The following is a 230,686-nucleotide window of genomic DNA, read 5'->3' on the forward strand; positions in this document are numbered from 1 at the left end:
GAAGTCCTTCAGCGCGGCCCAGGTGACATCGAGCGGTTGATGCCGGATGACGAGCCTGGCGAACTCGGTGGCCAGTTGCCGCTTGGTGGTGCCGGGTGGCAACGGTCCAGGCCAGTTCGGATCGCCATAGTGATTGTGGGCGTACTTGTCCACGCCGAGGCGCTGTCCGAGCGGCTCCTTGGGACAGAACAGCCTGGTGCCCTCGTTGAGCGGCAGCTTGGCGCAGTTGGCGACCACTGCGGTCCGTCCGTAGAGCACCTGGTTCTCAGCCCCGGTGAAACCCCACCGGCCCGTGTCCGCGTGGTAGTAGATCGCATAGGCCCCGAACACGACAGCGAACCCCGCTATGGCTGCGGCAGTACGCCGTACGAGATCGAGGCGGCGCTTGCGCCAGGCGTTGCCGACGACAATGAGGTAGAGCACGACGGCGACGAGCAGGACCATGCCGATCGCGCGGACCGTGAACGCGGCGCCGATCAGGACGCCTACCAGCGCTGCACGCTTCCAGCCGGGCGAACCGCGGCCGAGGAGCAACCAGAGGATCGCCACCAGCAGTACGTCGAAGGTGGTCTCGGCCATGATGTTCTGCTCGATCTGCACCTGGTAGGCGTCGAGCAGGATCGGTGCGGCCGCCAGCGCGGCCAGCCAGCGGTAGACGGTGAGCCGGCGGGCCAGTGCATAGATCGCGACGCCCAGCAGCAGTCCGACCACGTGCTGCACGATCACGACGAACGTGAGGCCGCCGATCCAGACCAACGGGCGCAGTACGAAGTCGTAGCCGATCGGGTTGAGCTGGTCGGGGCTCAACTTGTCCATGTTGTTGAGGTACTGCACCGAGTCCGTGTAGACGATCGCCGGGCGATACGCGATGGTCGCGAGGACACGCAGCACTATGCCCGCCACCAGGAAGACGGCGAGCAGCCAATGCGTTCTGAGCAGCCTCTTCACTGGCTCTTGAAGTACTGCCACGTGCGGTCTAGCCCATCCTCCAGCGACACCGTCGGCGCGTAGCCGAGGTCGTTGGTGATGTCGACGACGACCGCCGGCATCTCACCGGCCGGCGCCTCGATGTGCTCGGCCGGGACCGCTTGACCGGTCACGGTACGCACGGTGTCGATCATCTCGAGCACCGACACCGACCGACCTGATCCGATGATCGCGCGGCCGTCGTACTTGGTGTCGAGTGCGAGTAGTACGCCGTTCACCACGTCGTCGATGAATACCAGGTCCCGCCGCTGCTTTCCGTCGCCGTACACCCGGACGCCGGTCCCGGTCAGCGCGGCCCGCATCATCCGCGGCACGAAGCTGTCCTTGTGCGACATGCCCGGGCCATAGACGTTGGTGAACCGCAGTGCGGCGGTGGCCAGCCCGTAACTGCCGGAGTACGCCGACAGCAGCATCTCGCACGCCGCCTTGGTCGCGCCGTACGGCGTGAGTGGCCGCAACGGGAGGTCCGCGGTGATGGTCGCCGTACCGACGTCACCGACCACAGCGTTGGTCGAGGCGAGCACGAAGCGATCCACTCCACTGCCCCGGGACAGCTCGAGCAGCACCTGAGTGATCGTCACGTTCTGCGCGAAGGTCTGCATCGGTGCGTCCACAGACCGCAACACCGAGGTCAGTGCGGCCAGGTGAACGACGGCGGTCGGACGTGTCTCGAAGGCCGAGATGCAGACCTCCTGCTCGGCCAGATCACCGGTCACCACGTGAACACCCTCGTCCCACGACGGGTCCGGCGGCTCCCGATCCACAGCGGTCACCGCAACCCCACGCCCCCGCAAGGCCGCCACCACGGCCCGCCCGATGAACCCGGCCGCACCGGTGACCAGCACACGTTCGTCCATGGCCCTCAACCTACCGCTCACGGACCAACTGCAAGACACCAGCGAACGGTGCGCGACGAACCCTTGACCCGGGGTGATCATGATGGGCAGGATCGCCCCGGGCGCGGGCTGACAACCTTGTCATCGGGGCCGCGTAACCAGCTGGCGGGCAGCCTCAGGCTGTGGCGCCGGTCCGGCCGTGCAAGGAGCGTGGATGAAACTCCGCCGCCCACTGGGGCTCGTCGCGTCTCTCGGGCTTGTTGCTGTGACACTGTCTTCTGCCATGACGTCAGCGCATGCTGTCCCTCCGACTTCCGACGCGGCCGGCGCGCAGCCGGTGGCGTCCGGGTCCTCGTTCTTCACCTCGTTCGAGCCGGGGCAGCCGCAGCCCGGCTACACCGATGCCGTCGAGACCGGCCCGGACGGGAGGCCGCGCGCCGACGGCGTCCGCGGCCCGACGCCGACCGGGATCGGCGGCAGCGAGATGGACAAGGTCACCAAGGTGACCGCGAACGGCGAGAACACCGGCGGCGGCGAGATCGCCACCAACGCGGCCGACGGTGACAAGTTCACCAAGTGGCTGGTGTTCGAGCCGACCGGCTGGCTGGTCTACGAGACCTCGGCCCCGGTGGTGATCCGCAAGTACGCGCTGACCTCGGCCAACGACGCCGACGGCCGCGACCCGCAGAACTGGACCGTCTCCGGTTCGAACGACGGGACCACCTGGACCACGCTGGACACCCGGACCGGCGAGAGCTTCGAGAACCGGTTCCAGACCAAGGAGTACAGCTTCACGAACGAGGCGGCGTACAAGTTCTTCAAGCTGGACATCACGCTGAACCACGGCGAGGACATCGTCCAGCTGGCCGACTGGTACCTGTCCAACGGCGTGCCGCTGCCGCCGCCCGGCCCGACCGCTGAGTCGCGGCTGGACTCCGGCCCGACCAGCGCCTACAACGCCCGCGCCCGGGTCGGCTTCACCGGCGTCAAGTCGTTCCGGTACGCCGGCCACCAGGAGGCCGAGGGCCGCGGCTACACGTGGAACAAGATCTCCGACGTGGACCTGAAGGTCAGCAAGGACACCCGGCTGTCGTACAAGATCTTCCCCGAGCACGTCGAGGGTGACCTGAGCTACCCGAGTACGTACGCCGCCCTCGACCTGGCCTTCTCCGACGGGACGTACCTGAGCGACCTGAACGCTCGCGATCACCACGGGTTTGTCCTGAGCCCGCGTGGTCAGGGCGACGCCAAGGGCCTGTCGACGAACCAGTGGAACAACGTCGAGGCGGATCTCGGCACGGTGGCCGCCGGCAAGACGATCCAGCGGATCCTGATCGGCTACGACAAGCCGTCCGGGCCGGCCGACTTCCGCGGCTGGGTCGACGACGTCCGGATCGCGGCCGCGGTCAACCCGGACCGCGCGGCCCAGAAGACCGCGACCAAGCACCCGTCCGACCTGGCGCTGACCACCCGCGGCACGAACGCGACCGGCGGCTTCTCGCGGGGCAACAACTTCCCGGCGACCGCCGTACCGCACGGCTTCAACTTCTGGACCCCGGTGACGAACGCCGGCTCCACGTCTTGGCTGTACGACTACGCCAAGGGCAACAACGAGGCCAACAAGCCCACGATGCAGGCGCTGTCGATCAGCCACGAGCCCAGCCCGTGGATGGGTGACCGGCAGACCTTCCAGGTGATGCCGTCGACCGCGACGACCCCGACCGCGGACCGCAAGGCGCGTGCCTGGTCGTTCAGTCACGACAACGAGATCGCCCGTCCGTACTACTACGGCGTCACGTTCGACAACGGCAACGCGGCCGAGATCGCGCCGACCGACCACGCGGCGATGCTGCGGTTCAGCTTCCCGGCCGGCAAGCCGTCACTCGTGTTCGACAACGTCAGCAACAGCGGCGGTCTGACCCTCGACCCGGAGACCGGCGTGGTGACCGGGTTCAGCGACATCAAGAGCGGTCTGTCCACCGGCGCCGGCCGGCTGTTCGTGTACGGCGTGGTGGACCAGAAGGTGGTTGCCTCAGGCAAGCTGTCCGACGGTGGCGGCGCGAATGTCGGCGGCTACTTCGCCTTCGACCCGAAGGCCACCCAGGTCCAGCTCCGGATCGCGACCTCGCTGATCGGCACCGCGCAGGCCAAGAAGAACCTCGAGCTCGAACTGCCGGCCGGATCGAAGTTCGGCAAGGTCAAGGACGCGGCGCAGGACCTGTGGGACGCCAAGCTGCGCACGATCGAGGTCGAGGGTGCGACGGCCGACCAGCTGACGACGATGTACTCGAACCTCTACCGCCTGTTCCTCTACCCGAACAACGGCTCGGAGAAGACCGGCACCAAGGACAAGCCGGTGATCACGTACGCGTCGCCGACCTCGCCGAAGGTGGGCACCGACACCCCGACCACGACCGGTTCGAAGATCGTGGCCGGCCAGACGTACGTGAACAACGGCTTCTGGGACACGTATCGGACCGTGTGGCCGGCGTACTCGCTGTTCGCCCAGGACGAGGCGGCCAGCCTGGTGAACGGGTTCGTCCAGCAGTACAAGGACGGCGGCTGGATCTCTCGCTGGTCGTCTCCCGGCTACGCGAACCTGATGGTCGGTACGTCGTCCGACGTCGCCTTCGCGGACGCGTATCTGAAGGGGATCAAGGGCATCGACGTCCAGGCGGCGTACGACGCGGCACTCAAGAACGCGTCCGTCGTGCCACCGTCGCAGAACGTCGGCCGCAAGGGCATGGACCTGTCCACCTTCAACGGCTACACGGCCAACAGCACCGGTGAGGGCTTCAGCTGGTCGATGGACGGTTACATCAACGACTTCGGCATCGCGAACATGTCGAAGAAGCTCTACGACACCGCGAAGAAGAGCGACCCGCGCAAGCAGGAGTACCTGGACAACTACAAGTACTTCATCAACCGGGCCCGCAACTACGTCACGCTGTTCGACCCGGCGATCAACTTCTTCCAGGGCAAGGGCCCGGACGGCGTCTGGGGCAACTCGCCCAGCACGTTCGACCCGCAGGACTGGGGTCACGACTACACCGAGACGAACGCATGGAACATGGCGTTCTCGGCGCCGCAGGACGGTGCGGGCATCGCCGCGCTGTACGGCGGCCGCGACGGCCTGACGAAGAAGCTCGACGAGATGTTCAGCACCCCGGAGGACGCACTGCACCCCGGTGGGTACGGCGGCACGATCCACGAGATGCTCGAGGCCCGCGACGTACGGATGGGTCAGTACGGGCACAGCAACCAGCCGTCGCACCACCTGACCTACATGTACGACTTCGCGGGTCAGCCGTGGAAGACGCAGGAGAAGGTGCGCGAGGTGCTGTCCCGGTTGTACCTGGGCTCGGAGATCGGGCAGGGGTACCCGGGTGACGAGGACAACGGCGAGATGTCGTCGTGGTACCTGTTCAGCATGCTCGGGTTCTACCCTTTGCAGGTCGGCTCGCCGACGTACGCGATCGGGTCGCCGCTGTTCACCAAGGCGACGGTGCGGCTGGCCGGTGGCAAGAAGCTGGTGATCAGCGCGCCGGGCAACAGTTCGCGCAACATCTACGTGCAGAGCGTTCGCGTGAACGGGAAGGCGTGGACCTCGACCGCGCTGCCCCACGAGCTGATCGCGAACGGCGGCAAGATCGAGTTCCAGATGGGCGACCAGCCGTCGAAGTGGGGCACCGGCCGGAACGACGCGCCGCCGTCGATCACCACCCCCGGCGAGGACCCGATGACGTGGCGGGACTCGACGTCCGACGTCGGTGCCGTGGTCGGCGCCGGTGGACTGGATGTGACCGCGCTGACCGACAACGACTCCAAGACCCAGGTCACGCTGACCGGCGCGACCCCGACGGTCACGGTCGCCCTGCCGCAGGGCCGACCGGTCGGCATGTACACGCTGACCAGTGGAGCAACGGGCGCGGCCCCGTCCGCATGGGTGCTGGAGGGCTCGAACGACGGTACGACGTGGTCGACAGTGGATCGCCGTACCGGTGAGAGCTGGTCGTGGACGTCGTACACCCGGTCCTTCAGTGTCGCGTCGCCCAAGGCCTACACGCAGTACCGCCTGGTGCTCACGCCGGCAGCGGGTGCGGCAGGCGTCACGCTGTCCGAGATCGAACTGCTCGGCACCTTGAAGGGCGTCGAGGCCGGCACGCATCCGACCGACAAGCGCGTCGCGGAGACCCAGCCGAGCCCGACTCCTTCGCAGTCGATCGACCGCAACTACGGCTGACCGAGGGCGCACGTGACAAGGGCGGCGGCATCTCGCCGCCGCCCGCTCGGACGCTTGCCCGGCGAAGCCTGCCCCTGAAAGGTTCCGCCGGAAATTCGATGAGGGGTGGCGGTCCCCGCCCGGACTGCCACCCCTTCATCTGTAACGACGTTCGAGGGTCGCCAGGGGTTGCCTCAGTGCAAAAGAGTCCACATGCCGGACACCGGCAGGTCTTCGGCGGTGGCCACGAACCATGCGAAGTTCAGCGCCAGCACCGCTGCGGTGACCGCAGCGGTGAACATCCAGCCGAGCCCCGAGCGGAGTGCCAGCACCGGTACTGCGAGCGCGGTCGCGAGCCCACCGAGCTGGACGGCGAACAGCGGCCCCCCGCTCTCGACCGCGCAGTCCACCGCGGTCGGCGGGCACAACGGGGCCTGCAGGTGAAGCATCAGTCCGTACGCGACACCCGCCACTACACCGACGAACGCTGCCTGTACCGCCACCTTGCCGATCAACCGCCCCCGGGCCTCCATGACATCACGCTAAGTGCGCGACGGGACGCCGTACCTGAGCAGAACTACTCAGCCGGACCAGCGGCCGGTGAAGAATCCCGCCGCCCAGATCGCGGCCAGCGGTATCGCGAGGGCGAGATAGAGGCGGCCGAGCCACGGTTTTCGGCGGGCCATGACGGCGAGGCCGATCCACAGCGGCCACCAGAGCAGGGTCGCCCGGGTGAGCGAGTAGATCCAGAACGACGTACAGAATGCTCCGACCGTGGCCGCGACCCAGGCCGCCTCGCCCCAGGAGCGGCGCCAGAGCAGCCAGGCGAGGAGCAGCAGGCCGACGACGAGGGCGACCAGCTCGGCCCGGAACATCCACGTCCAGTCGCTGCGTTCGGCCGCGAAGTGGCCCTTGCTCGCGGCCTCGAACGTGTGCATCAGCGAGGTCCACGGCCAGGTGAACTCGCGCGCCCAGCCCTTGTCCTGCGCCTCTTGCCAGGCGAACCACGAGCCGTGGATCTGCTTCAGGTACGCCATGAAGCCGAGCACCGGGACCGCCGGCAGCGCCAGCCACGGGAGCGACAGCCAGTCCCGCTTCTTCGAGGTGACGAACTCGACCACCAACGCGAACGCCAGGAAGATCCCGGACACCCGCACGGTCGCCGCGAGCGCGACGAAGATCGCCGCCCGGCCCCATCGGCCCTGCCGCGCCGCCAGCCAGCCGGGGAACGCGAACGCGCAGAACAGCGCCTCCGTGTACCCGGCAGCCAGGAAGACACCGACGGGAGCGCAGTACCAGATCATCGCCGCGTTCGGCCCGATCCCCTTGAGCTCCGGGAACTCGTACTGCGCGAGTCGCGCGAGGTACACGCCCGCCACCGCACTCGCGACCGCGGACACGACGATGCCCGCGGCAACGTAACCGATCCCGGTCCAGCTGACGATCCGCACCAGCACCGGGAACCCGGGGAAGAACGCCGCCAGCGGTGCGCCGGACGGCTCGCCGTGGTTGTACCCGAACTCGGCGACCGCGTTCAGATGCCAGACGTCCCACTGCAGCCAGGCGCGCCAGACGTTCGGGTAGTCAGTCCCCCGGTTGAACAGCAGCGGCGCCGAGATCGACAACATGAACAGTGCGGCCCGGGTGACCAACCACCACCCGAGCACCTCCCGCGTCTGCGCCGTCGGCTTCCACCGCTGCCAGCGCACCCCTTCGACCCGCGCCCGCCGCGCGCGCCCAGGCTCGGGCTCCTCGGCAGCCGTGCGCTCAAACACGCCGGCACCACCACATGCGAAAACCCACCCGAGCCCGAGTCACTCGCCTATCGTCTCCCATCCCGGGACGATCGGCCGAAACTACTGGCCGCCGCCGGGATTCTTCGGGGTATTGGTCGGTGCCGTCGGTGCGCCGGTCGGTAGCGTCGGCCAACCTGGCGGCTTCGTCTTCGTCCTGGTCGGAGAGCTGGTCGGCGTGTTCGGCGTGTTCGGCGGCGTGCTCGGTGGCGGCGTGCTCGGTGGAGGTGTGCTGGGCGGCGGGGTGTTCGTCGGGGTGCTCGGCGGCGGCGTGAACGTCGGGGTCGAGGTGTCCTTGATGTCGTCCTCGTTCGGCGCGGGGAAGTCCGTCTTGTCCACACCATCGAGGGCCGGCTTCATGAACGCCAGCCACGTCTTCAGCGGCCAGGTGCCACCGAAGAACGCCTTCTCGTCGGTGTAGTCGTCGAGGTTGCTCTCACCGGTCTTGCCGGCCCGGTACACGACGGATGTGGACAGGTCAGGTGTGTAGCCGTTCCACCACGAGGTCAGGGTCGCCGAGCCGTCCTTGCAGCCACCACACTTCGCGTTCTCCGCTCGATCCTCGACCGCAACGCCACCTGCCGTGCCGGTCTTGCCGGCCACCGGGCGGTCCAGATCCTTGGCGCCGGTACCGGTCCCCTTCGTGACCACGTCCTGCAGCGCGTAGTTGACCAATGCGGCGACGTCCTCGGGGATAGCCTGCTTCTCCTGCTTCTTCAGGCTTGCCTCCGACCACAGCACCTTGCCGTCCGGGCCCTTGACCTCCTTGATGCTGTGCAGCGGCGCGTACTTGCCGTTGGCCGCGAAGGTCGCATAGGCCTCGGCCATGGTGACCGCCGACGCGTACGGGTCCGGACCGAGCACGGTGGACGGATTGTGCCGGCCGGCCTCGAGGTACTTCCCCTTCGGGATACCGGCCGCCTCGGCCGCGTCGACCACCTTGTTCGGACCGTCGTCCATCTGCTTGTCGACCAGGTCGTAGAAGGCGGTGTTGATCGACTGCTCGGTCGCCTTCAGCAAGGTGACGTCGCCGTAGTCACGGTCGAACTCGTTGTTGAGCTTCTGGCCCTGGACCTTGATCGGGCTGTCGCCTTGGAAGATGTCGTAGAGGCCCTTTCCGTCCTCGAGAGCCGCGGTCAGCGCGAACGGCTTGAAACCAGATCCGGGCCGGGCCGGGCTCGTTGCCCAGTTCAACTGACTCTTCAGGTAGTCGGGGCCGCCGTACATCGCCAGCAGCGCGCCGGTGCCCGGCTGAACCGTGGCCATCCCTACGTGCAGGTTGTCGCGCTTGTCCGGCAACTCGCTCTGCGCGGCAGCGGTCATCTTCTTCTGCTGCCCGTAGTTGAAGGTGGTCGTGACCTTCAGGCCCCCACCGCTGATCTGGTCCTCGTCGAAGCCCAGCCGCAGCAGCTCCTTGCGCGCCATGTCGAGCAGGAAGCCCTTCGGGCCCTGGTAGCGGCTGTCCTTCGGCTTCGGTTTGAGGGCGGGCAGCTTGTTCGCGTACTTCGCCTCCGCAGCCGGAGTGATCGTGCCCATCTGCTGCATGCCGCCGAGGACGTACTTGTACCGCTCGATGATCCGCTTCTTCGTCCGCGGATCGGGGTCGTTGACATCGAAGAGGGTCGGGTTGTTCAGCACCGTCGCCAGGAGAGCGGCCTGGGGCACGCTGAGCAAACGCGGGTCCGGCTGCGAGAAGTAGGCATCACCGGCAGCGGAGATGCCGTAGGCGCCTTCACCGAAGTAGACGGTGTTGAGGTACCCCTCGAGCGTCTTGCTCTTGTCCTGCTGGCGGCTGAGCTTCGTCGCGATGAACAGTTCCTGGAGCTTCCGCGAGACTGTCCGCTCCTGGGTCAGGTACATGACCTTCACGTACTGCTGGGTGATCGTCGATCCGCCCTGCAACTGCTCACCCTGCGAGATGTTCCACGCGGCGCGGACCATACCCGACGGCGAGATACCCGGATTGGTCCAGAAGGTGCGGTCCTCGGCCGCGATCACCGAGTCCTGGACGTGCTTGGGGATCTGCGACATCGGAACCGTGTGCCGGTTCTGCTCGTAGAACGAGCCCAGCGGGTTCTTCTGGTCCGCGTACGTCACCGTGGTCGTGTTCGTCGCGAACTCTTTGTTGGGGTCCGGGATCTTCGTGGACTGGTAGACGATGAAGAAGGTCGCGACAGCGCCGATGATGCCGACGAAGAAGAGCGCGGTCAGCCAGCCGAGGACCCGCAGCGCCCAGTGTTTCTTGGCGCGCGCAGGCTTGACGGCCTTTCTACGAGCTTCACTCACAGTGCAATCCTCGACGATCTCGCTGAAGTCATTGCCCCACAGACTACGGTGGGTGTGGTAACGGGCCCGAATCCGCTCCGGATGGTAACAAGCCGCCCGGTCAGCCCGCGATTCGGCGGCCCACCGCCTTACCCAGATCTTGCCAACGCCTTCAGCAAGCGGTTCCCGGGTCACGTGCGGTGCGAGCAAAGTCACGGCCAGCAGACCACGATCGGTCCCACACAGTAGCCCTTGGTCGCGGCCGGGTCGTCCGGCGGCCTGAGCACTGCCATGACGCTCCGCTCCTGGACCACGACTCTCTGTGTCGCCCGATGAGCGCAGCTCGGCGCCCGACATAACAGGTCTTCCTGGCGCGCTGCGTGACGCAGCTGACAAAGCCCGGCTTTGTCAAGAGTTGTCCACAGTCCTTGGCTATGCCTACTCTGGCGCCACGATGTATCGAGCCGATACATCAGGTCATGACAAACTAGGCCGAGGGAGGTGGGTCATGGGAAACCGCAGTGGGGTCCTGGAGCTCGCCGTACTCGGTCTGCTGCACGAAGCGCCGATGCACGGTTACGAGCTCCGCAAGCGCGTCAACGCCCAGTTCGGCTGGGGACGCGTGCTGTCGTTCGGATCGCTCTACCCGTGTCTGAAGGCGATGCTCCGCAACGGCCTGATCACGGCCGACTCCGGGACGCCGGAGTCGGGTCGCCGGCCGAAGATCGTCTACACGATCACTGCCGACGGCAAGGACTATTTCGCCCACGCGATGCACGACGCTGGTCCGTCGGCGTGGGAGGACGACACGTTCGGCGTCCGGTTCTCGTTCTTCGGCCGGACCGATCCGGCCACCCGGTTGCGCATCCTCGAGGGCCGCAGGGCCCGGATGGAGGAGCGGCTGGCCAACTTCCGGGCCGCGATGACCCGGACCGCGGAGCGGGTCGACGCCTACACCCTCGAGCTGCAACGGCACGGCCTGGAGTCGGCCGAGCGCGAGGTCCGCTGGCTGAACGAACTGATCGACGGCGAGCGGCGTCAACAGCGGCCCCCTGACCTGCACCAACCGCCTACCCAAGGAGATTCCAGATGACCTCGATCCGCGTAGCGATCGTCGGTGTCGGCAACTGCGCCAGCTCGCTCGTCCAGGGCGTGCACTACTACCGCGACGCGAAGGCCGACGAGCGCGTACCCGGTCTGATGCACGTCGTGTTCGGCGACTACCACGTCCGCGACGTGCAGTTCGTCGCCGCCTTCGACGTCGACGCGAAGAAGGTCGGCCTGGACCTCGCCGACGCGATCGGCGCCAGCGAGAACAACACCATCAAGATCGCCGACGTGCCGCCGACCGGCATCACGGTGCAGCGTGGCCACACGCTCGACGGCCTCGGCAAGTACTACCGCGAGACCATCACCGAGTCCGACGCCGAGCCGGCCGACGTGGTCACCGCGCTGCGTGAGGCGGCCGTCGACGTCCTCGTCTGCTACCTGCCGGTGGGTTCGGAGCAGGCCGCCAAGTTCTACGCCCAGTGCGCGATCGACGCGGGTGTCGCGTTCGTCAACGCGCTGCCGGTGTTCATCGCCGGCACCAAGGAGTGGGCGGACAAGTTCACCGCGGCCGGTGTGCCGATCGTCGGTGACGACATCAAGTCGCAGATCGGCGCGACCATCACGCACCGGGTGCTGACCAAGCTGTTCGAGGACCGCGGCGTCACCGTCGACCGGACCTACCAGCTGAACGTCGGCGGCAACATGGACTTCAAAAACATGCTCGAGCGCGACCGGCTGGAGTCCAAGAAGATCAGCAAGACCCAGTCCGTCACGTCCCAGCTGCGCGACGAGATCGACGACCGCAACGTGCACATCGGCCCGTCGGACTACGTGGCCTGGCTGGACGACCGCAAGTGGGCGTTCATCCGGCTCGAGGGCCGCAACTTCGGCGACGTCCCGCTGTCGCTGGAGTACAAGCTCGAGGTGTGGGACTCGCCAAACTCGGCCGGCATCATCATCGACGCGATCCGCGCGGCCAAGATCGCCAAGGACCGTGGCATCGGCGGCCCGATCCTGTCGGCGTCGTCGTACTTCATGAAGTCGCCGCCGGAGCAGTACGCCGACGACGTCTGCCGCGACCTGGTGGAGAAGTTCATCCGCGGCGAGGTCGAGCGCTGAGCTCCCACCAACCGTTGCAGCGGTGCGCGGGAGCCGGCCGGTGGGCCGGCTCCCGCGCCGTTCTGTAGGTTTGTTCGGTGCGGTTGCATGTGGGATGTGCCCAGTGGACCCACCCGGGCTGGCCGCAACCCGGCCGGGAGAAACTCCGCGCGTACGCCTCGTGGTGCAACGCGGTCGAGAGCAACACCACCTTCTATGCGACTCCGTCCCGCTCGACCGTCGAGAAGTGGGCCGGGCAGACGCCGCCGGACTTCCGCTTCGTGGTCAAGCTGCCACAGCTGATCAGCCACGAACGCCGCCTCTCGGGTGTCGAGGTGGAGCTGCGCGCTTTCCTGTCCGCAATCGAGCCGCTGGCCGACCGCAACCACGCGCTGTGGATCCAGTTGCCCGCGTCCTTCGCTCCCACTGACCTCGGCAGCCTGGCCGCCTTCCTCCACCATGCGCCGCGTGAATATCGGTACGCCGTTGAGGTCCGGCACCCGGCGTTCTTCGACGATGCCCGGTCCGCCGGTTTGCTCGAACAGGTCCTTGGTCGCGTCGGCGCCGAGTGGATTCCCTTCGACACCGGCACCCTCTTCGGCCGCCGCCCCACCAGCTACGCCGAACGTGACGCGTGGATGAGGAAGCCCCGGGTCGCCCGCCGCACGCGAGTCCTGACCGCTCACCCCATCGTTCGGTACATCGGCCGCGACTCCGTCCCGGAGACAGTCGAGGGCTGGGACTACCTGGTCGAGCTGGTCACGACCTGGCTCGCCGAGGGCCGCTCACCGACGATCTTCCTGCACACTCCGGACAACGCCGAAGCACTGAACCTGGCCCGCCGTTTCCACGCGGACGTCCGTGCCCGCGTCCCCGGCGTCGAGCCGCTGCCGTCGCCGGTGGAGGTCGAGCCACCCACGCTCTTCTAGTTATCCACAGCTGAAAAGTCGTCTGCCCGGATGCGGGTCGATCTTCATATGTTCTCCGCCGAGATCAACCTCGGGAGGACGAATCATGGAGCATTCGCAGTACATCCCACCGCAGCCCACGCCGGACGATGCCGCATCGCCGGGCTCGACCCGCGCGGAGCGGCAGGCGCGGTCCGACTGGCTCATCACCGAGCTCGGCCGACTCGCCGCCACGGCCGACGATCCTCAGGAACAGGCCAGCCTGCGGCGAACCGCGGACTCCCTGGTCCGGCTCGCGATCGCGTTCCGCTCGTGACCGCCACGGTGGCGGCCACGCGTGCGGCGCACCGTGGTCTGGCGCCGGCTGCTCTGCCTGCGCCTGGCTCGTTGGATGAGCTCCTGGCCCGGAGCGGTCAGGTGGCGCTCGAGCTCTCCGGGGCGGACCAGTCCGCGTGGAACGGTCGCGTGATCGAGACGACCGGCAGCATCCTCGGGCTCGCGCACTGGGACGGGACGCTGTATCTCGACCGGGAGTGCATCCTCGATCCACTGCAGCGGATGTACGAGCATGCCGGCGAGGAGCAGCCGATCCCGATGCTCGTCCAGTACCGCGAATCCCTGGCCACGTTGCTGCATGAGCACGCCCACTTCCTCGGCCCGGCCGGGGCATCGCAGGATGCCGCTCGGGACGCGTTCACCCAACCAGGCGGCCGCCAGTTGGAGGAAGGCGTGGCGGAGGCCTGGTCCCAGGACCACCTCGATGACTACCTGACCCGGCTCGGCGTCGACAAGGTTGCCCCCGGCATCAAAGATGTCCAGGCCGGCGGGTACTACGCCGCGTTCGTCCCCGCCGTCCGCAGGCTCGCCACCGACGTCGAGATCCGCAACGACCTCCGCCCCGGCCAGGTCCTCGACGTGCTCAACCGCGAAACCGCCGCCGGCCAGTTCCCCCTCCTCGTCAGCCTCGTCTACAACTCCACCCGCCTACCCGACCTGGAGCTCGCCGGTGCCGACACCCGCCACCACCTCGAATCCATCCTCCGCACGGGCCTGGGCCACCTCGACAACTTCGAACTCCACCCTGCCGGCTTCGCCGCCGCCAAGTCCCACTCCACCGCCGGCGAACTCCTTGACCACCTCCACCAGGAGATCCAGACCGCCGAAGCCGCCTACACCTTCCACCCCACCGCCTGCACCCTCCCTCCGCCCTCCACCACCCCCGCCCGTACCTCCCCATCCCCTCCCACCCCGACCCGCACATCCCCAGCAGCCTCACCGCCTGGCCACATCCCGCCACCACCCACCCGCCTCACCCTCCCGGCGCCCTCCACCCCAGCCCGCACACCCCCAGCAGCCTCACCACCACACGGGACCCCGCCACCACCCAGCCGCCTCGCCCTCCCGGCGCCCTCCAAGCCAGCCCGCACATCCCCGGCAGCATCACCGCCTCGCCACACCCCGCCACCACCCACCCGCCTCGCCCTCCCGGCGCCTTCCACCCCAGCCCGCACATCCTCACCGTCTCGCCACACCCCGCCACCGCCCACCAGGCCCGCCCCACCGACTCCCACCTCCTCGGTCGTACCTGCCCACGGCGCAGCTCACTCCGATCCGCGCGCCTTCCAGGCGGCGCTGTCCGGCATCTGCCCGCCTCGACCGGTTCCCGCCGACGCCCCAACCGCGCAATCCACAGCACCTCCGACGACAGCCGGCGTACCGGCGGCTCAGCGACGGTTACCTGGCTCGCGGGGACGGCACACCGGCGTGGGCTGACGCCGCGGGAGAGGTCGGCGGGACGGGATACTGAGGGAATGGATTACGACGCGTTCGACGTGGAGCTCAGGCGGGTGCTGGACGCGGCGACGGCCAGATCGCTGGACGAGGCGACGTTGGCTGCTGAGGTCGATCGGTTGCGGGGGTTGGCGACTCTGGTCGAGCCCGCGGCGGATCGGAAGCTCGCGGGATCACACCTGACGTCGCTCGAGCGGGCCCTGAGCTACGAACTGCCACCGCTGTCCGACGAGTTGGCCGAGGCTCTTCGCGTGCAGTCCCGAGCCCAATCCGCAAACGGCACGCCAGCCGAGCGGATCGAGCACCTCAGAGCCGCCATCGCGGAGATCGGGCGGATCGCCGACACGGCGTCACCCGCCGACCACCCCCGCATCCTCGATCTGAACGAGCCACTCTCCATCCTCCTCGAGTCCCTGCGGCTCACCACACCGCCCTCCCCCGACCGCTGAACCCGCGGAAGTGGCTGGCGTGCCGGTGAAAGCGGTGCGCGGTGGTCAGTAGCTTTCCGCAACTGATGGCCGCGCAGGCCCAGGCCGCGGTGAAGGTTCTGGGAGCTCATCACTCGTCGTGGAACAAGTCGTACGAGTTGCTCGCCGCGGATGACAAACGACGCGGGCTGGTGCGGTGGGACCACACGATCGAGTACCACCCGCAGCATGTCGTTGCGGTACTGCAGGATATGTTCGACCGGGCCGGGCAGCGGCATGACGAGGAGACGCTGCGGCAGTATCGCGAGGCACTGCGGGTGGTGTTTCACGAGAACATCCACCTGCTCGCCGCAGCGGGTACGTCGTACGGGATGGCCGTCGACGCGTATCAGGAGCCGTCGAACAAGGTTCTCGAGGAGGCCGCCACCGAGCTCGCGACGCAGGACGCTCTCGACGACTACATCGACGAGCTCGATCTGGAGGCGATCGCGCCGGGCATCACCGGCGTACGGACGGGGCGTGCGTACGGACAGTACGTGCCCGCCGTCGAGGTGTTCGGTCAGGCCGTGGCGGACAGCGCGGAACTGTCGGCTCGGGAGGTGATTCGCCGGCTGGCGGGGGTGAACCCCGAGAACAAGTTCCGGGTCGCCGCGCAGTTGCTGTACGACGCGCACAAGCTGTCCGAGGTGGTTCCGGAGGCTGCGAAAGCCGCCGCGCTCGAGCGTATCGAGTCGGCGATGCGGCCACCGTTCGCGACGATCCGCGACTTCGATCCGGAGGATCCGTTGGATGTTCGCATGTCTGCGCTGGCCGGCACTCGGGCGAGCCTCGACGCGGACGCGGAGGTCCGCGAGATCGCCGAGTACTGGTCGGCGAACCATGAGCTCCGCCGCAGCCTGGATGCCGGTCTCGGGGCGAGCCCACCGCTGCGCAAGCCTCAGTACGGCACTCCCAGCCGCGACACCCGCCCCAACGAACCCGGCGCCACCGGCAGACCGGACCGAAAGCCCCACGTGCTGGGGGGACTGACGGTCCGCTGGTGCGGGTACGGTGGCGGGCGTTGGCGCAGACACCGCAGACAGCTGCGGCGAGCGACTGAACGCGGCGGTGGCTGCGGTGAGCGGAGGAACGCGGCTGAAAGCGGTGGCGGCTGCTGCAAGCGGCGGAACGCGGTGGTGGTTGCGGCGGGAAGGCTGGAAGCGGTGGTGGCTGCGGTGAGCGGCGGGAGGCTGCTGAAGGCGGGAGCTGTTGCGGGGGTGTGGTCGTCGGTGTAGCGCCGCTCGGCGTGGTGGTGTGACGGGCGTGCTGCGGGTGGCGGGTTCGGATGTTGTTGTTGCGGATTGTGCGGAGCTTGGTGGAGGGAGTTGTGGTGGATCTGGTCGCGGAAGGTGCGGGAGTCGCGCCTGGGCTGGTGGAGTTGCGGCGGGAGTTGCATCGGATTCCTGAGGTCGGGCTGCAGTTGCCGAAGACGCAGGCGATGGTGCTCGACGCGGTGGCCGGGTTGCCGTTGGAGGTCAGCACCGGGAAGGAGCTGACCTCGGTGGTCGGCGTACTGCGGGGTGGGCAGCCGGGGCCGACGGTGCTGTTGCGGGGTGATATGGACGCGCTGCCGGTGGTCGAGGAGACGGACCTCGAGTACGCGTCCCAGAACGGGAGCATGCATGCCTGCGGCCACGATCTGCACACCGCCGGCCTGGTGGGTGCGGCACAGCTGCTGAGCGCCCATCGCGAGGAACTGCACGGGAACGTGCTCTTCATGTTCCAGCCGGGTGAGGAAGGTCTGGGCGGCGCCGGGTACATGCTCCGGGAAGGGCTTCTGGGGGCGACGGGCGACAAGCCGATCGCGGCGTACGCGATTCATGTCTGGTCGCAGGAGGCCAGCGGGATCTTCCAGACGCGGCCCGGGACGATCATGGCCGGCTCGAACCAGCTGCACATCACCGTGCGAGGCAAGGGCGGCCATGGTTCGTCGCCGGACAAGACGATCGACCCGGTGCCCGTGGTGGCCGAGCTCGTCCTCGCGCTGCAGACGTATGCGACGCGGCGGATGAATGTCTTCGACCCGGTGGTGATCACGGTGACGCAGCTCGAGGCCGGGGTCGCGATCAACGTCATCCCGAACACAGCCCGGCTCGGCGCGACCGTTCGGACGTTGTCGGATGCGACGTTCCAGCAGTTGTCGCACGAGTTGCCGAGCCTGGCCGAGAAGATCGCTGCGGCCCACGGCTGCACGGTCGACGCCAACTTCGTCCCGCAGTATCCGGTCACGGTCAACGACGCCGAGCGTACGGCGGAGACGTCGGCGGTGCTGCAGCAGTTGCTCGGTGCGGAGCGGGTGCAGCCGTTGGACAACCCGTTGATGGGGTCGGAGGACTTCTCGATGGTGTTGGAGGAGGTGCCGGGCACGTTCGTGATGCTCGGTGCGCGTCCCGACGATGTCGACGCGGACGAGGCGCCGTCCAATCACTCCAGCGTGGTCCGCTTCGACGACGTCGTGCTCGGCGACCAGGCCGCGGCGCTCGCTCAGCTCGCGGTCAACCACCTCATCCCGGCCTGACTACCTGACGTGGCCTAACCGCCTGACGTCGCTTGACCGCTTGACCGCTTGACTACCTGACGTGGCCTATCCGCCTGACGTCGCCTGACCGCTTGACGTCGCCTGACCGCTTGACGTCGTCTAACCGCCTGACGTCGTCTAACCGCCTGACGTCGCCTGATCGCTTGATGTGGCCTGGGGCTGGCCGGCCCGCCAGAGGCCGGCCAGCCACAGGGTTCAGGAGGGCGTGATTCCGAGGGTGTAGGCGCCGCGGCTGCCGTAGGTGGAGTAGCCGGTGTTCAGCGGGTCGCCGTAGCCCACGTTATCGATCCGCAGATAGTAGGTACCCGGCTGGAGCGTGCTGCTAACACTCGCGCCGAGGCCGGTCGGCGTACCGGCGTCGGCCTGACCCGAGGCGGGGTCGGCCGAGGCGACGACCGCGCCCGAGCTGTCCAGCAGGTCCAGCTTGATGTCGAGGTCCCCGCCGGTCGGCGCCGAACTCGCGGTCGCGATGTAGTTGCCAGCGGCACCGACATCGACGCGGTACACGTCCGTGTCGGACTCCGCGGCGATCACCCCGGACACCGGCGTGCCGACGGTCAGTGCGGCCGCGTCGCCGGTGGTGTCACCGGCCTCGTCGGCGCGCAGAGCCAAGCCGTGGGTGCCGACGACCGCATAGTCGTCTTCCGTGTTGTTCGCGTCGGCGTACTCACCCTTGCTCCACTGGCTGATGCCGCGGTAGTAGCCGACACCCATGATCGGAGCCCAGGCGCCGTGGCCCTGGTAGTAGCCCACAGTGGACGTGCCGTCGTGGCTCAGGCCGACGTTGTGACCGGCTTCGTGGGAAGCGGCCTCGGCCAGATTCTTCGCGCCGGTGCCGACACCCTTCGTGAACACCAGCGCCGGTTGGTAGTAGTCGTGCTGGCTGGTGCTGTCGTACACGCCGACGTACGCGACCCCGCCACATCCACAACCGGACTGGTACCAGGTGTCGGGGTCGATCAGCACCCGCGTCCCGTACTGCTGGTCCGACGCGTCGGACCGGTCGATCGCGGACTGCGGCGGTTCCTGCGTAGTCACATCCACGTCGAAGGTGGCGTAGTCCTCCGCAACCCGCGCCCACACCTCGTGTACGACGTCCTGCTCAGCCGGACTGAAGGTTGCCGGATCGCCGTCGGCGTCGTACGGCGACACCTTCACCGGATCGATCCCCTTCGACGCGTTCCACGCCGTACCGGTGATCGTGTGGCCGTCGAAGTCCAGGTAGATCACGCGGTGGGAGCCGGGCTTGCTGTGCAGTTCGAAGGCCGGACCGGTCGCGGCGGCAACGGCTTGCTCGGCCCAGCGGGGTGACGCTTCAGCCGATTTCTGCGACGCGGTGAGAGTCGGCTCGCGGAAGAACAGCCGGCTGTCGGCATCCAGCCAGCTGGTCTTGTCGGTGGCCAGGATCCGCTCGAGCTGGGCCACGGGGAGCCCGTTGCCAGCGGCAACCTCGGACAGGCGGGACCGCACCTTGCCGAGCGCAGCGGCACCGGGCGTGGCTTCACCGAGCAGCCGGGTAACCGAGGTCGGAGCAGGCTGTTGGTCGATCGGGGTCGGAGCAGGTCGTTGGTCGATCGAGGCCGGACGGTCGATCGGGGTCGGAGCAGGCTGTTGGGCGTCGGCCTGGTTGCCGTCCACCACGGCCAGCGCACCGAACACGACAGCACCGGCGCAGGTCAGTGCACCGGTGCCGCGGAGTCTGTTCACAAGGTCCTCCAGGGATAGGGCGGTATCCCCCCGGGCAGATCCCCCAAAGGCCCGGGGCCGTCGATCTCGGTGGGAACGACGGCCCCGGGCAGCTCAGGTGTTTCAGCCGGCGGTGACGCGGACCGTGTACGCGCCGCGGCTGCCGTACGTCGAGTAGCCCGTGTTCAGCGGGTTGCCGTAGCCGGTGTTCTCGACCCGCAGGTAGTAGCGACCCGCGGTGACCTGGCGGCTGATGCTCGCACTCAGGCCGGTCGGAGTGGCGGAGTTGGACTGCCCGGCGGCCGGGTCAGCGGTGGCGACGACAGTGCCGGCCGAGTTCAGCAACTGGAGCTTGATATCCAGGTCGGCGCCGGACGCGGCCGCGTTCGCCGCGAAGGTGAAGGTGCCGGCCGCCAGATCGATCCGGAAGGTATCGACGTCGGAGTCGTTGGCGTAGATGCCCTTCACGCTGGTACCGAGGGTGAGCGCGGTGGCGTCGGTGGTGCCGTTGCCGTGGTCGTCGGCCCGCAGCGCCAGACCGTTCTGGCCGATGACGGCGAAGTCGTCTTCTTTGTTGTTGGCGCCGGAGTACTCGCCCTTGCTCCACTGGCTGATCGCCTTGGAGTAGCCGACGCCCATGATCGGAGCCCACGCGCCGTGACCCGCGTAGTACCCGACGGACGCCGTACCGTCGTGGCTCAGGCCCACGTTGTGACCCGCCTCGTGCGACGCGGCCTCGGCGATGTTCTTCGCACCGGTGCCGACGCCCTTCGTGAAGACCAGGGCCGGTTGGTAGTACGAGTGCTGGCTGGTGTTGTCGTAGACGCCGACGTACGCGACGCCGCCGCATCCGCAGCCGGACTGGTACCAGGTGGTCGGGTCGATCAGGACGCGGGTGCCGTACTGCTGGTCGGATGCACCGGACCGGGTGATCGCCGCGGCGGCCGGCTCCTGCGTGGTCACGTCGACGTCGAACGGCGCGTAGTCCTCGGACACTCGCGCCCAGACATCACGGACGACGTCCTGCTCGGCGGTGCTCCAGTTGTTCGGGTTCCCGTCGGTGTCGTACGCCGTGACGTTCACCGTGGCCGGTTTGCCTCCGGTGTTCCACGCGGTACCGGCGATGGTGTGGCCGTCGAAGTCCAGGTAGATGACCCGGTTGGAGCCTGGTTTGCTGTGCAGCTCGAAGGCCGGACCGGTGGCAGCGGCGACCGCCTTCGCCGCCCAGCGCGGGGACGGCGCCGCGGCGGCCCGCCGGGAGGCGGCGCCCGCGACGGGCTCGCGGTAGAACAGTTTGCCGTCGCGGTCGAGCCAACTGGTCTTGTCGGTGGCCAAGATCCGCTCCAGCTGGGCGGCCGGGATTCCGTTCCGGCCGGACAGCTCGGCGAGGCGGGACTGCACCCGGCCGAGGGCGGTCTTACCTTGGAGCTCCTGGCCGAGCAGTTGGTCGATCGGGGCGGGGGCGGGTTGCTGGGCGTCGGCCTGGTTGCCGGCCACGACGGCCAGCGCACCGAAGACAACAGCGCCGGCGCCGACGAGGGCGCCGACGCGGCGGGGGCGGGTGTGCATTGCTGGGGTCCTCCTCAGGGACTCCGACCGACCACGGGCGGTGGGCGGGCACTACTTCACATCTCGTACGCGGGCACGTACTTTCGGTAGCCTGCCCGACCGGCCCTCGCGCTGTATAGATTCGTCTTGGGATTTAACGCCGACTTGCGGAGGTTCCGATGCGCTTCATGATGGTGTTCAAGGCCAGCGAGGAATCCGAGGCCGGAGCGATGCCGAGTGAGAAGAGCCTGACCGAGATGGGTCTGGTGATGGCCGAAATGGCCGAGAAGGGCGTCCTGCTGGCCGGCGACGGGCTGCTGCCCAGCTCGCGCGGCGTCCGGCTCCAACTGGACGCCGGCAAGCGCCGGGTAGTCGACGGCCCGTTCGCCGAGACCAAGGAGCTGATCGCCGGGTTCTGCCTGATCGAGGTGGCCTCCCGCGAAGAGGCGCTCGAGTGGGGCTGGCGCTGCATGGCCGCCGACGAGGGCCCAGCCGGCACCGGTCGGGGCACCGGACTGGAGATCCGGCAGGTCGCGACCCCGGACGACTTCGGCGCCGAGTTCACGCCCGAGGCACGGGCCCGTGAGGAACAGACCTTCCTGAAGGCCGCCGAGAACCTTCAGAAGAGCAATACCTGACGGATCGACGCGCCGGCGGCGAGGTCGTCGAAGGCCCGGTTGAGCTCGTCGAGCCCGATCGTCGCGGTCAGCAAGCGGTCGACCGGCAGCCGGCCGGCCTGGTACAGCGCGACATAGCGCGGGATGTCCCGCGACGGCACCGACGAGCCGAGGTAGGACCCCTTCACCGTGCGCTCCTCGGCGACCAGGCTGACCGCGGGGACGCTGAACGACTGCGACGGATCCGGCAGCCCCACCGTGACCGTGGTCCCGCCCCGGCGGGTGGCGGCGTACGCCTGCTCGAGCACCTTCGCACTCCCGACGGTCTCGAAGGCGTAGTCGGCGCCACCTGAAGTCGCGGCACGCACCTGGTCGACGACATCGGCGTCCCGGGCGTTGACCACGACAGTCGCACCCAGATCCTGCGCCAACTCCAGCTTGGACGGTACGACGTCCACCGCGACGATCGGATGCGCTCCGACCAGCACGGCACCGAGCAGCGCGGACAATCCAACGCCGCCGAGGCCGAAGATGACCGCACTCCGGCCGGCTCTGACCTGCGCCGTATTGACGACAGCTCCCACGCCCGTCATCACCGCGCACCCGAACAGCGCCGCGATCGCGGGCGGGAGCGACGGATCGATCTTCACCGCCGAATGCGCGGACACGACCGCATGATCCGCGAATCCGGACACGCCCAGGTGATGGTGGACGCTGTTCAGCCTTCGGGTGCCGCCGAGGAGGGCGCCGGCGGTGTTTGCGGCGGCACCCGGCTCGCAGAGGGCTGCTCGGCCTTCGGCGCAGGGGCCGCAGCTACCGCAGGCGGGGACGAAGGCGCAGGCGACCACGTCACCCGGCGCGAACCCGGGCGCCGCCGACTCGAGCACCTGGCCGGTGGCTTCGTGGCCGAGCAGCATCGGCAGCACGCGCGGGCGGGAGCCGTCGATGACCGACAGGTCGGAGTGGCACAGGCCGGCCGCGCGGATCCGGACCAGCAGCTCACCCGGACCGGGCGGGGCCAGCTCGACCTCTTCCACGCTCAGCGGCCGCGACTCGGCGTACGGGCGAGGCAGTCGCATCTCCCGCAGTACGGCGCCGCGCACGATCATCCCGTGATCCCTTCGAGTGCCTCCCGGATGCGATCCGGGACCGGCACCGGACGGCGGTCCGCACGGTTGACGAACACGTGCACGAACCGCCCGGTCGCGGCCGGCACGTCCGAATCCTCCCGAAACAGGCCGATCTCGTACCGCACACTGGAGTTACCCAGCTGCGCGGCCCGCAATCCCGCGTCGACGACGCCCGGGAACTCCAGTGCCTGCTTGAACGTGCACTGCGAGTCCACACACAGGCCGATCACGTCGCCGCCGTGGATGTCGAGCCCGCCGGACCGGATCAGGTAGTCGTTGATCACGGTGTCGAAGAAGCTGTAGTACTCGACGTTGTTCACGTGCCCGTAGACGTCGTTGTCCTTCCACCGCAACGTGATCGCCAGGAAGTGCGGGAAGGAACTCCGATCCATCGGGCCACCATAGCCGCGGCGCCCGGCTGTGCGACGACCCACAACCTACGGTCCCGTAACTTACGGTGCCGTAGGGTGGGGGGAACCGCCGACGAAGGAGACCCCCGGTGAACGACAAGCTGGTGACGAACCTGCTGCACGAGCTGGAACCCGTCGTCGAGGACAATCTCGAGCGGCACCTGGCGATGACCAAGGACTGGAATCCGCACGACTACGTGCCCTGGAGCGAGGGCCGCGACTTCGCCTTCCTCGGTGGTGAGGACTGGTCGCCGGAGCAGTCCCGGCTCGATCCGGTCGCCAAGGTGGCGATGGTCACCAACCTGCTGACCGAGGACAACCTGCCCTCGTACCACCGGGAGATCGCGACCCAGTTCGGCCTCGACGGCGCCTGGGGCACCTGGGTCGGCCGCTGGACCGCCGAGGAGGGCCGGCACGGGATCGCGCTGCGTGACTACCTGGTGGTCACCCGCGGGGTTGACCCGGTCGAGCTGGAGAACGCCCGGATGAGGCACATGACCGCCGGTCACGTCGTCGAGAAGAACATGCTCGAGGCGATCGCGTACGTGAGCTTCCAGGAGCTGGCCACCCGCGTCTCCCATCGCAACACCGGTAAGGCCACCGGCTGCCCGATCGCGGACCAACTCCTGGCCCGGATCGCCACCGACGAGAACCTGCACATGATCTTCTACCGGAACCTGGTCGCCGCGGCGTTCGAGACGGCGCCGAACGAGACCATGCGAGCGGTCACCAACGAGGTGAAGGACTTCTCCATGCCGGGCGCGACGATGGAGGGATTCACCCGCAACTCGGTGACGATCGCCAAGGCCGGCATCTACGATCTGCGCTTGCACCATGACGAGGTGGTCGCACCGATCCTGCGGAAGTGGAAGGTCTTCGACCGCGAGGATCTCACCGGCGACGGCGCCAAGGCCCGTGACGAGCTCGCCGACTTCATGGCCGGCCTGGACGCCCAGGCCGCCCGGTTCGTCGAGCAACGCGACCGCCTGCGCGCCCGCCAGGCTGTCCGCCACGGCGTGAGCAGAGCGACAGAGGTGCCGTCGGCCTGATCGTTGTCCATGCTGTACCTCGACAGGGATGACCAGGAGAGGTGGGGCGGATGAGCGTGGTGGAGGGGCGGCACACGGCGGCGTACGACGGGGACGTCGTGGTGTTCCTGATCGGTCTGCGGATCAACTCGCTGCGGGGGTTCAAGGCGTGGTTGCCGGTCGCCAGGGCGATGGGACCGATGCTGCGTGAGCTGTCGAAGGATCCGGACAGCGGCCTGCTCGGGTTCCGGACGCTGCCGACGTGGCGCGGCGTCACCCTGATCCAGTACTGGGAGTCGATCGAGAAGCTGCAGAGCTTCGCGAACGACAGCAACCGGACCCACCGGCCGGCCTGGCTCGACTACTTCAAGCAGTCGTACAAGAGCGGCGCCGCCGGCATCTGGCACGAGACGTACGTCGTCCCGGCGGGGAACACCGAGACCATCTACGGCAATATGCCGCTGCTCGGTCTCGGCAAGGTCGCCGGCGTCGTCCCGGTCGGCACCAAGGGCGAGACCGCCGCCGAACGCCTGCACACCAAGGAGTAGCCGGCCGGTCCGGACATCCGCGGCGGCTACAGTGCAGGCGTGCGGTTCATCCGGGATCTGTGGACGCTGCTGAAGCGCCGGGATTTCCGCCGGTTGTTCGCAGTGCGGTTGACGTCGCAGTTCGGGGACGGCGTGTTCCAGGTCGCGTTGGCGTCGTACGTGCTGTTCTCGCCCGAGCGGGCGCCCGACGCGGCAGCGATCGCGGGGCTGTTCGCGGTCGCGCTGCTGCCGTATTCGGTCCTCGGGCCGTTCACCGGCGTCCTGCTGGACCGGTGGTCGCGACGGCAGATCCTCTTCGGCGCGAACCTCACCCGAGCCGTCCTCGTGGTCGGAGTCGGCGCCATCGTCGCGACCGGTAACGCAGGGGTGCCGTTCTACCTGGCCGTGCTCCTCACCCTCGGCGTGAACCGCTTCCTGCTCTCCGGTCTGTCCGCGGGCCTCCCGCACGTGGTCGAGCGCGACGAACTGGTGATGGCCAACGCCGTCACCCCGACCTCCGGTACGGCGTTCTTCCTCATCGGCGGCGGGGTCGGCGCCGGGGTCAAGCTGATCGTCGACTCGGATCTCGCCGTCCTCGGCCTGACCGTCGTCGTCTACACCGCAGCCGCCCTGCTCGCGCTCCGGCTCCGGCGCGACCAGCTCGGGCCGGACCTGAACGGCGACGAACCGGGCATCCTCGAAGCGCTCAGCACCATCGCGGGCGGCCTGATCGACGGCGCCCGCTACCTGAAGACGCGCAAGCAACCGGCCCTCGGGCTGGCGGCGATCGGCTCGCTGCGCTTCTTCTTCGGGCTGATGACCGTCTCGATGATCCTGCTGTACCGCAACTACTTCTACGGTCCCGATCAGCTCGACGAGGCCTTCGGCGCACTCGCTATCGCGACCGGTGCGGTCGGCGCGGGCCTGTTCCTCGCCGCCCTCGTCACCCCGTGGGGCACCCGCGTGATGACGCTGCGGCAGTGGATCACCTGGCTGTTCGTCGCGGCCGCAGTGGTAACTGCCGTGCCGGTCGGGCTCTACACCCAGCCGGCGCTGATCGTCGGCGGCTTCCTCATGGGCTTCTGCGCGCAGGGCGTGAAGATCAGCGTCGACACCCTCGTCCAGACGGGTGTCGACGATGTCTACCGCGGCCGGGTGTTCGCGCTGTACGACATGATCTACAACGTCGGGCAGGTCTCCGCGGCCGCGCTCGGCGCGTGGATCCTGCCCGACGACGGGAAGTCGTACGCGGTGCTCGCCTTCATCGTCCTCGGCTTCGCCGTCACCGCTGTGGTGTACGCACGGCTCAGCCGGGACGACTCAGGTACCGCGCAGGGCGGTGATGGGCTGGATGGCGGAGGCCTTCCACGCGGGGTACGTGCCGGCGACCAGGCCGATGAACGCACCCAGCAGGGGTGACCCGAACGCGAGCCGGTTGTCCAGGATCGGCGTCCAGTCCCGGATCCACGACACTCCCACGGTGAGCAGTACGCCGACCGCCGTACCGAGTAATCCACCGAGGAAGCCGACGATCACGCTCTCCACCAGGAACTGCACCGCGATGTGTCTTCGGGCGGCCCCGAGAGCGCGACGCAGGCCGATTTCGGAGATCCGCTCGAGCACCGACAGCAAGGTGACGTTCGCGATCCCGAGACCGCCGACCAGCAGCGCGACCGCGCCGAGCAGCAGGAACAGTGCGTTCAGGTCGGACTCGACCCCCTTGCGTACGGCGCCCTGCTTCGGCGGAGCGTCGACGCGCAGCGTGCTCGGGTTGTTCGGCTCGATCGCGATCGGCGCCTGCTCGGCGATCAACTGCGCCGCACCGACCTGGGTCCGGATCTCGACCGCGTCCGGTGATTCCAGGTCGTACGCCGCCTTCGCCGCACCGTTCGGCATGATCACGGCATCGTTGAGCTCGGCCCGGCCGGAGACGGAATCGAGGATGCCGATCACCGTGTAGGGCTCCGCGCCGATGAAGATCGCTGGTTGTGAGTCGACCCGGTTGATACCCAGCCGCTCGGCGGCATGCTTGCCGAGGACAACGACCTTGTCACCGCGCCGATCGTGGCCGGTGTCGAAGAACCGGCCAGTCGACAGCACCGCCCGGACCGCGTCCCACAGCCCGGCCGAACCGGCCATCACCTGCAGCGCATGACCGTTGCGCTGATCGTCGAGCGCTTCCACGCTGCGGACGAGGTCGTCCCCCACCTCGATGTTGCTGACCGTGCCGACCGCCTCCACGCCGTTGAGCCGCTGGATCCGCTCCGGCGCATCCCACGGCAACTGGGTAGCCGCTTCACCTTCCTGACCGCCTTTGTCGTCCGGCTGTACGACGACCCGCGTGGCGGCCGCCAGGTCGAACCGCTGGGTGATCTGGCCCGACGCGGTCTGCCCGAGTCCGACCGTCCCGACCAGCGCGGCGATCCCGAGCACAGTGCCGAGCGTCGTCAGGATCAGCCGGGTCGGCCGGGCGGCGACGCCCGCCAGCGCCTCGTCGAGGAGGTCCCGGACAGCGGGACGAGATCGGCGGCGGAGCGAGGCGGGGCGGGGAGAGCCCGCCCGGCGGATCAGCCCGGCAAGGGCGAGCCGGGGCCGCAGTCGCCGCGCTCCGCGCCGATTGGTGGACGGCCCGCCGGCGGGATCCGGGGGGCCTGCTGGGGTTACCACTGGAGGGTTCCGTCGACGATGCGGACCTGACGTTGCGCCCGGCGGCTGACGTTGTCGTCGTGGGTGATGACCGCCAGCGTCATCCCCTCGGCGTGCAGTTCGTCGAACACCGTGAGGATCGCGTCCGCATTCGCACTGTCCAGGTTGCCGGTCGGCTCGTCGGCGAGCAGCAGGCTCGGTTCGGCGACCAGCGCCCGCGCGATCGCCACCCGCTGCCGCTCACCACCGGAGAGCGTCGTCGGCGCGAACTCCATCCGGTGCGCGAGCCCGACCCGCTCGAGCGCGACCCGGGCCCGGGCCATCCGCTCGCGCCGCGGCACTCCGACGTACACCATCGACAGGGCGACGTTCTCCAGGACGGTCCGGTGGTCGAGCAGATGGAACGACTGGAACACGAACCCGATCCGCTCACCACGAAGTACGGCGCGACGCCGCTCGCGTAAGCTCATCGTGTCCACGCCGTCCAGCCGATAGACGCCACCGGTCGGGTTGTCGAGCAACCCGAGCAGATGGAGCAACGTCGACTTCCCGGACCCGGACGGTCCGACGATCGACAGGTACTCCCCTTGGCCGATCGTCAGGTCGACCTCCCGGATCGCCTGGACCTCGGGTGGTCCGGGGAAGAATCGCCGTACGCCGATCATCTCGACGACCGGTGCCGGCAGCGCAACCGCGGTGGCTGTCATCGTCCGACCACCACCTGATCGCCCTCGGACAGCCTGGCGTCGCCGGCCGGCGTGACCTGCGCATACCCGTCGGCGGACAGTCCGACCGTGACCGGCACGAGCTCCGTCTTCCCGTTCCGCAGTACCTCGATCCGCGACCCGCCGTCCGCGCCGGACGACAACGCCGCCACGGGTACGGCGAGGACCTTGCCGCCGGTGCTCTTCACCGGGATCGTCACCCGCACGTTCGCGTCCCGGAGCAGCGCCAGCTGGCTTGCGGTCAGCCCGTTGGGTGCGACCACGACGTCGTACTGGTTGCCGTTCTTGGTGATCCGGCGGACCTTCGCGGCGACCGCCGTACCTTCGCCGAGGTCGAGGGTCGCGGCCATGCCCGCCTTGAGGCGCTGGGCGGTCTCGGCGTCGACCTTGACGGTGACCACCAGCGACGCGCCGCTCGCGGACATCACCACGCCGTTGACCGTGCCGCCGCGTTCGACCTTCACGTCGTCGACCCGGCGCGGCAGGGTCTTCACGTACACGACCTCGGACACCGGGAGCGGGGTGCCGGCCTTGAACTCGGCCTCGCTCCGGGCTTGCTGGGCGTCGGCGAGGTTGGCCTCGGCATCGTCGACGGAACCCTGCTGGACCGAAGTGTCCTTAGCCTTGGCGTCCTTGGCCTGCTTGAGCTGAGCCCTAGCCTGACGGAGCTGGTTCTTCGCCGCGTCGACCTGCTTCTTCGCCTGGTCGACGGCCTGCGTGAGTCGCTCATCCGGCGCGGGAGCGTCGTACCCGGCCTTCTCGTAGAGCCGCTCGACCGCCTGCGAGGTGTCGGTGTCGTACTCGTCGTCGACCGTGCCCGGGTCGAGGCCGAGCCGGTCCAGGGTCTGCTCGAGCTGGAGTACGTCGGGTCCCTTGCTGCCCGGGCTCAGGGTTCGGTACATCGGCAGTACGCCGGCCAGGCCGATGACCGGGCGGCCGGTGATCTCCAGCAACGCCTTGCCCTCGGTGATGGTCGACCCGACCGCCGGCACCTTCCCGGTCACGATGGCCGGCGTGGTCAGCCCGCTGGTCTCGACCCGGATGTTCACCGCGCCGTCGAACGAGGCGTCGCCGCGGCCGATCACCTTGCTGGACAGCGCCTTCTTCGCCACGGGCACGGTGATCTGGGAGGCCTTCGGGGCTGCGGTCTTGGCGGCCGCGTCCTCCGGTGAGGTGATCCGGCTGCCCGCGGCCACGCCCACGCCGAGCGAGACGGCGGCCACCGCGGAGACCCCGACCAGGACCCGGCGCCGGGACTTCGGCGAAGCGGTCACCGGTTCGCCATCTCGTCGCGGTATGACTCGAGCTCGGTCTTGTGCTGGCTGACGAACTCCTTCTCCAGGTCGTACTGCACCTTCTTGTACGACGCGTCGTACACCTTGGCCTTGCACTTCTGGTCCGCGACCGCGAGGTCGATCTCGAACTTGCGCAGGTCGGCCAGCTTGGTCGCGTCGACCTTGTCGAACGACGGCGGCCCCTGCAGCGTCTTGCCCTGGCCGTTCTTCGGCGGTGGCTGGTTGCCGGTCAGCGCGTCAAGCTTCTGCTGCACCTTCTCGCGCGGCGCGTCCACCTTGCTGAAGCCGGCCTGACCGGCGTCGGCCAGGCAGTCGGACCAGGCCTTGGTCGCGTCCACCACCCGCTGGTCGGCCTCGATCCGCTTCGACAGCGCCTGGATGTCCTTGAACAGGCTGTCGAACTTCTTGAAGTCGGCGGTCCGGTCCTTGCCCTTGCCGTAGACCTCCTCGACCGCCTTGCCGCGGCACCCGAGGTCCAGCTTGCCGCTCGAACTCGGGCCGTCGCCTTCCTTCGGGGCGATCACCACATTGCCGTTGCCGCCCGCGTTCGGGCCGTTCAGTGCCTTGTCGTAGGCCTTCTTCGCGTTCGGGGAGAGGGCGTTGCGGATCTTGGTGTTGGGGTTGGTGTCATCGGCGCCGGCCTTGGACCAGTCGATGGTGCTGATGCCGTAGCCGTACTGCTCGGCGAACTTGTCCGGTGGCAGGTTGAACGCGTCGCTGAACTTGCTCTTCGGGTTCGACTCCGGCGGGACCGCGACGTACTCGAACCCGGCTGCCTTCATGCAGGCGGCGGTGGCGTCCTCGACCTTGCGCTGCTTGGCCAGCTCCTCCTCCGACGGCTGCTGACCGCCGCCCGCCCGGACCGTGATCCGCATCCCGCCGCCGGACGAGGTGAAGCCTTCGCCCATGTACTCCGCAAGGGGGCTCTTGTCACTGTTCTGGTCCCCGGAGGCCGCCGGATTCTGGTTGTTGCCACACCCGGCCAGCGCCAGGACCGTCACCAGGGCGAGTGCTTTTCGAGAGGTCTTCATGGCGGTCGAGCCTGAGGCGCGGGCGGTGAAGAACCTGTGAAGGACCGATTTGCACCCGATGCTCTCAGTCGATCTTCATCGGATTCTCATCAAACTCGGGGACATTGATGGGTATGCCAGCGCGGATCCTCGTCGCCGAAGACGATCTGAAGCAGGCGGAGCTGATCCGGCGGTATCTCGAGCGGGAGGGGCACCTGACCGTCGTCGTACACGACGGCCGGGCCGCGATCGACGAGGCCCGCCGGCGCAGCCCCGACCTGCTCGTGCTCGACGTGATGATGCCGAAGGTCGACGGCCTGGACGTCTGCCGGGTCCTGCGGGCCGACGACGAGGTGCCGATCATCATGCTGACCGCCCGCTCGACCGAGGACGACCTGCTCCTCGGTCTCGACCTGGGCGCCGACGACTACCTGACCAAGCCGTACAACCCACGCGAGCTCGTCGCCCGGGTCCGGACCGTGCTGCGGCGGACCCGGAGCCGCGCCGAGGGCGAGGTGTACCGGGTCGGCGAGCTGGAGATCGACCCGATCCGGCACGAGATCCGGCTGGCCGGCCGGTTGGTCGACGTGACGCCGGCCGAGTTCAAGATCCTGGCCTGCCTGGCCGCCTCCCCCGGGCGGGCGTTCTCCCGGCAGCAGTTGCTCGAGCACGCGTTCGGCTTCGACCACTACGTGTTCGACCGCACGATCGACGTCCACGTGATGAACCTGCGGAAGAAGATCGAGCCGTCGCCGGCCGCACCGGCGTACCTGAAGACCGTGTACGGCGTCGGCTACAAGCTCGCGGAAAAGGTCCACGTCGATGCGTCGTAGCGTGCTGATTCGGTTCCTCGGCCTGGCGCTGGCGGTCGCGCTCGGCGCGGTCATCGCGACCGCGGTGATCGCCACCTACAGCACCTCGGAGAAGCTGCAGGGCGAGATCGACGCGAACACCGGTCAGCTCCAGGTCGACGGACAGATCTACGGCCAGCTGTCCAAGTACGCCTCGGATCACCCGACCTGGTCCGGGGTGGACAAGCTGGTGCACGATCTGGCCGGCAAGCTCGGCCGCCGGATCGCCGTGACCGAACCGGATGGCACCGTGATCGCCGACTCGGCCCGGATGCTCGGTGCTGGTCCCGAGCTGCCCTCGGTGCCGGCGGCAACCATCGACGCCCGCAACGACGGCACTGTGAAGTTCGCCGGCGCGCTCAGCCTGTCCGCGGTGCGCAAGACGACCGTCTCAGGCCCGGCCGACATGATCACGACAGCCGGGATAGGTCCGCGTTCCCCGGTCTTCCCGGGGTGGGGGATGACCGAGCAGGAGAAGCAGGAGAGCGAGAGGCTCGCGCAGAAGGCGGTCGACTGTTTCCAGGCCCAGGGCAAGATGGCATACATCACGAGCGGGGGCGACGCGGCACCGCAGGTGCTGATCGAGTCCAGCAAGCTCGCCAACGGCGTCAGTCAGATGCAGGTCTCCAAGCCGGGAGTCACAGGGTCGGACCGGTGCCTGCCGCCGGGCCTGAACGCGCCCAGCGCCAAGGCGAAGATCGTGAACGATGACGAGGTGCGGCGTGCGACCGCCTGCCTCGACGCCGCCGGCGAGAAGTACACCATCGCCGACTACGACGGCCTGAAGGCGGCTGAACCGACGACGAAGGGCGCGGTGTCCGAGGCGTTCGCGACCTGTACGACGCAGGCCCGGTCGGAGGCATTGACGCCGTACGTCGCTCCGCCCGCGAAGCTGTATCTGGGTGCGAAGAGCACGTTCAACGTGTTCTCCGGCGAGGGCATGCTGCGGACCGCGGCGACCGCGCTCGGTGTCCTGCTGATCGCGGCGCTGGTGATGATCTTCGCCGGGCGCCGGCTGGTCCGCCCGATCGTGGCGCTCACCGGAGCGGCCCAACGGATGCGGAACGGCGACCACGCCGCCCGGGTCCCGGTGACCGGGAGGGACGAGGTGGCCCGGCTCGGGAACGCGTTCAACGAGATGGCGGAGGCGATCCAACGGCACGACTTCCAGCGCAAGGCGATGGTCAGCGACGTCGCCCACGAACTGCGGACGCCGTTGGCCAACATCAAGGGCTATCTGGTCGCGTCCGAGGACGGCGTCGTCCCGCTGGATGGGGAGCTGGTGACGTCGCTGCTCGAGGAGACCGAGCTGCTCGAGCACTTGGTGGCCGACCTGCAGGACCTAGCGCTCGCCGATGCCGGCATGCTCCGGCTGCATCCCGCCCCACGTGATCTGACCGAGCTGGCGCAACAGGTGGTGCTGGCGCACCAGCCTGCCGCCGACACGGCCGGGGTCGCGCTGACGGCCGACGTACAAGGGGCTGCGACGGCCTCCGTCGACAGCGCTCGGATCCGGCAGGCGCTCGGCAACCTGGTCTCGAACGCCATCCGCTTCACTCCACCCGGCGGCAACGTCGTCGTCGGCGTACGACGGGGCGCCGACGGCTACAACCTGACCGTCACCGACAACGGCACCGGGATCGCGGACGAACACCTGCCACATCTGTTCGACCGCTTCTACCGCGCCGAGCAGTCCCGCAGCCGGTCGACGGGCGGCAGCGGATTGGGCCTCGCGATCACCAAGCACCTTGCCGAGGCGCACGGCGGCCGGATCACGGTGACGAGCCGCCTCGGCTCCGGATCGGCCTTCACGATCTGGATCCCGGCTGGTTAACCTCAGCGTGTGGCCGGCCGGAAAGCACGCGTTGCGGATGTGCACGAGATCGCCCTCGGGATGCCGCATGTCACCGTGTGGCAGAAGGAAGACACCGAGCGGCCGGTCTATCAGGTGGGTGGGAAGTCGTTCGTGTTCTTCCGCAGCCGGCGGCCGGACGCCTTCGATCCCGACACCGGCGAGCGGTACGACGATGTGATCGTGTTCTGGGTCGAGTCCCAGGACGAGAAACTGGCGCTGGTGGCGGACGAGTCGAACCCGTTCTTCAGCACCCCGCACTTCGATGGCCACCCCTCAGTCCTGGTCCGCGGCAGCCGAATCGGCGAACTCACCAAGCAAGAGCTGACCGAGGTCATCCAGGACGCCTGGCTCTCCCGAGCCTCCAACCGCCGAGCCAGAACCTGGCTCGACCAACACCGCCTGCCACACTGAGCGCTGTCCGCGCCTTCTCGCTCACCCCGGGCTGAGCGCTCGGGCGGTTTCGAGGAGGTCGGTGCCGGTGGGGAGGGTGGCGATGATCGGGGTGTCGAGGCCGTTGTCGACATAGCGATTGATGTGGTCACGGCACTGTTCGGCGGTGCCGTGGACGATCAGGTCGTCGAGGACCTCGAGGGGTACGGCGGCCATCGCGGCGTTGCGGTCACCGGCGGCCCACGCCTCACGCATCTCCTTCATCGCCGCGCCACGACCGAGCCAGTCGTGGAAGGCGGCGTAGCCGGGGACGGTCAGGTAGGTGGCGATCAGGAAGCGGCCGATGTTGCGGGCCATCTCCGCGTCCTCGGTGACACAGACGAAGATCCGCGCCGCCAGCTCCTTGTCCGGCCCCAGCTCGGCGCGGACCTGCCGTACGTCGTCCGCGGACAGCCAGTTCGTGATCGCGCCATCCGCCTCGCGCGCCGCAAGCTTGAGCATCTGCGGCCGGAGCGCGGCGAGCATGATCGACGGCGGCACGTCCGGCGCCTTCTCCAGCCGGAACCGCTGGATGGTGAAGCTGTCGAACTCCCCGTCCACCTTCTCTCCCGCGAACGCCTGCCGCAGAAAGCGCAGTACGTCGCGGGTCCGGGCCAGCGGCGGGTCGTACGCGATCCCGTTCCACCCGGTCACGATGGTCTCCGACGAGGCCCCGATCCCGAGCACGAACCGCCCCGGCGCGAGGTCCGCAAGCGCCGCCGCACTCATCGCGAGCGCGGCGGGTCCGCGCGTGTGCACGGGGACGACGGCCGTTCCCAACCGCAAGCGGTCGTCCCACTCGGACGCGAGTACCAGCGGGGTGAACGCGTCGGCGCCGGCGACCTCGGCGGACCAGAGGTCGGTGTACCCCAGCGAGGACAGCTCGGCAATCAGCGGCCGGTGGTCCCGCAGCGGTACCCCGGTCAGTGGAACGGTCAGGCCCCAGCGCATCTCAGATCATCCTCTTCAGCAATGGCAGTGGTGCGAACCGCATCACCCGGGCGAGCGGGCTCCACGGCCACGGCGGTACGTACGCCTTCGCCTTCTCGGCCTCGATCGCGGCGACGATCGCACGGACGCCGGAAACAGTGTCGACGATCAGCGGGGTGTTCGCGACGTGCTCGTTCATCTCGGACCGGATGTAACCGGGGAAGATCGTGCTGACCGTGATCGGCTTGCCGAGCAACTCCATCTGGAGCCCCTCGGCGAGCGACGCCAGCCCGGCCTTGGTCGCGGCGTACGTCGTCACCGTCTTGGGCAGGCCGCGCAGCGCCGAGATGGACGAGATGAAGACGAGGTGGCCGGCGTTCCGGGCCCGGAACAGCTCCATCGCCGCCTCCGCCTGGGCGAGCGCGCCGACGAAGTTGGTCAGCGCGGTCTCGCGGTTGGCGTCGAACCGGCCGGTGCCGAGCGGCGCGCCCTTGCCCAGGCCGGCGTTCACGATCACCCGGTCCAAGTGGCCGAGCTCCGCGTCGGCCTTGCGGAACACCTCGAACACCTGGTCGTGGTCGGTCACGTCGAGCCTGTGGATGACGATCTGTGCCTGTGGATAACGCTCGGTCAGCTCGGTCCGCAGCGCCTCGAGCCGCTCTTCCCGTCGCGCGGTGAGCGCCAGGTTGTGGCCCTTGGCGGCGAACTGCCGGGCCATCTCCGCGCCCAGTCCGGCGCTGGCGCCGGTGATCAGGATGTTCCGTCGCATCACAGCCCTATCTGTAGGAGATCATCCCGGTACCGTCGAGATGCCCGTGTTCGTTGTGACTGACCACGGTCAGTCCACTCAGCCCGGCCAGCACCTTGGTGATCGCGGTGTTGATCGTCAGCGGGCTGAGTTTCAGCCACAGCCCGTCGCCGCCGTCGGTCAGTATCCGGCTGACCACCGACGAGATCGGCCCGCCGGACGTGAACACCACAGCCGTCCCGCCCTTGCCGAGGCTTCCCGCTGTCCGTTGTACCGCAGCCTCGACGCGCTCTGCGAACGCCTGGAAGGTCTCGGTGTACCCGTCGTCCTCGCGCATCCAGCGCTCCGTCGCCGCGCTGAACATCTCCTGGAATGCGCGGTGCGGATTCCCGGTCCGCGCAAGGTCCGCGAGCATCACCGCCCGCCGCCGGTACGCCGGCTTGTGCGCGAGGATCACCTGCTCGTGGTCGAACTCGTCGAAGCCCACGTCCACCTCGGCCTGCCCCTCCAGGCCGGCGGCCGCCAACGCGAGCTGCGCCGTCATCAGATGCCGCGACATCGACCCGGAGACGACCAGGTCGGGCCGCACACCTCGTGCGGCGAGCGCCTTGCCGAGCAGCACCGCCTGCTGCTCGCCCTGCTCCGAGAGCTTGTCGTAGTCACGCGAACCGAACGACGCCTGCGCGTGCCGGATCAGATAGATGACTGGCATCTAGGCCTGCCGGATGATCCGGCGGCAGCGCCGCTCGAGCAGGTTGACCGGGAGCCAGAAGCTCTTGAACCGCGGGTTGCGCGTCTGCTTGTGGTGATAGCGGTAGTAAATCTGCTGCGCGATCACCGCCAACCGGAAGAGGCCGAACACCTCGTAGAACGCCCAGTTCTCCGGCTTCAGCCCGGACCGCTCGGTGTAGTACGCAACGATCTCGTCGCGACTGATCATCCCGGGCGCGTCCGACGGCTGCAGCCGGAAGCGGCGGAACGCCCAGTCGTCGTCCGCCTGCACCCAATACGCCAGCGCACCCCCCAGATCCATCAACGGGTCGCCGAGTGTCGCGAGCTCCCAGTCGAGTACGCCGACCACGTGCAGCGGATCGTCCGGCGCGAGTACGACGTTGTCGAGCCTGAAGTCGTTGTGGATAACGCAGGTCCGGACGTCGGCCGGCTGGTTCTCCGCAAGCCAGGCCATCACGCGCTCGTAGCTGGGCACGTTCCACGTCTTCGCCTTGCGATAGCGCTCCGACCAGCCCGTGACCTGGCGTCCGACGTACCCCTCGCCACGACCGAGGTCGGTCAGGCCGGCGGCTTCGGCGTCGACGGCGTGTAGCTCGGCGAGCGTGTCGATCAAGGTGAAACCCAGCTGCCGGGTCTGCTCGGGCGTCAGGTCGACACGCAGCTCGTGGTGGCCCGGGATCGTGCCCACGACGCGCTCCATCACGTAGAACTCGGAGCCGATCACCGCGTCGTCGTTGCAATGGGCAACCATCGTCGGGACGTAGCGGAACACCGGCTTCAGCGCGGCCTGGATCCGGTACTCGCGGCCCATGTCGTGCGCGCCTCTGGCCTTCGTCCCGGCCGGCGGGCGGCGCAGGATCAGCTCGTGGTCGCCGTACCGCAGGAGATAGGTCAGGTTCGACGCGCCGCCGGAGAACTGTTGCACCTCGGGGAGGCCGGGCGGAAGCTCGGTCTGTTGCCGGAGCCAACCATCGACCGCCGGCACGTCGAAGGCGTCCTCGTCCCGGACCGCCCGCGCGCCATCACCCATCGGCGGCCTCGGCCCGAGCGCGCGCCCGGGCAGCGATCTTGCGCATCTGCCGGTCGTACAGCGGACGGGCGAAGCGCTTGGTGCGCCACGCCAGGAGGGCCGGCCGATCGGGGATGATCAGGAACTGCCTCTTCTTGATCCCCGCTATCACCGCGGCCGCGATGTCGTCCGCCGACCGTGGCGACTTCTCGATCAGCTGGCGCGCGGTTGCGCCCATGGCGGTGTCCGCGCCGCGGATCGAGTCGGCCAGGTTGGTCCGGAAGAACGACGGGCAGACCACCGAGATGGTCACGCCGTACGGATGCAGCTCGTGCGACAGCGTCTCCGAGAGCGCGACCACTCCGGCCTTGACCGTGTTGTACGAGCTCATCATCGGCGGGTGGACCAGCCCGGCCGCGGACGCCGTGTTGACGATATGGCCGGACCGCTGCCGCTTGAAGAGCGGTGTGAACGCGCGGCAGCCGCGGACCACACCCATCAGGTTGATGTCGACGACGCGATCCCACTCGTCGAGTGACTCGACCTCGATCCGGCCGCCGGTCGCGATGCCGGCGTTGTTCACCAAGATGTCCAGGCCGCCCCAGTTCTGCTCGCACCACTCGACCGCCGCGGCCCAGTCCTCCGGACTGCGGACGTCGAGCTGCCGGTACGTCGCCCCGTCGTCGGTGCCGTCCGACGCGACGTCGGTGCTGAGCACTTGGTGGCCGTCGGCAACAAACCGGGCGACCAGCGCGGCGCCGAGCCCACTCGCGCCACCGGTGACGAGGATCCGGCTCACTTCGTCTCCCGCCCTAAGTACGACGCCAGTTCGATTCTGGCGATGACCCCACGATGCACCTCGTCCGGCCCGTCGGCCAGTCGCAGCGACCGGGCACTCGTCCACGCCGCCGCGAGCGGGAAGTCGTCGGACAGTCCGCCGCCGCCGTGCAGCTGGATCGCCATGTCGATCACGTCCTGCGCCATCCGCGGTACGGCGACCTTGATCTGGCTCACCTCGCTCAACGCGCCCGCGAGCCCCTTCGTGTCCAGCAGGTACGCCGTCTGCAGCACGAGCAATCGGGCTTGGTTGATCGCGATCCGGGCGTCGGCGATACGCTCCCGGTTGCCGCCGAGATTCACGAGCGGCTTGCCGAATGCGGTCCGGCTGGTGCCGCGCTCGATGGCCAACTCGAGCGCCTTCTCGGCCAGCCCGATCAGTCGCATGCAGTGGTGCACCCGGCCCGGTCCGAGCCGGCCCTGCGCGATCTCGAACGCCTTGCCCGGTCCGACCAGGATGTTCGACGCCGGCACCCGGACCTCGCTGAACGACACCTCGCCGTGCCCGTGCGGCTCGTCGTACCGGCTCATCGTGGGGAGGAGGCGCTCGACCTTCACGCCCGGGGTGTCGCGGGGGACGAGCACCATCGTGTGCCGCGCGTACCGGTGGGCCTCGGGGTCGGTGAGGCCCATGAAGATGAGCAGCTCGCAGTCCGGGTGACCGACGCCGGTGCTCCACCATTTGCGGCCGTTGATGACGACCTCGTCACCGTCGACGATCGCGGTCGCGGCCATATTGGTGGCGTCCGACGACGCGACATCCGGCTCGGTCATGCAGAACGCGGACCGGATCGTGCCGTCGAGCAACGGCTCCAGCCACCGCTTCTTCTGGTCCGGGCTGCCGTAGCGGAGCAGGACCTCCATGTTGCCGGTGTCCGGTGCGTTGCAGTTGAACACGTACGGCGCGATGAACGATCGGCCGGTCAGTTCGGCGATCGGGGCGTAGTCGAGATTCGACAGGCCCTGGCCGTACTGCTCGTTGCCCGGCTCGGCGGGCGGAAGGAAGAGGTTCCACAGGCCTTCCTTGCGGGCCTTCGCCTGCAGCTCCTTCATCACCGGCTGCGGCTGCCAGGGGTCGCCGGCCGCGCGGATCGCGGCCTGCAGCTCGGCCTCGACCGGCTCGATCTCGGTCCGGATGAACTCCGCTACCCGGCCGATCAGCTCAGTCGCGCGGGCGGAAGGTTCGAATCCCATCAAGACTCCTTAGGTCGTCTTGACCGTAGCTCAGCCGCTAAGCAATGCTCAATAGCATGGATCACCGACTGTCAGCGGAGGACCGGAAGAAGCAACTGGTCCGGATCGGGCTGATGATGCTGCGCACGCAGCCGATCCACGAGCTGTCGATCGACGCGATCGCGGGCCAGGCCGGGATCTCCCGCGGCCTGCTGTTCCACTACTTCCCGAGCAAGCGCGACTACTACGTCGCGGTGATCTCGGCGGCCGGCCGTCGCCTGCTCCGGGTGACGAAGCCGGACGAGTCCCTGCCGCCGGAGGAGAAGCTCCGGGAGATGCTGATGCAGTTCGTCGCGTTCATCAGCCGGCGGCGGACGGCGTACATCTCCTTCGTCCGCGGGGCGGCCGGCGGCGACGACTACGCCGTCGAGGTGTACGACGAAACCCGCGCCGGGCTGACCAAGCGCATCCTCACCTACATCGGTACGCCGGAAGTCGCCGACGAGCCCGCATCCCCCGAGTACATGCGCATCCACGCCTGGCTCGCGTACGCCGAAGATCTCGCGATCGAGTGGTCCGGCCTCCCGGAGGACGAGCGCCCGTACTCGGACAAGTTCCTCGTCGACCACGCCATCGAAGCCCTCCACACTCTCCGCAAGCTGTAGGACTTCCGCTCCCGGCACCTGGCGGCGTCAGGTGAAGACGTTGACTGCGCGGGCTACGACCAGGCCTACGACGGCCAGGGAGATCAGCGACTGCAGGCCCATGGCCATCTTGGCCCAGCGGGCCAGCGGCATCACGTCGGTCGGGCTGAATGCGGTGGATGTGGTCAGCGCCAGGTACAAGTAGTCGACGAACACGGGCCGCCAGCCTGGTCGCGCGACCTCCGGGCTGAGCTGCTGCGTGAAGGCGAGGTCGAGGTACCGCGGCATCCGGTGGGCGCGGTTGGCGGCACCGCCGGCGTCCAGTTCCCAGTACAGCAAGGCGAACGCGAGCAGGTTCGACGACCACACGATGCCGCCGGCAGCGAGCAGCGCCTCGGGTGAGTTCGTGATCGACCCGCCGTGGATCAGCGTCGCGACGAGCCGCACCGTCGCCAGCATCGCGTCCAGCACCAGCAACGCCACAACCACGATCGACACACCGCGCAAGAACGACGACCGCTTGTCGATCCGCCCAGGGTCCCGCACGATCAGCACCGCAAGCAGCACGACCTCGACCGCGGGCAGCGTCCAGGCCGGCGCCACCCGCATCTCCTTCGGCCGCGCGAGCGTCAACAAGATGGCCACCACCACGGCGGCCAGGCTCGGCCACCGAGACTCCCCCCGAACCGGCTGCTCCGGCTCGCCACCGCCACCAGCACTCATGGCACCCCCGCCCACGAGCGTACGCCGGGAAGCCGGCGCGTTACTCGGGCTGCGGGAGGAGCTCTGGGGTGAGGTTGGGGGTGGACATGTCGGGGTCGAAGGGGAAGAGGGGTCGGAGGACGCCGTGGTGGCCCAGGCGGAGGAGGTCTTGGTCCACGCCGCCGGGCGTGAGGGCCAGGAGCCAGTCCTTGGCGAGGTTGTAGAGCTCCGGTTCGAGGTAGCCGATCTTGACGATCACCAGGTCGGTGGCGGCCGGGTCGAGACCGAGGAGGGTGAAGTCGGCGATGTGGTGGTACGGCTTGCGGCGGGACGTGAGGATCGAGTGCAGGCCGCCGGCCTTGACCACCGCGACCGTCCCGCCGACCGGGTCCTCCGACAGCGAGAACACCGTGCCGGCCAGCTCGACCGGGCCTGCCGGACCGGAGTCGACCTTGCCGCCCGCGGAGACCTGGACCGGGTTGCCAACGCCGGCCGCGACACAGGCGGCGACCGCATCAGGGTCGGTGATGCTCGCGTGGATCGCGGTCGCGTTGCCGCTGGTCAGCTCGTCGACGGTGAGCAGTTGGCCAAGAGTCCAGGACACATCGCCGGCGCCACCGGCGGTCGGGTTGTCGCCGGAATCGCTGATCAGGAAGGGCCGCGCCGTACTCGCGAGACCGGCGGCCACGCACTCCGCCAACGTGCCCGTCGGCGCGACGAACGCGAAGTCGTCCCGTGCACCCCAGTACGCCTGGGCCAGCTCGGCCGCGCGTTCGGCGATCAGTTGCTGATCGTCGCCGGTGACCACCACGGCCGCGCGGCACCGCGGTTCGTCGGCCCAGGCGTAGCCGACCCAGACCGCGGCGTCGAGTACGCCGGGCTCGTCGGCGATCTCGGCGACCCGCTGGTAGATCGACTTGGCCGGCTCGAGCCGGGTGGAGGTCTTCTCCCCTGGCAGCAGCACCGGCACCTGGATCCACGCCTTGCCGGGCTTGCCGAGCCCGGACCGGAGCCGCTCGACCAGATTGCGGGCCGCGCGCTCCCGGCTCTCCATCGCGTCCTCGTGCGGCGCCATCCGGTAGCAGGTGATCAGGTCGACGGCCGTACCGAGCTCGCGGGAGACGTTCCCGTGCAGGTCCATCGAGGTCGAGACCAGGACGTCGGGCCCGAGCGCGGCCCGGACCCGGGTGCCCAGGTCGCCCTCCGCGTCCTGTCGCGCGACCACGCTCATCGCCCCGTGGATGTCGAAGAAGAACCCGTCCAGCTCGCCGGCCGATCCGATCTTGTCGATGATCTCGGCGGACAGGTCGTCGTACACCTCCGGCAGGACGGCGCCACCAGGCAGTGAGCGCGCGTGCAGCAGCGGCACCCAGTCGACGCCCTGCGCCCACTCCTTGTCGAGGAAGTCGTACCGCCGCAACAAGTCCTCCCCACGGCGTACGTCGAAATCCGCCAGGCCGGCGCGGTGCGGCGAGAACGTGCTGGACTCGATGGCGATCCCGGCAATGCCGATCCGAAGGTTCATGACTAAAACCTGCCACAACCGAGCCGTTTCGCGCACTCCTACGCCCTGATGGTGGACACTCTCGGGCCGGTGGTCCCGCGGACGACCAACTCCGTCGCGAGCTCGACGTGCAGCGCCTCGACCTCGTGGCGGTCCAGCAGACGGATCAGCAGACTGACCGCCATCCGGCCCATCTCCTGCAACGGCTGCCGGACCGTCGTGAGTTGAGGTGTGGTCGCGCGGCTCAGATCGATGTCGTCGAAGCCGGCTATCGACAAATCTTCAGGGACGGACAGTCCGCGCTCGGCGGCGGCCTGCAGCGCACCGATCGCGGTCTTGTCGTTGAACGCGGCCAGGGCAGTGGGCCGGGGATCGAGGTCGAGGAGTTCGGCGGCGGCTCGGTAGCCGTGGGCGATGGTCGGCTCGACGTGCTTGACCAGCGTGGGATCCGGGAGGATGCCCGCGGCGGCGAGAGCGGCGGAGTGACCGCTCAGCCGGGCGTCCGCGGCGAGCCACTCGCGCGGGCCTGCGATGACGCCGATCCGCGTGTGGCCGAGCGAGGTCAGGTGGGCGGTGACTTGCCGGGCGCCGGAGTGATGAGCGGCGGAGACCGAGGGGATGTCGCGCGGCAGGGTCGTCCGTGGATCGACCACGACGAACGGGAACCGGCGCGCACCGAGCCGGACCAGCTCCGCCCCCGGCTCCGGCGGCAGGATCAGGATCGCGCCGCCGATCTCGCGCTGCGCCGGCAACCGGGACAACACCTGCTCGTGCTGCGTCGCCTCACCCGCGCTGAGGACGACCTGCCGTCCGTGCCGGTCGAGCGTCTCCGCGATCGACGACACGATCAGGCCGAAGTAGTCCGTGAGTACGTAAGGGCAGCGCACGTACACGGCGCCGGCGACGGGTTTCGCCGTCCCGCCGCGCGGGCTCGGGGCGCGCAGGCCCAGCTCCTCGACCGCGCGCTCGACCAGCCGCCGGGTCTCCGGCGCCACACTGCCCTGCTGGTTGAGCACCCGGGACACGGTCGCGATCGAGACTCCGGTCGCCGCCGCGACCTCGCGGACGGTGGCCCGATCTCTAGGCATTTGTTACATCGCCTTGTTTCACGCTCAGCACTCTAAGGCACCGCTGCCAGATCTTGACAGGGGCAGGACGGGGGCGTGTCCTGTGGCCGTTTGTTTCATCCGAGGAGCTGCGATGAGAACACAGGCATTCGGCGTCGCCCTGGCCCTGGCCACAGCTTCGCTCACCGGTCCCGCCGCCCAGGCCCATCCCCCGTCGGCCCAGGCCCAGGTCTGGGTCACGACGCCCGACCGGGCGGAGCTGTTGCACGAGCGCGCGCCGGTCACGTTCCAGCGCGGGGCGAGCGATCGTACGACGATCACGGTCGACCCGACGACGTCGTACCAGACGATGGACGGCTTCGGCGCCTCGATCACCGACTCGTCCGCGAACGTGCTGTACCGGCTCAGCCCGGCGGACCGCGAGCAGACGTTGCGCAAACTCTTCGATCCGAAACAAGGCATCGGCGTGAGCTTCCTGCGGCAGCCGGTCGGCTCGTCCGACTTCACCGCTGAGGCCGAGCACTACACGTACGACGACGTACCGGCCGGGCACACGGACTTCGGGCTGACGCAGTTCAGCATCGCGCACGACCAGCAACAGGTTCTCCCGTTGCTCCGGCGCGCCAAGCAACTCAACCCGGCGGTCAAGGTGATGGCGACGCCGTGGAGTCCGCCGGCCTGGATGAAGACCGCCGACTCGCTGGTCGGCGGCCGGCTCAAGGACGACCCCAAGGTGTACGACGCGTACGCGCGCTACCTGGTGAAGTTCGTCCAGGCGTACGCGAAGGCCGGCGTACCTGTCGACTTCCTCTCCGTGCAGAACGAGCCGCAGAACCGCAAGCCGAGTGCGTACCCGGGCACGGACATGCCCGTCCGCGAAGAGGCAGCGGTCATCGAGGCGCTAGGCCCGCTGCTGCACAAGGCGAGCCCGCGGACGAAGATCCTCGGCTACGACCACAACTGGACCACGCACCCCGGTGACATCGCGTCCACGCCGCCCGGCGAGGACCCCGAGACCGACTATCCCTACAAGCTGTTGCAGACGCCGGCGGCCAAGTGGATCGCGGGTACGGCATACCACTGCTACTCCGGCGATCCGTCCAAGCAGACCGAGCTGCACAACTCGTTCCCGTCGAAGGGGATCTGGTTCACCGAGTGCTCGGGGTCGCACGGGCCGACCGACACGCCGCCGCAGATCTTCCGCGGCACGCTGACCTGGCACGCCCGCACCCTGATGCTCGGCACCACCCGTAACTGGGCGAAGTCGGTGGTCAACTGGAACATCGCCCTCGACTCCACCGGCGGCCCCCACCTCGGTGGCTGCGACACCTGCACCGGCCTGGTCACGCTGCAACCGGACGGGACGGTCACGACCGACGCCGAGTACTACACGATCGGGCACCTGTCGAAGTTCGTGAAAGCGGGCGCGGTCCGGATCGGGAGTACGTCGTACGGGACGACCGGGTGGAACGGGCAACTGATGTCCGCCGCCTTCCGGAACCCGGATGGCTCGACTGCGCTCCTCGTCCACAACGAGAACGACGATCCGCGCAGCTTCGCGGTGGCGATCGGCGACAAGTCCTTCGAGTACGAGCTGCCCGGTGGTTCGATCGCAACCTTCACCTGGGACCGCGTGTCGGCGGACGTGCCACACCCGGTCTCGCTGGACGGCGCGACGGCGACCGCATCGGTGAACGGCACCGAGGCAGGGCTCGCGATCGACGCCGACGGATCCACGGTGTGGCAGAGCAAGCAGGCCCAGTCGCCGGGGCAGTGGGTGCAGGTGGATCTCGGCAAGGCGAAGACGTTCCGCCAGGTCGCACTGGACAGCGGCGGGAACGCCGGCGACTACGCCCGGGGCTACGACGTTGCCGTGAGCAACGATGGCGTCCACTGGCGAACAGTCGCGACCGGCACCTCGACCGCTCAGCTGACCACGGTCAACCTTCACCCGACGTCCGCGCGCTACCTGCGCATCACCGCGACCGGCACCGCACCCAACTGGTGGACCCTGGCCGACATCCGCCTCTACCGCTGATCAGGACAACCGGGTCTCGATCCAGTGAGTGGTGGTGGCTGCTTGGTTGTTGGTGGCGGCTATGACTTGGAGGCCGACTGGGAGGCCGTCGGTCGGGAGGGGGAGGCTGACGGCCGGGTGCCGGGTCAGGTTGGCGAGGCGGGTGTTCTTGAGGAGTTGGGAGCGGACCGCCTTGCTGCCTTCGGGTGTGTCGACGTCGGTGATCAGCGGTGCGGTGCAGAGGACGGTCGGCATGAGTACGGCGTCGACCTGACCGAGCACGCCGTTCACCTCAGCGGTGATCGTGGCGGCTTCGGTCCGGGCGGCGTCGTACTCCGCACGGGTGATCTGGGCCGCCTCGCGGAGTCGTTCCTGGACGTCGGGCTGGTACTGCGCGGTGGGTCGGCCGGTGTGGTTCGCGACGGCCTCGGGTCCCTGGATCGCGGCGGCGGTCGTGAAGCTGTGCTGCCAGTCGGGCAGCTCGACGTCGACGAGCTCTGCCCCGGCCGCAGCGAGACGAGCAAGCGCGGCCGACCACGCCGCGCCGACCTCGGCGGTGAAGTCGAGATACTCCGGGTTCGTCACCACTCCCAGCCGCGTCGGTCGCTCCGCAGCCAGCGGAACGCCGGTGAGGGCCTCGAGCGCGTAAGCGGCGTCCGCAACAGTCCGCGTCAGCACACCCACGTGGTCGAGGCTCTGGGACAACGGGAAGACGCGATCGGTCGACAGCGTGCCGTACGACGGCTTGAAGCCGACGACTCCGCACAACGCCGCCGGGATGCGTACGGATCCAGCGGTGTCGGTGCCGATCGCCAACGGAACCACCCCGGCCGCGACCGCGGCACCCGCGCCCGCACTGGAGCCACCGGTCATCCGCGCCGGGTCGTGCGGATTGCGGCACGGCCCAACCCGGTTCGACGTACCCGTGCATCCGTAGGCGAACTCGTGTGTGTAGCTGAGCCCGATGACGATCGCACCGGCCGCCCGCAGCCGGCGCACCACGTCGGCGTCCTGCCGGCCGATCTCGTCCATTGCGGCCGACCCGCAGCGATAAGGCAGGCCGGCCACCTCGACGATCTCCTTGACCAGCACTGGCACGCCCGCGAGCGCCCCGGTCCGGTCGTGGCCGGCCGCCGCCTTCCGCGCACCCTCAGCGTCGATATGAACGACGGCGTTCAGATCGGCGCTCTCGTCGGCCCGCCGTAGCGCCTCCTCGACCAGTACGACCGGATCGACCCGGCCGGTCCGAACACCTGTGGCGATCTCTTCCAGGGACTCCATCGGGTCATCACAGCACGCCGAGCGCGGAACCGCCTCTCGCGGTGAGTTGACGCCGGAGAGGAAACGGAAACAGGAGCGTCATGCCGTGTTGCTACCGTCCGGACGCATGACGGCGGAACTGATCGAGGGAACGGAACTCCGGGCGGTCGCAGGCACCGACCCCGCGCTGCTGGCGCTGACCACCGCCCAGCAGGCCGAACTGGCCGCGATGTACGGCGAGGACCAGCCACTCGTCGCACTGCACCCGGACATCTCGTTCACGCTGCTCCTGCTAGACGGCGCCCCGGTCGGCTGCGTCGGACTGCAACCCGTCTCCCCCGGCCTCGGCGAGATCAAGCGCATGTACGTCGATCCGTCCGCCCGCGGCTGGGGTCTGTCCCGAGCCCTGCTCAAGGCCGTCGAGTCAGAGGCCCGCCGCATCGGCCTCACCCGCCTACGCCTGGAAACAGGCACCCGGCAGCACGAGGCCATCGCCCTCTACTCGAACCACGGCTACCGGCCGATCGCGCCGTACCCGCCCTTCGAGAACGAGCAGGCCTCGCTCTGTTTCGCCAAGGACCTCTAACGCAGATCCAGGACCAGGTCGTCGCCGTCGCGGTGGAAGCCGAGTTTGTTGAGGTAGGGCTTGGACTCGCGCATCCGCGGCGGCGCGAGGACCTGGTGGAAGCCGTGGTCGGTGAAGACGTCACTGCGGCGGTAGACGAACTCGCCAGGGGTGAAGTCGCGGTACTTCGGGAGCACGTAGTCGAGGTCGATCTGGGCGCGGCCGGCGCCGGCGTCGTGGGCCAGGACGACACCGACCGTGCGGTCGCCGTGCTGGACCAGGAACGCGTACGGACTCGCACTGGCCGTGAAGCCGGGATTGAAGCGGCTGATGTCCGCCTCGTGCCGGGCGAGCACATGATCCAGGTAGGCGTCGGAGTCGTCGACCTGGAGCACGGTGTACTCGGTCTCGTCGTGCCGGTGCCGGAGCAGCCGCCACAGGTGCACCACGTTGATCACGGCCAGGACCGCGTTCATGCCGACCATCGGCCAGACGCCGATCGCGAGGTTGAAGCCGACCAGGATCACGCAGCCGATCAGGTTCAGCAGGCGCAACCGCAGGATCCGGGTCTGCAGCAACGACAGCACGACCAGCGCGGAGCCGCCCCACCCGATGATGCTCAAGACGTCCACAGCGCGAGCGTAGAGCAGCCGCGCCCGGCAGACTGAGCCGGTGACCGAGTCATTTCTGCTCAACGGCGTACCTTTGCGGACCGTCGACCCGGGGTTGCTGAGCGCAACCCGCTACGGGCACTTCACCTCGATGCAGGTCCGCGCCGGAGCGGTGCACGGACTCGACCTGCACCTCGAGCGTCTCGACCACAGCGCCCGCGAAGTTTTCGGTCAGCCGCTTCCCGCCGACCGCGTCCACGCCGACCTCCGCGCAGCCCTCGAGCACGCCGGCTCCGGCGACCTGTCCCTCCGCGTCAATGTCTTCAGCACCACGGAGTTGCAGCTACTCATCCGCGTGAGCCCGCCGATCGAGCCCGGCGTACAACCACCGCGGCTACTGGCGTTCGAGCACCAGCGTGCCCTTCCGCATCTCAAGCACACCGGCTCCTTCGACCTCACGTACTACGGCCGCCAGGCGGAGCTCGCCGGGTACGACGACGCCGTCTTCCACACCCCCTCCGGCGAGATCTCCGAAGCCTCGATCTGGAACATCTGCTTCGCCCGCGGCACCACGGTCGTGTTCCCGTCCGCCCCGGTCCTGGCCGGCATCCGCCAGCAAACCCTCCAACGCGGCCTCACCACCTTCGACACGACCCCGATCCCACTGACCGACCTCGCGTCGTACGACGCCGCCTACCTGACCAACTCGATCGACCCGGCGCTCCCGGTCGCGTCGATCACAGTCGGCGCCGACACCACGTCGTACGCACCGCATCCGGAGTCGGCGGAGCTCATCGAGGCCGCCTATGCCACACAGCCGGCTGAGGAGATCTAGCCGCGCTCGGACCACCAGCGTTGGAGTGCTTCGCGGGCTTGTTCCTCGCCGAGAGGGCCCTGGTCGAGGCGGAGGTTCATCAGGAACTTGTAGGCCTCGCCGACCTCGCGGCCCGGTGGGATGCCGAGGATCTCCATGATCTGGTTGCCATCGAGGTCGGGGCGGAGCGCGTCGAGCTCCTCCTGCTCGCGGAGCCGGTCGATCCGCTCCTCGAGGTCGTCGTAGGCCGCCCGCAGCATCTCGGCCTTGCGCTTGTTGCGCGTCGTGCAGTCGGCGCGGGTGAGGACGTGCAGCCGCTCGAGCTGATCGCCGGCGTCGCGGACATATCGCCGTACGGCCGAGTCGTTCCACTCGCCACCGCTGTATCCGTGGAAGCGGAGGTGGAGCTCGATCAGCTTGCTGACCTGGTCGATCTGCTCGTTGCTGAACCGCAGCGCCTTCATCCGCTTCCGAGCGAGTTTGGCGCCGACCACGTCGTGGTGATGGAAGGTCACCTTGCCCGCGTCCTCGAACCGCCGGGTCTTCGGCTTGCCGATGTCGTGGATCAACGCAGCGAACCGAACGATGAAATCCGGCGTCGGAACAGATAGACGAGATTCCAGATCGATGGCCTGATCGAGGACGGTGAGCGAGTGCTGGTACACGTCTTTGTGCCGGTGGTGCTCGTCTCGCTCCAGCTTGAGCGCGGGCAGCTCGGGCAGCACGTGGTCGGCCAGGCCGGTGGTCACCAGCAGGTCGAGGCCGATCCGCGGGTGGTCGGCGCAGATCAGCTTGATCAGCTCGTCGCGGACCCGTTCGGCCGACACGATCGTGATCCGGTCGGCCATCGCGGTCATCGCGGCCACCACCGCCGGGTCGGGCGTGAAGCCGAGCTGCGCGGCGAACCGGGCCGCCCGCATCATCCGCAGCGGGTCGTCGGAGAACGAGTCCTCCGGAGTGCCGGGGGTCCGGATCCGCTGGTTCGCGACGTCCGCGATCCCGCCGTACGGATCCACGAACTCGTGCGACGGCAGCCGGACCGCCATCGCGTTCATCGCGAAGTCGCGCCGGGCCAGGTCGCCCTCGAGGCTGTCGCCGTACGAGACCTCCGGCTTGCGCGACGTGGGATCGTAGGACTCCGACCTGTAGGTCGTGATCTCCAGAACCCATTCACCCTTACGACAGCCGATGGTGCCGAACGCCTTGCCGATGTCCCAGACGTGGTCCGCCCAGCCGGCCAGCAACCGCTCCACGACGTCCGGGTGGGCTGACGTGGCGAAGTCCAGGTCCTTGCTCCCCCGGCCCAGCAGAATGTCCCGGACGGGACCGCCCACGAGGGCGATCTCGTGGCCGGCCCGGTCGAACCGCGACCCGAGTTCGTCCACCACCGGCGCGATCTCCAGGAGCGCCTGGACGCCTCGCCGCTGGACGGCGGACAACGATCCGGCGGAGGCTGACTGGTCGGCAAAGGGTGACACGGGGAACTAGGTTACGGTGACGGCGTGTTCAGACGGCGACTGAGGCTCTCCGCGGCGGCGGGTGCGGGCCTGCTGATCGCTGCGACGGCAGCGACTCTCGGCACCCCGCCGACCGTCGCGGCGCCTGTCGACGACCCGGTCGTCCAGGTCACCATCGACTCGTTCGGACCGGTCGCCCCGAAGCCCGGCGACGACGTGCTGATCAAGGGCACCGTCCGCAACACCAGCACCGAGACGCTCGAGGCACCGCAGGCGCTGGCCTGTATCGACCGGACCCACCGCCTGTCCACGGCGGCCGAGATCGCCGGCGTCTCCGCCGAGCAGGACGTCCCGATGAACGACCGGAACAGCTGCAGCCGGATGACGACTCCGGACACCGGCGTGTTCCAGCAGTACGACGCCCCGCTGGCACCGAACGCATCCATGCAGTTCAGCCTCAAGGTCCCGTGGAACGAGTGGCGCATCAGCCACCAGACCGGGGTCTATGTGGTCGGCGTCGTGGTCCGCGGTACGCCGCAGGGTCAGGAGCGGCTCACTGTCGGTCGCGCGCGGACCCTGATGCCGGTGATCGGTGAGCAGCCGCTGACCCGCACAGTGAACACCGCACTGATCATCCCGTTGCAGCACCGGCCGACACAGCTCGGCGGCAAGCGGTTCACCAACGAGTCGCTGGCCGAGTCGATGGCGCCGAACGGCCGGCTCGGCCGGTTGCTGGCCCTCGGCAACGGGCGCAAGGTCACCTGGCTGGTCGACCCCGCGACGCTCGACGAGGCCCGCAAGATCGTCAAGGACGGGTACGACGTCGGTGAAGGCGGCAACCCCACCCCCGGTGCCGGCCGGGCCGTCGTCGACACCTGGCTGAAGGCGTTCGACGCCAGCCGCGCCCGCGGCAACCAGGTCGTCCTGCTCCCGTACGGCGATCCCGACATCGCCGGCCTGCTGGACTCGGGTGAGCCGCTCAAGGAACTGGTCCGCGACGCGCGGAGCGCCACCGAGCGGTTCATCCTGCCGCCCGGCTTCACCAACGGTCTCTGGCTGGAGGGCGGCGCCGCGGCCGGCCGCTACCTCGGGGCCGCCTCCCAGGGCTTCCCCGGGGCGTCCGACGACGACTTGAACCTGGTCGGCAGCGACTCCTGGCCGGCCGTCGAGCAGGCCGGTCTGACCGCCACCTCGCCGGTGTACGACATTCGAACGCCGGGTCCGCGGGACACGGTGCGCACCGTGGTGGCCGACTCCGCGCTGACGGCGGGCGGCCCGGATCCGGACACCGGCGAGAACCCGATCCAGGTCCGGCAGCGGTTCGCGGCCGAGACCGCGCTGATCGCCTCCAGCGGCAAGGGCAGCGCTTCGGTGGTCGTCGTACCGCCTCGTGGCTGGGACTCCACCGGTCGCGCCACCGCCGCCCTGGCCGGAGACCTGTCGCTGAAGTGGATCAACGCCACCAGCGTCGAGCAGATCGTGGCCGGCACACCGAGACCGCCGGTGATCAAGGCCCCGGCCGCGCCGCGGTCCAACGCGGTCATGAGCGCCGATCAGCTGGACGGCGTCAAGCAGCTCGACCAGGCCACCACCACGTTCAAGGACCTGCTGACCAACCCCGCCGAGGACCTGCCGGAGGCCATGCCGCAGGCGTTGCTCCGCTCGGCGTCGATCAGTTGGCGTGGATTCCCGGACGAGGCCAAGCGCTTCGCGGCGGTCGAGCTCGGCTCGGTGAACCTGCAGCTGTCCAAGGTGCACCTGGTCAACAACGCGGGGAACGGCGAGCACCGGGAGATCAAGGTCAACCTGGCCGGCAGCAAGGGCACCTTCCCGTTGACCATCACGAACGACACCGACTGGTCCGTCCGGGTCGGCATCGTGGTCTCCCCGACGAACCGGACCGACCTGCGGATCGAACCGCAGCAGACCAGGATCCTGGCGCCGAAGCAGAAGTTCACCCCCCGGATCAACGCGAGCGCCGAGCAGAACGGCCTGATCCGGGCCAGCGCCCAGGTGATCACCGCCTCCGGCCGCCCGGTCGGCAAGTCCCAGGAGCTGCTGATCCAGGCCAGCCAGTACGGCAGCGTCGGCTGGATCCTGGTCGGCGCGGCCTGCGCACTGCTCTTCGGTACGTCGTTCGTCCGCATCTACCGGCGGATCCGCACCGAACGCCGGCATCCGTCACCGGCTCCGTCGTCGGAGGTGGCGGTGGACGAGCAGGCCACCCCGGACGCCTTGCACCCCGAGCCGCTCGACCCGCCGGCCACTGACGCCCCAGCCGGTGAGTCCCTGAGAGAAGGAGTCGGTTCGAAGGATGGCTGACCGCACCCTGCGCTCCGCGGGGGTGATGGCAGCCGGAACGGTGCTGTCACGCCTGCTCGGATTCGTCCGGATCGCCCTGCTCGCGGCCGCGATCGGCACCGCGTTGCGCGGCGACATCTTCACCGCCGCGAACACCATCCCGAACAGCCTGTACATCCTGCTGGCCGGCGGTGTCTTCAACACCGTGCTGGTCCCGCAACTGGTCCGCGCGATCAAGAACCACGACGACGGCGGCCAGGACTTCACCAACCGGCTGCTGACCTTCGGCTTCGTCGTCCTGGCGGTGGTGACGGTCGGCTGTGTGCTGCTGGCCCCTGCGATCGCCGGGCTGTACATGCCGGAGGAGCTGAAGGACCCGTCCCGCGCGCCCGAGCGGGAAGCGATGGTGATGTTCGTCCGGCTCTGCCTGCCGCAGATCTTCTTCTACGGCGCGTTCGTACTGGTCGGCCAGGTGCTGAACGCGCGGCGCCGGTTCGGTCCGATGATGTGGGCGCCGATCGCGAACAACGTCGTCGCCTGCGCCTCGATCGTCATCTTCCTGATGATCTACCGGACCGGCGATCCGCCGGCCACCTTCAGCCACGGCGAGGAGCTGCTGCTCGGACTCGGGCACACATTCGGCATCGCCGTACAGCTGCTGGTGCTGCTGCCGTACCTGCGGGCGAGCGGGCACACCTACCGGGCGAAGTTCGGTCTGCGCGGCACCGGGCTCGGTCACACTGCCCGATTGGGCATCTGGACTGTTCTTTTCGTCGTGGTGAACCAGGTGACCCTGGTGGTTGTCACCCGGCTCGCCATCGCCGGTAGCGCGTCGGAGGACCCGGGTGCGAAGGCCGGTCTGTTCGCCTACAGCACCGCGATGCTGATCATCCTGGTGCCGCACGGCATCGTCACGGTCTCGCTCGCGACGGCCGCGCTGCCGCAGATGTCCGCGCTCGCGGCCGAGGGCGATGTGACCGAGGTCGAGCGGCTGTCGGCCCGATCGATCCGGCAGACGCTGGCCATCGTCGTCCCGGCGGCGGCCGCGATGATCGCGTTCGCGTACCCGATCGTCACGGTGATCGCCGGCTATGGCTCCGGCAAGAACAACCTGACGCTGATGTCGTACACGCTGGTGACGCTCGCGCTGGGCATCGTCCCGTTCACGATCCAGTACTTCCAGCTGCGCACCTTCTACGCCTTCGAGGACACCCGGACGCCGTTCTTCCTGCAATGCGTGATCGCGGCGACGAACATCGCGGCGGCCCTGATCGGGGTCCGGGTGCTGCTAGACCCGCAGCACCTCCGGTTCAGCGGTGTGGTCCTGGGTGCGGCGTACGCGCTCGCCTACCTGGTCGCCGTGCTGATGTCCCGGCCGGTGCTGCGGCGGAAGGTGCCACGCGTTCCTGGCGCCGGGATCGGGCTGCCGCTGCTCGCGATGGTGATCGCCGCCGTGCTCGGCGCCGGCGCCGGCCGCATCGTGCTCGGGCTGCTCGGCCTGGCCGTCGACTGGTCCGGACCGATCGGCGCGATCCTCCAACTGGCCGTCGCGGCCGCCGTGATGCTGCCGGTGTACGCCGGGGTGGCGAGGGTGCTCCGCATCCACGAAGTGAACGACGTGGTGGCCGTGGTCACACGGAAACTGCCCGGCCGCCGCTGAACCGGGCCGCTTGTGCACTCGTGCACCACTTGTCGGGTCAGGGGGGCACTAGCATGGGGGCTGCTAACGGACTCCCGCCGACTGGGTCCGGAGTGGCAGACGCAGGCCGACCAGTGCATCGAGGAGGGCGAGAGACACCGTGTCGAACCAGACCGTCAGTCCTGGTGCCCTGCTCGCCGGCCGCTACCGGATCGCCGAGTTACTGGCGGAGATCGACGGTGCGCGGGTGTGGCGGGCAGTGGACGAGGTACTCAGCCGGGCCGTCGTCGTGGACGTCCTGCCGGTCGGCGATCCCAGGACCAACCTGCTCTTCGACGCCGCCCGGCGGGCCGCCGCGGCGGCCGACCCGCGCTTCCTCCGCGTGCTCGACTGTGACATGCACGACGGTGTCACGTACTGCGTCCGCGAGTGGGCCGGCGGCCGGCCCCTCGAGCGGATGCTCGGCACCGGCCCGCTGACCGGGCAGCAAGCGGGCTGGCTGGCCCGCGAGGTCTCCGAAGCGCTCGAGAACCTGCACCGCACCGGCCACGCGCACGGCTCCATCAGCCCTTCGACCGTCGTGGTCACGGACGCGGGCGCGATCAAGGTCGTCGGCCTCGCCACCGAAGCGGCGCTGCGGTCGTCCGGTCCCGGCTCGCCCGAGCAGGACGTGCACGCGCTCGGTGAGCTGCTGTTTGCCTCGCTCACCGGTCGCTGGCCCGGCCCGGCGCCGGCCTGGGGCCTGCAGCCCGCACCGGTCGAGCACGGCCGGCTGCTCAGTCCCCGCCAGGTGCGAGCGGGCGTCCCGCGCTCGCTCGACGACATCTGCGACCGGCTGCTGAGCAACCCGCCACGCCACCACGCCCCGCTGATCACCAGCGCCGCCGGCCTGTCCGCGGCACTGTCCGGCGTCGTCGGCAGCTCGCACGAGCCGCCGAACCAGATGGACGAGACCGTCCAGGTCGCCCGGCAGAACGGCAGCATCGACGACGCCACCCAGGTGGTCCCCGAGACGCCGCCGCCTGCGCTCGACCCGACCCCACCGGCCTACGAGTCGGCGTACCAGTCGGACAACGGGCACCAGCAGCACTCGGCGTACTCGACCGCCCCTGAGACCCGGCCGATCCGGCGCCAGCCGCCGCCCCCGTCGAACGGGAACGGCCGGCGCCGCGCCGACGAGCCGAAGCCGAAGGGCTCCTGGGGTGGCCGGATCCTGATCCTGCTCGCCGTCCTGGCGCTGCTCTCGGTGGTCGCGATGGCGCAGTTCCTGCTCAAGGGCGCGATGAACAACGACCAGGGCAGCGGCGGCGACAGCAACAAGACGACCAACGCGCCGCAGACCAGCACGACGCCATCGGCGACGGGCGGGGCGGCCAAGATCGTGAAGGCCAAGGACTTCGACCCGCTGCCGGACGGCAACGGCAGCGAGCACCCGGACGACGTGGGCAACACCTACGACGGCAAGGCGAGCACGACCTGGACCACCCAGTCGTACAGCCGGCCGAACCTCGGTGGCCAGAAGCCGGGTGTCGGCATCATCTACGACCTGGGTGCGCCGACCGCGGTGTCCAAGGTGCAGGTCACGCTCAAGGGCGACGGCTCCAGCGTGCAGCTGATGATCCCGAAGGACGACACCAGCACGTCGCCGGGCGCGGTCAGCGGGTGGAAGCCGGTCGCCACCGAAGAGGACCAGCCCGAGGGTACGGTGACTCTTACCCCCTCGGCGCCGACCCAGACGCAGTACGTTCTGGTCTGGCTGACCAAGCTGCCGAAGGAAGACGGCGGCAAGTACCGGGGCACGATCTCGGAGGTCACAATCCAGAAATGACGGCTCACCTCGACTCGGGCCCCACGCCGCCGCCCCGGTCGGACGTACCTCGGATCGGCGCGGCCGAGCCTGCCACGCACGGTGGGCCGACGAGCTACGACCAGCTCGACGACCACGAGCTGCTGCGGCTGCACGTGGCCGGCAATCCGGACTCGTTCGGGTTCCTGGTCAAGCGGCACCGGGACCGGATGTGGGCCGTCGCGATCCGCACGCTCGGCGAGCCCGAGGAGGCCGCGGACGCGCTGCAGGAGGCGTTCATCTCGGCGTTCCGCCGGGCCGACTCGTTCCGCGGTGACGCCAAGGTGACCACCTGGCTGCACCGGATCGTGGTGAACGCGTGTCTCGACCGGATCCGCCGGCGCCAGGTGCGGGCCGCCGACCCGCTGCCGGAGGACGAGGACCGCGCCGCCGAGCTGGCCGGACCGGCCGAGGACGACCCGGCCGAGGTCCGCGAGCGCCGGCTCGACGTGCTGAACGCGCTCAAGCAGATCAACTCCGACCAGCGCAGTGCCCTCGTCCTGGTCGACATGGAGGGCTACTCGATCGAGGAGGCGGCGGCGATCCTCGGTTGCGCCCCCGGCACGGTGAAGTCCCGCTGTGCCCGCGGCCGGGCGAAGCTGCTGCCGCTGCTCAGGCACTGGCAGACGACCCGGGCCGGTTTCGCCGATGCCGACGTACCGGAGAAATCCGCGGCCGAAACGGTGGGAACCGAATGAGTGGGTACTCCGTCGAAGCGAAGTCGCCTACCTGCGACTCAGCCTCCATGCCTCTACCCGGAGCACTCTGATGATCACACCGCGTTCCTCCCACGAGGGGGCGAGTTCCCGATGACCGATTCCGGTCTTCCGACCAGTGAGCACCTCGAGCACCTGGACACGGACACCATCGCCGACCTGATCGAGAATCTGCTCCCCGCACCCGAGGCGCATCGCGCTCGTGAACACGTGAAGGCTTGTCCGGACTGCCAGCAGACGTACGACGCCCTGGTCCAGCTGTCCGAGGATCTCGCCGACGAGGGCCGGGAGGACATCCCGATGCCGACCGACGTCGCCGAGCACCTGGACGCGGTCATCGTCTCGGAGTCCGTGCTGCGCGCGTCGACCGTCGGTGTGCACTCGCTGGCGCAGATCCGCGAGCAGCCCCGCCGGCACCTGCCGAAGCTGCTCGGCGCTGCCGCGGCCGTCGTGCTGGTAGCCGCGATCGGCGTCGGTGTGGTGATCACCACCAAGGACCAGGCCGGCGACAACGCCGCCAACACCAACCCGACCGGCCTGCCGAGCGGCGTTCCGACGATGAGCACGAGCGATATCGGCCCGAGGGCCCAGCACTGGCTGGAGAGCAGCAACGAACCCGTGCTGCACGGTTCGGCGACCGAACTGGCCTGCGCCCGCGTGTTCGCGTCCGGCCGGCCGAACCCGCAACTCCAGCTCGTCCAGCCCGCCAAGGTCGACGGCAGGAGCGCGGTTCTGATCGGCTTGCCGGGCGGATCGGCCCGCGACATCCAGGTCTTCGCGGTCACCGGATGTAGCGATCCGGGCGGCGTCGCCAGCTCGTTCTACGACACCACAGTGACACTGCGCAACCGCTGAGACCGCGATGCGGTGCGGCGGCCTCGTCATGGGTACCGTGGGAATGGTCGGCCTCTAGGATCCGTTGAGTACGACGTACCAAAGTCTCGACGACATGAGGAACGCCTGCATGAGCGACTCCACAGTTCGCAACGTCATCATCGTCGGCTCCGGTCCGGCCGGTTACACGGCCGCCGTGTACGCCGCGCGCGCCCGCCTGGAACCGCTCGTGTTCGAGGGTTCCGTGACCGCTGGTGGCGCGCTGATGACCACCACCGAGGTCGAGAACTTCCCCGGTTTCTCCCAAGGCATCATGGGCCCGGCCCTGATGGACGAGATGCGCACCCAGGCCGAGCGCTTCGGCGCCGAGCTGGTGCCGGACGACATCGTGGCCGTGGACCTGACCGGTGACATCAAGGTGGTCACCGACTCGGCGGGCACCCAGCACAAGGCCAAGGCCGTCATCCTGGCGATGGGCTCCGGCTACCGCAAGCTCGGTCTGCCGGACGAGGACCGGTTGTCCGGCCATGGCGTGTCCTGGTGTGCGACCTGTGACGGCTTCTTCTTCCGCGAGCACGACATCGCCGTCGTCGGCGGTGGCGACTCGGCCATCGAGGAGGCCACCTTCCTGACCCGGTTCGGCAAGAAGGTCACGCTGGTGCACCGCCGCGACCAGTTGCGCGCCTCGAAGATCATGGCCGACCGCGCGTTCGCGAACGACAAGATCGACTTCGCCTGGAACTCCGAGGTCGCCGCGGTCAACGGCGAGGACAAGGTGACCGGCGTCACCCTGCGGGACACCGTGACCGGTGAGACCCGGGAGCTTCCGGTGACCGGCCTGTTCATCGCGATCGGCCACGACCCGCGCTCGGAGCTGGTGAAGGGTCAGGTGGACCTGGACGAGGAGGGCTACGTCCTGGTCAAGGAAGGCACCACCGAGACCAACCTGCCGGGCGTCTTCGCCGCCGGCGACCTGGTGGACCACACCTACCGGCAGGCGATCACCGCGGCCGGCACCGGCTGTGCGGCCGCCCTGGACGCCGAGCGCTTCCTGACCACCCTCGAGGACGCCGAGAAGGCCACGGCCGCCGCGACCACTCAGCCTGTCTCCGTCTGAACCTCACAACCACTGAAGGAGTTACGCCTGTGGGCGAGAAGATGAACGCCGTCACCGACGCCGAGTTCGACCAGACCGTACTGAAGAGCGACAAGCCGGTGCTGGTCGACTTCTGGGCGGAGTGGTGCGGCCCGTGCCGCCAGGTCTCCCCGATCCTGGAGGAGCTGGCGCAGGACCACAGCGACAAGCTCACGTTCCTGAAGATGAACGTGGACGAGAACCCGGTCACCCCGAGCAACTACCGCGTCACCGGTATCCCTACGATCAACGTCTACGTGAACGGTGAGCTCGCCAAGTCCATCGTCGGCGCCAAGCCGAAGGCCGCGCTGCTGAAGGAACTGGCCGACTTCACCGCCTGATCCGAACGACACCTCCGACCGCCACGGCAAGGAGCCTTTTCATGGAAGCCCCCCACGGCGTGTACAGGATCGGCGACAGCGGTGAGGCTGTCGCCGAGATCGTCGGCAAGCTCCAGCGGCTCGGGCTGCTGGCCGGCGGTCACGACGTCTACGACGAAGCGACCGCGCACGCTGTCCGGGGGTTCCAGCAGCAGCGCGGGCTGATGATCGACGGGATCGTCGGCCCGCAGACGTACCGGGCGATCGACGACGCGCGCTGGCGGCTGGGCGACCGGCTGCTGACCTACGTGCCGTCGCACCCGTTGACCGGTGACGACGTGCTCGCGCTGCAGGCGAAGCTGCAGGAGCTCGGGTTCGCGGTCGCCCGGATCGACGGGATCTTCGGGGCGGACACCCAGCGCGCGGTGACCGACTTCCAGCGGAACATGGGCCTGCCGGGCGACGGCACCTGCGGCCCGTCGACGTTCAAGGCACTGCAGCGGATCCGGCCGATGGCGACCGGTGGCCGGCCGGACGCCCTGCGCGCCTCCGAGGCCGTGCGCGCCGCCGGACCGCGGCTGTCCGGGAAGACCGTGGTGATCGATGCCGGCCACGGTGGTTTCGACTACGGCTGGGAGGGCTTCGGCCTGCGCGAGTCCGACGTCGCGTACGACCTCGCCGCCCGGATCGAGGGCCGCCTGGGTGCGACCGGCGTACGCGCGTATTTGTCGCGTGGGCGTGATCAGGGGCCGGACGAGCTGGCGCGGGCCGCGTTCGCGAACGAGACGGACGCGAACCTGTGTGTCTCGCTGCACACCGACGGGTCGATGAACCCGGAGGCCCAGGGCGTCGCGACCTACTACTACGGCAACGACCTGCACGGCGCCTCGTCGAGCGTGGGTGAGCAGTTCGCCGGGCTCGTGCAACGCGAGATCGTCGCCCGCACCGACCTGCTGAACTGCCGCACCCACGCCAAGACCTGGGATCTGCTGCGGCGCACCAAGATGCCCGCGGTCCGGCTGGAGATCGGCTACGTCACCAATCCGCACGACTCCGCCCGCCTGGCCGACCCGGCCTTCCGGGACGTCATCGCGGAGGCGATCGTCGTCGCCATCCAGCGCGTGTACCTCCCGCCGGACCAGGACGCCGCGACCGGCATGCTCCGGTTCGGCCAACTCACGGTCTAGGACTCCTTCTCCAGCGCGATCTTCGGGAGCACCCGGTCGAGCCGGCGCGGCAGCCACCAGGCGCGGTCGCCGAACAGGCGCAGTACGGCGGGGACGATGACGCACCGGATCAGTAGCGCGTCCAGCAGCACCGCCGTCGCCAGGCCGAGCCCGAACTGCTTCAGCATCCGGTCCGGGCTGAGCAGGAACGCGCCGAACACCACGATCATGATCGCGGCCGCCGCCGTGATCACACTGCCGGTGGTCGCCAGCCCTTCCCGCACGGCCTCCCGAGCATCCCTGGTACGACGCCACTCCTCATGGATCCGCGAGACGAGGAAGACCTCGTAGTCCATCGACAACCCGAAGACGATCGCGAAGATCATCACCGGTACGAACGCCTCGATCGGACCGGACTGCGCCCCGAACCAGCCCTGCTGGAACACCAGCGTGATCACGCCCAGCGAAGCACCGATGCTGAGCAGGTTGAGCAGCGCCGCCTTCAACGGGATCAGGATCGACCGGAACACCGCCATCAGCAGCAGCGCCGACAGTCCGACCACCACGAGCACGAAGATCGGCAGCCGCTTGCTCACCGCCGACGCGAAGTCGTCGGCCGCCGCGGTCGCACCGCCCACCAGGTACGTCGCATTGGTCTGCGGCTCGAGGGCCGGCAAGGTCTCGTCCCGCAGCCGGTTCACGAGAGCACTGGTCGCGGCGTCCTGCGGTGCTGACTTCGGGAACGCGAGTACGGTCGCGATCTTTCCGTCCGGCGTCAGTTGCGGCGGCGTGACGGCGGCGATGCCCGGATCGGCCGCCAGCGTCTGCCCGAGTCGCTGAGCCGCGGCCTGGTCTCCCTCGGAGACGACCACGAGCGGACCGTTGAAGCCGGGCCCGAAGCCGTCGGCCAGTAGGTCGTACGCCTTCCGGCTCGTCTTGGCCGGGTCGTCCGTGCCCGCGTCCGCGAACCCGAGCCGCATGTTCAACGCCGGCAGCGACAACGCGATCAGCGCGACCGTCCCGAGCACCAACGGCACCCAGGGTCCACGCTGCACCGCGGCCGCCAGCCGCCGCCAACCGTCACCGGGCGTACGGCGCTTCTTCGCGGCGTGCTTGCGGACACTCCGCTCGATCCGCTTCCCGAACAGCGTCAGCAGCGCCGGCAACAAGCTCACCGCGGCCAGCATCGTCGTCAGCACGGTCAGCGTGACGCCGAGCGCGACGCCTTGCAGGGAACCCAGTCCCAGCGCGAGCAGACCCAGCAGCGCGATCACCACCGTGCAGCCGGCGAACATCACCGATCGGCCGGCGGTGTCCAGGGCGATCATCGACGCGGTCTCCCGGTCGGTGCCGTCCTTGAGCAACTCATGGCGATAGCGCGAGAAGATCAGCAACGCATAGTCGATGCCCACACCGAGTCCGACCAGCATCATCACCGGTGCCGTGTAGCTGGGCACGGTGAACAGGTGCGACGCGAGAACCAAGAGGCCGAGCGTGCTGCCCACCGCGAACACCGCGGTCAACAGCGGAAGAGTTGCCGCAAGCAACGACCCGAACAGGAAGACCAGGATCACCAGCGCGGCCAGGACGCCGGCGCCCTCGGACGCACCACCCGAACTGTCCGCGGCGGACCGGGCCAGATCACCACCGACCTCCACCTGGAATCCAGGGCGGGCGAAGTCCTGTGCCCGGTGAATGATCGTCCGCACGTCCTCCACCGGCATATCCGCGACGGCAACGTCCAGGCTGACCGTGGAGTATGCCGTCCGGCCGTCCGGCGAGAGCGATCCCGGAGCGGTGAAGGGGTCGGCGACCGAGGCGACGTGCGGGAGGTCCCGGACGACGGCCAGCATCGAGGCGACCCGCGGCTTCTCGGCCGCCAGTCCGCCGTCGGCACGCAGGACGATCTGCACCGAGGCCGTCTCCCCCTGTGGCTGGTGCGCACGGAAGATGTCGGTGACCCGCTGGGAGTCGGTGCCGGGAAGCGAGGTGTCGTTCTTGTACCGGTCGCCGACCACGGTCGACGCGGCGGTCACTGCGACGAGGGCGACCACCCAGAGCACCAGCGCGAGACCGGCGTGCCGCATCGACCAGCCGGACACCCGATGCAGCAGGCCTGAGCGTCCACCCTCCTTCCCGGGCGATCGTCGTACAGGGGTGTCCACGGTCATCGCCGTGCCTCCTCACGTGTCTTCATAAGTAGAATGCCTACATGTTGTCTCTCGACAGTAGCAGGCATATGAGTAGACTGGCTACATGAAGGCGGATGCGCTGCGTGGACACCTGGACCCGATGATCCTGGCGGTCGTCGAGGACGAGCCCCTGCACGGGTACGCGATCATGGAGGCGTTGCTGGAGCGCAGCGGCGGCGAGCTCGATCTGCCGACCGGGACGCTCTATCCCGCGCTGCGGCGGCTGGAGCGGGCCGGCTACCTGTCCAGCGAGTGGAGCACGGTCGGCGGCCGGAAGCGCCGTACGTATCAGCTCACCAGTGCCGGCACGAAGATGCTTGCCTCAGGCAAGCAGGAGTGGGTGACCTTCCGGGCTGTGGTGGAAGGGGTGCTACGCCCGGGCCAGGCGTAGGACACGGCCGGCCTGGAGGCCGACGAGGAGCAGCGGCAGTACGACGAAGCTCCCGACGATGCCGAAGGCGGGTACGTCGGGCGGGTGCGGGCTGGTCGCCGCCATGCCGACTCCGATCGCACTGATGACGACCGCGCTCGCCAAGGCGAAGAACGCCGTGACCCGGCTGACATGGTCCCGGACGAGCGGGTAGCGCATGCCGACGCCGGCCGCGATCACCGCCAGGACCGCGCCGGCGATCGCCACCATGCCGATGCCGCGGACCAGCCCCTGCAGGAAGTCGTTCAGCACGTTCGGCTGGCTCGGCTCCTGGTTCCAGCTCCAGACCCCGTCCTGCCAGACGATCGGCTGCGCGATCAGCACCAGGAACAGCAGCATCGCGGTCCGCCGGCTCTGGCTGACCGCGAGCTCGGCCCGGTACCCCGGCACGACCTCGACCAGCTCACCGAAGTCGGCCACGGCCTCCCGCTCGGCCTGCTCGCGATCCAGACCGTCGGCCTCGAAGGCCTCGGTCGCATCGGTCAGATGGTCACGCGCCTCGGCCAGCAGGTCCGCCTTCCGGCGACGTGGGCCGGCGAGCGACTTGCTCAGCGCGGCCAGGTACTCGTCGACCGGCGTGCGGGTGCTTACGCGGCTGGACACGCCTCTCAGTATGGGTCCCCCAGGATCCGATCACGTCCGGGGTCCCACTGAATCTCCCCTGACCTCGGCCTGTCCGGCCGCCTTCCGGCGATGCCGCAGGATGAAGAATCCGATGTAGGAGATCACGACGAGCGCGAAGCCGATCTTCTCCACGGTCGGCGTCGCGCCCTCCGGCCAGAGCTTCCCGTCCAGGTAGTGCTCGATGTAGCCGGCCGTGTACGGCGTCTCTCCCCCGCGGCGACGGAAGTACTTCTCGGTCGCGGTGACCGGGCAGCCGAAGTCGACCAGCACGATGACGATGTTCCACACAACGATGGCCAGGTGCGCCCAGATCAGCTTGGGCCAGCGCCAGGCGAGGAAGCCGCCGATCAGGAAGAACACCAGCAGGGCGCCGTGCACCACCATCACGACGTCGGCGAGGAAGCGCCAGATCATGATGGCCCCGCCGTCAGGTGGCCGGGTCGCGGGTGAGGGCGTCCCGGACCGTGACCGGCGCGGGCGGTGAGTGCTCGGGCCGGATCGCGCCCATCAGCCGCTCGACCGCGGCTTCCATCTCGCTGCGCCAGGTGATCGCCGAGCGCAGGTCGAGCCGGAGCCGGGGATTGCGCGGATGCTCGCGGACGACGCCGAAGCCGACCGCTTGGAGGAACTCGGTCGGCCAGACGCAGCCCGGCCCGTCCCACCGGGAGTCGCCGAACGCCTCGACGGCCCGGAACCCACGCTTCAGCACGTCCTTCGCGACCGCCTGGACGAGGATCTTGCCCAGCCCGAGCCCCAGGTAGCGCGGCTGGATCCGGCCGGTTGCGAGGACGACGGCATCCGGACTGACCGGCGCGGTCGGGAACGCCTGGATCCTCGGCAGGTACGCCGCCGGCGCGTACACCGCGAATCCGGCCGGCTTGTCCTCGACGTACAGCACGACACCCGCCGTACCCCAGTCGAGCAGGAGCTGGGAGAGCCAGGCCTCCTTCTCCAGGCCGGTGTCGCCGTTGCGGTCGGCCTGCCGGGCGGCGACCGGGTCGAGCTCCCAGAACACACAGTCACGGCACGCCACCGGTAGCTCGTCGAGATTGGCGAGCGTGAGCGGTTCGAGCCGTCGAGCCATCAGCGCGTCCGATCCGCGGTGCATCGCGTCCGGTCGGCGGGCGTGCTGGATGTTACGTTCGTCACGGTCGGTATCACTTTACGACTCATCGAGTGGCCGGCTCCGGTGCCGGAGTCCGTGCGCCGGGTGTCACCGCCGCCTCCGGAGCGACGTACCGCTGTTGCACCTTCGCGGCAGGTTGCCGCCTGAACAGTTCGCCCGCGAACCCGGCCAGCACGCCCAGCAGCAGTCCACCGAGTGCCACGCCGGCTGTCTTGCCCACGCTCATCCGATCCGCCTTCCGGTTCCACCTCTCAGGCCGCACCGCCCCGCGTCACCGGCTGACCGTCTCAGCAGCCAGATCACGGCGTGGTCGAACCTGCCCCTATAAGGCATGGTAGTGAGAGGTCGCGCCGATCCACAGCCCGGACACAACTCGGGTCGCTCGACGTAACCTGGTGACTTCCCCCTCGATTCACCGTTGGAGTGGCCCCCGTGAGTGCTGACGTGCCCGATGTCCGGCAGACCCGCCTCGACAACTACGTCGACCGGTACGCGGCACGGACCAAGGGCATGACCGCATCGGAGATCAGGGCGCTCTTCTCCGTCGCCAGCCGGCCCGAGGTGGTCTCCCTCGCGGGCGGCATGCCGAACATCGCCGGCCTGCCGCTGGACGTGGTCGGCGGCGCGGTCCGGGACCTGGCGATCGACAACGGCGCCACCGCGATGCAGTACGGCTCCGGTCAGGGCGATCCTGCCCTCCGCGACCAGATCTGCGACGTGATGCGGCTCGAGGGGATCGACGCCCACCCGGACGACGTGGTGATCACGGTCGGCAGTCAGCAGGCGGTCGATCTGGTGACACGGGTGTTCTGCGATCCGGGTGACGTGGTGATCTGCGAGGCTCCGTCGTACGTCGGTGCCCTCGGGGTGTTCCGCGCGTACCAGTGCGAGGTCGTCCACGTGGCGATGGACGACGACGGTGTCGTGCCAGAGGCGCTCGAGCAGGCGATCACCGCGGTGCGCGCGGCCGGCAAGCGGATCAAGTTCTTCTACACGATCCCGAACTTCCACAACCCGGCCGGGGTCTCGCTGTCCGACGAGCGCCGGCGGCGGGTGCTGGAGATCTGTCAGCGTGCGGATCTGCTGGTGCTGGAGGACAACCCGTACGGCCTGCTCGGCTTCGACGGCGAGCCGCAGCGTGCGCTGCGGGCCGACGACCGCGAGGGTGTCATCTACCTCGGCTCGTTCTCGAAGACGTTCGCGCCGGGCTTCCGGGTCGGCTGGGCGGTCGCGCCGCACGCCGTCCGCGAAAAGCTTGTGCTGGCACAGGAATCGGCGACCCTGTGCCCGCCGGTCTTCAGTCAGCTCGCGATCTCGTCGTACCTGACCCGGCATGACTGGCTCGGGCAGGTGAAGCAGTTCCGCGAGATGTACCGGGAGCGCCGCGACGCGATGCTGGCGGCCCTGACCGAAAAGATGCCTGCGGCAACGACCTGGACCAGGCCGGGCGGCGGGTTCTATGTCTGGCTCACCCTGCCGGACGGCCTGGACGCGAAGGCGATGCTGCCGCGGGCGGTCACCGCGCGGGTCGCGTACGTGCCCGGGACCGCCTTCTTCGCCGACGGCTTCGGCTCCCAGTGCATGCGGTTGTCGTACTGTCATCCGACGCCCGCGCGGATCACCGAAGGGGTCGGCCGGCTGGCCGCGGTGATCCACGAGGAGCTCGAACTGCGGGAGACGTTCGGCCCGCTGACACCGGGTCCGGGGCGGAACTACGACGCCCCTGGACCGGAGCTGAGCTAGGGGTCCTGCGCAAAGGTTGCGCAATGGATCTGCGGGCGCTCGGGGATACCTGAGACGGTAGCGGTACCGTTCCAGTGGGCCTCGGGACCGGCGACCGTGCCGGAGTCGCCCACGAGTGATCGGGATATTTGTGATGAGTGATCTGGGTCGAGTGCTGGTACTGGCAGGCGGACTGTCGCACGAGCGGGATGTCTCGCTCCGGTCCGGCCGGCGGGTTGCCGACGCCCTGCGCAGTGTGGGTGTCGAGGTCGAGCAGCGTGACGTCGACGCCAATCTGGTCGAACGGCTCCGCGAAGACCCGCCGGACGCGGTCTTCCCGGTCCTGCACGGCGTCACCGGCGAGGACGGCGCGCTCCGCCAGGTCCTCGACCTGTACGGCGTTCCGTACGTCGGAGCCGACGCGGCCGCGTGCCGGACAGCCTTCGACAAGCCGGTCGCCTCCACGATGGTCGGGACCGCCGGACTGCACACGCCGGCTTCGGTGGTGCTCGGGCACGACACGTTCCGCGAGCTCGGTGCGGCGGCGCTGATGGCGGCGGTGATCGAACAGGTCGGCCTGCCGCTGGTGGTGAAGCCGGCCCGCGGCGGTTCGGCGCTCGGTGCGTCGATCGTGCGGTCGGCCGAGGAACTGCCGTCGGCGATGGTGAACTGCTACGCGTACGGACCGGTGGCGTTGATCGAGCAGTACATCGACGGGACCGAGGTGGCCGTGACCGTGGTCGACACCGGGGATGGGCCCAGGGCCCTGCCTGCGGTGGAGATCCGGCCGGACTCCGGGTTCTACGACTACGAGGCGCGGTACACGGCCGGCGCGACGCAGTTCGTCGTACCGGCTCGGTTGGACGCCTCGGTGGCGGACGCGTGTGCGTCCGCGGCTGTTGCGGCCCATCAGGCGCTGGGGCTGCGGGACCTGTCTCGGTCCGACCTGGTGGTCGATGCGGCCGGTGTGCCGTGGTTCCTCGAGGTGAACGTGGCACCGGGGATGACGGAGACCTCGCTGGTGCCACTCGCCGCGGAGGCCGCGGGGATCGAGCTGGGTGTGCTGTGCCGCGACCTGCTGGCTGCCGCCGCGGCACGTTGAGGTCTTGATGGCTGAGCGACCGCTGTGGCGGACCATCCTGACGCCGCGGTGGTCCGGGCTGCTCCTCCTCGCGTTGGCGATCGCCGCGGTGATGTCGGCGATGGGCGTCTGGCAGCTGGACGTGTACCGGTCGAAGACCGACGCCGCGACGGCCAAGCGGGCTGATGCCGCGCCGGTTGCGTTGCAGTCGCTGTTCTCCATCGACGAGGGTTTGCCGTCGAAGGCTGTCGGCCGCCGCGTCACGGTGAACGGGAAGTGGGGACCGTCCGCGGACCAGCTCTTCATCGCCGATCGCCGCCAGGGCTCGGCAGACGGCTTCTGGGTGGTGACTCCGCTGATGGTCTCGTCCTCCGGCTCGGGATCGTCCACCGGCTCCGGCTCGGCTGCCGGTGCGGTGATGGTGGTCCGGGGCTGGGTGCCGGCAGTGTCCGATCCGGCCGCCGCTGCGCCGTCCGGTCCGGTTTCACTCACGGGCACTGTGACGGCCTCCGAGGCGGAGGACTCTTCTGACGATGCTGCCAAGGGCCGCGTGCTGTCATCGCTCCGGATCCCCACGATCGTGCACCTGGTCGACTATCGGGTGTACGACGCCTTCGTGATCCAGTCGTCGGTCGACTCAGGCGTCGTACCTTCACCGGCACCGGCCGTCGTACCACCACCTGCTCCGCCGACGGACCACGCCGGGCTGCGGAACATCGCGTATGCCTTCCAGTGGTGGGTTTTCGCGGCCTTCACGCTGTGGATGTGGTGGCGGATGGTGCTGGACGCACATCGGACTCCTGACGATCCGGATCCCGATTCCACTGAGGCGGAGTCCGGGGACGACCAGGCCGGGGAGCCTGTGGAGCCAAGCGGTACGGTTTCAGCGTGACTTCCTCAGCCGATCCCGCCACCTCCGCCAGCCCGCAGCCGCTGACCCCGGCCGTCCACGGTGCCCTCATCCGGTACCGCGTGATCGCGTACGTCGTCGGCGTGATGCTCCTGCTGCTTGTGTTCGTCGCGATGCCGCTGAAGTACTTCGCCGACAGCCAGGGCGCGATGGACGTGATCGGTCCGCTGCACGGGTTCCTGTTCATGGTCTACCTGGTCGCCACGTTCGACCTGTACCGCCGGGTCCGCTGGTCGTTCCCCCGCCTCGTGATGACGGCCCTGGCCGGCACCATCCCGTTCCTCTCGTTCTACGCGGAGCGGAAGACCACGCACGAGCTGCTCGGCCGGTAATCCCCTTGGAGGCTCGGCCGTTCTGACCTAGCTTCAGGTCCGTGCCCAGCCTCCACGACATCACCCAGTCGAACCGCGCCAGCTGGAACCAGATCCACCACGCCCGCCCCGGCGAACCCGCGGCGTTCTTCACCTCCGGCGGCTCGGCCCTCGACGCCGACGAGATCGCCGCGGCCGGAGACGTATCCGGCCGGCGGGTGCTCCAGCTCGCCTGCTCCTGCGGCGATCAAGCCCTGTCCTGGGCCTTGCTGGGCGCCAGGGTCACCGGCGTCGACATCTCCGAGGTCGCGGTCTCGATGGCCCGCGACAAGGCCGCCGCCACCGGTCTCGCGGTCGACTTCCGCCAAGCCGACATGTTCGACCTCCCAGCCGAACTGACCGGCTTCGATCTCATCTATTTGAGCTGGGGCGCGATCTGCTGGGTCCCCGACCTGGCCGTCTTCGCACAGTTGGTCTCCGACCGGCTGGCTCCTGGCGGGTCTGTCCTGATCGCGGACCATCACCCGATCTGGGAGGTCCTCGCCGTCCGCGGCCCCAACCAGCTGGAAGTCACCGCCGACTACTTCGGCCGCTCCACACCCCGCGCCACCATCGACAACGCCAAACTCCCTACCGGAGCTCGCGACAACCCGACTGCCCCTGGCTTCACCGCGTTCATCCGGCCGCCGAGCGACATCATCACCAGCCTCATGTCCGCCGGCCTCGTGCTCGGGGCTTTCCGCGAGTCCCCCGTCCGCGACATGTACGCCGGCCTCGGGCTCGCCGCGGCCCAACTCCCTGCCACCTACCTGATCAAAGCCACGCGCAATGTTTCACATGAAACATCGCCGCGAGTCACCAAGTAACTTTGTCGACAAATCCCGCCTGGTCCTGTGGTGCCTGGAATTCCTCTGTCAGCGCGATCCTAAGCGCCTTGGCTGTCCTGCTTGTTGGGGTCCATCAGGGTGACGATGCGTTCTAGGTCGTCGAGGGAGGCGAACTCGACGGTGATCTTCCCCTTGGTCTTGCCGAGGTCGACCTTGACGCGGGTTTCGAAGCGGTCGGAGAGACGGTCGGCCAGGTCGACGAGGCGTGGGGCGACCGGCTTGTTGCGGCGGCGCTGCGCCGGCGTCGGGTCATCGCCGTTCATGTCGCCCAGGGCAACGATCTCTTCGACCGTGCGAACCGAGAGGCCCTCGGCAACGATCCGCTGGGCCAGTCGCTCGATCGCGTCGCCGCTCGGCAGGCCGAGCAGGGCGCGGGCGTGACCGGCGGACAGTACGCCGGCCGCCACGCGGCGCTGGACCGACGCCGGGAGCTTCAGCAGCCGCAGCGTGTTGGAGATCTGCGGACGCGACCGTCCGATCCGGGTAGCGAGCACCTCCTGGGTGCAGCCGAAGTCGTCGAGCATCTGCTGGTACGCCGCGGCCTCTTCGAGCGGGTTCAGCTGACTGCGGTGCAGGTTCTCCAGCAACGCGTCCCTGAGCATCACGTCGTCCTGGGTGTCCCGGACGATCGCGGGGATCGTGGTGAGGCCGGCCTGCTGCGTCGCCCGCCAGCGACGCTCGCCCATCACCAGTTCGTACTTGTCCTTCTCGAGCCGCCGGACGACGATCGGCTGCAGCAGCCCGATCTCCTTGACCGAGTGGACCAGCTCCTCCATCGCGTCCTCGTCGAAGACACTGCGCGGCTGCTTCGGGTTCGGAGTGATCTTGTCGACGTCGATCTCCGCGAACTCAGCCCCCGGTACGGCCGCCAACTCGGGCGCCGACGGTGTCGCGATCGGCGGCGCTCCCGGAATCGAGTGGGACTTGCTGCCGAGCGTCGTACTGGTGCCGGGAGCCGGGTTGCTGGGAATCAGCGCACCTAGTCCACGTCCGAGTCGGGTGTTCATCGCGCTCCCTCGAGTTCGACATCCTGCTGAGCTACTGCTGACCTGCCGCACCTGCCACCGTCCGCCGCCGGCGCTCGTTTCACGTGAAACGGTGCCACAGCGATCAAGCGAATCAGGAGTTGTTCCGCATCGCGATCTCGCGGGACGCCTCGAGGTACGAGAGGGCTCCGGCGGATGCCGGGTCGTAGGCGAGCACGGTCTGGCCGTGGCTCGGTGCCTCCGAGATCCGCACCGACCGCGGTACGGCGGTCCGCAGGACTGCATCCTGGAAATGGCCACGGACCTCGGCGGCGACTTCACCGGCCAGCTTGGTGCGGGCGTCGTACATGGTGAGCAGGATGGTGGAGACGTCGAGCCCGGGGTTCAGGTGCGACTTCACCATGTCGATGTGCCGGAGGAGCTGGGACAGACCTTCGAGCGCGTAGTACTCGCTCTGGATCGGGACCAGGACCTCGCGGGCGGCGGTCAGTGCGTTCACGGTCAGCAGGCCGAGCGACGGCGGGCAGTCGATGAAGACGTAGTCGTACTTCTCCCCCGCGGCCTCGGTCTCGGCCAGGTGCGTGTCGAGCACCCGCTTCAGCCGGCTCTCCCGGGCCACGATGCTGACGAGCTCGATCTCGGCACCGGCCAGGTCGATCGTCGCCGGGATCACCATGATGCCCGGGTGCTCGGCGCACGGCTGGATCAGCTTGCTCAGCGGCTCGTTCTCGATGATCGCCTCGTACACACCCGGGGTGCCCTCCGAGTGGTCGATGCCGAGGGCGGTCGAGGCGTTGCCCTGCGGGTCGAGGTCGATCACCAGGATCCGGGCGCCGTACAGCGCGAGGCCGGCGGCGACGTTCACGGTGGTCGTGGTCTTGCCGACGCCGCCCTTCTGGTTGGCGACGACGAAGACTCGGGTTTCAGCGGGCAGCGGGAACTCGCGGCCCATCGTGCGTCCTTCATTCACCAGCAGGGTCCGTTCGGTGGCGGCGGCGATCGGAGTCTCGAGAAGTCGTCGCTGAAGCTCGTCCGACGTGGCCCGCGCGGCGATCTGTGCGGCAGTCATAGCGCCCATTCCGATAGGTGCGGGACTTGGCCCGAAGAGGATGTCAGTAGGGGACGGGGCAGGGCTGCCCCCAGCTTCATCCACAGGCCTCTGTGGACGAATCCCCGTGTGCGAGGGCAGTTTCATGCTGTCGTCATCCACAGGCGGTGGAGGCTCCGCGAAGTCCTGTTCGGCGTCCACCAGTGACGCCGTTTCCCGTCGCGGACCATCATCTCCCAACTCCCCCGTTTCACGTGAAACGGGGTCCGCTGCCGGAGCGACATCAAGGCCGGATGCCGCGACCGCCCGCAGTGCCGAGCTGTCGATCGCCCGTCGATCCCCGACCGACTCGCTCATCGCGACCGACTCGGAGACCGGCGCAGGCAGATCGATCGTGGCCCGCACGGCCCCAACCACCGGAGCCGAGGCAACCGGCGCGGGGACCGAGACAACAGACGTGAGGTCCGAGGCCGGTGCGGCAGTCGGCGCCGTCGATGTCGGACCCGGAGCGCTGGGCGCGGCGGCTGGTGCGGCCGACGTGGGAGCCGCGGGCGCCGGAGCCGAGGCTGCGGGGGTGGGAGAGGTGAGGACTGGTGGTGCGGGGGCGGGGCGGGTGGCGGCGGGTGGATCTGGAGTGATCAGGCGGACGGCGGAATCTGGATCGGACGGCCAGCCGATGGCCTGGGATGTTCTCGGTTCACCGGTGCTCTTCTCGGGCCATCCGAGGGCACGACTCACCAACCCGCTCACCTCCCGCGTCTTCCGTGCCGGGATCCCCCTGCAGCACGTCCGGCCACAATACTCACGACAGTCGTCGGCTGGGCCAGTTCATCGACGCCGAGTTGGTGAATGTGCCAGAGCTCGGCCCCGAGGGCCGCGAGCTCCCGTTCGGAGGAGTCCAGTTCCTCCTCCGCGGACGATCCCTTCATCGCGAGCATCAGCCCCCCTTCGACACACAGTGGCAAACACCACCGGGCCAGTTTGCCCAAGGGAGCCACGGCACGCGAAGTCACCACGTCGTACGACGCCGGGGGAAGTTCTTCGGCCCGGGCCCGGACCACGGTCGCGTTGTCGAGCGCGAGTACGTCGACCGCCTCTTGGAGGAAGGTGGTGCGCCGGAGCAAGGGCTCGACGAGCGCAACCTCGAGGTCGGGACGAACCAGCGCGAGCACGATCCCGGGCAGACCGGCGCCGGTGCCGACATCGGCGACCGACGACTCTTCCGGGATCAGGCGCTCGAGGACGGCACAGTTCAGCAGGTGCCGGTCCCACAGCTTGGGAACCTCACGCGGGCCGATCAGCCCGCGGACCGTGCCCTGGGTGGCGAGGAGGTCGGCATAGGCCGCAAGCCGAACCGCCGCCCGTGGATACAGTTCCTCCACGAGCGGCGGCGGCGTTTCACGTGAAACGTGCTCGGTCACGAGCCCACGATCACGACGGCTGAACGACGACGCGCCGACGGGGCTCCTCGCCCTCCGACTCACTGGTCAGGCCGGCGGCCGCGACGACGTCGTGGACCACCTTGCGCTCGAACGGCGTCATCGGGTCCAGGCGCACCGGGGTCCCGGTCGCCTTGACCTCCTCGACCGCCTTGCGCCCGACCTCTTCCAGTTCGGCCTTCCGGTTCGCCCGGTAGTTCGACACGTCCAGCATCAGCCGGGACCGCTCGCCGGTCTCCCGGTACACCGCCAGCCGGGTCAGCTCCTGCAGCGCCTCCAGGACCTTGCCGTTCTCACCGACGAGGTTGTTCAGTTCCGCGCCGACGATCGACACCGCGGCCCGATCGCCGTCGATGTCCATGTCGATGTCGCCGTCGAGGTCGGCGATGTCCAGCAACTCCTCGAGGTAGTCGGCGGCGATGTCGCTCTCCGCCTCCAGCGCCTTCAGCCGGTCGCCGGCGGTGCTGGTGGTACCGGCGGACTGCTCCGCCGCCTCGTTGTTCTGCATGCCGTCGGTCACGGCCACTCCTTCACAATGTCGAGATCCGCCCCACGGGGACCCAGGTCGTTCACAAGCAGGGAGGGAACCGGCGCGCGCCGATCAGCGCGAGCCGCCGGACTTCTTCTGCGCCGCCTTCTTCTGCGCGGCCGACTTGGCCGCGGGCTGGCGCTTCGCAGCCGCACCCTTCTTGGCAGCCGGCTGCTTCTTGGCGGCACCGGCCTGAGTCTTCTTGGTCGCACCCGGCTGAGCGTTCGAGGACGTCTGTCCATTGCTCGGGGCGGTGTCCGCGTCCGACGGCGTCGCCGCGGCTCCACCGCTGGTCACGGGGCCACCCCTGCGGTCGCTGCGGGACTGCCGCTTCGGCTGCTGCCGCTGCGCCGGACGACGGTCCTGGACGGCGGTGTCGGTTGTACCGTCGGCGCTCGCCAGGCCCGCGTCGGCCGGGCGGCCGGCGCGCAGGTTGTGCTCGCGCTTGCGGGCCTCCATCGCGTCGTACGCCGGGGTGCCCGGAGCCGGGTTGCGGCGGATCACATAGAACTGCTGGCCCATCGTCCACAGGTTCGAGACGAACCAGTAGATGAGCACACCGATCGGGAAGTTGAAGCCACCGATCAGGAAGAAGACCGGGAAGACGTACAGCATGATCTTCTGCATCTGCGCGGCCTGGCCGGTGAGGGCCTCCTTCGGCATGTTCTTGCGCATCAACTGAAGCTGCGTGGTGAACATCGTGGCCGTCATCAGGATGATCAGCACGATCGCGACAACCTTGACGTTGTTCGCGCCGGGGCCGCTCGCCTTCAGGAAGCTCTGCGAGATCTCCGCGCCGAAAATCTTCGCGTGCTGCAGCGAGAAGACCAACGGCTGCATGATCGCGCTGTGCGCCTTGCCGTTGGCCGCGTAGTCGAGTACCCGGAACAGGGCCAGGAAGATCGGCGACTGCAGCAGCAGCGGAAGGCACGAGGAGAACGGGTTGGTGCCCGTCTCCTTGTACAGCTTCATCATTTCCTGACCGAGCTTCTCCCGGTCATGGCCGTACTTCTTCTGCAGCTCCTTCATCTTCGGCTGCAGCAGCTGCATGTTCCGGCTGGAGCGGATCTGCCGGACGAACAGCGGGATCAGCAGGGTCCGGATCACCACGGTGAGGCCGGCGATGGACAGCGCCCAGGCCCAGCCGCCGTTCGGATCGAGCACCTGGCTCCACAGCCAGTGCCAGCCGACGAGCAGGGCCGACACGGCCCAGTACAGCGGCGTCATGATGGTGTTGAACAGGTCTATGATCCCGTCCCACACCGCGAGCCCGGGGATGGCCAGAAGAGTCACTCATGCACCTCGCTGCACAGGCCCGCCGTCAGCTGACGGTCCGGGCTGGTTGGCGGAGATCGAGTCTCCGCGCTGGTCGACATCTGTGGGTGGAACGGGGTCGTAGCCGCCGGGGTTCCACGGGTGGCAGCGGGCGAGTCTCTTCGCCGCCAGCCAGCTACCGCGCACCGCACCGTGGCGCTCGACCGCCTCCAAGGCGTACGCCGAACAACTCGGGTAGAACCTGCACACCTGCCCGTACATCGGGCTGATGATCAGCCGGTACAACTTCAGGAAACCGATGATCCCGCTCTTCACGGGATTGAACCGCATCATGGTGTCAGCAACCGCTTCAGCGCACCGTCGACGTCCGCCGCCAGCTCGTCGTACGACGCGGCGCCGGACGACGGGAGTGCGCGGACGACGGTGAGGCTGCCGGCCGGCAGCTCGGGAAGCCGAGTGGCCAGGACAGCACGCAGGCGGCGGTGGACTCGGTTCCGCAGAACCGCGTTGCCCACCGCCTTGTTCACCACGAATCCAACGCGAGCGGGCTCGGCCGCGGCGTCGTCCGCCCGGCCGTCCCGCACCAGAAGATGGAGCACCACCGCGCGCCGGCCCGCGCGCCGTCCAGAACGAACGGCGCGGCGGAAGTCGTCGGACCGGCGGAGCCGATTCGACGCGGGCAACACGAGGTGGTCACCGTCGAGGAGGTCGCTCAGGCCGCGAGGCGCTGGCGGCCCTTGCCACGGCGGGCGGCGATGATGGCGCGACCCGCACGGGTACGCATCCGAAGACGGAAGCCGTGCTTCTTGTGCCGGCGCCGGTTGTTCGGCTGGAACGTCCGCTTGCTCACTGGAATGACTCCGGTTACTCGAGATCACAAAATTGTCGACAAATCCATGGATAGATCTGCCGCTGGTGCAAGTCCTGCACACCACTCAAGAACCAGGGTGGTCCAGCAGGGAGCGCAGCACGAAACGGCCGGCTCAACACCGACTGATCCACGGTACGTGGCTGCCTGTGGACAGGTCAAACCAGCCATCCCCAGAGTTGTCCACAGACCTGTGGACAGAATAGTGGGTGGGTGGTTGGTCGAGTGGTCGTCCCAGGATCGTCACTGTCCGATCCGATTCGCCACCGTCAGCGATCACCGACCACGACTACGCTCCGGCGTCTACCCGACACGCCGGAGGTTGCCCCCAATTTGTGCGTCACAGCCTGTGGATGACGGCTTGAAGCAGGCTGGGCGGACTTGTTAGCGTCAGCCCCTCACACCAGATGTCCCACACCCCGCGATCGGTAACCAACCTGCTCCACGCGTCGTTCACAGTTGTGGACAACCGTGTGGACAGTGCGGCGATCGGACTGCGGAAACCAGCAACCGCGCTGAGCCGAACAGCACCACGACTCACCGGCCGCACGGTGTCGGGTCGAATGGTCGCGCCGCCCGGGTCCCCCCGGAACGCGCCGGCCACCGCAGCGATGAATCGGGGAGCAACGCGTGGTCGAGGACCATTCCGCCAGTGCGGACGAGACACCGGCGGAATACACACCGGCGCACTACATCAGGCCCGACCACAGCGGGTCGCAGTACCACGGCGACGGCGGCCAGGACCTCCGACCCGAACCGGCCGCGGACTTCCGCACCGAGGTGACCCCGACCGAATTCCGGTCCGAGCCGCATCCCGCCGAATTCCGCGCCGAACCCAACCCCGGGAACTTCCACACCGAGCCCCTTCCGGCCGACTTCCGGAGCGAGATCGTGCCGCCGGAGTTCCAGTCCGAGGTCGCCCCGGCCGCCGAGCCCGCGCCGCGGATCGATCCCGGTGACCATCTCAGCCCTTCTCTCCCGATCCCGATGCCCGAGCCGCCGCAGTCCGGCTACCGGCCGACGGCTCGTCCGCAGTACGACGGCTACCGCTACCGCTCCGACCTGGAGCGCGCAGCGACAGATCTTCCGACCGGCCCGGTGACCGAGCCCTCCGCAGGTACGGCGTACTTCGGTAGCGCACCCGCGGTCGGCAACCTGGGCTACCCCGACTCGAACAGCAATGCGTGGAGTGGTGAGCGGAACGCCGCTAGGGGTACCGGTAGCGGCGACACAGCAGGGCCGGCGCGGAACGAGGGTGATGCACGTGCGGACGGTGACGGCAGAGACAGTGAGCCTCGGATGCCCGAGACCCGGGCCGCCGAGCAACCACCGGCGGAGCCCCGCCCCATTGAGACCCGGCCCATCGAAGCCCGGCCCATCGAGCCCCGCCCTATCGAGCACCAGCCGGTCGAGCAACGACCTGTCGAACCGCAGGCCGTTGAGCCCCGACCCGTTGAGCCACAGCCGGAAGCCGCGGCACCCGTGATGGACCTCGGCGAAGCCTGGGCCCGGGTGCTCGGGGGCCTCCCGCCGAACCAGCGGGCCTGGTTGACGAACTCACGGCCGGTGACGCTGCACGAGAGTACGGCGATCGTGGCCGTGCCGGACGACTTCACCCGCGGCCAGCTCGAGACCCGGCTGCGACCCGACCTCGAGCGGATCCTGACCGAGAGCTTCGGTCGTGACATCCGGATCGCGGTGACCGTGGACCCGTCGCTCGACCCGGAGCTGCGCGAACCACAGTCGCCCCCGCAGCCCGCCGTACGCGAACCGCTGCGGACCGACGGCGCGTTCCAGCCGACGATCCAGTCCGCGCTGACCGACCCGGCCCCGGGAGCGCAGTTCGGTCAGCCGCGGCAGGAGCAACGCTACGAACAGCCCGCCCGTCAGCACTACGAGCAGCCGGCTCAGCAGCCCCAGCAGCCGTTCGGCTCGGTCGCACCGCTGCCGAACGGCTCCGCTCCGATCCAGCCGGCCACCGAGGCACAGGGTGAAGCCCGGCTGAATCCGAAGTACACCTTCGAGACCTTCGTCATCGGCAGCTCGAACCGGTTCGCGCACGCGGCTGCGGTCGCCGTCGCCGAGGCACCGGGCAAGGCGTACAACCCGCAGCTGATCTACGGCGACTCCGGTCTGGGCAAGACCCACCTGCTGCACGCGATCGGCCACTACGTCCGCAGTCTCTACACCGGCGCGCGGGTCCGGTACGTGTCCAGCGAAGAGTTCACCAACGACTTCATCAACGCGATCCGCGACGACAAGGCGTCCCAGTTCCAGCGCCGGTACCGCGATGTCGACGTCCTGCTGATCGACGACATCCAGTTCCTCGAGGGCAAGATCCAGACCCAGGAGGAGTTCTTCCACACCTTCAACACCCTCCACAACGCGAACAAGCAGATCGTGATCAGCTCCGACCGGGCGCCGAAACGCCTGGAGGCGCTGGAGGATCGGCTGCGGAACCGGTTCGAGTGGGGACTGATCACCGACATCCAGCCGCCCGACCTGGAGACCCGGATCGCGATCCTGCGGAAGAAGGCGGCGACCGAGCGGCTGACGGCGCCGCCGGAGGTGCTGGAGTTCATCGCGTCGAAGGTGCAGACGAACATCCGTGAGCTCGAGGGCGCACTGATCCGCGTCACCGCGTTCGCCAGCCTGAACCGGCAGCCGGTCGATCTGAGTCTGGCCGAGATCGTGCTGAAAGACCTGATTCCCGAAGGCAGCAAGCCCGAAGTGACCGCCAGCATGATCATGGGCCAGACCGCTTCGTACTTCGGTCTGTCGATCGACGACCTCTGCGGATCCAGCCGGAGCCGGGTGCTGGTGACGGCGCGGCAGATCGCGATGTACCTGTGCCGCGAGCTCACCGATCTGTCGCTGCCGAAGATCGGCCAGCAGTTCGGCGGCCGCGACCACACGACCGTGATGCACGCCGAACGAAAGATCCGGCAGTTGATGTCCGAGCGGCGCAGCGTCTTCAACCAAGTCACCGAACTGACCAACCGGATCAAGCACCAGGCCAAGCAGCAATGAGCAACGGTGACCGCGTCGAAGCCACGGACGCCGAGCGCTACAACGCGGTCACCGGAACCACACAGGGTGGGGATACACCTGTGGATAACTGTGGGTATCACCGTGGACACATCGCTGTGTGCTGTGGATTCGCTGTGGGGACAGAATCCGTCGTACCCAGCCGTCCTCAGCACGACCGAGATTCGTCCACATGCCGTGCACAGGGCGATTCGGTACCTGACCTGCGAAGTCGGCGCTTTTCCACAGTATCCACCGGTGCTAAGAACCCTATGGAATCTGTAGAGAGTTCCCAGTCCACAAAACGATCGAGCCGCGCTTCCTGGGGAAAACCCCGGTCTCGCGCCGGGTTGAACGACCTGTCAGGCTGTCCTCAACAGCACCTGAACGACGCCGACGCGACCCGCCCGAAGCGCCACGTCACGCCCGATTGGCGCAGAGCACACTTGTCCGTGGCAGGATCTGCCTGGCACACAGCCGAATCAGGAGGCACCCAGCGGTGAAGTTTCGCGTCGAGCGCGACGTACTGGCCGAGTCGGTGGCCTGGGCCGCGCGCAGCTTGCCCAGTCGTCCCAGCGTCCCGATCCTTGCCGGCCTTCTGGTCGAGGCCGAGGACGGGCAGATCACCCTGTCCGGCTTCGACTACGAGACCTCGGTCCGGGTCACCGTGCCCGCCCAGGTGGCCGACTCCGGCAAGTGCCTGATCTCCGGCCGGCTGATGGCCGACATCTCCAAGAGCCTGCCGAACCAGCCCGTGGACATCGCGGTGGACGGCGCCAAGGCCCAAGTGACCTGCGGTAGTTCGCGGTTCACGCTCCAAACGCTTCCCACCGAGGAATATCCGGCGCTGCCGGAGCTTCCGGCTGCGAGCGGCACGGTCAAGGCGGACGTCTTCGCCCAGGCGGTCGGCCAGGTGGTGACCGCGGCTGGTCGCGAAGACACCCTGCCGGTGCTGACCGGTGTCCGGGTCGAGATCGAGGGATCCACGATCTCGCTGCTCGCCACCGACCGCTACCGGCTCGCCATCCGCGAGCTCGAGTGGAACCCGCAGTCCCCCGACGCGTCCGCGGCCGCGCTGGTGCCGGCCCGGGTGCTGTCCGAGACCGCGAAGGCGATGACCGGATCGGACGTGATCGTCTCGCTGGCCGCGCCCGGCACCGGCGACGGCATCGTCGGCTTCGAGGGCGAGGTGTCCGGCGGCAACCGGCGCGCCACCACCCGGCTGCTGGACGGCGAGTTCCCGAAGGTCCGCGGCATCATCCCGACCGACGCCGCGATCGCGACCCGGGTGCGGATCGACACCGCGACCCTGGTCGAGGCCGTCAAGCGGGTCGCCCTGGTCGCGGAGCGCAACGCGCCGGTCCGGCTGACCTTCGCCGAGGACAGCGTGACGCTCGACGCCGGCAGCGGTGACGAGGCGCAGGCCTCGGAGTCGATCGAGGCGCGGGTCGCCGGCGATCCGGTGACCGTAGGCTTCAATCCGACGTACCTGCTCGACGGGCTGAACGCGATCGGTACGCCGGTCGCGCACCTGGCCTTCACGCAGGCGACGAAGCCGGCCGAACTGACCGGTGTGCGGGACTTCGACGGCGAACCGATCACCGAGTTCCGGTACGTGCTGATGCCGGTCCGCCTGAACAGCTGAACGCCAACAGAACAAGGGGATTCACGATGGAGCTCGGCCTTGTCGGTCTCGGCAAGATGGGCGGCAACATGCGCCAGCGGATCCGCAACGCCGGCCACACCGTGGTCGGGTTCGATCACAACCCGGACATCTCCGACGCCACCGACCTCGCCGACATGGTCGGCAAGCTCACCGCCCCCGACCAGCCCAAGGTGGTCTGGATCATGGTCCCGGTCAAGGCCATCGATCCGGTGGTCACCGAGCTGGCCGGCCTGCTCTCCCCCGGCGACATCGTGATCGACGGCGGCAACAGCCGCTGGACCGACGACACCCGCCGGGCCGCGCAGCTCGCCGAGAAGGGCATCCGCTTCGTCGACTGCGGTGTGTCCGGCGGCGTCTGGGGCCTGGAGAACGGCTACGCCCTGATGTGTGGCGGCGACAATGACGCCGTGGCGGCCGTGATGCCGATCTTCGAGGCCCTCAAGCCCGAGGGCGAGTTCGGTTTCGTGCACGCCGGCAAGGTGGGCGCCGGGCACTTCACCAAGATGGTCCACAACGGCATCGAGTACGGCATCATGCAGGCGTACGCCGAGGGCTTCGAGCTGCTCGAGGCCGCGGAGATCGTGGACAACGTGCCGGCCGCGTTCGACTCGTGGCGCGAGGGCACCGTGATCCGGTCCTGGCTGCTCGACCTGATGGTGATCGCGCTCAAGGACGACACCCACCTGGACAAGATCCGCGGGTACGCCGACGACTCCGGCGAGGGCCGGTGGACCGTCGAGGCCGCGATCGACAACGCCGTACCGGTGCCGGCCATCGCGGCGGCGCTGTTCGCTCGGTTCGCGTCCCGGCAGGAGGACTCGCCGGCGATGAAGGCGATCGCCGCGATGCGGAACCAGTTCGGCGGCCACGCGGTGAAGGGTGCCGAGGACCCGTCGTACGCGACACCCCCGATCAAGCACTGAGGTGTATGTCACCGCCCTGGGTCTGCTCGACTTCCGGTCCTATCAGCAGGCGGAGGTCCAGCTCACTCCGGGCGTGACGTCCTTCGTCGGGCCGAACGGCCACGGCAAGACCAACCTGGTCGAGGCGATCCACTACACCGCGACGCTCGGCTCGCACCGGGTGGCGAACGACGCACCGCTGGTGCGGGCCGGCGCCACCCGCGCGATCGTGCGGACCGAGATTCACAGCCAGTACGACCGCGACGTGGTCGTCGAGCTGGAAATCAATCCTGGGAGGGCAAATCGGGCCCGGGTGAACCGGTCGCCGGTGCCGCGGCCGCGGGACGTGCTCGGATTGCTCCGCACGGTGCTGTTCGCGCCGGAGGATCTGGCGCTCGTGAAGGGCGATCCGTCCGAGCGGCGCCGGTTCCTGGACGAGTTGCTCACACTGCGGTCGCCGCGGATGGCCGGCGTACGGCAGGACTACGACCGGGTGCTGAAGCAGCGGAACTCGCTGCTGCGGAGCGCGTCGATGGCGCGCCGGCAGAACCGGTCGAGCGCCGCCGAGGGACAGTTGCGCACGCTGGAAGTGTGGGACTCGCACCTGGCTCGGGCCGGCTCGGATCTGCTCGCGACGCGGCTCGAGTTGCTGGAATCCCTGCGCCCGCTGGTTTCCAGCACGTACGACGCTGTTGCCCGAGGCAAGGGTGATGCGCGGCTGGAGTACAAGTCGTCGGTCGTGCTCGAGCCCGGCGTGACGTCGCGGGAGCAGTTGAGCGAGGTGCTGCTGGCGGCGGTGCGCGAGAAGCGGCCGGACGAGCTCGACCGGGGTGTGTCGCTGGTCGGCCCGCACCGCGACGACGTCGTACTCGGGCTCGGGGACTTGCCTGCGAAGGGGTATGCGAGTCACGGTGAGTCGTGGTCGTTCGCGCTCGCGCTGCGGCTGGCGTCGTACGAACTGCTGAGAGCGGACGGGGGTGAGCCGGTGCTGATCCTGGACGACGTGTTCGCCGAGCTCGACTCGCAGCGCCGGGACCGGCTGGCCGAGCTGGTCGCGCCCGCCGAGCAGGTGCTGGTGACCGCGGCGGTCGGCGCGGATGTGCCCGCTGAGATCAGCGGAGCCCGGTTCGACGTCGGTGACGGGGCCGTTCGCCGTGCCTGAACCCCGGAATTCCTCTGAGAGCGGCTTCGAGAGCGAGCCCGCTCCGGAACCGCCGGGCGAAACCGAGCACGATAAACAGGGACTGGAGCTGGCGAAATCGCTCGCCGGCCGGCTGAAGGCTGCCAACGGCGGGATCAAGCCGGTCAAGCGGACGCGCCGGCGGCCGCGTGTCGACGGCGCCCAGATCAGTAGCGCCCGCCCCGATGACCGGGACCCGCAGAAACTGACCAACACGCTCGGCCGGCTGATGCGCGACCAGGGCTGGGAGGTCGACGTCGCCGTCCACGGCGTGATGGCCCGCTGGCCGTCGATCGTCGGCCCCGAGATGGCCGAACACTGCACACCCGAGTCCTACCAGGACACCGAACTCACCGTGCGTACGTCGTCCACCGCCTGGGCCACCCAGCTCAAGCTGCTCGCCCCCGACCTGGTCCGCCGCCTGAACGCCGAACTCGGCGACGGCACCGTCACCCGCGTCAACGTCCAAGGCCCCCACACCCCCAGCTGGCGCAAAGGCCCCCGCACCATCCGAGGCGGCCGGGGCCCCCGCGACACCTACGGCTGAGCAACCAGCCCCAACGGTGAGACCAACCGGTCAGGCGACCCCGACGGTCCCCTAGGATCGGGCGCGATGCGCACGATCGTCGATGGTTTTCGCGAGATGGTCCACCTGATCGGAGACACCTTCCGGCTCTGGTGGCGGAACCTCCTGCCGTTGGCGACCTGGTTCCTGGCCGGCTATATCGGCTTCAAGGCGTGCACCGAGGGTGCGATCTGGCTGTCCGAGCACTCCCACGGCAGCATCGGCGTCGGGCTCTTCTCAGCCGGTGTGCTGATGCAGATCGCGGCGTACGTCGGCATGATCCGGACCTGTGCGACGTCGCTCTACCGTTGGCGAGACGCGGCCGGCAACCAGGCCGAGGAGACGTCCGACCCGACCCAGCAGGGTCTGCTGGAGTTGCTGGCCGTCACCCTGCTTCCCCTGGTCGCGGTGTGGTCGGCCTGGGGCTTCCTGGAAAATCAGGTGTCCGAGCTCAACGTCAGCAACCTGGTCCAGCGCGGACTGCAGCCCGGTTCGGAGTTCTTCCAGCTGTCCGACGGCAAGTGGCACAAGTACCTGCCGGCGATCGTGATCCTGCTGGTGCTGCGGCGGGTGTTCGAAGCGGTCGACGACCGCTGGCCGAGCCGGCCGGTGAAGTTCGCCCAGGTCTGGGCGGAGTCGTTCTTCCTGCTGATCACCGTCGTCGTGACGCCGTTCGCGATCCAGGACGGCAAGGACTGGTTCGCGGTCCGCAACTTCTGGTACTGGTCGCTGGGCTGGTGGGGCGGGCTGAAGGACTTCTTCGCCGGCATCCACATCCCGGTCCCCGCCGGTATCGAGTTCCTCTGGGGTTTCTTCTGGGAGAACCTCTGGCCGTTGTTCAAGCTCGGTGTCGCCGAGCCGCTGACCTGGCTGGCCATCACCACCGTCGTCTTCGGCCACCGCGTGCTGTCCAGCGGCGGCGTCTTCCGGGGCACCCGGGTGGAGCGCCGGTTCGGAGATCAGCTCGAGGCCGAGGCGCCGAAGCAGAACCGGATCGTCGCGCTCACCAACAAGGCCCCGAACCTCCTCCTCGGCGGCTTCCGGGAGAAGTTCTACCCGACGCTGAACGCTTTCCGGCTGCTGGTCCGGGTCGGCCCGGTGTTCCTCGGCGTGGTCTGCATGGTGTACACCTTCTGGCTGCTCGGTGACGACTGGCTGTACTACGGACTGAGCCGGGTGATCGGGGACCACGGTGATCGCTGGGGCTTGATGAACGCCGAGATCGCCCGGCTGATCGGGGACGTCTTGTTCCAGACGCTGCGGATCGCGTTGCTGGCGGCGGCCTTCGACCTCTGCATCTCGGTCGGCACCGAGCGCAAGACCGAGGCCGCCGAGGCCGCCAAGGCCAAGGCCGACGCCGAGGCAACGGCCAAGCCCGAGGCCGAGGTCGCAACGGTGTAGAGCCGGCCGCGAGGCCCGTCAGGGAGTGATGAGGAAGCGACGGTTCTCGTCGTTGAACTCGACCTGGATACCGGTCAGGTGCGGTACGGCGGACGCGGGAACGACGTAGACCTGGGCGAGCTTGCCGGGCTTGTTGCGCGTCCACGGGTGGTCGGTATCGCCGCAGTACGTCGGCAGCGGATAGCCGTAGGGTTGCTGCCCCTGCCAGACGTTGCCGCGATCGTCGCGCAGGTCCGCCTCGCAGTGGAAGCCCTTGTCCTTCATGTAGAGACCGTCGAGCGGCGTCAGTGTCACGGTCGCGACGAGGATCACCGAACCGGCCGGCTGTCCCAGCGAGTCGATCTCCTCGCCTTCGTCGTCGACCAGTCGCGTGTAGGCCTGCAGCGAGTCCAGCTTCCACTCGACGTGATCGATGGTCACCGGTCCGCCGGCCTTGACGACATCGGTGATCGCACCGTCCTTGTAGACCTGCTCGGGGTCGTCCAGATAGGTCCGCGTCACCATGTACCCGCTGGTGGACACCAGCGCCAGCAGCAGAGAGATCTGCGCGGTCACCCGACCCGCACGGGTGGCGATTCTCATTGGGCCACCCGCTCAACCGAGTTCGGGATCACGTACTGCTCCGCGGCGCCATCGACGAGCTGCTGGGCGACGGTCTCGCTAGGGATGCCGAGGTCGACGTCGATCGCGTGCGCCAGCACGTTGTAGAACTGGCTCGGCCGCAGCTTCAGCGTGAGTCCCTTCAGATCCACCGGGTTGACCTCGAACACGACGGCGCCTGTCTGCCCGAACCCGGCGGCGGCGAAGTCGATGCCGTTGCCGGTCGTTTCGCCCATCGGCGCGTAGACCGTGCCACCATCGGCCTCCAGGGTCACGTTCAGAGTGGTCGGGTTCTGCGTACCGCGCATCGTGTCCCACTCGAGCGCGACGTACACGCCGTTGGTCTCGATCGGCTTGTCCTCGTCGTCGGCGCCGCTCGGCAGGTACGACTTGGCGAACTTCATCCTGGTCACTTCGATGGTCGAGTCGCCGTACTCGAGCTTCGAGCCGACCGTGCCGTGCTCGATGATCAGGTTGTCCTCGTCGTTGTAGACCTGGTCCGGGACGGCCAGCCGGGTGAGTCCGCCGAGCAGGACGAAGAGGACGCCCACCAGCACAGTGGCCGGGCGATAGAGCTTCACTTGTCCTCCCCGTTGTCGACGACGACCGTCGGCTTGAGCTGGACGACAGCGTCCGCGATCTCGTTGTGCCAGTACGGCGCGTCATTCGCACCGAGCACGGAGGGGTCCGACTCATAGCGTTCGCCCAGGATCCCGACTTCGATCACGTCCGCGCTGAAGTCGGCCGGGATGTCGAACTGGGTGAAACAGCTCTCCGGCGGCAGGCCGTAGACCAACTTCCAGCCGAGGATGCCTCGGCAGTTGGCGCCGTTGGAATGCACCAGGTCCTTGCCGGGGCCGGGGATCAGCCGGAGCAGGTCGCCGTCCACGTTGTGGCTCGTGGACTCCTCGTTGTCGACGTTCTTCGCGTCGAAGTAGACCTTCAGCTCTGCCTTCGCCTCGTCGTACTTCGTCTTCGGCGTCCGGACGATCTCCGCCTTGGTGAAGTTGTACTCGTACCGGCCGGAGGTCAGCGTCACGGGTGCGGTCAGGGTCGGGACCTTCCGGCCCTGCTTCTCCTTCCAGCCGCCGGTGAAGAGGACGACCACCGCGAGGATGACGACGATCGCGATCGCGATCAGCCATTTGCGCCGGTGCCGGTGAATCACCCGGTCGGCGATCATGGCGTCGATGACGTCGTCGAGACTTTCCACGGCAGCGATCCTAAAGGCCCGTGGGTGCGCGGCAGGCCCCTCGTCCACCTGGTCTTGAGTGGTCTGGACCGGTCGGCGTTGTCTCGGTCTCCAGACCGTCAGTGGTGAAGACCCCGGAGGCCACTGAGCGGCCGTGAGCGCTTTCAGGCCCCCCATGCGTGAGTGGGGACATGGCGAGGAGGGAGAAAAGACGCCCTGTCCACAGTTTCAGGCGGCTGATGGCCGGTTCTGCTTCGGTCGACAGGTAAGATGGACGGTGTAGAGCAAGCCGCACCTCTATCAACACTGTGGAGGGCGGCTTCCACTGTGCACGATGCCTCGCGAACGCGAGGTCCGAGGAGGACAACAGCCGGTGACCGACGAGCCGACCGAGATCGACGCCAACCTGTCCGCCGACCCCATCGGCACCGTCGTACCCGACAGCGGTGAACTCCCCGCGATGCTCGACGCGATCCCGTCGAACGTCGTGGATCGGGAGTACGACGCGAGCGCGATCCAGGTCCTGGAGGGTCTGGACGCGGTCCGGAAGCGACCGGGGATGTACATCGGGTCCACCGGTGAGCGTGGTCTGCACCATCTCGTCACCGAGGTGGTCGACAACGCGGTGGACGAGGCGATGGCCGGGTTCGGCGACCGCATCGTCGTGACCCTGCTGCCCGACGGCGGTGTCCGCGTCGACGACAACGGCCGCGGTATCCCGGTCGACATCGTCGAGTCCGAGGGCAAGCCCGCCGTCACCGTCGTCCTGACCGTGCTGCACGCCGGCGGCAAGTTCGGCGGCGGCGGCTACAAGGTGTCCGGCGGTCTGCACGGCGTCGGTGTATCGGTCGTGAACGCGCTGTCCAGCCACCTCCGCGTCGACGTGAAGAAGAACGGCAAGCTGTACACCCAGTCCTTCACCATGGGTGTCCCGGACGCCGACCTCGCCGAGATCGGCACCTCGGACGCGAACGGTACGACGATCACGTTCTGGCCCAGCCCGGACGTCTTCGAGTCCACGACGTACTCCTACGAGACGCTGGCCACCCGGTTCCGCGAGTACGCGTTCCTGAACAAGGGACTCGAGCTGGTGATCCGGGACGAGCGGCCCGACCACACCGACGAGGACGGCAAGCCGCTCCAGCAGTCGTTCCGGTACGACGACGGTCTGGTCGACTACGTGAAGTACCTGACCGGCATCCGCGAGACCGTGCACCGGGACGTCATCTCGTTCGAGGCGGCCACCGCCGAGAACACGATGAGCCTCGAGGTCGCGCTGCAGTGGAGCGGTTCGTTCCAGGAGTCGGTGCACACCTTCGCGAACGCGATCAACACCCACGAGGGCGGCACTCACGAAGAAGGCTTCCGGGCCGCGCTCACCTCACTGGTCAACTCCTTCGGCGAGGACCAGGGGATGATCAAGAAGAAGGAGGACCGGCTCACCGGTGACGACATCCGGGAGGGCCTGACCGCGATCATCTCGGTCAAGCTCGCCGAGCCGCAGTTCGAGGGCCAGACGAAGACCAAGCTCGGCAACACCGAGGTGAAGGGCTTCGTCCAGCGGGTCGTGAACGACAAGCTCGGCGCGTGGTTCGAGCAGAACCCGGCCGAGGGCCGCGAGATCATCCGCAAGGCGACCGCCGCGGCGAGTGCCCGGATCGCGGCCCGCAAGGCGCGCGACCTGGCCCGCAACCGCAAGGGCCTGCTGGGTGGCGGTGGTCTGCCGGGCAAGCTGGCCGACTGCCAGTCGACCAACCCCGAGGAGTGCGAGGTCTACATCGTCGAGGGTGACTCGGCCGGTGGCTCCGCGAAGGGTGGGCGGGACCCGAAGTTCCAGGCCATCCTGCCGATCCGGGGCAAGATCCTGAACGTCGAGAAGGCCCGGATCGACAAGGTCCTGCAGAACAACGAGGTCCAGGCGATCATCTCCGCGCTCGGCACCGGCATCCACGAGGACTTCGACGAGGACAAGCTCCGGTACCACAAGATCGTGATCATGGCCGACGCCGATGTCGACGGCCAGCACATCCGGACCCTGCTGCTGACGCTGCTGTTCCGGTTCATGCGGCCGCTGATCGAGCGCGGGCATGTGTACGCCGCCCAGCCGCCGCTGTACAAGATCCGCTGGAGCAACCACGCGGACGAGCTCGCCTACACCGACCGGGAGCGCGACGGCCTGCTCGAGGCCGGCGCCGAGGCCGGCCGGAAGCTGCCCAAGGAGAACCCGATCCAGCGCTACAAGGGTCTGGGCGAGATGAACGCCAACGAGCTGTGGGACACGACGATGGACCCGGCCAACCGGGTGCTGCTGCAGATCACTCTGGACGACGCGATCCGCGCCGACGAGACGTTCCAGACGCTGATGGGCGACGACATCGAGGCGCGACGCAGTTTCATCCAGCGCAACGCCAAGGACGTCCGCTTCCTCGACATCTGACGGGTTCGTGGCCCGTTGCCCCGGGCCACGATTCCTTGCGCCACTCACCGACGTACTGACTTGAACGGGACGAGTTTTTCATGACGGAGACCCCCACCTCCCCGGGCCACGACCGGGTCGAGCCCCTCGACCTGCAGACCGAGATGCAGCAGTCGTACCTCGACTATGCGATGGCCGTGATCGTCGGCCGCGCACTGCCCGAGGTCCGCGACGGCCTCAAGCCGGTGCACCGCCGCATCCTCTACGCGATGTACGACGGCGGCTACCGGCCGGACCGTGGTTTCAACAAGTGCTCCCGCATCGTCGGTGACGTGATGGGTCAGTACCACCCGCACGGCGACTCGGCGATCTACGACACCCTGGTCCGGCTGGCGCAGCCGTGGGTGATGCGGGCGCCGCTGATCCAGGGCCAGGGCAACTTCGGTTCTCCGGGCAACGACCCGGCGGCCGCGATGCGGTACACCGAGTGCCGGATGGCGCCGCTGGCGATGGAGATGGTCCGCGACATCGACCAGGACACGGTCGACTTCCGGCCCAACTACGACGGCAAGTCGCAGGAGCCGGTGATCCTGCCGGCCCGCTTCCCGAACCTGCTGGTGAACGGCTCGTCGGGGATCGCGGTCGGCATGGCGACGAACATCCCGCCGCACAACCTGCGCGAGGTCGCCGCCGCGGTCAACTGGGCGCTGGAGCACCCGGACGCGACCCAGGAGGAGCTGCTCGACGCCTGCCTGCAGTACATCAAGGGCCCCGACTTCCCGAACGGCGCACTGATCGTCGGCTACAAGGGCATCGACGACGCCTACCGCACCGGCCGTGGTTCGGTCACGATGCGTGCGGTCGTCGACATCGAGGAGGACGCCAAGGGCCGGACCAGCCTGGTCGTCACCGAGCTGCCGTACATGGTCAACCCGGACAACCTGGCGCTGAAGATCGCCGAGCTGGTGAACACCGGCAAGATGAGCGGGATCGCCGACATCCGCGACGACAGCTCGTCGCGGACCGGGCAGCGGCTGGTCGTCGTGCTGAAGCGGGACGCTCAGCCGCGCGTCGTACTGAACAACCTCTACAAGCACACCCAGCTGCAGGACACCTTCGGGTGCAACATGCTGGCTCTGGTCGACGGCGTACCGCGCACTCTGAGCGTGAACCTCTTCATCAGCCACTGGATCGACCACCAGATCGAGGTCATCCAGCGGCGGACCCGCTTCCGTCTGCGCGAGGCGGAGAAGAACGCGCACATCTACCGCGGCTACGTGAAGGCGCTCGACGCCCTCGACGAGGTGATCGCGCTCATCCGGCGCAGCCCGGACGTGGACGAGGCGCGGACCGGCCTGATGCAGCTGCTCGACATCGACGAGATCCAGGCGCAGGCCATCCTGGACATGCAGCTGCGCCGGCTGGCCGCACTGGAACGGCAGAAGATCATCGAGCGGCTGCAGGAGCTCGAGGCGATCATCGCCGACCTCGAGGACATCCTGGCCAGCCCCGAGCGGCAGCGGTCCATCGTCAAGGACGAGCTCGCCGAGATCGTCGACAGGTACGGCGACGAGCGGCGGACCGAGATCATCGCGGCCGACGGCGACCTGTCCGTCCAGGACCTGGTGCCGGACGAGGACGTCGTCGTCACCATCACCCGCGGCGGGTACGCGAAGCGGACCAAGACCGACCTGTACCGGACGCAGAACCGCGGCGGCAAGGGTGTTCGCGGCGCGCAGTTGCGGGCCGAGGACGAGATCAGCCACTTCTTCGCCACCACGAACCACCACTGGATGCTGTTCTTCACCACCAAGGGCCGGGTCTACCGGGCCAAGGTGTGGCAGCTGCCCGAGTCCGCCCGGGACGCGAAGGGCTCGCACGTCGCGGGCCTGCTGTCGTTCCAGCCGGACGAGGAGATCGCGCAGGTCCTGACGCTGCGCGACTACGAGCAGGCTGACTACCTGGTGCTCGCGACCAAGCGGGGCCTGGTCAAGAAGACGGCGCTGACCGACTACGACTCGGCCCGGCAGAGCGGCATCATCGCGGTCAACTTCCGCGAGGACGACGACGAGCTGATCGGCGCCGACCTGGCCACCGCCGAGGACGACCTGCTGCTGGTGTCCCGCAAGGGCCAGTCGATCCGCTTCACCGCGAACGACGAGCAGCTCCGCCCGATGGGCCGGGCCACCTCCGGTGTCACCGGGATGAAGTTCCGCTCCGGCGACGAGTTGCTGTCGATGTCGGTGATCCGGGCCGGCGCGGACGAGGACTCCCAGTTCGTCTTCACCGTGACCGACGCCGGGTACGCCAAGCGTTCGCGCGTGTCGGAGTACCGGCAGCAGGGCCGCGGCGGTCTCGGCATCAAGGCAGTGAAGCTGAACGACGAGCGCGGCTCGCTGGTCGGCGCACTCATCGTGGTCGACGAGGACCAGGTGCTGGCGATCAAGGCGAGCGGCCAGGTGGTCCGCAGCCGCGTCGACAGCGTGCCGGTCAAGGGCCGGGACACGATGGGCGTCCGGTTCGCCGGAGTCGGCGAGTCCGATGCGGTCGTCGCGATCGCCCGGAACACCGATCTGACCGTGAACGGCGATCTCATCGGCGAGGAATCCGAAGGCGTCGAAGGGGGTACATCCCTCGAAGATGCCCAGGATGTGGACGGATCGACAACCGAATCCACCCCTGAGAGCGTCCAGAATGATGACGAACGTTCGACGGACGTGGACGGCGCGGCTACCGTCGAAGACGACGATGCCGGCCAGGAGGGGTAACTGATGACCAACCGCGCGAGGCCGACCTGGCCCGATGGTGCGGCGGACAGTTCCAAGAGCCAGCGGGCATCGCAGGCCGGGAAGCCGTCCACCGGACCGGCCACTCCGGCCTCCAACGGTCGTTCCGGTGCCGCGCCCGGCGGCAACGGCCAGCCAAGGAGCGGTACGCCGAACGGCCAGCGGCCGGCGGACTTCCGCCAGCAGCCGCGGCCGGGCGCCGCCGGTGCCACACCGGTGCGCCCGCCACAGCAGCCGGTCCGTCCCGGTACGACGCCGGGCCCGAGCACTCCCGGTCGGCCTGAGCCATGGTCACCCACCCCGGTCCCGCCGCCAGCCGGTGCGCCGGCGTCAGCCTCGTCGTACGGACTGACCGGCAAGACCGAGCCGAAGACCGAGTCGTTCGGTGATCGGGTGAACGCGGCGCGTCAGGCAGTCCTGGACAAGGCGGCCGCGGTGAAGAACGACAAGACGGACAAGACCGAAACCAGGCACGCGGCGAAGGCCGAGAGAGCACCGAAGCCGTCGAGCCGGCCGCAGACCCGCAAGGCGCGCCTGCGGATGTCCCGGATCGACCCGTGGTCGGTGATGAAGACGGCGTTCCTGCTGTCGATCGCGTTCGGCATCGTGACCTGGGTCGCGGTGTTCATCATCTGGTCTGCGATCGGTGCGGCCGGAGTTTTCGACAACATCAACAACACCGTCCAGGAGGTGCTCGGCACGCCGACGGCCGAGCCGTTCCGGATCGAGAACTACGTCAACACCGGCAAGGTGATGGGCTTCACCACGCTGCTCGCGTGTGCGGATGTGCTGATCATCACCGCGCTCGCGACGCTCGGATCCTTCCTCTACAACATCGCCGCCACGCTGCTCGGCGGCCTCGAAGTCACGCTGGCGTCGGAGGACTGACACCGGTCGGCCGGGCCTCAGGTGGGCCCGGCCGGAACCGGTTTGGGAGACAGGCACCTGGTGCGGTAATCTCTCCCGGGTTCGACCCCGCACCGCGGGCCTATAGCTCAGACGGTTAGAGCGCTGCCCTGATAAGGCAGAGGTCACTGGTTCAAGTCCAGTTAGGCCCACCACCACGAACCCCGATTCCGAGGAGTCTCCAGTGCTGAGAAAGATCCTGCTGGTGCTGCTGGCCGGCATCGGTGGATACTTCGCCTACAAGAAGACCCAGCAGTCCCGCGCCGAGAAGGACCTCTGGGCCGAGGCAGTCGACCGGGTAACCCCCGGCCACTGACCACCCCCACGGGGGCGTAGCTCAACTGGCAGAGCACTGCCTTTGCAAGGCAGGGGTTAGGGGTTCAAGTCCCCTCGTCTCCACAAGTTTCGTTCCCGCGCGGTGCTACGCGCGGCTCCTCCGTCGCCGTGCCCCGCGCCGCTCCCACCCACCCTGCGACGGTGGTGCTGCGCCCGCTCCTGGCGCTGCCGCGCTTATCGCGCGTCTGGGCTCCTCCGTCGCCCAACCGAGCGCCCCGTGGTTGCCACCAACTCACGAGTCGTGAATCGAGGCCGGTCCGGAGGCGGTCTTCGCGCCTCACTTTCACGAATCGTCGCGCAGCACCGCCGCCGCCACGACCCGCATCACGAGCGCTACGCGTCCCTGTGGGATCGAGAAAGCTCGACACTTGACATGCGCCGCGCTGTTCTGGGTTTGCAACTATCGGGGGGCTGGGCAGGTCTGGGCGACTAACGCTCCAGCGGACGTTCTTGCCCTGTTGCTGAGCGTCTGTCTGTGATCGATGAAGCTTGTAGCATCTGCCGCATGTTGATCTAAGAGCGGCATCCCGCCGATCGACAACTCGCGGTGCTTCTGGATGCGGCCTTTGGTGAATTGGTCAATCGCTACGGAGCCGAGGGGCGCTCGCCTGTCCACGGCGATGCTCGGTTCCTGGTCGCGGGACTAGAAAGAAGAGCCGTCGGCTGTGGCGCACTGTAGCCGTCGGGTGACTCGTCCATCGGCGAACTCAAGCGGATGTATGTCGCTCCTGCGTTCCGTGGCCGAGGCATTGGAGGAGCCGTCCTGGCCGGGCTGGAGAAACTCGGAGCGGACATTGGTTACCTCAAGATCCGGCTAGCGACAGGGGTACGGCAGCCTGAAGCTATCGCTCTGTATGAAAGGCGCGGATATTGGTTGATCGAGCCGTACGGCAAGTACGTCGACGACACGCTCGCTCGTTGCTATCAGAAGACTCTCGCCATCTGATATCCCGCCTTGACACGCACGGCCAGCGGACCTGGCTGACCGGTATCCGGTGGGCATTCGCCGTCCCGGCAACATCACGGTAAGGTCACGCGCCAAGCAGAGAGGGCGATGTGGCCTGGGGAACTCGCCCCTGAGTCACCGTGATGCGGCTGGTGCGGAACTGGGACCGCAGTACGACTGCCGATGGTGACCTGCCGACCGGATGGTTCCCCTCCGTCCGGTAATCCGACGCGCCCCGAAAGGTTGCCGCATGTCCGCCATGCCCGCCCACCTGTCAGTCTCCTTCCTTGTCGCGACCCGCGGCGAGAGGGGCCGCCCATGACGCGAACGACCAAGATCACCCTCGGCGCCGCACTGTTCGCTGTGCTGGCCAGCCTCGTCGTCGCCCTGACTGCGACCTCCGGCGGAGCGCAGGCGGAGGCCCAGACGGGGGCACAGACGGCGGCACAGCCACCGACCCGCCATTTCGTGGCCAATCTCAAGGGGTCGACCGCGCCCTTCGCTCTCGGCTACACCCTGGCCGACAAGTCCTCGGTCTCCAGTCTGAGCAGCTTGCCGGCAGGGGTGCAGTCGGTGTTCTGGCTGGGCCAGAAGTGCCCGACCCCGGCTGACAGCAGCTTCAAGGCCAAGATCGACGCCCTCGCCTCGAACCCGAAGGTGTTCGCGTACTACCTGTCCGACGAGCCGCACATCGGGGACTGCCCAGGCGGTCCCGCGGCGCTGCGGTCGCGCGCGGACTACATTCGAGCCGCGAGCGGCGGGCGGCAGAAGTCATTCATCGTGCTGAGCAAGGTGGCCGACTACAAGCCGTTCGCGCCGGCGGGCAGTCATGTCGATCTGGTCGGCCTCGACCCATACCCCTGCTCGATCGCCCACCCTCAGTGTGACCTGAGCAAGATCGGCGAGAAGGTCACCGCGGCCCGGGCGGCGGGCGTCCCGCTGACAGCGATCGTGCCCGTGTACCAGGCGTTCGGCCAGGAGCGGACGACGAGCCACTACTACAACCAGCCGACCGCGGCTCAGGAGCACGCGATCCTGACCGAGTGGAAGCGGCTCGTGCCGTCCCCGGTGATGGACTACACCTACGGCTGGGGCAACCAGGGCAGCGCCAACCCGACCCTGGTCGACTCACTCGCGCTCCAGAACGTCTTCGCAACCTTCTTCGCCACCGGGCGCTGACCCACTGATCCGGTGGCCCTGCCCTCACCGCGGCGGGCCACCGGATCATCATCAAGCAGGGTCTCGCCGCGTCGCGGCAGCAGGTGGTTGTGGCGGGCAACAATCAGGGAGCAGGTCTGCGTTGCCTCGGAAACGTCAACGGTGTCGCCTGGTCTGGTCAGGGGTTCGAGGCGCGTTCGCGGACGCCGACGGCAGTTCGGACTCCTTCGAGCTGTTCGCGGACGGAAACAGGAGGTACCGGCTGACGATGCTCACCGCGCGCCCCGTGGCTGACACATGGGACGTTCGGACCTGGCTCCCCGGCTCCTGAGCAGCATCTCGCAATGGCCCGCATCAACCACGTTCTTCACCCACTGAGAGTCCGCGCCGAAGTTCGCCCCGACAGCGACCCAGTGTCCGCGTCTGAACGCGCGGACGGGAGTGCGGTACGTACGGTTCGCCGCCCCGTATGCACCAAGACCGCAAGGGAACCTGCTCGACCCGCGAGCCGCAACGCAACCGGGTTGTGTCACCGGACCCTCTTCCGGGTGACATAAGGCCGGCTTGTCGGTGGCGTTCGGCCCTGCCTGCCCGTGCGCGGTTGCGATGTGCTGAGAGTTGTGGACGTCTGGATCGGCGAGAAGGGTCAAGGGAAGTGATCTCAGTGACGGCTGCGATAGCGATCTCCGGACTTGTGAAGGACTTCGGCCCCAGGACCCGGGCCCTTGACCATCTCGACCTGCATGTCGAGACCGGTGAGGTGCATGGGTTCCTCGGGCCCAACGGCGCTGGGAAGACAACCACCATCCGGGTCCTGCTCGGATTGCTGCGCGCCGACGACGGACACGTCGCCCTGCTCGGCGGTGACCCGTGGCGCGACACTGTGGCGTTGCACCGGCGTCTGGCCTACGTGCCCGGTGAGGTGAACCTGTGGCCCAACCTCACGGGCGGCGAGGTGATCGACCTGCTCGGCGATCTGCGGGGAGGGCTCGAACCGAAGCGCCGGGAGGAGCTCCTCGAGCGCTTCCAGCTCGACCCGACCAAGAGGGTTCGCGCCTACTCCAAGGGAAACCGGCAGAAGGTCGCCCTCGTGGCCGCGTTCTCCTCCCCCGTGGAGCTCTACCTGCTGGACGAGCCGACCTCGGGGCTGGACCCACTCATGGAAGCGGTTTTCCAGGACGTCGTCCAGCAGCTGCGCGCGGCCGGACGGAGCATCCTGCTGTCCAGCCACATCCTCTCCGAGGTCGAGGCGCTGTGCGACCGCGTCACCATCATCCGAGCGGGCCGGGCTGCCGAAACCGGCAGCTTCGAGGAGCTGCGTCACCTCACCCGCACGTCGGTGGTCGTTGACACCGCCAAGCCGCTGGAGTCGGTGACACGGTGGCCCGGCGTCCACGACGCCCGGGCGCACGACGGCCACGCGGAGTTCAGCGTCGACCCGGGCGAGCTGAACCAGGTCCTCGAGCACCTGGTCGACCTCCAGGTGCGGTCGATGACGACCTCGCCACCCACCCTCGAGGAGCTGTTCATGCGGCACTACGGCGAGGACATCGCCGCGCCTGCCGGGGATGCAGACGCCGAGGCGGTGACGGCACGATGAGCGGCTTCACAGGCACGACCCGGCTGGTCCGCCTCGCGCTGCGGCGCGACCGGATCACGCTGCCCGCATGGATCCTCGGCATGGCCGCATTCTTGGCTGCGACGACCGCCATGTTCGAGGACAACTACTCCAAACACCCCCAGCTCCTGGAGCCGGACACCCGCATCGTCACAGATAACCCCGGAATGCGCGTGCTCGGCTTGATGACAGGCTCCAGCGTCGGTGGCTACACCATGCACCGAGACGCCCTGACCCTCGCCGTGCTCGCCGCCGTGATGAGCATCCTCGCAGTCGTGCGACACACCCGTCAGGCCGAAGAGCTCGGTCGCGAGGAGATGCTGGGTGCCGGCGTGGTCGGTCGCTACGCTTCGCTGGCCGCGGCCGTGATCGTCGCGCTTGTTGCGAACCTTGTCCTGGCCGTGCTGCTCGGACTCGGGATGGTGGTCGCGGGACAACCCGCGGCCGGGTCCCTGGTCGCCGGTACGTCGATCGCCCTGGTGGGCGTGGCCTTCACCGGCGTCGCCGCGGTGACGTCGCAGTTCGCGTCGACCACGCGCGGCGCGATCGGTCTTGCCGGTGCGGGCCTCGGCGTTGCCTTCCTGCTTGCGGCGCTCGGCAACATGCTCGGAACCGTGGACTCTGCCGCCCTCAGGATCACCAGCGCATGGCCGGCCTGGCTCTCCCCGATCGGCTGGGGCCAGCAGATGCGGCCGTTCGCCGACAACCTGTGGTGGCCGCTCGGGCCCGCCGTACTGGTCCTGGCCGCGCTGTTCTGGTTGGCCGTCGTCCTCGTCGGCAGTCGCGACGTCGGTCGGGGAATGTGGCCCGAACGCCGGGGTGCCGCCCACGCGAGCCCGGTCCTGCTGAGCCCTGCCGGCCTGGTCTGGCGGCTGCAGCGTGGAACGCTGTGGGGCTGGGCGATCGGCCTGTTCGGCTTCGGCCTGATCTTCGGTGCGCTCAGTGACCAGATCGGGGGACTCGAGGGAGCGGCCACGGAGTGGTACGCGACCTTCGGCGGTCACGCCGACCTGCTCGGCGCGTACTGGGCCTCGATGATGCAGATGGCGGGAATGGCCGTGGCCATCTACGTAGTCACGCTCTTGCTTCGCCTGCACCACGACGAAGCGCACGGCACGCTGGAGTCGGTGCTCGGCACCGCAGTCTCGCGACTTCGCTGGCTGGGCGCGTACGCCGTTAACACGCTGGCCGGGGCCATGTTGCTGATCCTGGTCTTCGCAGTGGCGATGGGCATCACCGGTGGTCAGGTGCTCGGCGGCACCGCACCTCTGGTGCATGATCTGGTCATCGCCGCGCTGGTCCAACTCCCCGCCGTCGGCGTCCTGGGAGCCGCGGTCGTCACGGTGGTCATGTTGCTGCCGCGTTGGTCGGTCGGTCTGTCCTGGGCACTGGTGGTGGGCTCGATCATCGTCGGGCCGATGTTCGGCCCCTCACTCGGGCTGCCGAGGTGGCTGCTGGACCTGTCGCCCTTCACTCAGGTGCCCAACGCACCAGCCGTCGCCGTCACCTCCGGACCGATCCTGGGTCTGGGCCTGGCCTGCCTTCTGCTGGCCGCCACAAGCGTCGTGGCCCTGCGCCGCCGGAACCTGGCACTCCCAGCCTGACGGACTCCGAGGTTGCAGTTGGTCTTCGCCGTCCCAAACTGAGCAGCGGGATTGGAGGTTAGGTGGTGAGGTTGGGGATGGTGGTGGCGCCTATGTAGTCGCGGAAGAGTTTGATTTCGCCGTTGTGGATGTGGAAGACCTGGATGCAGGGGGCTTCGAAGGGTGCGCCGGTTGTGGTGTGGCGGATTTCGGTGACGAGTTCGATGATCACGACGTCGGGATCCGTGGTCTGGTGCAGCTGGACGACGCGCAGGTCGATGATCTCCACCGGGCGGTCGCTGGTGTCGAGCGAGAACTCGCGGATGGCGTCGCGGCCCTCCAAGCGGGCGGGCAGGCCGTCGACGGCGAACGGCAGCTCGATCACGCCGTCCACCGCGAACAGGCCGGCGAACGACTCGAAGTCGCGAGCAACGAGGTATTGGCGACGAAGTTCCAGTACGTCGAGTGGGCTCCTCATGGTCTCTCCTCTTCATTCAACAGACGTAGAACGGTTCAACGAGCGTAGAACGAAACCGGGCTATCGGTCAACGGGCGTAGAATGAATGGGATGAGCGATTCCACGCCGCGGTCGTCGCGGGCCCAGCAGCGGATCGACACGCAGGAGCGGATCCTGACTGCAGCACGGCGGCTGTTCGCCGAGGCGGGGTACGACCGGACCACGATCCGGGCCGTCGCCGCGGCGGCGCAGGTGGATGCCGGCCTGGTGATGCACTACTACGGGAGCAAGGAACAACTGTTCGCGCTCGCCACCCGAACCGAGATGCCTTCGGTAACGGGCGAGACGGCTGAGGAGATCGCCGAGCAACTGCTCGATCGTCTTCGGCAGTCGCTCATCGAGGAGCCGATCGGTTCACTCGCGGCGCTGCGGTCGATGCTCACTCGTCCGGACGCGGCGGCGGAGGTGCGGGGCAACGCTCACGCCGATCGCGTCAAAGTCAGCAAAGCCATCCCCGGCGACGACGGCGACCTCCGCGCCGCCGTGATCAGCGCCGTACTCATCGGAGTCGTCGTCGGCCGCCACCTGGTCAAACTCGACCAACTGGCCGACGCCGATCCCGAAGAGATCGTCGAACTCCTCCGACCCGCCGTCCTCTCCCTCACCAAGGCCGACCCCGCCTGACACCAACAGCCGCTGTCCCTCAAGGCGACGCTCCGAGTTGGCTCGGGTGGGACGGTGGTCTGCCAGGGTCAGTAGTTGGCCGGCTGAGTGTCGGCCCGGGGCGGGGATGCGGTGTGCCGCTGAGCGCGCAGGCTGGAGCGCACGTGAAGCCCGGCAGGAACGCGCACAGCGCGGTGGCGGGTCGCTGTCGCACCTGGCTCGCACGGTCAGGCGAAGGGCGGTGTTCCGGTCGGCCGCTTCGGTGCGACGATGCAATTGTGGAGTCCTACGTCGAGCGTGCGCCTTTGCCGGGGTTGGCGGGGGTGGTGCGGACGGTTTGGGTTCAGCGGACGGGTGATGCGGCGTACGTGCAGCGGCATCTGCCGACCGGTGGGGTGGAGATTCACTTTCCGATCTGCGGCCGGCCGCAGTTGGTGGGGCCGCTGACGGGGCCGGAGGTCGAGGTCATTCCAGCGCACACCACGATCGTGGGCGTACGGTTCCATCCGGGTACGGCGCCGCCGCTGCCGGCAGTGCTTGACGATCTGGTGGATCAGCGACTGGGCCTGGCCGAGTTGTGGAGAAGCTCGGCGGATCGGCTCGTGGAGGCGATCGCCCTGGCCGGGACGCCCGAGCGGGCGTTGAGGTTCTTGCAGGTCCACCTGCTGCAGGAGTTTCGGCCTACGGTCTGCGTGGATCCTCTGGTGGGCGAAGCCGTGCAGGCGCTGATGCCCTGGCATTCGGTCAACATCGACAGCCTGGCCACCCACCTGGCACTCTCCGCGAGCCAACTGCGTCGCCGCTGCCTGCAGGCGGTGGGCATGAGTCCGAAGGTTCTCCAGCGGACGTTGCGTTTTCAGGGATTTCTCGCACTGGCCCAGGCCGGCGCCACACCCACCGGCCGGCGTGGAGCGGACGGCATGGCGGGGCTGGCGGTTGACGCCGGGTACGCCGACCAAGCGCACCTCAGCCGGGAATGCCTGCGCCTGACCGGCGTCACCCCGCGCCAACTCCTCGGCGGGGACATCGAACGGTGCGCCTGCGGCCACGACCACTCCGCCTCGTACGCGCCCTTCCTCGCCACCCGTTCGCAAGCCGCCACTACGCGTCCGGTCCTGCTCGATTCGTTCAAGACTCGTCGTCACGCCCGCGCGTAGGTTCGACCGCATGTCAGACATGAGCAAGGTCTTCAGCGCCCACGCCGTCTCGGTCGACGGCTACATCAGTGGTCGCACCCCGGACGGCGTCGACGACTTCGGCCGCGGTCTCGGTGACGCAGGCATGCTCTTCGACTGGTACTTCGACGGGGACACGCCCAGCCAGGTGTTCGGCGGCTTCAAGCTGAGTGAGCCAAGCGCCCGCTTCTTCGACGTGGTCGCCGACCGAGTCGGGGCGACGGTCTCCGGGCGTACGACGTACGAGCACTCCAGCCATTGGGGCGGCGGTGGTCCACAGCCGACTGCACCACTCTTCGTCCTCAGCCACCGGCCCGCACCTGAGATCAGCGAGAAGCAGACACTCGTCACCACCGGGATCGAGGACGCGATCGCGGCGGCCCGCGCGGCCGCCGGGGACAAGGACGTCGCCATCATGGGCGGCGGCGCGCTGACCTCCGCTCTGGCGGCGGACCTCGTCGACGAGGTGATCCTCCATCAGGTGCCCGTCCTGCTCGGTGGCGGTCGCAGCTTCTTCCAGGCCGTCCCGAAGCACGTGAACCTCCGCCTGCTCACGGCCATCGCGGCACCCGGCGTGACGCACCTCCACTACGAGGTGGTCCGATGATCCTTGTCACCGGAGGGCTCGGCATGATCGGTGCCCACACCGCCCGGGCGCTCGTCGATCTCGGCCGCGAGGTCGTCGTCACCACCCATCGCCGGACCGAGGTCCCGTCGTTCCTCGCCGGCGACGTCACGGTGGAAGCTCTCGACGTCACCGATCGGGACGCGTTCCTGGCCCTCGGCGATCGCTACGACATCAGCGACATCGTGCATCTCGCGGGCAGCATCCCCGACGAGGACCCGGTCCAGTTCTTCCGCACGGACCTGACCGGCCTGCTCAACGCGCTGGACGCCGCACGCACCTGGGGCGTACGCCGGTTCGCTGTCGCCAGCAGCCTCGGCGTGTACACCAGCCGGACCGAGATCCCCTGGCACGAGGACCTCGCGCTCCCCACCACGGCGCTGCCGCACCTGATCATCGCCTTCAAGAAGGCGGTCGAGCCACTCACGACACACAGCCTTCAGGGCAGCGGCGTCCAGCCGGTCGTACTGAGGATCGGGACCGTCTGGGGACCGCTCGTCGACCCGGAAACACCGTTCTTCCACATCCCGCCGTACATCAGCGCCGTCCTGCGTGGTGACAAACCACAGCCGCTGTATGCCGACGATGGCGGCGACTCCTGCTATGCGCCAGACGCCGGACGCGCGATCGCGCTCCTGACGACCACGGACGCCCTGCGGCATGACACCTACAACGTGTCCAGCGGCCGGCCGTACACCAACCGCGAGTTCGCGGACGCCCTGCAGGCGATCTCCCCCAGCCTGCAACTCGACCTCCGCCCCGGACGGCAGACCGGCCCCGGCGACAACCCATACCTCGACATCACTCGGCTTACCGAGGACACCGGCTTCACTCCGGCGTTCGACGTCCCCGCGGCCGTAGCCGACTACGTCACCTGGCGAGCGAAGCAACCCCGCTGACGGAATAGGGCCGCCGGGGTGGAGGTTGCCGGAAGTATGGGACTTGAGATTGGCGTGATTCTCCCGACCTCGACGCCGGATCCGAAGCAACCGATTCTCGGGGATGTGCGCGAGAGCGCACGGTTCGCCGAGGAGATCGGGCTGGACTCGGTGTGGTCGACGGATCATCTGATCGCGAGCGCGCCGATGCTGGAGAGCTCGGTGGTGCTGGCCACCGCGGCGGCGGTGACGGAGCGGATCACCGTTGGATTCAACGTGATGCTGCTGGCGCTGCGTCCGGTCGCGTGGGCGGCGAAGCAGGTGAACACACTGCAATTGGTGTCCAACAACCGGCTCGTCCTCGGCGTCGGCACCGGCAACCCAGCGCACGGTGACATCGGCTGGCGCGCGGCCGGCGTGGAGTTCGCGGACCGCGGCCGGCTCACCGACGAGGCACTCGACAAGCTGCGCGATCTGATCGCGGGCAAGCCGACGGTACTCGCGGACGGCCTCGAGGCGACCCTGGCGCCCGGGTCGGCGGTGCCGCCGATCGTTGTCGCAGGCAACGGACCACGGGCTCATCGGCGGGCGGCGACGTACGGCGACGGGTGGGCGACGATCGCGATGTCGCCGGCCGAGATCCGGACGAACCTTGCCCGGATCAACGAGCTCGCCGCCGAGCACGACAGGCCTGCGCTCAAGGCAACAGTCGTCGCACCCCAGCTGGAGGGTGACCCGGCCGAGCAGTTCGCGGCGTACGAAGCGGCAGGCGTCGAACGCGTGATCCTCCCGCCCGCCGTCGACTGGCGCCGCGCCTATGAGAACGCCGCCAAGCTCAAGGCCTAGGTCCCCCGAACCACACTTGGTCCCACCGCGGCTCAAACCCCATCAAGCACCATGGTGAGGACGATGGCCGTCAGTGCGCGTCAGCGCAGCCCACAGGTGGAACGGCGGGGGGTGGGAGCGCTCCAGCGCCGTGCTCCCACGGGGCTGATTTGACCTTGACGTTGGTGTCAGGCTTTACGGTCGTGGCATGGCTGGAATCGTGGTGGTTGGAGTTGGACCGGGCATCGGCGTGGCGGTAGCCCGGCGGTTCGTGCGGGAGGGGATGAGTGCCGGGCTGATCGCGCGGTCGGAGGAGAAGGTGAAGGCCGCGGCCGATGCGCTCGCGGGCGCCGAGGTGCTCGCGGTCGCGGCCGACTGCACGGACGAGGTCGGGCTGCGGGCCGCGCTCGATCGGGTGATCAACGCGCACGGCGTACCGGACGTGGTCGTCTACAACGCGGCGGTCATCCAGCCGGATGCGGTCGGCGACCTGACGGCTCAGCAGCAGCTGGACGCCTGGGCGGTCAACGTGGTCGGTGCGATCACCACCGCGGCCTACGTCGTACCGTCGATGGTCGAGCGCGGGCGTGGCACGTTCATCATCACCGGTGGCATGCCCGAGCCGAAGCCCGCCTATGTCAGCCTCTCCCTCGGCAAGGCCGGCGTCCGGACGCTCGTCACCCTGCTCGACCAGCAGTACGGCGCCGCGGGCATCCACGCAGCCACCGTCACTGTGGGCGGTGGAGTCGCTCCCGGCTCGCTGTGGGACCCGGAGGACATCGCTGACCACTACTGGCGCCTGCACGCCCAGCAGCGGGCAGACTGGACGCACGAAGTCGTGCTGTGAGTGGACTGGTCAAGATCCTCCGGATTGGCCCTGTCGGCGGGCGGCCGGCGTCGGTGAGACTGTTGCTGTTCGCAACCGATGAGGATCGCTGATGTATGTTCCCGCCCACTTCGCCGCCGACGATGAGGCGGTGCACGAGCTGCTCGCCCACCACGGCGCCGCCGACCTGGTGACGATGACCACGGACGGGCTGGTGGCGACCATGCTGCCGTTCGTCCACGACCGTTCGCGGAACGTGCTGCTCGGGCACTTCGCCCGGAACAACGACCACTGGCGCCGGACCGTGGTCGGCGAGGCGCTGGTGATCATGCGCGGGCCGGACGCGTACGTCTCCCCGGCCTGGTACGAGTCCAAGCGCGAGCACGGCCGGGTGGTGCCGACCTGGAACTACGTCACCGCGCACGTCTACGGGACCATGACCGTGCACGACGATCCGGCCTGGGTCGAGGACGTCGTACGGCGCTTGTCGGATCACCACGAGGCGGGCCGAGCCGAGCCGTGGTCGGTCGACGACGCGCCGGAGAAGTTCGTCAGTGGGCAGCTCCGGGCGATCGTCGGCGTAGAGATCGCGATCAACCGGATCGAGGCGAAGTTCAAGCTCAGCCAGAACCGGCCGGAGGCGGACGTCGACGGGGTGATCGCGGGGCTCCGCGCGGACGGCGATGACCGGACCGCGGCCGCGGTCGCCGAGCATCGGCGCTGACTCAGAGCAGACCGCGCCGGAAGCCCTCGGCGACGGCGGAGGCGCGATCGGGCACCTCGAGCTTGGCGTAGATGTTGAGCAGATGCGTCTTGACCGTCGCCTCGCTGATGAACAGATGAGCGGCGGCCTCCCGGTTGGTGTTGCCGGCTGCGACGAGCCCGAGGACTTCGAGTTCCCGCGGGCTGAGCACGGCAGGCGGGGGTGGCGTGCGGACGCGATTCATCAGCGTGCTCGCCACCGACGGCGCGAGCACCGACTGGCCGTCTGCTGCGGCGCGGACGGCGCGCAGCAGCTCGTCGCGGGGTGCGTCCTTCAGCAGATAGCCAGTCGCGCCGGCCTCGATCGCGGGTACGACGTAGCCGTCCGTGTCGTAGGTGGTCAGGACGAGCACCCGAGCGGCGACCCCGCGCTTCGCTAGTTCGGCGATCGCGGCCAGGCCGTTCACGCCCGGCATCTGCAGATCCATCAGGATCACGTCCGGCCGCAGCGCCTGCGCCAGCCCGATCGCCTCGGCGCCGTCGGCGGCCTCGCCGACCACCTCGAACTCGGGCTCGGCAGCGAACATCCCGCTCAACCCGTCCCGGACCACCGGATGGTCATCCGCGATCAGCAGCCTGATCATGCCGGCGCCCCCGCCGCGGTCATGGGGATGCTCGCGGAGATCGCCGTACCGGATCCTGGCTCGGACTCGATCTCCAGCGTCCCGTTGAGCGCCTCGATCCGCTGCCGCATCGCGACCAGGCCGAAGCCACCGCCAGTGGACGCGGTCCGGCGGGACGGGTCGAAGCCGATGCCGTCGTCGCGGACGTCCAAGGCGACCTCCTTCTCCATGTAGGACAGCGTCACACCGACGCGGGTCGCCTGCGCGTACTTCGCCACGTTCGCGAGCGCCTCCTGGATCGCGCGGAGCAGGCCGGCCTCGGCCTCGGGGGTCATCACCCGTGGCGTGCCGGTGGTCGCCAGTTGTACGTCGATCCCGTGCAGAGCCGACCAGCGTCCTACGACGTCGGCGATCGCCTCGCTCAGCGTTGCCGTCTGCAAGGGCTGTGGACGGAGGGCATCGACCGAACGGCGCGCTTCGGTCAGGCTCTCCCGGGCCAGACCGACCGCGGCCGTGACGTGCCGGCGCCAGTCCGCGGCGTGCTCGGCCGCCTGGAGTTGGGTGACGATCCCCGTCAGGCCCTGCGCGAGCGTGTCGTGGATCTCGCGGGCCATCCGATGCCGCTCGTCGTGCACGCCGGCCTCGCGCGCCTGGGTCACCAACTGGTCGTGCAGGACCGCGTTCTCGGCCATGGTCACCTCGAGGCGACGGTTGGTCTCGGTCAGCGCGTCGACCGCCTCCTGGCGCTGCCGGCTGAGCACGTCACTGCGCCAGCCGAGCCACGCGGCCAGGCACATCCCGACCACGTTCACTCCGAGCACCGCGACGTACGCGAGCAGACCGAACGCGTCGGTCTTCGGGATGTCGTACGCCTGCGCCGTACCGGCGACCAGGGCGACAGCCGCGACGCCGGCCAGACGGGACGGCCAAGGCAGCAGGACGAACGCGTAGAAGTAGCCGGCCGGCGTGAGGAAGCCGAACCACGAGTCGCGGACCACCAGCACGGCCAGGATCAGCACGAAGCCGGTGATGAAGACCACCATCGGTCCGTACCGCTCGCGCCGGGCCGGGCGCAGCGTGAACATCAGGAGCATCCACAGCGCGGCCGCCGCACAGAGCGCCAGATCCACAAGCATCGCCCGGGTGTCGGTACGGCGAACCAGCACAGTGACCGCGGTGAGGAAGGCGAGCAGCGCGTACGGCACCACGGTCACCCGCACCGGCCACACCCGCTCGCTCATCCGTCCTCCTTCACCGACCAGTGAACACCGACCGTAGGTGCTTGCCGTTGACCAGCAAGGCGACCCCGAGCAGCAGCAGGCCGCAGATCGCCTGCTCGCACTTCATCCACAGCGGGAAGGTGCCTGGCAACGCGATGATCACCACGATCGCGACCAGCATGATCGCCGACACCAGCCGCAGCCGGAGGAACCCCTTCCGGGATCCGCGCGCCGCCCGCCGGGCGAACGCGAACGTGAGCAGCGAGCTGGCGACCACGATCGTGCCGCGGGTCCAGACCGCGGCGTTGACCGCGGCCGTGTCGTTGCGCAGGGCAATGATGGCGACCAGCGTCAGCACGCTGATGGCCAGATACCCGCCGACCAGCAGTTGCACACTCCGCAACGCTGCCGCACTGCGCGGGTGACGCACGTCCACAGTGGACATCTCCGGCTCCTTTCGAAAGCTCGACCACTCCAGCGTCGCGGTCCGGGGCCTTCGCCCACATCGACCGCCGGGCCATATCCACGCCTCGTCCGGCTGACCAGGCCCTCCACCGATCGGTGGAGGGCAGGCAATTGATCGTTGCCCCGAGCACCTTTCTTCCATGACAGTTTGTGCACGGATTGTCACGGACTGTTTGCGGGTGCGTGCAGATGTCCGGACAAGCCTGGCGGGCGCGGGGCGGACGGCAGATCGTCTTGTGAGGAAGCGCAATCGACGAGGAAGAGATCGAGACAGCCGGTCGACCACGGGAGGGTCCGGACGCGTGCTCGAGACTTATCGCGGCATCCCACATCTACTGGACACCTGGCTCGTCCTCACCGGCATGGCGTTGCCGATCGCCGTCTCGTCGCTGCGCCGGCCCGGCGACCTGATCCCCCGGCTGGCGGCCTTCTGCCTGCCGGTGGCCCTCGCCCTGGTACTCGCGGCAACCCTCAGCCCGACCGCACACCGGCTGGGCCAGGTCGGCCAGTGCGGCGCTCACCTGACCACCACCGGCGGCCTCACCTCACTCCAGGGCCTGCTCAACGTCCTGCTCTTCGTCCCGGCCGCCGGCATGCTCACGCTGGCCGGCGGCCGCCCGGGCGACGGGATCGCCGCCGGGATCGGGATGTCGGCCGCTGTCGAGGCGATCCAGGCGCTGGTCCCGCAACTCGGGCGGTCATGTCAGTTGCACGATCTGATCGCGAACTCGCTCGGCGCGTTCTGCGGGGTCGGTCTCGCGGCCGGCCTGCGGACCCTCACCCGCAGCCGCCGGTTGGTGACGGGCCCGTACGTCGTCGAGCACGCCGCGATGCTCGTCGTACGGGCCCGGCGGTCGGCGCGGCACCGGCGCGGCGGGCTGGTTCAGCGGCCTGTACCAATACCGAAACCGGCCACTGGGCTACGTGCGGTAGTCAGGGCTCGGTGAATATCACAGAACGTAGACGAAGTTATCCGGATGGTTATCCACAGGTTGTGGATGGAACGGGGGATGACTGCGCAACTACGCGGAGATATCCACAGGTCAGGGCCGGACATCCAGTCCGAGGGTGGCCGCGACGACCATCGCCTGAGCGACGTCGATCCGGGCGTCTCTGAGCGTGACGGTCAGTGGCTCGAGCGTGGACAGGTCGGAGCCGCGCAGGTCGGCCCCAGTGAAGTCGGCTCGCTGCAGCGACGCGCCGGACAGATCGAGGTCGCGCAGCGTCGCCTTCGCCGCACGGATGCCGGTCAACTCCGCCTCGCGCAGTTTCACCCCGGTGAACTCGGTCCCCTTCAGGTCCGCGCCCGGCAGACCGGTGAACGACCAGTCGCCGCCGGACACCTTCAGCAGGTTGAAGGTGCAGTCGTCGAAGTAGCTGCCGACGAGCTTGCAGCGGGTGAAGGTGGTGTCGAACAGCGAGCAGCGGACGAAGGTGCAGTTCACGAACGCCGCGTCGGTGTGGGTCGAGGCGTTGAAGCGGACCCCGCGGAACGTGCACTCCTCGAAGATCCCGCCGCGGTTGTCCACCTCGGTCAGGTCCGAGTCGATGAACAGCACCCGGTGGTAGGTCTGCCCGGACGGGTCGGCGTCGTCCCAGTCGCGGATCGTCGACTCGGTCGGCGCTCCCGGTCGCGCACGGTCGGCCATGAATCTCCCTCGGTCGGTCCCCTGGAGCCCCCACCCTGCCATCCCGAGCCGACAGAGTTGTGATCCGTACGACGGAGAACGGTAGGCCGACCGACAACTACGGGCCGCACGATGGAGGGGTGACCGGAACTGAGCGGGTGATGGTGTTCGGCGCGGGAGGTTTCCTCGGCGCCAGGATCTGCGCGCTGCTCGCCGACCGCGGGGTCGAGTACCGCGGCCTGAGCCGGAGCCGGGGTGAGCCGTACCGGCTGTGCGACCTGGCCGCGATGCACTCGTACGCCCTGGACACCCAGATCGGCATGTACAAGCCGACCGTGATCGTCAACGCCGCCGGCGCCACGCTGGGCGAGCCGGCCGACCTCGTCCGGGCCAACGTGATCGCGGTAGAGGCCCTGCTCGCCTCGGCCCGGGACAACGCCGGCCACGCCCGCTTCGTCCAGCTCGGTTCGGCCGCCGAGTACGGCGGTGGTCCGCACGGCACCAGCCTGGACGAGCAGACCGAACCCCGCCCGGCCGGTCCGTACGGCGTCACCAAGCTGGCCGGCTCCGAACTCGTCCTGCGCGCCCAGCGGAACGGCGCGGACGCCGTCGTGCTCCGGATCTTCGATGTGATCGGCCCCGGCGCGCCCGCGAGTACCTTGCCGGGTCGCGTGATCAGGGATCTCCGGTCGCGCCAGTTGATCGAGGTCGGATCGCTCGACGTCTGGCGGGACTTCGTCGACGTCCGCGACGTCGCCGAGGCCGTGGTCGCGGTGGCGCTCGCGGACGCCAAGCTCCCGCCGGTCCTGAACGTCGGCACCGGCCGGGCGACGCTCGCCCGCGATGTCGCCGGTCAGCTGTTCGAGCTGAGCGGGCAGCCGGCGAAGATCGTCGACGACATTCAGGACGGCGGGCCGGGGGTGAGCTGGCAGCAGGCGGACATCACGTTGATCGGCGCACAGCTCGGCTGGTCGCCCAAGATCTCGCTCGAACAGTCACTGGCCGACGGTTGGTCCGATCAGCCGTAGGAGACTGGGTGGGTGGAGATCCGCTTGCTCAGCCTGCCCGCGCCGGATCGGCGACCACCCGCGGTGAACGAGGATCTCGTGCTCACCGGGCCCGACTTCGTCGTCGTCCTCGACGGCGCCACCGCTCCACCGGGCGTCGACTCCGGCTGCCGGCACACCGTCGCCTGGCTCGTCGGCCAACTCGCGACCCGGCTCGCGCCGCCCCTTCTCTCGCGCTCGTCCGCGCCGCTCACCGACCTGCTGGCCGAAGCGATCACAGCAGTCCGTGCTGCGCACGCCGACACCTGCGACGTCACCAACCCGGACAGCCCGTCGTCCACCGTGTCGATGCTCCGCATCCGGCCGGACCACGTCGAGCATTTGGTGCTGGCCGACTCGCCGATCATCGTGCGGTCGCCGGCCGGCGCGATCACCGTCCACAGCGACGACCGCATCGACCTCCTCCCCGAGCACTCCCTGGCCGCGGTCCGCCGGCTCCGCAACCAGCCCGGCGGCTTCTGGGTGGCGAGCACCGAGCCCGAGGCGGCGTACCAGGCGCTTACGGGTACGACGGATCGCGCCGACGTGGACGTGGTCGTCGTACTGACCGATGGAGCGTCCCGGTACACCGAGCGCTACGGCCACTCGTGGGACGACCTGGTCGACGTCCTCACCACCGACGGACTGCGTGAGTTGATCGACCGGGTCTGGGCGTACGACGAGGCCGCGCCGGCCAGCCCTCGCGGGAAGCGGTACGACGACGCGAGCGTCGTACTCTGCCGTCCCTAGGTGCGCGGGCCGTACGACGGGAAGGTCGGGCCGGGGTTGTTGAACCGGGGTGCGTACTGCGGCGGCTCGGGCGGCGGCAGCACGTCGGTGACGCGCGGAACCTCGGCCCGGTCCTGCTGCCAGCGAGTGATCTGAAGGAGCAACAGCGAGGCGGCGATGCCCGCGACGATCAGCAAGACGGTCGCCACCGTGAAGCCGATGTTGACCGCGAGCGCGACCCGGACCATGAAGTCCTGCAGGTCGTAGATGTCGACGTAGTCACCGGTCGCGTCGGCGGCGTCGGCCGCATCGACCAGGCGGACGACCCACACGATGAAGCCGATGAAGGCGATCCCACCGCCGCCGATCAGGATCACCCAGAATCCCGTCCACGACGCCCACCACCCATACAGCAGCGCGCGCATCCGACCGGTCCGGGTCGCGCCCGGCTGCTCGAGCGGCTCGCTCGCGGTGGCGACGTCCTGGACGATCTCCAACGGATACCAGAACTGCACGATCGGGCAGAACCACGAGCCGACCACCCAGCCCTGCACCCGCCGATGCAGGCCGCGGGCCGGGTCGACCGGCGGCCCGGGACGCGGCGCCAGCGGTGAGTGCAGGAAGTCGGTGTTCTCCCGCGCTTGCCACAGCCAGATCAGGAAGGCGACGGCCGTGCCCATCAGCAGGTAGCTGACCAGGTTGAGCAGCGGTCCGGTGCCGGCGATCGACTGGATGCCGCGGTTGACCTCCTCCTCGGACAGCAGTCCGTAGACGAACCGCTTGACGTCGTCGTACGAGCTCCACAGGAGCGCGGACTGGATCACCGCCGCGACCGCGGTCAGCCCCATCAGCACGATGCTGACCAGCGCGATCTTCCGCAGCGGCCGGTACCGCGGCGGGATCGGCGCGGGCTGGTACGGCATCGGTCCATACGGGCCCGGATACTGCGGATATTGGCCTGGATACGGCTGCGTCATCTGTCCACCTCCCCGCAGCCAAGTTAACCCAAGGCCAGGAGCGATCAACCCCTTGTCCACAGGTGAAAAGCTGCAACTAGACGGTGGCGAACGCCTGCTGGACCGCGGGCAGCGCGAGCTCCCGATCCACGGCCGACAGCCCGATCCGGGTCCGCCGGTCCAGTACGTCGTCCACCGTCAGCGCACCCTCGTGCCGGATGGCGAACAACAGCTCGGCGTACGTCGTCCGCAGTCCGGGCGCGATCGGCTCCAGCAAACCCGGCGCTCCCGCGATCACCTCGGGCGCCTCGACGCCGTACCGCTGGACGAATCGCGACGGCGCCCGCACGGCCGCCAGCCGGACCCGATCGGCCGCGCCGACCAGCGGAAGCCGGTGGGTCAGGCAAGGCCGGCGTACGTCGAGGGTGGACTGCTCCAGCGCCTTGTCGAGCGCGTCCTGCGCCATCCTGCGGTAGGTGGTGAGTTTCCCGCCGACGATCGTCACGAGCCCGTCGTCGCTGGTGATCACCGCGTGACGCCGGGAGATGTCCGCGGTCTTGTCCGCACCCTTGTGATGCCGTGTGTCGAGAAGTGGGCGGAGACCGGCATACGTGCCGAGGAGGTCAGCCCGCGTCAGCGGCGTCTGCACCGCGCTGCTGATGGTGTCGAGGAGGAAGTCGATCTCCGCGTCGGTGGCCTGCGGTACGTCGTTCACCGGGCCGGGCGCGTCCTCGTCGGTCAGACCGAGGTACACCCGGTCGTCCGGCGCCGGGATCGCCATCACCACGCGGCGCAGCTCACCCGGCACGGGCACGGTCAGGATGGCGGACAACCCGCCGAAGGCGGACTGCGGCAGGACGAGATGCGTCCCCCGGCTGGGCCGCAGCCTGATGCCGGCGGCGACCTGACCGGCCCAGATCCCGGCGGCGTTGATCACCACCTTCGCGTCCACGGACAGGCGGTGCCCGGTCAGTTGGTCGACCAGGACGGCACCGCGTCCGGTGACCTCGGTGGCGGCGACCCGGGTGAGAATGCGGGCGCCGTACTGCGCCGCGGTCCGCGCGATCGCGACCACCAGCCGGGCGTCGTCGTACAACTGACCGTCCCAGGTCAGGAAGCCGCCGCGCAGGCCTTCCGGCCGCAGGGTCGGGGCGTAGCGGAGGATCTCGGCCGAGCTCACCCGGCGCGAGTGCGGCAGGAAGTCGTCGCTGGTCCGCGCGAACGTGCGCAGGACGTCGCCGCCGAGGAACGCCGACCGCAGCATTGCGGCCTGCGCGAACTTTGCGTGCGGCAACCATGGCGCGACCTGCGGGATCGGGTGGACCAGGTGTGGCGCGGTCGTCTTCATCAGGATGCCGCGCTCGACGGCGCTCTCGTACGCGATGCCGACATGGCCGGAAGCGAGGTAGCGCAGCCCGCCGTGCACGAGCTTCGAGCTCCAGCGGCTGGTGCCGAACGCGAGGTCGTGCTTCTCGACCAGGGCAACTGACAGGCCGCGGGCGGCCGCGTCCAGGGCGACGCCGGCGCCGGTGACCCCGCCGCCGATGACCAGGACGTCGACCTTGCCGGTCGTGCCCAGCCAGTCCAGCTCGCGGGTCCGGCGCGCCGCGTTCAGGCTGGCGTTGCCGACCGTCCTGAACTCCTTCCCCGCGCCGCCGCCCCGGTCGATCATGGCGTCAGGTACTTGGTGAGCATGTCGCGCAGCTCGTCGTCGAGCTTCGGATACTCGTCCTTCGCGGCCATCACCGGACCGGAGACCGCCGAGGCCAGCGAGACGAGGATGATCTGCCGGGCCAGCCAGACCGGATCGCCGGACCGGATCGAGCCGTCGGCCTGGCCCAACTTGATGCCCTCCTCGACCAGCTTGAGATGCGCGACGGTGCTGCTACCGCGGCGCTCGAGCAGGTACGGCGTGAGGAACTCGGGGTCGAGCTCGATGATCTTGCGCATCAACGGGTGGACCCGGGTCTGCGCGACCACCTCGACCACGCCCTCGACCAGCCGGGACCGGCCGTCCGCGGCGTCCGGCTGGAATGCCGACACCAGCGCGGTGGTCCACTCCCGGGTCATCAGCGCGGCGACCACGGCCTGCACGTTCGGCCAGCGCCGGTACAGGGTCGCGCGGGAGACCTCGGCATGCCGGGCGATGTCGGCCATCGTCATCCGGCGCATCCCGATCGCGAGCAGCAGCTCGTAGGCCGCGTCGAGGATCCGCTCCTCGCCGATCGCGTTCGCGGGCGCCGGACGGGCGCTGGTCTCGGGCTCCGACTCGCTGCTACGCTGAGACATCACATGTCAGAGTGTATCAGCGACTGTGTCGTCCCGAAACTGTCCGTGGGAGGTGGGAGCCAGGGGGTTCCACCTCCCACGGACGCTACCTCGCAGCACCGCCGAAAGGGAGCCCACGATGACCGAGTCGGACCTTCCGGTGGTGCATCTCACGCCCGGCCGTTGGGGCGACCCCGCCCACCCCGTCGCCCTCCCGCCCGCCGCGCTCGAGGCCCTGAAGCACCTCGGCGTACGACGCCCGCAGACGGATCCCGTGGACCCGCTGGTCGCAGCCGACCGATCCGGTCTGATCCCGGAGCAACTGTCGTTCCTGGCCGGAGTGGTCGGTATGGAGCACGTTGCTTCCGACCTGGACTCGCGGTGGGCACACACCCGCGGCTACTCGACCACCGACCTGCTCCTCCACCGCTTGGGTGACACGTCCGATATGCCCGACGCCGTCGTCTACCCGGCGACCCACGACGAGGTCCTCGCCCTCCTCGCCGGCGCTGCTGACCACGACCTCGCAGTCGTGCCCTACTCCGGGGGCACCTCGGTGGTCGGCGGACTCGCTCCCGATCGCCGCTTCGTCACCGTGGATCTGCGCCGGCTGGATCAGCTCGTCGCACTGGACGAGATCTCGCGAACCGCGACGCTCCAGGCGGGTGTCCGAGGTCCGGCGGCCGAAGCACTCCTCGCCGAACGCGGCTACACACTCGGCCACTTCCCGCAGTCCTACGAGGGCGCGTCGATCGGCGGCTATGCGGCCGCGCGGTCGAGCGGGCAGTCGTCCGCCGGGTACGGACGCTTCGACCAGATGGTGGTCGGGCTGACACTCGCCACCCCGCGCGGGACCATCGAGCTCGGCCGGGCGCCGATGTCCGCGGCCGGGCCGGACCTGCGCCAGCTCGTGCTCGGGTCCGAGGGCGCGTTCGGGATCATCACGTCGGTCGTCGTACGGATCCGGCCGCGACCGGCCGAGCGGCACTTCGAGGGCTGGCGGTTCGAGAGCTTCGCCGACGGTCTGACCGCGATCCGGCGACTGGCGCAGGACGGGCCGTTGCCGACGGTGCTGCGGTTGTCCGACGAGGTCGAGACGGCGGTGAACCTGGCCGATCCGGATGTGCTCGGTGGCCGGTCGGGCGGCGTACTGGCGATCATCGGGTTCGACGGCCCGTACAACTCCGGGACGGCCGAGGTCCTGACCGCGGCCGGTGGGCAGAATCTCGGTGAGGGGCCTGGTGAGACCTGGCGGGTCGGCCGCTACCGAGCGCCGTACCTGCGTGATCCCTTGCTCGACGAGGGCGCGCTGGTCGAGACCCTCGAGACGGCAGCCTTCTGGTCCCGTATCCCCGAGCTCAAGGCTGCCGTCACGGAGGCTTTGGTGCAGACGCTGACCGAGCAAGGCACGCCACCACTGGTTCTCTGCCACGTGTCCCACCTTTACGAGACCGGTGCCTCGCTGTACTTCACGGTGATCTCGGCGCAGACCGACGATCCCGTGCGGCAATGGCGTACGGCGAAAGCCGCCGCCAGCCAGGCGATCGCGACCGCCGGCGGCACCATCTCCCATCACCACGGCGTCGGCACCGACCACCGCGCGGCCTACGCCGACGAGATCGGTCCGCTTGCGCTGGAAGCCCTCCAAGCCGTCAAGCACGTCCTCGACCCCGGCGCCGTCCTCAACCCCGGCATTCTGATCTGACGGAACACTTGACCTCAAGTTCACTTGAGGGATGACAGTCGGGGCATGACTCCTGAATCCTCCGACCGTCCTGTCGCTCTCATCACCGGTGCGTCTGCCGGTCTCGGACTCGCGCTGGCGCACGGACTCGCCGGACGCGGCTGGGTGCTGGTGATCGATGCCCGCGGCGCCGAAGCGCTCAAGGACGCGGCCGACGCGCTGGCGAGCCACACCGACGTGGTCCCGCTCGCCGGCGACGTCACCGACCCGTCGCATCGCGCCGACCTGGTCGACGCCGTGGCCGGGCTCGGCCGGCTCGACCTGCTCGTCAACAACGCGAGCTACCTCGGCCCGAGTCCCCTGCAGGCGTTGGGGTCCGCCGATCTCGACGAACTGCGTCGCGTCTACGAGGTCGACGTACTCGCACCGATCGCTCTGACCCAAGCCCTGCTGCCATCACTCACCGCGGCGTCGGGTGTGCTGCTCAACATCAGTTCTGACGCCGCAGTGGAGGCATATGAGACGTGGGGCGGCTATGGCTCCGCCAAGGCCGCACTTGACCACGCGACCCGAGTCCTCGCTGCTGAGCACCCCACGCTGTCCGTGTACGCCGTCGATCCGGGTGATCTGCGTACGGCGATGCACCAGGCCGCGTTCCCCGGCGAGGACATCTCGGACCGGCCCGAGCCGGCGACCGTCGTACCGGCGTTCCTGCAGTTGCTCGACAGCAGGCCGGAGAGTGGGCGCTACCGAGCCGCCGAGTTCGCGCCGGCGGTGAGGTCGTGAGGGTGCATCCCCACACCAGATTCGTCCTGCCCGATTCACTCAACGCCGGCGAACCACCGGAGGCTCGGGGGCTGTCGCGGGATCAGGTGAAGCTGCTGGTCGCGGAGGGGTCGACCGTCACGCACACCCGCTTCGACCGGATCGGCGAACATCTGCGACCGGGAGACCTGCTGCTGGTGAACACGTCCGGCACACTGCCCGCGGCCGTCGACGGCTCATGGATCAGCGGCTCCGGTGTGGAGCCGGTGGTCGTGCACTTCTCCACTGCGCTCGACGACGGCACTTGGGTGGTCGAGTTGCGCAACGGCGGCGCGCCGATGTTCGGCGGTACGGCGGGCGACCACGTCGAACTGCCAGAGGGTGTGCTGACCCTGCTGTCGCCGTACCAACCGGGCTCCAATCGCCTATGGCGGGCGAAGCCTCCAGTGGCGGATGTGCTCGGCTATCTGGAACGCCATGGCCGTCCGATCACCTATAAGTACGTCGGTCAGCACTGGCCGCTGGCGTCGTACCAGACTGTCTTCGCGCGCGAGCCTGGCAGTGCGGAGATGCCCAGTGCGGCAAGGCCGTTCAGCTTCGAGCTGGTGAGTCATCTGGCGTCGCAGGGCGTGCTGATCGCGCCGATCCTCTTGCATTGCGGGGTGTCATCACTCGAGAGCCACGAACCCCCTTTGCCCGAGCGGTACGACGTACCCGAGCACACGGCCCGCCTGGTCAACTGGGTCAAGGCCAACCGAGGGCGCGTGATCGCAGTCGGCACGACCGCGGTCCGCGCCATCGAGTCAGCCGTCAGGCCAGATGGCTCGGTCAGCGCGGCGCACGGCTGGACCGACCTCGTCCTCGGCCCGGATCACCCGGTCCGAGTTGTGGATGGCCTCGTGACCGGGATGCACGCACCCGAGGCCTCGCACCTACTCCTTCTCGAGTCGGTCGTCGGAGGCAGCACGGTCCAGCGCGCCTACGACGCGGCTCTGGACGAGCACTACCTCTGGCACGAGTTCGGCGACAGTTGCCTGCTGCTGCGCTGACGGCGCCGGCAACTGTCCGTCATTGCCCGGCCGTGCACGTTTCTCCACCGCACGTGGACTCATCCCAGCTGTCCTAACCACTTGGGTCCCCCGTCGGGACGTCACCTGATTAGACGAGCATCTGCCCCCGCTGTCATCCGCATTCACACAACCGAGCAGAAATTGTGGCCTAGCCCAATTAGTCGCCTTGTGAACGGCCGGGGGTCAGGTGCGGGTTTTCTTGCGGCGGTGGTTGCTGGTTTGGAGGAAGACCCAGGCTACGGCTGCGCCGGTGAGGAAGCCGCCGAGGTGGCCTTGCCAGGAGATGCCGGGGATGGCGAAGGACAGGACGGCGGTGATGGCGATGTAGCCGAGGATCCAGGTGACGTCGAGGCCGCGGGCGCGGTGGACCACCAGGAGGGCACCGACCAGGCCGAGGACGCCGCCGGACGCGCCGAGGGTCGCCGAGCCGGGGGCCGCGAGCAGCCAGACCGCGAGGCCGCCGCCGAGGGCGGACAGCAGGTAGAGGGTCAGGAACCTGATCCGGCCGAGCATCTGCTCCAGTGGCGGACCGAGCACGTACAGCATGAACAGGTTCGAGAAGATGTGGAAGATCTGCACGTGGGTGAAGGCCGACGTGAGCAACCGCCACGGCTCGCTGTCCACCAGCACCGGGACCAGCACCAGATCGTTGACGATCCGGGCGCCGCCGGCATGGACGGCGATGAAGACCAGCACGTTGATCGCCATCAGGCTGAGCGTGACGACTTGCGGGTTGCCGCGCTGAATGCCGCCGAGCGAGGTCCGGGTGCGCGGCACCGACTTCACGCCCTCGTTGAAGCAGCTCGGGCACTGGAACCCGACCGCGGCGCTGTTCATGCAGGCCGGGCAGATCGGCTTGTCACAGCGCTGGCAGCGGACCCCGGCGGGCCGATCCGGGTGCCGGTAGCAGACGGTCTCGGTCACGCGGCTGGATCCTCCACAGGACGGCGGATCCGGGCCGGCTGACCGGCCCGGACCGGGAAATCAGGCGTTCTTGCGCTCGATCACGACGGTGTTGATCAGGATCGGCTCGATCGGCCGGTCGCCCGGCGCGGTCTTCGCGGTCGCGAGCGCGTCGACGACCTTCTTCGACTCGTCATCGGCGACCTCGCCGAAGATCGTGTGCTTGCGGTTCAGGTGCGGCGTCGGGACCACGGTCACGAAGAACTGCGAGCCGTTGGTGCCGCGGCCGAACTGGATGCCGGCGTTCGCCATCGCGAGCAGGTACGGGCGGTCGAACTGGAGCTCCGGGTGGATCTCGTCGTCGAAGGCGTACCCGGGCGAGCCGGTGCCGGTGCCGAGCGGGCAGCCGCCCTGGATCATGAAGCCGTCGATGACGCGGTGGAAGGTCAGGCCGTCGTAGAACTTCCTGGTGGTGGCCTGCCCGGTCTGCGGGTCGGTCCACTCCTTGGTGCCCTCGGCCAGGCCGACGAAGTTGCTCACCGTCTTCGGCGCCTGGTTGGGGAACAGCCTGATGACGACGTCACCCTTCGTCGTCTGCAGGGTCGCGTACAGCTCTTCGGCCACGGGAGTCACTCCTAGATCAGGTACGGCTTACGCCCTCGATCCTGTCACGTGAGTCCAAGCAGATCCGCACCGACCGGCCGGAAGACAAGCACCCGCCCCTCCGCTGCGCTCCGGGGCGGGGAGGGGCGGGAAAGGAGTCCAAGCAGAGTCGGATGGCGCGCAACGTCCTCCGCTTCGCTCCCGGGGCGAAGCAGAACCGCAGTGGTCGGGCGCTGGACAATCGCGCGGGCCTCGGCTTTGCTCCGGGGTAGAACTGGGTTGGGGAATGGGTGGGGCGGGGATGGGGCACCGGGTGATCAGCTCGGTACGTCGTACGATGCAGATGACACCGGATTTGTCCAGAGCCGTATCAGCAGGGTCCATGACGCCGATGGGCCGGAGCGCTGTCCGTCATGACGGGTGGCACCGAGGAGGGAACCGTGGGTTTGAGGAATTCCAAGGGCCGGGTCGAGACCGCGAAGGACAAGGTCCGGCCACTCGCCGAGTCGGCGTCGGGGAAGATCGGGCCGGCCGTCGGCCAGGTCCGTGACCACCTCGGCCCCGCTATGGGCACCGCACGGGAGAAGGTGTCGCCGTACGCCGAGAAGGCCGTCGAGCGTGGCGCGCACTATGCAGGGGTCGCGGTCGAGAAGGCCAGCCCGGTGATCGACGACGCGCTCGCCAAGGTCGGACCGGCCACCGAGGCCGCGGCTGAGAAGGCGCGCGTGCGGTTCAACGACGACGTGCTGCCGAAGGTGACCGCCGCGCTGGTTTCGCTCGCGGCCGCCGCCGAGCCGGTGGTCGAGGAGACCTCGCGCCGGGGCAAGGCCACCAAGGCCGCGCTCAAGGGTGAGATCGACGTACCGAAGAAGAAGAGCCACACGCTCCGCAAGGTCGTGCTGTTCCTGGGCTTCGGCGCCCTGGCGGCGGCAGCGGTGAAGAAGCTGCTGACCCCGCCGGAGCCGGCCTGGCAGTCGACCCCGACCAGCGGTCGCGACTACAGCTCCGCCCCGGCCGGTACGACGTCGCGCCCGGAGAGCCCGTCCGCCAACGGCAAGACCGATGCCCCGAAGGCGGAGTCGCCGAAGCAGGACACCGCCAAGCCCGACACGGCCAAGCCCGACAGCGCCAAGGCCGCCGACAATGCCAGGACCGAAGCCACGAAGGCGGACGCCGAGGCAAAGGCCGACGCCGAGGCGAAGGCGGCCGCGAACGGCGCCACCTCGAACGGCCCGGCGGCCAAGAAGACCACCACCACCCGGAAGCCGACCGGCTCGACCGAGTCCAAGCCGACCGACTCCTGACCAACCACCGCAACTGACCACCGCAACGGCGAAGGCCGCGAACCCGATCCAGGGGTTCGCGGCCTTCGTTTGTTGCGGCGTCGCCTTGCGCGTACGACGTCAGTTCGGTTGCGGCTCGGGATCAGTATCGGTGTCGCCGTCGGCATGATCCGGCTTGGCGATCGTGTAACGGCCGGCCGAGAGCAACTGGGTGGCGTACCGGTGGGTGATGCACGGATAGGTGCCGCCGCAGTGCAGGCAGACCGCGTCGTTGCGGTGCAGCCACGGGAGGATGCCGAACCGCTTGATCCAGGTCAGTGGCTCGCGGTCGGGCGCGTGCAGTTGGAGCGCCGCACGGGCGGCGTCCTGGATCTCGGGGGCGGACCAGTCTTCGGCGCTCTTGTCCATCAGCGCGCTGAGGTCGGGGTGGAGGTGGGCAGTCGAGCGGGTTTTGGTCATCTATGAGTCTTCCGGGGCAGGGTGGAGGGCGCGGTTGAATCGCTCGCTTCAAACGTGACGACTCGATCGCTATGAGCAACGGTAGCCCTCTGGTAACCCCAACCGCGCGCTGATATTCACCATCTCGGTGTCAGATCTTCGTCAGGTTTCGCAGCGTGCCGCGCCGGTTACACCGGCTCAGGTCCAGAGCGTCTCGAGTGTGACCCGGGCCTCGAGCTCGAGCAGATGCCGCTTGGTCGGGATGCCGCCGCCGAAGCCGACCATCTTGCCGCCGGCGCCGACCACCCGGTGGCAGGGCAGGACGATGGCGATCGGGTTCCGGTTGCAGGCGACGCCGACGGCCCGGGCGGCGCCGGAATCCCCGACGATCTTCGCGACGTCGCCGTACGTCTGCATCTCGCCGTAGGGGATCCGGCCGAGCTGAGCCCAGACGGCGCGCTCGAAGTCGGAGCCGCCGGGGACCGAGAGCGGCACGGTGAACTGCTGGAGCTCGCCGGCGAAGTACGCCTTCAGTTGCTCGGCCGTCTCGGTGAGCAGCGGGTCGGCGTCGACTGGCCGGTCGGTCGAGCCGAAGTGCAGGCGGCAGAGGCCGATGTCGTCGACCGCGAGAGTGAGGTCGCCGATGGGCGAGTCGATCACGGACCAGCGCATACCCCCATCCTGCCGCTGCCCACCGACAGTTTTCCGGCGGAAATGCGCCACCAACCGACCGCGACGTGATGTCCTCGCCTGGTCACGCCGTGTTGTGCTACATCTGATCCATGCCGAGCCGGGCGCCGCAACCGCCGCTGGACCGCTGGTTCAGTTCCGAGCGTGCGATGGGCCTGGCCGCGTCGATCCTGATCGGGCTCGTCACCGTCTCCAGCTGGGCGACCGCCTGGTCGGACTGGTACTCGTACCAGACGCTGAAGAAGTACGCCGACGACCCGGACCGACTGGCCGAGGCCGACCTCATCTCCGGCTCGCTCGGCATCGTCGCCGCGCTCGCCCTGCTGGCGGCCGCGGTGGTGTTCATCGTCTGGCTCTGGCGGGTCCGGTGGAACGCGGAGATGTTCTGCCGCGGCGAGCACCGGTTGACCCGTGGATGGGTGCTCGGCAGCTGGATCTGCCCGGTGGTGAACCTCTGGTACCCCAAGCAGGTCGTCGACGACATCGTGGCGGCCAGCGACCCGCGGACCGATCCGCACACGGCGAGCCTGAAGGAGATCCCAGGCACCCAGTTGGTCTGGGTCTGGTGGCTTACGTGGGTGGTCGGCCTCGTCACCGGCAACATCGTTCAGCGCGGCGTGCTGGCCGGCCCGATGCAGCTCGGTGACCTGCGGACGAACGTCGTACTGTCCAGCATCTCGGCCTTGTTCACCACCGTGGCCGCGGTGCTCGCGGTGATCCTGGTCGGGCGGATCGACGAGCTGCAGACCAAGCGTCCGTGGGTGCCGTGGTGGGCGATCGACCAGCCGCAGAACGGATTCCAACCTCCTGCGCGGTAAACCAAACCGTCACGCACCGTCCAATGCGTCGTTACAAGTGGTGATGGGCGTACGAAAAGAACATGTTAAGTCGGCACCCTCCGTGCTGGGGCCGACTCCCGTCGCGTACCTACTTCGTGGTATCAATGTGGCTCGGTCATGCGGGGGCAGGATCTGGCCGAGACGCCCAACGAACGACGGAGTTCCAGCAACGCGAGGGACGCGAGACGTGAGCCACCCGCAGCCAGCAGTCCTGTCTGCCCCTGAAGACCACGAAGATTGGCAGCCACACGCTGCAGAGGAGTTCCAGCAGGTCGGAACGGTGGGCAAGATCGCCATCGGTCTGCTGGGTGCATCGACGGTCACCCATCTGCTCTCCACCTGGTCCGACTGGAACACGTACTCCGTCGTCCACCGCTACCTCGGCGGGATGCCGAACGTCGACGACGCCGACCTGAACCGCGCCGACGCGATCGCCAAGGTCACCGCGGTCCCGAACGTGATCATCTCGGTCACCGCCGCCGTCGTGTTCGTGATCTGGCTCTGGCGGGCCCGGATCAACTCCGAGGTGTTCTGCCAGGCCGACCACCGCCGTAGCCACGGCTGGGTGCTGGCCAGCTGGTTCGTCCCCGGCCCGAATCTCTGGTATCCGAAACAGATCGTCGACGACGTCTGGCTCGCCAGCGATCCGAAGACCCCGGTGTACACCGACGACCTGCGCCGATTCCGGACTCCCACCCTCACCTCCGCGTGGTGGGTGGCCTGGGTCGGCGCTCTCGCGTTCGACGTGGTGGTCCGCCGCTTCCTGATGTGGATGGAGGCAACCGTCGGGTCGCTGCGCGGGATCGCCCTGGCCGGTACGGCGTCGCTCGTGCTGACGGCCGTGTCCGCGGTCGCGGCGACGATGGTGATCCGCAAGATCAACGGGATGCAGACGAGCCGCGCGTGGGTCCCGTGGTGGGACCAGCGCGAGCCGAAGCTCACCGCGGTGCCGACCTACGCGAACGACGACACCGACGAGCAGCCCGCCATCTCCGAGCCGATCGCCCAATACGCCCCTGCGCCGGCACCCTCGCTGCGGCTGGAGCGCCAGCCCGAGTTCCAGATGGCCGGCGTCGGCCAGGCCCCGGCGCCGAACCCGTTCGCTCCGGCTCCGGCGCCCGCTCCGGCCCCCGCACCGCAGGGCTTCCCGGGTGACGGTGCGGCCGCGGGCGGATTCCCCGGCGGCGGCAACCCCTTCGCGGCCGGTGCCGCGCCCGCCGCGTTCGGTGGCGACAGCGCCCCCGAGGAGTCGCCGAAGTGGAGCCCGTTCGCTCCGGTCGTGCAGAGCTGGCAGGACGGCAACGACACCGGTCCGGCCACCGAGCAGTTCAACGCGGTCGAGTCCTGGCAGGACGAGCGGCAGGCCGAGGAGACGTCGTACGAGAGCGCGAAGACGTCCTGGAGCGACTACCTGGACTCCGGCAGCGACGACATCCTCGCCACCGACACCGGGAGCCGGTGGCTGGACGAGGCGGCGCCGATGACCGTCGCCCAGCCGGACCCGTACTCGTACCAGCCGGAGCAGCCGGCCGAGCCGTCCTGGGCGGCCACCTACTCCGAGCCGTACTCGTACGAGACGCCCGACTACCTGACCCCGACGTCCTCCGTTCCGGAGGTCGAGACCGCACCCGAGCCTGAGCCCGCGCCTGTTGCGCGCGCCGGTCGCCGGGCCGCTCGGGTCGCGGTGGACAGCCCGTCGGCGATCCAGCCGGCGGTCCCGTCGCACGCCGTGGACACCCCGTCCGAGCACACTGTGTACGCGCCGTCGGAGCACACCATGCCGTCGTCGCACGTGACGGCGGGCTCCGGTTACTACGAGCCGGCTCCGGCCCCGACGCAGCAGGACGACTTCCTGACCCCGTCGAAGCCGCTGCCGCCGGTCCCGGAGTACGGTCCGGAGCCGTCGTACCAGGCCGACAACTACGGCTCGGACTACGGCAACTCGTCGTACGGCGAGTCCAGCTACCAACCGTCGTCGTACGAGGCTCCCTCGGAGTACCAGACGTCGTACAGCCCGGAGTACCCGAGCACCAGCTACGACCAGCCGACCGACTACGGCTACAACTCGGACTACTCGAGCCCGAGCAGCAGCAACTACGAGTACGACTCCTACAGCGGCTCGCAGTACAGCAGCAACGAGTCCTACGAGACCTACAGCCCGAACTACACGTCGGAGTCGTACTCCACCCCGGCCGAGGAGCAGCAGCAGCCGACGGAGTACGAGCAGCAGCAGCCGTACTCCTACGAGCAGCAGCAGCCCGCTCCCGAGCAGCCCACCACGCCGCGCACCCACCCGCGCCGTCGCTGGGTCTGATCAGCTAGCGGTATGCATCTAGCCTTCGCCACGCTCGGCTGCCCCGGAGCGCCCCTCGACCATGTCCTGGAGCTTGCCAAGGGCAACAATATTTCCGGACTGGAACTGCGCGCCGCGCCGGACGAGTTCACCCACACCGGGCTGAGCACGGCGCAGCGGCGCGAGCTGCGGACCCGGATCGAGGACGCCGGTCTGGAGATCCTCGCGGTGAGCAGCTATGTCAAGCTCTGTGCGGTCGAGGACCAGCCCCTTGAGGCTCACCTCGAACTCGCCGCCGACCTCGGTGCACGCGGCGTCCGCGTCTTCCCCGGCGACGATCCCGGTACGACGGATGCGACGGAGTCAGGTACGGCGGACTCTCCCAGCGCCGGCGAGATCAGGGCCCTCGATCGGGTCACGTCCGCCCCCAGGGATGTCCACATCCTGTTGGAAACTCACGACTCGCACTCCGCCGGCCGGCAGGTCGCCGCGCTCTGTGCGCTGCTCGACGCCGACGTCCCCGGCCACAACGTCAAGGTGATCTGGGACAGTTCGCACACGTGGTCACACGGCGAGACCCCGGCCGAGGCGTTCAACCTGCTGCAGCCGTGGCTCGAGTTCGTGCAGGTCAAGGACAGTGACTCCCGGCAGGACTATCGCCCGGTCGCCATCGGCGCCGGCGACTTCCCGGTCCAGGATCTGCTGCAGACCCTCGCCGGCACCGACTACCCGGTCTCCCTCGAGTGGGAGCTCAAGTGGCACCCGCACCTCCCGCCGCTGGAGGAAGCCCTCCCCGCCGTTCAATCCTGGTTGGGCACCGGCGACGTCAGGTAGCGCGTGATGGTCGGACCGAGCCACGCGACCGCGTCGCCGGCCGGCAGGTTCACGATCGGGGCGAACGCGAGGATGTAGCGGCACAGCGCGAAACCGAGAGCCTGGGAGGCGACGAGTCCGGCCCGGACCGCCGGCTCGTCGATCGCCAGCTTCCGCAGGGTCGGCGCGAGTTGGCCGGCGAACACCTCACGCATCCGCTCGGCCGCGACCTCGTTGGTGACCGCGGTCCTCAGCAGCACCCGCAGTGTGTCGTCGGCTTCCCATCGTTCGATGAGGTGCCGGGCCAGCGCCTCCCCGAGCCGTTCCTTCGGTACGCCGCTGAAGTCGGGCAGCCGGACGTCGAAGTCGGCCGCCGCGGCGAACAGTTTCTCCTTGCTGCCGTAGTACCGCATCACCATCGCCGGGTCGATCGCCGCGTCGGCCGCGATCGCCCGGATCGTGGCTCGCTCGTACCCGTCCGCACCGAACCGCTCCTTGGCCGCCGCCAGGATCGCTGCCCGGGTCCGGTCCGACTTCTTCTCCGCCATGTACCCAGCATATGCCAACACGTGTTGACTTTTGCTAATCGGCTTCCTACAGTAAAAGTCAACAAGTGTTGATAAACGCGAGGAAGGACACGAAATGACCCCCCAGAGTGCAGATGTCGTAGTGGTAGGTGCGGGCCCGGTCGGGCTGGCGGTGGCGGCCGGTCTCCGGCTGCATGGTCACTCGGTGGCGGTGGTCGACCGGCAGGCGGAGGGGGCGAACACGTCGCGGGCCTGCGTGATCCACCCGCGGACCCTGGAGATGCTGGACCAGATCGGCGTCACCAAGCGGCTCGTCGACGAGGGCCTCGAGCTGGAGGAGTTCGCGGTCCGCGACGCCGATCGCCGCCTGATCCCGGTCGGCTTCGCCGAGCTGCCGACGAAGTACCCGTTCATCGTGATGATCCCGCAGTCGGAGACCGAGCGGATCCTGCTCGAGCGGCTCGAGGAGCTCGGTGGCTCGGTGCTGCGGCCCTACGCCGCCACCGCCGTGACCCAGACCGTGGACGGCGCCGAGGTGACCCTGGACAGCGGAGACGTGATCAAGGCGAAGTATGTCGTCGCCGCCGACGGGATGAACAGCACGGTCCGCGAGCTGGCCGGTCTCCGAATGCCCGGCAACACCCTGCAGCTGTCCTGCAGCCTGATCGACGTCCGCGTCGACGGCGGTCTGCCGCTGGACGAGGTCGCCCTGTACTTCTCCAACGAGGGCCTGCTCGTGGTTGCGCCGTTGCCGGACGGATCGTTCCGGCTCGTGGCTGAGGTGCATGATGCCCCGGAGCACCCGGACGCCGCATACGCACAGCAGTTGCTGATCGACCGCGGTCCGCGCAAGACCTCGCCGAAGGTCACCGAGGTGGTCTGGGGCTCGCGGTTCCGGATCCATGAGCGGGTCGCCGACGAGTACCGGGCCGGCCGGATCCTGCTGGCCGGTGACGCGGCGCACACCCACAGCCCGGCCGGCGGCCAGGGGATGAACCTGGGACTGCGGGACGCGATGACGCTGGCCGACGCCCTCTCGGTAGCGCTGACCCGCGGCGACGAGGCGGACCTCGACGCCTACGCGACCAACAGTCGCGCCGAGGCGGTCCGGGTGATCGGGCTGGCGCACCGGCTGACCCGGCTCGCGAACCTCCCCCGGCCGCTGCGCCAGGTGCGCAACACGATCGTCGGCCTGGCCGGCCGGCAGGAGAAGGTCCAGGTCAAGTTCGCCAAGCAACTAGCGGGCTTCCCAGACCGCTGACCGGCCTCTACCCTCACCAGGCGGTCGACTCGCGGATCTCCAACGTGTACGGGACTGTGAGGTCGCGGCGCGCCGCCTCACCGGTCCCGGCGATGCGCTCGAGCAGGAGGCCGACCGCGTTGTCGGCCAGCCATTCCTTGTCCGGCGAGATCGTGGTCAGCGACGGCGCGTGGTAGCGGCCGTCCTCGATGTCGTCGAAGCCCACGACCGCGACATCGCCCGGGACCTTGAGGCCGGCGTCGGCCAGGGTCCGCAGTGCGCCCAGCGCCAGCAGGTCGTTGAAGCAGAACACCGCGTCCGGCGGCTCCGGCAGAGCGAGCAGTTCGCGCATCGACGCTGCGCCGTCCGGGCGGTGGTAGCCGGTCCCGGCCAGCTCGAGCGCGGGATCGTGCGGCAGACCGGCCGCCTTGAGTGCTTTCCGGTAGCCCTTCCGCCGGACCGCTCCGGTGCTGGTCCCGCCGACGCCGATGGCCGCGATCCGGCGCCGTCCCAGCGCGATCAGATGCGTGGTGGCGTCGTACGACGCCTTGACCGAGTCGACCGCGACCCGGTCGAACTGGCCGCCGGCCGGTCGCTCGCCGAGCAGGACCAGCGGCTTCCCGGTGTAGGCGACGGTCAGTTTGGCCGGGACGGTGGTGATCGGGGAGAAGATGATGCCGTCGATCAACTGGCCGCGCATGCCGTCCAGGACCACCTTCTCCGCGCTCGCCTCGCCTTCGGTCTGATCGATCAGCACGGTGATGCCGCGACGCTTCGCGGCCCGGCTGATCGCGGCGCCGAGTTCGGCGAAGTACGGCGAGGCCATCTCGGGGATCGCGAGTGCGATGAAGTCGGACCGGCCCTTGCGCAGCGAGCGCGCGCTGACGTTGGGCCGGTAGTGGAGCGCGGCGATCGCGGCCTCGACCTTGGCCCGGGTCTGCGCGGTGATGTGCGGGTAGTCGTTGATGACGTTGGAGACGGTCTTCACCGACACCCCGGCCCGCGCCGCCACATCGCTCAGCCTGGTCGTCATCGCCAACCTCCTGTCACCGGCCTGAGCCTGAGTGTGCCACGGCCGCTCGGCGCGAACCCTTTACACGAGTTGTCAATCGTTGTAGACATCCACGTTAAACGTTGTAAAGACCCTCCGGGAGGTCCTGTGGCGCGGCTCGTGGTGGACCCGGCGTTCGTGGTCGGCGCGCTCGACCGGCGGCTGTTCGGCTCGTTCGTCGAGCACATGGGCCGCTGCGTCTACACGGGAATCTACGAACCCGGCCATGCCACCGCCGACCCGGACGGCTTCCGCCAGGACGTGCTCGACCTGGTCCGCGAGCTCGGCGTCACCACCATTCGCTACCCCGGTGGGAACTTCGTCTCCAACTACGACTGGGAGGACGGCGTCGGGCCGAAGGACCAGCGGCCGCGGCGACTCGACCTGGCCTGGCGGGCGATCGAGCCGAACCAGTTCGGCACCGACGAGTTCGTCGCCTGGTCCCGGAAGGCGGAGATCGAGCCGATCTGGGCGGTCAACCTCGGCACCCGCGGGATCAAGGAAGCCGTCGAACTGCTCGAGTACTGCAACCTTCCGGCCGGCACCGAATTGTCCGACCGCCGGGTCGCGAACGGCAACCCGGAACCGCACGGCATCAAAGTGTGGTGCCTGGGCAACGAAATGGACGGTCCCTGGCAGATCGGTCACAAGACCGCCGAGGAGTACGCGCGGCTGGCCGAGGAGACCGCGAACGCGCTGCGGCGGGTCGAGCCCGGGCTCGAACTCGTCGCCTGCGGCTCGAGCAACGCCGGCATGCCGACGTTCGGCGAATGGGAGCGCGTCGTACTGGAACGCACGTACGACCTCGTCGATCACATCAGCCTGCACGCGTACTACGAACCTCACGACGGTGACCAGGCGAGCTTCCTGGCCGCGTCGGAGGAGATGGACCGGATGATCACCGAGGTGGTCGCGACCGCGGACCACGTGAAGGCGCTGAAGCGCAGCGACAAGGAGATCACCCTGTCGTTCGACGAGTGGAATGTCTGGTACCAGCAGCACTTCCCCGGTGAGCTCGGCCTCGACATCCGCGAGGTCGGTCCGCTGATCGAGGACAGCTACACCGTCGACGCCGCGGTGGTGGTCGGCAGTCTGCTGATCACCCTGCTCCGGCACGCGGACCGGGTCAAGATCGCTTGCCTCGCGCAACTGGTGAACGTGATCGCCCCGATCCGCACCGAGCCCGGCGGTCGCGCGTGGCGGCAGACCATCTTCTACCCGTTCGCGCTGACCGCGCGGTACGCCGGTCCGACCGTGCTGCAGACCGCGGTGTCCGGCGGGCCGGAGATCGACACCGCCCGGTTCGGCCGGATCCCGGCGCTGTGGAGCACAGCGACGTACGACGAGAAGACCGGGGAGACCGCGATCTTCGTGGTGAACCGGAGCGAGACCGACAAGATCGACCTGGAGATCCCGCTCGGCCTGCGACTGATCGAGCACGTCGCCCTGTACGACGACGACCGCTTCGCGGTGAACAGCGCCGAGGATCCGGACCGCGTGGTGCCGCGCGCGGTCGACGGCACCGAGGTCGTCAACGGCACCTGCACCGCCACGCTGCCGCCGGCGTCGTGGCATCTGATCCGCCTGCACCGTTGATTCGAGAGGGGACCCGCCCGTGCCCAAGGAATTCAACGCAGCCAGGAAACTGCTGGCCGCAGCGCTGGCCGTGGCCGTTGTAGCCGCCGGCACCTCGGCCGCCACAGCAGCACCCGTGGTGACAACGACGAACGCCATCTCGTCGTCCTTCGCCGACACGTTCGCCGACCCGTCGATCATCCAGGGGCGGGACGGCTACTGGTACGCGTACGCGACCTCGGACCCGTTGGTTGCCAACGGCCCGTTCGGGCTGATGCACATGGCCCGGACCAAGGACTTCAGCTCGTGGGAGTACCTCGGCACCGTCTTCACCGACCAGACCAAGCCGGCCTGGGCCGCGCCCGGGTCCTTCTTCTGGGCACCGGACATCCGGTACTTCGGCGGCCGGTACGTCATGTACTTCACCGTCACCGACACTGCGGCCAACCCGGGCGGTGACCCGGCGATCGGTGTCGCGACCGCCCCGACACCGGCGGGGCCGTGGACCGCGAGCGACGGCCCGGTCGTCGCACCGCGGCCGGACGGCGCCGGTGGCTACTTCGGCACCATCGACCCGGCCCTGCTCACCGCGGCCGACGGCAAGCGGTACCTGTACTACGGCGGGTTCTACGGCGGCATCTCCGTCACCGAACTCTCGCCCGACGGCATGCATGCGGTCGGCTCGCCGACTCAGGTGACGATCGGCGACAGGTACGAGGGTTCGTACGTCGTCTACCGCGACGGCTGGTACTACCTGATGGGCTCGTCGATGAACTGCTGCGCCGGCCCGACCACCGGGTACTCCGTCTTCGCCGGGCGCTCGCGGTCACCCCGCGGACCGTTCGTCGACGCGGACGGTGCCGCTCTCACCGACTCGCGCGTGGGCGGCACCACGGTCATCACGCAGAACGGCAACAAGTGGATCGGCCCGGGCCACCACGCGTTCATCACCGACGCGGCGGGGCAGGACCACATCGTCTACCACGCGATTGATCGCGGTACGCCGTGGCTGACCGACCCGTTCGGGATCAACCGGCGGCCGATGCTGATCGATCGGATCGACTGGATCGACGGCTGGCCGCGGACGCGGGCCGGGCTCGGTCCGTCCGAGGGTCCGGTGCCTGCGCCGACGACCGGCTCCGGGCTGGGTATCGACTCCACCGATCCGGGCGGCGGACTGCTCGGCGCTCAGCGGGAGCCTGGTGATGCGCTTGGCGGCGAAACCGCTGCGATCTCGGGTGCTGCGCAGACCCGCAAGCCCGCTCCTGGCGGATCGTTGCGTGTCGAGGCCGATGTTCGGCTCGGCTCTTCGTTCACCACGGCGCTCGGAGGTGCTGCGGTCGTCGTCACGGTCTCTACGGACAAGGTCAGCATTGCGGCTGGTCGCCGTACCGCAGCGGCGCCGCTCCCCGCGGACTTCGATCGGACGCAGTGGAACAAGCTGAGTGTCCAGGTCTCCGGCTCGACCGTGAGTGCGCGATTGAACGACGCCGGTCTGGGTGATGTGTACGCCGAGGCGCAGCTCGCCGTACCCGGTCTGAAGCTTGGGTCCGCGCCGGTGCGGTGGGTCGGGTCGGCGGAGGTGGACAACCTGACTGTGCGTCCGGTGGCGCCACCGATACGACGGATGGCCGACGTACCGCGGACCGGGAAGTTGCTGGCCGGGGACGAGTTCGATGGCGGGCTGGGCGCAGACTGGTCGTGGGTGCGGCAGGACTCCGCTGCAGTTGTTGCTAACGGCAAGTTGTCGTGGCCGTTGGAGAACGCGGACTTGGTCGGTGCCGCGAACAACGCCGGGCTGCTGTTCCACACCACGCCCGCCGGCGACAGTTGGATCGCGGAGACCAAGCTGTACCTCGACACCGGTGTCGATGATGTCCGCAACTACCAGCAGGCCGGGATGGTCGCGTATCTGAACGACAGCGACTTCGCACGGCTTGGCAACGTGTCGATCTGGAAGACGCGGCAGACGGAGTACGGGCGGGAGTTGGTGGCGCGACCGTCGGACGGTGCGACGTCGTATGGTGCGGCCGCGATCGGACGGTCGGCGCCGACGCTGTGGATGCGGCTCGCGTACCACAAGAACGCCGCGGGTGAGCACGTGTACCGCGCGGGGACTTCGGTGGACGGGAAGAGCTGGACGTGGGGCGCGTCGTGGGTGCTGCCCGCTCAGGCGCGGATCGGCTTGTACGCCCACGGTGAGTTCACCGGCGCAAACCCACCACCCGTGGCCACCTTCGACTACCTGCGCTTCTACGAGAGCAAGTGAGATGGGTTTCACGAATCCGGTCTACGGCAACAACTTCGCGGACCCGCAGGTTGTTGCCGTAGACAACGTGTACTACGCGTTCGCGACCAACGGACCGCTCGGCAACGTGCAGACGCTGACGTCGCCGGACCTGGTTTCGTGGGAGCCGGTCGGCGACGCGCTCCCCGCGCTCGCGCCGTGGACCGCTCCCGGCCGAGTGTGGGCGCCCGAGGTCGCAGTCCACGCGGCGGACCGATACGTCATGTACTACACCTCCGCCGACACCGCCTCGGGCCGGCAGGCGATCGGGGTCGCGGTGGCGTCGAGACCCGAAGGTCCATATGTCGACAAATCGCCTTCGCCCCTGATCAACCAGGTGGACGAGGGCGGCTCGATCGACGCGTCGCCGTTCCGCGACTCGACCGGGAAGCGCTGGCTGTACTGGAAGAACGACGGCAACGCGATCGGCGTCGACACCTGGATCTACGTCTCCGAACTCTCCGCCGACGGTCTGACCCTCGTCGGCCCCACCCACCGCCTGATCAAGCAAACCCTCCCCTGGGAAGGCAACCTGGTCGAAGCGCCCTACATGGTCGAACGCAACGGCAAGTTCCACCTCTTCTACTCCGCCAACGCCTTCGACAAAGCGGAGTACGCCGTCGGCCACGCCCTCTGCACCACTCCCACCGGCCCCTGCACCAAGTCCGGCGACCCCATCCTGCGCACCTCCCCCGACGCCGCCGGCCCCGGCCACAACATGGTCCTCCACGTCGCCGACCACGACTGGTTCGTCTACCACGCCTGGAACCCAACCGCCCCAGGCACAGACCCCACCGGCCGCACCATGTGGCTCTCCAAACTCACCTGGACCGAAGACACCCCCGCCGTACAACCACCCCTCCACAACAACCCAACCCACCCGTAAAACAACCCCGCCACCAGCCTCCGCGTCGTCCGGCATCCCCTCGTGCCGCCCGATCGGCCGAAGAAGGTAACGGTTCCAGCAAAGTCATGGCCTGCGCCGACGGCATCCGATATGATTTGAGGATCATATGACTTGGATGTCATAGTCTGGCCTGTGCCGATTGACTGGCCGGCTGACTTCGATGTCTGGCTCGATGACCTCGAGGCTCTGGACACGGCAATCGAAGCGGTACGCGCTCTGGCGGGTCTCGCATCCTTACCGGGCCGGCGTTGCTGTGCGGCTCATCTGCTGGTTTGCACCGGAGTCCGACACCGTGGTCGTCGCGCTGTTCGCAGGCGACAAGGCACGCATCGGCGATGCGTTCTACAACTCCGTCGGCAGTCGTGCTGACGGTCTCATCGACCAATGGAAACGAGAAGCGATGAGAGGACGTCATGACCAGTCGCAAGGCAGGTCGGCGGACATTCGTTCGTGGCAATGAGCGTCTCGACAAGTTGCTGGCTCGGCCGGAGATTGCGGCCGGTGTTGCCGAGGTCGAGGTCGAGGCGCGGGAGATGGATCGGGTCTATGCCGAAAACCTTGCCATGATCCGTCGAGCCAGTGATCTGACTCAGGTCGAGGTCGCTGAGAAGCTCGGTGTCGGGCAGGCGGTAGTTTCCCGGCTCGAGCGGCGAAGGGACATGCTCCTGTCGACGCTGGCGGACTACCTGCACGCGACCGGCGCGGAGCATCCTCGGATTGTTGCGGTGCTCAACGGCATGGAGGTCGAGCTGGATCTCGACCAGTTCCGCGAGTCGCGCTCGGCGTAGGGGCGCAACCTTTTCGGCTGGTTTCGCATCTAGGTAGGTGTGATGAGGGCGAGTGGGCGCGGTTGCGTGGGTGCTCGGGTGGCGGGGCGGTCGTGGAGGGATCGGCCGCGCTGTGGGGCTCGAGTGGCGTGGCCGGCCTTCAGCCAGGTCAGCCGGGGCTTCGGTGGGCGGTGAAGTGGTCCAGGACTTGGGTCAGGGTGGTTAGGGCATTGTGTAAGTCGGGGGTGGAGGGGGTTGCGTAGCCGATGACGAGGCCGGGTGGGCCGGGCGTCGTACGGCGGTACTCGGACAGCGGGGCCACGACCACTCCGGCCTGCCGGGCCGCGGCGGCGAGCTGCAAGTCGTCGGTGGTGTCGGGTAGTAGGAGCGTGATGTGCAGGCCGGCGTCCTGGCCGATGATTTGGCCGTACGGGGAGAGGACGGCGCAGGTGTGGGTGCGGCGTTCGGCGTAGAGGCGGCGGCCGCGGCGGACGGCCTGGTCCAGATAGCCGTCGCGGAGCATGGCCAGGAGGGCGGCCTGCATGGGCCAGCCGGGCCAGTCGCCGGACTCGGCGCGGAAGGTGGCCAGGCGGTCGACGGTCTGTTCGGACGCGACCAGCCAGCCGAGGCGGAGCGCCGGGCTGAGGGTCTTCGACAGGGTGCCTAGGTGGATGACGCGATCCAGGTCCAGTTGGGCGAGTGCGGGCAGCGGCGCGACGTCGTACCGGAACTCGCTGTCGTAGTCGTCCTCGATCAGCGTCGCCCCGGTCCGGCGTGCCCACCGGATCAGTTCGTTGCGTCGGGCAACGGGTAGCCGGCCGCCGAGCGGGTACTGGTGCGACGGCGTGACATAGACGGCGGGTACGTCGGTCAGCGCGGACACCTGCAGCCCGTCCTCGTCCACCGGGACATCGACGATCTCGAGCTGGTGATCGCGGGCGGCGACGACAGCGTTCACGTAACCGGGGTCCTCGATCGCGATCCGATCACCCGGCCGGCGGGTAACGGTGAGCAGCAGCCGGAGGCCGTGCATGGTGCCGTTGGTGACGAGGATGTTCTCCGGCCCGCACGCGATCCCGCGGACCCGGCCGACGTGATCGGCCAACGCAGCGCGGAGCGCCGGGAGGCCGGCGGCATCGTCGTACCCGGGCGGCGGCGACTGTGTCGACACCTCCCGCCACGCGCGGCGCCAGCCAGGGTCGGGCGTCGGGGCGATGTATGGGATGCCCGGTCGCAGAGTGAGGAGCTTGGTGCCGGGATCCGGCCGGTGTGCCGCTCGCCGGCGTACGGCGGGCTGCAGCGGTACGACGTCCGTCACGAAGGTGCCGGCGCCGGTGCGGCCCTCGATCCAGCCTTCGGCATGGAGTTGGTCGTACGCCGCCTGCGTCACGGACCGGGACACGGACAGGTCCCGGGCGAGGTCGCGGGTCGACGGGAGCCGATGCCCGGCCTGGAGCCGCCCGTCCAGGACCGCGGCCCGGAACTGCTCGGCCAGCTGCAGGTGCAGCGGGAGACCAGCGGCGCGATCGATCGTCAGCGGCAGCGAGCTTTCCACGAAAGCTAGGATCCCAGCATGGCCCTGACCGCGGCGGACATCGACCGGTTCGAGGCGTCTCGGCATCGTCTCGAGGCCATCGCGTATCGCCTGCTCGGCTCCGCCGGCGAGGCCGAGGACGCGGTCCAGGAGACGTTCCTGCGTTGGCAGGCCGCCGACCTCGAGCGCATCGAGGTCCCCGAGGCCTGGCTGACGAAGGTGCTCACCAACCTCTGCCTCAACCAGCTCGCCTCGGCCCGGGCGCGGCGCGAGACCTACGTGGGTCAGTGGCTTCCCGAGCCGTTGCTCGCCGGGGACCCGATGCTCGGCCCGGCCGACACCGCTGAGCAACGTGAGTCGATCTCGTACGCCGTACTGACCTTGATGGAGCGCCTGTCCCCGAACGAGCGGGCCGTCTATGTACTGCGCGAGGCCTTCGAGTACCCGCACCGGGAGATCGCCGAGATCCTCGACGTCACCGAGGCCGCCAGCCAGCAGACCTATCGCCGGGCCAAGCAGCACATCGCGGATGGCAAGGCCCGCACCGAGGTCGATGCGACCGTCGCCCGGCGGATCGTCGAGGAGTTCCTCGCGGCCGCCACCAGCGGCCGGACCGAGCCGCTCACGCGGCTGCTCACCGCGGACGCGATCTCGATCGGCGACGGCGGCGGGAAGGTCCCGGCTCGCGCGACGGCGACCGAGGGCGCGCTCGCGGTCGCGCGCTTCCTGCGCGGCGTGTTCAAGCCCGCCGAGGCCAAGCGCGTCTGGCTCGGCGGTACGCCGGAGGTCTACGCCTGGACCGCCAACGGCGACCCCGCGGTCGTGGTGGTGGTGAACGGCGAGGTCGTCGGCGTGATGTGTCTGGAGATCACCGCCGACGGCATCGCCGCGTTCCTCAGCCAGGCCAACCCGGACAAGCTGGCCCGCGCCACCGAGCGGTTCGCGGCCGCCGACCACGGGGAGCCGTTGTTCGAGGCCTTCTGACCACGCTGTGAGGTGCTTCACAGCGCGTTCCTGTCAGGAAACGGCGGGCTGCCCGGTTCAAGGGGCGAACCCGCAGCAGACAGGAGTACGGATATGCAGCACCGCATCATCGTCCTCGGAGCCGGCTACTCCGGAGCGATCGCCGCCGGGCGGCTCGCCAAGCGGCTGCACCGCGAGGAGGTCGCCATCACCCTCGTCAACGCCGAACCCGATTTCGTGGAGCGGGTCCGCATGCACCAGTTGGCGACCGGCCAGCACCTCAAGCCCCGGCCGCTCAGTGAGATGTTCGCGGGCACCGGCGTCGTACTGAAGCTCGCGACGGTCACCGGGGTCGACGTGGATCGCAAGATCGTCACCGTCGACAGCGCCGAGGAGCTTGAGTACGACACCCTCGTCTACGCACTCGGCAGCGGCTGGGACGCCCAAGGCGTCCCCGGCACCGCAGAGCACGCGTACGAACTCGCCAGCCGCCCCGGCGCTCTTCGGTTGCGTGAGCGCCTGACCCAGCTGGATGCCGGGCAGACAGTGACCGTCGTCGGCGGTGGACTGACCGGGCTGGAGGCCGCGACCGAGATCGCCGACGCGCGCCCGGACCTCGACATCGCCCTCGCCGTCCGTGGCGGCCTCGGCGACTGGCTCTCGCCCAAGGGCCGCCGGCACCTCCGGACGGTCGTCGGCAAGCTCGGCATCACCGTGCACGAGCGCGCGGCCGTGACCGGCGTCGACGCCGACCGCGTCACCACCGCCGACGGTACGACGATCCCGGCCGCGGTCACCGTATGGACCGCCGGCTTCGCAGTCCACCCGATCGTGGCCGCGACCGCCCTCGAGGTCACCGACACCGGCCGGATCGTGGGTCGACGGGACGATGCGCTCGGTCTCGCACCCCGACGTGTACGCCATCGGCGACGCGGCCTTCGCGATGGGCGCGAAGAACAAGCCGCTGCGGATGTCGTGCGCCTCCGGGCAGCCGATGGCGTGGCAGGCCGCCGACTCCATCGCAGCGCGGCTGACCGGCGGGAAGCTTCCGCACGCGCCGCTCTTCTACTTCAACCAGTGCATCTCGCTGGGCCGCACGGAGGGCCTGATCCAGTACGTGACCACCGACGACCGCGCCGTCAACGCGGCCCTGACCGGACGGTTCGCCGCCGTCTACAAGGAACTGATCTGCAAAGGCGCCGCCTGGCACGTCGCCAATCCGATGCTCGGAATGCCGACCCGGCGCCGCCACATCGCCGTCGGTATGCACGAATGGACTACCTGATTCGAGCCGGAATGGACCGTGCCACCATGCCACTCGCGGCGCGAGTCTGGTTGCATGACCACTACGCCGCTCCAGCCGACCGCCCGCACTTCCCTGCGACGCTCGAAGGAACGCGCCGCAACCGATCGCCAGGTCCTGTACGACGTTCTGCTCGACGGCATGTTCTGCCACCTGGGTGTCGTGGTCGACGGCGATCCCTTGGTGCTACCAACGGCGTACGGCGTGGATCTCGAGCGTGGACCCGACGGGACGCTGTACCTGCACGGCTCCGTCGCGGCGCGCAGTGTGGTCGCGGCGCCGGAGCAGACCGTCTGTGTGACCGTCACGCACGCGGACGGCCTGGTGCTGGCCCGGTCGGCGTTCCACCACTCGGTGAACTACCGCTCGGCGGTCGTCTTCGGCGTACCGCGGCTGATCACCGACCCCGACGAGAAACTGCACGGCCTCAACCGGATCGTCGACCACCTGGTGCCGGGCCGGTCGTCCGCCACCCGCCCGCCGAACCGCAAGGAACTGGCGAAGACCTCAGTCCTCGCCCTGTCGCTGACCGAGGCCTCCGTGAAGACCCGCTCCGGCCCCGCCAACGACGAGGAGCAGGACCTCGACCTGCCCTACTGGACAGGCGTGATCCCGCTCCACGTCGTGGCCGGCGTACCCGAGAACAACCCCGACTGCGACCTGCTGGTGCCCGCACACATCCGCACCCGCGCGAACCTGCTCGGTGCACCTTCCTAAGCGACCGTCCCCTTGTTGTAGCTCTTCTGGGCCCAGAAGTAGCCGACCAGGGCGATCGCGACGCACCAGGCGAGGGCGAGCCAGCCGGTGCCGTTCTCGACCGGGGCGCCGAGCAGCAGGTGCCGCAAGGTGTCGATGATCGGGGTGAACGGCTGGTACTCCGCGAACCAGCGGATGCCGCTCGGCATCGACTCCAGCGGGATGAAGGTGTTGCTCAGGAAGGGCAGCAGCAGGCTGATCGGCAGGACGATGTTGCTCGCCCCCTCCGCGGTCTTGCTCTTCAGGCCCAGCGCGATCGCGAACCAGGTGAGGGCGAAGGTCAGCGCCACCAGCAGTCCGATCGCCAGCAGCCAATCGGTGACCGAGGCATTCGGCCGGAACCCGATCAGGACGGCGAAGCCGACCACCAGGGCCAGGCTGACGGTCGTCACGATCACGTTGCCCAGCACATGCCCGGCCAGCACGGCGGGCCGGAAGATCGCCATCGTCCGGAACCTCGCGACGATGCCCTCGGTCACGTCCATGGCAGCGCCGACCGCGGGCGACATGGTCCCCGACGCGATGGACATCAACAGAATGCCCGGGGTGAGGAAGTCGATGTAGGCGAAGCCGCTCGCCCCGCCGAGGCCGGCCGAGAAGGTGTCGCCGAAGACGAGGCCGAACAGCAGCAACATGATGACCGGCATCCCGAGGGCGCCGAGGGACAGGCCGGGGTAGCGCTGGGCGTGCCGCAGGTTGCGGCGCAGCATCGTGGCGGTGTCTGCCAGCTGGTAGGACGCGGTGCTCATTTGCTCGTCACTTTCTCGTCGGTGTTCTCGTGAGCGGTGGGTTGACCGGTGACGGCGAAGAACACGTCGTCCAGGTCGGGGGTGTGGACAGTGAGCTCGTCCACCTCGAGGGAGGCGTCGTCCATCCGGGCCAGCAGGGCGCGCAGCGCGTGCACGCTGCCGTCGTTCGGCACCTGCAGGACCAGGGACTCGTGGTTCGGCACCGCGGTGGGCAGCACCTGACCGGCCAGTGTGAAGGCCTCCGGCGACGTGAACCGCAACCGGATGTGCCCACCGGGCACGAGCCGCTTCAGCTGCTCCGGAGTGCCCTGGGCAACCAATCGGCCATGGTCCAGTACGGCGATCTGATCCGCGAGCTGATCGGCTTCCTCCAGGATCTGCGTGGTCAGGAAGACCGTGACGCCGCCGGCGACCAGTTCCCGGATCAGCTGCCACATGCTGTGCCGGCTGCGCGGGTCGAGGCCGGTGGTCGGCTCGTCCAGGAAGATGATCCGCGGGTCGCCGACCAGCGTCATCGCCAGGTCGAGCCGGCGCTTCATACCGCCGGAGTACGTCATCGCCGTCTTCGGGCCGGCCTCGACCAGGTCGAACCGCTCCAGCAGTTCGTCCGCCCGGCGGCGCGCCTCGCGGCGGCCGAGGTGGTACAGGTCGGCCATCATGATCAGGTTCTCCCGGCCGGTGAGCAGACCGTCGACCGCGGAGAACTGGCCGGTGACGCCGATCGCGGCGCGGACCGCCTCGGGTTCGGCGTGCAGGTCGTGGCCGGCCACCCGGATCTCGCCGGCGTCGGCGGTGATCAGGGTGGACAGGATCTGCACCGCGGTGGTCTTGCCGGCGCCGTTCGGGCCGAGCAGGGAAAAGATGGTGCCTTCGGCAACGTTCAGGTCGATGCCGTCGAGCACGAGTTTCTCGCCGTACGACTTGCGCAGTCCACGGACGTCGATCGCTGCTGACATGATTTCTTCCTCGGATGTTTTCGGGCAGGGTGAACCTGACCCAGGTGGCTGAAGGGTCTTCGGGAGGAGATTCAGGGCGCACTGATCCAGCCGGCCGGCCGGACAGGCCCCGGATCAGGTGTGTTCAGTTGGGGGGACTAGATGTCGAGGTCCTCCACCGCGGGTTGGCCGGCGGCTTCCTCGACCAGTTCATAGAGGTCCTCGGGGACCAGCTCGCGCAGTTCCTCGATGGTGTCGACGACGTACAGCGTCGCCTCGCCCTGGGCCATGCTCCAGGACTGGTCACTGCTCCAGTTGCCGACCCAGGAGCGCCATCCGGACAGGTACCGCTCGTCGTCGGCGCCGACGATGTACTGGTTGCGGCGGTCAGCGTGTAGCGCGAACTTGCCGGTCCGGGTCCGGTAGACCTTGAAGGCCTCGTACCCCGACTTGCTGGCGCGGCCGCCCTCGGCGAGCAGTACGCCGGAGAACCGTTGCTTGCGGCCGGCGCCCCGGCCCACCCGCACGGTGATCTCGTCGTACCCCTCGAGCCGCCCTTCCTCCAGCTCGACGTACTTGCGCAGCGCGATCGAGATCGCCGAGGACAGGTTCCCGGCCAGCTCCTGCGCCCGCTTGTACAGCGGCAGGTCGTCGTCCGACACGTAGATCGTCTTGTTGGGCATCCTTGACTCCTCCTACGTAGAACTATACGCAGAAGGCTACGCAGATGTCTACATATATCTCTACGTAGAGGTTGATCAGCTCAGCTCGGCGAGTAGAACCAGGGCTGCTTCAGGTCGAAGAACTCCGGCGGCCCGGCCGCGAGTGAGTTCAGCTCGTCCATCTGCGCCTTGAGCTTCTCCGGCGGCTCCTTCTGCTCGCCCTCCCGGGCGTCTGCCTCGGAGGTGAAGTACATCGCCATCGTGTAGTCGCCGCCGCCGTACATCGCGGCGACGCTGGCGACGACGTCGGGGCGGAAGGCGGCCCACTCCTCGGGGTCCGCGGCCATCAGCTCGCGAGCCCGCTCCGGGTTGCTGCCCTGTCCCTGCATCACCTGGACGAAACCGGCCGTGTCGGGCTCGCCCTGCACGTCGAGCATCACGTCCTCGGTGTCGTGGAAGGTGGCGTCGCCGGTGAGGACCGACGAGAACTCGTGCCACCACTTGTCCTGCGCCGGCGACTCGCTGTTGCGCCGCGCGGCGTCGGCGGAGTCGAAGCGCGCCAGCGCGATGAGCCGGCCGTCTTCGGTGACGCCGGCGGTGGTCCCCAGCCAGCCGGTCGCCTCGGGTGCGAGCTCTTCCATCCACCGATCGAACGCGGCGTGCGCCTGCTCGGCGTCCGTGACCTGTCCCTGAATGACCTGAACGAACATGGTGCGACCCTCCCTGTGTCCCCCAGGTCGCTGCGGTCACTTCGAAGCTACGCCTGCGGCTGCACCTCGTCGACGCCCGCTGTCCCGATCGCCGGCTCGTGGCCCGCGCCGGGACGTGTGGAAACTGACCGGCTCAAACCTCAGTTATCCACAGATTGGGGCGAGTTCTCGGCAGATGTGGTGGAGAACTCGGGGATCAGGTGGGGATAACTTCGCGAAAATGGTGTGCACAGCTGGGGATACGGGTGTGGATAACTCCACCGCTGTGATTCTCAGCCGTGCACCCGGGCCGGGGTCAGACCCACTGGGTCGAGACGACAAAGCCGACGGCGATCAGGCCCATGCCGACCAGCAGGTTCCAGTTGCCGAGCTTGTCCATCACCGGGATGTCCTGGCCGGCCACGTAGAAGACGACCAGCCAGGCGAGACCGAGCAGCCAGCAGGCCAGCATCAGCGGCGCCACCCACGCGCGACTGGTGGTGCGCGGCTTCTTGGGGGTCTTCTCCGCCTTGACCTTCTCGGTCTTCTTCTTGTTGCGACTGCTCGACTCGGGCACGACTGAACTCCTTGTAAGGACGCATAAGCTGACCGCTGAGGACCTGTGCGGGTCCGGTCCCGGGTTAGCGTAGTGCAGAGAGGAACACGGAGATCACGGGTGCGTAGGTTGAGGCGTATTTCGCTGTGGCGGGTGGGGGCGCCGCTGGCGCTGCTGTGCGCCGGTCTGCTGTTCGCGACCAGCGCCACCAACGCCCGGGGCACCGACCTGCGGCCCAGTCGCAACACTACGCTCGCCGGGCTCGTGGAGGAACAGAGCCGGCGCAGCGCGACGCTCGTCCGCCAGCACGCGGCGCTGACCCACGACATCGAGACCCTGCAGGCGCAGCAGGGATCGATCGACCCGAAGCTGGCCAAGCAGCTCGACGATCTGTCCGAGCAGGTGGGGACGAGGCCGGTCACCGGGCCCGGACTCACCGTCACTCTCCAGGACGCACCGCCCGAGGTGGTCAAGGAGAACCCCGACGTGGACGAGAACTGGCTGGTCATCCACCAGCAGGACATCCAAGCCGTGGTGAACGCACTCTGGGCCGGCGGCGCCGAGGCCATGTCGATCCAGAACCAGCGGGTCATCTCCACCACCGGGATCAAGTGCGTCGGCAACTCCGTCGTCCTGCATGGTGTCCCGTACCTGCCGCCGTACAAGATCACCGCGATCGGCGACCGGCGGAAGCTGCAGCAGGCGCTGGACGATTCGCAGTACATCGAGAACCTGCAGGACTACGTGGTGAAGTTCCAGCTCGGGTACGAGGTGAAGAACGAGTCGTCGATCCAGATGCCGGCGTACGAAGGCACGCTGGACCTGCAGAGCGCGACCGTCCCCGGCTTCGAGCACACTCCCTCGGCCAGCCCCACGACCACCGGTCGTTAGCTGTCACAATGGTCCGCATGCTGCGGATCCTTGTCGTCGACAACTACGACTCCTTCGTCTACAACCTGGTTCAGTACCTGCAGCAGTTGCAGGCCGACACCACCGTGCTGCGCAACGACGAGGTCACCCCTGACCAGGTCTCCGAGTACGACGGCGTCCTGCTGTCCCCCGGCCCGGGTACGCCGGAAGAGGCCGGCGCGTGCGTGGACATCGTGAAGGAGAAGGGCGGCGAGGTCCCGATCTTCGGCGTCTGCCTCGGCCTGCAGGCGATCGGCGTCGCGTACGGCGGTGTCGTCGGGCGCGCGGACGAGTTGCTGCACGGGAAGACCAGCCAGGTGTTCCACGAGGGCGCCGGTGTGCTCGCCGGACTCCCGTCGCCGTTCACCGCGACCCGGTACCACTCGCTCGCGATCGCGCAGGACACCGTGCCCGACGAGTTGCAGGTGACCGCCCGGACCGAGGCCGGCGTGATCATGGCGGCCCGGCACCGCGACCGCCCGGTCGAGGGCGTGCAGTTCCACCCCGAGTCGGTGCTGACCGAGGGCGGCCACCGGATGCTGGCCAACTGGCTGGCCATCTGCGGCGACCCCGACGCGGTCGCCCGCTCCGCCGGTCTGGCCCCGATCGTCAGCTGACCGCAACGAAGAGCCCCCCGCGGATTGAACTGGTCCCCGAAAGTTGGACTGGTTAAGTAAGAGGTTGAGGGGTTTCTAGGCAACGAGGGCTTGGGCCCGGTATTGCACCGGGCTCAGGCCCTCGAGTCGTGTGGAGACGCGGTGGTTGTTGTACCAGGTGATGTAGTCGTGGAGCGCGGTGACGAGTGCTGTGGTGTCGGTGTAGATGGTGTGGTGGAAGAGTTCTTCTTTGAGGTGTCCGAAGAAGTTCTCGATGACTGCGTTGTCGAGGCAGTTGCCTTTGCGGGACATCGACTGGATCGCGCCGGCGGTGGCTAGCTGTGCTCGCCAGGAGGCGTGCTGGTACTGGAATCCTTGATCGGAGTGAACCAGGGGCGCCTGGCCGGGTTTGAGAGTGGCGAGGGCGTCGCGCAGTGAGTTGTTGGTCAGGGCCAGGTTCGGTGAGTGGTCGATCGCGTAGGCGATGATCTGCCGGTCGAACAGGTCCATTACCGGCGACAGGTAGATCTTGTGGTTGCTGATGCTGAACTCGGTGACGTCGGTGACCCATTTCTGGTTCGGGGCGGTCGCGGTGAAGTCGCGGGCCAGCAGGTTCGGGGCGGTCTTGCCGGCCTCGCCTCGGTAGGCGTTGTACCGGCGGCGCCGCCGTACCGGGCATTCGAGCCCGAGTTGGCGCATCAGCTTCAGGACGGTCTTCTTGGCCACCCGCCATCCTTGCCCGGCCAGTACGGCGTGGACGCGCCGGTGCCCGTAGCGGCGCTGAGCTGTGTGGAACGCGGTCGTGATCGCGGTCTTCAAGTCAGCCTGTGGGTCCGGTCGAGCCAGGCGGGCGCGGTGGTAGAAGAACGTGGACCGGGCCAGACCCGCGGCTTGCAGCAGCGCGTCGAGACGGTGTTCTGCCTTGAGGGAGATGACGGCCTCGACCTTCATTGCCGTGGTTGTTCCCTCAAGGCCCGCAATTTTCCCAGGTAGGCGTTCTCTGCCCGCAACCGCTCGTTCTCCCGGCGAAGCTGCTCCAACTCCGACTCCGGGCCCGCCGCCGCGTCCGGATCCCTGGGCCGCCTGCCCTTCGGCTTGGGCCGCAACCCACCAGCACCCTCACGCCGATACGTCCGCACCCACGTCTGCACCAACTGCGGCGATGACAGCTCGAGCTCGGCCGCCAACTCCGTCGCCGGCTCACCAGCCACGAACCGCTCCACCACGGCCAGCTTGAACTCGAACGAGTACGACCGCTTCGTCGGCCTGCTCACCAACGCTCCTCTGCCCCAGATCTGCCAGCGCCGATACAACAGCTTCACCGGCCAGAGCGCCACACCCAGCAGCCTCGCCACCGAGCGATACCCCCGGCCCCCCTCGAACCACGCTACCGCCCGTTCACGCTGCTCCACGGACAAAGAACTACGTCGATCCAAAACGAACACTCCCCAGGAGTCGGAACTGATTTCTCGGTCCAACTACCGGGGAGCGGTTCAGATCCCCGCGGGGGGCTCTGTCGTGTGTAGGGCGGTCAGCCGCCGATGATCGGTGGGTTCGAGTCGGTCGGCGTGCTCGACGGGGTGTCGGTCGGCTGGCTCGGCGGCGGCGTGTTCTGCGGCAGGTTGTTGATCGTCAGCGTGATCAGGGTGCCCTTCGGCGCCTTGGTGCCGGCCTTCACGCTCTGCTGGAGCACCGTCTGATCGGGAGCGTTCGGGTCGACGCCGGACGCGTAGCCGACCCGGAAGCCGAGTTGCTTCAGCGTGGCGGCCGCGTCGTCCTGCACCTGGGTGACGACGCTCGGGACCTCCACCTGCTCCTTGCCGCTGGACACCGTCAGGGTGAACACCTGGCCGCTCGGGTACTGCCCGTTGGGGTCCGGGCTGACCGCGAGGACGGTGCCTTCCTTCTCCGCACTGTCCTGCTTGATCGTCTCGTCCTTGACCTTGAAGTTCCCGGCGGTGCCTTCCAGCGTCTTGCGGGCCGAGTTCTCCGACTTGCCGATCACATCCGGCACCGGGAACGCGCTCCGCCCGGACGAGAAGACCACGGTGACCGTCGAACCCTGCTCGGCCTCGGTCCCCGCTTGCGGGGTCTGCCGGATCGCCGATCCGCGGCCGACCGTGTCGCTGGTCTCCGCCGGTCCCACTGCGAGCTTCAGGCCCTTCGCGCTGAGCAACGTGGTCGCGTCGGCCACCGACTGGCCCGTCACGTCCGGTACGGCGACCTTCGCGGGCGGCGTGTTGGTCGCCGTACCGCTGCCCTTGTTGTCGTTGCTGAGGTTGGTGAACAGGGCGTAGCCGCCGACCGCGAGCGCGACGATCGCCAGGCCGAGCAGGAAGTAGGCGAGTCCGCGGTTGCGCCGGGACCGGGAGTCCAGATCGTCGAGGTCGTCGCCATCCGGGGGCAGCAGGTCGTCGCCCGCACCCTGCCGGTACGCCTGGGTCGCGGCCGGCGCGACGGCGGTCGGGGCCATCGCCCGGGTCTCCGACATCGCGGCCACCGGCGCCATCGGCGCGGTCACCTGCTGGCCGGCCAGCACCCGGTGGATGTCCTGGCGCATCTCCGACGCGCTCTGGTAGCGCTCCTCGCGGCTCTTCGCCAGCGCCTTCAGGACGACGGCGTCGACCTCCGGCGGGATGTCCGGGTCGAACGACGACGGCGGCAGCGGCTGCTCCCGGACGTGCTGGTAGGCCACCGAGACCGGCGACTCACCGACGAACGGCGGTCGGCCGGTGAGCAGTTCGTACAACAGGCAGCCGGTCGAGTACAGGTCGGAGCGGGCGTCCACGGTCTCGCCGCGGGCCTGCTCGGGCGACAGGTACTGCGCCGTGCCGATGACGGCCGCGGTCTGGGTCATCGTGGACGAGGTGTCGGCGACCGCGCGGGCGATGCCGAAGTCCATCACCTTGACCTGACCCTGCGGGGTCAGCATCACGTTCCCGGGCTTGATGTCGCGGTGCACGATGCCGGCCCGATGGCTGTAGTCGAGCGCCTCGAGCACACCGGAGGTGATCTCCAGGGCGCGCTCCGGCATGATCTTGCGGCCTTCGCGGATCAGGTCCCGCAGCGTCTTGCCGGTGACCAGCTCCATCACGATGTACGGAATGGTGACGCCGGATCCGTTCGGGTCCGGCTCCTCGCCGGTGTCGTAGACCGACACGATGGTCGGGTGGTTCAGCGAGGCGGCCGACTGGGCCTCCCGGCGGAATCTGGCCTGGAAGGTGGCGTCGCTGGCCAGATCGACCCGCAGTCGCTTGATCGCGACGGACCGGCCGAGCCGGTTGTCCACACCCCTGCGGACCTCGGCCATGCCGCCGCGGCCGAGCGGTTCGCCTTCTTCGTATCGGCCGCCGACGAGACGTGCCTGCGATGTCATGACCTCAGCCTTCCAACCTGTCCGGAAACATCCTCAATTTGCCCACGGTAGCGGCCGCCACACGTGGAACCCCGTTGGAAAGACGCCCTGTGACCGCATCATTCCGTATCGTGCTCATTGCCCCAGCACCGCCTCCATCACCTTCTTGGCGATCGGTGCCGCCAAGGTGCCGCCGGCGATGTCGTTGCGGGGGATGTTCGCGTCCTCGATCAGTACCGCCACCGCGACCTTCGGGTCGTTGGCCGGCGCGAACGCGGTGAACCAGGCGAACGGCGGGCGCTCCTTCGACGTCTGCGCCGTACCGGTCTTGCCGGCCACCTGGACGCCGTCGATCCGACCGGGCCGGCCGGTGCCGTTGTTCACCACGTCGACCATCATCGCGGTCAACTGGGCCGCGACGCCCGGACTGATCGCCTGGTGCAGTGACTCCGGCTTGGTCTCCGACACCGTCTTCAGGTCCGCGGTCTTCACGTTCTGGACCAGGTAGGGCTTCATCACCTCGCCCTTGTTCGCGATCCCGGCCGCGACCATCGCCATCTGCAGCGGGGTGGCCCGGACGTCGAACTGCCCGATCGCGGACTGCGCGGTCTGCGGCGGGTTCGGGTCGCCGGGGAACTGGCTGGCCACGCCGGACAACTCGGGCAGCTGCCGCTCGCCGAAGCCGAACTTGGCCGCCTGCTCGCGGAGCACGTCCGGACCGAGGTCCAGGCCGACCGAGCCGAACGCGGTGTTGCAGGAGTACCGCAGGGCGATCGTCAGGGTCGCGTTGTTGCTGCCACCGCAGTTCTTGTTGTCCTCGTTGACCAGCGGGGTGGTGGTCTGCGGCAGCGGCAGCTCGGCCGGCGAGTTCACCTTGGTCTCGGGCGTGTACTTGCCGCTCGACAGCGCCGCGGCCGCGGTGACCAGCTTGAACGTCGAGCCCGGCGGGTACGTCTGCCGGACCGCACGGTTCAGCATCGGCTGCGCCGGGTCCTCGGTGAGCCGCTTCCAGGCCGCGTCCACCTTGGCCAGGTCGTGGCTGGCCAGCTCGTTCGGGTCGTACGACGGCATCGTCGCCATCGCGAGGATCCGGCCGGTCTTCGGCTCGATCGCCACCACCGCGCCGGTCTTCCCGGCGAGTCCGGAGTACGCCGCCTGCTGGGCCGCGGCGTTCAGCGTCAGCGTCACACTGCCGCCCTGCTGGGGGCGGTTGCTGATCACGTCGATGATCCGGCGGAACGCCATCGACGGGTCGGAGCCGTTCAGCTCCGAGTTCTGGCTCAGCTCGATCCCGGACCGGCCGTACTTGTAGGAGTAGAACCCGGTGACGGGCGCGTAGACCTTCCCGGAGGCGTAGGTGCGCTGGAACTTGAACCGGTCGTTCGACGGTTTGCTCTGGGCGACCGGCGTACTCCCGATCAGGATCGGGCCGCGGTTGACCGAGAACTGCGAGTCGCGCACCCGGCGGTTGTCGTTGCGGCCGTTCAGGTCGTTGGCCCGGAAGGCCTGCAGGTACGTCGAGTTCGCCATCAGCGCGAGCATCAGGATGATCGCCGCCACGGCCAGTCGTCGGATCGCTGAGTTCACTGCTTCTGCACCGCCATGGCGATCGTTTCGTCGGACACGGGAGCGGCCGGGGTCTGCGGCCGCCGGGCCTGGTCACTGATCCGCAGCAGCAGCGCGATGATCGCCCAGTTCGCGACCAGCGACGTACCACCCAGGGCCATGAACGGCGTGGCCAGACCGGTCAGCGGGATCAGCCCGGTGACACCGCCGACGATCACGAACACCTGCAGCGCGAACGACATCGCCAGACCGGTCGCCAACAGCTTGCCGAAGACGTCCCGGCAGCCGAGCGCGGTCCGCAGGCCGCGTTCGATGATCAGCGTGTAGATCAGGATGATCGCGATCAGCCCGGTCAGGCCCAGCTCCTCGGCGAACGAGGAGATGATCATGTCGCTGTTCGCGTACAGGGTGATCTCCGGCCGGCCCTGGCCGAGGCCGCGGCCGAGGATGCCGCCCCAGGCCTGACCCATCAGGCCGTTGGCCACCTGACCGCCATCGATCGAGAACGGGTCCAGCCAGTCGGTGATCCGCTTGTGCACGTGGCCGAACGCCACATAGGCGAAGTACGCACCGCCGATGAACAGCAGGCCACCGATGATCAGCCAGCCGGCTCGCTCGGTCGCCACGTACAGGAGGAACAGGAACAGGCCGAAGAACAGAAGGGATGACCCGAGGTCACTCTCGAACACCAGGACGCCCAAGCTGACGAACCAGGCGATCAGGATCGGCCCCAGGTCACGCGCCCGCGGCAGGTCGAGCCCGAGGAACCGGTGCCCGGCCAGTGTCAGCACGTCGCGTTTGACCACCAGATAGCCGGCGAAGAACACGACCAGGCAGATTTTCGCGAACTCACCGGGCTGGAACGACATGCCGGCCAGCCGGATCCAGATCCGGGCGCCGTTCAGGTCGACGCCGAGGCCCGGGATCAGCGGCAGCACGAGCAGCACCAGACCGGCCAGCCCGGCGGTGTAGGTGAAGGCCTGCAGGCGGCGGTGATCTCTGATCACGAGGATCACCACGAGGAACAGCACGACCCCGACCGCGGTCCAGGTGATCTGCTGCGGCGCGGCCGCCGGCTTCGGGGTCCGGCCGTTCGCTTCGGCGACCGCGGCCAGGCCGAGGTCGATGCGGTGGATCATCGCGACACCGAGCCCGTTGAGCAGCACGGCACACGGCAGCAGGACGGGATCGGCGTACGGCGCTCGGTAGCGCAGCGCGAGGTGGGCGATCAGGGCGAGCAGCCCGATGCCGGCGGCGTAGTACCCGGTGCTGGCCGGCACCTTGTCCTGCACGGTGATGCCGATGTTCACGTACGCGGCGACGGAGACGCCGATCGCGATGATGAGCAGGAGCAACTCCACCCCGCGCCGGGTGCGCGGGATGATCTGGATGACCGAGGTCGAGGCGATGCTCATCGAACCCCGTCACAGTCGTCGGGGTCGACCGGTGCACTCGGTGTCGTGGACGGCGTGGTGGACGGATGCGTGGCAGGAATCGTCGCCGGCGGTTTGGGCGGCGTGGACACCGGCGGTTTCGACACCGGCGGCGTGCTCGGCTTGGGCGTCGGGGTCGGCTTCGGCTTGGCACACTCGTCGGCGGTCCGCTGCAACTCGCTGACGATCGTCCGCGCGCCGGCCAGGTTGTCGGCCTGGATGTTGCTCTCCACCTGCTCCCGGCTGTACGTCGGCAGCTTGTCCACCTGCAGTGTCTGCCGCTCGTACACGTTCGACAGCGTCAGTCCCGGGATGTCGGCTTCCACACCCTTGAAGATCGCCACGTAGTCGCCGTCGGTGCCGACGTAGTACTGCTTCTGCGTCCAGCTGTAGGCGAACCAGGCGCCGCCACCGATCAGGCCGAGGACGATGACCAGTACGGCGATCCGCCGCAACCACGGGAAGCGCTTCGGGGGCCGCGGCGCGTACCGCAGCTCTTCCGGGTCGAGCCCGGCGGTGTGACCACCGCCGTCGGAGCCGTCCCCGACGCGTACGCCGATCGTCGGCTCGGCGCGGCCGGTCCCGCCTTGCGCCAGCTCCGCGGCGGCGCCGACGAGCTGTGGTGTGATGCCGCTCGACGGCTCGGTCTCGACCACGTCCGCCACGACACACGTGACGTTGTCGTTGGACCCGGCCTCGAGGGCGTGGGTGATCAGCTCCACCACGACGGAGTCCGGCGTACCGTCGGCCATCGAGGCCGCGATCACCTCGTCGCTCACGTAGTCGGGCAGGCCGTCGCTGCACAGCAGCAGCCGGTCGCCGGCCCGGACGTCGACGATCTCCAGGTCGGGATCGGAGTCCGGCCGGCCGTCCAGCACCCGCAGGATCAGGTTGCGGTGCGGGTGGGTGAAGGCCTCCTCCTGGGAGATCCGGCCCTCGTCGACCAGCGACTGCACGAAGGTGTGGTCGTGGCTCAGCTGATAGAGCACCCCGTCCCGCATCCGGTACGCGCGGGAGTCGCCGAGATGTGCCAGGCCGAGTCGCTGCCCGTCGAACATCAGCGCGGTGACGGTCGAACCCATCCCCTCGCGTTCGGGGTCCTCCTCGACCAGCTCGGACAGCCGCTCGTTCGCCCGGTGCACCGCGCCGGCCAGCGCCTCGATCATGTCGTCGCCGCTGATCTCGTTCGTGTCCAGCCGCCGGATCACCTGGACCGCCGCCGCGCTGGCCACCTCACCGGCCGCCGCACCGCCCATCCCGTCGGCGAGCAGCAGCAGGTGCGGACCGGCGTACGCCGAATCCTCGTTGTTGCGCCGCACTCGTCCGACATCGGACAGTGCTGCGTAGTCGAGCGACAGGGTCATCGAGGCAGGCCTACTTCGCGATGTTCAGCGTCGTCCGGCCGATCCGGATCGAGCCGCCGATCTCGGCCGGCACCGGGCGGGTCACCCGCTGGCCGTCCAGGTACGTGCCGTTGGTGGAGCCGAGGTCCTCGACCCACCACTGCCCCTCGGACTGGAACAGCCGCGCGTGCCGGGTGGAAGAGTAGTCGTCATCCAGCCGGATCTGACAGTCCGAGCCGCGACCGATGATCACCGGCTCGTCGACCAGGGTCGCTCCGACCCCGGCCTGGGGGCCGTCCGCGATCGTCACCGAGCCGGGCAGCCCCTTGCGTTTCTTCACCGGCTTGGTGGTCTTCGGCGTCCGGGTGTTCTGCGGTACGACGGCGGCCGCGGCCCGGCTGTCCACCTTCGCACCGAACAGGTCGGACCTGATCACGGACAGCACCGCGAGGACGAACATCCACAACAGGGCCAGGAACCCCAGTTTGATCAGGGTCAGGGTCAGTTCCGACATGGAGGTTCAGTCACCACCCGCTGCTCGGCGGCTGGGCGATCGGCTCGTCCGCCAGACGCAGCGTCATCGTCGTGTTGCCGATCCGCACGGTCGAGCCGTCGACCAGCTCGGCCTCGGTGCTGCGCCGGCCGTTCACCAGGGTCCCGTTGGTGGAGCCCAGATCGACCAGGACCACCCGGATCCCGCCCGGGCCTTCCGGCATCAGCCGGATCTCCGCGTGCCGCCGGGACACACCGGGGTCGTTGATCTGGATGTCCGCGTCGGTGCCGCGGCCGAGCACGACGCCGGGCGGGTTGACCGGGCGGCGCCGGCCGTTCACCTCGAGCATCACCTGCGGGTGCCCGCGGCGCGGGGGCTGCTGCTGCGGGGGCGGGGTGCTGTGCATGACCGTCTGGCCGTCGCTCGGCGGCACGTAGGGCTCCTGCTGGTAGGGCTGCTGCTCGTAGGCCGGGGGCTGCCGCCGTTGCGGCGTCCCGACCGTGGCACTGACCACCCGGAACTTACCGGTCGGCAGCTCGTCCTGCTGGGTCAGCTCGATCTCGATCGGCCCGGAGAACGTGTACCGCTGGATGTCGGCGTGGTCGCGCAGCTCGTTCGCAAGCTCGGTGTTGAGGGTCCGGCCGTAGGCGTTCAGGCGTTCGAAGTCGCCCGGGCCGAGCTCGATGGTGAAGTGATTCGGCACCAGCCGCCGGTCCCGGGACAGGATCCGCGCGGTGTTGTCGATCTCACGCTTGAGCGCCGCCGCCAGCTCGATCGGCTCGACGTCGCCCTTGAACGCACGCGCGAAGACACCGCTCACAATGCCCTCCAGGCGTCGCTCGAAGCGCTGCAGCGGTCGCACGCCTCCTCCTCCATGTCGGTACGCCAAAAACTCGTCCACCGGTCGAGGCGGACACACCGGGTACGACGATCGATCGTATCGGGAGGTTCGACCTAACCCGCAATGTGAAGCTCCGGCACAACCCGTGCTACTGTTCCTTCCGGTCGCTGAGAGTTCTCGAAGCGCCCAGCGCGCGGGTGGCGGAATAGGCAGACGCGCACGGTTCAGGTCCGTGTGCCCGAAAGGGCGTGGGGGTTCAACTCCCCCCTCGCGCACCAAAAGTCCCGGTCGATGACCGGGACTTTTCGCATTCCCGGGGGTGTGTTCACTCACATGTCGAGTCCGGTGGCCGGACCGGGTCCGGCGCCTTGTCTCGCTGATCGATCCGTGCGTTGATTTATGAGAATGGTCCGTCCGCGTGGTGGGAGGGGCGATGGACCGTGAGGGTGGATTCGTCATCCTGGACGACGCGCCGCTGGAGGGGATGGCCGCGGCCGTCGAACGCCTGGCGGACCAGGACGACGAAGCGGCTGCGGCCGCGCTCGAGCAGCAGCTCGACGAGCAGGAGGTCGGGAAGGCGGGCGACCGGGGGATCCTGCGCGACCTGCTCGAACAGTTCCGCGGCGTGCAACTGGTCGACGATCTGGGCACGCACTCGACCAAGCTCGAGTGGCTGGCCTTCCACGTCCCGCCAGGGGGAACCGGCCAGCTCCAGCTCGAAGTCGCCGGGACACAGCATGCGGCGGTGCAGCTGAAGGTGATGGGCCTGGGCGGTGGGTCCGGGCGAAAGTTCACCTTCGGAGCCGAGCGCGACCTCGGCACGCGAGACCGGTGCTTCGCGCTCGGCGCGTGGATCGACGTCCGGCTCCGGACGTTCCGCGGCCGCGGCGCCGATGCTCCCGAGGACCTCCGGGTGGACGTCGAAGCGGTCACCAACTCCTACCTCGAGCCCTTGCAGCCCTGCGCCCTCTGCTTCACCGACGCCGCTCGTCGACCGCCCCGAGCGCATCCGGCGGGCATCGGGTGGGATCTGACCTCGGACGACAAGGGTGTGACCGAGCGCGTGACCGTCGAGTTCACCCGGGAAGCGGAGCTGGAGGTCACCCTTCAGATCCCGGGGCTGTCGCTGGGCGGACTGGTCCCCGGTGTCGCGATGAACCGCGAGGTCCGCAGCCGGTGTGAGGCGTCGTACACGTTTCCAGGGCGCGCGAACTTCGTGGGCTACGAGCTGATCGGCCGGCGAAAGGACTTCCCGTTCTGGGGGCGGTCCTAGATGGCTGCGTTCGAGGTGCTCCTGCACCAGTACTGCACGCGCCCGGGGCTCGGCGGCGTACCGCCCGATGACGACGGCCTGCTGCTCGAGCGGGTGTTCCGGCGCTGGGCCGAAGCGGAGCGGGCGATGGGACAGGGGCGTCCGCGCCAGGCGTTGCAATGGCTCGCGGAGGCTCGCGCGCTGGACAGTTCGACGCCCGATCCGGTTGCCGCTGCCGAGCTGCTCGCCGGCGAGACGAGGTGCTGGGTCGCACTCGACGAGCCTCGCGAAGCGATCGGCCCGGCGCGGGCCGCCTGGGAGCGCTGGCTCGGACTGGCGAACGGACCGAGCGCCGACGTCATCCTGCCCGCGGCGCGTGCGCTGCTCGCCGTCCTGTCCTCGCCGGATCCACCGCCGAAGCTCAGCGACGCCGAGGTCTTTGCCGCCTGGCTCGAGGACCACCTCGTGATCGAGTTCCAGCGGAGCTCCGGCCTCGTCCTCGGCCTCCTTGCCGATGTGCATCGCGTCGACCTGGCCGACGAGGTCGCCAACGACTACCTCGGCTGGATCGAGCGGTTCACACCCGAGGCCGGGCAGGGCCTCCTCCGGGCTCGGTTCGCGCTCAGGCTCGGAGACGTCTACGACCGGTGCGACGACTCGGCCCGCGCCTTGGCTGTGTTGCAGGACGGCTTGCAGCGTCTCGACGGGTACGCCGACCAGCCCGAGATCTCCAACCTCCGAGGCCAGTTGACGTTCAACGCGGGCAACCAGCACGCCAAGCTGGGACAACTCGAGGATGCACTGGAGGCGTTCACCTCGGCAGCGGAGATCGGTGTGGGCGGACCCGTCGAGGCGGCGCTCCGAACTCGCTACGCCGTCGCGTTCACGAAGTACCAACTGGGGCGGGAAGACGGCCTGATCGAGGAGTTGGCCGACCTCGCCTGCCGGTACGAGGAGGTACTGACAGAGTCGACCGCCGGCGGATCGGATCTCGATGTCCGGCAGGGCCTCGACGTCGTCTACCGGCTCTGGCTGAAGCTGGAGACGGCGCGGTTGGACCCGGCCGACGCCCGCGCCGTTGTCCGCTTCCTGCATCTCGTGTTCGCGCTCAAGGAGGAGGAAGGCAAGTTCTGCAGCGTCACGCAGGCGATGGAGCGGCGACCGGACGCGGCGTTCCACTCCGAGATCACTGTGCTGCTCGAGCGGTTGACGAGTACAGCGACCGGGGTGCTCGTCGTCGAGTCCGTGCCGGATGCCGTCCTCCTGGTTTCACTCTCTGGGAGCAGCGTGGCGGTCCAGCTTCTCGATCGGGACGCGGCCGCGGTGGTCGGCGACCTCATCGCCGAGCAGCGACTGGCGACCGACCGCCTCTCGAATCGGGCGATCCCTGCCTCGAGCCCGCCGAGTCCCCGCCATGTGCAGGCCTGTCAGGCGATGTGGCAGGCGCTCGATCCCGAGCTCCGCGCGCACATCGACGGCGCCCGGGTGCTCGCGGTGGTGATGGACAGCAGTACGGACCTCGGCGAACTGCCGATCGAGATCCTCCATGACGGCACGACGTACCTCGGCCTCCGCAAGCGAATCGTTCGCTCGCCGGCGCTCCGCGACCTGAACCTTTCGCTGTCCCGCAACCTGGTGAACGCCCGGCCGACCGGCACGGCGATCGTCGTCAGAGCCGAGGACGCGCTCGTCCACGCCGACGCGGAGACGAGCATGGCCGTAGCCGCTGCCAGCGACCTGGGCATGACACCGAGTGTCCACCGAGCGCCTGAACCCTCGACGCTCCTGCAGGACCTCGGCGCCGGGGCCGACCTGCTGCATTACGTCGGCCACGGACTCGCCGACAGGATCGGCGAGGAGCTTCCGCTCGGTCCTGGCAAGCGGCTCACGGCGCGTGGATTCGAGGCGATCGGACCGGCGCCGGCGCCGTTCACCATGCTCAGCGCCTGCCTTGCCGGGCGCAGTCGGCAGCTCCGGACCGGTCAGGAGCACGGGTTCGTCACGGCGCTGATCCGGACCGGAGCACCAGGCGCGATCGCGGCTGCCTACATGGTCCCGGACCATCTCGCCGCCGAGTTCACGGCATTGCTGTACTACTTCGCCAAGGACGCGCTGCTGACGGATGCGATGCTGCAGGCGCGCCAGACCCTCGCCGATGACGGCTACCACCCGGCCGCCTGGGGATGCTTCGTCCAGCACGGCGCTGCCGACCTGCGCCTCGGCCGTCCGCACCTGAGTGAGCCGAGCACGTGGTCGGAGTGGGCGTCGCGGTACCTCGCGAGCGGGACCGAAGAACACCTTCGCGCCGCTCGCGAGGGGCTTGCGGACGATACGCGCCTGCCGGCCAACCTCGCACAGGCGGTCGACGACGACCTCCGGGCGCTCGCCGAACACGACGCGGCCCACTTCGCCGCAAGCGACGAGGCGATCGTCGACCAACTGTCGTCCACCTCGCAGGCGGCGATCGTGGCAGCGATGGTGCGCTCGTACGGCGAGTTGCGCCACGCCACCGCCGACGCGGCGGACCGCGAGCACAAGGCCGAGGTGATCGTCGCGCAGTCGCGCACCATCGAACGCATCCTCGGCGACTCGTATCTCCTGGTCGCCGCCGCCGTGGAGTTGCGCAAGCACCTCTTGCCGTTCGGCGACAACAAGACCGTTCTGGACGCGGCCCAACGTCGGCTCCGCTGGTTGAGCGCCGACGAAGAGCCGCTCGACGGGGCGCGACGCGCCCTGATTGGGGAGGAAACACATGTCTGACGACGAGCCCATCTACATCGATGTCGGCGAACTGGCCGGTGTCGACGCCGACACCTACGCGGCCGCCGACAGCGGCGATCGCCAGGCGCAGAAGCTGATGCTCCGCAACCTGCTCACCTCGGAGGCGTCGGCGGCAGCCCTCACCACCGGCCATTGGACCGCGTGGATGCTGCGCATGATCGCGACCGGAGAACGCCAGGCGACTGCCGACATGCTCGGCTCGATCGCGGAGGCGGCCCGCGCGCACCAGCTGTCCACGGAGCAGAAGGCGGCGCTCGACGAACTTGTCGAGCAGTACTTCGGTCCGGGCGCGGTCGGCGCGGCGACGGTCAACAGAGTGCGGGCGGCGTTCGCCGGGGAGGAGCGGGAGTCGGCTGTCGTCGATCTCTATCTGGTCAGCGATCGGTTGGCCAGCGGTGAACCGGTCGGCCTCGACGAGGTGGCCGACGCCGTGGAGACGTCCGAGGCGCTCGAAGCGCCGGCCGCGGAGGCGTTCTTCACCGCGGTCACCGCCCAGCTGAGCTATTCGGCCGACCCGGTCGCGGCGTTCCGGTTGGCCGTCGATGCACTGGAGAAGTACGTCGAACTGCGCGAGCAGGACGAGGTCTACGCGGGCAAGGTCGGGATGACCGCGCTGCTCGGGTCGCAGCTCGCCGACATCGCGGGCGAGCCGCAGGCGTCGATGATGCTGCGCGCCGCATACTTCGACGAGATCCAGGCCTTCCAGTCAGCCGACAACTGAGGGCTCAGAGCGACCCGCCGTTGGTGGAGCGGGGGTCGGTGACGGCTCCGACCCGAGCACCACCCACAGCCGCAACTCGGCCGCCAGCGCCATGATCTGCTCGAGCTCCGCGCGGACGACGCCCCAGTCGACCTGCGACCTCCGTGAACCGGCGGACGGGTGACCGCGGGTCCGACCGGCAGGTGAGCGGCCGGATCCGTCGGGAGAGTGACGCCTGGGGTCGGTGGCGGATGAGAAGGTGCTGGCTATGGAGCACGCGTTCGAGCTGATCGGGCTGACCAAGACTTTCGGCGACCAGCGGGCGGTCGACAACCTCAGTCTGACGGTCCCCAAGGGATCGTTCTTCGGGATGCTGGGGCCGAACGGAGCCGGCAAGACGACGTCGTTGTCGATGGCGGTCGGGCTGCTGCGGCCCGATGCCGGTACGGCGAAGATCTTCGGAGCCGACGTCTGGCAGGAGCCGACGAAGGCGAAGGCGCTGGTCGGCGTACTGCCGGACGGGCTGGGGATGCCGGAGCGGCTGACCGGTCAGGAAGTGCTGACATATCTCGGCCTGCTGCGCGGCCTGCCCGAGGACGAGGTCAAGGCGCGTACGGCGGAACTCCTCCAGGTGCTCGAGCTCGACCACGAGGATGACAAGCAGGTGATCGGCTACTCGACCGGGATGCGGAAGAAGCTCGGGCTCGCGATCGCGTTGCTGCATGCGCCGCGGCTGCTCGTCCTCGACGAACCGTTCGAGGCCGTCGACCCGATCTCGGCGGCGACGATCCGGACCATCCTGAACAGGTTCATCGCCGGCGGCGGCTCGGTGGTGATGTCGAGTCACGTGATGGCGCTCGTCGAGCAGCTGTGCGACCGCGTGGCCGTCGTCGCCGACGGGAAGGTAGTTGCTGCAGGCACCGTTTCCGAGGTGCGGGCCGGCGGCAGCCTGGAGGACGCGTTCGTGGCGCTGGTCGGAGCGTCCACCCGGGGCGCGGAGGGACTGTCGTGGCTGTCGGCCTGACCTATGCGACGTCGCACACGCTGGTCCGGATGCGGCTGGCCGCGTTCCGGCACGCGCTCAAGGACCAGAACCGGCTGACCTGGATCGTCGGCGGTGGATTCGTCGGCCTTGTGCTCGCCGGCGGCACCGTCTGGGTCGCGGCCCGCGACACGGACATCCTGGCCGTCGCGCTCGCGGTGTGGATGCTGGGCTGGATCATCGGGCCGATGTTCGCGGGCGGTGGTGACGAGACGCTCAAGCCGGAGTACTTCAGCATGCTGCCGCTCCCGCCGCGCACGCTGGCCACCGGCCTCCTGACCGCCGCGCTGGCCGGCGTCGCGCCGGTCATCAGCCTGCTCGCCTTACTCAGCCTGCTGGTCGTCGGTGCGCAGTTGAGTGTCGCGGCAGCAGTCATCGCCGTACCCGCGCTGCTACTCCAACTGTTCTGCTTTGTCCTGGCGTCCCGGCTCGCCGTCGCCGTGTACGGCGTACTCCTGCAAGTCCGGTCGGGTGCGGTCATCGCGGCGCTGGTCAACGCGTTCATCCTGGCCTTCACCGCGCAGGGGTGGGCGTTGATCGTCGCCTTCGTGTCCACCGACCTGCAAGGCTTTCTGGCGAGTGCCGCTCGCATTGCCCCGTCCGGCTGGGGTCTGGTGGCAGTCGAGGCGGCGGCGCGCAACGATTGGCCCCAAGCGCTGGTGGCACTTGCGGGTCTGCTGCTACTCGGCGCCGTGATGCTGGTGGCTTGGTCCGCCCTGCTGGTCCGACGGACGACGAGCAGCCGTGCGGGCAGCAAACCCCGACGGCTGCTGAGCGCGACCAACGCACGTGACGCGGCTGCGGCCAAGGAGACGCGGTCCTGGACGCGGGACCTGCTCTACGGTCACCGGGCTGTCTTCGCGATCAGCTACGGGCTCTTCTTCTGCCTGATGCCTCTCGCGATCGGCTGGAAGGCCATGCTGCCGTGGGCCGGTCCGGCTGCCGTCGTGATGGCCGGTTCGATGTCCTCCAACCTGTACGGCTCGGACGGTACGGCGCTGTGGACCACGCTGATGATTCCGGGCTCGGCCCGGCCCGATGTGCGGGCACGGCAGCGCGCGTTCCTTCTCGTCTTCGGTCCGCCCACTCTGCTGATCACACTGCTGCTGACCTGGTGGTCGGGTTACGCCAGCGCCTGGCCGCTCGTGCTCAGCGTGCTGCCGGCCATCCTCGGTGGCGCGGCCGGTCTCGTGGTCGCCTGCTCGGTGTACGCCGCCGTACCGACGACCGATGCGCACAAGCGGTCCGGCAATCCTCTCAACGCCGGCGAGAACGAGGGCGAGACGATGGGCATCGTCTACCTGATGCTCGTGCTGGTGTCGCTGACCGCGGGGCCGGCGCTCGTCGCCGCACTGGCCTGGTCGTGGTGGGGCGTGCCGATCGGTGTCCTGTCCGGCGTACTGGCGTGGTGGTACTTCGGCCGGCTGGCGGCCCGACGGCTCGATCGCCGGGGTCCGGAGTTGCTCACGCTGCTCAGGCACGGCCGATCCGTGATCGGGGAGATCAAGCGGTCCAACCTCGAGAAGCTCCCGCGCTGGCGTCGGACCACGGCCGGCTTCTGCCTGGGTTTCGCCGCGATCCCCTTGTTCCCGCAGGCCGTCGTCCCGGCGATCTTCCTGCTGACCGGCAACCATGACACCAAGTCGTGGTTCCTCGCCCTCTACGTGCCGGCGCCGTGGCCGTGGGTCGTGATCGTGGCGATGGCCGCGCTCGGCGTGTCGATGTATACGTACGGCGGCCTCACCTATCTGCGCGCGAAGCCCGCTCGGGGTGGCTCGACCGCGGTAGCCGCAGAGTAGGGCTGCCCCGGTGCCTCACCCGGCTCGTGATGGCACAGGGATGCCGTGGCCTTGGTGTGCCATTGAGAAAACCCTCGTGCCACCGCTGGAAACCCTGCTTAGGTGGTGCCCGGAGGTGGGGTCGATGCACGACGGCTCGTTGCTTGATGCCCGTGAGGAACAGGCCTACCGGCTGCTCGTCGGGCTGTCCGCCGCCAAGGCCGCGGAGCTGGCCGAGGTCGCCGAGCTGCCGCAGCACGAGGCGGCCGAGGTGCTGCAACGCCTGCAGGCCAAAGGGCTGGTCGCGGTCCAGCCGGCCGACGAACCGGTGTTCCGGGCGCTGCCGCCGGACGTGGCCCTGGGTACGACGCTGCTCCGCCGGCAGGAGTCACTCGAGGCGGCCCGGAAGACGGTGGCGGCGCTGAGCGAGGAGTTCCGCGCGAGCGCGAGCCGCCGGGACGCGCACCACCTGGTCGAGGTGATCGTCGGGGCGGCCACGCTCCGCGAGCGCCTGCGCGACCTGCAGGAGTCCGCCCGCGAGGAGATCCTCTGGTTCTGCCGCGCCAACCCACTGGCGATGCAGGGCGCCGAGAACACCGAGGAGTACGGCGCGCTGTCCCGCGGCGTCCGGTATCGCGCGATCTACGAGCGGGCGCTGCTCGAGACGCCAGGTGAACTCGACTCGATCGCCGAGGGCGTCGGCTGGGGCGAGGAAGCCCGCACCCTGCCGACTCTCCCGGTCCGGCTGGCGATCGTGGACCGGTCGACCGCGATCTGTCCGCTCGTCCGCGACGACGAGATGAGGATCGGCGAACCGACCGCCGCGGTGATCAGCCGCGGTCAGTTGCTGGACGCACTGCTTGCGCTCTTCGAGAGCCACTGGGAGCAGGCGACGCCGGTGCGATTGCGGCCGGACGACACTCTGGTGGCGGAGGGCCTGGACGACTCCGAGCGATTCCTCCTCTCCTTGCTGGTAGCCGGCGTACCGGACAAGTCGATCGCATCCCAGCTGGGCATCAGCCGCCGTACCGTCCAGCGCCGGCTCGACCGGATGATGGCCCTGGCCGGCGTCGACACCCGCACCGGACTGGCGTACCAAGCGGCCAAGCGCGGTTGGATCTGAACGAGCCCGCACCCCCGGCCGGAGGGTGCGGGCCTTGATCGGGACTACTTGACGCCGTACGCGCGGATCACCGTCTGCGTGATCTTCGTGCCGTTGGAGCCGGTCGCCTGGACCTTCAGGGACACGGAGTCGTGTGCGTTCGCGACCACGGCGAGATAGTGGCCGAGGGCACCTACCACGGGGAGCTTCCGCCAGGTCTTGCCCTCGTCGAAGGACGCCCAGGCCTGCAGGCCGGTCGAGCGCGGCGCGTCGAAGCCCACGACGTGGGTCCGGGCGCCGACCCGACCGGTGAGATCGGCCGGGACCGTGTAACCGACCTGCAGCAAGGACAGCGGGGTCGCCTTGTCGTCCGCCTGCTTCGCCGATCGGAACTCCCACGACGTCTGCGTGCGAGTCCCCCAGTTCCACTCGCCGTCCGGATCGATCCGCTCGGTCGAGAGGTCCAGCTTGTACGACGCGTCATCGCTCGACGTGATCACGTCCTCCCACGCGTCCGGCAACTCGGCGACAACCGTGCCGTTGCGGGACAGGATCGCCGAGGACGACGTGGTCTCGCCGACCGTGTAGTGGCCGGCCGCATCCACGAACGAGGGGATCCGCAGCGACAGCCGATCACCGGTCCGAGTCGACACCACACCCGGCGCGGCAGCCGGGCGTACGACGGGACCGAACCACGTCTCGTCCGATGTGCCCGTCTGGTAGCTCAGCGGCAGTGTGGTCAACCCACCGGCCAACGGGTTCATGTCGTCCCAGGTGTAGAGGTGGTGCACCCGGTGCTGCCAGAGGGAGTCACCGGACGTGACCCACTCCTCGCGGACCTTCGGCGTCTGCACGAACCGCTGCGCGTCGTTCCACGAGTACTCCTGCCACGGCCGCCACCCGAACCGCTGCTCCTTGGCCCAGTCGAAGCCGCCGTTGTCGGCGTACCGGGTGGTGATCCGTGCGCTGTTGGCCGGCGTCACCTTGTAGTCGATCTTGCTCGGGATGAATCCGGTCGAGACCTGCTGTACGTCGTACAGGTACGGGCTGGACGTGGTCAGGGTCAGGTCGATGGTGGCCCGGCCCTTGGTGGCGCGATCGACCAGCTTCTGACCGTCCTTGAACGTGGTGACCATGGCCGGGATCGGCTCCCGGTCTCCGGTCGGGCGCCAGACCGTCCACGCCGACCAGTCCGCCGGCCGGATCAGGATCACGGCCGCGGCACCTGCCTTGGCAGCCGCCTCGATCTGCGCCTGCTCGTCGTCGGAGTCCAGCACGACGAGTGCGCCCTTCGCGTCCTGCAGCGACGAGACGAGCCGGAAGCGCTTCTTCCCTTCGTACGACGGCGACTGGTGCAGCAGGTTGATGTCGAGCGGCCCGGTCACCCCGGACACCGACGCCTGGACCATCGGCGCGACCAGCTGCCAGCGGGACGAGAACTCGAAGCTGCCGTCCTTGACCGGCTTGGTCGGGGTCACGTTCACCTGCTTGACCGTGCTGAAGTGCATCACGCCGTGGCTGATGGACCGGCCGTTCCCGTACTCGCGGTGCACGTAGTAGCTGAGCACCGCCTGCTGCTCGGACGGCTTGGGCGTCTCGATGGTGATCGGCACCGCCTTGCGGGCGTCGATGACGACCTCGATGTCCTGGGTGACCGCGATGTTCGGGTCGGTGAAAAGGCTCACCTGCTCGTCCTGCGGGTCGCTGTTCTCCACCAGCGAGTGCAGCAGGTACGTGCCTTCCTCGACCTCGGCGGTGTAGGTCGACCCGTCCGGGATCCAGGCGAGTACGTCCGATCGCGAGTTGTCGCCGTACAGGGAGATGACCGGGACGCCGGTGGGCTGCCCGTCGAGGCCGACGGCGCGCAGCGTCACCTTGTGCTTCGGGCCGGACCGGAGGGCGCCGACCGCGGTGTGGGTGACGATCCCATCGGGGCCGGTGGCAACGATCCAGCCGCTGTGCAGGCCGCGGTCGAGCTTGGTCGCGGTCAGGTTCACAGGTACGTCGGTGCTGCCGCCGGCCGGGACCGTGACAGTCGCCGGGACACCGAACGCGTCGGTTTCCGGCTTACCCGCGTCCACGTTGGTCACGGCGACCGAGAGGCTCAACGTGACCGGGTCGGTGCCCAGGTTGCGGTAGGTGATCGTGCGGCTCGACGCGTCGGCCGCGGTCTGCAGGCCGAAGTCCGCGACGCCGGTGGCGAACACCTTCTGTGCGGTCGCCCGGGTCAGGTCGACCCGGCCCGCGCCCTGCTGGTAGACGGTCTGGTTCGGTTGGGTCTTCGCCGTGCTGACCAGCGCGTTCTTGAGCTGGTCGGCCTTCCAGTCCGGGTGCTGCTGGGCGAGCAACGCCGCGGCTCCGGCCACGTGTGGCGTCGCCATCGACGTACCCGAGGCGGCCGTGTAGAGGTTGTCCACCGGGTCACCCATGATCGTGCCGGCGGCCCGGGCGGCGATGATGCCCACACCCGGGGCGGTGATCTCCGGCTTGAGGCCGGCGTCCCCGAGCCGCGGTCCACGGCTGGAGAAGTCGGCCAGACCGTCGTTGCGGTCCACGGCGCCGACCGTCAACGCGGACGCTGCGGCGCCCGGCGTACCGACCGTCTCGTCCTGGCCCTCGTTACCGGCCGCGACGACGAACAGCGTGCCGGTCTGCGCGGTGATGTCGTTGACCGCCTGGCTCAGCGGGTCGGTGCCGTCGGTCGCCTCACCGCCGAGGCTCATGTTGACGACCTTCGCGCCCTCGGCCGCGGCCCACTCCATCCCGGCGATGATCCACGAGTCGTAGCCGTACCCGTCGTCGCCGAGCACCTTGCCGACGAGCAGGTCGGCCTTCGGCGCGACGCCCTTCCGGGTCCCGCCCGCGCCGGCTCCCGTACCCGCGATGGTCGCGGCGACGTGCGTACCGTGGCCGAAGTGGTCCACGGTGCCGCTCGGGCTGCCGGAGAAGTCCTGGCTCTCCTTGACCTTGCCGGCCAGGTCCGGGTGTGTCGCGTCGACGCCGGTGTCCAGTACGGCGACCTCGACGCCGGAGCCCTCGTAGCCGGCCTTCCACGCGTCGGGTGCACCGATCTGCGGCACGCTCTTGTCGAGCACCGGGCGCACCTTGCCGTCCAGCCAGATCTTGGTGATGCCGCTGTTCAGCGACCGCGCACCTGCGGCCGGCTTCAGTGACTTCCACAGCTCGGGCAGCTGATCCTTGGCCGCGTCCACGGCCCGGCCACCGATCGACGGGAGCTGCCGGGTGGTCGTCGTACCGGCGAGGACCTGCGAACCGCGGAAGCCTGCGTTGTCCTTGACGATCAGCGGGAGCTGCCGCGCGGCGGAGTCGCCGTACCCGTCGGCGATCAGCTCGTCGACGTCGAACAGGTCGACGTCCAGGACGCCGGTGGAGATGTACGGTACGGCGTCGCTCGGCAGGACGCGGAGTCCGCCGTCGGCCTCGATCGTGTGGAACGAGACGCCCTCGCGACCCGCGGCGGGACGGACGGCGGCCGCCTTCTTGCCGGCGCCGGCGTCGGTCACATCGACGACATCGCCGGTGATCAGCGTGACCGTGGTGGTCTTGACAGTGGTGTTCCCGGCCCTCGGCGTCGCGGCGGCGGCCGGGTTGGCCGTCACCACGCCGAGGGTGAGCATCGCCGCAAGGGTGGCGGCGGTGATCCGGTAGGGGGACATAGTTCTCCTTCGAGAGGATGGGGGCAGGCACACCTCTTCTTCCGAGAGAGTCTGCAATCAGGTCACCGGGCTGCGCCCTGTCCATGAGTGCCGTCCCTGCGACATGGCGCAACCACGCCAGAAACCGGCACCATCGGGCGTATGACCCCAAGAGTGGTGCGCAGGTGGGCTTGGCTCGGCACGTTCCTGATCGGCGCAGGGCTCTACCTGGCAGTGCTCGCCGTCCTCACCGACACCGGAAACCCGAACCTGTTCCCGACCATGATCCTGCTCGGCGCCATGGTCGTCCCGCTGACGTTCGTCACGTTCGCGGACGGCCGATCCGGGCGCTGGCTGATCGACGGCCCGACCCTCGGTGGCTGCCTGTTGTTCGGTGGCGTGGTCGGTGTGGTCGTCGCGGGTCTGCTCGAGTACAAGGCGATGCAGCGGCTGGGCACCCTGCCGATGGTCGGGGTCGGGCTGATCGAGGAGGCCGCCAAGCTGATCGTGCCGGTCATCCTGGTGGTGTTCTTCGGGACCCGGTACCGGACCTCGATCGGCCGCGGCATCGTCATCGGGGTCGCGGTCGGCACCGGGTTCGCCGTACTGGAGACGATGGGCTACGCGTTCGTCGCCCTGCTGCAGTCGAACGGGAGTGTCGGGGCCGCCGAGCAGACGCTGTTCATCCGCGGCCTGCTGTCACCGGCCGGACACGCCGCCTGGACCGGGCTGACCTGCTGGGGTCTGTGGCGGTTCGTGACCGCGCCGTCCGGTCGGCACCTCGCCTTCTTCCTCGCTATGTACGCCGTGGCCGTCGCCCTGCACACCACCTGGGACGGGATCGGCGGCTGGATCACGTACGTGATCGTCGGGGCGATCTCCATCGGCCTGCTGCTCTACGGCCTCAAGCGCGCCCAACGCAGCGACTCTGGACAAACTGTCCAAACTGGACCTATTGTCCCAGCGTGACACCGGAGCAACTGACCCCGATCGGCGAGGCGCTCGCTCGACTCCTGTCGCCGCATGCCGAGGTCGTGCTGCACGACCCGGCCGCCGATGAAGTCGCCGCGATCTGGAACCCGCTGTCCGGGCGGGAGCCGGGCGATCCCTCGCTGCTCGGCGAGCTGGACGAGCTGAGCGCGAGCGGCGCGGACGTCTACGGCCCCTACCCGAAGACGCTGCCCGACGGGCGCCGGCTGTCCAGCGTCAGCGCCGTGATCCGGGCCGACGACGGCAAACCGGCGTACGTGCTGTGTGTGAACGTCGACCGGACCGCCTTCGAGGAGGCGAGCCGGTTGCTGGCCGCGTTCGCCGCGCCGGTCGTGGGGCAGCCGCGGGTGCTGTTCGAGCACGACTGGTCGGAGACCCTCAACGAGATCGTGGCCGGTTACGTCCGGGAGCGCGGCGTGACCGTCGAGCGGTTGAGCCGGACCGACCGCTTGGAGTTGCTCGGCCGGCTCGACGCGGCCGGCGTACTCAGCCAGCGCCGGTCCGTGCCGGCCGTGGCCCGCGCCCTGCGGATCTCCCGGTCCGCGCTCTATCAACTGCTCGCCCAGACCCGGAAGGAGCCGAATGCCGACCCTGCCTGACTTCCGGTTGGAGACCTACTTCGCGCGCTGGGAGTTCAGCGCCCGCTATCACCTGACCGCCTCGGACGCGCAGACGCTGCCGATGTCGGAGCTACTCGCACTGGCCGACGACGACGGCCGGGAGCGGTGGGAGACGCTGGCTCTCGGCTACACCGAGACCCGGGGTCTCCCCGCGTTGCGCGCCGAGATCGCGGCGACCTACTCGGACGCCGGGCCCGAGGACATCCTGTGTTTCGCGGGTGCCGAGGAAGCGATCTACCTCGCGATGCGGACCCTGCTTGAGCCGTCGGACCACGTCGTCGTACTCACGCCGAACTACCAGGCGGCCGAGACGATCCCGCTGTCCGTGTGCGAGGCGACCGGCGTCGCGTTGCGGCCCGAGGACGACTGGGCGCTCGACGTCGACGCGATCGAGCGCGCCCTCCGGCCGAACACCCGGATGGTGTCGGTCAACTTCCCGAACAACCCGACCGGCGCCGTCCCGTCCCTCGACAGCTGGCACCGATTGGTGCAGCTCTGCGACGAACGCGGGATCACGCTCTTCAGCGACGAGGTGTACCGCGGCCTCGAGCTCGAGCTCCCGTCGTTGCCTCAAGCAACCGACCTCTCGGGTACGGCGCTCTCCCTCAACGTGATGTCGAAGGCGTACGGACTGCCCGGCCTGCGGATCGGGTGGATCGCCTGCCGGGACCGCGCCGTCCTCGACAAGCTGGAGCGGGCCAAGCACTACACGACGATCTGCAACTCCGCGCCGAGCGAGGTGCTGGCGTTGATCGCCCTCCGCGCACGCGAGCACCTGCTGGACCGCAACCGCCGGATCGTCGCGGAGAACCTTCCCGTCTTCGTCCGCTTCTTCGCGAGGTATCCCGAGCTCTTCGAGTTCACCCCGCCTGACAGAGGCTGCGTCTGCTTTCCGCGCTACCTCGGTGCCGACGGCGTCGAGGCGATGTGCGCCGAGCTCGTCGAACAGGCCGGCGTACTGCTGCTGCCGTCGAGCATCTACGGCTCCGCACTGACCGAGACCCCGACCGACCGCTTCCGGGTCGGCCTCGGGCGCCGTGATCCCGCGGAGGCTCTCGACGTCTGGGCGACCTGGTTGGAGAAGCGCGGATGACGCTGCCGGTGATCGGTCTCGACGCGATCGCTCGGATCGCGACGCCTGAGGTGGTCTTCGCCGCGGTCCGCGACGCGTTGGTCGCTCACGCCGAGGGGCGTACGTCGGTGCCGGCGCCGATGGTGCTGGAGTTCCCGGACCACGCCGGCGACTGTCACGTGAAGGCCGGGTATGTGGACGGGTCGCCGTACTTCGTGGTGAAGGTCGCGAGCACGTTCGCCTCGGTGAACAACGGGTTGATGCTCGTCGTCGACGCGACCACGGGTGCGCCGGCCGCGGTGCTGGCAGACGAGGGCATGCTGACGGCTTGGCGTACGGCGGCGGTCGGTGCGCTGATTACCGACGCGATGACCCCGGCCGACGTGGACGAGGTCGCCGTACTCGGGACCGGCGAGCAAGCGCGGCTGCAAGTGCAGTGGTTGCGAGAGCTGCGACCACTGCGCAAGGTGCATGTGTGGGGTCGCCGACCCGAGGCTGTCGAGAGCTTGTGTGCGGCATTCGTTGCGGATGGTTTGGACGCTCAGCCTGATGCGCTCAGTGGTGCAGCGTGCGTGATTGCGACGACCGCAGCCCGTGAGCCGTTGCCGGCGGAGCTGTTCCGGTCGGCGATCCACGTGACCGGGGTCGGCACCGACATGCCGGGCAAGGGCGAGTTGCCGGTCGAGGTGTTCGCGGGTGCTTTGGTTGCCACCGACGACCACGCGCAGTGCCTCGACCACGGTGACTTCGGGAACGCGATCCGGGCCGGAGTCGTGACTGAAGACGTCGACCTCGCGGTTGGCGCCGTACTCCGCGACGGCGTGGACCGGACGCGCCGGTCGGTCGCCGATCTGACCGGCATCGGCGCAGCCGACGCAGCGGTCGCGGCTGCGGTCCTGGAGCAGCACATCAAGAGATTGGTCAAGGGGTGATTCTGCTCCAGACCGGGCCGGTCGGTGTGTCCGTGAGCTGAACACCGAGCTCGCTCAGCTCAGCGCGTAAGGCGTCCGCACGAGCCCAGTTCCGGGCCGTGCGGGCTGCCTCGCGTTCAGCGATCAACTCGTCGACAACTGCTTGATCGGACTGAGAGAACTGCTCGGCCGCCGGCTCGACGTCGCCCGGTTCGAGGCGATCGAACGGCAGTCCGAGTACGGCGCCACTGGCGGCCGTGACCACCCGCTGACCGTGCTCGGACAGGACCGCATCGCGCAACGATTCCTGCAGTACGGCAAGCACCCGAGGCGTGTTGAGGTCCGCGCTGATCGCTTGATCGAGCTGGTCGATCACCGCGACCGCGGCCGAGTCGTCGCTCGCCAGCGCGCGAGCTTCCTCGAGGGTGCCGACGGACGGGAGTCGCGCGAGCGCCGCCGTACGGCGGATCAGCCGGCGAAGTGTTGCCTGCGCGCCGGCCAGTCCATCCGTGGTGAACTCCAACTGGGCGCGGTAGTGGCCTCCGAGCAGGAACATCCGGTACGCGAGCGGGTGGAAGCCTTGCTTCTGCAACTCCTGAAGGGTCAGCACAGGGCCGGCCGATTTCGCCATCTTCGCCGCGCCGAGCTGCAGGAATTCGTTGTGCAGCCAGAACCGCACCCACGGCCGGCCGTCGCCCAGATAGGCCTCGCTCTGGGCAATCTCGTTCACGTGATGCAACTGCCGGTGGTCGACTCCGCCGGTGTGGATGTCGAAGTGCTCGCCGAGCAGCTTCATGCTCATCACCGAGCATTCGAGATGCCATCCCGGCGCGCCCCAACCCCAGGGTGAATCCCACCGCATGGCGCGGATCTGACCCGGCGCCTCCGCGCGCCAGAGTGCGAAGTCGGTCTTGGCGCGCCGGCCGAGAACCTGCTCGACCCGAGCCCCCTCGAGTTGGCCGCCGACGTCGACCAGACCGAGCCGGCCGTACCCGGGATCCTTCGAGGTGTCGAAATAGAGGCCCGACGGAATCTCGTACGCGAAACCGCGGTCCACGAGACGCTCCGCGAACGCGATCATCGCGTCGACGTACTGCGTCGCCCGGGGATAGTGGTGAGCGGGCAGGATGTCGAGCGCGTCGAGATCGGCGAAGAACGCCTGGGTGTACATGTCGGCGATCTCTTCGACCGACCTGCGCTCGCGAGCCGCCGCGAGTTCGATCTTGTCGTCACCGAGCTCTGCTTCGGCCACGGCGTGGCCGACATCGGTGATGTTGATGACGTGCTCGACCTGCCAGCCCTTCCACAGCAGGGCCCGGCGCAGGGTGTCGGCAAACGTGTACGCGCGCAGATTGCCGATGTGCGCGAAGCTGTAGACCGTCGGACCACAGCTGTAAAGCTTCACAACGTTGTCCGTGGCCGGCTCGAAGTCTTCGATTCGGCGCCCGAGTGAGTTGTAGAGCCGCAAGGTCACCGCCCGATGCTAGCCCGCGACCGTCCGACCTCGGTGATGGTCCGCTTCCTGCTCAGTGACCGGTCAGTAGTGTGAGACAGCCCTGCTGAGCTGTGGACAATGCGTGCTGGACTGAGTACGGTCCGTAAACGGCGTCCGCACCACGCCACCGCCGGAGGATGGTGAGTCCTCCCCTTGTCGGTGAGGTGCTGCCCGCCAGTAGCGCCTCGCTGGTGGCTGGGCAGAGCAGCCCGCGGCAGTTCGTCGCGGCCTGATGGGGGCCCAGACACCCAGGTGGGGCGGGCGAGCGGCACTCACTCGCTCACCGCCCCACCGGCTCAACCTCTTCACCGGCTGTTCCCACGCCGTGCTGGTTCAGTCTCTTCATCTCGTGTTCGCGCTCGGGATGTTCGGTAGCCGGACGACCTGGGCAGACTGTCAGGCGTCCGGACCCCACCCGCCCCTGGGAGTTGCCGTGCTGAGATCCCGCTTGTTCCGCCCAGCCCTGATCGTCACCGCCGTACTCGCTCTGCTCGGCTTCGGCATCACCCCGTCGAACGCCGCCACGCCCATCACCGTCAGTACGGCGATCGGCCGGCAGGACGGGTCGAGTGCGTCGGTCACGGGCTACGTGGTCGGTCAGCCGACCGCCACCAACACCGTTGTGCGCAGCAACTTCCCGAACGACTTCGCGCTGGCGCTGGCCGACTCGGCAACCCAGACCAGTACGTCGTCGATGCTGTATGTCCAGATCCCGACGGCCTTCCGCGCGTCGTACGGACTGCAGAGCAACCCCGGACTGGTCGGTCAGCAGATCACCGTCACCGGGACACTGACCGCGTACTTCACCCATGCCGGGTTGAAGGACGCGACGGCGTTCAGCGGCGGCGGCTCGTCGGACCCCGGCGATCCGGATGACTACTACGCCGGCGCCGAGGGCAAGACCGGTGCCGCGCTGAAGGCCGCGCTGCACACGATCATCTCGAGCCAGACCAAGCTGACCTACGACCAGGTCTGGACCGCGCTCAAGGACACCGACCAGGACCCGGCCAACAGCAACAACGTGATCGAGATCTACTCCGGCCGCTCGATCGGCAAGAGCGCGAACGGCAGCGCCGCCGACGACTGGAACCGCGAGCACGTCTGGGCCAAGTCCCACGGCGACTTCGGTACGGCGACCGGCCCGGGCACCGACGTCCACCACCTGCGTCCCGAGGACGTGTCGGTGAACGCGGCCCGCGGCAACCTCGACTTCGACAACGGCGGTACGGCGGTCGCCCAGTGCTCGGGCTGCACCGCGGACTCCGACTCCTTCGCCCCGCGTGCCGCGGTCCGCGGCGACATCGCCCGGATGATCTTCTACATGGCCGTCCGCTACGAAGGCGACGACGGCTTCGCGAACCTCGAGGTCAACAACTCGGTCAACAACGGCAGCGCGCCGTACATCGGCAAGCTCTCGGTCCTGAAGGCCTGGGCCGCCGCCGACCCGCCGGACGCCTTCGAGAAGCGCCGCAACGAGGTCATCTACACCACCTACCAACACAACCGAAACCCCTTCATCGACCACCCCGAATGGATCACCTCCATCTGGCCATAACCCATCTGCCCCGCCCTGCCCCACGATCTGCCCTTCGCACCGCCCGTTCTGTGCCTCCACAGTGAGGGAGGCACAGATTGTGGCTAGTATCGAAGGAGGAAAAGTGGCCACAGGAGGACTACTGATGGACATCGGGATCCGGGAGCTCCGGGACGGGCTCAGCCGCCATCTCGCGTCGGTGCGGGAAGGACACACCATCACCGTCACCGACCACGGCAAGCCGATCGCCCGGATCGTGCCGGTGGACGGACCAACAAGATTGCAGCAACTGGTAGCCGAGGGGCACGTTCGGCCGCCACTCCAACCGAAGCGGCCGGCACCGCCACCGATCAAAGCCGAGGGAATCGTCAGCGACCTGATCGGGGACCAACGGCGATGATCTGTTACTTCGACACCTCGGCCTTCGTGCCGCTGCTGATCGATGAAGCGTCGTCACCTGCCTGCCGTCGGCTATGGGAGGAAGCAGACGATGTGATGTCCACTCAGCTGTTGTATGTCGAGGCAGCAGGAGCGCTGGCTCAGGCGGTGCGGTGCAACCGGATCACGGCTGATCAAGAGGCGCGAGCCCTGCGCGTAGTCGACCGGCTTTGGCGCGAGCTGTTTGTCATCGAGCCGACTGAGCCGGTTATTCGCCGAGCGGCGACGCTCACGTCATCGGAGGCGCTCCGTGGCTACGATGCGCTGCATTGCGCCTCGGCCGAGAAGGTCAACGACCGGGACTTGCTCTTCGCGACGGGAGACCGTCAGCTGCTCAAAGCCGGTCAGAATCTCGGGTTCTACGTTGCGGACATCAACGATCCTGAGTTCGTGCAGTAGACGCGGCTAACGGTTCACCGTTCGGCCGCCGTGCTCTCGGGTCGGGCTGAGGGCATGACGGCCGTCTCGGTGGTCGGCGGTGGAGAGTTGGGGTTGGGAGGCGGTGGGGAGGGCTATGCCGGCGTGGGCGGCGGAGTGGCCGAGACGGGTTTGGACCCAGTCTTGGAGGCCGGGGTCGGCGACGGTGATGCGGTCGGCGGACTTGCGGAGGAGGCCGCGGGAGATGAGGCCCTGACCGGCGCTGTCGAGGTCCCAGCGGCCGCGGCCGGGCGGTGCGGACTCGGCCGGCATCGACAACCCGTGCGGACCGCGTACGGCGGCGTTCGCCAGCAACTCCTTCTCCGCGTCGGAGCAGTTGTGCCAGGCGGCTTCGTAGAGCGTCCGTGAGCGGTCGTTCAGCTGGGCCATCGCGGCCTTCGCCACCCCGGAGGTGATCCCGGTCTGCAGGGCGGCCAGCTCGAGCGCAGAGCTTGCCAGGGTGCGAAGGCGGCTGGGATTGCCGTTGGCCGCCTTGACCAGGTTGTCCACAGCCTGCGGTTCGTGCGGGATGCCGGCCTGCCGGAGTGGTTCGGTGAGCGCCTGCCGCAGTTGGGTGTCGGTCAGCGGCGGCACCTCCCGGATGTCGAACCGGTGGGCGACCTTGGTCTCGACACCGGCCTGCCCGCCGGACGCGCCCAGGAGCCGGGTGGTGGCCAGCTCGCCACCAGCCCCGACCAGGAACACCGGCCGGCCCTGCCGCTCAAGGTGCGCGGAGAGTTCGGTCAACGCGACCAGATCCCGGTCCGATGCGACGTCGAGGTTGTCGACCATCAGCAGGATCGGCTCGCCCTTCTCCGCGGCCAGTTGGCCGAGGTGATCGGCGAGCTCGTTCAGCGTGCTGCCGACGGTGTCCCGGGGTGCGTCGTCCCACTGCCGCTTGCCGACGACCTGGAACACACCGGGCGCACCGATCCGCACCTCCACGCCGTTCTGGGCATTCCGGGTCCGCACCGCCAACTCCCCGAGCGCCTTCTTGAGATCGCGGGCCGCGCCGATTCCGAAGCGCTGGCGGAACTTGTCCATGTCCTGGTTGACCGCGCGGATCACCCGGTTCTCCAGGGGTTCGCGCGGTGAGGCGTCCAGCCGGATCGCCGTCCACCCGTTCCGGTCGGCCAGTGCCTGGGTCCGGTCCAGCTCGTGGCTCGTGCCCATGCCGGGCGGACCGGTGAACAGGACCGAGGTCCCTCGCGGGAGCCGCTGGTCGAGCGAGATCGGCCGGCCCAGCTGGTCGGTCCGGATCACCGGGTGGACCGGGTTGCGCGCCGTACCGAACACCTGGCTGACGAGCGCCGCCCGGTCGCCGGTCGGGTGCACCGGCGCGATCCCGGCGCCCTGCCGGGCGGTGCGGGCGAGCTCCTGACCGGCCGGGGTCGGTGCCGCCGGGGTCTGGTCGAGGTAGTCGTTGACCCAGTCCTGGAGGCCGGACTCGGCGATCGTGACGCGTTCGCCGCCGTGCTCGCGGAGCAGGCCGCGGGCGACCAGATCATGGCGCGCCTCGTCGACCGCCTGCCAGCGGCCGGGGCCGGCCACCTGGGTCTCGGCCGGCATCGACAGCCCGTTCGCGCCTTGGGCCGCGACCTTGGCGAGCAGGTCCTTCTGCGCGTCGGTGCAGCGGTTCCACCGGCCCTGGTACAGCACCGCGGACTCGTCGTTGACGCGAGCTGTCGCGGCGGCGGCCGTCGCGATGGTGATCCCGTCGCTGGGATCAGCGAAGGCGACCGCGGTGTCGGCGAGGGTGCGGAGTCGGCTCGGGTCGCCGTTCGCGGCGCGCAGCAGGCTGTCGATCGCCTCGGGCTGGTAGCGGATGCCGGCCTGCTGCAGCGGCACCGTCAGGGCCGGCCGCAGATCATGATCGGCCATCGGCCCCAGTTCGCGGATGTCGAACTGATTGGTGACCGTGGTCGCGATGCCGGACATCCGGTCCGAGGCGGCCATCAGCCGGCTCGTGGCCATCGCACCACCGGCCGCCACCAGCCACACCGGGCGGCCCTGCTGCTCCAGGTGTACGGCGAGCTCGTTCAGCCCGGCCAGGTCCCGCGGCGACGCGGCGTCGATGTTGTCGACCAGCAGCAGCACCCGCTGACCCTTGCTCGCGGCAAGTTCTCCGAGCTGGTCCGCGAAGTCGTTCAGAGTGGTGCCGAGGTTGTCCTGCGGCGTGACGTCCCACTGCCGCTTGCCGATGAACTGCACAGCGCCGGCGCCGACCCGGACCTCGGCGCCGTGCTGGGTGTTGCGGGCGCGCTGGGTCAGGTCACGGACCGTCTTCCGCAGCTTGCGCACCCGCCGCCATCCGAACCGCGCGCGCAGGTTCTCGAGGTCCGCGGAGATCGCGCGGGTGAAGCGGTTCTCCAAGGGATCCCGGGCCGAGGCCTCCACCCGGATCGCCGTCCAGCCGTGCTGGGCCGCGAGCGCCCGGGCCTGATCCAGCTCCCGGGTCTTGCCCATACCGGGTGGCCCGGTGAACAGGATCGCCTTGCTCTCCGGGAGCGGGTCACCGAGCGAGATCGGCCGTCCGAGCCGGTCCGTCCGCGTGACGGTGTACGCCGGGCGCCGCGGCGTACCGAAGACCTGGCTCATTGCACCAGCGTGCGGACCGTAGCCGTCCCCGACACAGGCTGTACATGACCTGCCGGTTAACACTCGACCCCCGCCAGCTGAACCACCGACCGCCGCCGAACCGGCCTACCGCCCCGGCCCGATCGTTGAGTGGGTGGGTTAACCTCGGTTAGGTAAACCTAACTTCCGCCCGAGAGGACTGTGGTCGCGTGACCAGCCCCGCACCCCGCCGTAACCGCGTCTGCAAGCGCGCCGTCGTCCAACGGACCGAGCGGATCACCCCGCACATGATCCGGGTCGTGCTGACCTCCGAGGACTTCGTGGACAACGGCACCACCGACCACTACGTGAAGCTCCTGTTCGGCAAGCCCGGCGTCGAGTACCCGGAGCCGCTGGACATGGGCGTAGTTCGCGAGACGTTCCCGGCCGAGCACTGGCCGACGATGCGGACGTACACGGTGCGGAGCTGGGACGAGGACAGCAAGGAGTTGACCATCGACTTCGTGTACCACGGCGACGAAGGTGTGGCTGGTCCGTGGGCTGCGGCGGCGAAGCCCGGCGATGTGCTGTGGTTCAACGGTCCGGGTGGTGCATACGCGCCGGACGAGGCCGCTGACTGGCACCTGCTGGTGGGTGACGAGAGCGCCCTGCCGGCGATCGGCGCCGCCGTCGAGCAGTTGCGTCCGGGCGCACGGGCGACCGTTCTGCTCGAAGTGGAGGACGAGACCGAGGAGCAGAAGTTCGGCGGCTCGGGCGAGGTCGACGTGACCTTCTTCCACCGCGCAGGCAGCGACACCGCCCGTGGCGACAGTCTGGTCGCCGCAGTCGCGGCACTCGACTTCCCTTCCGGCGATCCGCATATCTTCGTCCACGGCGAAGCCGGCTTCGTCTTCCGCATCCGCCAGAACCTCTTCACCGACCGCGGCCTCCCCGCGACCGCGTCTCCCTCTCCGGCTACTGGCGCCTCGGCAAGAACGAGGACGGCTGGCAGGCCGAGAAGGCGGAGACCTCCCGCAAGGAGCGAGAAGCCACCGCCTCCTGACGATCAGAGACCGCGGATGGAGAAGGTCTTGCTGATGCCCAACTGGAAGCGGCCGCAGGCCGCGAAGTAGACCCGGTACGGGATCAGCCCCTTGTAGGCCGGCTGGGCGAACACTGTGAACCGCCCGCTCGTCCGGACCACGCCGGTGCTGACACCACGCCACTGGCTCGCGCCGTAGAGGCGCTGCAGTAGCACCGGGCAAGGCGCCGGCGCGCCGAGAACGTTGCCGGTGACCGGGACGATCGCGCCGACCGGGGCACTGGTCTTCGAAGGCACTGCCGAGACGATCCCGGGCCGGGCGACGAAGAGCCGCAGACTGGCGATTTCCACCTGGTTGCCGGGGATCCGCAGGCAGACGAGGGCGTCCGCGGCCGAGGCCGGGTAGGCCTTGGAGACGATCCCGCTCGTGCTGGTGTACGGCAGGTCCCCGCCAACGTTCTGGTCGCACTGGTTGTCGGTGCCGAGCAGGACCCGGATCCTCGTGCCGTAGGGCTTTCCGGTCGCCGCGTTCGTGACCGCCCAGGTGATCGTGAACCCGGAGCCGAAGGGCACGATCCCCGGAGTTACCTTGGCGGTGATCCTCGGCAGGTTGGAACCGGTCACCGTCAGGGTCGGCCCGGCGACCGGCGTCGGATCGGGCGGCATGGGTCCGGACTCGTACACGGCGTGCGGCCCGGTCGTCACGCCGATCACGGTGAATTTCCCGTTGGCCGTGGACGGAACGTACACCGGCCCGGCCCACTCGCCGTTCTGTGTGGTGCCGGACACTCGCGGCAGATCGGTCGACAAAAGGATGATCGGCGTGCCGCTGCCGGATGTCCGTTGGAGCCAGACATTCAGCGGCATGTCGGCCAGGCTCGGATCGGTGGAGTCGTAGCCACCCTTGACCCGGACTTGCACGGGCACCGTATTGAGACCGGACACCGCGACCGAAGTTCGGCTCAGCGTCACACCAGTCACTTGGAGCTTGGGATCCGGATCAGCCTGCACAGCAGGTGCGCCGACGAGTTGGACCCCCACCACAGACGCTGCCAGCAGCGCCACCAAAACCTGTCTAGTCCACATCTCCGGAGCGTGGCACGTCCGCCCTGCGAAGGACAGGTCTCGCGGGCCGGTGCTTTCCAACCATTGACCGCGTGCCGCGTCGTACCGGGCATGGTTGAGGATCCTGCTTCGTTCGATCGGTTTGCGGCGGCGTACGACCGGTTCGTGAGTTTGCAGCCTGGACAGCACGTGGAGTGGGTGGCTGGGCTCGGGTTGCGTGGGGAGCGGGCGCTCGATGTGGGCTGTGGTTCCGGGCATGCGGCCGAGCGGCTGGCTGCGCAGTACGACGAGGTGCTTGGTGTCGACCTGAGTGAGCCAATGATCGAGCTGGCCCGGACCAAGCGGTCCAAGCCGAACGTCGAGTACCGGGTGGACGACGTTTTCGCGGTGGACGACGACGGCTTCGATCTCGTCTACAGCCACACGATGATGCATCACCTGCCCAACTACCGGGCCGGCCTCCAGCACCTCAAGGCTCTGGTTCGCCCGGGTGGGACGGTCGCGGTGGTGGACAACGTGTGCGATCGCTACCCGACTCCGCCGGGGAGGATGTACCTGCTCGGCGCCTGGCTGGGATTCCCGCGGCAGATCGGGCGGCTGGGGTTGCGGGACGCGTGGTTCGAGTTCCGGTTCTGGCACAGCAAGCCGTGGCTCGACCACCTGCGGAGCGACCGGTACCTGTCGCGGTCGCAGTTCCGCGAGATCTACGACAGCGTCTTCCCGGGTGCGCAGTACACCGACCTCGGGTTCGCCCTCGCGATGCGCTGGACCGACGGTCGCGGCGTCAGTGGGGCTTTCGGCGCGTGAGTACGTCGATCAACGTGTCCGGCTGATTGGTCGGCAGGACCCAGTCCTCGCCCGACGCCTGCAGGATGACGGCCGGTCCAGGAGTGGCAACCGCGTGGTTCACCGCGATCGGGAACTTGAGCCGCTCGGCCCCCGACAGCGAGAACTCGAAGGTCCCTGTCACCTCGGCCAGCGGATAGGTCCGGAACTGCTGCTCCGACCGCGGGACCGGATGCGACTGAATCGTTACCGAGTCCGCCCCGACCAGCACCGCGGCCAACGGTAGTCCGCGCAGCCGGAAGACCAGCTCGTACGGCGTATCCGCCAGCTCAGGTACGACGGGCACCAGCAGCACGCGATCGGCGTACCGGGCCAGAGCCAGACCGCCGACCACGCCAACGATGAGCGCAGGCAGCGCGAGGATCGCCGGCCACCAGACGCCCGTCACCAGCGGGAACAGCGTCACGACCAGCCCGGCGATGCCGCCGTACAGTCCGCCGACGCCCATCCACCAGCGCGGCTGATAGCGGTGCCGCCGCCGCAGAATCCAGCCGAGCACGAGCATGCCGGCCGGTACGACGCACCCGATCCAGGCCGCGGCCGGCCCGGTCGAGCTGATCCATGCGACGAACCCGAGCAACACCAACGGGATCCCCAGATAAATGACCGCCACCACGCGCTGCACCCGCCGATGCCTGCGCTCCACTTCGCTCACAGGGAAAACCCAAGCACATCGCGGCCGAACGACCTACTGTGCCGAGAGTGATCGAGATTCCCACGAAGCTGATCAAGAACCACGGCGAGCAGTCGGCCGAGTGGCTGGCGGGGTTGCCTGGGGATGCTGCGAAGTACCTCGACCGGTGGCAGTTGACGGTGACGGGTGAGCCGCTGAGTGGTGAGGCCTCGCTGATCCTGCCCGTCGTACGGCGGAATGGCGCCGAGGCGATGCTCAAGCTCCAGCCGGTGAACGGCGAAAGCGATGGCGAGGCCCTCGCCCTCCGGACCTGGAACCACGATGATGTCGTCGAAGTCTTCGAGGACGACCCCGAGACGTCGACTCTCCTGCTCGAGCGACTCGAGCCGCGCACGTTGGACGACCTGCCCGACCACGTCGAGGCGACGCGACTTCTGGCCGAGCTTCTGGTCCGGCTCAGCGCCGTGCCCGCTCCGCCCGGGATCCGGCAGCTCGCGGACATCGCCGGCGCCATGGTCGAGGACGCGCCCGGTCTGATCCCCCGGCTGGCCGATCCGGCCGAGCAGCGGCTGGTACGGCGGTTCGCCGCTCAGGTGACCGAGCTCCTGCCGGAGTCCGGTGACCGGCTGCTGCACTGGGACCTGCACTACCTCAACGTGATGGCCGCGAAGCGGAAGCCGTGGTTGGTCATCGATCCCAAGCCGCTGGCGGGGGACCCGGCCTTCGAGGTCTTCCCGGTGCTGTGGAACCGGTGGGACGACCTGGTCGCGACCGGCGACCTGCCGCGGGCGATCCGGGATCGCTTCGATCTGATGCTCGAGATCACCGGGATCGATCGGGACCGCGCGCTCGGCTGGACGGCCGGCCGCATCCTGCAGAACGTGCTGTGGTTCGTCGAGGACGGCGCGACCCGGCTGGAATTGGAGCTCGCGGCGATCTCGACTGCCCTCTACGTGTGATTACATGATTACGTGAGTACTCCGACGCTGTACGAATGGGCCGGCGGGCATGAGGCGCTGCGGCGGTTGACCGAGGTCTTCTACGACAAGGTGCTCGAGGACCCGGTGCTTGCGCCGGTGTTCGCGCACATGAGCGACCAGCATCGCGAGCACGTGGCGATCTGGCTGGGTGAGGTGTTCCGCGGTCCCAGCCGCTACACCGACGAGCTCGGCGGCTACCCGGCGATGCTGTCGCACCACATCGGTCTCGCGCTGACCGAGGAGCAGCGGTCCCGTTGGGCAGCGCTGATCGCCCAGAGCGCGGACCCGGCCGGGTTGCCGGACGACCCGGAGTTCCGCTCGGCCTTCGTCGCCTACGTCGAGTGGGGGACACGGATCGCCCTCGCCAACTCCCAGCCCGGCGCGACCCCGCCCCCGAAGGCCCCGGTCCCCCACTGGGGCTGGGGCGAAGCCCCGCCCTACCAGCCATAGTTGACCTGACAGACACCCGGGGACACGCCGCGGGACTGGGGGTTGGATACAGTCGCGGTTCACGACGAAACCGCGTGGCGGGGATGCGAGGGTGAACCTGTGACCGCTCAGCTCGAGTATCCCGGGATCCAGGACGACGACGCGCTGCTGTCCATCCAGGGCCTGTGGAAAGTGTTCGGCCCGAAGGCGCAGCGCGTCCCGCACCGGCCCGACCTCGCGTCCCTCGACCGCGCCACCCTGTACGCCAAGACCGGCTGTACGGCGGCCGTCCGCGACCTCAGCTTCGACGTCGCGCCCGGCGAAGTGTTCGTGGTGATGGGCCTCAGCGGCTCCGGCAAGTCGACGCTGGTGCGTTGTCTCACGCGTTTGATCGAGCCGACCGCCGGCAGTCTGTTCTTCGAGGGCGAGGACCTGCGCGCGGCCGACGAGAAGCGGCTGCGGGCGTTGCGGCGGAGCAAGTTCTCGATGGTGTTCCAGCACTTCGGGCTGCTGCCGCACCGCAAGGTGATCGACAACGTCTCGTACGGCCTGGAGATCCGCGGCGAGAGCAAGCCGGACCGGCGCCGGCGCGCCCAGGAGGTCATCGACCTGGTCGGCCTGGCCGGCAACGAGCAGCTCTACCCCGAGCAACTCTCCGGCGGCATGCAGCAGCGGGTCGGCCTGGCCCGTGCCCTCGCCAACGATCCCGACGTCCTGCTCTTCGACGAACCGTTCTCCGCGCTCGACCCGCTGATCCGCCGCGAGATGCAGACCGAGGTCGTCCGGCTGCACCGCGAGGTCGGCAAGACGATGGTGTTCATCACCCACGACCTGTCCGAGGCGCTCAAGCTGGGCGACCGGATCCTGCTGATGCGCGACGGCGCCGCGGTCCAGTTCGGCACCGGCGACGAGTTGGTCGGGGCACCGGCCGACGACTACGTCCGCGAGTTCGTGCGGGACGTGCACCGGCCCGATGTCCTCACCTTGCGCTGGATCGTCCGCGAACCGCGCCCGGAGGAGCCGCTGGACGGCCCCGAGCTCGGCCCGGACGTCCTGGTACGCGAGGCCACCCGGCTCGTGCTCGAGTCGGACCGCCCGGTCAAGGTCGTCGCGGACGGCACGCTGCTGGGTGTGATCAGCGACGAGGAGATCCTCGCCGTCGTCGCGGACGCCTGATGGCCGCCATCACCAGCGACGTCCATGTCGAGGTACGCCGGCCCCGGCGCAGTGTGGTCGTCGGCGTCCTACTCGTCGTCTGGGTTGCGGCGTACTTCGTTCTGCGCGGCATCGACAACCTCGTGCTCGGCGGTCAGGAGACGACCGCGTTCCACCGCTGGCTGACCGACCACCGCGACGATGTCGGCCAGGGCAACGCCGTCTTCGACGCGATCCGGGTGGGCGTCGACCACCTGGTCGTCCTGCTGCAGAACCTGATCTCCCAGCCGTCGTACGACCGGCCGGTCCCGGTGATCGGCTGGCTCGGGGTCGTCGCGCTGGCGGCGTACCTGGCCTGGGCGTTCGGCACCTGGAAGGTCGCGCTGCTGGCCGCGGCCGGGCTGGTGTTCGTCGGGTTGCAGGGGTTGTGGCAGGAGAGCATGGACACGCTCGCGCTGACGATCGCGGCCGTGCTGCTGTCGCTGCTGGTGGCGATCCCGCTCGGGATCTGGGCCGGTCTGTCGAATCGCGCGTTCCGGGTCGCGACGCTGCTCCTCGATCTGATGCAGACGCTGCCGACGTTCGTGTACCTCGCGCCGCTGGTGTTGTTCTTCGCGATCGGCCCGGCCGCGGCCACGATCGCGACAGTGATCTACGCCGCGCCGCCGGCCGTCCGGCTGACCGCGCATGCGATCCGCTCCGTCCCGCCGGAGAGCGTCGAGGCGGCCCGGTCGCTCGGATCCACCCGTGGTCAGACGCTGACCAAGGTGCTGCTGCCGATGTCGCGGTCGACCGTTGTCGTGGGCATCAACCAGACGATCATGGCCGCGCTGTCGATGGTGACCGTGGCCGCGCTGATCGACGCGCCCGGTCTCGGCCAGACCGTGCTGAAGGCGCTGCAGACGCTGGACGTCGGCGTCGCGTTCAACGCCGGCCTGGCGATCGTGGTGCTCGCGATCGTGCTCGACCGCGTCACCACCGCGGCCGGCGACCGCCCCTGGCGTACGGCGAGTGTGCGCCGGAGGATCCTGCTCGGCGCGGGAGCGGTCGCTGTGCTGGTCGCGATCTGGTTCTCCCGGACCTACGTGTGGGCGGCGGACTTCCCGTCCGGTGCGAACATCGGTTCGCGGATCGCGGTGATCGCCACCGACGTGACGAACTGGGTGCAGGATGTCTTCGGCGGGTTCACGTACGGCGTCCGGGACGCCGTCACCAACGGTGTGCTCAACCCGCTCGAGGCCCTGCTGACGGGATCGCCTTGGTGGCTCGTGACCGCGGTCGCCGTCGCGGTCGCCGCCGTACTCGGTGGTTGGCGGGGGGCGGTCCCGGCCGCGGTGTGCTCGGGGTTGCTGGTCGCGACCGGTCTCTGGCACGACAGCATGATCACGCTGGCCTCGACGCTGCTCGCGACCGTCGTGGTCGTCGCCGCCGGTGTTGCGCTCGGAGTATGGGCCGGGCGCAACCGGCGGATCGACACCTGGATCCGGCCGGTGCTGGACGCCGGGCAGACGATGCCGCCGTTCGTGTATCTGGTGCCGTTCCTGGCGTTGTTCGGCACCAGCCGGTTCACGGCGATCGCGGCCGCCGTCGTGTACGCCGTACCCGTCACCACCAAGATCGTTGCCGACGGCATCAGGGCGGTGCCGGTCGCGACCGTCGAGGCGGCCAACTCGGTCGGCTCGAGCAGCTGGCAGGTGATCAGCAAGGTGCAGCTGCCGGTGGCCCGGCGGGCGATCACACTGGCAGTCAACCAGGGCCTGATCTACGTACTCGCGATGGTCGTCGTCGGCGGTCTGGTCGGGGCCGGCGCGCTCGGGTACGACGTGGCCGCGGGCTTCGCGCAGAGCGAGTTGTACGGCAAGGGCCTGGCGGCCGGGCTGGCGATCGTCCTGCTGGGCGTGCTGCTCGACCGGGTGACGCAGGCGGCGGCCCGCCGTACCCACAGATTCCAAGGCTCTACTCAATTCAAAAGCATGGGAGACAAGCGGTGAAGAAGCTCCGGTACGCCGGTGTCCTGACGGCGGTGGCGCTGGCCCTGTCCGGTTGCGGTGGCGCGAAGGTCGGCGAAGACAAGCCGGCTGTCGCCGCCGGCAAGGACTGCGGGACCTTCAACCTGACTGTCAGCCCGTGGGTCGGGTACGAGGCGAACGCGGCCGTGGTCGCGTACGTGGCGACCCAGGATCTCGGCTGCAAGGTGGTGAAGAAGGACCTGAAGGAAGAGATCGCCTGGCAGGGCTTCAGCACCGGCGAGGTCGACGTGAACCTCGAGAACTGGGGCCACGAGGACCTGAAGAAGAAGTACATCACCGACCAGAAGGTCGCGGTCGAGGCCGGCTCCACCGGCGTCAAAGGCGTGATCGGGTGGTACGTGCCGCCGTGGATGGCGCAGCAGTACCCGGACATCACCGACTGGAACAACCTGAACAAGTACGCCGCGTTGTTCAAGACCTCGGAGTCCGGCGGCAAGGGACAGTTGCTCGACGGCGACCCGTCGTACGTGACGAACGACGAGGCGCTGGTGAAGAACCTGGCGCTGAACTACAAGGTCGTGCAGAGCGGCAGTGAGACCGCGCTGATCCAGGCGTTCCGGGACGCGGAGAAGAACAAGAAGCCGCTGCTCGCGTACTTCTACGAGCCGCAGTGGTTCTTCAACGAGGTCAAGCTGGTCAAGGTCGAGCTGCCCGCGTACAAGACCGGCTGCGACACCGACCCGGCCAAGGTCGCCTGCGACTACCCGCCGTACGACCTGGACAAGATCGTCTCGAAGAAGTTCGCCGACTCCGGCAGCCCGGCGTACAACCTGGTCAAGAACTTCAAGTGGACCAACGAGGACCAGAACGCGGTGGCCCGGATGATCGCGGTCGACAAGATGACCCCCGACGCGGCCGCGGAGAAGTGGGTCAAGGACAACCAGTCGAAGGTCGACGCCTGGCTCGGGAAATAGCTCTGAAGCGCCCTTGAGCTTGTTCTCACGGGCCGGGGGCAACTATCACGATGTGGGCGAGCAACGCCGACGACACGCCGGATTTCGGACAAAACCGGGTAAGTTCGGTCTCATGATCATCGTGACAGCTGCACTGAAGGGCGGGGTCGGCAAGACAACCACGTCGGTGTACTTGGCCTCGTTGGCATCTTCCAACCGTCGCACAGCCACTCTGGTCGACGCGGATCCACAAGGCAGCGCAGCCGACTGGATCGAAGCCTCCGACGACCAGCACCTGGCCAGGATCGAGATCGCCGAGGCGCCGACCGAGCGCCTCCTGAGCAAGGCACTGGACAAGGTGCCGCCGGAGGGCATCGGCATCGTCGACATGCCCCCGTCCCACGAGCGGCTGCTGAACAAGGCGCTCGAACGGGCCCGGATCGTGATCATCCCGACCCGGGTGGGCGGGGTGGAGACGCCGCGAGTGAAGGCCGTGCTGGACCTGGTGCCGGACAACGTCCCGGTGGGGCTGGTGATCTGCTCGGCGCGGACCTACACCCGCAGTTACCAGGAAGCGATGCAGCAGTACGCCGAGGAAGGCGTCCCGGTCTGGGGCACGATCCCCGAGCGGGTCTCCATCACGGCCGGCCCGTCCGGACCGCTGGCCGCGGACGGACTGGAGTCCTACAAGAAGGTCTGGCGCAAGATCCTGGCCGCGGCCCGGACCTGATCGCCCGAGGGGTTGGATCCGCGAACTCGCTCGCGGATCCAACCCCTGTCAGCGTTGCAGCGGCGGTTCGCCGCGCACGTAGGAGCGGATGACGGTGGCAGCGGCGCCGCGCGCCCAGTTGTCGAAGGTGTGTGAGCGCAGCATCAGCCGGCTGTCTCCCGCGGCGCCGAAGGCATGGTCCGCGAACGTCTGCCGCATCCGCTCCTCGTACAGGTCGTACTCCGCCACGCCCTCGCCCGCGATCACCACGAGCTCCGGGCCGACCAGGTTCACCATCGCGGCCAGGGCCGCACCGATCACCTCGCCGGCCCGGTCGAACGCCTCCCGCGCATGCTCGTCACCCTCGTGGGCCAGCTTGATCGCGCCGGCCAGATCCAGATCCGCACGGCCGGTCGTCTCGCGGGTCCGCGCCAGGATCGCGTCCGACGAGGCAACGGTCTCCACACAACCACGCCGGCCGCACGTGCACACCAAGTTGCCGGGCGCAAGGGGGAGATGGCCGAGTTCGCCGGAGACGCCGTACGCGCCGGACACCACTTCGCCGTTGATGTAGAGGCCGCAGCCGATGCCGGAGCCGATCGTCACGACAGCGAACGAGTCCGCGTTCACCCCGACGCCGAACCAGTGCTCGGCCACGGTCAGCGCGCGGACGTCGTTCGTGACCACGATCGGCACCTTGATCCGCTTGCCGAGCAACTCCGCGACCGGAACACCGCGCCAGCCCATCAGCGGCGAGTCGCGCACCACGCCGTGCCGCGCATCCACATCACCGGACACCGCGACGCCGATCCCGATCAGCGGCCCGGCCAACGCCTCGCCCGACTTCAGCGAGCCGATCAACGCCTTCACCAGCTCGGCAAGTCGCTCGATCACCCGCTCCGGCGCTGTGTCGTCGAGCTTCTCGTGCCGGACGCTCAGGATCCCGGCGGTGAAGTCCGTGGTCACCCCGATCAGGCTGGTCGGGGTCACCTTCACCCCGATCACGGAGACGCTGCTCGGTACGACGGTCAGCGGGCTGACCGGCCGTCCGATGCCGAGCTGGCTGTCCACATCGACCGGCACCGCCCCCTGCTCGGTGACGAACCCGGTCTCGATCAGCGGCGCGACCGCCTTCGTCACAGCCGCCTGGGACAGCCCGGTCCGGCGCGCGATCTCCACCCGCGGGATCGGGCCCTGGGTCAGAATTCTGGTCAGCACCGCGACTCCCGCCGGCGTGGCCAGGGGGAGCGGACGATGAGGACGCAGCGGCACGAGAACAACCTACCGGCGAGTCCGCCGCTAAACCTCGATATTTCCCAGGATGGGTGAGGTCAGAGCCCAACGGATGGTGCGGGTGAGGCCTTCGCCGGCCGCGCGAACGACGGTCCGCTCGGCCAGCGGCAGGTACGGGAGCCGCAGCGGCCAGCGGGTCCACCACGGCAGCAGGCCGACCGCGGCGGCCGTGAGTACGCCGTACGCCGGACGCGCGGCCCACGGCACCGGCGGGTGGACGAGCATGAAGCGCGCAGCCTGGCGTGCCTCGGTCGTGCCGCGGAGCTCCGGCCGATACTCGGCCAGCATCTGACGTAGCTCGACCATGGTGGTCGGAGGGTCGACCACACCGAGCTTGCGGGCAACGAGTGCGGCGTCCTCGACGTACAGGTCCTGCTCCGTGGCGTCGAGCGGCTGAACGCCGTACGTCTGGTGGGCGGCGAGGAAGCTGTCCAGCTCGGCCAGGTGGACCCACTTGAGCAGATGCGGGTCCGAAGCTCGGTACTTGACCCCGTCCGGACTGGTCCCGCGGACGCGCTCGTGCACCCCCTGCACACGGGCGATCGCTTCCTCCGCGTCCGGGATCGCGCCGTACGTCGTGATCGCCAGGAAGTAGCTGGTCCGGCGCAACCGTCCCCACGGGTCGCCGCGGTAGCCGGAGTGCGCGGAGACGGCCGCCATTGCCAGCGGATGCAGCGACTGCAGCAGCAGGGCGCGCAGACCGCCGGCGAACATCGACGCGTCGCCATGCACCCGGCGGATCGGGCGGTCCGGTGCGAACCAGCGTGGACCGGGGGTGTTGTGCACCCGGTTGCGTTCAGCGCGCGGGTCCGGACCCGCCACCTTCGTCATGATCATCCGTGCGAGTCCGTCCCGCAGCGGGTCCAGCGGTCCAGCGAGGGTGGCGGTCATACGACCAGTGTGCCTCGACTGATCTCGTCACGGTTCCAGGCGGCCGCCGGACGAACGCTCGGCGTACTCGTCCTCCAGCAGCGAGTAGAGGAGGGAGTCGCGCCAGTTGCCGTTGGTGAACACGTGGTCGCGCAGGTGGCCTTCGTAGGTGAAGCCGATCCGCTTGACGACGGCGATCGAGGCCTCGTTCTCCGGGCCGATCGCCGCGGTGACCCGGTGCCTGCCGAGCGGGCCGAAGGCGAAGTCGAGCATCACGCGGGAGGCATCGGTCGCGTAGCCGTGCCCCCAGTGGTCGGCGTGGATCGCATAGCCGAGCTTGGCCGCCCAAGGCCCGCTCGGAGCGATCCGCGCGAAGCCGATCACTTGATCGCCGTCCTGGCGGGTGACGGCGAGCATGTGCTCCGGGCGGTCCTCCCGCGCCGAGCGTTCGATGATGCCGGCCAGCATCTCCGCCGCCTTGTCGCGGTCGTAGCTGTCGAACGCCATCCAGGCGGTCACCCGGTCGTCGCCGGCGATCGCCAGGTAGTCGTCGAGGTCGGAGGGCCGGAAGTCACGGAGTCTGGTCAGGTCACCGGTGAGGGGCTCCATCAGTGCTTCATACCTTCCCAACCCCTTCGCCAGGTCTGCGCACGCTACCGGGAGAAGGTCTGCATCGGCGTCCGGGTGAACATCTCGATCTCCTCCTGCAACTCCCGGGCGTCGTCCGCGCGTCCGGACTGCCGGAGCGCCTGGTGGACGCGGCGGGCCGAGTGCACCACACCGTTGATCCGGCGCTCGGTCGGCAGGCCCAGCACTGGGGCGATCGCGTCGGCCGCGCCGTCCAGCTCACCGCTGGCGATCCGGCTGATCGCCATCGCGGCCTGGCTGCCGGCGGCGTCGCCGAAGGCCCACTCCGGGTGGTTCTGGTCGGTGTAGGCGTCGACGGCCTGACGGGAGTACCGCTCGGCCTGGTCGACCTCACCGGGCAGCCAGGCGAGCGCGTCGGCGGCGTAGTACAGCTGGCGGTGACGGCCGAAGGTGCACAGGCCGCCCATCTCGTCCAGGTCGTCCTTGCGCACCGAGCTCCAGGCTTCTTCGGCCCGCTCGAGCGCGGCCCGGGTGGCCTCCGGGTTGCCCAGCGCCGCCCAGGCCCGGGCCTCGCTGACCGGCAGCCAGACGCTGGTCGTGCTGTTGGCCTGCTCGGCGTACCCGGCGCCGAGCTGTGCGTACCGAACCGAGTCGTGCGGGTTGCCGGCCCAGTAGGAGACCAGGGACTGCAGGCCGCGCACCCAGGCGCGCAGGCCGTGGTGGTCGGCGTTGTCGGCGCACAGGAACGCGGTCCTCGCCTGCGTCAGGGCAGCATGCGGGTTACCGAGGTCGTGGGACGCCTTGGCCAGCAGACCGCCGGTCACGCCGCCGAGGAAGTACAGCTGCCGCAGGTGCTCCGGGCGTTGCCGGCTCTCCAGCAGGGCGAAGACCAGGTCCTGGGTCTCGACCAGCTGGCCGAGGATCTCCGGCAGCGGGCGCTGCGGGTAGGCCTTCGCGACGTGGCGCACATCGTCGTACACCTGTTCCATGGCCTCGCTTCCGAGACCGGACTGGGCCGCGAGGGCAAACGCCCTCGCGCGGCTGGCAGCCATGTCGAGAACCTCCATCTCATTACCTGTCGTGATCCGTCCACTCGCGGCAGGTGACGGCACCACCTGGGCAGCCTGCTCGGCGACGTACGGCGCGAGGAGCTCCTCGACCGGCTTGCCGAACATGCGTTGCAGGGTGCGCCGGGTCTGAGGAGTGGTGCCTGCGCGCTCGCCTGATGCGAGACGCCGCAGGTGCCGCTCGGTGATGGTTCCACCCAGCTCGACGAACTCGGCGACGATCTCGGAGTAGGTCTGGTTCCGGCGCTGGATCAGGTGCGCCAGGACCGTCTTTGGCGTATACCTACCCGCCATCGTTCCTCCTGTTCACGTCAGATCAGACGTTGTCTCGACTCATGCCCCACGACAAGGTGCGGTCCCCCAGATGTCCGCCAGAGGACCGGAAGAGGTCCGGCAAAGGTCCGGTCCAGGTCCTAGAGCGGTCACGTTGGGCTCGTGCACCATTACTGCCATGACAACCAGTAAGTCCAACTGGTTGCAAGGGCTCAGAGTTACGGGGTGAGAGGTAGTGACCATCGCGGAGATGACGTCGAGGCAGCACCGACGCAGAGTTCGGGTCTGGTTCGGCGAGCATGTGATCGCGCAGTACGTCGCGGACGCGCCACTGGCGGCCCGTTACGAACAGGCGATGCGGCGCCGCTTCGCCGGTCTCCGAGTCACCAACGACCTGCTCGGCCCACTCGACAGCACCGACTGAACACCTGAACCTCCGGGTCCTCCTCAGACCCGGCCGCTGCGCCCTGGGGTCTCCTCACGTCCAGGGGTAGCACTTGGAAGGTCCGTGGCACTCCTCAGTCCCGGACGAAACCCAGGTGCGGTCCGGAGCACTCCTCAGCTCCGGACCGCACCGCCCACCGACCCGGCTGGGCCTGGCGGTTGACCCTGTATCACCGCCGCCCAGCCGTTCCAACCACCTCCTGGCCGACACCTCGGGCCAGGCGGGGCCGAGTGTCCTGGGCGGTAGGACACCGGAGGCTCCCGACACCTCACCGGGAGCCTCTCCCTGAGGTGGCCGGCTCTGCTGTGTGACCGTCGCGCCTGGGCGGTCACACAGCGGAGCACTTTCCTGTCAGCTGAGGTTCGCGGCCATCCGGCGGAGTACGCCGACCGTCGCGACGTACTCCTGATCGCTGACTCCGGCCGTCACCCGCCTGCGCTGCTCCTGGACCTTCGTCGTCAGCGCCTCCAGCGCCGCGCGGCCCGCGGGCGTGAGTTCGTCACCGCTCAGCCAGCCGCGCTCGGCCAGCGGGTCCGTGACCGTCGCGAGCTCCGCCGGGTCCCCGGTCAGGAACGGCGCCAGCGCAATCGCAACCGACTCCGACCCGGCGGCCGCATTCAGCGCCTGCCACTGCCGGCGGGTCAGGCCGTCGGCCGCGAGGACCTGCTCGAACGACGCCTCGAGCAGCCGGTCCAGCTCTTTCAGCCACCATCCGATAGGCTTGTTGTCATCTGACATATACATGTCAATGAACATATAACCTGGAGAGGCTGTGGCCAAGCCCGATCCCGCGATCGCGGTCGAGTCGGCGATGATCGCGGTCCGCCGGCGGCAGACCCGCCGTACCTTCGCGGTCGAGTCCGGTGGGCCCGACCCGGTTCAGGAGGTCCTCGACGCGATCGAGGCAGCGGCGCCCGACGCCCTCGGCGTGAACGGAGTGGCGGCTGCCCTTGCGGTGGACCAGCCCCGGGCGAGCAAGCTGGTGGCGGCGGCCGTGTCGGCAGGCCTGGTACGGCGGGAGGCCGACCAGCGGGACGGACGTCGTACGAACCTCGTGCTGACCGCCGCGGGCAGGGAGCAGCTCGATGTGGTGCACGCCTACCGGCGAGAGCGGTTCGCCGCGGCGATGAACGACTGGACCGCCACCGAGCGCGAGGCCTTCGCGGACCTCCTGACCCGCTTCGTGGCCGGCTTGGACAGCTAGATCAGATGTCAGCTTCCGGTCCGGTGATGTACACGGCGAACGGCGCATCGGGTCGCACCTCGTCGGAGCCCTCGACCAGGCCTTCCGCGGTGATCTCGCCGGCGTAGGTCATGCCGAGTCGCTCCATCACCGCCCGGGACGCCACGTTGTGCCGCTCGGTGGTGGCGACCACTGCCTGGGCCGCGAGCGTCCTGAAGGCGAAGTCCAGCCCGGCCCGCCCGAGCTCGGTCGCCAGCCCGCGACCGCGTGCCGGCGCGGCCAACGCCCATCCGAGCTCCAGCCGGTCGGCCGCCCACTCCGGACCCACCAGCTCGGCAACGGCCACCGTGAATGGCGTGCCGACCGGCATGCGGGACAGTCCCCCTCGGCCGGCGAGCGCTCCATCAGCGCGCTCGTACGCGATCCACTTGCTGACGGAGTCCCGCTCCCAGCCGGTCTGGAATTCGGCCGCTCGCTGCGCCGCGACCTCGGGGGACCAGGAGCCGGCGTACCAGTACGCGACCCACGGGTCCGCGTAGAGGCTGACCAGGTCCTCCACATGTCCGGGCAGGACCCCGTTCGGTCCGGTGATCGGTTCGAGGCGGAGGCGGTCGGTGAACCTGGTCCGCACCGTGTGAGCCACCAGATCGCGCAGTCGCCGGTCGCCGTCGGTCCGGTTCACCATCAGCAGGTCCAGGTCGTCCGGCCCGACCCAGGCCGACGCGTCGTGCTTGCCGGCTTCGAGTCGCGGACGAGTGAGGTCTCCGTCGACGGTGATCAGGTAGTCGAGCTCACGCCGTACGCGGCCCTCGTACTCCCACTCCCAGTCGGCGACGGCCCACACGATGTCGCGGACCTTCCACCCGGTCTCCTCCTCGACCTCACGCGCCAGCGCCTGCTCCGGCGTCTCCCCCGCTTCCAGATGCCCGCCGACGATGTCCCAGATCTCCGGATACAACCGCCGCTCCGCCGTACGCCGCTGCACATAAACCCGCTGCCGCTCGTCCCGGATCAAAGCACCCACACAGTCAACCGAACGCATGCCCCCAACCTAGACCGCCGTGATCGACTACCGAGGTCCCAGTCGAAGAAGCGGGCCGCGATGTGGTCCGCGTCGGCGGCTGCGACGGGTGGGCGGATCCGGATGTAGTACCAGAGGGCGCTCATGTCCCCGCCCCCAGTTCGGAGTGTGTGCTTGCCTCAGGCACCTGCACGAGATCAGCAGGAGCAGCACTACCGGCCGCGCTCGGGCGGTTGCGGAGATGGCTGGTCAGCGACCTGCCGGCGGGCGTTCCGCGACTCTGTTGGGCATGAAGAGGACCGCGACGACGAGGAGTACGGCGGCGACCGCGGCGCCGTAGAACACATCGTGGATCGCGGGAGCGAGCACCTCGCCCGGGAGTTTCTCCAAGTCCTCGTGGCTGTCGCCGAGGCGAGCCGCGACCACACCGTTGGCCACCGCGCCGAAGACCGCGACGCCGACCGCGCTACCGACCGAGCGCGAGAACATGTTGGCGCCCGTCACCACACCGCGCGTCGTCCAGTCCACCGACGACTGGGCGGCGACGACCGACGGTGACGCGGAGAAGCCGAGACCGACGCCGATCACGAAGCAGGCCGCGGCAAGGTGCAGTACGGAGCTGCCGGAGTCGACCATCAGCAGTAGAGCCGAACCGAGTACGACGATGATCGCGCCGAAGAGCATGGTCGTCCGGAACCCGAGCCGCAGGTAGATGCGCCCGGCAAGCGATGCCGCGATCGGCCACCCCAGCGTCATCGCGGCCAACGCGAACCCGGCGACCAGAGCCGACGTACCGAGCACACTCTGGGCGAAGAGCGGGACGTACGTCGACAGGCCGATCATCAGCAGCCCGATCAGCAGCGCGGCCGAGTTGGCCGAGTTGAGCACGCGCTGGCCGAGCACCCACAGCGGCAGGATCGGTTCGGCCGCCCGCCGCTCGACCAGGACGAACACGATCAGCAGCACCGCCGCCGCGGCCAGGATCGCGATGCTCGCGCCGGAGGCCCAGGTCCACATCACGCCGCCCTCGAGCAGGCCGAGCAGCAACAGGGAACCGCCGATCGCGAGCAGGACCGCGCCGGCGTAGTCGATCTGGTGGCTGGCCTTCCGGGTGACGTTCTCCTGGAAGCGGCGCACCAGCACCCACGCGGCGGCGAGCCCGAGCGGGATGTTCACGAAGAAGATCCAGCGCCAGGAGATGTAGTCCGAGAACACGCCGCCCAGCGTCGGGCCGACGAACGACGCGATCCCCCACACGCTGGCGATGTAGCCCTGCACCTTGGCCCGCTCCGCGACCGTGTAGATGTCGCCGACAATCGTCATCCCGATCGGCTGGATCGCGCCCGCACCGAGACCCTGGACCAGCCGGAACGCGATCAGCGCCGGCATGCTCCAGGCGAACCCGCACAGCACCGAGCCGAGGATGAACAGCCCGACACCGAGCAGCATGATCGGCTTGCGGCCGCGCAGGTCGGCGAGCTTGCCGTAGATCGGCACCGACACCGCCTGGGCCAGCAGATAGATCGAGAACAGCCAGGGGAACTGGGTGAACCCGCCGAGGTCGTCGACGACCGACGGTACGGCGGTGGCCAGGATGGTGGCGTCGATCGCGACCAGCCCGACGCTCAGCATCACCGCGAGCAGGATCGGGCCACGCTCCGACCGGAGCCCCACACTCGCCCGGTCGATCCGCTCAGTAGTCATATCAGTGGCCAATGTATGTGATGTGACAACGATTCCCCGAGTCCGGGCCCAGCTGGTGAAACGGTGACCGGACGGCACGCGGAGGTGGGGGACTGTGGGCTTACGGCCGGTTACGCTCCGGGGGGTGAGGATCCGGGATGGGATGGTGCGGGCCGTCGTGCTCGTGGTGACCGTGTCACTCACCCTGGTGTTGTTGCCGATCGCGATCAACGTGGGCACCGGCGGGACGGCGCCGAGGTTCCTCGCGCCGTACGCGGGCTGGACCTGGCCGCTGATCGGGCTGCTCTGGCTCGTCGCGATCGTCACCGCACTCTTCGAGTTCCGCAGCCGTCGCCTGCCGACCGTCTCCGGACGCAGTGCGGACCAGCCGCGCAACCGGCCCAACGCCCTCGCCCGCGTCGACCGCTATCTGTCCCAGCGTCATGCCGGCTCGCTCGCCTCCCGCACCCGCATCGCGCTCGCTCTCGACGAGCGGCCCGAGGCAGTGCTGCGCCCGTACGACCTGTTGGTCCAGCCGCTCGACAGCGCACCACGCGAGGTGCCCGACGAGACCGACATCGCTGCCGTGTTCGACGAGCTCCAGGACTCGATGCTGATTCTGGGTGCGCCCGGCGCCGGCAAGACCACTCTGCTGCTGGAGCTCGCCCGCACGCTGTCCGAGCAGGCCCACGCCGACGAGAGCAAGCCGATCCCGGTCGTGGTCGATCTGGCCGGCTGGACTGCGCAGCCGTCCCGCAAGGATGACGACGACCAACACGACAGCGCGAACCTGGCCGGCTTCGTCCGCTGGCTCCTGTTCGAGCTCAGCACCCGCTACGGCATCCCCGCCGCCGTTGGCCGCACCTGGCTGCGGCGTGGTCGCTTGGCCCTTCTCCTCGACGGTCTGGACGAGATCGCCAAGCCGAACCGTCCCAAGCTTGCACCGGTGCTGGAAGAACTTCGCCGCCGCTATCTGATCGGCAAGCTCGCAGTCACCTGCCGCACGCAGGACTACGAGCTCCTCCCCGACCAGCTCAGCCTGTACGGCGCTGTGCACATCAGACCGCTCAACCGGCAACAGGTGCTCGACTACTTCGCCGCCGTCGGGCCGGAGCTGGACGGCGCTCGCGCCGCGATCGAGCAGGACGACACTCTCTGGGACCTGGTCAACTCGCCCCTGATGCTGAACGTCACGATCCTCGCCTACCAGGGCCGAGCCCCGGAGGAGGTCGCCGCCGGCGGCGTCGCAGACCTCCGCCGCGAGCTGTTCGACACCTACATCACCGAGGTCCTCGCCCGCGACCGCTCCACCAGCCGCCAGTACGACTCCAGCACGGCGGTCCGCTCACTGTGGTGCCTCGCCTGGTGGACCCGCAGCCGCGCCGGCGATCGCACCGCCGTACCCCGATGGCTCGTCCCGAACGGCTGGTACGGCCTCTCGCTCCCAGAGGTGGATTACCTCGCCCACGCCGTCTGCCTGCCAGCACTCTTCGCCGGCCTCGCCGCGGGCGCGACGCTCGCGACGCTTGCGCAGTACGGCGTACTCGCGGCGCTGGCCGTAGCCGGGGCCACACTGCTCCTCGTGCACCTGCGCCCTCACCCCTGGCAGGCACTCACCACCCACGGACCCAGACCGCAGTGGGTGCCACTCCTGACAGCCACACTCCTCGCGGGTACGGCGACCACCGTCATCCTCACGGTCGCCGCGATGGGGCTGGTCGAGTTGCTCCCGACATCGGTCGCCCTCGCAATCGAGGCCGCCGCGATCGCAGCGTCGTACGTCGTCGAGCTGATGGTGTTCCATGACAACCGGCGCCGGCTGCTGCTCGCAGTCCGGCTGACGGTCGTCGTCGCGGCCAGTTGGCTGACGCTCGGCCTCGGTGACGCGCCGGGCAGCTTCGCCGCCGGGCTCGCGATCGGCCTGATCGTTGCCCAAGGCATCCGCATGGTGAAGTCGCTTCCGACCGATCATCTGGTCCGGCCGACGACCGGACAGGGCCGGCGGATGGACCCGTGGGTACTGGGCGGTGCTGCCGCCGGAGTCCTGCTGGCCCTGGCGCTCGGTGCGGACCCGGCCTCGCCCCACCTGGAAGCCGTCGCCGGCGTCATCGTCGGAGCCGTCGCCGCGAAGGCCTGGCGCCGCCGGCCACCGGTGTTCGCCGGCCCGCTGTCCCGCCTGCTCCACGACTTCCTGCTCCGCTGGACCGGATACCTCCCCTGGCGCCGCCGAGCCTTCCTCAGGTACGCCGCCGACCGCTATGTACTCGCCCGCAGCGGCCGCGGCGAGTACTCCTTCATCCACCTGCTCGTCCGCGACCACCTGGCCGAATGCTCACCCGACCAACTGGCCGCCAAGGTCGACCGCCGCATCGCCGAACGCGCCGCCCGCCGTTAAGCCGTCTCCGGCTCGGTGAGGGCGTGACCGATCAGACTGCTCGTGAGGGCCAGGGCGATCAGCGTGCTGAGGGCGAGGCGTAGGGAGGTGTGCTCGGCGATCGTGCCGAGGACCGGAGTGGCGACGCCACCGATGCTGACCGCCAGGCCGAGCGTCATCCCGCCGGCGGTGCCGACGCGGCTCGGGAGGAAGTCCTGCCCGAGCGTGACGTGCAGCGAGAACGGGATCGACATCGCGATCGCGGTGACGGCGAGGAACCCGAAGAACGCCGGCCCGGGCGCGAGCACCAGACCCGCGAGCGCCGGCACGGCCACGGCGTACGACGACCGCAGGGTCCGGACCCGCCCGTAGCGGGTGGCGAACCGGCCGCCGAGCAGTGTGCCGAACGCACCGGCCGCGAACAGCACGAACAACGCCACCCCGCCGGTCGTCGTCCCGCCGCCGACCCGCTGACCGGCGTACAGGGCGATGAACGTGCCGAGCCCGACGAACACGATCGACCGGCAGATCATGATCGCCGACAACCGCAGGAATGACGACCAGTCGTCGGCACCGGCCGCGGCAGACTGATTGCTCGAAGCAACCAATTGGGCGGAGCGTAGCGCCAGCCGGGTGATCACCGCCCCGGCGAGTGCGGGCACGATGAGCACCGGTGTCAGCGACAGTCCGCCCGCCGACAGGATCGGCGTCACCAGCACCGGCGCCAGCGCGAACCCGACGTTCCCACCGACCGAGAACCAGCTCATCCCGACATGGCTTCCGCCACTCACCGCCCGCGCCATCCGCGCGGCCTCCGGGTGGTACGCCGCCACCCCGAGCCCGGACAACGCGGCGGCCAGCCAACTCAGCCAGTACGACGGCGCGACCCCGATCAGCGCGATCCCGAGCCCGGCGGTGGTCATGGCGACCGGGATCAGCCAGGTCAGCGGGCGCCGGTCCGTCAGTACGCCGAACACCGGCTGGACCACCGAGGACAACAAGGTCGCGGCCAAGGTGATCCCGGACACCGCGACGTACCCGAGCCCGCGCTCGGCGACCAGGAACGGCACCAGCGCCGGGACGCTGCCCTGGTACACATCCACACAGGCGTGGCCGACCGCCATCAGCCCGATCGGGCGAAGTCTCCGCACACCATCGATCGTCGTGGCCGGACTGCCTGTCCGGCTTCCGATAAAATGCCAATCTATGCCGGAAACCCGCCAACGTCCCGCGACCACCGGCCACCAGCCGATCCGGGCCGGTGGCGGCATCGAGGCGCACTGGCACGACCAGCATCAGATCGTCTACGCCGGCCGCGGCGTCCTCTCGGTCACCACCGACGCCGGCAGCTGGATCGCCCCGGCCACCCGGGCGATCTGGGTCCCCGGCGGCACCCTCCACCAACACCGCGCCTACGGCGAGACCACGCTGCACACAGTAGGCCTCACCGAGAATCCGCTCGGTCTGGACGGACCGTCGGCGTTGGTAGTCAGCCCACTGCTGAGGGAGCTGATCCTGACCTACACGTCAGGTGATGGCGATCAGGAGGAACGGGAGCGGCTGCACGCCGTACTGCTTGATCAGCTGCGGCGGTCGCCTCAGCGGCCTACCTACTTGCCGGCACCCCACGACCCACGGCTGGCCGCTGTCTGCGACCTGTTGCGCGAGGACCCCGCGGACACCAGGACGCTGACCGAGCTGGGTCGCGAGGTCGGCGCGAGTGAGCGCACCCTGAGCCGCCTCTGCCAGACGGACCTGGGGATGACGTTCCCGCAGTGGCGCACCCAGCTGCGCCTGCATCACGCTCTCCGGCTCCTGGCCCACAACGAGTCGGTGACCCGCGTGGCGCACCAGTGTGGGTGGGCGTCGACGAGTGCGTTCATCGACACCTTCCGCCGGGCCTTCGGTCACACGCCGGGGTCTCGCAAGGCCTGATCGAGGATGCGGCTCCACTGCCGCACGATCCCCCGACGCCGCGCACTGTCATCCGTGAGCAGGTCAGCCAGCCCGAGACCGCGCGCCATGTCCAGCACACCCTGCACGGTCTCCCGGACACCAGGCGTCCGTTCGCTCACCTCGAGCACTTCCAGCAGCGCCCGGTGGGCCTGGCGCCCGACATGCGCCTCCAACCGGACGATCTGTCGCCGCAACGCCTCCTCGGTCGATGCAGCGACCCAGAGGTGCAGGGCCGCTCGGAAGAGCGGTCCGGTGTAGACATCCGCGAGCATCCCGACGATCGCCTCGGTCCGGCCGGGCCCGCTGGGCAATCGACCAGCCTGAGCGCGGATCTCCGCCAGCCGCACCTCGGTCATGTACTCGACCGCCGCCGCGAACAGATCCGCCCGCGTCGGGAAGTGGTGCTGAGCCGCACCCCGCGACACCCCGGCCCGGGTCGCCACGACACTCACCGTCGTCGCGGCGTACCCGACCTCGGCCAGCGACTCCACGGCCGCCGCGAGGAGCCGCTGCCGGGTCGCCCGGCTGCGGTCCTGCTGGGGTGCTTTGAGGCCGTGAGCGAGCGCAGCGAGTTCACCATTGAACACTTCACTCACGGGCGGCCTCGCGGGCTCGCAGCTCCCGCCGCAGGATCTTGCCGGACGCGGCCTTCGGCACCGCTTCGATGAACTCGACCTGCCGCACCTTCTTGTACGGCGCCACCCGCTCCGCGACGTACTCCATCACGTCGGCCTCGGTCAGCTCGACCCCCGGCATCGGCACCACGAACGCCTTCGGCACCTCGTTGCCGTCGGCATCGACGCCGATCACCGCCGCGTCCGCGATCCGGTCATCGGTGAGCAGCACCGCCTCGAGCTCGGCCGGCGGCACCTGGTAGCCGTGGTACTTGATCAGTTCCTTCACCCGGTCGACGACGTACAGATAGCCGCGCTCGTCCACCCGGCCGATGTCGCCCGTGTGCAGCCAGCCGTCCGGGTCGATGGTCGCGTCGGTCTCGGCCTGCCGGCCCAGGTAGCCCTTCATCACCTGCGGTCCGCGGATCCAGATCTCGCCGGTCTCCTCGTCGCCCACGTCGTTGCCATCGGCCCCGACCAGGCGCATCTCGGTGGACGGGAACAGCTTGCCCACGGCGCCGGGTGGCGGGTTCGGGTCGTCCTGCGGCACGGCGTGCGTGCCCGGCGACAACTCGGTCATCCCGTACGCCTGCAGGATCGCGGGCAGCCCGAGCCGCTTCGCGCACGCCTCGGCCAGGTCACCGTCCAGCGGAGCCGCCGCCGACGTCACGTACTTCAGCGCCGACAGGTCCACGCTGTCCACGGCCGGGTGTTTCGCGAGCGCCAGTACGACGGGAGGCGCGACGAACGCCCGGGTGATCTTCTGCTCGTCGAGCGTGGTGAGGAACTGCTGCAGGTCGAACTTCGGCAGGACGACGACCGTCGCGCCGAGCCGGAGCGGGAGGTTCATCAGCACGGACAGCCCGTAGATGTGGAAGAACGGCAGGATCGCGATGATCCGTTCGTCCTCGGCGACCGTGATCATCACCTCGGCCTGGGAGATGTTCGTCGCGATGTTCCGATGCGTCAGCATCACGCCTTTGGCCGCGCCGGTGGTCCCGCTGGAATACGGGAGTACGGCGACGTCCTCGGCCGGATCGATCGTCACGTCCGGTGCGGGTCCGGTGGACGCGACCAGTTCCATCACCGAGCGGTACCCCTCGGCCTGGTCGCAGACGAAGATCTCGGTGACGTCCGTGCCCTCGATCGCCGCGGTCGCGACCGGCAGGAACAGCGAGATCGTCACCAGCAACTTCGCCTTCGAGTCGACCAGCTGCTTGTGCAGCTCGTCCGCGGTGTAGAGCGCGTTGACCGTGGTCACGGTCGCGCCGGCGCGGGTGGCCCCGTAGAAGACGACCGGGTAGAGGATCGTGTTCGGGCTGTACAGCGCGATCGTGTCGCCGTGCCGGATCCCGAGCTCGGCCAGGCCGGCCGCGACCCGGCGGCTCATCGCGTCCAGCTGGGCGTAGCTGATCTCCTTGCCCGTGACCCCGTCGACCATGGCCGGCCGGTCGCCGTACTCCTGGGCGCGACCGAGGACGGCGTCGTGGATCGGGACGTCGAGCACTTCGACGGGCGGGAATTCACTGGTGATGATCATCGGCGGGATCCTCTCCTTGCCCGGATGGTGAACAGACTGTGCTGGATCTCAGTACGACTTGGGTAGACCCAGCGAGTGCTGGGCGACGAAGTTCAGGATCATTTCCCGGCTGACCGGCGCGATCCGGGTCGCGCGGGCCGCCGCGACCAGCGAGGCGACGCCGTACTCCGTCGTCATGCCGTTGCCGCCGAGCGACTGGACCGCCTGGTCGGTGGCCCGGACCGCCACCTCGCCGGCGGCGTACTTCGCCATGTTCGCGGCCTCGCCGGCTGCCAGGTCGTCGCCCGCGTCGTACAGCGCGGCGGCCTTCTGCATCATCAGCCGGGCCAGCTCGAGCTCGATCTTGATCTGCGCGAGCGGGTGCGCGATCCCCTGGTGGGCGCCGATGGGCGTGTTCCAGACCTGCCGCTCCTTGACGTACGCGGTCGCCTTGCCGAGCGCATGCCGGGCGATCCCGAGCGCGAATGCGGACGCCATGATCCGCTCCGGGTTGAGCCCGGCGAACAGCTGCATGAGGGCGGCGTCCTCGGAGCCGACGAGCGCCTCGCGCGGCAGTTGTACGTCGTCGAGGAACAAGGCGAACTGCTTGTCCGGGCTGATCAGGTCCATCTCGATCTGCTGGTACTCCACCCCGGGCGCGTCGACCGGGACGATGAACAGCGCCGGCTTGAGCTTGCCGGTCCGGGCGTCCTCGGTCCGGCCGACCACGAGCACGGCCTGGGCGATGTCGAGCCCGGAGATGAAGACCTTCCGCCCGGTCAGCGACCAGCCGTCCTCGGTACGCCGGGCGGTCGTGGTGATCTGGTGGGAGTTCGACCCGGCGTCGGGTTCGGTGATCGCGAACGCCATGATCGTCGTACCGTCTGCCAGACCGGGCAGCCAGCGTTGCTTCTGCTCGTCGGTGCCGAAGCGGGCGATCACCGTGCCGCAGATCGACGGCGAGACCACCAGCATCAGCAACGGGCAGCCCGCGGCACCGAGCTCCTCGAGGACTATCGACAGGTCGGCCATGCCGCCGCCTCCGCCGCCATACTCCTCGGGCAGGTTCACCCCCAGGTAGCCGAGCTTGCCGGCCTCGAGCCAGAGCTCGGTCGTGTGCCCGCCGCTCCGCGCCTGCTGGTTGAACCACGCGTAGCCGTACTTCTTCCCGAGCTCTCGCACTGCCTTGCGGAGCGCTTGGCGTTCTTCGGATTCGATGAAGCTCATCGACGTCCTCGCTTCGCTCCGGGCGCCGATGAGGCACAAAACGCGCTGTGCTTGATGGTGATCTCGCTTCGCTCGTTCACTCTTCCTCCCCTACGACCGCCAGTACGGCGCCGACCTCGACCTGCTGTCCTGCCTGGACCATGAGCGCACCGACGATCCCGTCGGCCGGCGCGGCGATGGTGTGCTCCATCTTCATCGCCTCCAGCCACAGCAACGGCTGCCCTTGTTCGACCTCGTCACCCACCTGCACGCCGACCCGGATCACGATCCCCGGCATCGGCGCCACCAACGATCCGGCCGCGACCTGCTGCGACGGGTCCGTGAACCGTTCCACCGGCGTCAACGCGACGCTCCCCAGTGACGAGTCCACACAGACGAGCCCGTCGTACGCCGCTACCTCGAAGGTACGCCGTACGCCGTCAACCGCCAGCACCACGCGATCCGCCGTACTGTCGACGAGCTGAACGTTGCCCGCTGCAACCAATCCGTCCCGGGTCAGCCGATACTCGACCTGGTAGGTGTCGTCCCCGGCCCGGTAGCTCTTCCGCTGCGGCTGCGATGCCAGATTCCGCCACCCACTGGGCACCCGGACCACCGGCACCCGGGCGGCCGCATCAGCGAGCGCCGCCGCCAGCGCCGACACCCGCACAACCTGGGTTTCGACCGCGGCGCCGACGCCGTGCTTCTCGAAGAACCCGGTGTCGGTATCGCCCGCCAGAAACGCTGGATGCCGCAGGACCCACACCAGCAGGTCCCGGTTGGTGCCTACCCCATGGATCCGCGCCCGCTGCAGCTCTCCCGCCAGCCGCCGCGCAACGGCCGCCCGATCCGGCCCGGACGCAATCACCTTGGCAAGCATCGCGTCGTAGTACGGCGAAACCTCGGAGCCGCTCTCGACCCCCGAGTCCACCCGCAGGTCCGGCGAGACCTCGAACCTCCGCAGCACCCCTGTCTGCGGCTGCCAATCCTGCGCCGGGTCCTCGGCGTACAGGCGCACCTCGATCGCGTGGCCGGTCGTGGGTGGGGGGTCGCTGGGCAGGCGGGTGCCGGCGGCGACCGCCAGTTGCAGCTCCACCAGGTCCAGACCGGTTGTCTCCTCGGTGACCGGGTGCTCCACCTGGAGGCGTGTGTTCATCTCCAGGAAGTAGAAGTTGCCCTGCTCGTCGGCCAGGAACTCGACGGTGCCGGCGCCGACGTACGCGATCGCGGCGGCCGCCTTGCGGGCCGCGTCGAACAGTGCGGCGCGCATGGACGGGATGCGCTCGACCAGCGGGGACGGGGCTTCCTCGATGACCTTCTGATGGCGGCGTTGGATGGAGCACTCGCGTTCGCCGACCGCCCAGATCGTGCCGTGCCGGTCGGCCATGATCTGGACCTCGATGTGCCGGCCGGACGCGAGGTAGCGCTCGCAGAAGACCGTCCCGTCGCCGAAGGCGGACAACGCTTCGGCCGAGGCCGCCTCGATCTCACGCGGCAGGTCTTCCAGCCGCGAGACCACCCGCATCCCGCGTCCACCGCCGCCGGCCGATGCTTTGACCAGCACCGGCAGGTCGTCCGCTGAGACCTCCGCGGGTGTGAGCTCGGCGAGCACGGGCACGCCGGCGGCAGCCATCAGCTTCTTCGCCTCGATCTTCGAACCCATCGACGAGATCGCGTCCACCGGCGGCCCGATCCACGTCAGACCCGCATCGATCACGGCCTGCGCGAACCCGGCGGTCTCCGACAGGAAGCCGTAGCCGGGATGTACGGCGTCCGCGCCGGCCCGCAACGCCGCGTCGATGATCAACTCACCACGGAGATAGGTCTCGCCGGGCGTGTTGCCGGGCAGATGCACCGCCGCGTCCGCCTCGCCCACGTGGGGCGACCGCGCGTCGGCGGTCGAGTGGACGGCGACCGTGGAGAGCCCGAGCGCACGCGCGGTACGGAAGATCCGCCGAGCGATCTCACCCCGATTGGCCACCAGCACAGACGTGAACACGCGCATCACATCCTGAAGACGCCGAAGGAGGAGGTGCCCTCCACCGGTGCCGAGTGGATGGCGGACAGGCAGATGCCCAGGACGGTTCGGGTGTCGCGGGGATCGATCACGCCGTCGTCGTACAACCGGCCGGATAAGAACATCGGCAGCGACTCCGCTTCGATCTGGCCCTCGACGTACGCGCGCATCTGGGCGTCGGCCTGCTCGTCGTACGGCTGCCCCTTCGCCTCCGCGGCCGCCCGCGCCACGATCGACAGCACCCCGGCGAGCTGCTGCGGTCCCATCACCGCCGACTTCGCCGACGGCCACGCGAACAGGAAGCGTGGATCGAAGGCGCGACCACACATCCCGTAGTGGCCGGCGCCGTACGACGCTCCCATCAGGATCGAGATGTGCGGCACCGTGGAGTTCGAGACCGCGTTGATCATCTGCGCGCCGTGCTTGATGATCCCGCCCTGTTCGTACTCCTGCCCGACCATGTAGCCGGTGGTGTTGTGCAGGAAGATCAGCGGCGTGTTCGCCCGGTTCGCCAGCTGGATGAACTGGGCCGCCTTCTGCGACTCCTCGCTGAACAGCACGCCGCGGGCGTTCGCCAGGATGCCGACCGGATATCCGTGCACCGAGGCCCACCCGGTCGCCAGCGACGAGCCGTACAGCGGCTTGAACTCGTCGAACACCGACCCGTCCACCACGCGAGCGATCACGTCCCGCGGGTCGAACGGGATCTTCAGATCACCCGGCACGATGTCCAGCAGGTCATCGGAGTCGAGCAGAGGTTCGTCGTACGACCGCTTGGGTGCCGGACCCTGCTTGCGCCAGTTCAGCCGCGACACGATCTGGCGCCCGAGCCGGATCGCGTCCTGCTCGTCGACCGCGAAGTAGTCCGCCAGGCCCGACTTTCGCGCGTGCATCGACGCGCCACCGAGCGACTCGTCGTCCGCGTCCTCGCCGGTCGCCATCTTCACCAGCGGCGGCCCGGCCAGGAACACCTTCGCGCCGCCGTCGACCATCACCACGTAGTCGCTCATGCCCGGGATGTACGCGCCGCCCGCGGTCGAGTTGCCGAACACCAGCGCAATCGTCGGGATCCCCTCGGCCGACAGCCGGGTCAGGTTGCGGAACATCGCGCCGCCGGGGATGAAGATCTCCTTCTGCGTCGGCAGATCCGCGCCGCCGGACTCGACCAGGCTGATCACCGGTAATCGGTTCGCCCGCGCGATCTCGTCGGATCGCAGTGCCTTGCGCAGCGTCCACGGGTTGCTGGCGCCACCTTTGACCGTCGGATCGTTCGCGGTGATCAGGCACTCGACCCCCTCGACCACGCCGATCCCGGTCACCAGGCTTGCGCCGACGGTGAAGTCCGAACCCCAGCCGGCCAGCGGCGACAGCTCGAGGAACGGCGAATCCGGGTCGAGCAGCAACTCGATCCGCTCCCGCGCCAGCAATTTCCCGCGCTGGTGGTGCCGCGCGACGTACTTCTCGCCACCACCCGCCAGCGCCTTCGCGTGCTCCACCTCGAGCGCGCTCAGCTTCTCCAGCATCGCCTCGCGATTGCTCATGCTGTGAACCCCAGTCGTTTCGAGGCCAGGCCAGTCATGATCTCCGTGGTGCCGCCGCCGATGGCGAGGATCTTCTGGTCGCGGTACTGGCGTTCCACTTCGGCCTCCCGCATGTAGCCGAGACCGCCGTGCAGTTGGAGCGCCTGGTCGCACACCCACTGCCCGGCCTCGACCGCGGTGTTCTTGGCGAAGCACACCTCGGCGATCACGTCCTCGCCGTTCATCGCCCGTTCGGCCACGTGGTGCACGTAAACCCGGGCGACGTCGATCCGGCGGGCCATCTCGGTGAGCGTGTGCTGCACGGTCTGCCGTGAGATCAACGGCCGACCGAACGTTTCCCGGTTCCTGCACCACTCGACGGTGAGGTCGAGCGCCCGTTGCGCTCCGGCGTACGCCTGCACCGCCAGGGTCAGCCGCTCGGCGACGAAGTTCACCGCGAGCTGCACAAACCCGCCGCCTTGGGTCCCCACCAGATTCTCCACCGGAACCCGTACGTCGGTGAACGACAACTCGGCCGTGTCCGAGCACAGCCATCCCAGCTTCTCCAGCTTGCGCGACACCTCGAATCCCGGCGTGCCCTTCTCGATCACCAGCAGGCTGATCCCGTGCGCGCCCGGCCCGTCGGTGCGGACCGCGGTCGTCACGAAGTCCGCGCGGCACCCTGAGGTGATGTACGTCTTCGCCCCGTTCACGACGAACACGTCGCCCTCGCGGCGGGCCGTCGTACGGAGCGAGGCGACGTCCGAACCGCCGTCGGGTTCGGTGATCGCCAGCGCGCCGATCAGCTCACCGTCGAGGGTCGGCCGCACCCACCGGCCGATCTGCTCCTGGTTGCCTGCAGCAACGATATGGGGAACGGCGATTCCGCAGGTCAGCAGGGAGGCGACCAGCCCGCCGGACCCACCGGCGTAGTGCATCTCCTCGACCACCGCGAGCGCGTCGAGCAACGAACCACCGCCACCACCAACGGCCTCCGGGAACGCGACCCCGAGCAACCCGAGCTGACCGGCCTTCTTGTGCAGCTCGCGCGGCAGCTCGCCGTCGCGCTCCCATTGATCCAGGTGCGGCAGCACCTCGGCCGCCATGAAGCGCCGGACGGATGGCCGGAAGTCGTTCACAGCAACACCTCCGGTACGTCGATGTACCGGGACCGCAGCCACTCGCCGACCGCCTTCGCCTGCGGATCGAACCGCGCTTGCGCGGCAACGCCCTCGCCGAGCAGTCCCTCGACCACGAAGTTGACCGCCCACAGATTGGGCAGCAGATACCGCGTGACCGTCAGCTCCCTGGTCTCCGGCAGCAACTCCTGGAAGAGCTCGACCGTCAGCGAGTGCGCCAGCCACCGCCAGGCCTTCTCCTGCCGCACCCACACGCCGACGTTCGCGTCGCCGCCTTTGTCGCCGGACCGCGCACCGGCGATCCGGCCGAGCGGGATCTCGCGCGTCCGCGGTCGTCCGCTCGATGCGAGCTGGGGCAACGGCATCGGCAGTCCGGTCTCCTCGACCGCGGTCAGCGGCTGCGTCTCCGCCGCGGGCTCGATCACCTTCCGCGTCCCGTCCGGCAGTACGACGACCTGCTCCACCGCGCGGATGTCGACGTACCCGGCCCGGAAGACGCCGTACGGCGATCCGTCGCCCGGCGGCGCGGTCACGTGGAAACCGGGGTAACTCGCCAGCGCCAGCTCGACCGCGGCGCTGGAGAACGCCCGGCCGACCACCTTCTGATCCGGGTCCTTCACCGCGCACCGGAGGAACACGCTGGCCTCCTCCTCGGTGTCCGCGTTCGGCTTCTCGGTCCAGGCCACGGTCCATCGCAGCTCGGCCGGCCGCTTCGGGAGGGCTCGCTCGAGCTGCGCCTTGACCAGCTCGGCCTTCTCCTCCAGCTGAAGGCCGGTGAGCACGAAGTCCACCTCGTTGCGGAACCCGCCGACGCTGTTCAGCGAGACCTTGTACGTCGGCGGCGGCGGCTCACCGCGGACACCGGAGATCCGGACCCGATCCGGGCCGTCGTCGTCGAGTTCGATGCTGTCCAGGCGGGTGGTGACGTCCGGACCGGCGTACCGGGCGCCGGTGATCTCGTAGAGCAACTGGGCCTTGACCGTGTCGATGGTGACCGCGCCGCCGGTGTTGTCGTGCTTGGTGATCACGCTGCTGCCGTCGGGGTGGATCTCCGCGATCGGGAAGCCGGGCCGGCCGAGGTCGCGGATCTCGCTGAAGAACGCGTAGTTGCCGCCGGTCGCCTGGCAGCCGCATTCGATCACGTGGCCGGCTGCGACGGCTCCGGCGAGTTCGTCGTACTGCGTCCGCTTCCAGCCGTGGTGGGCGGCGGCGGGCCCGACGATCACCGAGGCGTCGGTGACGCGGCCGGTGACGACGACGTTCGCGCCGGCTTGGAGGGCTTCCGCGATACCCCAGGCGCCGAGGTACGCGTTGGCGGTCAGCGGGGTGCCGAGGTCCAGCTCCTCGGCTCGCGCGAGCAGGTCGTCGCCTTCGACGTACGCGATCTTCGGGTGCAGGCCGAGGCGGTCGGCGAGCTGCTCGATGGCGTGCGCGAGTCCGGCGGGGTTGAGGCCGCCCGCGTTGCTGACGATCTTCACGCCGCGGTCGAGCGCCTCGCCCAGGCCGATCTCGAGTTGCTTGAGGAAGGTCCGCGCGTACCCGAGGGACGGGTCCTTGAGCCGGTCCCGGCCGAGGATCAGCATGGTCAGCTCGGCCAGGTAGTCGCCGGTCAGCACGTCGAGCGGACCGCCGGTGAGCATCTCCTGGACCGCACTGAACCGGTCGCCGTAGAAGCCGGACGCGTTGCCGATGCGGATCGGCGCGGTCGCGTCGGGTGCGGTCTCGTCTGCGGCCGGCCCGGTCATGCGAACTGTCCTGGTCGGCGGCCCTTCCCCGGCAGACCGGCGAAGGCCTGGATGATGCCCAGCCACTCCTCGGCGTCCTCGCCGGTGGCCTCGACCGCGAGGTCCTCTCGGTGCCGCCGTTGGGTCGCGAGCAGGCAGAAGTCGACCGCCGGAGCGGTCACCCGCTGGGCTGCCTCGTCCGGACCCCAGGTCCAGGTGTCGCCGTCCGGCCCGGTCAGTTCGACGTAGAACGGCTCGGCCGGCGGAGTGCGGTCGTTCAGCAGGTAGGCGAAGTCGCGGGTGCGAACGGCCAGGTGGGCGACGTGACGGAGCCGGTTGCTCGGCTGACGTCGTACGCCGAGCGCGTCGAACACGTCCTGCCCATGCGCCCACGTCTCCATCAACCGGGCGGTCGCCATCGAAGTCGGACTCATCGGCGGGCCGTACCAGAGCACCTTCTCACCGGTCGGGACCTTCTTCAGTGCATCGGCGAGCTCGGTGCGGGTCTCGCGCCAGTACGGCAGGAGCTGGTCAGGCGGCAACACGGCGCCCTCGGCGGCCCCCTCGTCCACGTAGCCGGTCGGGTTGGCGGCGGCCTTCTGCAGCGAGGCCTTGAACCCTTCCGGATCGGTGGCGGCCAGATGCGCGGCCTCGTCGGTCCAGGCCAGGTGGGCGATCTGATGTGCGATCGTCCAGCCTTCGGCCGGCGTCAGCGTCGCCCACGCGTCGGCGGCCAGGCCGCCGACGAGCCGATCCAGCTCCGCGCTCTCGGCCCACAGATCAGCCAGCACTTCGTCCACTTGCACGCTGCACTCCCTCGCCGGGGATCGTGCAGCCGACACTGACACGCCCAACAAAAAGAATCAAGTGTGCTTGTTTTCCACGACCGCCCTTGCCTGGGTACGCGGTTGGAGAAGGGCGAGGCGCGCGGACAACCTCTGCCTCCGCGGTGATGAGAGACTTCACGCATGGCTGGGGCGGTTGATCGGGCAGCTGCGTTCGAGGTGGTTCGGGCTGTTGCGGCGACGCTCGAGTTGGAGGACGCGGAGATTGAGTTGCTCGGGCCGGTCGCAGACAACGCGGTCTTCCGGCTGCCGCGCCGGTTGGTGGTTCGGATATCGAGTGCCTCGGCGTACCAGCGGGCCCTGCGTGAGGTCCGCACGGGTCGGTGGTTGGCGGCCCAGGGCGTGCCGGCGGTGAAGCCGCTGGAGTCGACCGACCTGCCGTGGTCCGTCGACGGACATGTTGTGACGATCTGGCACGAGGTGCCCGATGCGTCGATGGCGAGCACGGCGGAGCTCGCAGGACTCCTTCGACAGCTCCATACGCTGCCGGTCCCGTCGAACTTCGAGATCCCGGCGTTGGACCCATTCGTTCGGCTCGATGAGCATCTGGCTGCAGCCGACACCGCGCTGTCAGCCGGCGATCGCCACTTTCTGGCAGAGCGTTTGGATCAACTTCGGCACGAATATGCGCACGTGAGTGCCGGGCTGCCGGTGTGCGTCATCCACGGCGACGCCAACCGGAAAAACGCGGTCCGCGGGGAGGACGGAGTCGCCGTACTGCTGGACTTGGAGCGGTTCAGCCTCGGCCCGCGTGAGTTCGATCTCGTCGTACCGGCTGTCTACCAAAGACTCGGCTGGTACACCGATCCCGAGTACGACGCCTTCGTCACCGCCTATGGCTGGGACATACGGACCTGGGACGGCTTCACCGTCTTCGCCGCCCTCCGCGAGTTCCGCATGACCGCCTGGCTGATCAGCAGACTCGCCCGAGAGCCCCGCCTCAAACCCGAAGCCACCCGCCGCCTCGCCTCCCTCCGCAACCCGGACGCGCCGAGATTGTGGACACCGGGCACCTGACACGTCAGGACGCGTAGCTCACGATCTCGCGCGCCTGCTCACGGAACTCCGAGATCGACCGGTGCCGCCCGAAACCGTTCAACGTGCTGTCGAAGGTACGCACGTACTTCCGAACCCGAGCGGACTTGATCCTGCCCGCAGCCGCCAATGCCTCCCCAGCTGTCTCGCAGGCCTGCGCTACGTCGCCCGCGGCAAGATACGACGTGGCGAGTGAGATCCGGCAGAACGTGCGACTCCGAGGATGCAGGTCGATGGACTGTTCGAGCGCGGCGTGCGCGTGCAGTTCGGCCTCTCGGGGTGCCCGGAGCGCAGTGAAGCAGTGCGCCAGTTCGTCGTGGAGCTCAGCCTGATCGAAGTACCCGATCCAGTCCGGCTCATCAACCGCAGCGCCGTTCGCGAAACTAGTCTCGGCCCGCCGCATCATCCGTAGGCAGGCACGCTTGTCCCCGATGCTGGCCAGTCCACGCGCCTCCATAGCGGCGTACATCGACTTGACCCGCGGCGTGGCGTCCGCGCCCGCCCCTAGGGCCGCTGCTCTGGCCAGATCGACGGCCTCCCGGTACTCGCCGAGATAGTTGGCCTGATGGCTCATCAGCGCGAGGACCTTCCCGCCTAGCGGGCGATCCCCGGAGGCGTGGGCAAGATTCAGAGCCTGGACGAAGTAGCGTCGGGCAAGTCCGTGCAGGCCGACGTCGTACGCCATCGCTCCGGTCTTGTAGGTGAACTGTGCCGCGACCGAGAACAACTCACGTCCTATCGCGTCGCCGTAACTCGCGTGTAGTAGCGGCGTCACCGCGTCATTGAGGTACTGAACCGCGGCTGTTCGCGCGTGACCACCACCGAACTGATGATCGAGACGTTCGAACATCTGCAGGGTCGCGCGAACGGCAGCGACGTCGTCGGCGCCGACCCGATGATTCCCCCGCGTACGGTACGGCGGATCGGCTGGCGGTGAGACCAGCCACCGGGCCATGGGCGTGGTCAGGGTGCCCGCCGTTACTGCCATGCGGAGGAAGTCCGAGCGTCTCAAGTCTTCTGTCCAGAGCGTGCGAGAAGTGCGAATCGTCGTGTCGCGGGACTCGGAGAAGGTCAGGCCAAGCGTCAGTGGCTGCCCGGAGGTGAAGCCCAGATCACTCAACGACAGCGCACGTCCGAGGCGGCGCCCAAGTGCCTCGGCAATCAGGACCGGCTTGGCGCCACGCGGCACCATTCCCTTCAGCCAGCGGCCGACATCGACATGGTCACAGCGGACGTCCTCAAGCCCTCTGGCTGCGGCGAGTGCACGGATATCGCGCGCGAGGGCACTTCGTGAGCAGTCGGCCTCATCCAGCAGCGCGGCGAGCAACTCGTTGGGCGAATTCATGCAGCCTCTTCAAGAAGCACTGGTCTGAACCACTCACAGTAGCCGGTGGCTGGCAGAGCGAACAGTCGCTCCATTCCGTGGTTCGGGTGTGAGTGCACAGGTTCTGCACAGGCCGTTGCCGTGTGCATGGTCTATGCATCTCCCGGGCACATGGTTTTGCCGCTGAGATGAAGACGTTCTCCTCGATCGGCGGGGCCGGCGTTGTGAATTCCCTGCGACCGGCGTCGGCCCCGTCCACCACGAGAAGACGACCTGATTCGCCTACCGCACCAACTCTCATGGCACCACGGGGACGACGATGACTGATGAGCTGCGTTGGTGGACGTTGAAGAAGGGGGACCGGGTCACCCACTTCGAGTACGGCGCCGGGACCGTTGACGGCTCTGGGCCGCTCTGGATCTACATCACGTGGGACAACCCTGACGAAGAGTTGCATCACCACACCGCAGGAGTCGCCAGCTACCTCAAGTTGATGCGCCCGCCTGGGTGCGGTCCCAGCAACGCGAACGCTCCTCGTGATGGAGAAGTGGTCTAGTGCGATTGGGTTAGATCGTGGTGAAAAGGGTTCCCGGGGGGTTGTGGGGGTGTTAGAGAAGAGCAATGCGTGGGGCGTTGCCGGGGAAGGCTGCTGAGGTTCGGGCTTTGCTGTTGGGGTTGGTCGACGCGTTGCCGGAGGGGGCGGCGTTGCCGGCGGAGCGGGAGTTGGCGGTGCGGTGGAACGTGGCGCGGATGACGTTGCGGCGGGCGGTGGACGAGTTGGTGATCGAGGAGTTGCTGGTTCGCAGGCACGGGAGTGGGACCTACACGACGCGGCCGAAGGTGGCGCGGTGGCTGGGGATGATCGGGTTCTCCGAGGACATCCGCCGGCGCGGGATGCGGCCGGGCAGCACGATGCTGGAGTTCCGGCACCAGAAGGCGGAACGGGCCCGGCCCGCCGGCTGCGGATGCCGGTCGGCGATCCGATCATCGCGTTCACCCGGCTCCGGCTGGCCGACGGTCTCCCGATGGTCGTCGAACGCACCACCCTGCCGGCCGCCTACGTCCCCGGCCTCCAGGCCGAGGACCTCAACGGATCCCTCTACGACCTACTCACGAGCCGCTACGGCATCGACCTCGTCAGCGGTACGTCGAGACTCGAACCAGTCATGCCCGACGCGAAAAGCGCCGGCTGGCTGGACATCCCCACCACCCAGCCCTGCCTCGCCATCCACGGCATCAGCTTCGACAGCCGCGACCGCGTCCTCGAGTACACGTCCGCTCTCTACCGCGGCGACCGCTACGCCTTCACCACCGAGCTCCGCACCACCCCAACCCGGCGCGCGACCGCGAAGGGCCTCTGACCCAGCGACTTTGTGCACCCAGTCCGCAGTTCCAGAGCCGTCGCGTGCGTCTACCGTGCACAAAGTCGGGCTGGTCGCTGACTCGTCACGTTGATTACGAGGTGGGAGTGGGGGTGGCTAGGTTGGGTGGACCATGGATCTCAAGAGCCCGATCAGCGTTGTGGTGCCGTCGTTGGACGGGCCGGTCCTGCAGGTGCTGGCGCGGAGTGAAGAAGGGCTGTCGGGACGGCAGATCCACAAGCTGGCCGGGTCGGGGAGTGTCGCGGGCGTCCGGCTCGTGCTGCAGCGGCTGGCGGCGACCGGGCTGGTGCATGTCGACGACGTCGGCAATTCGTTGCTCTATCGCCTCAACCGCAAGCACCTCGTCGCCCCCGCGGTCGAGTTCCTCGCGGACCTGCGCAGTACGTTGATCAGCCGGCTCGCGGACGAGATCAACGGCTGGCGGATCCCGCCCGTCCACGCCAGCGTGTACGGCGCTCTCGCGCGCGGCGACGGTGATCCGGACAGTGACGTCGACCTGCTGCTGATCCGGCCGGACCACCTGGATGCGGGTGACGTGCTCTGGGAGGACCAGGCCGGCCGCCTGATGCAGACCGTGGTCGACCTCACCGGCAACCCGGCCCACGTCTTCGAGCTCAGCCGGACCGAGCTGGCCGGCCACCTCGCCACTGAGGAGCCGATCCTCAACGACTGGATGCGTCCCAGCATCCAACTGACCGGCCTCCCGCTCGCAACCCTGATGGCGGAGTCCGGCCGGACGCTAGTGGCCCAGTAGCGGCGCCATCAACCGCGCGATCCGGCTCTCCCGCCTGGTCACGCGCTCCTCCGTGTCCGCGAGCGTCATCGCGCGCAGCCCCGCGTTGATCCCGAGCCACCGCAGCGGTTCGGCCTCCCACCGCCGCGACCGATGCCCGACCCACGGCAACCGGACCAACCCCGTGTCCCGCCCGAGGATCAGATCCGTCAACGTCCGCCCCGCGAGGTTCGTCGTACTCACGCCATCCCCGACGTACCCACCGGCCCACGCCAGCCCCGACCCGCGATCCAGACCGACCGACGCACACCAGTCGCGCGGTATCCCCAGCGGCCCGCCCCACGCATGCGTGAACCGAACATCCGGCAGATCGAACAGCTCCCGCAACGTCGCCTGCAACCCCTTGAACACTCGCGGTATCTCGTCGTACGACGGCTTGATCCGCGACCGGAAGTGGTACGGCGCACCCCGCCCGCCGAACGCCAGCCGCCCATCGGCCGTCCGCTGCCCGTAGATGATCAGGTGCCGGTGGTCGCTGAACGTCGGCCGATCCGCCAGCCCGATCCGCTCCCACACGGCGGCATCGAGCGGCTCGGTCGCCACCATCAACGAGTACACCGGCGCCACCGCCCGAGACTCTCCGGCCAGTCCTGGTGTGAACCCCTCGGTCGCCCGGACCACGACGTCCGCCCGCACTCCGCCGTACGACGTGATCGCGCGACCGGGCTCGATCGTGTGCACCGGCGTGTGCTCGTGGATCGTCACGCCGAGACGTTCGACCACGGCTGCCAGTCCGCGCACGAGCCTGCCCGGATGGATCGCCGCGCAATGCGGGGTGAATGTTGCCCCGAGCACCTTTGTTGCCCGCACCTGCGCGGCGACCTCGTCCGGCTCGAGAAACCGGAGATCGCCAGGTCCCCACTCATGAGCGGCGGCCACCTCGGCGCGAGCGCGGGCGAGCTGCGCCGGCGTGCGGGCCAGCACGATCGTCCCGCCCTTGTGGTAGTCGCAGTCGATCCCCTCGGCGGCGGTGACCAGGCCCACCTCGTTCACCGTCGCCTGCATGGCGCGGTGCAGCTCGATCGCCGCCTCCCGGCTCGATCCCGGCAGCGACGCCAACCGTCGCGACGACACCGGGAACAGCGCGGAACACCAACCACCATTACGCCCTGACGCACCGAACCCGGCCGTGTGCGCCTCGAGTACGACGATGCGCAGCGACGGATCGGCCTTCGCCAGGTAGTACGCGGTCCACAGGCCGGTGTACCCGGCGCCGACGATCGCTACGTCGGCGTCCCGGTCACCGGCGAGTCCGGGGCGTTCGGTCGCCGAGGTGGTCGTGGACCAGAGGTTCAGCGCACACCCCAGGAGTAGGTTTGTTTGACCAGCTTCAGATAGACGAAGGTCTCCGTCGCCTTCACGCCGTCGATCTGCCGGACCCGCTCCGACAGCACCTGCAGGAGGTGCTCATCGCTCTCACACAACACCTCGGCCAGCAGGTCGAACGAGCCGGCCGTGATCACGACGTACTCGACCTCGTCCATCTTCGCGAGCTCGTCGGCGATCGGTTCCAGCGAGCCCTCGGCCTTGATCCCGATCATCGCCTGCCGGTCGAAGCCGAGCTCGAGCGGATCGGTCACCGCGACCACCTGCATCACGCCGGCCTCGGTCAGCCGCTGCACGCGCTGCCGGACCGCCGCCTCGGACAGGCCGACCGCCTTGCCGATCGCCGCGTACGAGCGACGCCCGTCGAGCTGCAGTTGCTCGATGATCGCCTTCGAGGTGTCATCGAGCAACGTCTGGTTCTTGTCGGAGTTCCCCGTTCGTACTGCCACGCGGAGATCCTGTCAGTGTCACCGGGCGTAAGCAAGTCATCAAAGCGGAATTCGTTGCGAAATGGGCGAATAACTTCGGAATCCCTTGTCTATGTCGGCCCGGTTTGACAGTATCGCCCGCGAACGACGCTTTCTAGGGGGGTCCAATGAGTCCTCGTCACCAGCCTGTTATCGGACGCCGGGCGGTGCTGAAGGGGATGTCGTTGTCCGCCCTCGGGCTGGGCGGGGTCCTCACCGGCTGTGGGATCCCCGCGGCCAAGCAGAGCGCGGGCGACTGCATCAGTACCGATGAGTCGGCCCAACAGAAGACGCTCAACTTCTCGAACTGGCCGAGCTACATGGACGAGTCCGACGAGAAGGTCAACGGCAAGACGGTGCTGCCGACACTGGAGGAGTTCCAGACCCAGTCCGGTATCAAGGTCACCTACACCACCGACGTGAACGACAACGCCGAGTTCTACGCCAAGGTGCGTGACCAGCTCGGCAGTTGCCAGTCCTGCGGCCGGGACATCTTCGTGCTGACCGACTGGATGGCGGCCCGGATGATCGGGCTGGGCTGGATCCAGAAGCTCGACCACGCGAAGATCCCGAACGTCGACAAGCAGTTGCTGTCCAAGCTGAAGGCGCCGAGCTGGGACCCGAACCGCGACTACAGCGTCCCGTGGCAGAGCGGTCTGACCGGGATTGCGTACAACGCGAAGGTCACCAAGCCAGTAGGCAGTTTCACGGATCTGCTCACCCGGGAGGACCTGAAGGGCCGCATCACGCTGCTCTCCGAGATGCCGGACACGATGTCGTTCATGCTCAAGCTGGTCGGCGCCAACCCGGAGAAGTTCAACGACGCGGAGTGGAGCAAGGCGCTGCAGAAGCTCGAGGACGTCGTCGGCACCGGGCAGATCCGCCGCTTCACCGGCAACGACTACGTGCAGGACCTGAACGCCGGCAACATCGCCGCCTGCGAGGCCTGGTCCGGGGACGTGATCGCGATGCAGGCCGACAACCCGGACATCAAGTTCGTGGTGCCCGAGGAGGGCCTGAACCTCTGGTCGGACAACATGCTGGTGCCGAACAAGGCGACCCACAAGGGCAACGCCGAGAAGCTGATGAACTACTACTACGAACCTGAGGTCGCCGCGACGCTGGCCGACTGGGTGAACTACATCTGCCCGGTCACCGGCGCCAAGAAGGCGATGGAGACGGTCGATCCCGACGTCGTCGACGACCCGCTGATCTTCCCCGACGAGGCGATGCTGGCCAAGACGTCCGCGTTCATGCCACTGGACACGGCCAAGGCAGCCCTCTACGAAACCGACTTCAATCTCGCGATCGGGGGCTGAGATGACCAGCGATTTGGTTCTCACCGGCATCAGCAAGGAATTCGGCGCGCATCGGGCGGTCGACGATCTGGATCTGACCGTGCCGGAGGGGGCGTTCTTCGCGCTGCTCGGCCCGTCCGGGTGCGGCAAGACGACCACGCTGCGGATGGTCGCCGGTCTGGAGGAGCCGACCGCCGGGAAGATCCGGCTGGGTGAGCAGGACATCACCGGACTGCGCCCGTACAAGCGTCCGGTCAACACGGTGTTCCAGAACTACGCGCTGTTCCCGCATCTCGACATTTTCGAGAACGTCGCCTTCGGATTGAGGCGGCGTGGCGTCAAGGACTTCAAGCCGAAGGTCGACGAGATGCTCGACCTGGTCGAGCTCGGCGGGTACGGCAAGCGCAAGCCGAGCCAGCTGTCCGGTGGCCAGCAGCAACGAGTCGCACTGGCCCGGGCGCTGATCAACCGCCCGCAGGTGCTGCTGCTGGACGAGCCGCTCGGTGCGCTCGACCTCAAGCTGCGACGGCAGATGCAGCTGGAGCTGAAGCGGATCCAGACCGAGGTCGGCATCACGTTCGTGCACGTCACCCACGACCAGGAAGAGGCCATGACGATGGCCGACACCATCGCGGTGATGAACGCCGGCGTGATCGAGCAGATGGGTACGCCGGCCGAGCTCTACGACCTGCCCGCCACGACGTTCGTGGCGAACTTCCTCGGTCAGTCCAACCTGATCCGGGCCGCCATCATCGGCCAGGCCGACGAGAACCTCGTGGTGGACGTGCACGGACGCAAGGTGACCGTGCCTTTGCCCAGGTGCCGGGTGACCGAGGGCGACGTCTGGATGGGGATCAGACCCGAGAAGGTCTTCCTGGCGCGAACGGGCACCGAGCAGAGCAACGGATCGAACCAGTTGCGCGGTGCGCTCGTGACCGATGTGAGTTACGTCGGCGTCAGTACGCAGTACCTGGCGAAGTTGCCGTGGGATCAGGAGCTGACGGTCTTCGAGCAGAACACCGGCGCCCGCGACACGTTCGCCGTCGGGGACGCGGTCGATCTGCACTGGCAGCCGTCGCACACGTTCGTGCTGGACGCGGAGCAGGATGCGCACGCCGGGGTCGAGAAGATCGACGATGCGGATGGTGCCGGATGAGCGCGGTCGGCCAGCTGGGCGCGGCCACCGCGGCCCCGGCTCCCAAGCCCGAACGGTCCGGCCGGCGGTTCACGGCGTACTTGCTGCTTCTCCCGGGTGGGCTCTGGCTGCTGTTGTTCTTCGTCGTACCGCTGGTGACGTTGCTCGCGGCCAGCCTGTACGACCCGAACGGTTCGATCGAGTCCGGGTTCAAGATGACCTGGCACTTCCAGAACTTCGCCGACGCGATGGCGGACTACGCGCGGCCGTTCTTCCGGTCGTTGTGGTACTCGCTGATCACGACCGCGTTCTGCCTGATCCTCGGGTATCCGCTGGCGTACGCGATCGCTATGAAGGCCGGCCGGTGGAAGAACCTGATGCTGGCGCTGGTGATCGCGCCGTTCTTCACCAGCTTCCTGATCCGCACGCTGTCGTGGAAGCTGCTGCTGAGCGACAACGGGTTCGTCGTCGACACGCTGAAGTGGCTGCACATCCTCGGCCAGGACGGCCGGCTGCTCGCCACCACGACCGCGGTCGTCACCGGGCTGACGTACAACTTCCTGCCGTTCATGGTGCTGCCGCTGTACGCGAGCCTGGAACGGATCGACCCGAAGTTGATCGAGGCGGGCGGCGATCTGTTCGCCAATCCGTTCACCACGTTCCGGACCGTCACGCTGCCGCTGTCGATGCCGGGCCTGGTCGCGGGCACGCTGCTCACCTTCATCCCGGCGGCCGGTGACTACATCAACGCCCAACTGCTCGGTACGCCGAAGCAGCGGATGATCGGCAACGACATCCAGCGCCTGTTCGCCGCCGGCGCGTATCCGACCGCGGCCGCGCTGTCGGTGACGCTGATGGCGGCGATCGTCCTACTCGTCGTTGTCTACGTGTGGCGCTCGGGGACGGAGGAACTGGTATGAGGGCCGGGCGCTGGATCAGGCGGAACCTGGTCATGATGTTCGCCGTGCTCGTGCTGCTCTACCTCTTCGCGCCGATCATGGTCGTGATGTTGATGTCGTTCAACGCGCCGAAGAGCAAGCTTTCGTACACCTTCGACGGCTTCACGTGGCAGAACTGGCAGCATCCGTGCCGGCCGTTCGGACTGTGCGACGCGGTCAGCACCAGCCTGCGGATCGGCCTCCTCGCGACGGTGATCGCGACCGCTTTGGGCACACTGATGGCCTTCGCGATGGTGCGGCACCGCTTCCGCGGCCGGTCCGCGACGAACTTGTTCATTTTCCTGCCGATGGCGTCGCCGGAGATCGTGCTCGGTTCGTCGCTGCTCGCGCTGTTCGTCTCCAGCGGGTTCGGCGGTCAGCTCGGGTTCTGGACGGTGCTGATCGCGCACGTGATGTTCTGCCTGTCGTTCGTCGTCGTGACGGTGAAGGCCCGGCTGAACGGGATGGATTTCCGGCTCGAACAGGCCGCGATGGATCTGTACGCGAACGAGTGGCAGGCGTTCTGGCGGATCACCTTCCCACTGGTGCTCCCCGGCATCGTGGCCGCGGCGCTGCTGAGTTTCTCGTTGTCCTTCGACGACTTCATCATCACCAACCTGAACGCCGGCACCACGGTCACGTTCCCGATGTTCGTCTGGGGCTCGGCGCAACGCGACATCCCGCCGCAGATCAACGTCGTCGGTACGGCGATGTTCCTGCTCGCCCTCGTCCTCGTCCTGGGCGGCGAACTCACGCGGCGGCGACGGGCGCGATGAAACTCGCGGCGCTCGCAGACGCCGAACCGCGGGTCTTCTGGCTCGACGACAAGTCCGCGCCGGAGCCGGCGCCCGCGCTGCTCGGGCGGACCGAGGCCGACCTGGCCGTGGTCGGCGGCGGGTACACCGGCCTGTGGACGGCGCTGCGGGCGAAGGAGCGGTATCCGTCGCTGGACGTCGTACTGCTGGAATCGGACACCTGCGGAGCCGCGGCCAGCGGTCGCAACGGCGGCTTCTGCGACGCCAGCCTCACCCACGGCTTCGCCAACGGGCAGGCCCGGTGGCCTGCCGAAATGGATGAGCTGGAGCGCCTGGGCATGGAAAACCTGGACGCGATCGGTGCCGCCATCACCCGGCTCGGCATCGATTGCGACTGGCAACGAACCGGCGAGCTCACCGTCGCGACCGCGCCGCATCACCTGGACGAGCTGGCTTCGGAAGCCGAGGAGCGTTCCGGCGTGCGGTTGCTGGACCAGGACGCGGCCCGCGCCGAGGTGAACTCACCCACCTATCTCGGCGCGTTGCACGACCCCGGCCGCACCGCTCTCGTCGAGCCCGCGCGGCTCGCTTGGGGATTACGGCAGGCCTGCCTCGACCTCGGCGTACGCATCCACGAAAACAGCCAGGTCAACCGGATGCACACCCGCTCGTTGGCAACAGCAACAGGCTCCGTCCGCGCCGAGCACATCGCCCTCGCTACCAACGCGTTTCCCTCGCTGCTGCGGCGGTTGCGGTTGTACACCGTCCCCGTCTACGACCTGGTCCTCGTCACCGAGCCGCTCTCCGCCGCCCAACTCTCATCCATCGGTTGGCGCCACCGCCAAGGCGTCGGCGACGCCTCCAACCTCTTCCACTACTACCGCCTCACCCGCGACAACCGCATCCTCTGGGGCGGCTACCTCCCCCTGTACCACTACGCGAGCCGCATCGACCCGGCCTTCGAGCAGCGCGACTCCATCCACAAGCTCCTGGCCCGGCACTTCTTCACCACGTTCCCCCAACTGGAAGGTCTGCACTTCACCCACCGCTGGGGCGGCGTCATCGACACCAGCACGCGCTTCTGCGCCTTCTTCGGCACCGCCCACGGCGGCAAGGTCGGCTACGCCCTCGGCTACACCGGCCTCGGCGTCGCCGCCACCCGCTTCGGCGCCGACGTCATGCTCGACCTCCTGTACGGCGAGGACACCGAACGCACCCGCCTCCGCATGGTCCGCGAGCGCCCCCACCGCTTCCCACCCGAGCCCTTCCGCGCCGCCGGCATCCACCTCACCCGCTGGTCCATGTCCCAAGCCGACGCCCACGCCGGCCACCGCAACCTCTGGCTCCGAACCCTCGACCGAATGGGCCTAGGCTTCGACTTCTAACCGCGGCCCACCGGACAACTTCGGTGGTTATCGGTAGCCCCGTTTGAGGAGGTATTTGGCTCCTGCGTCGAAGCCTTCGGGGGTGAGTAGTTCGAAGCCGAAGGTGTCGGCCAGGCGGTCGGTGGTGTTGAAGGCAGCGCAGACGGCCAGGGCGTCCTTGATCTGCTGGGGTGTCGCGCCGGCGGTCAGTACTTCGCGCATGTCCTCGGCGCCGACCTTTCCCTCGCGGGTCAGCTTGCCTAGCATCCGCAGCGTTGACCGGAGTGGCTCATCGACGGGAGGCGAGTCCGGGTCGGCCAGGACCGCCGCGACACGTGGCGCGTCTTGGTACGCCTGGCTGGCGGTTGCGGTGTGGGCGCTGATGCAGAATGCAGAGTCGTTCACCTTGGACACGTAGGCGGCCATCAGTTCGCGGTCGCCGACCGACCAGGCGGACGGTCCGCGCATCGCCTCGTGGGTGAACTCCTTGGCGCGGGTGCCGTAGAAGTCGGGCCGGTAGAAGACCAGCTTGGCGGCATCTGGCACCGGGTGCCGGGAGAACAGCCGGATGACCGCGAAGAGCATCTTGGTGCCTGGCCCGTAACCGTGGTTGAGGATGTCGAGACGCATGATCAGGCCTCCCCTTGGCCGGTCGCTTCGGCCAGGGCGGCGAGTCCGGCTTCGTACTGCCGGGCAGCCTGGCCGACCGCGGCGCAGACCACTAGCTCGAAAAGCTGATCCTCGGTGCAGCCCGACGCCTTGGCCGCAGCCAGGTCCGCATCGGTGACCTGCGCGGGCCTGTCGGCGACCTTGGCGATCAGGGCGTCCAACGGCGGGGCGAGCCCGTCGTTCCTGAAGGCACGCGCTCGCTGGTCCGCGGATGCCTTGCCTTCCCCGCTCAGGACCCGATCCACCAGAGCCCGGTGCGCTGCTCGCTTCTTGTCCTCATCCGGCACGGCACTCCCCGCCTCCTCCGCAGTCAGGCTATCTGCCCTCAGCTATCTGACGATCGGCGCGCGCCGAACGCGACATCCAGCCGAAACCAGCCGCAGAAGATCTACCCGCCGCCGGACTTACCGCCTGCGGATGCCAAACCCCGGGAGGTGGTCCTCCTACCCCTACAGCTTCGACTCGGCCTCGGTGAGGACGGCTCGGATGATTTGTTCCATTTCGTCGAAGTGGGGCTGGTCGCAGATCAGAGGTGGGGAGAGCTGGATGACGGGGTCGCCGCGGTCGTCGGCGCGGCAGTAGAGGCCGGCGTCGAAGAGGGCCTTGGAGAGGAAGCCGCGGAGCAGGCGTTCCGACTCGTCGTCGTCGAACGTCTCCTTGGTGGCCTTGTCCTTGACCAGTTCGATCCCGTAGAAGTACCCAGCACCGCGGACGTCGCCGACCAAGGGCAGGTCGAGCAGCTTCTCGAGTGTCGCCCGGAAATCCCCCTCCCGGCTCCGGACGTGCTCGTTGATGCCTTCGCGCTCGAAAATGTCCAGATTGGTCAGCGCGACCGCGGCGGATACAGGGTGGCCACCGAAGGTGTAGCCATGGGCGAACGTGGTGTCGCCGTGCAGGAACGGCTCGATCAGCCGGTCGGTCGCGATCATCGCGCCGAGCGGTGAGTAGCCGGAGGTGATGCCCTTCGCGCAGGTGATCATGTCCGGCTGGTAGCCGTACCGCTCCGCGCCGAACATGTGCCCGAGCCGGCCGAACGCGCAGATCACCTCGTCGCTGACGAGCAGTACGTCGTACTCGTCGCAGATCTCGCGGACCCGCTCGAAGTACCCGGGTGGTGGCGGGAAGCAACCGCCCGCGTTCTGCACCGGTTCGAGGAAGACGGCGGCGACGGTGTCGGCGCCCTCGTTCTCGATCGCGACCGCGATCTGGTCGGCGGCCCAGCGGCCGAACGCGGCCGGGTCGTCACCGTGGATCGGGGCGCGGTAGATGTTCGTGTTCGGGACCCGGAAGGTCGAAGGCACCAACGGCTCGAACGGCGCCTTCAGTTCCGGCAGCCCGGTGATGGACAGTGCACCCTGAGAGGTGCCGTGGTAGGCGATCGCACGACTGATCACCTTGTGCTTACCGGGCTTGCCCGTCAGCTTGAAGTACTGCTTGGCCAGTTTCCAGGCGGTCTCGACGGCCTCGCCGCCGCCGCTGGTGAAGAAGACCCGGTTGAGGTCCCCCGGCGCATAACCCGCGACCCGCTCGGCCAGCTCGATCGACTTGGGATGCGCGTACGACCAGAGCGGGAAGAACGCCAGCTCCGAGGCCTGCTTGGCCGCCGCCTCGGCGAGCTCGGTCCGCCCGTGGCCCAGTTGGCTGACGAACAGTCCGGCCAGCCCGTCCAGGTATCGCTTGCCGCGGGCGTCGTAGATGTAGGCGCCGTCACCGCGGACGATGACCGGCACCTCGCCGGTCTGGTAGCTCGACAAGCGGGTGAAGTGCATCCACAGGTGATCGCGAGCCGACTGCTGCAGGTGGGCGAAGTCGGCGTCGTCGAGCGTGTCGGACGACATGGTGGTTCCCTCGTCTCAGGCTGGCCGTTGCCCGCCATCGTGCCTGGAAAAATCCGTTCGGGCAAGTGATTTCGTTCCCAGCGAGCCGATAGTGTGTCGATGTCGGCAGTTCAGATCGGCATCTGATGCGGAATCAGTCGACCGGGTCGCAGTACCAAGCACAGCGGGAGGTCGGCGGGGTGGACGCGCTGTTCGTCAACGGCTCGGTCTTCGACGGGCTGCGGCACCGGCCCGGCCTGGCCGTCGCGGTTCGCTCCGGCCGGATCGCCGCGGTCGGTCCCGACCTCGGCGAGCTGCGTGGTCCGCACACCACGGTGGTCGACCTGGCCGGCGGCCTGCTACTCCCCGGATTCGTTGACGCCCACATCCACCCGGTGCAGGGCGGTCTCCAACGCGCCCGCTGCGATCTCGCGCCCGCCTCCGGGCTGGCGGCGTACCAGGAGACGATCGCGCGGTACGCCGTACAGCACCCGGACGTCCCGTGGATCCTCGGCGGCGGCTGGCACCAGCCCGACTTCCCGGGCGCCGCGCCGGCCGCGGTCGACCTCGACCCAGTCACCGGCGACCGCCCGGCCTTCCTGGTGAACGCGGACCACCACGGCGCCTGGGCCAACTCCCGGGCGCTCGCCCTGGCCGGGATCGACGCCCGTACGCAGGACCCGCCCGACGGCCGGATCGAGCGCGGCCCGGACGGATCGCCGACCGGCACCTTGCACGAGGGTGCGATGGACCTCGTCGGCCGGCTCCTCCCGCCGACCACGCACGTCGAGCTGGTCGCGGCGCTGATGGACGCGCAGGCCTATCTGGACTCCCTCGGCATCACCGGCTGGCAGGACGCGATCCTCGGTGCCTACGCGAACATGGGCGACGCGACTCCGGCGTACGTCGAACTCGCCCGTGAAGGCCGCCTGACCGCCCGGGTCGTCGGCGCGCTGTGGTGGCAGCGGGACCGTGGCGGCGAGCAGATCCCGGACCTCGTCGTACGGCGAGACTCCCTGAACTTCCCGCGGTTCCGGGCCGGCAGCGTGAAGATCATGCAGGACGGTGTGGCGGAGAACTTCACGGCCGGGATGCTCGAGCCGTACTTCGACGGCTGTGGTTGCCGGACCGCCAACGCCGGCCTGTCGTTCGTGGATCCGGCCGAGTTGCGGCAGCACGTCACGCGGCTCGACGCGGAAGGGTTCCAGGTCCACGTGCACGCGATCGGCGACCGGGCGGTCCGGGAGGCGCTCGATGCGTTCGAGACGGCGCTGACCGAGAACGGCGACGGCGACCTGCGACACCACATCGCTCATCTGCAGGTGATTCATCCCGATGACATCGGCCGGTTCGCGAAGCTGGGGGTGGCCGCGAACCTGCAGGCGTTGTGGGCGGTGTACGAACCGCAGATGGTCGACCTGACCATCCCGTTCCTCGGGCCGGAGCGGACGGCGTGGCAGTACCCGTTCGGTGCCCTGGCCCGGTCGGGTGCCCGGCTCGCCGCCGGATCGGACTGGCCGGTGTCGAGCCCGGACCCGTTGGCCGCCGTACATGTCGCGGTGAATCGCAGGGACGACCGCGCGGCCGACGCATTCCTTCCCGAGCAGGCGCTGGACCTGGCTGCCGCGCTGGCGGCGTACACCTCGGGCAGCGCGTGGGTGAACCACGCCGACGAGACCGGCCGGATCGAGACCGGGGCGCTCGCGGACCTGGCGATCCTCGACCGCGACCCGTTCGCCGGACCGCCGGACGAGATCGCGCAAGCCCGGGTGCGGGCCACCTACGTCGAGGGCGAGTGCGTCTTCGGCGAAGAATCGAGCAGATAGGACCGTCATGGACCAGACCCTCACCAACATCGTCGACGGCAAGCCGGTGGCCGCGCTGAGTGGCGCGACGTACGGCGTGATCGCGCCGGCGACCGGTGACGTCTACACGCGGGCGCCGTTGTCCGGACCGGAGGATGTCGACCAGGCCATGACCGCGGCCGCGCGGGCCTTCGAGACCTGGCGGGACACGACGCCGGCCGAGCGGCAGTTGGCGTTGCTGCGGATCGCGGACGCGATGGAGCGGCGGGCGGACGAGTTCATCGCGGTGGAGAGCCGGAACACGGGCAAACCGCTGTCCATCACGGCCACCGACGAAGTGCCGCCGTGTGTGGATCAGTTGCGGTTCTTCGCCGGCGCGGCCCGGGTGCTGGAGGGCAGGTCGGCGGGTGAGTACATGACCGGCCACACGTCCTGGATCCGGCGGGAGCCGATCGGTGTCGTCGGTCAGGTGACGCCGTGGAACTACCCGCTGATGATGGCGATCTGGAAGATCGCGCCCGCGCTGGCCGCGGGGAACACGGTGGTGCTGAAACCGAGCGACACCACACCGGCGTCGACCGTGCTGCTCGCCGAGCTGTGCAACGAGTTCCTGCCGCCGGGGGTGCTCAACGTGGTCTGCGGCGACCGCGACACCGGCCGCGCGCTGGTCGACCACGAGATCCCGCAGTTGGTCGCGATCACCGGTTCGGTCCGGGCCGGGATGGAGGTCGCGTCGGCCGCGGCCCGGCAGCTCAAACGGACCCACCTCGAGCTCGGTGGCAAGGCGCCGGTGGTCGTCTTCGACGACGCCGACCTGGCGAAGGCTGCGCAGGCGATCGCGGACGCGGGCTACTTCAACGCGGGCCAGGACTGCACGGCCGCGACCCGGGTGCTGGCTGGTCCAGGCATCCACGACGAATTCGTCGACGCCCTGACCGAGCGGGCCAACCACACCCACACCGGGCAGCCCGACGATCCGGACGCGGCGTACGGCGCACTGAACAACGAAGCCCAGTTGCACCGGGTCAGCGACTTCGTCCGCAACCTGCCCGACCACGCGACCGTCCGGACCGGCGGCGCGGCCGTCGGCGAACGCGGCTACTTCTACGCGCCGACCGTCGTCTCAGGACTCCGGCAGAACGACGACGCCATCCAGCAGGAGATCTTCGGCCCGGTGATCACCGTCCAGCGATTCACCGACGAGGACGAGGCGCTGCGCTGGGCGAACGGGGTCGAGTACGGCCTGGCCTCTTCGGTCTTCACCCGCGACCACGGCCGCGCACTGCGGATGGCCCGCCGCCTGGACTTCGGGTGCGTCTGGATCAACACCCACATCCCGATCGTCGCCGAGATGCCGCACGGCGGCTTCAAGCACTCCGGCTACGGCAAGGACCTGTCCATGTACGGACTCGAGGACTACACCCGCATCAAGCACGTCATGTCGAACATCGAGGACTAGCGGTAGTGGTCGAGGCGGTTCGCGACTTTGTCGAAGACGGCGCGCTCGTGGTCCTTCGGCGCGTAGACGACCAGTTCGTCGAAGCCGATGCCCTGGTAACGCTCGACCAGCCGGGCGAACCCGTCCTCCGACGCCCACGGATCGATCTGCCCGTAGGCGAGCAGGAGCCGCCGGATCCTCCGGCCGTCGAGGGCCGCGTCCAGGGCCTGCACGCGCTCGACCGACTTCGCGTAGAACTCCTCCTCGGTCGCCGCACCCGGGAACGTCACCCACCCGTCGCCGTGCGCCGCGACGACCGCGAGGGCACGGGGCGCGTTCGCCGCGATGATCAGCGGCAGCCGGTCCTGCACTGTCCCGGGTGTCATCGCGGCCAGCGAGTACGGGTAGTACGGCCCAGCGTGATCGGCCACGTCCCCCGACAACAGCCGGTCGACGATCGCCACGAACTCGGCCAGCCGCTCGGTCCGCTCCCGCGCGGTCCAGATCGGCGTACCGGCCATGCCGTGGTCGGTCGGCCAGACGCCGGAGCCGATGCCGAGATCGAACCGGCCGCCCGAGACGTGATCGAGCGTGGTCGCCTGCTTGGCCAGGACGGTCGGGTGCCGGAACACCAGGTTCGCGATCAGCAACCCGACCCGGATCCGTCGCGTGGTCGCGGCCCAGCCGGCGATGATGGTCGGCCCGTCGTGCACCGCGATGGCGGGATCACGCGGGTTGCGCAGGTTGTCGCCGGTCCACAGCCCGTCGAAGCCGGCGTCCTCCGCGATGGCCGCCCACGACGACGCGTCGTCCCAGCCTGCCGGGTTGACCTTGAATCCGAAGCGCATACCGTTCCCTCCCGAGGACTTCCTGCCAGCCTGCCACAGTGGTCTACCCGAGGTGCTTTACCCGCCGCCCTTCGTGGGAAAGAGTGAACCGGTGACCCGCATTGCCATCGACGGCGGACAGTCCGCCCTCAGACTCCGAGTCCTCCCGTCGCGCCGTACCGGCAGGGGGCCCGGGTACACCCACGGCCCGGACGCTCTCCGACGCATGCTGGCGGCCATCAGTGATGCCGCGGCCGAGGCGGGTGTCAGCGGGCCGGTCGAGGTGGTGGCGCTCGGCTTGACCGGTTACCCGCCCGCACCGGGTGCGGCGGAGGCGTTCGCCGCGGAGGTCGGCGCCTTGCTCGACGCCGACGAGGTGCGACTGGCCCAGGACATGGTGACCGCGCACGCCGGCGCCCTGCCCGACGGGTACGGCGTAGTGGTTGCCGCAGGCACCGGATTGGTCTGCCTCGCGGTGGACCGGGACGGCACCTGGCGCAAGCTCGACGGGCACGGGTACCTGTTCGGCGACGCGGGGAGCGCGTTCGCGATCGGCCGCGCCGGCCTGGTCGCGGTCCAGCGTGCCCGTGACGGCCGCGGCCCGGTGACCAAGCTCGCGGAGACCGCGCTCGATCCGGTCACGCTCTACCGGTCCTCGACGCTGGTCGACGACGTCGCCCGCTTCGCTCCGGAGGTGCTGCGGTGTGCCGCCGAGGGTGATCCGGTCGCGCACGACCTCGTCGTACGCGCGGCCGGCGACATCGCCGAGACCGTCAGTGCGGCCGTGGCGCAACTGGCCGGCGAAGGCCCCGTCCCGGTTGCGTGTGTCGGCGGGCTGTTCGACGGCGCCGGCGAGCAGCTGCTGACTCCGGTCCGTACGGCGTTGCCGCCCAGAGCGCAGCTGACCCCGGCCGTCGGCAACTCGCTCGACGGCGCGGAGCGGTTGGCGACCGGTCCGGTCGGAACGTACGCCGACCTGATCGTGACGCACCGTCGATGACAGCTCTCGCAACCGGCACCATGGTGGTGTCCTGCCAGGCAGATCCCGGGAACCCGCTCGACTCCCCGGCCGCGATGGCGCTGATGGCCCAGGCCGCCGAGGCCGGTGGAGCCGGTGCGATCCGGGCCAACGGGCCGGCCGACATCGCCGCGATCCGGGCCGTGACCAGCCTGCCGATCATCGGCCTGCACAAGCTCGGCGACCCGGCCGGCGTGTTCATCACCCCGACGTACGAGGCCGCGGCCGGCGTCGTCGCGGCCGGCGCCGACCTGGTCGCGCTCGACGGCACACTCCGGCCGCGGCCCGACGGACAGCCGCTCGACTGGCAGATCCGCCGGATCCATGACGAGCTCGGCGTACCTGTGCTGGCCGACGTGGACAGCCTCGACGCCGGCCTTGCTGCCCGGGACGCGGGTGCCGACCTGGTCGCGACCACCCTGTCGGGCTACACCGCGGGTCCTACCCCGACCGGACCTGATGTCGAACTCGTCCGCCGGCTCGCAGCGAGGTTGGACTGCCCGGTCGTCGCCGAGGGCCGGATCCGCACCACCGAGGACGTCCGTGCCGTCTTCGACGCGGGCGCGTACGCCGTCGTCGTCGGCCACGCGATCACGGACCCCACGGACATCACCGCCCGCCTGGTCAGCGCGATTCCCGCGCGGTGGTAGTCCGCTCCGTGTCTGGGCACGTAGAACCAATACCTGGTTGTCTTGGTACACCACACCGACTCGCCTGCCCCTGCCAGATCAAAGCCGGTATGACCGCTGGAGCCCCGACGTGACCGAACTCCTCTTGGCCGCGACATCCCTGGACGTCACCCCACCTCCGGGCCACCGACTGGACGGCTATGCCGCCCGCACCGATCTCGCGACCGGGGCCGCGGATCCACTCCGGGCCACGATCATCTGGCTGAGTACGGCGAGCGACCCCGGCGTACTGTGGCTCACCCTGGACGCGATTGCCGTCAGCAAGGACCTGACCACCGAAATGGCCGTCGCCGTGAGCGCCGCGGCGGGCATCCCGGCGTCGCACGTGGTGGTGTCCGCCTCGCATACGCACTCAGGTCCGTCCGGGTGGACCGGTGAGATCCATCCGGTCATCCCGGCCGAGCGCGAGCAGGACCTGGTCGACAGGTTGACGTCCACGGTCCGAGCGGTGTGTCTCGCGCGCCAGCCGGTGACGGCGTCGTGGCGGTCGGTCGAGGTGATCGGGGTCGGGACCAATCGGCACCGTCGCGGCGGTCCGCACGACAACACCGCCGGCATTCTCGCGCTGCACTCGCCGGAGGGGTCGCTCGAGGCGGTTCTGCTGGACTTCGCCTGCCATCCGACTACCTATGGTCCGGAAAACCTGCGGTATTCCGCCGATTTCCCGGGCGCCGCCCGCGCCGCGCTCGCTCCCGCGGTGGTCGGGTTTCTGCAGGGTGCGGCCGGTGATGTGAGTCCGCGCTTCACTCGTCAGGGTCGCGGAGCCGCCGAGGTCGCCCGGCTCGGCGGTCTGCTCGCCTCACGGGTCCGCGAAGCGCTGGCCGGGCCTGGCCTGGAGCTACCCCAGTCGGCACCGGCAATTCGCCGTACGACGCTGGACCTCAAGGTGCGCGAGATCCCGTCGGCCGCCGAGGCAGCCCGACTCGTCGTCGCGGCCGAGGGCCGGGCCAGCGGCCAGGACGACCCCTCCGGCCGGATCGCCCAGACCCGCCTCGACGGCGCCCGCGGGCAAGCGCTGATGGCAGCCGTCCCGTTACCGGACTCCTTCGAGTTGCCCATCAGCGTCGTGACGATGGGCGACGTCTGCTGGGTCAACCTCCCCGTCGAACTCTTCGCCGTCCACGGCGCCGGCCTGCAAGCCGACAGCACCCACCCCGTCACCCGCGTCGTCGGCTACACCGACGGCTACTACGGCTACGTCGTAGACTCCTCTGCCGCCGAATCCGGCGCCTACGAAGCCCTCATCACCTACTTCGACCAACCCACCACCACCCAACTCCTCTCCCGCACCACAGCCTTCATGAACAACTAGAGCGCAAGTTCTGGTTGGAGTTTTTTGGCGGGCCAGATGCGTTGTTTGCGGGCGGCCAGGGTTGATGCGGCGAGGGCTGCGGCGAACCAAGCCAGTAGGGCCAGGAGGTCGCGGCCGAGGGAGGTGCCGGGGCCGCCGTACATGAGGTGGCGGACGCCGTCGATGGCGTAGCTCATCGGGAGGGCGTGATGGAAGAAGTAGAGCGGCGCGGGGATGGTCTGCCACGGGAACGTGCCGCCGGCGCTGACCAGCTGGACCACCATCAGGACCAGACCGAGGAACTTGCCGACCGCGCCGAACCACGCGGACAGCGCATGCAGGATCGCCACGAACGTGAACGACGTGAGGATCAGGAACCCGACGGTCAGCCACGGATGCGCCGCGTGGATGCCGAGGCCGAGGGTGACCGCGGTGAAGACGAGCGTCGCCTGGATCGCGCCGAAGAGGGCCGGGGGCAACCAACCGCCCAGCGCGACCCGGAACGGCGACTGCAGCGCCGCCAGCGCCCGCGGTGACAGCGGCCGGACCAGCAGGAAGAGCACGTACGCCCCGATCCAGCAGGCCAGGCTGAGGAAGAACGGAGCCAGACCGGCGCCATAGCTGTCGGCCGTCGCCTGTGAAACGTTCTGCAGGGTCACCGGCGCGCCGAGCGTCTCGGCCACCGCCTTGCGCTGGTCAGCGGACGGGTTGGGGATCTGCTTGAGGCCGTTGGCCAGTCCGGTGTTCAGCTGAGTCGCACCGGTCTTCAACTTGGTGACTCCAGTGGCCAAGCTGTTCACACCGGTCAGCAACTGCCCTTGTCCGACCACCGCCTGCTTCTCACCGGTCGCGAGTTGCTGTGCGCCGGTCTGCAGGCTGGTGAGGCCGGTCTTGAGTTGCCCCGCGCCGGAGTCCAGTTGCTGTGCGCCGTTGGCGGCCGTACTGATGCCACTGGTCAGCGCCGGCGTCGCCTTGGCCAGCGCGGCCGCGCCGTTCGAGACTTTGCGGGCTCCGGTGGCCAACTGGTTGAGCTGCTTGGACGTCGACTGGACTTTGGTGTTCGCCCGTACGACGGGCTCACGCAGCTTCGCCGTCTCGGTCAGGACCTCGTTGATCTGGTGCTGGCTGAAACCGCGGGCCTTGAGCCGCGCAGCCAATCCGGAATCGAGCGTGCTCAGGTCCTTCACCAGCGTGCTCGACGCGGTCGCGGCCTGGCGCCCGGCGGTCGCGATCTTCTCGTTGCCGTCGGCCACTTGATCGGCGCCGGCGGCCAGAGTCTTGGTCTGCTTCGGCAGCGTCGCCGACTTCCGCTCGAGAGTGCTCAGACCGTTGTCCAGCTTGGTCGCACCGGCCGCAAGTGACGTCGCGCCCTGCGAGGCCTGAGTGGTGCCGGCCGCCAGCTTGGTCGCGCCGGCGGAAAGCTGCTTCTGTGCGGTGTTGAGCTGGGTCGCGCCGGTCTGGAGCTTGATCACGCCCGTCGCCGCCGACGTCAGTCCGGTCTGGAGCTGAGCAGCACCGGCAGCCGCGTGGCCGATCTGCGTGTGGATCGTGTTGTACCCGGCCAGCAATTGGCTCGCCGCCGTCTCGCTCACCTGCGACGCGACGGTCTTGGTCACCTGCGCGACCACCTGGTTCGCGATGGTGTGGGCGATGTAGTTGTTGGCGTCGTTGGTCAGCAGCTCGAGCTCCGCCTGCCGCGGCGTGAACTCGGCGCTCGACGCGAGGTCAGCGGAGAACGACTTCGGCAGCACGAGCGCGAACTCGTACTTCCCGTCCGACACTCCCGCCGTCGCCTCCGCCCGGTCGACGCGATGCCAGTCGAAGCTCTTCGACTTCACGAGTTCGTCCGCGACCTGCGGTCCGACGTTCAGCTTCTCCCCGGTGGCGAGCGTCGTCCCCGCGTCCTCCACCACGACCGCGGTGGGGATCTTGTCGAGGCGCCCGTACGGGTCGTGGTTGGCGTAGAGGTAGAGACCGCCGTACAGCACCGGCACGAGCAGCAGGGCGACCACAGCCAGCTTGGGCAACCGCCCCGCGGTGAGCCTCCGCAACTCGCTCAAGGCCATCCTGATCGCGGTCACGCGTTCGTCTCCTCTTCCACTGGTACGACGTCTCCCGGCGTCGGGTCCTCGATCGGTGCGAGGGGTTCGATCGGTGCGATGGGTGCGATCTGCACCGGGTCCGGCTGGTCGGTCGAGCCGAGCCGGGCGGCCGCCACCCCCAGCAGCCGTGCCGACGCCTCGGCGCACGTGATGATCACGCCGTACCCGCGGGACGCCAGGTCGCGACCGAGCGCATACCACTCGTGCGGATTTCCGCCGTGCCGATCCGGCATCGTCAGAATGACCAGCTTCACGTCCGGCCGCGCGACGGTCAGTTCGGCGAGCAGGCTGGTCCGTACGGCGACCGGCAGGTGCTCGAACCGCTTGTCCGCATGCTCCGCCGCGTCATGCTCGTTCAGCCACTCCAGCGCGGCCCTCCGGCCGGCCTTGCGACCGGCGATCGCCAGCTCCTCGCCCACGACGGTCTGAGTGGGCAGGGCGTCGTCCGGCTCGGTGATACCGGGTGCGTCGACCACGGCGACCCGCCGACGCAGCAGCGCCGCGTCCGCCTTGCCGTCGAGGCGAACCGAGCCGGTGTCGGTCTTGAGACGACCCGACAGCCCGAGTGCGGCCGCGACGTGACCCGGACCGGGGTAGCCCGCCAGCAGCACCAGCTGATGATCGGCGACCCGCACCGACGTCGTGGTCAGCATCGGCGCGTGTGGACCGCGCACGCTGATCCCATTGGCCTCGAGCTGCATCCCAGTTCCCCGTTCAATACGGTTGTGTATTCAATACAGAACTGTATCCTACTCGTATGGAACCACCCAAACGCCGTCGCTCCGCCACCCGGGC

The 230,686-nt window shown here is 68.8% G+C and carries 214 protein-coding genes, 3 tRNA genes and 3 pseudogenes (2 of these 220 running past the window's edge); 121 read left to right on the plus strand and 99 right to left on the minus strand.

Annotation, left to right across the window (positions count from 1 at the left end; all coding sequences use genetic code 11):
* Positions 1–948, minus strand: partial view of a glycosyltransferase family 2 protein gene (locus OG876_RS11445; RefSeq protein WP_328524790.1) — the 5' end (the start) only. The gene continues 1,266 nt to the left of window position 1, outside the view; 948 of the gene's 2,214 nt are visible here — the first part of the coding sequence; it begins with the start codon at positions 946–948; the stop codon falls past the left edge of the window.
* Entirely contained in the window at positions 945–1,844 is a 900-nt protein-coding gene (locus OG876_RS11450; protein WP_328524791.1) for an NAD-dependent epimerase/dehydratase family protein, read from the minus strand. The genes OG876_RS11445 and OG876_RS11450 overlap by 4 nt, the downstream gene beginning before the upstream one ends.
* A 262-nt stretch (positions 1,845–2,106) precedes the next feature.
* Here OG876_RS11450 and OG876_RS11455 point away from each other — a divergent pair, with 262 nt between their 5' ends.
* A complete protein-coding gene (locus tag OG876_RS11455; RefSeq protein WP_328524792.1) occupies positions 2,107–6,066 on the plus strand; it encodes a GH92 family glycosyl hydrolase in 3,960 nt (1,319 codons plus the stop codon).
* Between the two features lie 173 nt (positions 6,067–6,239).
* On the opposite strand, the gene OG876_RS11460 is transcribed toward OG876_RS11455, so the two are convergent.
* The 3 genes from OG876_RS11460 to OG876_RS11470 form a co-directional block, all read right to left on the minus strand.
* Entirely contained in the window at positions 6,240–6,578 is a 339-nt protein-coding gene (locus OG876_RS11460; RefSeq protein WP_328524793.1) for a hypothetical protein, read from the minus strand.
* 48 nt (positions 6,579–6,626) lie between these two features.
* Positions 6,627–7,820: a mannosyltransferase family protein gene (locus OG876_RS11465; RefSeq protein ID WP_328524794.1), complete on the minus strand. Its 1,194-nt coding sequence runs from the start codon at positions 7,818–7,820 to the stop codon at positions 6,627–6,629.
* An 81-nt stretch (positions 7,821–7,901) separates the two neighbouring features.
* Positions 7,902–10,124 (minus strand): transglycosylase domain-containing protein, encoded by a 2,223-nt coding sequence (locus OG876_RS11470; protein WP_328524795.1) that lies wholly within the window; start codon positions 10,122–10,124, stop codon positions 7,902–7,904.
* Positions 10,125–10,611: 487 nt separating this feature from the next.
* Here OG876_RS11470 and OG876_RS11475 point away from each other — a divergent pair, with 487 nt between their 5' ends.
* The 8 genes from OG876_RS11475 (at position 10,612) to OG876_RS11510 (ending at position 17,935) form a co-directional block, all read left to right on the plus strand.
* Positions 10,612–11,196, plus strand: coding sequence for a PadR family transcriptional regulator (locus OG876_RS11475; RefSeq protein WP_328524796.1), 585 nt, complete (start codon positions 10,612–10,614; stop codon positions 11,194–11,196).
* Positions 11,193–12,272, plus strand: a complete 1,080-nt coding sequence (locus OG876_RS11480; protein ID WP_328524797.1) for an inositol-3-phosphate synthase — start codon at positions 11,193–11,195, stop codon at positions 12,270–12,272. Before OG876_RS11475 ends, OG876_RS11480 begins: the two co-directional genes overlap by 4 nt.
* A 77-nt stretch (positions 12,273–12,349) precedes the next feature.
* Positions 12,350–13,180: a DUF72 domain-containing protein gene (locus tag OG876_RS11485; protein ID WP_328524798.1), complete on the plus strand. Its 831-nt coding sequence runs from the start codon at positions 12,350–12,352 to the stop codon at positions 13,178–13,180.
* Positions 13,181–13,265: 85 nt separating this feature from the next.
* Positions 13,266–13,475 (plus strand): hypothetical protein, encoded by a 210-nt coding sequence (locus OG876_RS11490; protein ID WP_328524799.1) that lies wholly within the window; start codon positions 13,266–13,268, stop codon positions 13,473–13,475.
* Complete coding sequence (locus OG876_RS11495) at positions 13,472–14,932, plus strand: hypothetical protein (RefSeq protein WP_328524800.1); 1,461 nt, start codon at positions 13,472–13,474, stop codon at positions 14,930–14,932. The genes OG876_RS11490 and OG876_RS11495 overlap by 4 nt, the downstream gene beginning before the upstream one ends.
* A 38-nt stretch (positions 14,933–14,970) precedes the next feature.
* On the plus strand, positions 14,971–15,399 hold the full coding sequence (locus tag OG876_RS11500; RefSeq protein ID WP_328524801.1) for a hypothetical protein: 429 nt from the start codon (positions 14,971–14,973) through the stop codon (positions 15,397–15,399).
* Positions 15,400–15,440: 41 nt separating this feature from the next.
* Complete coding sequence (locus OG876_RS11505; protein WP_328524802.1) at positions 15,441–16,652, plus strand: hypothetical protein; 1,212 nt, start codon at positions 15,441–15,443, stop codon at positions 16,650–16,652.
* A 95-nt stretch (positions 16,653–16,747) separates the two neighbouring features.
* The gene (locus OG876_RS11510) at positions 16,748–17,935 is read left to right on the plus strand and encodes a M20 metallopeptidase family protein (RefSeq protein WP_328524803.1); all 1,188 of its coding nucleotides are present in this window, start codon (positions 16,748–16,750) and stop codon (positions 17,933–17,935) included.
* 216 nt (positions 17,936–18,151) lie between these two features.
* On the opposite strand, the gene OG876_RS11515 is transcribed toward OG876_RS11510, so the two are convergent.
* Both OG876_RS11515 and OG876_RS11520 read right to left on the minus strand, forming a co-directional pair.
* Positions 18,152–19,663 carry a pre-peptidase C-terminal domain-containing protein gene (locus OG876_RS11515; protein WP_328524804.1) on the minus strand — a complete coding sequence of 504 codons (1,512 nt, stop codon included), beginning with the start codon at positions 19,661–19,663 and terminating at the stop codon, positions 18,152–18,154.
* Between the two features lie 102 nt (positions 19,664–19,765).
* Positions 19,766–21,211, minus strand: a complete 1,446-nt coding sequence (locus OG876_RS11520) for a M12 family metallo-peptidase (RefSeq protein WP_328524805.1) — start codon at positions 21,209–21,211, stop codon at positions 19,766–19,768.
* 158 nt (positions 21,212–21,369) lie between these two features.
* On the opposite strand from OG876_RS11520, the gene OG876_RS11525 reads away from it, so the two are divergent.
* Positions 21,370–21,828, plus strand: a complete 459-nt coding sequence (locus OG876_RS11525; protein ID WP_328524806.1) for a YciI family protein — start codon at positions 21,370–21,372, stop codon at positions 21,826–21,828.
* Here the strand turns inward: OG876_RS11525 and OG876_RS11530 are convergent.
* Positions 21,810–22,916, minus strand: coding sequence for a zinc-dependent alcohol dehydrogenase family protein (locus tag OG876_RS11530; RefSeq protein WP_328524807.1), 1,107 nt, complete (start codon positions 22,914–22,916; stop codon positions 21,810–21,812). The genes OG876_RS11525 and OG876_RS11530 overlap by 19 nt on opposite strands.
* A complete protein-coding gene (locus OG876_RS11535; RefSeq protein ID WP_328524808.1) occupies positions 22,913–23,329 on the minus strand; it encodes an acyl-CoA thioesterase in 417 nt (138 codons plus the stop codon). The genes OG876_RS11530 and OG876_RS11535 overlap by 4 nt, the downstream gene beginning before the upstream one ends.
* A gap of 107 nt (positions 23,330–23,436) precedes the next feature.
* Between OG876_RS11535 and OG876_RS11540 the strand changes: the two genes are divergently transcribed.
* The 3 genes from OG876_RS11540 to OG876_RS11550 are packed head-to-tail and all read left to right on the plus strand — an operon-like array spanning position 23,437 to position 26,321.
* The gene (locus OG876_RS11540; RefSeq protein WP_328524809.1) at positions 23,437–24,396 is read left to right on the plus strand and encodes an acyl-ACP desaturase; all 960 of its coding nucleotides are present in this window, start codon (positions 23,437–23,439) and stop codon (positions 24,394–24,396) included.
* A 50-nt stretch (positions 24,397–24,446) separates the two neighbouring features.
* Positions 24,447–24,923, plus strand: coding sequence for a DUF4188 domain-containing protein (locus OG876_RS11545; protein ID WP_328524810.1), 477 nt, complete (start codon positions 24,447–24,449; stop codon positions 24,921–24,923).
* Positions 24,924–24,962: 39 nt separating this feature from the next.
* Complete coding sequence (locus OG876_RS11550) at positions 24,963–26,321, plus strand: MFS transporter (RefSeq protein WP_328524811.1); 1,359 nt, start codon at positions 24,963–24,965, stop codon at positions 26,319–26,321.
* Here OG876_RS11550 and OG876_RS11555 read toward each other — a convergent pair.
* Genes OG876_RS11555 through OG876_RS11570 form a run of 4 tightly spaced genes read right to left on the minus strand, consistent with a single transcriptional unit; the run spans position 26,223 to position 30,599 of the window.
* Positions 26,223–27,569: an ABC transporter permease gene (locus OG876_RS11555; RefSeq protein WP_328524812.1), complete on the minus strand. Its 1,347-nt coding sequence runs from the start codon at positions 27,567–27,569 to the stop codon at positions 26,223–26,225. The two genes, OG876_RS11550 and OG876_RS11555, sit on opposite strands and share 99 nt — an antisense overlap.
* A complete protein-coding gene (locus tag OG876_RS11560) occupies positions 27,563–28,255 on the minus strand; it encodes an ABC transporter ATP-binding protein (RefSeq protein ID WP_328524813.1) in 693 nt (230 codons plus the stop codon). Before OG876_RS11560 ends, OG876_RS11555 begins: the two co-directional genes overlap by 7 nt.
* The gene (locus OG876_RS11565; RefSeq protein ID WP_328524814.1) at positions 28,252–29,547 is read right to left on the minus strand and encodes a peptidoglycan-binding protein; all 1,296 of its coding nucleotides are present in this window, start codon (positions 29,545–29,547) and stop codon (positions 28,252–28,254) included. The genes OG876_RS11560 and OG876_RS11565 overlap by 4 nt, the downstream gene beginning before the upstream one ends.
* The gene (locus OG876_RS11570) at positions 29,544–30,599 is read right to left on the minus strand and encodes a hypothetical protein (RefSeq protein ID WP_328524815.1); all 1,056 of its coding nucleotides are present in this window, start codon (positions 30,597–30,599) and stop codon (positions 29,544–29,546) included. The genes OG876_RS11565 and OG876_RS11570 overlap by 4 nt, the downstream gene beginning before the upstream one ends.
* Positions 30,600–30,712: 113 nt before the next feature.
* Between OG876_RS11570 and OG876_RS11575 the strand changes: the two genes are divergently transcribed.
* The 3 genes from OG876_RS11575 to OG876_RS11585 are packed head-to-tail and all read left to right on the plus strand — an operon-like array spanning position 30,713 to position 33,695.
* Positions 30,713–31,411 (plus strand): response regulator transcription factor, encoded by a 699-nt coding sequence (locus tag OG876_RS11575; RefSeq protein ID WP_328524816.1) that lies wholly within the window; start codon positions 30,713–30,715, stop codon positions 31,409–31,411.
* Complete coding sequence (locus OG876_RS11580; RefSeq protein WP_328524817.1) at positions 31,401–33,263, plus strand: sensor histidine kinase; 1,863 nt, start codon at positions 31,401–31,403, stop codon at positions 33,261–33,263. The genes OG876_RS11575 and OG876_RS11580 overlap by 11 nt, the downstream gene beginning before the upstream one ends.
* Before the next feature lie 9 nt (positions 33,264–33,272).
* Positions 33,273–33,695, plus strand: a complete 423-nt coding sequence (locus tag OG876_RS11585; RefSeq protein WP_328524818.1) for an MmcQ/YjbR family DNA-binding protein — start codon at positions 33,273–33,275, stop codon at positions 33,693–33,695.
* A 21-nt stretch (positions 33,696–33,716) separates the two neighbouring features.
* On the opposite strand, the gene OG876_RS11590 is transcribed toward OG876_RS11585, so the two are convergent.
* From OG876_RS11590 to OG876_RS11615, 6 genes are read right to left on the minus strand one after another with little or no spacing between them, the layout of a single operon-like run.
* Positions 33,717–34,664: an LLM class F420-dependent oxidoreductase gene (locus tag OG876_RS11590; protein ID WP_328524819.1), complete on the minus strand. Its 948-nt coding sequence runs from the start codon at positions 34,662–34,664 to the stop codon at positions 33,717–33,719.
* Between the two features lies 1 nt (position 34,665).
* Positions 34,666–35,412, minus strand: coding sequence for an SDR family oxidoreductase (locus tag OG876_RS11595; RefSeq protein ID WP_328524820.1), 747 nt, complete (start codon positions 35,410–35,412; stop codon positions 34,666–34,668).
* 7 nt (positions 35,413–35,419) lie between these two features.
* Positions 35,420–36,103: a histidine phosphatase family protein gene (locus OG876_RS11600; protein ID WP_328524821.1), complete on the minus strand. Its 684-nt coding sequence runs from the start codon at positions 36,101–36,103 to the stop codon at positions 35,420–35,422.
* Positions 36,104–37,153, minus strand: coding sequence for a phosphotransferase family protein (locus OG876_RS11605; protein WP_328524822.1), 1,050 nt, complete (start codon positions 37,151–37,153; stop codon positions 36,104–36,106).
* Positions 37,146–37,931, minus strand: a complete 786-nt coding sequence (locus OG876_RS11610; RefSeq protein WP_328524823.1) for an SDR family oxidoreductase — start codon at positions 37,929–37,931, stop codon at positions 37,146–37,148. Before OG876_RS11610 ends, OG876_RS11605 begins: the two co-directional genes overlap by 8 nt.
* Positions 37,928–39,163 (minus strand): acyl-CoA dehydrogenase family protein, encoded by a 1,236-nt coding sequence (locus OG876_RS11615; protein WP_328524824.1) that lies wholly within the window; start codon positions 39,161–39,163, stop codon positions 37,928–37,930. The genes OG876_RS11610 and OG876_RS11615 overlap by 4 nt, the downstream gene beginning before the upstream one ends.
* Positions 39,164–39,219: 56 nt before the next feature.
* Between OG876_RS11615 and OG876_RS11620 the strand changes: the two genes are divergently transcribed.
* Positions 39,220–39,807 (plus strand): TetR/AcrR family transcriptional regulator, encoded by a 588-nt coding sequence (locus OG876_RS11620; protein ID WP_328524825.1) that lies wholly within the window; start codon positions 39,220–39,222, stop codon positions 39,805–39,807.
* A gap of 27 nt (positions 39,808–39,834) precedes the next feature.
* Here OG876_RS11620 and OG876_RS11625 read toward each other — a convergent pair whose 3' ends face one another.
* The 3 genes from OG876_RS11625 to OG876_RS11635 are packed head-to-tail and all read right to left on the minus strand — an operon-like array spanning position 39,835 to position 43,080.
* On the minus strand, positions 39,835–40,509 hold the full coding sequence (locus tag OG876_RS11625) for a hypothetical protein (RefSeq protein ID WP_328524826.1): 675 nt from the start codon (positions 40,507–40,509) through the stop codon (positions 39,835–39,837).
* A gap of 40 nt (positions 40,510–40,549) precedes the next feature.
* On the minus strand, positions 40,550–42,013 hold the full coding sequence (locus tag OG876_RS11630) for a M81 family metallopeptidase (RefSeq protein WP_328524827.1): 1,464 nt from the start codon (positions 42,011–42,013) through the stop codon (positions 40,550–40,552).
* Positions 42,014–42,051: 38 nt separating this feature from the next.
* Complete coding sequence (locus tag OG876_RS11635) at positions 42,052–43,080, minus strand: LacI family DNA-binding transcriptional regulator (protein WP_328524828.1); 1,029 nt, start codon at positions 43,078–43,080, stop codon at positions 42,052–42,054.
* Positions 43,081–43,192: 112 nt separating this feature from the next.
* On the opposite strand from OG876_RS11635, the gene OG876_RS11640 reads away from it, so the two are divergent.
* Positions 43,193–45,097, plus strand: a complete 1,905-nt coding sequence (locus tag OG876_RS11640; protein WP_328524829.1) for a discoidin domain-containing protein — start codon at positions 43,193–43,195, stop codon at positions 45,095–45,097.
* On the opposite strand, the gene OG876_RS11645 is transcribed toward OG876_RS11640, so the two are convergent.
* A complete protein-coding gene (locus OG876_RS11645) occupies positions 45,098–46,357 on the minus strand; it encodes an amidase (RefSeq protein ID WP_328524830.1) in 1,260 nt (419 codons plus the stop codon). It abuts the gene before it with no gap.
* Positions 46,358–46,463: 106 nt separating this feature from the next.
* Between OG876_RS11645 and OG876_RS11650 the strand changes: the two genes are divergently transcribed.
* Positions 46,464–46,922, plus strand: coding sequence for a GNAT family N-acetyltransferase (locus OG876_RS11650; RefSeq protein WP_328524831.1), 459 nt, complete (start codon positions 46,464–46,466; stop codon positions 46,920–46,922).
* On the opposite strand, the gene OG876_RS11655 is transcribed toward OG876_RS11650, so the two are convergent.
* Positions 46,919–47,533, minus strand: coding sequence for a hypothetical protein (locus OG876_RS11655; protein WP_328524832.1), 615 nt, complete (start codon positions 47,531–47,533; stop codon positions 46,919–46,921). The genes OG876_RS11650 and OG876_RS11655 overlap by 4 nt on opposite strands.
* 40 nt (positions 47,534–47,573) lie before the next feature.
* On the opposite strand from OG876_RS11655, the gene OG876_RS11660 reads away from it, so the two are divergent.
* Complete coding sequence (locus OG876_RS11660) at positions 47,574–48,347, plus strand: aminotransferase class IV (RefSeq protein ID WP_328524833.1); 774 nt, start codon at positions 47,574–47,576, stop codon at positions 48,345–48,347.
* Here the strand turns inward: OG876_RS11660 and OG876_RS11665 are convergent.
* A complete protein-coding gene (locus tag OG876_RS11665; protein ID WP_328526892.1) occupies positions 48,344–49,765 on the minus strand; it encodes a CCA tRNA nucleotidyltransferase in 1,422 nt (473 codons plus the stop codon). The two genes, OG876_RS11660 and OG876_RS11665, sit on opposite strands and share 4 nt — an antisense overlap.
* A 63-nt stretch (positions 49,766–49,828) precedes the next feature.
* Between OG876_RS11665 and OG876_RS11670 the strand changes: the two genes are divergently transcribed.
* The 8 genes from OG876_RS11670 (at position 49,829) to OG876_RS11705 (ending at position 59,761) form a co-directional block, all read left to right on the plus strand.
* Complete coding sequence (locus tag OG876_RS11670) at positions 49,829–52,105, plus strand: DUF6049 family protein (RefSeq protein WP_328524834.1); 2,277 nt, start codon at positions 49,829–49,831, stop codon at positions 52,103–52,105.
* Positions 52,098–53,744: a murein biosynthesis integral membrane protein MurJ gene (gene murJ, locus OG876_RS11675; protein WP_328524835.1), complete on the plus strand. Its 1,647-nt coding sequence runs from the start codon at positions 52,098–52,100 to the stop codon at positions 53,742–53,744. The genes OG876_RS11670 and murJ overlap by 8 nt, the downstream gene beginning before the upstream one ends.
* A gap of 139 nt (positions 53,745–53,883) precedes the next feature.
* Entirely contained in the window at positions 53,884–55,551 is a 1,668-nt protein-coding gene (locus tag OG876_RS11680) for a protein kinase family protein (protein ID WP_328524836.1), read from the plus strand.
* Complete coding sequence (gene sigM, locus OG876_RS11685; RefSeq protein WP_328524837.1) at positions 55,548–56,267, plus strand: RNA polymerase sigma factor SigM; 720 nt, start codon at positions 55,548–55,550, stop codon at positions 56,265–56,267. Before OG876_RS11680 ends, sigM begins: the two co-directional genes overlap by 4 nt.
* A gap of 111 nt (positions 56,268–56,378) precedes the next feature.
* Entirely contained in the window at positions 56,379–57,140 is a 762-nt protein-coding gene (locus OG876_RS11690) for an anti-sigma factor family protein (protein WP_328524838.1), read from the plus strand.
* Positions 57,141–57,249: 109 nt separating this feature from the next.
* Entirely contained in the window at positions 57,250–58,236 is a 987-nt protein-coding gene (gene trxB / locus OG876_RS11695; protein WP_328524839.1) for a thioredoxin-disulfide reductase, read from the plus strand.
* A gap of 41 nt (positions 58,237–58,277) precedes the next feature.
* Positions 58,278–58,595: a thioredoxin gene (trxA, locus tag OG876_RS11700; protein WP_442914170.1), complete on the plus strand. Its 318-nt coding sequence runs from the start codon at positions 58,278–58,280 to the stop codon at positions 58,593–58,595.
* A gap of 41 nt (positions 58,596–58,636) precedes the next feature.
* Positions 58,637–59,761: an N-acetylmuramoyl-L-alanine amidase gene (locus tag OG876_RS11705; protein ID WP_328524841.1), complete on the plus strand. Its 1,125-nt coding sequence runs from the start codon at positions 58,637–58,639 to the stop codon at positions 59,759–59,761.
* On the opposite strand, the gene OG876_RS11710 is transcribed toward OG876_RS11705, so the two are convergent.
* A complete protein-coding gene (locus tag OG876_RS11710; RefSeq protein ID WP_328524842.1) occupies positions 59,758–61,911 on the minus strand; it encodes an MMPL family transporter in 2,154 nt (717 codons plus the stop codon). The two genes, OG876_RS11705 and OG876_RS11710, sit on opposite strands and share 4 nt — an antisense overlap.
* A gap of 85 nt (positions 61,912–61,996) precedes the next feature.
* Between OG876_RS11710 and OG876_RS11715 the strand changes: the two genes are divergently transcribed.
* The gene (locus tag OG876_RS11715) at positions 61,997–62,323 is read left to right on the plus strand and encodes a PadR family transcriptional regulator (RefSeq protein WP_328524843.1); all 327 of its coding nucleotides are present in this window, start codon (positions 61,997–61,999) and stop codon (positions 62,321–62,323) included.
* On the opposite strand, the gene OG876_RS11720 is transcribed toward OG876_RS11715, so the two are convergent.
* The 4 genes from OG876_RS11720 to OG876_RS11735 form a co-directional block, all read right to left on the minus strand.
* The gene (locus OG876_RS11720) at positions 62,303–62,965 is read right to left on the minus strand and encodes a permease prefix domain 1-containing protein (protein WP_328524844.1); all 663 of its coding nucleotides are present in this window, start codon (positions 62,963–62,965) and stop codon (positions 62,303–62,305) included. The genes OG876_RS11715 and OG876_RS11720 overlap by 21 nt on opposite strands.
* A gap of 30 nt (positions 62,966–62,995) precedes the next feature.
* The gene (locus OG876_RS11725; protein ID WP_328524845.1) at positions 62,996–63,400 is read right to left on the minus strand and encodes a DUF2784 domain-containing protein; all 405 of its coding nucleotides are present in this window, start codon (positions 63,398–63,400) and stop codon (positions 62,996–62,998) included.
* A 13-nt stretch (positions 63,401–63,413) separates the two neighbouring features.
* The gene (locus OG876_RS11730; protein WP_328524846.1) at positions 63,414–64,070 is read right to left on the minus strand and encodes a GNAT family N-acetyltransferase; all 657 of its coding nucleotides are present in this window, start codon (positions 64,068–64,070) and stop codon (positions 63,414–63,416) included.
* Between the two features lie 85 nt (positions 64,071–64,155).
* The gene (locus OG876_RS11735; protein WP_328524847.1) at positions 64,156–64,338 is read right to left on the minus strand and encodes a hypothetical protein; all 183 of its coding nucleotides are present in this window, start codon (positions 64,336–64,338) and stop codon (positions 64,156–64,158) included.
* 206 nt (positions 64,339–64,544) lie between these two features.
* Here OG876_RS11735 and OG876_RS11740 point away from each other — a divergent pair, with 206 nt between their 5' ends.
* The 5 genes from OG876_RS11740 (at position 64,545) to OG876_RS11760 (ending at position 69,002) form a co-directional block, all read left to right on the plus strand.
* Complete coding sequence (locus OG876_RS11740; protein WP_328524848.1) at positions 64,545–65,855, plus strand: aminotransferase-like domain-containing protein; 1,311 nt, start codon at positions 64,545–64,547, stop codon at positions 65,853–65,855.
* Between the two features lie 133 nt (positions 65,856–65,988).
* Positions 65,989–66,936, plus strand: a complete 948-nt coding sequence (locus OG876_RS11745) for a D-alanine--D-alanine ligase family protein (RefSeq protein ID WP_328524849.1) — start codon at positions 65,989–65,991, stop codon at positions 66,934–66,936.
* A 7-nt stretch (positions 66,937–66,943) separates the two neighbouring features.
* Positions 66,944–67,807, plus strand: coding sequence for an SURF1 family protein (locus OG876_RS11750; RefSeq protein ID WP_328524850.1), 864 nt, complete (start codon positions 66,944–66,946; stop codon positions 67,805–67,807).
* Positions 67,804–68,157: a DUF3817 domain-containing protein gene (locus OG876_RS11755; RefSeq protein ID WP_328524851.1), complete on the plus strand. Its 354-nt coding sequence runs from the start codon at positions 67,804–67,806 to the stop codon at positions 68,155–68,157. Before OG876_RS11750 ends, OG876_RS11755 begins: the two co-directional genes overlap by 4 nt.
* 41 nt (positions 68,158–68,198) lie before the next feature.
* The gene (locus OG876_RS11760; protein ID WP_328524852.1) at positions 68,199–69,002 is read left to right on the plus strand and encodes a class I SAM-dependent methyltransferase; all 804 of its coding nucleotides are present in this window, start codon (positions 68,199–68,201) and stop codon (positions 69,000–69,002) included.
* 59 nt (positions 69,003–69,061) lie between these two features.
* Here the strand turns inward: OG876_RS11760 and OG876_RS11765 are convergent, their stop codons facing one another.
* From OG876_RS11765 to rpmH, 8 genes and pseudogenes are all read right to left on the minus strand, one after another.
* Positions 69,062–70,030, minus strand: a complete 969-nt coding sequence (locus tag OG876_RS11765) for a ParB/RepB/Spo0J family partition protein (RefSeq protein ID WP_328524853.1) — start codon at positions 70,028–70,030, stop codon at positions 69,062–69,064.
* Between the two features lie 112 nt (positions 70,031–70,142).
* The gene (locus OG876_RS11770; protein ID WP_328524854.1) at positions 70,143–71,078 is read right to left on the minus strand and encodes a ParA family protein; all 936 of its coding nucleotides are present in this window, start codon (positions 71,076–71,078) and stop codon (positions 70,143–70,145) included.
* Positions 71,079–71,803: 725 nt separating this feature from the next.
* A complete protein-coding gene (gene rsmG / locus OG876_RS11775) occupies positions 71,804–72,478 on the minus strand; it encodes a 16S rRNA (guanine(527)-N(7))-methyltransferase RsmG (protein WP_328524855.1) in 675 nt (224 codons plus the stop codon).
* 10 nt (positions 72,479–72,488) lie between these two features.
* The gene (locus tag OG876_RS11780; protein WP_442914119.1) at positions 72,489–73,016 is read right to left on the minus strand and encodes a Jag family protein; all 528 of its coding nucleotides are present in this window, start codon (positions 73,014–73,016) and stop codon (positions 72,489–72,491) included.
* A 312-nt stretch (positions 73,017–73,328) separates the two neighbouring features.
* Positions 73,329–74,252, minus strand: a pseudogene (gene yidC, locus OG876_RS11785) (membrane protein insertase YidC); the annotation flags it as partial.
* Between the two features lie 66 nt (positions 74,253–74,318).
* On the minus strand, positions 74,319–74,633 hold the full coding sequence (gene yidD / locus OG876_RS11790) for a membrane protein insertion efficiency factor YidD (protein ID WP_328524856.1): 315 nt from the start codon (positions 74,631–74,633) through the stop codon (positions 74,319–74,321).
* Entirely contained in the window at positions 74,630–74,986 is a 357-nt protein-coding gene (gene rnpA / locus OG876_RS11795; protein WP_328524857.1) for a ribonuclease P protein component, read from the minus strand. Before rnpA ends, yidD begins: the two co-directional genes overlap by 4 nt.
* A 26-nt stretch (positions 74,987–75,012) precedes the next feature.
* Entirely contained in the window at positions 75,013–75,150 is a 138-nt protein-coding gene (rpmH, locus tag OG876_RS11800; protein WP_130386492.1) for a 50S ribosomal protein L34, read from the minus strand.
* 1,503 nt (positions 75,151–76,653) lie between these two features.
* On the opposite strand from rpmH, the gene dnaA reads away from it, so the two are divergent.
* The 6 genes from dnaA to OG876_RS11830 all read left to right on the plus strand — a co-directional run bounded on the left by dnaA (position 76,654) and on the right by OG876_RS11830 (position 83,909).
* Positions 76,654–78,198 (plus strand): chromosomal replication initiator protein DnaA, encoded by a 1,545-nt coding sequence (gene dnaA, locus OG876_RS11805; protein WP_328526894.1) that lies wholly within the window; start codon positions 76,654–76,656, stop codon positions 78,196–78,198.
* A gap of 496 nt (positions 78,199–78,694) precedes the next feature.
* A complete protein-coding gene (dnaN, locus tag OG876_RS11810) occupies positions 78,695–79,840 on the plus strand; it encodes a DNA polymerase III subunit beta (protein WP_328524858.1) in 1,146 nt (381 codons plus the stop codon).
* 26 nt (positions 79,841–79,866) lie between these two features.
* A complete protein-coding gene (gnd, locus tag OG876_RS11815) occupies positions 79,867–80,784 on the plus strand; it encodes a phosphogluconate dehydrogenase (NAD(+)-dependent, decarboxylating) (protein ID WP_328524859.1) in 918 nt (305 codons plus the stop codon).
* Position 80,785: 1 nt separating this feature from the next.
* Positions 80,786–81,925 (plus strand): DNA replication/repair protein RecF, encoded by a 1,140-nt coding sequence (gene recF, locus OG876_RS11820; protein ID WP_328524860.1) that lies wholly within the window; start codon positions 80,786–80,788, stop codon positions 81,923–81,925.
* The gene (locus OG876_RS11825) at positions 81,918–82,490 is read left to right on the plus strand and encodes a DUF721 domain-containing protein (protein WP_328524861.1); all 573 of its coding nucleotides are present in this window, start codon (positions 81,918–81,920) and stop codon (positions 82,488–82,490) included. Before recF ends, OG876_RS11825 begins: the two co-directional genes overlap by 8 nt.
* 66 nt (positions 82,491–82,556) lie before the next feature.
* The gene (locus OG876_RS11830) at positions 82,557–83,909 is read left to right on the plus strand and encodes a hypothetical protein (protein WP_328524862.1); all 1,353 of its coding nucleotides are present in this window, start codon (positions 82,557–82,559) and stop codon (positions 83,907–83,909) included.
* Between the two features lie 18 nt (positions 83,910–83,927).
* On the opposite strand, the gene OG876_RS11835 is transcribed toward OG876_RS11830, so the two are convergent.
* From OG876_RS11835 to OG876_RS11845, 3 genes are read right to left on the minus strand one after another with little or no spacing between them, the layout of a single operon-like run.
* Complete coding sequence (locus tag OG876_RS11835; protein ID WP_328524863.1) at positions 83,928–84,491, minus strand: hypothetical protein; 564 nt, start codon at positions 84,489–84,491, stop codon at positions 83,928–83,930.
* Positions 84,488–85,090, minus strand: a complete 603-nt coding sequence (locus OG876_RS11840; RefSeq protein WP_328524864.1) for a hypothetical protein — start codon at positions 85,088–85,090, stop codon at positions 84,488–84,490. The genes OG876_RS11835 and OG876_RS11840 overlap by 4 nt, the downstream gene beginning before the upstream one ends.
* Entirely contained in the window at positions 85,087–85,722 is a 636-nt protein-coding gene (locus tag OG876_RS11845; RefSeq protein WP_328524865.1) for a hypothetical protein, read from the minus strand. The genes OG876_RS11840 and OG876_RS11845 overlap by 4 nt, the downstream gene beginning before the upstream one ends.
* 352 nt (positions 85,723–86,074) lie before the next feature.
* Here OG876_RS11845 and gyrB point away from each other — a divergent pair, with 352 nt between their 5' ends.
* The 10 genes from gyrB (at position 86,075) to OG876_RS11890 (ending at position 97,471) form a co-directional block, all read left to right on the plus strand.
* Complete coding sequence (gene gyrB / locus OG876_RS11850) at positions 86,075–88,138, plus strand: DNA topoisomerase (ATP-hydrolyzing) subunit B (protein ID WP_442914120.1); 2,064 nt, start codon at positions 86,075–86,077, stop codon at positions 88,136–88,138.
* A gap of 143 nt (positions 88,139–88,281) precedes the next feature.
* On the plus strand, positions 88,282–90,885 hold the full coding sequence (gene gyrA / locus OG876_RS11855; RefSeq protein WP_442914171.1) for a DNA gyrase subunit A: 2,604 nt from the start codon (positions 88,282–88,284) through the stop codon (positions 90,883–90,885).
* Positions 90,886–90,888: 3 nt separating this feature from the next.
* On the plus strand, positions 90,889–91,791 hold the full coding sequence (locus OG876_RS11860; protein ID WP_328524867.1) for a DUF3566 domain-containing protein: 903 nt from the start codon (positions 90,889–90,891) through the stop codon (positions 91,789–91,791).
* A 96-nt stretch (positions 91,792–91,887) separates the two neighbouring features.
* Positions 91,888–91,964 (plus strand) — tRNA-Ile (locus OG876_RS11865).
* Between the two features lie 29 nt (positions 91,965–91,993).
* The gene (locus OG876_RS11870) at positions 91,994–92,125 is read left to right on the plus strand and encodes a DLW-39 family protein (protein ID WP_442914121.1); all 132 of its coding nucleotides are present in this window, start codon (positions 91,994–91,996) and stop codon (positions 92,123–92,125) included.
* A 10-nt stretch (positions 92,126–92,135) separates the two neighbouring features.
* Positions 92,136–92,208: transfer RNA gene (locus OG876_RS11875), tRNA-Ala, on the plus strand.
* Between the two features lie 634 nt (positions 92,209–92,842).
* Positions 92,843–93,091, plus strand: coding sequence for a GNAT family N-acetyltransferase (locus tag OG876_RS44000; RefSeq protein WP_442914172.1), 249 nt, complete (start codon positions 92,843–92,845; stop codon positions 93,089–93,091).
* Positions 93,092–93,409: 318 nt separating this feature from the next.
* Positions 93,410–94,270: a hypothetical protein gene (locus OG876_RS11880; RefSeq protein WP_328524868.1), complete on the plus strand. Its 861-nt coding sequence runs from the start codon at positions 93,410–93,412 to the stop codon at positions 94,268–94,270.
* Positions 94,271–94,913: 643 nt separating this feature from the next.
* On the plus strand, positions 94,914–95,849 hold the full coding sequence (locus tag OG876_RS11885; protein ID WP_328524869.1) for an ABC transporter ATP-binding protein: 936 nt from the start codon (positions 94,914–94,916) through the stop codon (positions 95,847–95,849).
* Positions 95,846–97,471 carry an ABC transporter permease gene (locus OG876_RS11890; RefSeq protein ID WP_328524870.1) on the plus strand — a complete coding sequence of 542 codons (1,626 nt, stop codon included), beginning with the start codon at positions 95,846–95,848 and terminating at the stop codon, positions 97,469–97,471. Before OG876_RS11885 ends, OG876_RS11890 begins: the two co-directional genes overlap by 4 nt.
* A 58-nt stretch (positions 97,472–97,529) precedes the next feature.
* Here the strand turns inward: OG876_RS11890 and OG876_RS11895 are convergent, their stop codons facing one another.
* Positions 97,530–97,928 (minus strand): nuclear transport factor 2 family protein, encoded by a 399-nt coding sequence (locus OG876_RS11895; RefSeq protein ID WP_328524871.1) that lies wholly within the window; start codon positions 97,926–97,928, stop codon positions 97,530–97,532.
* Positions 97,929–98,018: 90 nt separating this feature from the next.
* Here OG876_RS11895 and OG876_RS11900 point away from each other — a divergent pair, with 90 nt between their 5' ends.
* From OG876_RS11900 to OG876_RS11930, 7 genes are all read left to right on the plus strand, one after another.
* Positions 98,019–98,591: a TetR family transcriptional regulator gene (locus tag OG876_RS11900; RefSeq protein ID WP_328524872.1), complete on the plus strand. Its 573-nt coding sequence runs from the start codon at positions 98,019–98,021 to the stop codon at positions 98,589–98,591.
* 257 nt (positions 98,592–98,848) lie between these two features.
* On the plus strand, positions 98,849–99,727 hold the full coding sequence (locus OG876_RS11905; RefSeq protein WP_442914173.1) for a helix-turn-helix domain-containing protein: 879 nt from the start codon (positions 98,849–98,851) through the stop codon (positions 99,725–99,727).
* Positions 99,728–99,737: 10 nt separating this feature from the next.
* The gene (locus OG876_RS11910; protein WP_328524874.1) at positions 99,738–100,352 is read left to right on the plus strand and encodes a dihydrofolate reductase family protein; all 615 of its coding nucleotides are present in this window, start codon (positions 99,738–99,740) and stop codon (positions 100,350–100,352) included.
* Positions 100,349–101,269 carry an NAD-dependent epimerase/dehydratase family protein gene (locus OG876_RS11915; RefSeq protein ID WP_328524875.1) on the plus strand — a complete coding sequence of 307 codons (921 nt, stop codon included), beginning with the start codon at positions 100,349–100,351 and terminating at the stop codon, positions 101,267–101,269. Before OG876_RS11910 ends, OG876_RS11915 begins: the two co-directional genes overlap by 4 nt.
* 36 nt (positions 101,270–101,305) lie before the next feature.
* Positions 101,306–102,094 carry an LLM class flavin-dependent oxidoreductase gene (locus tag OG876_RS11920; protein ID WP_328524876.1) on the plus strand — a complete coding sequence of 263 codons (789 nt, stop codon included), beginning with the start codon at positions 101,306–101,308 and terminating at the stop codon, positions 102,092–102,094.
* A 187-nt stretch (positions 102,095–102,281) separates the two neighbouring features.
* Positions 102,282–102,920, plus strand: a complete 639-nt coding sequence (locus tag OG876_RS11925) for an SDR family NAD(P)-dependent oxidoreductase (RefSeq protein ID WP_328524877.1) — start codon at positions 102,282–102,284, stop codon at positions 102,918–102,920.
* Between the two features lie 91 nt (positions 102,921–103,011).
* A complete protein-coding gene (locus OG876_RS11930) occupies positions 103,012–103,623 on the plus strand; it encodes an FMN-binding negative transcriptional regulator (protein ID WP_328524878.1) in 612 nt (203 codons plus the stop codon).
* Between the two features lies 1 nt (position 103,624).
* Here the strand turns inward: OG876_RS11930 and OG876_RS11935 are convergent, their stop codons facing one another.
* The 3 genes from OG876_RS11935 to OG876_RS11945 are packed head-to-tail and all read right to left on the minus strand — an operon-like array spanning position 103,625 to position 105,889.
* Complete coding sequence (locus tag OG876_RS11935; protein ID WP_328524879.1) at positions 103,625–104,245, minus strand: response regulator transcription factor; 621 nt, start codon at positions 104,243–104,245, stop codon at positions 103,625–103,627.
* A complete protein-coding gene (locus OG876_RS11940; protein WP_328524880.1) occupies positions 104,242–105,465 on the minus strand; it encodes a sensor histidine kinase in 1,224 nt (407 codons plus the stop codon). Before OG876_RS11940 ends, OG876_RS11935 begins: the two co-directional genes overlap by 4 nt.
* Positions 105,466–105,475: 10 nt before the next feature.
* Entirely contained in the window at positions 105,476–105,889 is a 414-nt protein-coding gene (locus OG876_RS11945) for a hypothetical protein (RefSeq protein WP_328524881.1), read from the minus strand.
* Between the two features lie 322 nt (positions 105,890–106,211).
* On the opposite strand from OG876_RS11945, the gene OG876_RS11950 reads away from it, so the two are divergent.
* A complete protein-coding gene (locus OG876_RS11950; protein ID WP_328524882.1) occupies positions 106,212–106,856 on the plus strand; it encodes a VanZ family protein in 645 nt (214 codons plus the stop codon).
* Between the two features lie 96 nt (positions 106,857–106,952).
* Here OG876_RS11950 and OG876_RS11955 read toward each other — a convergent pair whose 3' ends face one another.
* Complete coding sequence (locus OG876_RS11955; RefSeq protein WP_328524883.1) at positions 106,953–107,558, minus strand: pentapeptide repeat-containing protein; 606 nt, start codon at positions 107,556–107,558, stop codon at positions 106,953–106,955.
* A gap of 119 nt (positions 107,559–107,677) precedes the next feature.
* On the opposite strand from OG876_RS11955, the gene OG876_RS11960 reads away from it, so the two are divergent.
* Both OG876_RS11960 and OG876_RS11965 read left to right on the plus strand, forming a co-directional pair.
* On the plus strand, positions 107,678–108,565 hold the full coding sequence (locus tag OG876_RS11960; protein ID WP_328524884.1) for an NAD-dependent epimerase/dehydratase family protein: 888 nt from the start codon (positions 107,678–107,680) through the stop codon (positions 108,563–108,565).
* A 12-nt stretch (positions 108,566–108,577) separates the two neighbouring features.
* Positions 108,578–109,333 (plus strand): protein phosphatase 2C domain-containing protein, encoded by a 756-nt coding sequence (locus OG876_RS11965; RefSeq protein ID WP_328524885.1) that lies wholly within the window; start codon positions 108,578–108,580, stop codon positions 109,331–109,333.
* On the opposite strand, the gene OG876_RS11970 is transcribed toward OG876_RS11965, so the two are convergent.
* From OG876_RS11970 to OG876_RS11980, 3 genes are all read right to left on the minus strand, one after another.
* A complete protein-coding gene (locus OG876_RS11970) occupies positions 109,330–110,289 on the minus strand; it encodes a DUF4328 domain-containing protein (RefSeq protein WP_328524886.1) in 960 nt (319 codons plus the stop codon). The genes OG876_RS11965 and OG876_RS11970 overlap by 4 nt on opposite strands.
* 76 nt (positions 110,290–110,365) lie before the next feature.
* Positions 110,366–111,940: a glycerol-3-phosphate dehydrogenase/oxidase gene (locus OG876_RS11975; protein ID WP_328524887.1), complete on the minus strand. Its 1,575-nt coding sequence runs from the start codon at positions 111,938–111,940 to the stop codon at positions 110,366–110,368.
* Positions 111,937–112,557 (minus strand): TetR/AcrR family transcriptional regulator, encoded by a 621-nt coding sequence (locus OG876_RS11980; protein ID WP_328524888.1) that lies wholly within the window; start codon positions 112,555–112,557, stop codon positions 111,937–111,939. The genes OG876_RS11975 and OG876_RS11980 overlap by 4 nt, the downstream gene beginning before the upstream one ends.
* A gap of 118 nt (positions 112,558–112,675) precedes the next feature.
* Between OG876_RS11980 and OG876_RS11985 the strand changes: the two genes are divergently transcribed.
* Genes OG876_RS11985 through OG876_RS11995 form a run of 3 tightly spaced genes read left to right on the plus strand, consistent with a single transcriptional unit; the run spans position 112,676 to position 116,034 of the window.
* Positions 112,676–114,241: an FAD-binding oxidoreductase gene (locus tag OG876_RS11985; RefSeq protein WP_328524889.1), complete on the plus strand. Its 1,566-nt coding sequence runs from the start codon at positions 112,676–112,678 to the stop codon at positions 114,239–114,241.
* A 45-nt stretch (positions 114,242–114,286) separates the two neighbouring features.
* Positions 114,287–115,006 carry an SDR family NAD(P)-dependent oxidoreductase gene (locus OG876_RS11990; RefSeq protein ID WP_328524890.1) on the plus strand — a complete coding sequence of 240 codons (720 nt, stop codon included), beginning with the start codon at positions 114,287–114,289 and terminating at the stop codon, positions 115,004–115,006.
* On the plus strand, positions 115,003–116,034 hold the full coding sequence (locus tag OG876_RS11995) for an S-adenosylmethionine:tRNA ribosyltransferase-isomerase (RefSeq protein ID WP_328524891.1): 1,032 nt from the start codon (positions 115,003–115,005) through the stop codon (positions 116,032–116,034). The genes OG876_RS11990 and OG876_RS11995 overlap by 4 nt, the downstream gene beginning before the upstream one ends.
* Before the next feature lie 204 nt (positions 116,035–116,238).
* On the opposite strand, the gene OG876_RS12000 is transcribed toward OG876_RS11995, so the two are convergent.
* Positions 116,239–116,979: a rhomboid family intramembrane serine protease gene (locus OG876_RS12000; protein WP_328524892.1), complete on the minus strand. Its 741-nt coding sequence runs from the start codon at positions 116,977–116,979 to the stop codon at positions 116,239–116,241.
* Between the two features lie 60 nt (positions 116,980–117,039).
* The gene (locus OG876_RS12005; RefSeq protein WP_442914122.1) at positions 117,040–117,582 is read right to left on the minus strand and encodes a peptidylprolyl isomerase; all 543 of its coding nucleotides are present in this window, start codon (positions 117,580–117,582) and stop codon (positions 117,040–117,042) included.
* Positions 117,583–118,001: 419 nt separating this feature from the next.
* Here OG876_RS12005 and OG876_RS12010 point away from each other — a divergent pair, with 419 nt between their 5' ends.
* On the plus strand, positions 118,002–118,865 hold the full coding sequence (locus OG876_RS12010) for a hypothetical protein (RefSeq protein WP_328524893.1): 864 nt from the start codon (positions 118,002–118,004) through the stop codon (positions 118,863–118,865).
* Positions 118,866–118,964: 99 nt separating this feature from the next.
* Here the strand turns inward: OG876_RS12010 and OG876_RS12015 are convergent, their stop codons facing one another.
* Positions 118,965–119,303 carry a hypothetical protein gene (locus OG876_RS12015; protein WP_328524894.1) on the minus strand — a complete coding sequence of 113 codons (339 nt, stop codon included), beginning with the start codon at positions 119,301–119,303 and terminating at the stop codon, positions 118,965–118,967.
* A gap of 177 nt (positions 119,304–119,480) precedes the next feature.
* Positions 119,481–119,954 carry a methylated-DNA--[protein]-cysteine S-methyltransferase gene (locus tag OG876_RS12020; RefSeq protein ID WP_328524895.1) on the minus strand — a complete coding sequence of 158 codons (474 nt, stop codon included), beginning with the start codon at positions 119,952–119,954 and terminating at the stop codon, positions 119,481–119,483.
* A gap of 110 nt (positions 119,955–120,064) precedes the next feature.
* On the opposite strand from OG876_RS12020, the gene OG876_RS12025 reads away from it, so the two are divergent.
* From OG876_RS12025 to OG876_RS12035, 3 genes are all read left to right on the plus strand, one after another.
* On the plus strand, positions 120,065–120,790 hold the full coding sequence (locus OG876_RS12025; protein ID WP_328524896.1) for a DUF4328 domain-containing protein: 726 nt from the start codon (positions 120,065–120,067) through the stop codon (positions 120,788–120,790).
* 301 nt (positions 120,791–121,091) lie between these two features.
* Positions 121,092–123,125, plus strand: coding sequence for a DUF4328 domain-containing protein (locus tag OG876_RS12030; protein ID WP_328524897.1), 2,034 nt, complete (start codon positions 121,092–121,094; stop codon positions 123,123–123,125).
* 12 nt (positions 123,126–123,137) lie between these two features.
* Entirely contained in the window at positions 123,138–123,938 is an 801-nt protein-coding gene (locus OG876_RS12035) for a sugar phosphate isomerase/epimerase family protein (protein ID WP_328524898.1), read from the plus strand.
* Here the strand turns inward: OG876_RS12035 and OG876_RS12040 are convergent.
* Positions 123,905–124,465: a TetR/AcrR family transcriptional regulator gene (locus OG876_RS12040; protein ID WP_328524899.1), complete on the minus strand. Its 561-nt coding sequence runs from the start codon at positions 124,463–124,465 to the stop codon at positions 123,905–123,907. The two genes, OG876_RS12035 and OG876_RS12040, sit on opposite strands and share 34 nt — an antisense overlap.
* Positions 124,466–124,559: 94 nt before the next feature.
* Between OG876_RS12040 and OG876_RS12045 the strand changes: the two genes are divergently transcribed.
* On the plus strand, positions 124,560–125,705 hold the full coding sequence (locus OG876_RS12045) for an FAD-dependent oxidoreductase (protein ID WP_328524900.1): 1,146 nt from the start codon (positions 124,560–124,562) through the stop codon (positions 125,703–125,705).
* Positions 125,706–125,718: 13 nt separating this feature from the next.
* Here the strand turns inward: OG876_RS12045 and OG876_RS12050 are convergent, their stop codons facing one another.
* On the minus strand, positions 125,719–126,717 hold the full coding sequence (locus OG876_RS12050) for a LacI family DNA-binding transcriptional regulator (protein ID WP_328524901.1): 999 nt from the start codon (positions 126,715–126,717) through the stop codon (positions 125,719–125,721).
* Positions 126,718–126,843: 126 nt separating this feature from the next.
* Here OG876_RS12050 and arfA point away from each other — a divergent pair, with 126 nt between their 5' ends.
* The 5 genes from arfA to OG876_RS12075 all read left to right on the plus strand — a co-directional run bounded on the left by arfA (position 126,844) and on the right by OG876_RS12075 (position 132,292).
* Positions 126,844–128,331 carry an arabinosylfuranosidase ArfA gene (gene arfA / locus OG876_RS12055; RefSeq protein WP_328524902.1) on the plus strand — a complete coding sequence of 496 codons (1,488 nt, stop codon included), beginning with the start codon at positions 126,844–126,846 and terminating at the stop codon, positions 128,329–128,331.
* A gap of 19 nt (positions 128,332–128,350) precedes the next feature.
* Positions 128,351–130,579, plus strand: a complete 2,229-nt coding sequence (locus OG876_RS12060; RefSeq protein ID WP_328524903.1) for a family 43 glycosylhydrolase — start codon at positions 128,351–128,353, stop codon at positions 130,577–130,579.
* Between the two features lies 1 nt (position 130,580).
* Positions 130,581–131,483 carry a glycoside hydrolase family 43 protein gene (locus OG876_RS12065; RefSeq protein ID WP_328524904.1) on the plus strand — a complete coding sequence of 301 codons (903 nt, stop codon included), beginning with the start codon at positions 130,581–130,583 and terminating at the stop codon, positions 131,481–131,483.
* Positions 131,484–131,664: 181 nt separating this feature from the next.
* Positions 131,665–131,964 carry a hypothetical protein gene (locus OG876_RS12070; protein ID WP_328524905.1) on the plus strand — a complete coding sequence of 100 codons (300 nt, stop codon included), beginning with the start codon at positions 131,665–131,667 and terminating at the stop codon, positions 131,962–131,964.
* Positions 131,965–131,977: 13 nt separating this feature from the next.
* Entirely contained in the window at positions 131,978–132,292 is a 315-nt protein-coding gene (locus tag OG876_RS12075) for a helix-turn-helix domain-containing protein (protein ID WP_328524906.1), read from the plus strand.
* Between the two features lie 148 nt (positions 132,293–132,440).
* On the opposite strand, the gene pdxR is transcribed toward OG876_RS12075, so the two are convergent.
* Positions 132,441–133,826, minus strand: coding sequence for a MocR-like pyridoxine biosynthesis transcription factor PdxR (gene pdxR / locus OG876_RS12080; RefSeq protein WP_328524907.1), 1,386 nt, complete (start codon positions 133,824–133,826; stop codon positions 132,441–132,443).
* A gap of 18 nt (positions 133,827–133,844) precedes the next feature.
* Here pdxR and sigJ point away from each other — a divergent pair, with 18 nt between their 5' ends.
* The 4 genes and pseudogenes from sigJ to OG876_RS12100 all read left to right on the plus strand — a co-directional run bounded on the left by sigJ (position 133,845) and on the right by OG876_RS12100 (position 136,788).
* Positions 133,845–134,789, plus strand: coding sequence for an RNA polymerase sigma factor SigJ (gene sigJ, locus OG876_RS12085; protein WP_328524908.1), 945 nt, complete (start codon positions 133,845–133,847; stop codon positions 134,787–134,789).
* 93 nt (positions 134,790–134,882) lie between these two features.
* Positions 134,883–135,584 (plus strand): annotated as a pseudogene (locus OG876_RS44005) (NAD(P)/FAD-dependent oxidoreductase); the annotation flags it as partial.
* 73 nt (positions 135,585–135,657) lie between these two features.
* Complete coding sequence (locus OG876_RS12095; protein WP_328524910.1) at positions 135,658–136,053, plus strand: hypothetical protein; 396 nt, start codon at positions 135,658–135,660, stop codon at positions 136,051–136,053.
* Between the two features lie 54 nt (positions 136,054–136,107).
* Entirely contained in the window at positions 136,108–136,788 is a 681-nt protein-coding gene (locus OG876_RS12100) for a pyridoxamine 5'-phosphate oxidase family protein (protein WP_328524911.1), read from the plus strand.
* Here the strand turns inward: OG876_RS12100 and OG876_RS12105 are convergent.
* The 5 genes from OG876_RS12105 to OG876_RS12125 all read right to left on the minus strand — a co-directional run bounded on the left by OG876_RS12105 (position 136,785) and on the right by OG876_RS12125 (position 140,439).
* Positions 136,785–137,576, minus strand: coding sequence for an ABC transporter permease (locus OG876_RS12105; RefSeq protein WP_328524912.1), 792 nt, complete (start codon positions 137,574–137,576; stop codon positions 136,785–136,787). The two genes, OG876_RS12100 and OG876_RS12105, sit on opposite strands and share 4 nt — an antisense overlap.
* Positions 137,573–138,532 carry an ATP-binding cassette domain-containing protein gene (locus OG876_RS12110; RefSeq protein ID WP_328524913.1) on the minus strand — a complete coding sequence of 320 codons (960 nt, stop codon included), beginning with the start codon at positions 138,530–138,532 and terminating at the stop codon, positions 137,573–137,575. Before OG876_RS12110 ends, OG876_RS12105 begins: the two co-directional genes overlap by 4 nt.
* Before the next feature lie 137 nt (positions 138,533–138,669).
* Positions 138,670–139,194: an EXLDI protein gene (locus OG876_RS12115; protein WP_328524914.1), complete on the minus strand. Its 525-nt coding sequence runs from the start codon at positions 139,192–139,194 to the stop codon at positions 138,670–138,672.
* Positions 139,195–139,274: 80 nt separating this feature from the next.
* Entirely contained in the window at positions 139,275–139,883 is a 609-nt protein-coding gene (locus OG876_RS12120; RefSeq protein ID WP_328524915.1) for a hypothetical protein, read from the minus strand.
* A 295-nt stretch (positions 139,884–140,178) separates the two neighbouring features.
* On the minus strand, positions 140,179–140,439 hold the full coding sequence (locus tag OG876_RS12125) for a cell division protein CrgA (protein WP_328524916.1): 261 nt from the start codon (positions 140,437–140,439) through the stop codon (positions 140,179–140,181).
* Positions 140,440–140,538: 99 nt separating this feature from the next.
* Here OG876_RS12125 and OG876_RS12130 point away from each other — a divergent pair, with 99 nt between their 5' ends.
* Positions 140,539–141,309 (plus strand): DUF881 domain-containing protein, encoded by a 771-nt coding sequence (locus tag OG876_RS12130; RefSeq protein ID WP_328524917.1) that lies wholly within the window; start codon positions 140,539–140,541, stop codon positions 141,307–141,309.
* A 17-nt stretch (positions 141,310–141,326) separates the two neighbouring features.
* Positions 141,327–141,944: an aminodeoxychorismate/anthranilate synthase component II gene (locus OG876_RS12135; protein ID WP_328524918.1), complete on the plus strand. Its 618-nt coding sequence runs from the start codon at positions 141,327–141,329 to the stop codon at positions 141,942–141,944.
* A gap of 75 nt (positions 141,945–142,019) precedes the next feature.
* Here OG876_RS12135 and OG876_RS12140 read toward each other — a convergent pair whose 3' ends face one another.
* The 8 genes from OG876_RS12140 to OG876_RS12175 form a co-directional block, all read right to left on the minus strand.
* Positions 142,020–142,874 carry an IS3 family transposase gene (locus OG876_RS12140; RefSeq protein ID WP_328522496.1) on the minus strand — a complete coding sequence of 285 codons (855 nt, stop codon included), beginning with the start codon at positions 142,872–142,874 and terminating at the stop codon, positions 142,020–142,022.
* Complete coding sequence (locus OG876_RS12145; protein ID WP_328522495.1) at positions 142,871–143,278, minus strand: helix-turn-helix domain-containing protein; 408 nt, start codon at positions 143,276–143,278, stop codon at positions 142,871–142,873. The genes OG876_RS12140 and OG876_RS12145 overlap by 4 nt, the downstream gene beginning before the upstream one ends.
* A 176-nt stretch (positions 143,279–143,454) precedes the next feature.
* Positions 143,455–145,299, minus strand: a complete 1,845-nt coding sequence (pknB, locus tag OG876_RS12150; protein ID WP_328524919.1) for a Stk1 family PASTA domain-containing Ser/Thr kinase — start codon at positions 145,297–145,299, stop codon at positions 143,455–143,457.
* A gap of 114 nt (positions 145,300–145,413) precedes the next feature.
* Positions 145,414–146,865 (minus strand): peptidoglycan D,D-transpeptidase FtsI family protein, encoded by a 1,452-nt coding sequence (locus OG876_RS12155; protein WP_328524920.1) that lies wholly within the window; start codon positions 146,863–146,865, stop codon positions 145,414–145,416.
* Positions 146,862–148,259 (minus strand): FtsW/RodA/SpoVE family cell cycle protein, encoded by a 1,398-nt coding sequence (locus OG876_RS12160; protein ID WP_328524921.1) that lies wholly within the window; start codon positions 148,257–148,259, stop codon positions 146,862–146,864. The genes OG876_RS12155 and OG876_RS12160 overlap by 4 nt, the downstream gene beginning before the upstream one ends.
* Entirely contained in the window at positions 148,256–149,641 is a 1,386-nt protein-coding gene (locus tag OG876_RS12165) for a PP2C family protein-serine/threonine phosphatase (RefSeq protein ID WP_328524922.1), read from the minus strand. The genes OG876_RS12160 and OG876_RS12165 overlap by 4 nt, the downstream gene beginning before the upstream one ends.
* A 10-nt stretch (positions 149,642–149,651) precedes the next feature.
* On the minus strand, positions 149,652–150,134 hold the full coding sequence (locus OG876_RS12170) for an FHA domain-containing protein FhaB/FipA (protein WP_328524923.1): 483 nt from the start codon (positions 150,132–150,134) through the stop codon (positions 149,652–149,654).
* 10 nt (positions 150,135–150,144) lie between these two features.
* Complete coding sequence (locus OG876_RS12175; RefSeq protein WP_328524924.1) at positions 150,145–150,975, minus strand: DUF3662 and FHA domain-containing protein; 831 nt, start codon at positions 150,973–150,975, stop codon at positions 150,145–150,147.
* A gap of 170 nt (positions 150,976–151,145) precedes the next feature.
* Between OG876_RS12175 and OG876_RS12180 the strand changes: the two genes are divergently transcribed.
* The 7 genes from OG876_RS12180 to OG876_RS12210 all read left to right on the plus strand — a co-directional run bounded on the left by OG876_RS12180 (position 151,146) and on the right by OG876_RS12210 (position 159,630).
* Positions 151,146–151,232, plus strand: a tRNA-Leu gene (locus OG876_RS12180).
* A gap of 155 nt (positions 151,233–151,387) precedes the next feature.
* Positions 151,388–152,227, plus strand: coding sequence for a hypothetical protein (locus OG876_RS12185; protein WP_328524925.1), 840 nt, complete (start codon positions 151,388–151,390; stop codon positions 152,225–152,227).
* Entirely contained in the window at positions 152,228–154,966 is a 2,739-nt protein-coding gene (locus OG876_RS12190; RefSeq protein ID WP_328524926.1) for a CHAT domain-containing protein, read from the plus strand.
* Complete coding sequence (locus OG876_RS12195; protein WP_328524927.1) at positions 154,959–155,708, plus strand: hypothetical protein; 750 nt, start codon at positions 154,959–154,961, stop codon at positions 155,706–155,708. The genes OG876_RS12190 and OG876_RS12195 overlap by 8 nt, the downstream gene beginning before the upstream one ends.
* 247 nt (positions 155,709–155,955) lie before the next feature.
* Positions 155,956–156,711 (plus strand): ABC transporter ATP-binding protein, encoded by a 756-nt coding sequence (locus OG876_RS12200; protein ID WP_328524928.1) that lies wholly within the window; start codon positions 155,956–155,958, stop codon positions 156,709–156,711.
* Positions 156,696–158,528, plus strand: coding sequence for a hypothetical protein (locus OG876_RS12205; RefSeq protein ID WP_328524929.1), 1,833 nt, complete (start codon positions 156,696–156,698; stop codon positions 158,526–158,528). The genes OG876_RS12200 and OG876_RS12205 overlap by 16 nt, the downstream gene beginning before the upstream one ends.
* A gap of 124 nt (positions 158,529–158,652) precedes the next feature.
* Positions 158,653–159,630: a helix-turn-helix domain-containing protein gene (locus tag OG876_RS12210; RefSeq protein WP_328524930.1), complete on the plus strand. Its 978-nt coding sequence runs from the start codon at positions 158,653–158,655 to the stop codon at positions 159,628–159,630.
* Positions 159,631–159,674: 44 nt separating this feature from the next.
* Here the strand turns inward: OG876_RS12210 and OG876_RS12215 are convergent, their stop codons facing one another.
* Positions 159,675–163,286 (minus strand): S8 family serine peptidase, encoded by a 3,612-nt coding sequence (locus OG876_RS12215; RefSeq protein WP_328524931.1) that lies wholly within the window; start codon positions 163,284–163,286, stop codon positions 159,675–159,677.
* A 141-nt stretch (positions 163,287–163,427) separates the two neighbouring features.
* Here OG876_RS12215 and OG876_RS12220 point away from each other — a divergent pair, with 141 nt between their 5' ends.
* Genes OG876_RS12220 through OG876_RS12235 form a run of 4 tightly spaced genes read left to right on the plus strand, consistent with a single transcriptional unit; the run spans position 163,428 to position 166,879 of the window.
* The gene (locus OG876_RS12220) at positions 163,428–164,234 is read left to right on the plus strand and encodes a PrsW family intramembrane metalloprotease (protein WP_328524932.1); all 807 of its coding nucleotides are present in this window, start codon (positions 163,428–163,430) and stop codon (positions 164,232–164,234) included.
* The gene (locus OG876_RS12225) at positions 164,231–164,854 is read left to right on the plus strand and encodes a helix-turn-helix transcriptional regulator (protein ID WP_328524933.1); all 624 of its coding nucleotides are present in this window, start codon (positions 164,231–164,233) and stop codon (positions 164,852–164,854) included. The genes OG876_RS12220 and OG876_RS12225 overlap by 4 nt, the downstream gene beginning before the upstream one ends.
* Positions 164,838–165,968, plus strand: coding sequence for a pyridoxal phosphate-dependent aminotransferase (locus OG876_RS12230; RefSeq protein WP_328524934.1), 1,131 nt, complete (start codon positions 164,838–164,840; stop codon positions 165,966–165,968). The genes OG876_RS12225 and OG876_RS12230 overlap by 17 nt, the downstream gene beginning before the upstream one ends.
* Positions 165,965–166,879: an ornithine cyclodeaminase family protein gene (locus tag OG876_RS12235; RefSeq protein WP_328524935.1), complete on the plus strand. Its 915-nt coding sequence runs from the start codon at positions 165,965–165,967 to the stop codon at positions 166,877–166,879. Before OG876_RS12230 ends, OG876_RS12235 begins: the two co-directional genes overlap by 4 nt.
* Here the strand turns inward: OG876_RS12235 and cysS are convergent.
* Positions 166,869–168,332 carry a cysteine--tRNA ligase gene (cysS, locus tag OG876_RS12240; RefSeq protein WP_328524936.1) on the minus strand — a complete coding sequence of 488 codons (1,464 nt, stop codon included), beginning with the start codon at positions 168,330–168,332 and terminating at the stop codon, positions 166,869–166,871. The genes OG876_RS12235 and cysS overlap by 11 nt on opposite strands.
* A 454-nt stretch (positions 168,333–168,786) precedes the next feature.
* Between cysS and OG876_RS12245 the strand changes: the two genes are divergently transcribed.
* The 3 genes from OG876_RS12245 (at position 168,787) to OG876_RS12255 (ending at position 170,724) form a co-directional block, all read left to right on the plus strand.
* Positions 168,787–169,908, plus strand: coding sequence for an endonuclease (locus OG876_RS12245; RefSeq protein WP_328524937.1), 1,122 nt, complete (start codon positions 168,787–168,789; stop codon positions 169,906–169,908).
* Positions 169,909–170,032: 124 nt separating this feature from the next.
* A complete protein-coding gene (locus OG876_RS12250; RefSeq protein ID WP_328524938.1) occupies positions 170,033–170,287 on the plus strand; it encodes a type II toxin-antitoxin system Phd/YefM family antitoxin in 255 nt (84 codons plus the stop codon).
* Positions 170,284–170,724, plus strand: a complete 441-nt coding sequence (locus OG876_RS12255) for a type II toxin-antitoxin system VapC family toxin (RefSeq protein WP_328524939.1) — start codon at positions 170,284–170,286, stop codon at positions 170,722–170,724. The genes OG876_RS12250 and OG876_RS12255 overlap by 4 nt, the downstream gene beginning before the upstream one ends.
* Positions 170,725–170,730: 6 nt before the next feature.
* Here OG876_RS12255 and OG876_RS12260 read toward each other — a convergent pair whose 3' ends face one another.
* Positions 170,731–173,340 carry an AAA family ATPase gene (locus OG876_RS12260; RefSeq protein ID WP_328524940.1) on the minus strand — a complete coding sequence of 870 codons (2,610 nt, stop codon included), beginning with the start codon at positions 173,338–173,340 and terminating at the stop codon, positions 170,731–170,733.
* Between the two features lie 188 nt (positions 173,341–173,528).
* Here OG876_RS12260 and OG876_RS12265 point away from each other — a divergent pair, with 188 nt between their 5' ends.
* Positions 173,529–174,431 (plus strand): siderophore-interacting protein, encoded by a 903-nt coding sequence (locus tag OG876_RS12265; RefSeq protein WP_328524941.1) that lies wholly within the window; start codon positions 173,529–173,531, stop codon positions 174,429–174,431.
* On the opposite strand, the gene OG876_RS12270 is transcribed toward OG876_RS12265, so the two are convergent.
* Complete coding sequence (locus OG876_RS12270) at positions 174,365–175,426, minus strand: hypothetical protein (protein ID WP_328524942.1); 1,062 nt, start codon at positions 175,424–175,426, stop codon at positions 174,365–174,367. The two genes, OG876_RS12265 and OG876_RS12270, sit on opposite strands and share 67 nt — an antisense overlap.
* A gap of 144 nt (positions 175,427–175,570) precedes the next feature.
* Here OG876_RS12270 and OG876_RS12275 point away from each other — a divergent pair, with 144 nt between their 5' ends.
* The gene (locus tag OG876_RS12275) at positions 175,571–176,212 is read left to right on the plus strand and encodes a class I SAM-dependent methyltransferase (RefSeq protein WP_328524943.1); all 642 of its coding nucleotides are present in this window, start codon (positions 175,571–175,573) and stop codon (positions 176,210–176,212) included.
* On the opposite strand, the gene OG876_RS12280 is transcribed toward OG876_RS12275, so the two are convergent.
* Positions 176,190–176,906, minus strand: coding sequence for a hypothetical protein (locus OG876_RS12280; RefSeq protein ID WP_328524944.1), 717 nt, complete (start codon positions 176,904–176,906; stop codon positions 176,190–176,192). The two genes, OG876_RS12275 and OG876_RS12280, sit on opposite strands and share 23 nt — an antisense overlap.
* 38 nt (positions 176,907–176,944) lie before the next feature.
* Between OG876_RS12280 and OG876_RS12285 the strand changes: the two genes are divergently transcribed.
* The 6 genes from OG876_RS12285 to OG876_RS12310 all read left to right on the plus strand — a co-directional run bounded on the left by OG876_RS12285 (position 176,945) and on the right by OG876_RS12310 (position 183,102).
* Entirely contained in the window at positions 176,945–177,844 is a 900-nt protein-coding gene (locus OG876_RS12285; protein ID WP_442914123.1) for an aminoglycoside phosphotransferase family protein, read from the plus strand.
* A 12-nt stretch (positions 177,845–177,856) separates the two neighbouring features.
* Entirely contained in the window at positions 177,857–178,315 is a 459-nt protein-coding gene (locus OG876_RS12290; RefSeq protein WP_328524946.1) for a group II truncated hemoglobin, read from the plus strand.
* 99 nt (positions 178,316–178,414) lie between these two features.
* The gene (locus OG876_RS12295) at positions 178,415–179,470 is read left to right on the plus strand and encodes a quaternary amine ABC transporter ATP-binding protein (RefSeq protein WP_328524947.1); all 1,056 of its coding nucleotides are present in this window, start codon (positions 178,415–178,417) and stop codon (positions 179,468–179,470) included.
* Positions 179,470–181,440: an ABC transporter permease subunit gene (locus OG876_RS12300; protein WP_328524948.1), complete on the plus strand. Its 1,971-nt coding sequence runs from the start codon at positions 179,470–179,472 to the stop codon at positions 181,438–181,440. The genes OG876_RS12295 and OG876_RS12300 overlap by 1 nt, the downstream gene beginning before the upstream one ends.
* On the plus strand, positions 181,437–182,393 hold the full coding sequence (locus OG876_RS12305) for an ABC transporter substrate-binding protein (RefSeq protein ID WP_328524949.1): 957 nt from the start codon (positions 181,437–181,439) through the stop codon (positions 182,391–182,393). The genes OG876_RS12300 and OG876_RS12305 overlap by 4 nt, the downstream gene beginning before the upstream one ends.
* Positions 182,394–182,505: 112 nt before the next feature.
* Entirely contained in the window at positions 182,506–183,102 is a 597-nt protein-coding gene (locus OG876_RS12310; protein WP_328524950.1) for a ParA family protein, read from the plus strand.
* A gap of 48 nt (positions 183,103–183,150) precedes the next feature.
* Here OG876_RS12310 and OG876_RS12315 read toward each other — a convergent pair whose 3' ends face one another.
* The 4 genes from OG876_RS12315 to OG876_RS12330 form a co-directional block, all read right to left on the minus strand.
* Positions 183,151–184,299, minus strand: coding sequence for an ROK family transcriptional regulator (locus tag OG876_RS12315; RefSeq protein WP_328524951.1), 1,149 nt, complete (start codon positions 184,297–184,299; stop codon positions 183,151–183,153).
* A gap of 81 nt (positions 184,300–184,380) precedes the next feature.
* A complete protein-coding gene (locus tag OG876_RS12320; protein WP_328524952.1) occupies positions 184,381–185,265 on the minus strand; it encodes an oxygenase MpaB family protein in 885 nt (294 codons plus the stop codon).
* 27 nt (positions 185,266–185,292) lie between these two features.
* Positions 185,293–185,853 (minus strand): GNAT family N-acetyltransferase, encoded by a 561-nt coding sequence (locus OG876_RS12325; protein ID WP_328524953.1) that lies wholly within the window; start codon positions 185,851–185,853, stop codon positions 185,293–185,295.
* A 44-nt stretch (positions 185,854–185,897) separates the two neighbouring features.
* Entirely contained in the window at positions 185,898–187,193 is a 1,296-nt protein-coding gene (locus OG876_RS12330) for an XRE family transcriptional regulator (protein ID WP_328524954.1), read from the minus strand.
* Positions 187,194–187,422: 229 nt separating this feature from the next.
* On the opposite strand from OG876_RS12330, the gene OG876_RS12335 reads away from it, so the two are divergent.
* Positions 187,423–187,596, plus strand: a complete 174-nt coding sequence (locus OG876_RS12335) for a hypothetical protein (protein WP_328524955.1) — start codon at positions 187,423–187,425, stop codon at positions 187,594–187,596.
* A 372-nt stretch (positions 187,597–187,968) separates the two neighbouring features.
* Here the strand turns inward: OG876_RS12335 and OG876_RS12340 are convergent, their stop codons facing one another.
* Positions 187,969–188,361, minus strand: a complete 393-nt coding sequence (locus OG876_RS12340; RefSeq protein WP_328524956.1) for a MarR family winged helix-turn-helix transcriptional regulator — start codon at positions 188,359–188,361, stop codon at positions 187,969–187,971.
* Between the two features lie 28 nt (positions 188,362–188,389).
* On the opposite strand from OG876_RS12340, the gene OG876_RS12345 reads away from it, so the two are divergent.
* Positions 188,390–188,821, plus strand: coding sequence for a MarR family winged helix-turn-helix transcriptional regulator (locus OG876_RS12345; RefSeq protein WP_328524957.1), 432 nt, complete (start codon positions 188,390–188,392; stop codon positions 188,819–188,821).
* A 1-nt stretch (position 188,822) separates the two neighbouring features.
* Here the strand turns inward: OG876_RS12345 and OG876_RS12350 are convergent, their stop codons facing one another.
* Together OG876_RS12350 and OG876_RS12355 are read right to left on the minus strand one after the other, a co-directional pair.
* Positions 188,823–189,842 carry a GNAT family N-acetyltransferase gene (locus OG876_RS12350; protein ID WP_328524958.1) on the minus strand — a complete coding sequence of 340 codons (1,020 nt, stop codon included), beginning with the start codon at positions 189,840–189,842 and terminating at the stop codon, positions 188,823–188,825.
* Positions 189,843–190,070: 228 nt separating this feature from the next.
* Positions 190,071–191,525, minus strand: coding sequence for an MDR family MFS transporter (locus OG876_RS12355; RefSeq protein ID WP_328524959.1), 1,455 nt, complete (start codon positions 191,523–191,525; stop codon positions 190,071–190,073).
* A 124-nt stretch (positions 191,526–191,649) separates the two neighbouring features.
* Here OG876_RS12355 and OG876_RS12360 point away from each other — a divergent pair, with 124 nt between their 5' ends.
* Positions 191,650–193,899 carry an NACHT domain-containing protein gene (locus OG876_RS12360; RefSeq protein ID WP_328524960.1) on the plus strand — a complete coding sequence of 750 codons (2,250 nt, stop codon included), beginning with the start codon at positions 191,650–191,652 and terminating at the stop codon, positions 193,897–193,899.
* Here the strand turns inward: OG876_RS12360 and OG876_RS12365 are convergent.
* Positions 193,896–195,029: an MFS transporter gene (locus OG876_RS12365; RefSeq protein ID WP_328524961.1), complete on the minus strand. Its 1,134-nt coding sequence runs from the start codon at positions 195,027–195,029 to the stop codon at positions 193,896–193,898. The genes OG876_RS12360 and OG876_RS12365 overlap by 4 nt on opposite strands.
* A 55-nt stretch (positions 195,030–195,084) precedes the next feature.
* Here OG876_RS12365 and OG876_RS12370 point away from each other — a divergent pair, with 55 nt between their 5' ends.
* Positions 195,085–195,813, plus strand: a complete 729-nt coding sequence (locus OG876_RS12370; protein ID WP_328524962.1) for an AraC family transcriptional regulator — start codon at positions 195,085–195,087, stop codon at positions 195,811–195,813.
* On the opposite strand, the gene OG876_RS12375 is transcribed toward OG876_RS12370, so the two are convergent.
* The 8 genes from OG876_RS12375 to OG876_RS12410 form a co-directional block, all read right to left on the minus strand.
* Entirely contained in the window at positions 195,786–196,430 is a 645-nt protein-coding gene (locus OG876_RS12375; RefSeq protein ID WP_328524963.1) for a TetR/AcrR family transcriptional regulator, read from the minus strand. The genes OG876_RS12370 and OG876_RS12375 overlap by 28 nt on opposite strands.
* Positions 196,423–197,988 carry an AMP-binding protein gene (locus tag OG876_RS12380; protein ID WP_328524964.1) on the minus strand — a complete coding sequence of 522 codons (1,566 nt, stop codon included), beginning with the start codon at positions 197,986–197,988 and terminating at the stop codon, positions 196,423–196,425. Before OG876_RS12380 ends, OG876_RS12375 begins: the two co-directional genes overlap by 8 nt.
* A gap of 48 nt (positions 197,989–198,036) precedes the next feature.
* Positions 198,037–199,194, minus strand: coding sequence for an acyl-CoA dehydrogenase family protein (locus tag OG876_RS12385; protein WP_328524965.1), 1,158 nt, complete (start codon positions 199,192–199,194; stop codon positions 198,037–198,039).
* 76 nt (positions 199,195–199,270) lie between these two features.
* Positions 199,271–201,178, minus strand: a complete 1,908-nt coding sequence (locus OG876_RS12390; RefSeq protein WP_442914124.1) for an ATP-binding protein — start codon at positions 201,176–201,178, stop codon at positions 199,271–199,273.
* Entirely contained in the window at positions 201,178–202,731 is a 1,554-nt protein-coding gene (locus tag OG876_RS12395; protein ID WP_328524967.1) for an acyl-CoA carboxylase subunit beta, read from the minus strand. The genes OG876_RS12390 and OG876_RS12395 overlap by 1 nt, the downstream gene beginning before the upstream one ends.
* Positions 202,728–203,849, minus strand: coding sequence for an acyl-CoA dehydrogenase family protein (locus OG876_RS12400; protein WP_328524968.1), 1,122 nt, complete (start codon positions 203,847–203,849; stop codon positions 202,728–202,730). Before OG876_RS12400 ends, OG876_RS12395 begins: the two co-directional genes overlap by 4 nt.
* Positions 203,846–205,594, minus strand: a complete 1,749-nt coding sequence (locus tag OG876_RS12405; RefSeq protein WP_328524969.1) for an acyclic terpene utilization AtuA family protein — start codon at positions 205,592–205,594, stop codon at positions 203,846–203,848. Before OG876_RS12405 ends, OG876_RS12400 begins: the two co-directional genes overlap by 4 nt.
* Positions 205,591–206,379 carry a TIGR03084 family metal-binding protein gene (locus tag OG876_RS12410; RefSeq protein WP_328524970.1) on the minus strand — a complete coding sequence of 263 codons (789 nt, stop codon included), beginning with the start codon at positions 206,377–206,379 and terminating at the stop codon, positions 205,591–205,593. The genes OG876_RS12405 and OG876_RS12410 overlap by 4 nt, the downstream gene beginning before the upstream one ends.
* Before the next feature lie 162 nt (positions 206,380–206,541).
* On the opposite strand from OG876_RS12410, the gene OG876_RS12415 reads away from it, so the two are divergent.
* Positions 206,542–207,435: an aminoglycoside phosphotransferase family protein gene (locus tag OG876_RS12415; RefSeq protein WP_328524971.1), complete on the plus strand. Its 894-nt coding sequence runs from the start codon at positions 206,542–206,544 to the stop codon at positions 207,433–207,435.
* A 4-nt stretch (positions 207,436–207,439) separates the two neighbouring features.
* On the opposite strand, the gene OG876_RS12420 is transcribed toward OG876_RS12415, so the two are convergent.
* The gene (locus tag OG876_RS12420; RefSeq protein WP_328524972.1) at positions 207,440–208,798 is read right to left on the minus strand and encodes a hypothetical protein; all 1,359 of its coding nucleotides are present in this window, start codon (positions 208,796–208,798) and stop codon (positions 207,440–207,442) included.
* Between the two features lie 298 nt (positions 208,799–209,096).
* Between OG876_RS12420 and OG876_RS12425 the strand changes: the two genes are divergently transcribed.
* From OG876_RS12425 to OG876_RS12435, 4 genes and pseudogenes are all read left to right on the plus strand, one after another.
* On the plus strand, positions 209,097–209,333 hold the full coding sequence (locus tag OG876_RS12425) for a hypothetical protein (protein ID WP_328524973.1): 237 nt from the start codon (positions 209,097–209,099) through the stop codon (positions 209,331–209,333).
* Positions 209,334–209,398: 65 nt separating this feature from the next.
* A pseudogene (locus OG876_RS44010) lies at positions 209,399–209,590 on the plus strand (GntR family transcriptional regulator); the annotation flags it as partial.
* Between the two features lie 35 nt (positions 209,591–209,625).
* Positions 209,626–210,138, plus strand: a complete 513-nt coding sequence (locus OG876_RS12430) for a UTRA domain-containing protein (protein WP_328524974.1) — start codon at positions 209,626–209,628, stop codon at positions 210,136–210,138.
* 133 nt (positions 210,139–210,271) lie between these two features.
* A complete protein-coding gene (locus OG876_RS12435; protein WP_328524975.1) occupies positions 210,272–210,913 on the plus strand; it encodes a nucleotidyltransferase domain-containing protein in 642 nt (213 codons plus the stop codon).
* Here OG876_RS12435 and OG876_RS12440 read toward each other — a convergent pair.
* Together OG876_RS12440 and OG876_RS12445 are read right to left on the minus strand one after the other, a co-directional pair.
* Positions 210,899–212,260: an NAD(P)/FAD-dependent oxidoreductase gene (locus OG876_RS12440; RefSeq protein ID WP_328526898.1), complete on the minus strand. Its 1,362-nt coding sequence runs from the start codon at positions 212,258–212,260 to the stop codon at positions 210,899–210,901. The two genes, OG876_RS12435 and OG876_RS12440, sit on opposite strands and share 15 nt — an antisense overlap.
* A complete protein-coding gene (locus OG876_RS12445; RefSeq protein ID WP_328524976.1) occupies positions 212,245–212,727 on the minus strand; it encodes an Lrp/AsnC family transcriptional regulator in 483 nt (160 codons plus the stop codon). Before OG876_RS12445 ends, OG876_RS12440 begins: the two co-directional genes overlap by 16 nt.
* A 146-nt stretch (positions 212,728–212,873) precedes the next feature.
* Between OG876_RS12445 and OG876_RS12450 the strand changes: the two genes are divergently transcribed.
* From OG876_RS12450 to OG876_RS12470, 5 genes are read left to right on the plus strand one after another with little or no spacing between them, the layout of a single operon-like run.
* Positions 212,874–214,064 (plus strand): polyamine ABC transporter substrate-binding protein, encoded by a 1,191-nt coding sequence (locus OG876_RS12450; RefSeq protein ID WP_328524977.1) that lies wholly within the window; start codon positions 212,874–212,876, stop codon positions 214,062–214,064.
* Position 214,065: 1 nt separating this feature from the next.
* Positions 214,066–215,199: an ABC transporter ATP-binding protein gene (locus tag OG876_RS12455; RefSeq protein WP_328524978.1), complete on the plus strand. Its 1,134-nt coding sequence runs from the start codon at positions 214,066–214,068 to the stop codon at positions 215,197–215,199.
* Complete coding sequence (locus OG876_RS12460; protein WP_328524979.1) at positions 215,196–216,098, plus strand: ABC transporter permease; 903 nt, start codon at positions 215,196–215,198, stop codon at positions 216,096–216,098. Before OG876_RS12455 ends, OG876_RS12460 begins: the two co-directional genes overlap by 4 nt.
* Positions 216,095–216,892: an ABC transporter permease gene (locus OG876_RS12465; protein WP_328524980.1), complete on the plus strand. Its 798-nt coding sequence runs from the start codon at positions 216,095–216,097 to the stop codon at positions 216,890–216,892. Before OG876_RS12460 ends, OG876_RS12465 begins: the two co-directional genes overlap by 4 nt.
* A complete protein-coding gene (locus OG876_RS12470; protein WP_328524981.1) occupies positions 216,889–218,256 on the plus strand; it encodes an NAD(P)/FAD-dependent oxidoreductase in 1,368 nt (455 codons plus the stop codon). The genes OG876_RS12465 and OG876_RS12470 overlap by 4 nt, the downstream gene beginning before the upstream one ends.
* A gap of 27 nt (positions 218,257–218,283) precedes the next feature.
* On the opposite strand, the gene OG876_RS12475 is transcribed toward OG876_RS12470, so the two are convergent.
* From OG876_RS12475 to OG876_RS12485, 3 genes are all read right to left on the minus strand, one after another.
* The gene (locus tag OG876_RS12475; protein WP_328524982.1) at positions 218,284–218,865 is read right to left on the minus strand and encodes a carboxymuconolactone decarboxylase family protein; all 582 of its coding nucleotides are present in this window, start codon (positions 218,863–218,865) and stop codon (positions 218,284–218,286) included.
* Positions 218,866–218,867: 2 nt separating this feature from the next.
* Positions 218,868–219,191 carry a hypothetical protein gene (locus OG876_RS12480; protein WP_328524983.1) on the minus strand — a complete coding sequence of 108 codons (324 nt, stop codon included), beginning with the start codon at positions 219,189–219,191 and terminating at the stop codon, positions 218,868–218,870.
* Between the two features lie 162 nt (positions 219,192–219,353).
* Entirely contained in the window at positions 219,354–220,742 is a 1,389-nt protein-coding gene (locus OG876_RS12485) for an aspartate aminotransferase family protein (protein ID WP_328524984.1), read from the minus strand.
* 125 nt (positions 220,743–220,867) lie between these two features.
* On the opposite strand from OG876_RS12485, the gene OG876_RS12490 reads away from it, so the two are divergent.
* Entirely contained in the window at positions 220,868–222,547 is a 1,680-nt protein-coding gene (locus tag OG876_RS12490; RefSeq protein ID WP_328524985.1) for an amidohydrolase, read from the plus strand.
* A 7-nt stretch (positions 222,548–222,554) separates the two neighbouring features.
* The gene (locus OG876_RS12495) at positions 222,555–223,985 is read left to right on the plus strand and encodes a gamma-aminobutyraldehyde dehydrogenase (protein ID WP_328524986.1); all 1,431 of its coding nucleotides are present in this window, start codon (positions 222,555–222,557) and stop codon (positions 223,983–223,985) included.
* Here the strand turns inward: OG876_RS12495 and OG876_RS12500 are convergent.
* A complete protein-coding gene (locus tag OG876_RS12500) occupies positions 223,982–224,812 on the minus strand; it encodes an LLM class flavin-dependent oxidoreductase (protein WP_328524987.1) in 831 nt (276 codons plus the stop codon). The genes OG876_RS12495 and OG876_RS12500 overlap by 4 nt on opposite strands.
* Positions 224,813–224,903: 91 nt before the next feature.
* Between OG876_RS12500 and OG876_RS12505 the strand changes: the two genes are divergently transcribed.
* The 3 genes from OG876_RS12505 (at position 224,904) to OG876_RS12515 (ending at position 227,810) form a co-directional block, all read left to right on the plus strand.
* Positions 224,904–225,791, plus strand: coding sequence for an N-acetylglucosamine kinase (locus OG876_RS12505; RefSeq protein WP_328524988.1), 888 nt, complete (start codon positions 224,904–224,906; stop codon positions 225,789–225,791).
* Positions 225,788–226,459 carry an N-acetylmannosamine-6-phosphate 2-epimerase gene (locus tag OG876_RS12510; RefSeq protein ID WP_328524989.1) on the plus strand — a complete coding sequence of 224 codons (672 nt, stop codon included), beginning with the start codon at positions 225,788–225,790 and terminating at the stop codon, positions 226,457–226,459. The genes OG876_RS12505 and OG876_RS12510 overlap by 4 nt, the downstream gene beginning before the upstream one ends.
* 109 nt (positions 226,460–226,568) lie before the next feature.
* Positions 226,569–227,810, plus strand: a complete 1,242-nt coding sequence (locus OG876_RS12515) for a hypothetical protein (RefSeq protein ID WP_328524990.1) — start codon at positions 226,569–226,571, stop codon at positions 227,808–227,810.
* Here OG876_RS12515 and OG876_RS12520 read toward each other — a convergent pair.
* Complete coding sequence (locus OG876_RS12520) at positions 227,807–229,870, minus strand: YhgE/Pip domain-containing protein (RefSeq protein ID WP_328524991.1); 2,064 nt, start codon at positions 229,868–229,870, stop codon at positions 227,807–227,809. The genes OG876_RS12515 and OG876_RS12520 overlap by 4 nt on opposite strands.
* Entirely contained in the window at positions 229,867–230,592 is a 726-nt protein-coding gene (locus OG876_RS12525; protein ID WP_328524992.1) for a hypothetical protein, read from the minus strand. The genes OG876_RS12520 and OG876_RS12525 overlap by 4 nt, the downstream gene beginning before the upstream one ends.
* 56 nt (positions 230,593–230,648) lie before the next feature.
* On the opposite strand from OG876_RS12525, the gene OG876_RS12530 reads away from it, so the two are divergent.
* Positions 230,649–230,686 carry the start of a TetR/AcrR family transcriptional regulator gene (locus OG876_RS12530; protein ID WP_328524993.1) on the plus strand. It continues 574 nt past the right edge of the window, so the window shows 38 of its 612 coding nt (coding positions 1–38); the start codon lies at positions 230,649–230,651; the stop codon falls past the right edge of the window.

This window comes from Kribbella sp. NBC_00359 (assembly GCF_036097425.1).
Taxonomy (GTDB): Bacteria; Actinomycetota; Actinomycetes; order Propionibacteriales; family Kribbellaceae; genus Kribbella.

Bases quoted from the DNA above. Each gene is read 5' to 3' on its own strand.
- trxB (WP_328524839.1), top strand. From the start codon at position 57,250: ATGAGCGACTCCACAGTTCGCAACGTCATCATCGTCGGCTCCGGTCCG.
- OG876_RS12170 (WP_328524923.1), bottom strand. From the start codon at position 150,134: ATGTCGGAACTGACCCTGACCCTGATCAAACTGGGGTTCCTGGCCCTG.
- OG876_RS12510 (WP_328524989.1), top strand. From the start codon at position 225,788: ATGACAGCTCTCGCAACCGGCACCATGGTGGTGTCCTGCCAGGCAGAT.
- OG876_RS12475 (WP_328524982.1), bottom strand. From the start codon at position 218,865: ATGCGTCTCGACATCCTCAACCACGGTTACGGGCCAGGCACCAAGATG.
- OG876_RS11710 (WP_328524842.1), bottom strand. From the start codon at position 61,911: ATGACCGTGGACACCCCTGTACGACGATCGCCCGGGAAGGAGGGTGGA.
- OG876_RS12340 (WP_328524956.1), bottom strand. From the start codon at position 188,361: ATGTATATGTCAGATGACAACAAGCCTATCGGATGGTGGCTGAAAGAG.
- OG876_RS12120 (WP_328524915.1), bottom strand. From the start codon at position 139,883: ATGTTCGTTCAGGTCATTCAGGGACAGGTCACGGACGCCGAGCAGGCG.
- OG876_RS11980 (WP_328524888.1), bottom strand. From the start codon at position 112,557: ATGTCTCAGCGTAGCAGCGAGTCGGAGCCCGAGACCAGCGCCCGTCCG.
- pknB (WP_328524919.1), bottom strand. From the start codon at position 145,299: ATGACATCGCAGGCACGTCTCGTCGGCGGCCGATACGAAGAAGGCGAA.
- OG876_RS12195 (WP_328524927.1), top strand. From the start codon at position 154,959: ATGTCTGACGACGAGCCCATCTACATCGATGTCGGCGAACTGGCCGGT.
- OG876_RS11575 (WP_328524816.1), top strand. From the start codon at position 30,713: ATGCCAGCGCGGATCCTCGTCGCCGAAGACGATCTGAAGCAGGCGGAG.
- OG876_RS12250 (WP_328524938.1), top strand. From the start codon at position 170,033: ATGGACATCGGGATCCGGGAGCTCCGGGACGGGCTCAGCCGCCATCTC.
- OG876_RS11615 (WP_328524824.1), bottom strand. From the start codon at position 39,163: ATGGGATTCGAACCTTCCGCCCGCGCGACTGAGCTGATCGGCCGGGTA.
- OG876_RS12230 (WP_328524934.1), top strand. From the start codon at position 164,838: ATGCCGACCCTGCCTGACTTCCGGTTGGAGACCTACTTCGCGCGCTGG.
- OG876_RS12215 (WP_328524931.1), bottom strand. From the start codon at position 163,286: ATGTCCCCCTACCGGATCACCGCCGCCACCCTTGCGGCGATGCTCACC.
- OG876_RS11955 (WP_328524883.1), bottom strand. From the start codon at position 107,558: ATGGCCGACCGTGCGCGACCGGGAGCGCCGACCGAGTCGACGATCCGC.
- OG876_RS11625 (WP_328524826.1), bottom strand. From the start codon at position 40,509: ATGAGTGCTGGTGGCGGTGGCGAGCCGGAGCAGCCGGTTCGGGGGGAG.
- OG876_RS11525 (WP_328524806.1), top strand. From the start codon at position 21,370: ATGCGCTTCATGATGGTGTTCAAGGCCAGCGAGGAATCCGAGGCCGGA.
- OG876_RS11745 (WP_328524849.1), top strand. From the start codon at position 65,989: ATGAGTGATCTGGGTCGAGTGCTGGTACTGGCAGGCGGACTGTCGCAC.
- OG876_RS12460 (WP_328524979.1), top strand. From the start codon at position 215,196: ATGAGCGCGGTCGGCCAGCTGGGCGCGGCCACCGCGGCCCCGGCTCCC.
- OG876_RS11945 (WP_328524881.1), bottom strand. From the start codon at position 105,889: ATGTCCACTGTGGACGTGCGTCACCCGCGCAGTGCGGCAGCGTTGCGG.
- OG876_RS12040 (WP_328524899.1), bottom strand. From the start codon at position 124,465: ATGGCGGAGAAGAAGTCGGACCGGACCCGGGCAGCGATCCTGGCGGCG.
- OG876_RS11975 (WP_328524887.1), bottom strand. From the start codon at position 111,940: ATGATCGACCGGGGCGGCGGCGCGGGGAAGGAGTTCAGGACGGTCGGC.
- OG876_RS12320 (WP_328524952.1), bottom strand. From the start codon at position 185,265: ATGACCGCCACCCTCGCTGGACCGCTGGACCCGCTGCGGGACGGACTC.
- OG876_RS12415 (WP_328524971.1), top strand. From the start codon at position 206,542: ATGGCTGGGGCGGTTGATCGGGCAGCTGCGTTCGAGGTGGTTCGGGCT.
- OG876_RS12495 (WP_328524986.1), top strand. From the start codon at position 222,555: ATGGACCAGACCCTCACCAACATCGTCGACGGCAAGCCGGTGGCCGCG.
- OG876_RS12370 (WP_328524962.1), top strand. From the start codon at position 195,085: ATGCCGGAAACCCGCCAACGTCCCGCGACCACCGGCCACCAGCCGATC.
- OG876_RS12325 (WP_328524953.1), bottom strand. From the start codon at position 185,853: ATGGAGCCCCTCACCGGTGACCTGACCAGACTCCGTGACTTCCGGCCC.
- OG876_RS11650 (WP_328524831.1), top strand. From the start codon at position 46,464: ATGACGGCGGAACTGATCGAGGGAACGGAACTCCGGGCGGTCGCAGGC.
- OG876_RS11880 (WP_328524868.1), top strand. From the start codon at position 93,410: ATGACGCGAACGACCAAGATCACCCTCGGCGCCGCACTGTTCGCTGTG.
- OG876_RS12255 (WP_328524939.1), top strand. From the start codon at position 170,284: ATGATCTGTTACTTCGACACCTCGGCCTTCGTGCCGCTGCTGATCGAT.
- OG876_RS11620 (WP_328524825.1), top strand. From the start codon at position 39,220: ATGGATCACCGACTGTCAGCGGAGGACCGGAAGAAGCAACTGGTCCGG.
- OG876_RS12425 (WP_328524973.1), top strand. From the start codon at position 209,097: ATGACTGATGAGCTGCGTTGGTGGACGTTGAAGAAGGGGGACCGGGTC.
- OG876_RS12020 (WP_328524895.1), bottom strand. From the start codon at position 119,954: ATGCGCTGGTCCGTGATCGACTCGCCCATCGGCGACCTCACTCTCGCG.
- OG876_RS12485 (WP_328524984.1), bottom strand. From the start codon at position 220,742: ATGTCGTCCGACACGCTCGACGACGCCGACTTCGCCCACCTGCAGCAG.
- OG876_RS11595 (WP_328524820.1), bottom strand. From the start codon at position 35,412: ATGCGACGGAACATCCTGATCACCGGCGCCAGCGCCGGACTGGGCGCG.
- OG876_RS12435 (WP_328524975.1), top strand. From the start codon at position 210,272: ATGGATCTCAAGAGCCCGATCAGCGTTGTGGTGCCGTCGTTGGACGGG.
- OG876_RS12330 (WP_328524954.1), bottom strand. From the start codon at position 187,193: ATGGCGGGTAGGTATACGCCAAAGACGGTCCTGGCGCACCTGATCCAG.
- OG876_RS11580 (WP_328524817.1), top strand. From the start codon at position 31,401: ATGCGTCGTAGCGTGCTGATTCGGTTCCTCGGCCTGGCGCTGGCGGTC.
- OG876_RS11725 (WP_328524845.1), bottom strand. From the start codon at position 63,400: ATGATCTGGCGCTTCCTCGCCGACGTCGTGATGGTGGTGCACGGCGCC.
- OG876_RS11765 (WP_328524853.1), bottom strand. From the start codon at position 70,030: ATGAACACCCGACTCGGACGTGGACTAGGTGCGCTGATTCCCAGCAAC.
- OG876_RS11770 (WP_328524854.1), bottom strand. From the start codon at position 71,078: ATGACTGCCGCACAGATCGCCGCGCGGGCCACGTCGGACGAGCTTCAG.
- OG876_RS11735 (WP_328524847.1), bottom strand. From the start codon at position 64,338: ATGAGCGTGGGCAAGACAGCCGGCGTGGCACTCGGTGGACTGCTGCTG.
- OG876_RS11985 (WP_328524889.1), top strand. From the start codon at position 112,676: ATGACCGAGTCGGACCTTCCGGTGGTGCATCTCACGCCCGGCCGTTGG.
- OG876_RS11560 (WP_328524813.1), bottom strand. From the start codon at position 28,255: ATGACAGCCACCGCGGTTGCGCTGCCGGCACCGGTCGTCGAGATGATC.
- OG876_RS12395 (WP_328524967.1), bottom strand. From the start codon at position 202,731: ATGAGCAATCGCGAGGCGATGCTGGAGAAGCTGAGCGCGCTCGAGGTG.
- OG876_RS11750 (WP_328524850.1), top strand. From the start codon at position 66,944: ATGGCTGAGCGACCGCTGTGGCGGACCATCCTGACGCCGCGGTGGTCC.
- OG876_RS11605 (WP_328524822.1), bottom strand. From the start codon at position 37,153: ATGGGTGATGGCGCGCGGGCGGTCCGGGACGAGGACGCCTTCGACGTG.
- OG876_RS12455 (WP_328524978.1), top strand. From the start codon at position 214,066: ATGACCAGCGATTTGGTTCTCACCGGCATCAGCAAGGAATTCGGCGCG.
- gyrA (WP_442914171.1), top strand. From the start codon at position 88,282: ATGCAGCAGTCGTACCTCGACTATGCGATGGCCGTGATCGTCGGCCGC.
- yidD (WP_328524856.1), bottom strand. From the start codon at position 74,633: ATGATGCGGTTCAATCCCGTGAAGAGCGGGATCATCGGTTTCCTGAAG.
- murJ (WP_328524835.1), top strand. From the start codon at position 52,098: ATGGCTGACCGCACCCTGCGCTCCGCGGGGGTGATGGCAGCCGGAACG.
- OG876_RS11475 (WP_328524796.1), top strand. From the start codon at position 10,612: ATGGGAAACCGCAGTGGGGTCCTGGAGCTCGCCGTACTCGGTCTGCTG.
- OG876_RS12050 (WP_328524901.1), bottom strand. From the start codon at position 126,717: ATGACGACCAGGCTGAGCGATGTGGCGGCGCGGGCCGGGGTGTCGGTG.
- sigJ (WP_328524908.1), top strand. From the start codon at position 133,845: ATGGCCCTGACCGCGGCGGACATCGACCGGTTCGAGGCGTCTCGGCAT.
- OG876_RS11940 (WP_328524880.1), bottom strand. From the start codon at position 105,465: ATGAGCGAGCGGGTGTGGCCGGTGCGGGTGACCGTGGTGCCGTACGCG.
- OG876_RS11635 (WP_328524828.1), bottom strand. From the start codon at position 43,080: ATGCCTAGAGATCGGGCCACCGTCCGCGAGGTCGCGGCGGCGACCGGA.
- OG876_RS12200 (WP_328524928.1), top strand. From the start codon at position 155,956: ATGGAGCACGCGTTCGAGCTGATCGGGCTGACCAAGACTTTCGGCGAC.
- OG876_RS11705 (WP_328524841.1), top strand. From the start codon at position 58,637: ATGGAAGCCCCCCACGGCGTGTACAGGATCGGCGACAGCGGTGAGGCT.
- OG876_RS11935 (WP_328524879.1), bottom strand. From the start codon at position 104,245: ATGATCAGGCTGCTGATCGCGGATGACCATCCGGTGGTCCGGGACGGG.
- OG876_RS11910 (WP_328524874.1), top strand. From the start codon at position 99,738: ATGTCAGACATGAGCAAGGTCTTCAGCGCCCACGCCGTCTCGGTCGAC.
- OG876_RS12420 (WP_328524972.1), bottom strand. From the start codon at position 208,798: ATGAATTCGCCCAACGAGTTGCTCGCCGCGCTGCTGGATGAGGCCGAC.
- OG876_RS12450 (WP_328524977.1), top strand. From the start codon at position 212,874: ATGAGTCCTCGTCACCAGCCTGTTATCGGACGCCGGGCGGTGCTGAAG.
- OG876_RS11590 (WP_328524819.1), bottom strand. From the start codon at position 34,664: ATGCGCTGGGGCCTGACCGTTCCACTGACCGGGGTACCGCTGCGGGAC.
- OG876_RS12335 (WP_328524955.1), top strand. From the start codon at position 187,423: ATGACGTCGAGGCAGCACCGACGCAGAGTTCGGGTCTGGTTCGGCGAG.
- OG876_RS11835 (WP_328524863.1), bottom strand. From the start codon at position 84,491: ATGAGAATCGCCACCCGTGCGGGTCGGGTGACCGCGCAGATCTCTCTG.
- OG876_RS11690 (WP_328524838.1), top strand. From the start codon at position 56,379: ATGACCGATTCCGGTCTTCCGACCAGTGAGCACCTCGAGCACCTGGAC.
- OG876_RS11970 (WP_328524886.1), bottom strand. From the start codon at position 110,289: ATGACGCAGCCGTATCCAGGCCAATATCCGCAGTATCCGGGCCCGTAT.
- OG876_RS11920 (WP_328524876.1), top strand. From the start codon at position 101,306: ATGGGACTTGAGATTGGCGTGATTCTCCCGACCTCGACGCCGGATCCG.
- OG876_RS11645 (WP_328524830.1), bottom strand. From the start codon at position 46,357: ATGGAGTCCCTGGAAGAGATCGCCACAGGTGTTCGGACCGGCCGGGTC.
- OG876_RS12300 (WP_328524948.1), top strand. From the start codon at position 179,470: ATGGCCGCCATCACCAGCGACGTCCATGTCGAGGTACGCCGGCCCCGG.
- OG876_RS11570 (WP_328524815.1), bottom strand. From the start codon at position 30,599: ATGAAGACCTCTCGAAAAGCACTCGCCCTGGTGACGGTCCTGGCGCTG.
- dnaA (WP_328526894.1), top strand. From the start codon at position 76,654: ATGGACCTCGGCGAAGCCTGGGCCCGGGTGCTCGGGGGCCTCCCGCCG.
- OG876_RS11860 (WP_328524867.1), top strand. From the start codon at position 90,889: ATGACCAACCGCGCGAGGCCGACCTGGCCCGATGGTGCGGCGGACAGT.
- OG876_RS11490 (WP_328524799.1), top strand. From the start codon at position 13,266: ATGGAGCATTCGCAGTACATCCCACCGCAGCCCACGCCGGACGATGCC.
- OG876_RS12390 (WP_442914124.1), bottom strand. From the start codon at position 201,178: ATGCGCGTGTTCACGTCTGTGCTGGTGGCCAATCGGGGTGAGATCGCT.
- OG876_RS12465 (WP_328524980.1), top strand. From the start codon at position 216,095: ATGAGGGCCGGGCGCTGGATCAGGCGGAACCTGGTCATGATGTTCGCC.
- gnd (WP_328524859.1), top strand. From the start codon at position 79,867: ATGGAGCTCGGCCTTGTCGGTCTCGGCAAGATGGGCGGCAACATGCGC.
- OG876_RS12470 (WP_328524981.1), top strand. From the start codon at position 216,889: ATGAAACTCGCGGCGCTCGCAGACGCCGAACCGCGGGTCTTCTGGCTC.
- OG876_RS12070 (WP_328524905.1), top strand. From the start codon at position 131,665: ATGTCTGGCTCGATGACCTCGAGGCTCTGGACACGGCAATCGAAGCGG.
- OG876_RS12100 (WP_328524911.1), top strand. From the start codon at position 136,108: ATGACCACTACGCCGCTCCAGCCGACCGCCCGCACTTCCCTGCGACGC.
- OG876_RS11890 (WP_328524870.1), top strand. From the start codon at position 95,846: ATGAGCGGCTTCACAGGCACGACCCGGCTGGTCCGCCTCGCGCTGCGG.
- trxA (WP_442914170.1), top strand. From the start codon at position 58,278: ATGAACGCCGTCACCGACGCCGAGTTCGACCAGACCGTACTGAAGAGC.
- OG876_RS12405 (WP_328524969.1), bottom strand. From the start codon at position 205,594: ATGACCGGGCCGGCCGCAGACGAGACCGCACCCGACGCGACCGCGCCG.
- OG876_RS12105 (WP_328524912.1), bottom strand. From the start codon at position 137,576: ATGAGCACCGCGTCCTACCAGCTGGCAGACACCGCCACGATGCTGCGC.
- OG876_RS12015 (WP_328524894.1), bottom strand. From the start codon at position 119,303: ATGACCAAAACCCGCTCGACTGCCCACCTCCACCCCGACCTCAGCGCG.
- OG876_RS12355 (WP_328524959.1), bottom strand. From the start codon at position 191,525: ATGACTACTGAGCGGATCGACCGGGCGAGTGTGGGGCTCCGGTCGGAG.
- OG876_RS11600 (WP_328524821.1), bottom strand. From the start codon at position 36,103: ATGCCAGTCATCTATCTGATCCGGCACGCGCAGGCGTCGTTCGGTTCG.
- OG876_RS12220 (WP_328524932.1), top strand. From the start codon at position 163,428: ATGACCCCAAGAGTGGTGCGCAGGTGGGCTTGGCTCGGCACGTTCCTG.
- OG876_RS12140 (WP_328522496.1), bottom strand. From the start codon at position 142,874: ATGAAGGTCGAGGCCGTCATCTCCCTCAAGGCAGAACACCGTCTCGAC.
- OG876_RS12045 (WP_328524900.1), top strand. From the start codon at position 124,560: ATGACCCCCCAGAGTGCAGATGTCGTAGTGGTAGGTGCGGGCCCGGTC.
- OG876_RS11535 (WP_328524808.1), bottom strand. From the start codon at position 23,329: ATGGATCGGAGTTCCTTCCCGCACTTCCTGGCGATCACGTTGCGGTGG.
- OG876_RS11715 (WP_328524843.1), top strand. From the start codon at position 61,997: ATGAAGGCGGATGCGCTGCGTGGACACCTGGACCCGATGATCCTGGCG.
- OG876_RS11990 (WP_328524890.1), top strand. From the start codon at position 114,287: ATGACTCCTGAATCCTCCGACCGTCCTGTCGCTCTCATCACCGGTGCG.
- OG876_RS12380 (WP_328524964.1), bottom strand. From the start codon at position 197,988: ATGATCATCACCAGTGAATTCCCGCCCGTCGAAGTGCTCGACGTCCCG.
- OG876_RS11895 (WP_328524871.1), bottom strand. From the start codon at position 97,928: ATGAGGAGCCCACTCGACGTACTGGAACTTCGTCGCCAATACCTCGTT.
- OG876_RS12525 (WP_328524992.1), bottom strand. From the start codon at position 230,592: ATGCAGCTCGAGGCCAATGGGATCAGCGTGCGCGGTCCACACGCGCCG.
- OG876_RS11830 (WP_328524862.1), top strand. From the start codon at position 82,557: ATGCGCACGATCGTCGATGGTTTTCGCGAGATGGTCCACCTGATCGGA.
- OG876_RS11500 (WP_328524801.1), top strand. From the start codon at position 14,971: ATGGATTACGACGCGTTCGACGTGGAGCTCAGGCGGGTGCTGGACGCG.
- OG876_RS12160 (WP_328524921.1), bottom strand. From the start codon at position 148,259: ATGAGCATCGCCTCGACCTCGGTCATCCAGATCATCCCGCGCACCCGG.
- OG876_RS11545 (WP_328524810.1), top strand. From the start codon at position 24,447: ATGAGCGTGGTGGAGGGGCGGCACACGGCGGCGTACGACGGGGACGTC.
- OG876_RS12185 (WP_328524925.1), top strand. From the start codon at position 151,388: ATGGACCGTGAGGGTGGATTCGTCATCCTGGACGACGCGCCGCTGGAG.
- OG876_RS12260 (WP_328524940.1), bottom strand. From the start codon at position 173,340: ATGAGCCAGGTCTTCGGTACGCCGCGGCGCCCGGCGTACACCGTCACG.
- OG876_RS12210 (WP_328524930.1), top strand. From the start codon at position 158,653: ATGCACGACGGCTCGTTGCTTGATGCCCGTGAGGAACAGGCCTACCGG.
- OG876_RS11530 (WP_328524807.1), bottom strand. From the start codon at position 22,916: ATGATCGTGCGCGGCGCCGTACTGCGGGAGATGCGACTGCCTCGCCCG.
- OG876_RS12190 (WP_328524926.1), top strand. From the start codon at position 152,228: ATGGCTGCGTTCGAGGTGCTCCTGCACCAGTACTGCACGCGCCCGGGG.
- OG876_RS11900 (WP_328524872.1), top strand. From the start codon at position 98,019: ATGAGCGATTCCACGCCGCGGTCGTCGCGGGCCCAGCAGCGGATCGAC.
- OG876_RS12270 (WP_328524942.1), bottom strand. From the start codon at position 175,426: ATGTGGACTAGACAGGTTTTGGTGGCGCTGCTGGCAGCGTCTGTGGTG.
- OG876_RS12035 (WP_328524898.1), top strand. From the start codon at position 123,138: ATGCATCTAGCCTTCGCCACGCTCGGCTGCCCCGGAGCGCCCCTCGAC.
- OG876_RS12350 (WP_328524958.1), bottom strand. From the start codon at position 189,842: ATGCGTTCGGTTGACTGTGTGGGTGCTTTGATCCGGGACGAGCGGCAG.
- OG876_RS11915 (WP_328524875.1), top strand. From the start codon at position 100,349: ATGATCCTTGTCACCGGAGGGCTCGGCATGATCGGTGCCCACACCGCC.
- OG876_RS11460 (WP_328524793.1), bottom strand. From the start codon at position 6,578: ATGGAGGCCCGGGGGCGGTTGATCGGCAAGGTGGCGGTACAGGCAGCG.
- OG876_RS11925 (WP_328524877.1), top strand. From the start codon at position 102,282: ATGGCTGGAATCGTGGTGGTTGGAGTTGGACCGGGCATCGGCGTGGCG.
- OG876_RS11630 (WP_328524827.1), bottom strand. From the start codon at position 42,013: ATGAACCTTCGGATCGGCATTGCCGGGATCGCCATCGAGTCCAGCACG.
- OG876_RS12235 (WP_328524935.1), top strand. From the start codon at position 165,965: ATGACGCTGCCGGTGATCGGTCTCGACGCGATCGCTCGGATCGCGACG.
- OG876_RS12065 (WP_328524904.1), top strand. From the start codon at position 130,581: ATGGGTTTCACGAATCCGGTCTACGGCAACAACTTCGCGGACCCGCAG.
- OG876_RS11450 (WP_328524791.1), bottom strand. From the start codon at position 1,844: ATGGACGAACGTGTGCTGGTCACCGGTGCGGCCGGGTTCATCGGGCGG.
- OG876_RS12165 (WP_328524922.1), bottom strand. From the start codon at position 149,641: ATGACCCTGTCGCTCGACTACGCAGCACTGTCCGATGTCGGACGAGTG.
- OG876_RS12110 (WP_328524913.1), bottom strand. From the start codon at position 138,532: ATGTCAGCAGCGATCGACGTCCGTGGACTGCGCAAGTCGTACGGCGAG.
- OG876_RS12115 (WP_328524914.1), bottom strand. From the start codon at position 139,194: ATGCCCAACAAGACGATCTACGTGTCGGACGACGACCTGCCGCTGTAC.
- OG876_RS12310 (WP_328524950.1), top strand. From the start codon at position 182,506: ATGATCATCGTGACAGCTGCACTGAAGGGCGGGGTCGGCAAGACAACC.
- OG876_RS12500 (WP_328524987.1), bottom strand. From the start codon at position 224,812: ATGCGCTTCGGATTCAAGGTCAACCCGGCAGGCTGGGACGACGCGTCG.
- sigM (WP_328524837.1), top strand. From the start codon at position 55,548: ATGACGGCTCACCTCGACTCGGGCCCCACGCCGCCGCCCCGGTCGGAC.
- OG876_RS12385 (WP_328524965.1), bottom strand. From the start codon at position 199,194: ATGAGCTTCATCGAATCCGAAGAACGCCAAGCGCTCCGCAAGGCAGTG.
- OG876_RS11640 (WP_328524829.1), top strand. From the start codon at position 43,193: ATGAGAACACAGGCATTCGGCGTCGCCCTGGCCCTGGCCACAGCTTCG.
- OG876_RS11930 (WP_328524878.1), top strand. From the start codon at position 103,012: ATGTATGTTCCCGCCCACTTCGCCGCCGACGATGAGGCGGTGCACGAG.
- OG876_RS11480 (WP_328524797.1), top strand. From the start codon at position 11,193: ATGACCTCGATCCGCGTAGCGATCGTCGGTGTCGGCAACTGCGCCAGC.
- OG876_RS11455 (WP_328524792.1), top strand. From the start codon at position 2,107: ATGACGTCAGCGCATGCTGTCCCTCCGACTTCCGACGCGGCCGGCGCG.
- OG876_RS11730 (WP_328524846.1), bottom strand. From the start codon at position 64,070: ATGGCTCGACGGCTCGAACCGCTCACGCTCGCCAATCTCGACGAGCTA.
- OG876_RS12095 (WP_328524910.1), top strand. From the start codon at position 135,658: ATGCGCTCGGTCTCGCACCCCGACGTGTACGCCATCGGCGACGCGGCC.
- OG876_RS11520 (WP_328524805.1), bottom strand. From the start codon at position 21,211: ATGCACACCCGCCCCCGCCGCGTCGGCGCCCTCGTCGGCGCCGGCGCT.
- OG876_RS12025 (WP_328524896.1), top strand. From the start codon at position 120,065: ATGCCGAGCCGGGCGCCGCAACCGCCGCTGGACCGCTGGTTCAGTTCC.
- OG876_RS12490 (WP_328524985.1), top strand. From the start codon at position 220,868: ATGCGGAATCAGTCGACCGGGTCGCAGTACCAAGCACAGCGGGAGGTC.
- OG876_RS12135 (WP_328524918.1), top strand. From the start codon at position 141,327: ATGCTGCGGATCCTTGTCGTCGACAACTACGACTCCTTCGTCTACAAC.